This is a genomic window from Micromonospora sp. NPDC048887, assembly GCF_040649715.1.
Taxonomy (GTDB): Bacteria; Actinomycetota; Actinomycetes; order Mycobacteriales; family Micromonosporaceae; genus Micromonospora.
In genome coordinates this window covers 1-164,814 of sequence record NZ_JBEZGA010000014.1, presented here as the reverse complement: position 1 = coordinate 164,814, position 164,814 = coordinate 1, and the positions used below count along the sequence as shown (strand labels likewise).

At 74.8% G+C, this 164,814-nt stretch carries 153 protein-coding genes, 1 tRNA gene, 2 pseudogenes and 1 riboswitch; of the genes and pseudogenes, 71 read left to right on the top strand and 85 right to left on the bottom strand.

From position 1 onward, the window contains the following. The first annotated feature begins 127 nt into the window (after positions 1 to 127). The 3 genes from AB0C17_RS21820 (at position 128) to AB0C17_RS21810 (ending at position 1,683) form a co-directional block, all read left to right on the top strand. Positions 128 to 982, top strand: coding sequence for a pentapeptide repeat-containing protein (locus tag AB0C17_RS21820; protein ID WP_357480173.1), 855 nt, complete (start codon positions 128 to 130; stop codon positions 980 to 982). A gap of 99 nt (positions 983 to 1,081) precedes the next feature. Continuing rightward, positions 1,082 to 1,336 (top strand): preprotein translocase YidC, encoded by a 255-nt coding sequence (locus AB0C17_RS21815; RefSeq protein ID WP_354863396.1) that lies wholly within the window; start codon positions 1,082 to 1,084, stop codon positions 1,334 to 1,336. Positions 1,337 to 1,422: 86 nt separating this feature from the next. Then, entirely contained in the window at positions 1,423 to 1,683 is a 261-nt protein-coding gene (locus AB0C17_RS21810) for a hypothetical protein (RefSeq protein ID WP_357480166.1), read from the top strand. Here AB0C17_RS21810 and rnhA read toward each other — a convergent pair. Further along, on the bottom strand, positions 1,602 to 2,165 hold the full coding sequence (gene rnhA / locus AB0C17_RS21805) for a ribonuclease HI (RefSeq protein WP_357390047.1): 564 nt from the start codon (positions 2,163 to 2,165) through the stop codon (positions 1,602 to 1,604). The genes AB0C17_RS21810 and rnhA overlap by 82 nt on opposite strands. Positions 2,166 to 2,235: 70 nt before the next feature. Here rnhA and AB0C17_RS21800 point away from each other — a divergent pair, with 70 nt between their 5' ends. The 5 genes from AB0C17_RS21800 to AB0C17_RS21780 all read left to right on the top strand — a co-directional run bounded on the left by AB0C17_RS21800 (position 2,236) and on the right by AB0C17_RS21780 (position 6,672). Continuing rightward, on the top strand, positions 2,236 to 3,060 hold the full coding sequence (locus AB0C17_RS21800; RefSeq protein WP_357480164.1) for a tyrosine-protein phosphatase: 825 nt from the start codon (positions 2,236 to 2,238) through the stop codon (positions 3,058 to 3,060). Positions 3,061 to 3,223: 163 nt separating this feature from the next. Next, positions 3,224 to 4,339, top strand: a complete 1,116-nt coding sequence (locus AB0C17_RS21795; RefSeq protein WP_357480162.1) for a serine hydrolase domain-containing protein — start codon at positions 3,224 to 3,226, stop codon at positions 4,337 to 4,339. Positions 4,340 to 4,412: 73 nt separating this feature from the next. Next, positions 4,413 to 4,808, top strand: coding sequence for a GntR family transcriptional regulator (locus AB0C17_RS21790; protein ID WP_357390061.1), 396 nt, complete (start codon positions 4,413 to 4,415; stop codon positions 4,806 to 4,808). Beyond that, on the top strand, positions 4,805 to 5,704 hold the full coding sequence (locus AB0C17_RS21785; RefSeq protein WP_357480160.1) for an ABC transporter ATP-binding protein: 900 nt from the start codon (positions 4,805 to 4,807) through the stop codon (positions 5,702 to 5,704). Before AB0C17_RS21790 ends, AB0C17_RS21785 begins: the two co-directional genes overlap by 4 nt. Continuing rightward, a complete protein-coding gene (locus AB0C17_RS21780) occupies positions 5,701 to 6,672 on the top strand; it encodes an ABC transporter permease subunit (protein ID WP_357480157.1) in 972 nt (323 codons plus the stop codon). Before AB0C17_RS21785 ends, AB0C17_RS21780 begins: the two co-directional genes overlap by 4 nt. A gap of 6 nt (positions 6,673 to 6,678) precedes the next feature. On the opposite strand, the gene AB0C17_RS21775 is transcribed toward AB0C17_RS21780, so the two are convergent. From AB0C17_RS21775 to AB0C17_RS21760, 4 genes are all read right to left on the bottom strand, one after another. Next, entirely contained in the window at positions 6,679 to 7,863 is a 1,185-nt protein-coding gene (locus AB0C17_RS21775) for a lycopene cyclase family protein (RefSeq protein ID WP_357480155.1), read from the bottom strand. 117 nt (positions 7,864 to 7,980) lie between these two features. Next, on the bottom strand, positions 7,981 to 9,138 hold the full coding sequence (locus AB0C17_RS21770; RefSeq protein WP_357480170.1) for a DUF6596 domain-containing protein: 1,158 nt from the start codon (positions 9,136 to 9,138) through the stop codon (positions 7,981 to 7,983). Positions 9,139 to 9,146: 8 nt separating this feature from the next. After that, positions 9,147 to 9,554: a YciI family protein gene (locus AB0C17_RS21765; protein ID WP_357480153.1), complete on the bottom strand. Its 408-nt coding sequence runs from the start codon at positions 9,552 to 9,554 to the stop codon at positions 9,147 to 9,149. Between the two features lie 202 nt (positions 9,555 to 9,756). Then, the gene (locus AB0C17_RS21760) at positions 9,757 to 10,173 is read right to left on the bottom strand and encodes a DUF6069 family protein (RefSeq protein ID WP_357480150.1); all 417 of its coding nucleotides are present in this window, start codon (positions 10,171 to 10,173) and stop codon (positions 9,757 to 9,759) included. A gap of 169 nt (positions 10,174 to 10,342) precedes the next feature. On the opposite strand from AB0C17_RS21760, the gene AB0C17_RS21755 reads away from it, so the two are divergent. The 4 genes from AB0C17_RS21755 to AB0C17_RS21740 all read left to right on the top strand — a co-directional run bounded on the left by AB0C17_RS21755 (position 10,343) and on the right by AB0C17_RS21740 (position 13,551). Next, positions 10,343 to 11,446: a histidine kinase gene (locus AB0C17_RS21755; RefSeq protein WP_357480147.1), complete on the top strand. Its 1,104-nt coding sequence runs from the start codon at positions 10,343 to 10,345 to the stop codon at positions 11,444 to 11,446. Beyond that, positions 11,443 to 12,111, top strand: a complete 669-nt coding sequence (locus AB0C17_RS21750) for a response regulator transcription factor (protein WP_357390028.1) — start codon at positions 11,443 to 11,445, stop codon at positions 12,109 to 12,111. The genes AB0C17_RS21755 and AB0C17_RS21750 overlap by 4 nt, the downstream gene beginning before the upstream one ends. A 242-nt stretch (positions 12,112 to 12,353) precedes the next feature. Then, entirely contained in the window at positions 12,354 to 12,836 is a 483-nt protein-coding gene (locus tag AB0C17_RS21745; RefSeq protein ID WP_357480144.1) for a hypothetical protein, read from the top strand. Positions 12,837 to 12,909: 73 nt separating this feature from the next. Beyond that, complete coding sequence (locus AB0C17_RS21740) at positions 12,910 to 13,551, top strand: class F sortase (RefSeq protein ID WP_357480142.1); 642 nt, start codon at positions 12,910 to 12,912, stop codon at positions 13,549 to 13,551. Positions 13,552 to 13,554: 3 nt separating this feature from the next. Here AB0C17_RS21740 and AB0C17_RS21735 read toward each other — a convergent pair whose 3' ends face one another. Together AB0C17_RS21735 and AB0C17_RS21730 are read right to left on the bottom strand one after the other, a co-directional pair. Continuing rightward, positions 13,555 to 14,556 carry an aminoglycoside phosphotransferase family protein gene (locus tag AB0C17_RS21735; RefSeq protein ID WP_357390022.1) on the bottom strand — a complete coding sequence of 334 codons (1,002 nt, stop codon included), beginning with the start codon at positions 14,554 to 14,556 and terminating at the stop codon, positions 13,555 to 13,557. Between the two features lie 78 nt (positions 14,557 to 14,634). Beyond that, the gene (locus AB0C17_RS21730) at positions 14,635 to 15,315 is read right to left on the bottom strand and encodes a tyrosine-protein phosphatase (protein WP_357480140.1); all 681 of its coding nucleotides are present in this window, start codon (positions 15,313 to 15,315) and stop codon (positions 14,635 to 14,637) included. Positions 15,316 to 15,415: 100 nt separating this feature from the next. Here AB0C17_RS21730 and AB0C17_RS21725 point away from each other — a divergent pair, with 100 nt between their 5' ends. Further along, positions 15,416 to 15,832, top strand: a complete 417-nt coding sequence (locus AB0C17_RS21725) for a YchJ family metal-binding protein (protein ID WP_357480137.1) — start codon at positions 15,416 to 15,418, stop codon at positions 15,830 to 15,832. A 72-nt stretch (positions 15,833 to 15,904) separates the two neighbouring features. Here AB0C17_RS21725 and AB0C17_RS21720 read toward each other — a convergent pair whose 3' ends face one another. The 9 genes from AB0C17_RS21720 to AB0C17_RS21680 all read right to left on the bottom strand — a co-directional run bounded on the left by AB0C17_RS21720 (position 15,905) and on the right by AB0C17_RS21680 (position 26,869). Next, positions 15,905 to 16,294 (bottom strand): DUF2267 domain-containing protein, encoded by a 390-nt coding sequence (locus AB0C17_RS21720; protein WP_357471537.1) that lies wholly within the window; start codon positions 16,292 to 16,294, stop codon positions 15,905 to 15,907. An 88-nt stretch (positions 16,295 to 16,382) separates the two neighbouring features. After that, positions 16,383 to 18,245 carry a transketolase gene (locus tag AB0C17_RS21715; protein WP_357480134.1) on the bottom strand — a complete coding sequence of 621 codons (1,863 nt, stop codon included), beginning with the start codon at positions 18,243 to 18,245 and terminating at the stop codon, positions 16,383 to 16,385. Positions 18,246 to 18,325: 80 nt separating this feature from the next. Next, positions 18,326 to 19,540 carry an MFS transporter gene (locus tag AB0C17_RS21710; protein ID WP_357480131.1) on the bottom strand — a complete coding sequence of 405 codons (1,215 nt, stop codon included), beginning with the start codon at positions 19,538 to 19,540 and terminating at the stop codon, positions 18,326 to 18,328. Between the two features lie 203 nt (positions 19,541 to 19,743). Next, positions 19,744 to 20,769, bottom strand: coding sequence for a hypothetical protein (locus AB0C17_RS21705; RefSeq protein WP_357480129.1), 1,026 nt, complete (start codon positions 20,767 to 20,769; stop codon positions 19,744 to 19,746). A gap of 73 nt (positions 20,770 to 20,842) precedes the next feature. Next, positions 20,843 to 22,069 carry a hypothetical protein gene (locus AB0C17_RS21700; protein WP_357480126.1) on the bottom strand — a complete coding sequence of 409 codons (1,227 nt, stop codon included), beginning with the start codon at positions 22,067 to 22,069 and terminating at the stop codon, positions 20,843 to 20,845. Between the two features lie 54 nt (positions 22,070 to 22,123). Next, the gene (locus AB0C17_RS21695; RefSeq protein WP_357480124.1) at positions 22,124 to 23,743 is read right to left on the bottom strand and encodes a serine/threonine-protein kinase; all 1,620 of its coding nucleotides are present in this window, start codon (positions 23,741 to 23,743) and stop codon (positions 22,124 to 22,126) included. Positions 23,744 to 24,034: 291 nt separating this feature from the next. Then, positions 24,035 to 25,822 carry a hypothetical protein gene (locus tag AB0C17_RS21690; protein ID WP_357390004.1) on the bottom strand — a complete coding sequence of 596 codons (1,788 nt, stop codon included), beginning with the start codon at positions 25,820 to 25,822 and terminating at the stop codon, positions 24,035 to 24,037. A gap of 42 nt (positions 25,823 to 25,864) precedes the next feature. Next, complete coding sequence (locus tag AB0C17_RS21685; protein WP_357390002.1) at positions 25,865 to 26,305, bottom strand: DUF4395 domain-containing protein; 441 nt, start codon at positions 26,303 to 26,305, stop codon at positions 25,865 to 25,867. Between the two features lie 114 nt (positions 26,306 to 26,419). Further along, positions 26,420 to 26,869: a thioredoxin family protein gene (locus AB0C17_RS21680; protein WP_357390000.1), complete on the bottom strand. Its 450-nt coding sequence runs from the start codon at positions 26,867 to 26,869 to the stop codon at positions 26,420 to 26,422. A gap of 211 nt (positions 26,870 to 27,080) precedes the next feature. Here AB0C17_RS21680 and AB0C17_RS21675 point away from each other — a divergent pair, with 211 nt between their 5' ends. From AB0C17_RS21675 to dinB, 3 genes are all read left to right on the top strand, one after another. Then, entirely contained in the window at positions 27,081 to 28,214 is a 1,134-nt protein-coding gene (locus AB0C17_RS21675) for an N-acetylmuramoyl-L-alanine amidase (protein ID WP_357389998.1), read from the top strand. A gap of 256 nt (positions 28,215 to 28,470) precedes the next feature. Next, positions 28,471 to 31,656 (top strand): penicillin acylase family protein, encoded by a 3,186-nt coding sequence (locus tag AB0C17_RS21670; protein ID WP_357480121.1) that lies wholly within the window; start codon positions 28,471 to 28,473, stop codon positions 31,654 to 31,656. A 96-nt stretch (positions 31,657 to 31,752) separates the two neighbouring features. Further along, positions 31,753 to 32,940, top strand: coding sequence for a DNA polymerase IV (gene dinB / locus AB0C17_RS21665; RefSeq protein WP_357390864.1), 1,188 nt, complete (start codon positions 31,753 to 31,755; stop codon positions 32,938 to 32,940). A 5-nt stretch (positions 32,941 to 32,945) separates the two neighbouring features. Here the strand turns inward: dinB and AB0C17_RS21660 are convergent, their stop codons facing one another. Then, a complete protein-coding gene (locus AB0C17_RS21660) occupies positions 32,946 to 33,659 on the bottom strand; it encodes an RraA family protein (protein ID WP_357480118.1) in 714 nt (237 codons plus the stop codon). Between the two features lie 103 nt (positions 33,660 to 33,762). Then, positions 33,763 to 34,515, bottom strand: a complete 753-nt coding sequence (locus AB0C17_RS21655; protein WP_357480115.1) for a dienelactone hydrolase family protein — start codon at positions 34,513 to 34,515, stop codon at positions 33,763 to 33,765. A gap of 135 nt (positions 34,516 to 34,650) precedes the next feature. Here AB0C17_RS21655 and AB0C17_RS21650 point away from each other — a divergent pair, with 135 nt between their 5' ends. Further along, positions 34,651 to 35,046 carry a DUF2267 domain-containing protein gene (locus AB0C17_RS21650; RefSeq protein WP_357390870.1) on the top strand — a complete coding sequence of 132 codons (396 nt, stop codon included), beginning with the start codon at positions 34,651 to 34,653 and terminating at the stop codon, positions 35,044 to 35,046. On the opposite strand, the gene AB0C17_RS21645 is transcribed toward AB0C17_RS21650, so the two are convergent. Continuing rightward, the gene (locus AB0C17_RS21645) at positions 35,040 to 35,969 is read right to left on the bottom strand and encodes a diacylglycerol kinase family protein (protein WP_357390872.1); all 930 of its coding nucleotides are present in this window, start codon (positions 35,967 to 35,969) and stop codon (positions 35,040 to 35,042) included. The genes AB0C17_RS21650 and AB0C17_RS21645 overlap by 7 nt on opposite strands. A gap of 111 nt (positions 35,970 to 36,080) precedes the next feature. Between AB0C17_RS21645 and AB0C17_RS21640 the strand changes: the two genes are divergently transcribed. From AB0C17_RS21640 to AB0C17_RS21620, 5 genes are read left to right on the top strand one after another with little or no spacing between them, the layout of a single operon-like run. Continuing rightward, positions 36,081 to 37,787 (top strand): sugar ABC transporter permease, encoded by a 1,707-nt coding sequence (locus AB0C17_RS21640; RefSeq protein ID WP_357480112.1) that lies wholly within the window; start codon positions 36,081 to 36,083, stop codon positions 37,785 to 37,787. Between the two features lie 47 nt (positions 37,788 to 37,834). Continuing rightward, positions 37,835 to 38,386 carry a hypothetical protein gene (locus AB0C17_RS21635; RefSeq protein WP_357390876.1) on the top strand — a complete coding sequence of 184 codons (552 nt, stop codon included), beginning with the start codon at positions 37,835 to 37,837 and terminating at the stop codon, positions 38,384 to 38,386. Between the two features lie 11 nt (positions 38,387 to 38,397). Continuing rightward, a complete protein-coding gene (locus AB0C17_RS21630) occupies positions 38,398 to 38,946 on the top strand; it encodes a hypothetical protein (RefSeq protein ID WP_357390878.1) in 549 nt (182 codons plus the stop codon). A gap of 8 nt (positions 38,947 to 38,954) precedes the next feature. Continuing rightward, on the top strand, positions 38,955 to 40,379 hold the full coding sequence (locus AB0C17_RS21625) for a hypothetical protein (protein ID WP_357480107.1): 1,425 nt from the start codon (positions 38,955 to 38,957) through the stop codon (positions 40,377 to 40,379). A 48-nt stretch (positions 40,380 to 40,427) separates the two neighbouring features. Further along, a complete protein-coding gene (locus AB0C17_RS21620; protein ID WP_357480104.1) occupies positions 40,428 to 43,169 on the top strand; it encodes an AAA family ATPase in 2,742 nt (913 codons plus the stop codon). A gap of 5 nt (positions 43,170 to 43,174) precedes the next feature. Here the strand turns inward: AB0C17_RS21620 and AB0C17_RS21615 are convergent, their stop codons facing one another. Continuing rightward, positions 43,175 to 43,753 carry a TetR/AcrR family transcriptional regulator gene (locus AB0C17_RS21615; protein ID WP_357480101.1) on the bottom strand — a complete coding sequence of 193 codons (579 nt, stop codon included), beginning with the start codon at positions 43,751 to 43,753 and terminating at the stop codon, positions 43,175 to 43,177. Between the two features lie 69 nt (positions 43,754 to 43,822). Here AB0C17_RS21615 and AB0C17_RS21610 point away from each other — a divergent pair, with 69 nt between their 5' ends. After that, positions 43,823 to 44,368 (top strand): hypothetical protein, encoded by a 546-nt coding sequence (locus AB0C17_RS21610; protein ID WP_357390888.1) that lies wholly within the window; start codon positions 43,823 to 43,825, stop codon positions 44,366 to 44,368. A gap of 33 nt (positions 44,369 to 44,401) precedes the next feature. On the opposite strand, the gene AB0C17_RS21605 is transcribed toward AB0C17_RS21610, so the two are convergent. The 3 genes from AB0C17_RS21605 to AB0C17_RS21595 are packed head-to-tail and all read right to left on the bottom strand — an operon-like array spanning position 44,402 to position 46,150. After that, positions 44,402 to 45,220 (bottom strand): Sir2 family NAD-dependent protein deacetylase, encoded by an 819-nt coding sequence (locus AB0C17_RS21605; RefSeq protein WP_357480098.1) that lies wholly within the window; start codon positions 45,218 to 45,220, stop codon positions 44,402 to 44,404. Continuing rightward, the gene (locus AB0C17_RS21600) at positions 45,217 to 45,504 is read right to left on the bottom strand and encodes a DUF1905 domain-containing protein (protein ID WP_013286479.1); all 288 of its coding nucleotides are present in this window, start codon (positions 45,502 to 45,504) and stop codon (positions 45,217 to 45,219) included. The genes AB0C17_RS21605 and AB0C17_RS21600 overlap by 4 nt, the downstream gene beginning before the upstream one ends. A gap of 4 nt (positions 45,505 to 45,508) precedes the next feature. Then, positions 45,509 to 46,150: a DUF998 domain-containing protein gene (locus AB0C17_RS21595; RefSeq protein ID WP_357390892.1), complete on the bottom strand. Its 642-nt coding sequence runs from the start codon at positions 46,148 to 46,150 to the stop codon at positions 45,509 to 45,511. Between the two features lie 133 nt (positions 46,151 to 46,283). Here AB0C17_RS21595 and AB0C17_RS21590 point away from each other — a divergent pair, with 133 nt between their 5' ends. Next, positions 46,284 to 47,567 carry a histidine kinase gene (locus AB0C17_RS21590; RefSeq protein ID WP_357390894.1) on the top strand — a complete coding sequence of 428 codons (1,284 nt, stop codon included), beginning with the start codon at positions 46,284 to 46,286 and terminating at the stop codon, positions 47,565 to 47,567. Next, on the top strand, positions 47,555 to 48,214 hold the full coding sequence (locus AB0C17_RS21585; RefSeq protein ID WP_357480095.1) for a response regulator transcription factor: 660 nt from the start codon (positions 47,555 to 47,557) through the stop codon (positions 48,212 to 48,214). Before AB0C17_RS21590 ends, AB0C17_RS21585 begins: the two co-directional genes overlap by 13 nt. 7 nt (positions 48,215 to 48,221) lie before the next feature. Here the strand turns inward: AB0C17_RS21585 and AB0C17_RS21580 are convergent, their stop codons facing one another. Beyond that, a complete protein-coding gene (locus tag AB0C17_RS21580; RefSeq protein ID WP_357471459.1) occupies positions 48,222 to 48,644 on the bottom strand; it encodes a thioesterase family protein in 423 nt (140 codons plus the stop codon). Positions 48,645 to 48,705: 61 nt separating this feature from the next. Beyond that, positions 48,706 to 49,011 carry a DUF1330 domain-containing protein gene (locus AB0C17_RS21575; protein WP_357480092.1) on the bottom strand — a complete coding sequence of 102 codons (306 nt, stop codon included), beginning with the start codon at positions 49,009 to 49,011 and terminating at the stop codon, positions 48,706 to 48,708. 174 nt (positions 49,012 to 49,185) lie between these two features. On the opposite strand from AB0C17_RS21575, the gene AB0C17_RS21570 reads away from it, so the two are divergent. Beyond that, entirely contained in the window at positions 49,186 to 50,148 is a 963-nt protein-coding gene (locus tag AB0C17_RS21570) for a hypothetical protein (RefSeq protein ID WP_357471456.1), read from the top strand. Positions 50,149 to 50,187: 39 nt separating this feature from the next. Next, positions 50,188 to 50,520: a putative quinol monooxygenase gene (locus AB0C17_RS21565; protein ID WP_357480090.1), complete on the top strand. Its 333-nt coding sequence runs from the start codon at positions 50,188 to 50,190 to the stop codon at positions 50,518 to 50,520. 48 nt (positions 50,521 to 50,568) lie between these two features. Here the strand turns inward: AB0C17_RS21565 and AB0C17_RS21560 are convergent, their stop codons facing one another. Then, positions 50,569 to 51,411, bottom strand: a complete 843-nt coding sequence (locus tag AB0C17_RS21560; RefSeq protein WP_357480088.1) for a S1 family peptidase — start codon at positions 51,409 to 51,411, stop codon at positions 50,569 to 50,571. Positions 51,412 to 51,790: 379 nt separating this feature from the next. Between AB0C17_RS21560 and AB0C17_RS21555 the strand changes: the two genes are divergently transcribed. Together AB0C17_RS21555 and AB0C17_RS21550 are read left to right on the top strand one after the other, a co-directional pair. Further along, a complete protein-coding gene (locus tag AB0C17_RS21555; RefSeq protein ID WP_357480085.1) occupies positions 51,791 to 53,236 on the top strand; it encodes an endo-1,4-beta-xylanase in 1,446 nt (481 codons plus the stop codon). Positions 53,237 to 53,352: 116 nt separating this feature from the next. Next, positions 53,353 to 54,288, top strand: coding sequence for a superoxide dismutase (locus tag AB0C17_RS21550; RefSeq protein WP_357480083.1), 936 nt, complete (start codon positions 53,353 to 53,355; stop codon positions 54,286 to 54,288). Positions 54,289 to 54,329: 41 nt separating this feature from the next. Here AB0C17_RS21550 and AB0C17_RS21545 read toward each other — a convergent pair whose 3' ends face one another. Both AB0C17_RS21545 and AB0C17_RS21540 read right to left on the bottom strand, forming a co-directional pair. Continuing rightward, a complete protein-coding gene (locus AB0C17_RS21545; protein ID WP_357480080.1) occupies positions 54,330 to 55,904 on the bottom strand; it encodes a Na+/H+ antiporter in 1,575 nt (524 codons plus the stop codon). A gap of 75 nt (positions 55,905 to 55,979) precedes the next feature. Further along, positions 55,980 to 56,600, bottom strand: a complete 621-nt coding sequence (locus tag AB0C17_RS21540; RefSeq protein WP_357391254.1) for an L-threonylcarbamoyladenylate synthase — start codon at positions 56,598 to 56,600, stop codon at positions 55,980 to 55,982. A 97-nt stretch (positions 56,601 to 56,697) separates the two neighbouring features. On the opposite strand from AB0C17_RS21540, the gene AB0C17_RS21535 reads away from it, so the two are divergent. After that, a complete protein-coding gene (locus tag AB0C17_RS21535) occupies positions 56,698 to 57,036 on the top strand; it encodes a hypothetical protein (RefSeq protein WP_357471449.1) in 339 nt (112 codons plus the stop codon). Positions 57,037 to 57,296: 260 nt separating this feature from the next. Further along, positions 57,297 to 60,284: a glycosyl hydrolase gene (locus tag AB0C17_RS21530; protein WP_357480077.1), complete on the top strand. Its 2,988-nt coding sequence runs from the start codon at positions 57,297 to 57,299 to the stop codon at positions 60,282 to 60,284. Between the two features lie 36 nt (positions 60,285 to 60,320). Here the strand turns inward: AB0C17_RS21530 and AB0C17_RS21525 are convergent. From AB0C17_RS21525 to AB0C17_RS21500, 6 genes and pseudogenes are all read right to left on the bottom strand, one after another. After that, a pseudogene (locus AB0C17_RS21525) lies at positions 60,321 to 60,443 on the bottom strand (VOC family protein); the annotation flags it as partial. Positions 60,444 to 60,538: 95 nt separating this feature from the next. Then, entirely contained in the window at positions 60,539 to 61,405 is an 867-nt protein-coding gene (locus AB0C17_RS21520; protein WP_357480074.1) for an SDR family NAD(P)-dependent oxidoreductase, read from the bottom strand. An 83-nt stretch (positions 61,406 to 61,488) separates the two neighbouring features. Beyond that, positions 61,489 to 61,905: a glutaredoxin domain-containing protein gene (locus AB0C17_RS21515; RefSeq protein WP_357471442.1), complete on the bottom strand. Its 417-nt coding sequence runs from the start codon at positions 61,903 to 61,905 to the stop codon at positions 61,489 to 61,491. Continuing rightward, positions 61,902 to 64,694: an FAD-binding and (Fe-S)-binding domain-containing protein gene (locus tag AB0C17_RS21510; protein ID WP_357480071.1), complete on the bottom strand. Its 2,793-nt coding sequence runs from the start codon at positions 64,692 to 64,694 to the stop codon at positions 61,902 to 61,904. The genes AB0C17_RS21515 and AB0C17_RS21510 overlap by 4 nt, the downstream gene beginning before the upstream one ends. Positions 64,695 to 64,730: 36 nt before the next feature. Then, positions 64,731 to 65,501 carry a nucleotidyltransferase domain-containing protein gene (locus tag AB0C17_RS21505; RefSeq protein WP_357471436.1) on the bottom strand — a complete coding sequence of 257 codons (771 nt, stop codon included), beginning with the start codon at positions 65,499 to 65,501 and terminating at the stop codon, positions 64,731 to 64,733. Between the two features lie 29 nt (positions 65,502 to 65,530). Beyond that, positions 65,531 to 66,478: a diacylglycerol kinase family protein gene (locus AB0C17_RS21500; protein ID WP_357480068.1), complete on the bottom strand. Its 948-nt coding sequence runs from the start codon at positions 66,476 to 66,478 to the stop codon at positions 65,531 to 65,533. Between the two features lie 156 nt (positions 66,479 to 66,634). Here AB0C17_RS21500 and AB0C17_RS21495 point away from each other — a divergent pair, with 156 nt between their 5' ends. From AB0C17_RS21495 to AB0C17_RS21480, 4 genes are all read left to right on the top strand, one after another. After that, positions 66,635 to 67,075, top strand: a complete 441-nt coding sequence (locus tag AB0C17_RS21495; RefSeq protein ID WP_357480065.1) for a hypothetical protein — start codon at positions 66,635 to 66,637, stop codon at positions 67,073 to 67,075. A gap of 143 nt (positions 67,076 to 67,218) precedes the next feature. Continuing rightward, positions 67,219 to 67,878 (top strand): hypothetical protein, encoded by a 660-nt coding sequence (locus tag AB0C17_RS21490; protein ID WP_357388689.1) that lies wholly within the window; start codon positions 67,219 to 67,221, stop codon positions 67,876 to 67,878. A 145-nt stretch (positions 67,879 to 68,023) separates the two neighbouring features. Continuing rightward, positions 68,024 to 70,339: a transglycosylase domain-containing protein gene (locus tag AB0C17_RS21485; RefSeq protein ID WP_357480062.1), complete on the top strand. Its 2,316-nt coding sequence runs from the start codon at positions 68,024 to 68,026 to the stop codon at positions 70,337 to 70,339. 413 nt (positions 70,340 to 70,752) lie between these two features. Further along, on the top strand, positions 70,753 to 72,816 hold the full coding sequence (locus tag AB0C17_RS21480) for a M4 family metallopeptidase (RefSeq protein WP_357480059.1): 2,064 nt from the start codon (positions 70,753 to 70,755) through the stop codon (positions 72,814 to 72,816). Positions 72,817 to 72,979: 163 nt separating this feature from the next. Here AB0C17_RS21480 and AB0C17_RS21475 read toward each other — a convergent pair whose 3' ends face one another. Further along, positions 72,980 to 73,429, bottom strand: a complete 450-nt coding sequence (locus AB0C17_RS21475; protein WP_357480056.1) for a YbaB/EbfC family nucleoid-associated protein — start codon at positions 73,427 to 73,429, stop codon at positions 72,980 to 72,982. Between the two features lie 208 nt (positions 73,430 to 73,637). Continuing rightward, positions 73,638 to 74,282 carry a transglycosylase family protein gene (locus tag AB0C17_RS21470; RefSeq protein WP_357480053.1) on the bottom strand — a complete coding sequence of 215 codons (645 nt, stop codon included), beginning with the start codon at positions 74,280 to 74,282 and terminating at the stop codon, positions 73,638 to 73,640. Then, a riboswitch (cyclic di-AMP (ydaO/yuaA leader) is annotated at positions 74,281 to 74,426 on the bottom strand. (Overlaps the previous gene by 2 nt.) Positions 74,427 to 74,591: 165 nt before the next feature. Between AB0C17_RS21470 and AB0C17_RS21465 the strand changes: the two genes are divergently transcribed. Further along, the gene (locus AB0C17_RS21465) at positions 74,592 to 76,145 is read left to right on the top strand and encodes an LLM class flavin-dependent oxidoreductase (RefSeq protein ID WP_357480050.1); all 1,554 of its coding nucleotides are present in this window, start codon (positions 74,592 to 74,594) and stop codon (positions 76,143 to 76,145) included. Between the two features lie 52 nt (positions 76,146 to 76,197). On the opposite strand, the gene htpG is transcribed toward AB0C17_RS21465, so the two are convergent. Continuing rightward, the gene (htpG, locus tag AB0C17_RS21460) at positions 76,198 to 78,090 is read right to left on the bottom strand and encodes a molecular chaperone HtpG (protein WP_357480047.1); all 1,893 of its coding nucleotides are present in this window, start codon (positions 78,088 to 78,090) and stop codon (positions 76,198 to 76,200) included. A 134-nt stretch (positions 78,091 to 78,224) separates the two neighbouring features. Between htpG and AB0C17_RS21455 the strand changes: the two genes are divergently transcribed. From AB0C17_RS21455 to AB0C17_RS21415, 9 genes are all read left to right on the top strand, one after another. Beyond that, positions 78,225 to 78,953: a GntR family transcriptional regulator gene (locus tag AB0C17_RS21455; RefSeq protein WP_357388703.1), complete on the top strand. Its 729-nt coding sequence runs from the start codon at positions 78,225 to 78,227 to the stop codon at positions 78,951 to 78,953. Then, complete coding sequence (locus AB0C17_RS21450) at positions 78,950 to 79,777, top strand: sterol desaturase family protein (protein WP_357388705.1); 828 nt, start codon at positions 78,950 to 78,952, stop codon at positions 79,775 to 79,777. Before AB0C17_RS21455 ends, AB0C17_RS21450 begins: the two co-directional genes overlap by 4 nt. Further along, the gene (locus AB0C17_RS21445; protein ID WP_357388707.1) at positions 79,774 to 80,448 is read left to right on the top strand and encodes a lysoplasmalogenase; all 675 of its coding nucleotides are present in this window, start codon (positions 79,774 to 79,776) and stop codon (positions 80,446 to 80,448) included. The genes AB0C17_RS21450 and AB0C17_RS21445 overlap by 4 nt, the downstream gene beginning before the upstream one ends. Then, positions 80,421 to 80,912 carry an SsrA-binding protein SmpB gene (smpB, locus tag AB0C17_RS21440; RefSeq protein WP_013286513.1) on the top strand — a complete coding sequence of 164 codons (492 nt, stop codon included), beginning with the start codon at positions 80,421 to 80,423 and terminating at the stop codon, positions 80,910 to 80,912. Before AB0C17_RS21445 ends, smpB begins: the two co-directional genes overlap by 28 nt. A 42-nt stretch (positions 80,913 to 80,954) precedes the next feature. Next, on the top strand, positions 80,955 to 81,503 hold the full coding sequence (locus AB0C17_RS21435) for a DinB family protein (RefSeq protein WP_357480044.1): 549 nt from the start codon (positions 80,955 to 80,957) through the stop codon (positions 81,501 to 81,503). 47 nt (positions 81,504 to 81,550) lie between these two features. Continuing rightward, positions 81,551 to 82,126, top strand: a complete 576-nt coding sequence (locus tag AB0C17_RS21430) for a helix-turn-helix domain-containing protein (RefSeq protein WP_357480042.1) — start codon at positions 81,551 to 81,553, stop codon at positions 82,124 to 82,126. Next, the gene (locus tag AB0C17_RS21425) at positions 82,123 to 83,403 is read left to right on the top strand and encodes an MFS transporter (protein WP_357388713.1); all 1,281 of its coding nucleotides are present in this window, start codon (positions 82,123 to 82,125) and stop codon (positions 83,401 to 83,403) included. The genes AB0C17_RS21430 and AB0C17_RS21425 overlap by 4 nt, the downstream gene beginning before the upstream one ends. A 115-nt stretch (positions 83,404 to 83,518) precedes the next feature. Then, positions 83,519 to 84,754, top strand: coding sequence for a family 16 glycosylhydrolase (locus tag AB0C17_RS21420; protein WP_357388715.1), 1,236 nt, complete (start codon positions 83,519 to 83,521; stop codon positions 84,752 to 84,754). Positions 84,755 to 85,016: 262 nt separating this feature from the next. Beyond that, positions 85,017 to 85,664, top strand: a complete 648-nt coding sequence (locus tag AB0C17_RS21415; RefSeq protein WP_357388717.1) for a GNAT family N-acetyltransferase — start codon at positions 85,017 to 85,019, stop codon at positions 85,662 to 85,664. A 69-nt stretch (positions 85,665 to 85,733) separates the two neighbouring features. Here the strand turns inward: AB0C17_RS21415 and AB0C17_RS21410 are convergent, their stop codons facing one another. After that, positions 85,734 to 91,508: a TIR domain-containing protein gene (locus tag AB0C17_RS21410; protein WP_357480039.1), complete on the bottom strand. Its 5,775-nt coding sequence runs from the start codon at positions 91,506 to 91,508 to the stop codon at positions 85,734 to 85,736. A 108-nt stretch (positions 91,509 to 91,616) separates the two neighbouring features. Here AB0C17_RS21410 and AB0C17_RS21405 point away from each other — a divergent pair, with 108 nt between their 5' ends. The 3 genes from AB0C17_RS21405 to AB0C17_RS21395 are packed head-to-tail and all read left to right on the top strand — an operon-like array spanning position 91,617 to position 94,139. Continuing rightward, a complete protein-coding gene (locus tag AB0C17_RS21405; RefSeq protein WP_357471408.1) occupies positions 91,617 to 92,849 on the top strand; it encodes an SLC13 family permease in 1,233 nt (410 codons plus the stop codon). A 10-nt stretch (positions 92,850 to 92,859) separates the two neighbouring features. Next, complete coding sequence (locus AB0C17_RS21400) at positions 92,860 to 93,183, top strand: nuclear transport factor 2 family protein (RefSeq protein ID WP_073828537.1); 324 nt, start codon at positions 92,860 to 92,862, stop codon at positions 93,181 to 93,183. 56 nt (positions 93,184 to 93,239) lie between these two features. After that, the gene (locus AB0C17_RS21395) at positions 93,240 to 94,139 is read left to right on the top strand and encodes a GNAT family N-acetyltransferase (RefSeq protein ID WP_357471405.1); all 900 of its coding nucleotides are present in this window, start codon (positions 93,240 to 93,242) and stop codon (positions 94,137 to 94,139) included. 12 nt (positions 94,140 to 94,151) lie between these two features. On the opposite strand, the gene sigJ is transcribed toward AB0C17_RS21395, so the two are convergent. Beyond that, positions 94,152 to 95,018 carry an RNA polymerase sigma factor SigJ gene (sigJ, locus tag AB0C17_RS21390; protein ID WP_357471559.1) on the bottom strand — a complete coding sequence of 289 codons (867 nt, stop codon included), beginning with the start codon at positions 95,016 to 95,018 and terminating at the stop codon, positions 94,152 to 94,154. Between the two features lie 140 nt (positions 95,019 to 95,158). On the opposite strand from sigJ, the gene AB0C17_RS21385 reads away from it, so the two are divergent. Beyond that, a complete protein-coding gene (locus AB0C17_RS21385) occupies positions 95,159 to 95,929 on the top strand; it encodes an SDR family oxidoreductase (RefSeq protein WP_357471402.1) in 771 nt (256 codons plus the stop codon). A gap of 16 nt (positions 95,930 to 95,945) precedes the next feature. Here AB0C17_RS21385 and AB0C17_RS21380 read toward each other — a convergent pair whose 3' ends face one another. The 6 genes from AB0C17_RS21380 to AB0C17_RS21355 all read right to left on the bottom strand — a co-directional run bounded on the left by AB0C17_RS21380 (position 95,946) and on the right by AB0C17_RS21355 (position 100,850). Continuing rightward, complete coding sequence (locus AB0C17_RS21380; protein WP_073828533.1) at positions 95,946 to 96,356, bottom strand: VOC family protein; 411 nt, start codon at positions 96,354 to 96,356, stop codon at positions 95,946 to 95,948. Between the two features lie 25 nt (positions 96,357 to 96,381). Continuing rightward, positions 96,382 to 97,284: an inositol monophosphatase family protein gene (locus AB0C17_RS21375; RefSeq protein WP_357480036.1), complete on the bottom strand. Its 903-nt coding sequence runs from the start codon at positions 97,282 to 97,284 to the stop codon at positions 96,382 to 96,384. 15 nt (positions 97,285 to 97,299) lie between these two features. Continuing rightward, positions 97,300 to 97,953: a hypothetical protein gene (locus AB0C17_RS21370; RefSeq protein ID WP_357480033.1), complete on the bottom strand. Its 654-nt coding sequence runs from the start codon at positions 97,951 to 97,953 to the stop codon at positions 97,300 to 97,302. Continuing rightward, a complete protein-coding gene (locus tag AB0C17_RS21365; protein WP_357480030.1) occupies positions 97,950 to 98,951 on the bottom strand; it encodes a hypothetical protein in 1,002 nt (333 codons plus the stop codon). The genes AB0C17_RS21370 and AB0C17_RS21365 overlap by 4 nt, the downstream gene beginning before the upstream one ends. Positions 98,952 to 99,006: 55 nt before the next feature. After that, positions 99,007 to 99,783 (bottom strand): methyltransferase domain-containing protein, encoded by a 777-nt coding sequence (locus AB0C17_RS21360; RefSeq protein ID WP_357480027.1) that lies wholly within the window; start codon positions 99,781 to 99,783, stop codon positions 99,007 to 99,009. Positions 99,784 to 99,890: 107 nt separating this feature from the next. Then, positions 99,891 to 100,850: an LpqB family beta-propeller domain-containing protein gene (locus AB0C17_RS21355; RefSeq protein ID WP_357388739.1), complete on the bottom strand. Its 960-nt coding sequence runs from the start codon at positions 100,848 to 100,850 to the stop codon at positions 99,891 to 99,893. Between the two features lie 139 nt (positions 100,851 to 100,989). Here AB0C17_RS21355 and AB0C17_RS21350 point away from each other — a divergent pair, with 139 nt between their 5' ends. Then, entirely contained in the window at positions 100,990 to 101,583 is a 594-nt protein-coding gene (locus AB0C17_RS21350; protein ID WP_357480024.1) for an HD domain-containing protein, read from the top strand. An 80-nt stretch (positions 101,584 to 101,663) separates the two neighbouring features. After that, the gene (locus AB0C17_RS21345; protein ID WP_357388743.1) at positions 101,664 to 102,305 is read left to right on the top strand and encodes a dihydrofolate reductase family protein; all 642 of its coding nucleotides are present in this window, start codon (positions 101,664 to 101,666) and stop codon (positions 102,303 to 102,305) included. A 12-nt stretch (positions 102,306 to 102,317) separates the two neighbouring features. On the opposite strand, the gene AB0C17_RS21340 is transcribed toward AB0C17_RS21345, so the two are convergent. Further along, positions 102,318 to 102,824: a hypothetical protein gene (locus tag AB0C17_RS21340; protein ID WP_355508833.1), complete on the bottom strand. Its 507-nt coding sequence runs from the start codon at positions 102,822 to 102,824 to the stop codon at positions 102,318 to 102,320. Positions 102,825 to 102,939: 115 nt separating this feature from the next. Here AB0C17_RS21340 and AB0C17_RS21335 point away from each other — a divergent pair, with 115 nt between their 5' ends. Genes AB0C17_RS21335 through AB0C17_RS21325 form a run of 3 tightly spaced genes read left to right on the top strand, consistent with a single transcriptional unit; the run spans position 102,940 to position 103,804 of the window. Further along, on the top strand, positions 102,940 to 103,419 hold the full coding sequence (locus AB0C17_RS21335) for a DUF2975 domain-containing protein (protein ID WP_357388745.1): 480 nt from the start codon (positions 102,940 to 102,942) through the stop codon (positions 103,417 to 103,419). Beyond that, complete coding sequence (locus AB0C17_RS21330) at positions 103,419 to 103,643, top strand: helix-turn-helix transcriptional regulator (protein ID WP_357388747.1); 225 nt, start codon at positions 103,419 to 103,421, stop codon at positions 103,641 to 103,643. Before AB0C17_RS21335 ends, AB0C17_RS21330 begins: the two co-directional genes overlap by 1 nt. Then, complete coding sequence (locus AB0C17_RS21325) at positions 103,640 to 103,804, top strand: hypothetical protein (protein WP_357388749.1); 165 nt, start codon at positions 103,640 to 103,642, stop codon at positions 103,802 to 103,804. Before AB0C17_RS21330 ends, AB0C17_RS21325 begins: the two co-directional genes overlap by 4 nt. Before the next feature lie 32 nt (positions 103,805 to 103,836). On the opposite strand, the gene AB0C17_RS21320 is transcribed toward AB0C17_RS21325, so the two are convergent. The 3 genes from AB0C17_RS21320 to AB0C17_RS21310 all read right to left on the bottom strand — a co-directional run bounded on the left by AB0C17_RS21320 (position 103,837) and on the right by AB0C17_RS21310 (position 105,833). Further along, positions 103,837 to 105,036, bottom strand: coding sequence for an RtcB family protein (locus AB0C17_RS21320; RefSeq protein WP_357388751.1), 1,200 nt, complete (start codon positions 105,034 to 105,036; stop codon positions 103,837 to 103,839). 30 nt (positions 105,037 to 105,066) lie between these two features. Next, positions 105,067 to 105,139, bottom strand: a tRNA-Glu gene (locus AB0C17_RS21315). A gap of 301 nt (positions 105,140 to 105,440) precedes the next feature. Then, positions 105,441 to 105,833 (bottom strand): hypothetical protein, encoded by a 393-nt coding sequence (locus tag AB0C17_RS21310; RefSeq protein WP_013286540.1) that lies wholly within the window; start codon positions 105,831 to 105,833, stop codon positions 105,441 to 105,443. 147 nt (positions 105,834 to 105,980) lie between these two features. On the opposite strand from AB0C17_RS21310, the gene AB0C17_RS21305 reads away from it, so the two are divergent. After that, complete coding sequence (locus AB0C17_RS21305; protein WP_357388753.1) at positions 105,981 to 106,754, top strand: alpha/beta hydrolase family protein; 774 nt, start codon at positions 105,981 to 105,983, stop codon at positions 106,752 to 106,754. Between the two features lie 10 nt (positions 106,755 to 106,764). On the opposite strand, the gene AB0C17_RS21300 is transcribed toward AB0C17_RS21305, so the two are convergent. Genes AB0C17_RS21300 through AB0C17_RS21290 form a run of 3 tightly spaced genes read right to left on the bottom strand, consistent with a single transcriptional unit; the run spans position 106,765 to position 109,148 of the window. After that, the gene (locus AB0C17_RS21300; RefSeq protein WP_357388755.1) at positions 106,765 to 107,271 is read right to left on the bottom strand and encodes a DinB family protein; all 507 of its coding nucleotides are present in this window, start codon (positions 107,269 to 107,271) and stop codon (positions 106,765 to 106,767) included. Between the two features lie 44 nt (positions 107,272 to 107,315). Continuing rightward, positions 107,316 to 108,134: a M15 family metallopeptidase gene (locus AB0C17_RS21295; RefSeq protein ID WP_357388757.1), complete on the bottom strand. Its 819-nt coding sequence runs from the start codon at positions 108,132 to 108,134 to the stop codon at positions 107,316 to 107,318. A 48-nt stretch (positions 108,135 to 108,182) separates the two neighbouring features. Continuing rightward, positions 108,183 to 109,148 carry an acetylxylan esterase gene (locus AB0C17_RS21290; RefSeq protein WP_357388759.1) on the bottom strand — a complete coding sequence of 322 codons (966 nt, stop codon included), beginning with the start codon at positions 109,146 to 109,148 and terminating at the stop codon, positions 108,183 to 108,185. A 198-nt stretch (positions 109,149 to 109,346) separates the two neighbouring features. Between AB0C17_RS21290 and AB0C17_RS21285 the strand changes: the two genes are divergently transcribed. Further along, entirely contained in the window at positions 109,347 to 110,372 is a 1,026-nt protein-coding gene (locus tag AB0C17_RS21285; RefSeq protein WP_357388761.1) for a LacI family DNA-binding transcriptional regulator, read from the top strand. 15 nt (positions 110,373 to 110,387) lie between these two features. Here AB0C17_RS21285 and AB0C17_RS21280 read toward each other — a convergent pair whose 3' ends face one another. From AB0C17_RS21280 to AB0C17_RS21245, 8 genes are all read right to left on the bottom strand, one after another. Beyond that, entirely contained in the window at positions 110,388 to 111,668 is a 1,281-nt protein-coding gene (locus AB0C17_RS21280) for a D-alanyl-D-alanine carboxypeptidase (protein WP_357480021.1), read from the bottom strand. Positions 111,669 to 111,764: 96 nt separating this feature from the next. Next, complete coding sequence (locus AB0C17_RS21275; protein ID WP_357388765.1) at positions 111,765 to 112,487, bottom strand: polysaccharide deacetylase family protein; 723 nt, start codon at positions 112,485 to 112,487, stop codon at positions 111,765 to 111,767. After that, positions 112,484 to 113,647, bottom strand: a complete 1,164-nt coding sequence (locus AB0C17_RS21270; protein ID WP_357388767.1) for a UDP-N-acetylglucosamine--LPS N-acetylglucosamine transferase — start codon at positions 113,645 to 113,647, stop codon at positions 112,484 to 112,486. Before AB0C17_RS21270 ends, AB0C17_RS21275 begins: the two co-directional genes overlap by 4 nt. A gap of 49 nt (positions 113,648 to 113,696) precedes the next feature. Next, a complete protein-coding gene (locus tag AB0C17_RS21265; protein ID WP_357388769.1) occupies positions 113,697 to 114,980 on the bottom strand; it encodes a serine hydrolase in 1,284 nt (427 codons plus the stop codon). Positions 114,981 to 115,080: 100 nt separating this feature from the next. Then, the gene (locus tag AB0C17_RS21260) at positions 115,081 to 115,497 is read right to left on the bottom strand and encodes a protein-tyrosine phosphatase family protein (RefSeq protein WP_357388771.1); all 417 of its coding nucleotides are present in this window, start codon (positions 115,495 to 115,497) and stop codon (positions 115,081 to 115,083) included. Between the two features lie 98 nt (positions 115,498 to 115,595). Beyond that, positions 115,596 to 116,216, bottom strand: a complete 621-nt coding sequence (locus AB0C17_RS21255; protein WP_357388773.1) for a hypothetical protein — start codon at positions 116,214 to 116,216, stop codon at positions 115,596 to 115,598. A 13-nt stretch (positions 116,217 to 116,229) separates the two neighbouring features. Further along, positions 116,230 to 118,014 carry a DUF4012 domain-containing protein gene (locus AB0C17_RS21250; protein WP_357388775.1) on the bottom strand — a complete coding sequence of 595 codons (1,785 nt, stop codon included), beginning with the start codon at positions 118,012 to 118,014 and terminating at the stop codon, positions 116,230 to 116,232. Positions 118,015 to 118,116: 102 nt separating this feature from the next. Then, positions 118,117 to 119,358, bottom strand: a complete 1,242-nt coding sequence (locus AB0C17_RS21245) for a glycosyltransferase family 4 protein (RefSeq protein ID WP_357388777.1) — start codon at positions 119,356 to 119,358, stop codon at positions 118,117 to 118,119. 123 nt (positions 119,359 to 119,481) lie between these two features. Here AB0C17_RS21245 and AB0C17_RS21240 point away from each other — a divergent pair, with 123 nt between their 5' ends. Further along, the gene (locus AB0C17_RS21240; RefSeq protein WP_357388779.1) at positions 119,482 to 120,063 is read left to right on the top strand and encodes a low molecular weight phosphatase family protein; all 582 of its coding nucleotides are present in this window, start codon (positions 119,482 to 119,484) and stop codon (positions 120,061 to 120,063) included. On the opposite strand, the gene AB0C17_RS21235 is transcribed toward AB0C17_RS21240, so the two are convergent. Continuing rightward, positions 120,044 to 121,492, bottom strand: a complete 1,449-nt coding sequence (locus AB0C17_RS21235) for a polysaccharide biosynthesis tyrosine autokinase (protein WP_357480018.1) — start codon at positions 121,490 to 121,492, stop codon at positions 120,044 to 120,046. The genes AB0C17_RS21240 and AB0C17_RS21235 overlap by 20 nt on opposite strands. A 185-nt stretch (positions 121,493 to 121,677) precedes the next feature. Between AB0C17_RS21235 and AB0C17_RS21230 the strand changes: the two genes are divergently transcribed. Both AB0C17_RS21230 and nhaA read left to right on the top strand, forming a co-directional pair. Beyond that, the gene (locus tag AB0C17_RS21230) at positions 121,678 to 123,525 is read left to right on the top strand and encodes a polysaccharide biosynthesis protein (protein WP_357480015.1); all 1,848 of its coding nucleotides are present in this window, start codon (positions 121,678 to 121,680) and stop codon (positions 123,523 to 123,525) included. A 164-nt stretch (positions 123,526 to 123,689) separates the two neighbouring features. Next, positions 123,690 to 124,991 (top strand): Na+/H+ antiporter NhaA, encoded by a 1,302-nt coding sequence (nhaA, locus tag AB0C17_RS21225; RefSeq protein ID WP_357480012.1) that lies wholly within the window; start codon positions 123,690 to 123,692, stop codon positions 124,989 to 124,991. Positions 124,992 to 125,042: 51 nt separating this feature from the next. On the opposite strand, the gene AB0C17_RS21220 is transcribed toward nhaA, so the two are convergent. The 7 genes from AB0C17_RS21220 to AB0C17_RS21190 form a co-directional block, all read right to left on the bottom strand. Further along, positions 125,043 to 125,630, bottom strand: coding sequence for a TMEM165/GDT1 family protein (locus AB0C17_RS21220; RefSeq protein ID WP_357391227.1), 588 nt, complete (start codon positions 125,628 to 125,630; stop codon positions 125,043 to 125,045). Positions 125,631 to 125,858: 228 nt separating this feature from the next. Next, complete coding sequence (gene egtD, locus AB0C17_RS21215; protein WP_357480009.1) at positions 125,859 to 126,824, bottom strand: L-histidine N(alpha)-methyltransferase; 966 nt, start codon at positions 126,822 to 126,824, stop codon at positions 125,859 to 125,861. A gap of 32 nt (positions 126,825 to 126,856) precedes the next feature. After that, positions 126,857 to 127,603 (bottom strand): ergothioneine biosynthesis protein EgtC, encoded by a 747-nt coding sequence (egtC, locus tag AB0C17_RS21210; protein WP_357480006.1) that lies wholly within the window; start codon positions 127,601 to 127,603, stop codon positions 126,857 to 126,859. A gap of 9 nt (positions 127,604 to 127,612) precedes the next feature. Then, the gene (gene egtB / locus AB0C17_RS21205; protein WP_357391233.1) at positions 127,613 to 128,920 is read right to left on the bottom strand and encodes an ergothioneine biosynthesis protein EgtB; all 1,308 of its coding nucleotides are present in this window, start codon (positions 128,918 to 128,920) and stop codon (positions 127,613 to 127,615) included. Continuing rightward, the gene (gene egtA / locus AB0C17_RS21200) at positions 128,917 to 130,152 is read right to left on the bottom strand and encodes an ergothioneine biosynthesis glutamate--cysteine ligase EgtA (RefSeq protein WP_357391235.1); all 1,236 of its coding nucleotides are present in this window, start codon (positions 130,150 to 130,152) and stop codon (positions 128,917 to 128,919) included. Before egtA ends, egtB begins: the two co-directional genes overlap by 4 nt. Positions 130,153 to 130,307: 155 nt before the next feature. Next, positions 130,308 to 131,033 (bottom strand): hypothetical protein, encoded by a 726-nt coding sequence (locus AB0C17_RS21195; protein ID WP_357391237.1) that lies wholly within the window; start codon positions 131,031 to 131,033, stop codon positions 130,308 to 130,310. 16 nt (positions 131,034 to 131,049) lie between these two features. Then, entirely contained in the window at positions 131,050 to 131,688 is a 639-nt protein-coding gene (locus AB0C17_RS21190) for an RNA polymerase sigma factor (RefSeq protein WP_357391238.1), read from the bottom strand. Between the two features lie 503 nt (positions 131,689 to 132,191). On the opposite strand from AB0C17_RS21190, the gene AB0C17_RS21185 reads away from it, so the two are divergent. Then, positions 132,192 to 133,583: a protein kinase gene (locus AB0C17_RS21185; protein ID WP_357480002.1), complete on the top strand. Its 1,392-nt coding sequence runs from the start codon at positions 132,192 to 132,194 to the stop codon at positions 133,581 to 133,583. A 67-nt stretch (positions 133,584 to 133,650) separates the two neighbouring features. Here the strand turns inward: AB0C17_RS21185 and AB0C17_RS21180 are convergent, their stop codons facing one another. The 3 genes and pseudogenes from AB0C17_RS21180 to AB0C17_RS21170 form a co-directional block, all read right to left on the bottom strand. Then, positions 133,651 to 134,730: an ABC transporter permease gene (locus tag AB0C17_RS21180; RefSeq protein WP_357479999.1), complete on the bottom strand. Its 1,080-nt coding sequence runs from the start codon at positions 134,728 to 134,730 to the stop codon at positions 133,651 to 133,653. Then, positions 134,727 to 135,943 (bottom strand): annotated as a pseudogene (locus AB0C17_RS21175) (histidine kinase). The gene AB0C17_RS21180 and the pseudogene AB0C17_RS21175 overlap by 4 nt, the downstream one beginning before the upstream one ends. 40 nt (positions 135,944 to 135,983) lie before the next feature. Continuing rightward, positions 135,984 to 136,679 (bottom strand): DUF305 domain-containing protein, encoded by a 696-nt coding sequence (locus AB0C17_RS21170; RefSeq protein WP_357390350.1) that lies wholly within the window; start codon positions 136,677 to 136,679, stop codon positions 135,984 to 135,986. Positions 136,680 to 136,817: 138 nt separating this feature from the next. Here AB0C17_RS21170 and AB0C17_RS21165 point away from each other — a divergent pair, with 138 nt between their 5' ends. Next, the gene (locus tag AB0C17_RS21165) at positions 136,818 to 138,269 is read left to right on the top strand and encodes a hypothetical protein (RefSeq protein ID WP_357471335.1); all 1,452 of its coding nucleotides are present in this window, start codon (positions 136,818 to 136,820) and stop codon (positions 138,267 to 138,269) included. 116 nt (positions 138,270 to 138,385) lie between these two features. Next, positions 138,386 to 139,753 carry a CoA transferase gene (locus AB0C17_RS21160; protein ID WP_357479996.1) on the top strand — a complete coding sequence of 456 codons (1,368 nt, stop codon included), beginning with the start codon at positions 138,386 to 138,388 and terminating at the stop codon, positions 139,751 to 139,753. Positions 139,754 to 139,757: 4 nt separating this feature from the next. On the opposite strand, the gene AB0C17_RS21155 is transcribed toward AB0C17_RS21160, so the two are convergent. Together AB0C17_RS21155 and AB0C17_RS21150 are read right to left on the bottom strand one after the other, a co-directional pair. Further along, complete coding sequence (locus AB0C17_RS21155; protein ID WP_357471329.1) at positions 139,758 to 140,750, bottom strand: carcinine hydrolase/isopenicillin-N N-acyltransferase family protein; 993 nt, start codon at positions 140,748 to 140,750, stop codon at positions 139,758 to 139,760. Positions 140,751 to 140,798: 48 nt separating this feature from the next. Beyond that, positions 140,799 to 141,272, bottom strand: a complete 474-nt coding sequence (locus AB0C17_RS21150; protein WP_357471326.1) for a DUF1203 domain-containing protein — start codon at positions 141,270 to 141,272, stop codon at positions 140,799 to 140,801. A 122-nt stretch (positions 141,273 to 141,394) separates the two neighbouring features. On the opposite strand from AB0C17_RS21150, the gene AB0C17_RS21145 reads away from it, so the two are divergent. Beyond that, positions 141,395 to 142,270, top strand: a complete 876-nt coding sequence (locus tag AB0C17_RS21145; RefSeq protein ID WP_357479993.1) for a transglutaminase domain-containing protein — start codon at positions 141,395 to 141,397, stop codon at positions 142,268 to 142,270. Between the two features lie 46 nt (positions 142,271 to 142,316). Here AB0C17_RS21145 and AB0C17_RS21140 read toward each other — a convergent pair whose 3' ends face one another. From AB0C17_RS21140 to AB0C17_RS21120, 5 genes are all read right to left on the bottom strand, one after another. Next, positions 142,317 to 143,927 (bottom strand): asparagine synthase-related protein, encoded by a 1,611-nt coding sequence (locus AB0C17_RS21140; protein ID WP_357479990.1) that lies wholly within the window; start codon positions 143,925 to 143,927, stop codon positions 142,317 to 142,319. A 3-nt stretch (positions 143,928 to 143,930) separates the two neighbouring features. Next, positions 143,931 to 144,890, bottom strand: a complete 960-nt coding sequence (locus tag AB0C17_RS21135; RefSeq protein ID WP_357479987.1) for a hypothetical protein — start codon at positions 144,888 to 144,890, stop codon at positions 143,931 to 143,933. A gap of 102 nt (positions 144,891 to 144,992) precedes the next feature. Continuing rightward, a complete protein-coding gene (locus AB0C17_RS21130) occupies positions 144,993 to 145,787 on the bottom strand; it encodes an isocitrate lyase/phosphoenolpyruvate mutase family protein (RefSeq protein WP_357479984.1) in 795 nt (264 codons plus the stop codon). Then, positions 145,784 to 146,731 carry a cytochrome P450 gene (locus AB0C17_RS21125; RefSeq protein WP_357479981.1) on the bottom strand — a complete coding sequence of 316 codons (948 nt, stop codon included), beginning with the start codon at positions 146,729 to 146,731 and terminating at the stop codon, positions 145,784 to 145,786. The genes AB0C17_RS21130 and AB0C17_RS21125 overlap by 4 nt, the downstream gene beginning before the upstream one ends. Before the next feature lie 69 nt (positions 146,732 to 146,800). After that, positions 146,801 to 147,544: a winged helix-turn-helix domain-containing protein gene (locus AB0C17_RS21120; RefSeq protein ID WP_357479979.1), complete on the bottom strand. Its 744-nt coding sequence runs from the start codon at positions 147,542 to 147,544 to the stop codon at positions 146,801 to 146,803. 125 nt (positions 147,545 to 147,669) lie between these two features. On the opposite strand from AB0C17_RS21120, the gene AB0C17_RS21115 reads away from it, so the two are divergent. Next, entirely contained in the window at positions 147,670 to 149,865 is a 2,196-nt protein-coding gene (locus AB0C17_RS21115) for a family 43 glycosylhydrolase (RefSeq protein ID WP_357479977.1), read from the top strand. A gap of 40 nt (positions 149,866 to 149,905) precedes the next feature. Here AB0C17_RS21115 and AB0C17_RS21110 read toward each other — a convergent pair whose 3' ends face one another. The 3 genes from AB0C17_RS21110 to AB0C17_RS21100 are packed head-to-tail and all read right to left on the bottom strand — an operon-like array spanning position 149,906 to position 152,231. Beyond that, positions 149,906 to 150,439, bottom strand: a complete 534-nt coding sequence (locus AB0C17_RS21110) for a 2'-5' RNA ligase family protein (protein ID WP_357479974.1) — start codon at positions 150,437 to 150,439, stop codon at positions 149,906 to 149,908. A 44-nt stretch (positions 150,440 to 150,483) separates the two neighbouring features. Further along, on the bottom strand, positions 150,484 to 151,089 hold the full coding sequence (locus tag AB0C17_RS21105; protein ID WP_357471303.1) for a response regulator transcription factor: 606 nt from the start codon (positions 151,087 to 151,089) through the stop codon (positions 150,484 to 150,486). Next, positions 151,086 to 152,231 carry a histidine kinase gene (locus tag AB0C17_RS21100; RefSeq protein ID WP_357471301.1) on the bottom strand — a complete coding sequence of 382 codons (1,146 nt, stop codon included), beginning with the start codon at positions 152,229 to 152,231 and terminating at the stop codon, positions 151,086 to 151,088. The genes AB0C17_RS21105 and AB0C17_RS21100 overlap by 4 nt, the downstream gene beginning before the upstream one ends. Before the next feature lie 132 nt (positions 152,232 to 152,363). Here AB0C17_RS21100 and AB0C17_RS21095 point away from each other — a divergent pair, with 132 nt between their 5' ends. Both AB0C17_RS21095 and AB0C17_RS21090 read left to right on the top strand, forming a co-directional pair. Beyond that, on the top strand, positions 152,364 to 153,191 hold the full coding sequence (locus AB0C17_RS21095; RefSeq protein ID WP_357479971.1) for a DUF6010 family protein: 828 nt from the start codon (positions 152,364 to 152,366) through the stop codon (positions 153,189 to 153,191). Between the two features lie 117 nt (positions 153,192 to 153,308). Beyond that, the gene (locus AB0C17_RS21090; protein ID WP_357390383.1) at positions 153,309 to 155,066 is read left to right on the top strand and encodes a DEAD/DEAH box helicase; all 1,758 of its coding nucleotides are present in this window, start codon (positions 153,309 to 153,311) and stop codon (positions 155,064 to 155,066) included. A gap of 67 nt (positions 155,067 to 155,133) precedes the next feature. On the opposite strand, the gene lon is transcribed toward AB0C17_RS21090, so the two are convergent. Continuing rightward, complete coding sequence (gene lon / locus AB0C17_RS21085) at positions 155,134 to 157,470, bottom strand: endopeptidase La (RefSeq protein ID WP_357479968.1); 2,337 nt, start codon at positions 157,468 to 157,470, stop codon at positions 155,134 to 155,136. 234 nt (positions 157,471 to 157,704) lie between these two features. Here lon and AB0C17_RS21080 point away from each other — a divergent pair, with 234 nt between their 5' ends. After that, on the top strand, positions 157,705 to 158,052 hold the full coding sequence (locus AB0C17_RS21080; protein ID WP_357390387.1) for an Lsr2 family protein: 348 nt from the start codon (positions 157,705 to 157,707) through the stop codon (positions 158,050 to 158,052). Between the two features lie 203 nt (positions 158,053 to 158,255). Here the strand turns inward: AB0C17_RS21080 and AB0C17_RS21075 are convergent, their stop codons facing one another. Both AB0C17_RS21075 and AB0C17_RS21070 read right to left on the bottom strand, forming a co-directional pair. Next, positions 158,256 to 159,548, bottom strand: coding sequence for a hypothetical protein (locus AB0C17_RS21075; RefSeq protein ID WP_357479965.1), 1,293 nt, complete (start codon positions 159,546 to 159,548; stop codon positions 158,256 to 158,258). 258 nt (positions 159,549 to 159,806) lie between these two features. Further along, positions 159,807 to 160,673, bottom strand: a complete 867-nt coding sequence (locus AB0C17_RS21070) for a DUF2726 domain-containing protein (RefSeq protein WP_357471290.1) — start codon at positions 160,671 to 160,673, stop codon at positions 159,807 to 159,809. 107 nt (positions 160,674 to 160,780) lie between these two features. Here AB0C17_RS21070 and AB0C17_RS21065 point away from each other — a divergent pair, with 107 nt between their 5' ends. After that, positions 160,781 to 161,872: a DICT sensory domain-containing protein gene (locus AB0C17_RS21065; protein ID WP_357471287.1), complete on the top strand. Its 1,092-nt coding sequence runs from the start codon at positions 160,781 to 160,783 to the stop codon at positions 161,870 to 161,872. Positions 161,873 to 161,893: 21 nt separating this feature from the next. Further along, entirely contained in the window at positions 161,894 to 162,631 is a 738-nt protein-coding gene (locus tag AB0C17_RS21060; RefSeq protein ID WP_357479963.1) for a helical backbone metal receptor, read from the top strand. A gap of 25 nt (positions 162,632 to 162,656) precedes the next feature. Here the strand turns inward: AB0C17_RS21060 and AB0C17_RS21055 are convergent, their stop codons facing one another. Beyond that, positions 162,657 to 163,355 (bottom strand): CBS domain-containing protein, encoded by a 699-nt coding sequence (locus AB0C17_RS21055; RefSeq protein ID WP_357390398.1) that lies wholly within the window; start codon positions 163,353 to 163,355, stop codon positions 162,657 to 162,659. 227 nt (positions 163,356 to 163,582) lie between these two features. On the opposite strand from AB0C17_RS21055, the gene AB0C17_RS21050 reads away from it, so the two are divergent. Both AB0C17_RS21050 and AB0C17_RS21045 read left to right on the top strand, forming a co-directional pair. After that, complete coding sequence (locus AB0C17_RS21050; RefSeq protein WP_357390401.1) at positions 163,583 to 164,155, top strand: hypothetical protein; 573 nt, start codon at positions 163,583 to 163,585, stop codon at positions 164,153 to 164,155. A 155-nt stretch (positions 164,156 to 164,310) separates the two neighbouring features. Continuing rightward, positions 164,311 to 164,679 carry an FKBP-type peptidyl-prolyl cis-trans isomerase gene (locus tag AB0C17_RS21045; RefSeq protein WP_018784126.1) on the top strand — a complete coding sequence of 123 codons (369 nt, stop codon included), beginning with the start codon at positions 164,311 to 164,313 and terminating at the stop codon, positions 164,677 to 164,679. Positions 164,680 to 164,814 lie beyond the last annotated feature (135 nt).

Below are 164,814 nucleotides of genomic sequence, written 5' to 3'. Positions count from 1 at the left end.
CATGAGGTTGACGGGGCTCCCGGCCCGGCTTGTCGCCGTCAACCTCATGATCGACGGGGTGGGGTGAGGTGGGCTGGGGACGGTGGGTGGGGAGAATGGGCGGGTGTTCGGAGGGGGAACTGTGGGGGTGCGCGTGGTGGGCGGGCGGGAGTTGCGGGCGGACTGCTCGCGCTGCGCCGGGGTGTGCTGCGTCGCGCCGGCGTTCACCGCGTCGGCCGACTTCGCCATCGACAAGCCGGCCGGGCGGCCCTGCCCGAACCTGGGCGCCGACTTCCGCTGCGGCATCCACACCGAGCTGCGCCAACGCGGCTTCCCCGGCTGCACCGTCTTCGACTGTTTCGGCGCCGGTCAGCACCTCACCCAGCACACGTTCGCCGGCCGTGACTGGCGGGCCGACCCGGCCACCGCACAGCGGATGTTCGACAGCTTCGCCGTGCTGCGCCCGCTGCACGAGCTGCTGTGGTACCTGACCGAGGCGGTACGCCTGACCCCGCCCGGCCCGCTGCGCGGCGAGCTGACCGCCGCGCTCGACGAGACCGCCCGGCTCACCGACGGCACCCCTGACGACCTGCTCGACCTCGACGTCGACGCGCACCGGGACCGGGCCAACCGCCTGCTGTCCCGCGCCGCCGAACAGGCCCGCGCCGGACGGGCCGGCCCGGACCGCCGGGGCGCGCTGCTGATCGGTGTGGACCTGCGCCGTACCCCGCTGGCCGGCGCGAACCTGCGCGGCGCCTGCCTGATCGGCGCCGACCTGCGGGGCGTACGCCTCGGCGCCGCCGACCTGACCGGCGCGGACCTGCGCGGGGCCGACCTGCGCGGCACGGACCTGGGCGAGTGCCTGTTCACCCACCAGTCGCAGCTCGACGCCGCACGCGGCGACCGCCGCACCGTCCTGCCGCCGGGGCTACGCCGCCCGGCCCACTGGTCCCTGACCCTGACTTCGGCCCGCCCCCAGCCACGCCGCCCCCGCCCCCGCTGACGCCACCCCGGCCCGCCCGCTCCCGGCCGGGGTGGGGTTTGGTGGGGGTGGGGTGGGGTAGGCGGCGCGGACGACGACCGATCGACGGGAGGGGCACCGGTGGGGTATCGGGCACGCGACGGTGAGGAGCCGGTCGACCCGGCGCACGCCGAGGACGAGGCCGGGCAGGTTCCGCTGGTGCAGACGGCCGCGGACACCGACGTGCCGGCGCCCGCCCCCGGCACGCCGAAACCGGACGAGGTGACCGAGGACGACGGATCCGGCATGGCGGGCGGCGCCTCCGGCAGCAGCTCGGGCGGCTCCTCGATGCCGACCCACCCGGACGCGGCCCGCGGGCCGGACGCCGCCCGCTGAACAGGCACCCCCACCACGGACGAGGCCACCGAACGGACCCGGGCCACTCGACGTTTGCCGTCACCCGCTGCGGGCAGGAGTGCGACATGACCAGTGAAGAGTCCTTCGGCCGCGCGGCCGGCGACGAGCCCGACGGCGCGACCGCGTACGAGGCGTCCCTGCGCCCGCCGGGCGAGTCCCTGCACACCACAGACGACACCGGTGACGACTTCGCCGACCTGCCCGCCGAGGAGCGGCGCTCGGCACGGGAGGTCAGCCGGGCCGGTTACGACGTCGCTGCGGTCTCCGGCGCCGGCGACCCGTCCGAGGAGCCGGAGGAGATCGAGGAGGGTCGGCCGCTGCGCTGACGCGCGCGCGGGGTGGCGGCCACACCGCCCCGCGCCTCGGTCATGCCCCGGTTCGCCAGCGCGTCGGCGCGTTCGTTCTCCGGGTGCCCGTTGTGGCCCTTCACCCACAGCCAGGTCACGTCGTGCCGGGCGCAGGCCGCTTCCAGCGCCTGCCACAGGTCGGCGTTCTTCACCGGCTGCTTCGCGGCGGTCAGCCAGCCGTTGCGCTTCCACGCGTTCAGCCAGCCGGTGATGCCGTTGCGCACGTACGTGCTGTCGGTGTGCAGCCGTACCGTGACCGGGCGGGTCAGGCTCTCCAGCGCGCGGATGGCGGCGGTCAGCTCCATCCGGTTGTTCGTGGTCGGGGTGGCCTCGCCGCCGCAGAGTTCCCGCTCGTGCCCGCCCCAGCGCAGCACCGCACCCCAGCCGCCGGGCCCGGGATTGCCGCTGCACGCGCCGTCGGTCCAGATCTCCACGACCCGGCCGGTCTCCGCCTCCGCCATGCCCGGCAACCTACCGGGTACGCGGGCGCGCGGGACCACCAGACCCGCCGCGCCCGGCTACCGTGCGGCCATGACCACTCCCCCCGGCTTCGCCACGCTCTGCAACTTCCGTGACCTCGGTGGCTGGCGGACCGGCGACGGCCGCACCGTCGCCCGGGGCCGGCTCTACCGCTCCGACTCGCTGGCCAAGCTCGCCGGTGACGATCTGGAACGGTTCGCGGCGCTCGGTGTCCGCACCGTGATCGACCTGCGGTACCCGTGGGAGATCACCGACCGGGGCCGGGCGCCGGAGAGCCTCGGCGTGACCTGGCACAACCTGAGCATCGAGCACCGGCCGTACGTGCAGGCCGACATCGATCCCGACGTGGACCCGTGGCGCTACCTGGCCGACCGGTACGCCGAGGTGGCCGAGGACGGCGTGGCCGAACTGCGGCAGGCGCTGGAGGTGATCGCGTACGGCGAGCTGCCGCTGGTGTTCCACTGCGCCTCCGGCAAGGACCGCACCGGGCTGCTCGCCGCGCTGGTGCTGGCCCTGCTCGGCGTGGACGACGAGCAGATCGCGACCGACTTCGCGCGCACCGAGCAGGCCACCGACCGGCTGGTGGCCGAGTGGCGGGACCGCAACGGCGGCGCGACGCCGGGCTGGCCCGCGTACGGACGGGCGCCCGCCGACATCATCCGGCTGGTGCTGGCCGATCTGCGGGCCGCACACGGCTCGCCGCACGGCTACGTGACCGGTCGGCTCGGTGTCGGCGAGGAGACCATCGCCGCGCTGCGCGCCCGGCTGCTCACCGGCGACGCCAGCCCCCTGGCCGCCCAGGGCACCCCTGGCAGCGCGAGCCCGCTGCCTGCCCAGGGCACCACCGGCGGTACGCCGACCGCGGTCACCCGCTGAGCATCGCCTGATGGTCGCCGGCACCGGGATCCCCCGGCGACCCGCCGCGAACGAGCACGCGGTGACGCCGGGCGAACCGGCGCCACCGTGGCGGCGCGAATCGGACGGCCGACGGCGAAAAGCAGACGACGCCGTCGCCCCCGGTCTGGCACGCTGCGAGATCGTGGACACGCGGTGGGACGGCCTGCGGGCCGAGGTGCGGGCGACGATCGGTGAGCTGGTCTCCTCGGGCCGGGAGGCCGGGGTGCAGGTGGCCGCGTACCTGGACGGCGTCGCGATAGTCACCGAGCAGGCCGGGCTGGCCGACACCACGTCGGGCCGGCCCATGTCCGCCGACACGCCCGTGCACGCGGTCTCCACCGGCAAGGGACTCACCGCCACTGTGGTGCACGTGCTGGCCGAGCGGGGCCGCCTCGACTACGACCTGCCACTCGCGGCGGTGTGGCCGGAGTTCGCCCGCCACGGCAAGGACGGCATCACGCTGCGGCACGTGCTCACCCACACCGCCGGCCTGCCCGCGCTGCCCGCCGGCGTCACCCCGGAGGACTTCACCGACTGGACGCGCATGTGCGCGCTGCTGGCCGACGCGCGGCCGCTGTGGACACCCGGCGAACGGCTGGCGTACCACGCCTGGACGTGGGGCTGGCTGCTCGGCGAGGTGGTCCGGCGGGTCACCGGCCTGCCGGTCTCGCGGGTGCTCGCCGACGAGGTGGCCGGGCCGCTCGGCGTGGACCGGGAACTGTTCCTCGGCGTGCCCGAGGCGGACCTGCCCCGGCTGGCCCGGCTGGAGGACGCCGGGCTGTCCGCGCTGATGACCTGGGCCGGGGCCAACCTGCCGCACTTCGACGCGGTCGCCCCGCCCGCGGTACGCCCGGACACCGTCATCGGCTCCCGCCCCGACGTGCTGCGCGCCGACGTGCCGTCGGTCGGCACGATGAGCGCCCGCGCGGTGGCCCGGATGTACGCGGCGCTGCTCGGCCCGGTCGACGGGGTGCGGCTGGTCTCCGCCGAGCGGATGCGGGAGGTGTCCGCACCGGCGGTACGCGCGCAGGAGTGGGTGTTCGGGCAGGAGAGCGCGTTCGGCCTCGGGTACGCGGTCGAGGACGACGGATCGTTCGGCACCGCCGGCAGTGGCGGCAGCCTCGCGTTCGCGTACCCGGAACTGGGGTTGACGGTGGCGGCGTTGCGCAACCGGCTCGGCGCGGGCGACGGCGACCCGATGGAGCGACTGCGGACGCTGGTGCGCGACCGCGTCGCCGAGGCGACCGGCCACCGATAGGGCCACGGAGGACTCCGCCCACGCGACCCTCCTGCTTTACTATGGTCCTAGTAAAGCAGTGAAGGGGCTGACCGTGTTCGTCTTCCGGCTCGACACCCACTCCGGCGTGCCGCCGTACCTGCAACTCGTCCAGCAGGTCCGCCAGGCGGTGCTGCTGGGCTTCCTCCAACCCGGCGACCGCCTCCCGCTCATCCGCGAGGTCGTCGAGGACCTGGCGATCAATCCGAACACCGTCGCCAAGGCGTACCGGCAGATGGAGCAGGAGGGACTGGTCACCGGCCGGCCCGGCCAGGGCACCTTCGTCACCGAGCGGCAGTCGGCCGCGATGTCGGCGGCGACGTACACGTCGCTGCGCCGCGGCCTGGAGACCTGGCTGCGCCGCGCCTACGCGGCCGGCCTCGACGAACAGGCGGTCGACGCGTTGTTCACCTCCGTCCACCAGCAGACGAGGAACGAGGACGTGGCGTGACGGCGACCGGGTTCGCGCTGCGCACCGACGGTCTGGGCAAGCGGTACCGGAAGGGCTGGGCGCTGCGCGACTGCACAGTGGCCCTGCCGGCGGGCGGCGTGATCGCCCTGGTCGGGCCGAACGGCGCGGGCAAGACCACGCTGCTGCGCCTGGTCGTCGGGCTGCTGGCACCGAGCACCGGCACTGTGCAGGTCCTCGGCCACGACGTCACGGACAGCACCCCGCGGACTCTGGCCCGGGTCGGGTTCCTGGCCCAGGACCACCCGCTGTACAAGCGCTTCACCGTCGCCGAGATGCTCCGCTTCGGCCGGGCCTGCAACATGCGGTTCGACAGCGGGCTGGCCGAGCGCCGGCTGGCGAGGCTGGGCATCCCGCTCGACCGCAGGGCCGGTGCGCTCTCCGGCGGGCAGCAGGCCCAGGTCGCGTTGGCGCTGGCCCTGGCGAAGCGGCCCGACCTGCTCGTCCTCGACGAACCGGTGGCCAGCCTCGACCCGCTGGCCCGGCACGAGTTCCTCCAGGTCCTCATGGGCTCGGTGGCCGAGGGCGGGGTGACAGTCCTGTTCTCCTCCCACGTCGTACACGAACTGGAGCGCGTCTGCGACCACCTGGTCGTGCTCAACCAGGGCCGGGTCACGCTCACTGGCGACATCGACACCCTCCTCGCCGAGCACCGGCTGCTCGTCGGCCCGCGCACGGCCCACGACCCCGACCGGTCCGGCGCCGTCGTGGAGGCCGTCCACAGCGACCGGCACACCACCCTTCTGGTACGCGACGGCGGGCTCCCCGCCGCGCCCGGGTGGCAGGCCCGGCCGGTCGCGCTGGAGGACCTGGTGCTGGCGTACCTGCGCCGGCCGTCCGAGCCGGACGCCGCGCTCACGCCGGAGGTGACGGCATGACGTGGCTGATCTGGCGTCAGCACCGGAGCGAGGTCTGCGTCCTGGGTCTGCTCGTCGGCCTGTTCGGCGTCGCCCTCATCGTGCTCGGGACGCAGGCCCACGACCTGTTCCCCGGCGGTCCCGCCCGGTGCGCGGGGCAGGCCGGCGTCGACGGGGCCTGCGCGGCCGCCTTCCGCCGGCTCGACGAGCAGTACGGCTACGTCGAGAACCTCCTGGCGGCCTTCTACCTGGTCCCCGTCGTCATCGGCGCGTTCCTCGGCGCGCCGCTGCTCGCGCGCGAACTGGAGGACGGCACCTGGCAGCTCGCCTGGACACAGGCCGTGCCGCGGATGCGCTGGCTGGCGGCCAAGCTCGCGGCGCTGGCCGGCGTGACCGTCGCGCTCACCGGGATGTTCACCGCTGTGCTCACCTGGTTCCGTCAGCCGTTCGACGCGTGGGAGGGGCGGTTCCAGTACGACGCCTTCGACCTGGAGGGCCTCGTCCCGGTGGCGTACGCGCTGTTCGCCTTCGGCGTCGCCACCGCCGCGGGGGCGATCCTGCGGCGCAGCCTGCCCGCGTCCGGCGTCGCCTTCGGGGCGTTCCTCGCCGCCCGGATGTCGGTGGCGCTGCTGGCCCGCCCCGCGTACGCCACGCCGCTCACCGCCATGACGCCGGTGCGGTCCGGCGGCGCGCAGGAGCAGGCGGGGCAGCGGCCCGGCATCGCCGACTGGGTGATCGAACACGGCTACGCGGACGCCACCGGGCGCAGGCTGAGCCGGACCGAGTACGACGAACTGGCAGGCGCCGCCGACCGGGCCGGCACCAACCTCAACCAGTTCCTGCACGCGCGCGGCATCCAGCGGTTCGGCGTCTACCACCCCGCCGACCGGTTCTGGACGTTCCAGCTCATCGAGGCGGCAGTGTTCGTCGCCGTCGCGGCGATCCTGATCGGCGTGGTGGTGTGGCGGGTACGGCGCCGGATGATCTAGTGCGGGCTAGCGGCGCAGCCGGGCACGCAGCCGGCCGGCCGCGTCACCGAGCACCGCGCCGGTCATCGGCAGCAGCGGGCTGGACCGCATCACCGCCAGATCCTCCGCCGGGCTGGTGACGCCGTCGAGGAACCGCAGCACCCGCTCCGGCGGGTTGCGGTCGAACAGCCGCTCGAAGAACTCCACCCCGCCGACGTGCCCCCGGTCCAGCGCCCGCAGTGCCACCGCGTCCATCCACAGGTGCCGGCCCGGGTACGCGGGCGCCGGGACCGGCGGGCGGCCGGCGGCGAGCGCCAGTGCCACCTGGTCGGCCTGGCGCAGCATCGCGGAGAACGTGAATCCGGTGGACGGGCGGGTCGCGCCACCGCCGGTGCCCAGCCGCACCACGCGCGGACTCGGGCGGGACTCGAACGGGCCGTCGGTCATCGGGATCACGCCGTCCTCGACCTCCCGCACCCGCAGCGCGGTCAGGTCCAGACCGAGCAGGCCGGCGTACCCGCGCAGCGCCGCGTCGTAGCCTGCGTCGTCGAGCAGTTCCGGCCCGAACTCGGTGTACTCGACCAGCGCGAACCGGTCGTCGACAGGCAGCACGTACCCGAAGGACACCCCGCGCTGCGGCTGCGGCGTGCGGAAGTCCATCAGCACCGCCCGCTGCGGATCGAACGTCGGCCGGTCGGCGGCCAGCCACCAGCCCCGGAAGTGCTGCAACCAGCTCGTGCGCCCCGGCCGCTTCGGCCGCCGGGGCCGCGAGTCGAGCACCCAGCCGGCCCGCACCAGGTCCCGCCCGTCCGGGTCACGGACCGTCACCCGCTCGCCGTCGTCACGCAGCTCCCCCGCCGGGACGCTGATCCGCACCGCGTCCAGCCGCCGCTCGGCCTCGGCAGCCCGGTCGTAGACCGGGGCGGAGCGGAGCATGGCGTACCGCAGGGGGTCGAGCGTCAGGACGCGGCGCCCGGCGGGCGTGACCACGTCGACCTGCGACCAGCTCGCGCTCAGCAGCGGGTCCAGGTCGTCGCCGGGCAGGCCCCAGAACGCCCAGGTGCGGTCCTGGCCGCGCTTGTGCACCGGGTCGACCACCGCGACCCGCAGCCCGGTCACGCCGTGCCGGTCCAGCGCGGCCAGGACCAGGGACGCGGCACCGCCGCCGCCGACCAGCGCGAGGTCGACGTCGACCGGGAGGGATGCGTGCATCAGGCCACGCTGCCACATCGGCCGGCGCCGCCACCGGCCGACCCGCGCTCACCCCCATCCGCAGACAGGCGGCGAGGTCGTCGGCGAGCCGGGCCAGAACCCGCGTCCGCGTCCCGCTCATCCGTCGGCCCGCGCCGGGCGGCGGCTGTTGAGGCGAGCCGCCTGCCGGTTCAGGTGGTCGCGTTCGGCCAGGCTGGACGCCCGGCGGGCCGCCTCCGCGTAGAGGCGCGCCGCCCGGTCCGGGTCGCCGTCGCGTTCGTGCAGGTACGCGGCCACCGCCGTGTACCGGGGCAGCGAGTCGTCGAGGGCGGCGAGCGCCGCCAGCCCGGCGCGCGGGCCGTCCGCCTCGCCGACGGCCACCGCCCGGTTGAGCCGGGCGATCGGGCTGCCGGTCAGGCGGACCAGCTCGTCGTACCACTCGACGATCTGCACCCAGTCGGTCTCGGCGGCGGTGGGCGCGTCGGCGTGCAGCGCCGCGACGGCGGCCTGGGCCTGGAACTCGCCCAGCCGGTCCCGGGACAGGGCGGTCTGGAGGATGCCCACACCCTCGGCGATCAGCACGGTGTCCCACCGGCTGCGGTCCTGCTCGGCCAGCGGCACCAGGCTGCCGTCGGGCGCGGTCCGCCCGGCCCGGCGCGCGTGGTGCAGCAGCATGAGCGCGAGCAGCCCGGCCACCTCCGGGTGGTCGATCGCGGCGGCGAGCTGCCGGGTGAGCCGGATCGCCTCGGCCGCCAGGTCCACGTCGCCGGAGTAGCCCTCGTTGAACACCAGGTACAGCACCCGCAGCACGGTGGCGACGTCACCGTGCTGATCGAAGCGCACGCCGGAGACGGTGCGCTTGGCGCGGCTGATCCGCTGCGCCATGGTGGCCTCCGGCACCAGGTACGCCCGCGCGATCTGCCGGGTGGTGAGCCCGCCGACGGCGCGCAGCGTCAACGCGACGGCCGACGGCGGGCTCAGCGACGGGTGCGCGCAGAGGAAGTAGAGCTGGAGCGTGTCGTCCACGGCGGACACCGGGCCGGGCGGCGGCTCCTCCTCGACGAGGTCCTCGCGCCGGCGCCGGGCGGCGTCGGCGCGGGCCGCGTCCAGGAACCGCCGCCACGCCACTGTGACCAGCCAGCCGCGCGGATCGCGGGGCTGGTCGGACGGCCAGACGCGCAGCGCCTCGACGAGCGCGTCCTGCACGGCGTCCTCGGCCGCCGCGAAGTCGGCTCCGCGGCGGACGAGGACGCCGAGCACGCCCGGGATGAGGCTGCGGAGCGCGACCTCGTCCATCGGACGGATCACTCGGTGATGGTGGGCGGCGCGGTCAGGAACGGGCGCAGCTCCAGCCACTCGTGGATCGGCTTGCCGCCCTGGCCGGGCGCGGCCGACAGCTCCGCGGCCAGTACGAGCGCGCGCTCGTAGCTGTCCACGTCGATCACCATCCAGCCGGCGATGAGGTCCTTCGTCTCGGCGAACGGGCCGTCGGTCACCGGCGGGCGTCCCTCGCCGTCGTAGCGGACGAACGTGCCCTCCGGGGCGAGCGCCTGCCCGTCGACGTACTCGCCGCTCTCCTGGAGCCGCGCCGCGAACTCCTGCATGTAGCGCACGTGCGCGGAGATCTCCTCCGGCGTCCACTTGTCGATCATCGGCATGTCGGTGACCGGGGTCGGGCCGCCGCGGTAGTGCTTCAGGAGCAGGTACTTCATCGGTGTCTCCTCGTGGAGGGTGCGACCCATTCTGGCCGCGTTCACCCCGGGGACGGAGCAGGCGTTGCGTTCTCGACATCGGTGGCGGAGGGATTTCGGGCGTCACATCGCGCAGGGCGTCCTAGGAGGCTAGTTCTGACGGGGTCCGGGCCGCCTGCCCCCGTCGCGGCGGTCCGGACCCCGTCGGCGGATCGGCTGGCCGTCAGCGGCCGACGGTGCGGCGCAGGCCGGTGATCAGCACCGCGCCCACGACCAGGTGAAGCGCCACCAGCGTCAGCTTCGCCGCGCCGCCCACTCCCCCGCCCAGCGGCCCGAGCAGGGACACCAGCAGCACCAGCACCGCGACCACCGTCCAGGCGCTCCGGGCCCGGCCGGTGAGCCGCTCCAGCACGGCCAGCAGCGCCCAGCCGGCCAGCCCGGCGAGCAGCGTGCTCACCACCACGGCCACCGGGGTCACCCGCTGGTCCGTGGAGCCGCTGCGCGCGATCAACTCCACCCCCGCGACTGGTACCGCGACCACCCAGCCCAGCAGCGCGGCGGCGGTGGCCGCGAGCACCGTCAGCAGACGGTCCCGGCGGCGATTCGGGCGAGCGGCGACGGTCGGGATCGTGGTCTCCATCGGTGACTCCTCCACATCGGTACGACTGCCGGAAACGCTAGGTCCGGCGGGCCGCCGTACGGATCGGGCCGCGGAGCGGTTCCCGGCTCCGTCGCCGGACCGACCACCGGCCCGGATCTCCGTCTGGCGACCGATGAGAAACGGCGGGCCGGCGGCCTAGCATCCGGACATGAAGTGCGCGCCCCGGCCCCGGTTCCTGCTGCTGCTCGACGGCGGCATCGCCACCGTGAGCCTCGCCGTGTGCCTGCTCGCGCTGCTGGCCTCCGACGCCGGACCGGACACGACCGGCGCGACAGCCGTCGCGGTCGGGCTCGCCGTCGCGCAGGCCAGCTGTCTGCTGTGGATCCGGCGCCACCCGGGGTACGCCGTCGGCGTCGCCGCGCTGGCCGGCCTCGGCCTGGAGGCGCTCTGCCCGCAGCTCGGCTGGCTCGGCCTGGTCGCGGTGCCGCTGGCGTACGTGGCCCGGCTGCGCCCGCCCCGGTACTCGCTCGTGGCGCTCGGGCTGCTGCTGGCGCCGACGCCGTGGAAGCTGGTCACCGGCGGCTGGCGGGACCTGCTGCTCGCGGTGACCGCGCTGGCCCTGGCCTGGGCGCTCGGCGAGTTGCAGCGGGCTCAGGCGCAGCGGCGCTGCGCCTGGGAGCGGCACGTGCTCGCGGCCGAGCGGGAACGCATCTCCCGGGAACTGCACGACGTGGTCGCGCATCACGTCGCTGTCATCGCGGTGCAGGCCGCCGCCGCCGAGGACGTGTTCGACACACAGCCGGCCCAGGCGCGGGCCGCGCTCGGCGCGATCGACGCGGCGGCCCGGTCGGCGCTCACCGAACTGCGGGCCATGCTGCACGCGCTCGCCCTCGACGACGGGTCCGGACAGGACGGACCGCAGCCGGGACTGGCGCAGCTCGACGCGCTCGCCGACGCGGTACGCGCGGTCGGCCTGCCGGTGACGTTGCACCGGGAGGGCGACGGCGAGGCGCTGCCCGGCGGGGTGCAGCTGTCGGCGTACCGGATCGTGCAGGAGTCGCTGACGAACGCGCTGCGCCACGGGCACGCCACCCGCGCCGACGTGGACGTCCACTACCGCGACGGCGTCCTGCGGCTGGAGGTCGTCAACGACGGCCCGGCGCCCGCCCGCCGGCCCGGAACGCCCGCCGGGCGCGGCATCGTCGGCATGCGGGAGCGGGCCCGGCTGCTCGGCGGCACGCTCGACGCCGGCCCGCTGCCGGCCGGCGGGTTCCGGGTCCACGCACGGCTGCCGGTCGGGGTGACCGGGTGACGGTGCGGGTGGTGATCGCCGACGACCAGGAGCTGATCCGCGCCGGACTGCGCACGGTGCTCGACGCGCGGCCCGACCTCACAGTGGTCGGCGAGGCCGCCGACGGCGTCGAGGCGGTGACGGTGGCGACCCGCACCCGGCCGGACGTGGTGCTGATGGACGTCCGGATGCCCCGGCGCGACGGCATCGCCGCCACCCGGGACCTGGTGGCCGCCGGCAACCCGGCGCGAGTGGTCATGCTGACCACGTTCGACCTGGACGAGCACGTCTACGCCGCGCTGCGCGCCGGGGCCAGCGCGTTCCTGCTCAAGGACACCCGCCCGGCCGACCTCGCCGAGGCGGTACGCGTGGTGGCCCGGGGGGAGGCGCTGCTCGCGCCCACAGTGACCCGGCGGCTGCTGGACCGGTACGCCGACCGGCTGCCCGCGCCCGCGCCTGTCGCCGACGCGCTCGCCGTGCTGACCGCCCGCGAGCGGGAGGTGCTGACGCTCACCGCGCGGGCACTGTCCAATGCGGAGATCGCCGCCCGGCTGCACCTGAGCACCGCCACCGTGAAGACGCACGTCTCGGCGATCCTGACCAAGCTGGGCCTGCGCGACCGGATCCAGGCGGTGGTGCTCGCGTACGACACCGGACTGGTCCGGCCGGAGCCACCGGTCCGGTAGCCGGCGAACCGGACACCGGCCCCAGACGTGCCGGACCGGGCTGTTCCGCCGTCCGGCCTGGCCCGGCATGTCCGCCGTCTCGCGGCGGCAGGGAGCACACCGGACGGCAACGAAGATTTCTCAATTACCCCCAGTGACCGCCGCAACCCTCCTAGTGTTGGCCACACCGGTGCTCGTCACGGAGTTGGCCACCCGAACGACGTCCCACGCCTACAGCGGACGAAAAGTGAGGGAAGACGCGGATGAAGGCACAGTCATTTCTCGGATCGGCGGCGTTCGGCGTGGGCCTCGGCGCACTGCTGCTCCCGGCCGCCGCGCTGGCGGACACCAGGGTCTCACCCGCCACCACCCCGGTCGGCGGCACCGTCGTACTGACCACCACGTGCAACCCGAACGCCGGTGACGCGATCTTCCGGGTCACCGGCCCGGACCGGGACCAGAACGTCAGGTCCACCACCGCGGCCGCGGGCGGCGGCCTGAGCGCCGAACTGTTCACCGCCGGGTTCACGCTCGGCACGTACACCGTCGCCACCACGTGCGGCGACGGCAGCGACGGCGGCAGCGCCACGTTCACCGTCACCCCGATCGGCGGCGCGCAGGCCGGTGGCGGCGGACGCGACGGCGACACCGGCGTGCTCGTCGCCGGCGGCGTGCTGGCCGCCGGGGCGCTCGCCGGCGGCGCGTACGCGGTCGTCCGCCGGCGCCGCGCGGACGCCACGGCCTGACCGGCTCGCCGAGCGGCCCACCCGCGCCGGACGTCCCGGCGCGGGCGCCGCGTCCCTGTCGGACGGAGGTGGGATGCTGTCGGAGTCGCAGCGGCGGGCGCGTCTGCGCACCGTCGTTCTGGTCACCGCCGTCACGCTCGCCGCAGCCACCGGCGCCGGACTGGTCTCGGCCGGGCTCGGCAGCACGTCGACGCCGCCACCGCAGCCCGGCGTATCCGCCGCGCCCGCCACCGAACGCCCCGGTACGGCCGGCCCGGCACTGCCCCGGTCCACGCCGGTCCGGGTCTCCATCCCGCGCATCGGCGTGGACGCCGAGGTCGTCCCGGTCGCCACCGACGCCGACGGCGCGCTGGAGGTGCCGCCGCTGGAACGGCCGGAGGTCACCGGCTGGTACCACCCCGGTCCCGCCCCCGGCCAGGCCGGCAACGCGGTGCTGGTCGGGCACGTCGACTCGCAGCACGGCCCGGCGGTCTTCTTCGACCTCGGGCGGCTGCGCGGCGGCGACACGATCCGGGTGCTGCGGGCCGACGGCCGGACCGCGACGTTCACTGTGGACGGCGTCGGCGCGTACCCGAAGGAGCGCTTCCCCACCGCGCGGGTCTACGGCGGCGACGCGGCGGCCCGGCTGCGGCTGATCACGTGCGGCGGGCGGTTCGACCCGGGTACCGGCAGCTACCCGGACAACATCGTCGTCTTCGCCACCGCGACCCGGTGAGGCTCAGCCGGCCAGGTCGGCCAGTTCCGCGCCGAGCAGCTTCGCCAGCAGCTCCACCCGGCCGGGATCGTTGCCGGCGGTGATGTTCCGGCTGGGCATCTCGACAGTCATCAGCAGATAGAGGTAGAGCCGGTAGAGCCCGAGCCGCCGCCGCGCCCCGGCGTCGAGCGGGAACGGCGCCGCCGCCCGGTAGGCGCGTACCAGCGGGTCGTCCGGCTCGTCCTCGGCGCGGCGGAACAGCAGCGGCGACACCAGGTCCATCAGCGGGTCGCCCCACAGGTACCGCTCGCCGTCGACCAGGCCGCTCAGTCGCGGCGTGCCGTCCGGGCCGTCGACGGCGAGCACGTTCCCGGCCCAGCCGTCGAAGTGCAGCAGCGCCGGGCGGCGGACCGCGTCGAGCACCGTCGCGTGCCGGGCCACCAGTTCCCGGATCCGGGACGCGGGCACCGGCAGCGGCACGGCCCAGTCCGCCGAGTCGGCGAGCATGTCGTCCACCATCGCCGTGTACGCGTCCCGCCACGTCGCGCCGGAGGCCCGGTCGCCGTCGTAGCCGTACCGCTCGCCGGTGACGGCGTGCAGCGCGGCGAGCGCGCGCCCGAACTCCGCGCGCAGCGGCCCGACGTCCGCGCCGGCCCGGGTCAGGTCCCAGAGGGTACGACCTGGCAGCCGCGCCATCAGCAGCCAGTCGCCCAGCTCGGGGTCGGTGCCGTGGTGCAGCAGCGCCGGCGTCGGCACCCCCGGCGCGCGGCCGGCTACCAGGCGCAGGTAGTGCGCCTCCGCGCCGATCATGTCGCGCTCGTAGCGCAGCAGCGGCACGTGCGGCGGCGGACCGACCTTGAGCACCACCTCGCGGCCGTCGGTGAGGCGTACCCACCAGACGGCGGCGAACCCGCCCCCGGTCAGCGGGCCGCAGCCGGCCACCTCGGCGCCGGATCCGAGCGAGGCGGTCAGGTAGCGGCGGACCTGATCGGGGTCGAGGACACGCTGAGTCGGACTCACACTCATGAACCGGGGAGCGTAGTGCCTGCGTCGTGGGCGCAGCGATCGTGAAGACGTGCGGCACCGGCCGGCGGGACGACCGGTTCAGGCAAGAACCCCCCGCAGGGCCTCCAGTTCGGCCTCGGTGGCGCCGGCAGCCTGGAGATAGGCGGAGACCGAGCCGTGGTGGCTGCGGATCCACACCATGGCATGAAGCAGGTGCGCTGCGGTCACCGGGCGGGTGCCGTGTCCGATCGCCGCGCCGGCCGGCGATCCGGTGAGGCCCAGAGCGGCGTTCGAGCGCAGGAAGTCCTGGGTGACCTCCGCATCGGAAGCATTCAGGAGAGTCTGGATGACGGCGACGACGACTCCGGTGCGGTCCTTGCCGGAGGCGCAGTGGACCAGGGCAGGTAGCGCACCGGGGGTGATGAGCTGCCGGATGATCGCGACGGTGGCACGACCGGCCTGCTCAGCCATGTACGGGTACAGCGCCACCTGGTCGTCCGGCCAGCTCTGCTCGGTGAACACCGGAAAGTGCCACTGCTCGACGTCGAGACCCGCGCACCGGTCCGGCCGGTCGGCCACCTCTCGGATGCTGCGGAGGTCGATGACCGTGCGTAGCCCGAGATCCTCCAGCTCCCGGGCGCCCTCGGGCGTCAGGAGATGCAGGGCGCCAGAGCGATACAGGACCCCACGGCGCAACGATCCGACGCCGCCCGCGTCGCGGAAGTTCCGGACGCCGGAACCGCCGGTGGTGGCGTCGGCCGTGGCCCCACGAGTGATCATGGAGGCGACTATACGAGGTGCACCCTCTCACCCTGTCCCGTCCGGGATATCCCGGCCTACCGGCGGCGAGGGCGATCGTGGTGTGGGAGAGAATCGCCGGATGGCGAGACGGAAGGCGCGCGAGGGCGCGGGTGAGCGTCCGGCGGCCTGCCCGTGTGGCACCGGCCGGCCGTACGCGGACTGCTGCGGCCCGGTGCACCGGGGCGAGGCGACGGCGGCGACAGCGGAGGCGCTGATGCGGTCCCGGTTCAGCGCGTTCGCGCTCGGCGACGCCGCCTACCTGCGGCACAGCTGGCACTCCACCACCCGGCCCGACCGGCTGGAGCTGGATCCGGGCACCCGCTGGACCCGGCTGGAGATCGTGGAGACCGGGCAGGGCGGGCTGTTCGACAGCGCCGGTACGGTCCGGTTCCGGGCGCACTACCGCGAGGGCGGGCAGGCGGGCGTGCTGGCCGAGCACAGCCGCTTCGCCCGCGAGGACGGCCGCTGGGTCTACTTGGACGCGCTGCCGCAGTGACGCCGCACGGTCGGCTGTTAACAAGGGGCCCTTCCTCTACCGGAGGCGTTAAGAGGGGGCCCTTCCTTTCGCCTAGGCGGGGCGCGGGGCGGGCTGAGCGAGTTCGGCGATCTCCCGGGGCAGCTGGGACAGCGCCCGGTTGAACTGGGCGGGCCCGATCACCCGGTGCAGGGCCTGCAACACCGCCCGGGCGCCACGCTCGGCGTCGGACGGTGTCGCGCCGGAGCGTTCGGCGACCCGGCGCAGGAACTCGTCGTACCCGAAGACCTCGGGATCGTCGACCCGGGCGCGTGCCAGCAGCGGACGCAACTCGTGCGCGACGTGCGCGGACAGGTCGTCGGCCTCGCCGCCGCTGATCCGCTCGGCGAGCGTGCGCAGTGTCGCCTCGGTCAGCGCGCGGGCCGTCTCCACCGGCACGCCGGCGCGGGCGGAAACCCGCGCGTAGAACTCCGGTTCGGCCATCGCCCGTCCTCCCGTCGCACCGACAGCGTGGCTACCCGCCGCCGGCCCCGGCAAACACCACCCCGCGCCGCCGGGGGCGAGCACCGGCTCAGGCCAGGGCCCGGGCCGCCGAGACGATCGCGCCGACGCCGATGCCGGCCCGGTCGAGCTGCTGGGCGGGGGTGCCGGAGCCGGGCAGCCCGCGTACCGCCAGGTGGTTGACCCGGGCCGGTTCGCCCAGGTCGGCCAGCGCCTCCAGCACCGCGGAGCCCAGCCCGCCCTCCGGGTAGTGGTCCTCGACCACGACGAGCCGCCCGCCGGTCTCCACCACCGCCTCGGCGAGGCGCTGCCGGTCCACCGGCTTGATCGAGTACAGGTCGATCACCCGGGCCTCGATGCCCTCGCGGGTCAGCTCGTCGGCGGCGGCGAGGCAGAGGTGCACCGTCACGCCGGTGCCGAGCAGCGCCACGTCCCCGCCGTCACGCGGCATCCGGCTGCCGCCGATCGGGAACGGCTCGGCGTCGTCGTAGAGCACCGGGTACGCGCCGCGCGTCGTCCGCAGGTAGCTGACCCCCGGGTGGTCGGGCAGCTGGGCGACCAGGGCCGCGCAGGAGACCGCGTCGGCCGGGCACAGCACCGTGGAGCCGGGGACCGCGCGCAGCGCCGCGATGTCCTCCAGCCCCATCTGGGACGGGCCGTCCGGGCCGATCTCCACCCCGGCGTGCGAGCCGACGAGCGCGATGTCGGCGCGGGAGACGCCGGCCATCCGGATGAAGTCGTACGCCCGGGACCAGAACGCGGCGAACGTCGCGGCGAACGGCCGGTAGCCGCGCACCGCCAGGCCCACCGCCGCGGCGGCGAGCTGCTGCTCGGCGATGAACATCTGGAAGAACCGATCCGGGTACGCGGCGGCGAAGCGTTCCGCCCGGGTGGAGTCGCTGACCTCGCCGTCGAGCGCTACCACGTCGGGCCGGGCGGCCCCGAGGGCGCGCAGCGCGTCGCCGTACGCGTCCCGCGTGGCGACCTTCGTCCCGCGCTCGTACCGGGGCAGTTCCGGCTGCCCGTGCCCGGCCGCTGCGGTGCGCGGCGCGGGTGGTGGTTTCGGTCCGGCGACCCGGATGCGCCAGGGGCCGCCGAGCGCCCGGACGGCCCGGTCGGCCAGCTCCGAGTCGAACGGCTTGCCGTGCCAGGCCGGGTCGTTCTCCACCTCGGGCACGCCCCTGCCCTTGACCGTGCGGGCCAGCACCACTGTCGGCCCGGTGGCGTCGCGTGCCTGCCCGTACGCCTCGTCGATCGCGCCGAGGTCGTGGCCGTCCACGACGATCGCCTGGCAGCCGAACGCCTCGACGCGCCGCCGGTAGGTGTCCAGGTCCCACTCCAGCTCGGTGGGGCCGCGCTGGCCGAACCGGTTGACGTCCACGATCGTGGTGAGGTTGCGCAGCCCGTAGTGGCCGGCCTTGTCCAGCGCCTCCCACACCGATCCCTCGGCGGTCTCGCTGTCGCCGCAGAGCACCCAGACGTGCGCGGGCGAGCGGTCGAGGTACTGGGCGGCCAGCGCCACCCCGACGCCGACCGGCAGGCCCTGCCCGAGCGAGCCGGTGGCCACGTCCACCCAGGGCAGCACCGGCGTCGGGTGACCCTGCAGGCGCGAGCCGGCCCGCCGGTACGTCTCCAGCAGCTCCTGCTCGCTGATCGCGCCGGTGGCCCGGAACACCGCGTACAGCAGTGGCGAGGCGTGCCCCTTGGAGAAGATCAGGTGGTCGTTGCCGGGGTTGTCGGGGTAGGACCAGTCGTAGCGCAGGTGCCGGGCGACCAGCACGGCGAGCAGGTCGGCGGCGGACAGGCTGGACGTGGGGTGCCCGGAGCCGGCCATCGTGCTGCACCTGATGGCGTCCACCCGCAGCTGGGCGGCCAGTTCGGCCAGCCCGGTCAGCTCCTCGTCGCGCAGTGTGCGCTCTGCTTCCAACGTCACCGCGATCGTCTCCCGGGGTCGCCGAATTTCCGGACCAACGCTAGGCCGCGAACGCGACCATTGGTCCCCTTTCTGGCGATTCACGCCCGACCGGTGAGCAGCCAGAGCGCCACCAGCAGGTACGGCAGGACCGCGACCGCGAAGGCCGCCGGGTTGCCCACGGCGCCGGCGAGCAGCCCGTACCCGCCGTAGAAGGCGACGACTGTCAGATCGGTGGCCATCCCGGCCAGCGAGGTGACCGTGGCCCGGGCCGACCCGGCGATCCGGGCCTGGAGCCGCACGTCGGCGAGCACGGTGGCCAGCTGGAACGCGGCGAACGCGGCCGCCAGCAGCAGGAACCCGGCCGGGTGCCGCAGCAGCGCCCCGGCCGCCGTCGCCGTCGCCGCGAACACCAGCAGACCGGCGTACCCCCGGTGGGTCAGCCGCTCGCCCAGCGGCGCCAGCAGCCCGCCCACCGTCATCCCGGCCCACACCACCAGGAGCAGCAGCGGTACGCCCGCCTCGGCCGTGCCGGTGTCGGCGGCCAGCAGCCCGGTGTACTCGTCGAGCCCGCCCCAGATCGCGGTGACGGCCGCGACCAGCAGCACGGCGGCGCGGACGCGGCGGTCGGCCCGCACCTCGGCCAGTCCGAGCCGCAGGCTGTCCAGCCAGCCGGGCTCGTCGTCACCCGGCTTCTCCCCCGGCCCGACGCCCGGCGGCGCCGCGGCGGGTGGTGGGCGGTGTTCCGGGAAGCGGGCCGCGACGGCCGCCGCCAGCAGGCACGTCGCCACGCTCGCCGCGCCGACGGCGAGGTAGCCGCCGAGCGCGAACACCGGCCCGGCGAGCACCCCGGACCCGACCGCGCCGAGCACCTCGGCGGTGCGGGTCCGGCCGATCAGCCGGGCGTACCGGTCGGTGGCGCCGAGGCGTTCCAGCTCGGTGAAGACGAGTGCCTCCAGCGCCCCGGAGCGCAGCGCGCCACCGGCGCCCCAGAGCAGGAAGCCGACGGCGAACGCCGGATAGGACGGCAGCAGCACCCAGAGCGCGAACCCGGCGGCGGCCAGCAGCGGCGCCAGGCAGAGCAGCAGGCGGCGCGACACCGCGTCGGCCCACACGCCGGAGGGCACCTCCAGCAGGATGCCGGCGGCCGCCCAGAGCACGAACAGCGAGGAGATCTGCCCGACCGACAGCCCGGTGTCGGCGAACACCAGCACGTAGAGCGGGTAGAGCAGGACGAGGTCGGTGAGGAACGCGTACCCGTAGAGCGTCGCCGCCAGGCGGCGGGTAGCGGGCACGCGGGCCGGAGCGACGAGCATGGAACCTTCCCACGGGACGTGACGGACACCGGTCGCAATGCACGGCGTCCGCGGCGGCCCGCGGCCTCGTCGCTCAGGAAGGCATCAACATCGCCAGGTCATGCCGGAATCCTATCTGCCGCGAGGCGCCCGGGTGGTCCCCGGCGGGCACGAGATCGGGGCGGGACCGTGCGGTCCCGCCCCGATTCGTCGCCGCTGTCGGGTCAGCGGCGGAACTTCTCCACGTCGGCCTGCGGAATGACCATGGTGGCCTCGCTGTCCGCGGCCTGCTCGGCGGTCGGCTGGCGCGGCGTGGCCGGCTGGGTGCGCTCGGAGTCGGCGTACGCCGGAATGTGCTGCGTGGCCTCCGCGCCCGCCTGCGACGGCACCGGCTCGGTGGGGTCCGCACCGGTGGCGGCCGGGGCCGACGGGGTGGCCGGGTACGCCGGGACCGGCTGGGTGCGGTCCGCCTCGGCGTCGCGGCTCACCGGCTGGGTCAGCTCCGAGTCCGCGTACGGGCCGGAGGCCGCGAGGCGGGCCTCGACGTCACGCCGGCCGGCCTGGTAGGCGCGGGCGTGCGTGGCGATGGTGCGCGACTCCTCCTCGGCCCGGGTCAGCCAGTTCTCCCAGCGGCTCTGCATCGGCCGGACCAGCCCGCCGCCGACGCCGACGACCAGGATGCCGCCGATGGTGGCGAGCACCGCGATCAGCACCGGGGTGGTGACCGTGGTGGCGACGCCGATCTGGTTGAGCGCGGCAATGACACCGAGACCCAGGATGAACACCGAGGCGAGGTTCGCCAGCACCCGGCCGTACGAGAGGCCGCCGAGCGCGCTGGAGATGATGTCCTTCACCGCGCGGGCGATGGCCGCCGCGACCACCACGATGACGATGGCGACGAACGCCCGGGGCAGCCAGGCGATCACGCCGGCGATCAGGTCGGAGATGGGGTTCGGGCCCCAGATGCCGAACGCGAGCTGGAGCGTGACCAGCAGCACCCCGTAGTAGGCGAGCTTGGCGACGATGTCGCTGGCGTCGTACTTGGAGCGGGCCAGCGCGGTCTTGATCCCGCCGCGCTCGACGGCGCGGTCGAAGTGGACCCGCTCCAGCACCTTGTCGACGAGCTTGAGCACGGCCTTGGCGATCAGCCAGCCGGCGACCAGGATCGCGATGAACGCGACCGCCTTGGGCAGGAACAGCATTACCGAACGGAACGCGTCGCCCACCGCGTCCCCGAAGTTGTCTCTCATCGAAGGGCCTCCACGTACGTGGTCCAGGTTTGTTCGGGTGGGGCTACCCGGACCCGCGCGCGGGGAAACGCGGTCAGCCGCCCGGGCAGCGGTAGACGACCCGGGTGCTGGCCTGCGTCGGCGCCGGTTCGATGATGTTGACGGTGGCGATCGCGGCGGTCGCCCCGACCCCGCTGAACGTCCACTTGAGCGTGAGGGCGGCGGTCTGCTGCCCGCTGCCGACCCGTTCGGTGAGCACGGCGCCGGGCGGCACGCCGGTGCGGAACCACTGGTAGCGGATCGTCCCGCCGCGCCCGTTGGTGCGCACCGTGGCGACCACGTCGACTGTCACGTCGCAGGCCACCCCGGCCGGCCGGGACACCGCGACGGTGACCCCCTCGACCTCCAGCGGATGCAACCGCTGCCACAGGTAGAGGCCGGCCGCCAGCAGCAGCGCCGCGGTGAGCAGCGTGGACAGCACCGAGACGACGCGTCGCCAGACCGGACGCGTGCGGATCGGGGGCGCGGTGGGCCACTGCGGCGCGGGCGGCGGCGTCGCCGGCACGCCCGGACCGAAGCGCAGCTCGCCACCCGGAGCCGGCCCGCCACTCACCGCCCGCGCGTCGCCGGTCCGATCCGGGTACGCCCCGCCGTCCGTCGCCGCCGTCCCGGAGTGGTGCCCCCGAGGCGGCCCGCCGGTGGGTTGCCAGGAGGCGGTGGGCTGCCATGATGCGGTCGGTTCCGCGCCGGGACGCCCCGTCGGGCGCGGGTAGACGGTGGCCTGCCCGGTCGCGTTTCCGGCTGGCGGGCGCATCTGGACCGTCGCCTCGCCCGCGTCGTCTGCCCGGCCTGGGCGCACGTGCACGGTCTGCTCGGCATCGGGCGGCGTCGGCGTGGCCGGGGCGGCGAGGTCTGCGGTGCGGTCGTCCCCGCCGGGGATCGCCGTCAGGTGGACCGTGGGTTCGGCGGTCGGTGGCTGGTCACCCGCCGCCCCGGGGAGGTGGACGGTGGGCTCCGACCTGCCGGTCGCCGCCGGGGTGTCGACGGCGAGCCGGACGGTCGGCTCCGCGTTGTCGATTACCAGCACGGTTGTCGGCTCGGCACCGCCGGCGGGCGGCTCCGCCCGCTCCACGACGAGCGGCACTGTCGGCTCCGCTTTCTCGGCGGTCTGCTCCGCCCGCGTGACGGCGAGCGGGACCGTCGAGTCGGCGTCGGCTCGCGGCCGGACCAGGTCGACGGTGGGCTCGGCGGTGTCCGCGTCACCGGTGATCGGCAGGGCGCGGGTGGGCAGCGCCTCGGTGGGCTCGTCGGGGCGGGTCACGCGGAGGTTCCCCGGGACGGGCTGCGGTGCGGGACGGTGGGCACTGTCGTACTCCTAGCCGGGGGTGCAGTCGTGGTAGAGCGTCACATACACAGGTGACGCCGAGGTGGTCGTGTTGCCGGCGGCGTCGGCGGCGGTGACCCGGACGGGGATCCGGGTGCTGCTCCTGGGCGTGGACAGCGGGCCGAGCGTGCCGGTGAACACGCCGCGCCCGGTGGCGGACATCCGGATCGTGCCGGTGGCGCCGTCGAGGGTGTAGCCGAAGGTGACGGTGAGCGCGGCCGCGCCACTGCGGTCGTCGGTGACGGTGGCGGTGACGGTGCTGCTCTTGGCGCCGTAGGGGCAGCCCTTCGGGTCCAGCTCCCCCGGGTCGGCGCGTACGCCGTCCACGACCGGCGCTGTCACGTCCGGCGGCGGGCTGGTGCTGCGCGACGCGCTGGGGGTGGGCGTGCCGGTACGGGTCGGCGTTCCGGTCCGGTCCGGCGTGGGCGGTGGCGGCGCGGCGGCCGCGGTGGCCGGGCCGGGTGTCGGCGACGGGCTGGGTGTCTCGGAGCCGGTCGGGTCCGGTGCGGGCGTGCCGGCGGCGGTGGCGGGAGCAGCGCTCGCCGGGCCGGTGGGACCGGCGGCGGAGGTGCCGTCGTTGGCGGCGTAGCTGTAGCCGGCGCCACCGGCCAGGGCGGCGGCGACCAGGGTGCCGGCGGCCAGAGCGGTACGGGCGCGGCCCTGACGGAACCGTCCGCCCCGGCCGGTGGTCGTGCCGAGTTCGGTGTGCGCGACGGCGGTGGCGCCCCCGGCCCGCTCGGGGAACGGCCACAGCGCGGCGAGCAGCGCGGCCCGCCGGGCGAGCTCCCGCAGCCCGCGTTCCTCCCAGTCGGGGCCGTACCCGATGCCGGCGACCCGTTCCAGCAGGTCCAGGAACGCCTCGGCGGTCGGCGGGCGATCGTCGGGGCGTTTGGCCATGCCGTGGCGCAGCAGCTCGTGCACCGGCGGGGGCGCCGCCTCGGCGGGGATCGGTGCGCCGGCGTGCTGGTCGCGCAGGGAGAGCAGGTCCGGCCCCTGGTACGGGGGCCGGCCGGTGAGGCACTCGAAGAACGTGGCGGTGGCGGCGTAGACGTCGCACGCCGGGCTGGCCGGGGCGCCGGTCCACTGCTCGGGGGCCATGTAGCGGGGCGTGCCGGAGACAGTGGCGCCGGAGCCCTGGCCGATCGGCATGGCGATGCCGAAGTCGGCGAGCTTGCTCAGCCCGGTGCCGGTGACCAGGACGTTCTCCGGCTTGTAGTCACGGTGCACGACTCCGTGGGCGTGCGCGGCGGCCAGGCCGGCGAGCGAGCCCTTGAGGACGCAGAGCGCGGCCTCGGGCGTGGTCGGGCCGTGTTCGCGAAGCATCTGGCGCAGCGAGACCCCGTCGACCAGCTCCATCACGATGGCCGCGCCGTGCGGGCTCTCCACGTACTCGTAGAGGCGGCTGACGTGCGGGTCGTCGATCTCGCCGAGCAGCCGGGCCTCGGTGCGGAACGCGGTCCGGAACGCCGAGTCCGCGCCCAGGTCGCGGACCAGGTACTTGATCGCGACCGGGGTGCCGGTCGGGTCGTGGGTGGCGAGCACGACGCTGCCCGACGCGCCGGCGCCGAGCCGGCGGACCGGCGTGTATCCGGACAGTTCCCAGCCGCTCATGCGACAGACTCCACGGCGTCCCACGGGCGGATGTCGGGTGCCGCCTCGGTCGTCATTCTCACCGCGCCACGGCCGTCGGCCATCGCCGCAACGGCTGCTTCCGGACGCCGGTCGGCGCCCGGTTCCCGGTACGGCGCGGCACCGCACGGCAGTTGGTCGTTATCGGACACACCGCCACGAGTACCACACCCCGGCAACCACCCTCACCTCGTTGATCATGAAGTTGGCCGGGGACAAAGAGGACGGAGATCGCCGCCACCTTCATGGTCGACGGGCTGGGACCGGGGGCGGTCAGAAGCGGCGGGCTGGGGGGATGCCTGCGGGTGGAGGGGTGCGGAGCAGCCAGAGGGGGTTGCTCGCGCCTACTATCTCCCCGTCGCGGTCGCGGATCTGGGTACGCACGTACGTGCCGGCGCCGACGCGCACCGGCAGGTCGTGCCAGCCCTGCCGCAACTGCCGCCAGGCAACCTGCCCGACCCGGACAGCCGGTGTCGGGTCCGCGACACCGGCCCGGTCGACCGCGCCGGTGACCGTCTCCAGCGTGGCCCCGGCCGGCAGGTCGGTGGCGCGCAGCCGCACCGTGACGGCCTCCTCGGCGAGCACGGCGAGGGCGCCCATGGCGCTGCGGCCACCCAGTTCCAGGTCCAGCGCGCCCCGGTAGCCGGCCAGGTCGGCGAACCACGCCTGCCCGGCGCGCAGCGCCGCGACCAGGTCGTCCCGGCCGGTCGAGGCCGCCCAGACCGATGTGACGTTCCGGTCCCGGCCGGCCCGCCAGTCGGTGCCGTCGTGGTCGTCGGTGACTCCCACGGCGGTGAGCGGGATCGCGTTGCGGGCCGCCACGTCGTACGCCCACAGGTGGTCCTCGACCGGTCTCCGGCCGATCTCGATCAGGTCGACGCCGAGCGCGTCGCGGCTCACCAGCAGCCGGGCCAGCGACTCGCGGCGCTCCGCGTCCAGCGGGTGGTTCCAGCAGACCACGCCGCCGTGCGAGTGCAGGAACTCCACCATCCTCTCGGTGGCGTCGACGTCGTTGTCCCGGTACGGCGGGGACGGGAAGCGCGGCAGCGTGCCGTCACCGCCGAACCAGTTGAGGTGCCGCACCATGGACACCTCGTACGCGCGGTGGTGGGTGACGCCGGGATACGCGCCGTCGTAGCCGCGCAGCACCTCGGCGCGCAGTTCCTCGCCCGCCTGCCCGGCGCGGCGGGCCCGGTCGAAGACGAGCCGGTCCACCAGGTACGCGCCGCGCGCGCCACCGGCCACCGTCACGCCGAGGCGCAGCCCGCGCAGCGAGTTGTCCCCGGCGACCAGGTCCGGCCAGAGCCGACGTACGTCGGCGAGCAGGTCGAACGTGTGCCGCCGCCAGGCGCCGGCCGGGGCGGGCAGTTCCACAGTGCCGTGCCGGCCGTCGACCGTGTGCCGGGTCGTGTCCACGCCGCCGAGGCGGTAGCGCAGCACGAGCTGCCCGGCGGGCCGGCCGGTTCCGGCCGGGTGGTGCGAGAGCGCCAGCTCCACGGTGAGCGTGGCGTCCCGGCCGGCCGCCTCGGGGCGTACGTCGAGGTGCAGTGTGGTGTCGGAGATGTTTGAGGTGTGCGTCCAGTTCCACGCCTTGCCCGCGTACCAGTGGGTGCCGGCACCGGCGGCGGTGAGGCGCAGCGCGCGGCCCGGGCCGTCGGGGGCGTCCGGCACGTCCACGAAGTCGGCGGCCGGGGCGGACAGGCGCCCCTCGGTGGCCGGCTGCCAGGTCCAGGCCAGGCCGCCCTCGCGTTCCTCCGGCCCGTCGAAGTGGACGACGCGGCGGTGGTCGTGGGCGGCGACCCGGAAGTCGTGGTCGGTCCACCAGAGCACGTCGACGCCGTTGCGGCGGGCCTGGTCGAGGTGGGCGGCGTAGCTGGCCACGCCCTCGCTGAACGAGGCGTGCAGGTGCATCGCCATGCTGACCGGCCGCCGGCCGCGCGGCGGGGGCGGCGGCCTGTCGCTGGTGGCGGCCAGCCCGACCGGCACGCCGATCCCGGCGACCGCCAGCCCGCCCGCGGCGACGAGCAGGCTACGCCGGTCCAGCCGTCCACGACCCGCCATGCCACTCCCCCATCCCGCCGGGGCCAGCGTACGTGCGGAACATCAGCGCGGGGGTACCGCCACCCGGGCGGCGAGCGGGCGCCCGGCCAGCCGCCGGATCGCCAGGTACGCCTCGCAGCCGAGGCAGAGCCCGAACGCGGCGTTTCCGAAGGCAGCGGCCAGCGCGGCGCCGGTGGCGGACAGGCCGAGCGCGGGCAGCCCGGCGAACCAGCCGGCCGCGCCGACGACACTGAAGGCCAGGCCGACGACCTGGGCGAAACGCACCGGCGCGACCGGCTCCAGCTCCGCCGGCGGGTCCAGCCGGGGCGCCACCAGGGCGCGGAACAGCAGACCGTACGGCCCGAGGCGCGGGTTCAGGGCGGTGAGCGCGAACACGACGGCCTGGGCGAGCAGGAGCAGCCCGGAGCCGGTGACGAGGACGAGCGCGAGGACGGCTGTGGTGAGGACGGCGGCGAAGCGCGGTCCCCGGGGGTCGAGCAGCATGGGGTCGGTCCGTTCGTGCGGGGGCGGTCGGTCAGGCGGGACGCGCCGCCGCACAGAGGCTCGTGGCGAGCCGCCCGTGGTCCACCACCCGGCGGCGGGTCAGCCGTACGCCGGTCATCGCCCGGCTCCGACGGTGAGCGCGGCGGTCAGGTCGTCGCGGTCGGGCACGCCCGCTGCCCGGCGCACCACGCGGCCGGCCGCGTCCACCACCAGCACGGTCGGGGTACGCCACACGTCCAGTTCCCGGGCCGCGTCGAGGTGTTCGTCCACGCCGACCTCCAGCACGGTCACGCCGTCGTGGCGGGCGGCGACGTCGGCGAGCACCCGGCGGGCGGCCCGGCAGGGCGCGCAGACCGGGGCGGAGAACTGCACCAGCGTGACCTCGCCGGGGCGTACCCCGAGGGCGGTGAGGGTGGCCCGGTGCGGCGCCCCGGCAGCGGTCGATGGGCGATTCCGGACGGCGCGCAGCCGCCCGTCGTGGCGGCGGCGCCACCAGCCGAACGCGGTGGCGGCCGCGAGCACCGCGAGGAGCACGACGATCCCGGCCGGGCTGGGCGACTGCATCGGCCCAGGCTGCCACGGCAGGTAGCGGAAGGACATGGTCCGTCCCGGTCAGCGGATGTGAGATCGCCTACTCCGGCGGTAGGAACGGCCGGCGAACGTCGCTTTTGTCCTCTGGCGCACCGCGCGCGCTTGGCAATATTCTCCACCACACGCGCATTCCTTGCAGTTCCTTTACATCGCCCGGCGCGGGTCGGGCCATCGAGGAGGCGAGATGCACTTCGACCACCCCGAGCTGGACCGCCGTACGCTGCTGCGGGCCGGCCTCGGCGCCGCCGCGGTCGCGGTCGTCGGGAGCGAGCTCGCCCTGCCGGCCGCCGCGCAGGCGGCGCCGGGCGCGGACCTCGACTGGATCATCAGCTGCGACGGGTGGGCCGCTCGCCCGCCGGCCGACCCGCTCTCGGTGAGCGCGATCCCGACCAACAAGATCATCGTGCACCACATGGCGTTCCCGAACGTCACCGACTATTCCGAGGAGCACGCCAAGCAGCTCGCCCGCGACTGCCAGGACCTCCACATGGACGGCAACGGCTGGTCCGACACCGGGCAGCACTTCACGGTGAGCCGCGGCGGTCACGTCCTGGAGGGACGGCACGGCAGCCTGGACCGGCTGCGGGCCGGTGACCGGCAGATGATCGCCGCGCACTGCCCGGGCGAGAACGGGCGGGCCATCGGCATCGAGAACGAGGGCACGTACGTCACCGAGACGCCGCCGGAGGAGCTGCTCGACTCCCTCGCCCGGCTGTGCACCGCGATCTGCCGGCAGTACGGGCTGCACGCGCACGACATCTTCGGCCACTGGGACTTCCGCGCCACACTCTGCCCGGGGGCGATGTTCTACCGCGAGTTCCCGGCGCTGCGCCGCGCGGTGTTCAAGGAACTCGGCACCGACCTGGGCGACGTGCCGGCCCGCCGCTGGCCGGACATCTGGCGCTTCGTCGGCGGGCCGGTGGTCCGGGTCGCGCAGTACCTGCTGACGTTCCAGGGCTACACCGTGCCGGTCACCGGCGTGTTCGACGCGGCCACCGTCGCGGCGGTGCAGGACTGGCAGGCCCGCAACGGCATCCCGGTCGACGTCGACGCCACGCTCACGGCGCCGACCTGGGAGACCCTGGCACCGGAGCTGGACCAGAAGTCGAGCGGGATCCCGGTGACCGCCGCGCAGTTCATGCTCGCCTCCAAGGGCTACGCCGAGGTCGTCCCGACCGGCGAGTACGACCACGCCACCCGCACGGCGGTGAAGGACCTCCAGCGCCTGCACGGACTACCGCCCAACGGCAAGATCAGCACCACCACCTGGTGCGCGCTGGTGGGGGGTGTGGTGCGCCAGTCGTTCCACAAGCACTGACGGCGCACCGGCGGGGAGAGCGGTGGGGGTGGCGACGCGCCACCCCCACCGTGTCGTTGTGGGACGGAAGGCGGCGAAACGTCGGCATTGACAGCTGGTGAACAACGGCTATCCCGGACGCCGGTGATGCGTCGATCATTGCCCGCAGATAGATATGAGTCATTCTCACCTCCGGGCACGACGCCCGGCGCGGAGGCCGAGACGCCGTCAGCCGGGCGTACCGAACGGCCCGACTCCGCGTCCCCGGAGGATCGCCATGCCACGACCCGCCATCCGTGCCCGCCTCGCGGCGCTCACCGCCGCCGCCCTCACCGCGAGCGTCCTGACGGTCACCCCGCCGTCACCGGCGCTCGCCGCCACCACGTTCACCCCCGACGACTACTGCCTCGGCCAGTGCGCCGACATCCTGCCCCCCGGGCAGAACGGCAACGCCACGCTCGCCGGCATCCTGGCCCACCAGGCGCTCGGCACCCGCCCCGCGCACTCAAGCGACCAGCTCGACGAGTACGCCAACCTGGTCTACAACTACGCCGGGCTGACCGACGAGCAGATCGCCCACTTCTACAACGACGCCTCGTTCGGGGTCCCCGACGGGCAGGTCGAGAGCACGATCTCGCCGCGCTCGGACGTCACCATCGTGCGGGACAAGGCCACCGGCGTCCCGCACGTCACCGGCACCACCCGCTCCGGCACCATGTTCGGCGCCGGGTACGCCGGCGCCCAGGACCGGCTCTGGGTGATGGACCTGCTGCGGCACGTCGGCCGCGGCAACGTCAGCTCGTTCGCCGGCGGCGCCCCCGGCAACCGGGAACTGGAGCAGAGCGTCTGGGCCAACTCGCCCTACACGGAGGCGGACCTCCAGGCCCAGGTGAACGCGCTGCGCCTCAAGGGCACCCGGGGCCAGCAGCTCTACACCGACGTGGTCGACTACATCGCCGGCATCAACGCCTACATCGACAAGTCGATCGCCGACGACAACTACCCCGGCGAGTACGTGCTCACCGGCGCCGGGAAGCCGAAGCACTTCACCATGACCGACCTGATCGCCACCGCCGGTGTCATCGGCGGGCTGTTCGGCGGGGGCGGCGGCAGCGAGATGCAGTCCGCGCTGGTCCGGGTGGCCGCCCGGGCCAAGTACGGGCCCACCGAGGGCGACCGGGTCTGGGCGGCGTTCCGCTCGCAGAACGACCCGGAGACCGTGCTGACGCTGCACGACGGGCAGAGCTTCCCGTACGGCGCGACGCCGCCCGGCGCCACCAGCGCGGTGCTGCCCGACGCCGGCACGGTGGTCGCCGAGCCGCTCGCGTACGACGCCACCGGCGGGGCCGCCGCCCGCACCGGCAGCAGCGCCGCCACCAAGGACCTGGTCGGTGGCCTGTCCAACCTGCGGGCACACGGCATGTCCAACGCGGTAGTGGTCTCCGGCCGGCACACCACCACCGGCAACCCGGTGGCCGTGTTCGGCCCGCAGACCGGCTACTTCGCGCCGCAACTGCTCATGCTCCAGGAACTCCAGGGGCCGGGGATCAGCGCGCGCGGCGCCGCGTTCGCCGGGCTGAACCTCTACGTGCTGCTCGGCCGCGGCCAGGACTACGCGTGGAGCGCCACCTCAGCCTCCCAGGACCTGACCGACACGTACGCGGTGCCGCTGTGCACCACCGACGGCAGCGCGCCGACGCTGCGCTCCAACCGCTACCTCTACCGCGGCCAGTGCGTCGCGATGGAGGTGCTGGAGAAGCGCAACTCCTGGTCGCCGACGCTCGCCGACTCCACCCCGGCCGGCGCGTACACGCTGCGCTCGCTGCGCACCAAGTACGGGCTGGTGGCCTACCGGGGGCTGGTGAACGGGCAGCCCACCGCGTTCACCAAGCTGCGCTCCACCTACCGGCACGAGGCCGACTCGGCGATCGGCTTCCAGGCGTTCAACGACCCGGCGGCGATGGGCAGCGCGGCGGCGTTCCAGACGTCCGCAACCAGCGTCGGGTACGCGTTCAACTGGTTCTACGTCAACTCGACAGAGGCGGCGTACTACAACTCCGGCTCCAACCCGGTCCGCCCGTCCGGGCTCGACCCGAACCTGCCCGCGAAGGCGGAGCCGGCGTACGAGTGGGCCGGCTGGAACCCGGACACCAACGACGCCACGTACGCCCCGGCGTCGGCCCACCCGCAGTCGGTCAACCAGGACTACTACGTCAGCTGGAACAACAAGCAGGCGCGCGACTTCGGCGCGGCCGACGGCAACTTCAGCTACGGCGCCGTGCACCGGGGCCAGCTGCTCGACGGTCCGGTGCGCGCGGCCATCGCCCAGCGCAAGGTCGGCCGCGCCGACATCGTCCGGATCACCGCCGAGGCGGCGGTGACCGACCTGCGCGGCCAGCAGGTCCTCGGCGAACTGCTGCGGGTGCTCGACAGCACGCCGGTCACCGACCCGGCGCTCGCCGCCGCGGTGAGCAAGCTGCGGGCCTGGCAGCAGGCCGGGTCGCGGCGGGTGGAGACGTCACCCGGCTCGAAGGTCTACCAGCATGCCGACGCCATCCGGATCTTCGACGCCTGGTGGCCGCTGCTGGCCTCGGCCCAGTTCCGCCCCGGCCTCGGCCCCGACCTGTACGGCGCGCTCGTCGGCGCCCTCCAGGTCAACGAGTCGCCCTCGGGCGGCCAGAACGGCGCCCGCGACGGCACCGTGAACTGGGCGGCGCAGGGCCAGGCGCACAAGGGCTCGTCGTTCCAGTACGGCTGGTGGGGCTACGTCGACAAGGACCTGCGTGCCGTGCTCGGCGACCCGGTGGCCGGTGGGCTCGGTCGCACGTACTGCGGCAACGGCAACCTGGGCGCGTGCCGGCAGGCGCTGCTCGACACGCTCGGCCAGGCCACGGCGGCGCCGGCGACCACCGTCTACCCGGGCGACTCGTCCTGCGGGGCGGGCGACCAGTGGTGCGCCGACTCGATCGCCCAGTCCGGGCTCGGCGGCATCACCCACCCGCTGATCGCCTGGCAGAACCGGCCCACCTACCAGCAGGTCGTCTCGTTCCCGGCGCGCCGGGGCGACGCGGTGACCAACCTGGCGCAGGGCCGTACCGCCACCGCGTCCAGCACGCAGTTCCTGACCAGCAACACCCCGGCGAAGGCGGTCGACGGCAGCCTCGGCACCCGGTGGGCCAGCAGCTACAACGACAACCAGTGGCTGCGGGTGGACCTCGGCTCGGCCCGCACGATCAGCCGGGCGGTGCTGCGGTGGGAGGCCGCCTACGCCACCGGCTACCGGATCGAGGTCTCCGGTGACGGCAACTCCTGGCAGCCGGTGTTCAGCACCACCACCGGCAACGGCGGCGTCGACAACGTGACGTTCGCCCCGGTCAGCGCCCGCTACGTGCGGATGTACGGCGTCACGCGGGCCACCTCGTACGGCTTCTCGCTCTACGAGTTCGAGGTCTACGGACGGTGACGTCATGCGGACGGCCGGCGGGAGCTCCCGCCGGCCGTCCGCCCGTGTCCGGGCAGGCTACGCACGCGAATCGAACACCTGTGCGAAGATGTCCAGGTGTCGAGCGAGGCCACCATCCTGCACGCCGACCTGGACGCGTTCTACGCCTCGGTCGAGCAGCGCGACGACCCCCGGCTGCGCGGCCGGCCGGTGATCGTCGGCGGCGGCGTGGTGCTCGCGTGCAGCTACGAGGCCAAGGCCCGGGGCGTGCGCAGCGCGATGGGCGGCCGGCAGGCGCGGCGGCTCTGCCCGGACGCCGTCGTCGTGCCGCCCCGGATGGCCGCGTACACGGCCGCCAGCCGGGCGGTGTTCGAGATCTTCCGGCACACCACCCCGCTCGTCGAAGGGCTCAGCATCGACGAGGCGTTCCTCGACGTGGGTGGGCTGCGGCGGCTCGCCGGGCCGCCGGCCGGCATCGCGGCCGCGCTGCGGGAGCGGGTACGCCGCGAGGTAGGCCTGCCGATCACCGTCGGCGTGGCCCGGACGAAGTTCCTCGCCAAGGTGGCCAGCGGCGTGGCCAAGCCGGACGGGCTGCTGGTGGTGGAGCCGGAGCGGGAACTGGCGTTCCTGCACCCGCTGCCTGTCGAACGGCTGTGGGGCGTCGGCCCGGTCACCGCCGCCCGGCTGCGCGAACGCGGCATCCGTACCGTCGGCCAGGTGGCCCGGCTGGACGAGCCGGCGGTGGTGTCGCTGGTCGGCGCGGGCGCCGGCCGGCACCTGCATGCCCTGGCGCACAACCGTGACCCCCGGGCGGTGCGGGTGGGCCGCCGCCGCTCGTCGATGGGCGCGCAGCACGCGCTGGGACGCGGGCCGCACTCCCCCGCCGACCTGGACGCGGTGCTGGCCGGCCTGGTCGACCGGGTCACCGGGCGGATGCGCGCCGCCCGGCGCACCGGCCGCACCGTGACGCTGCGGCTGCGCTTCGCCGACTACACCCGGGCCACCCGGTCGCACACGCTCGACGAGCCGACCGCGCAGACCGGGCCGCTGCGGACCGCCGCCCGTGACCTGCTGCGCGCCGCGCTGCCGCAGATCGCGGAACGTGGTGTCACGCTGCTCGGCGTCTCGGTGGGCAACCTCGGCGGCGGGCACACGCAGCTCGCCCTGCCGTTCATCGCCGACCCCGGCCCGGCGCTGGACGCCGCCGTCGACGCCGTGCGGGACCGCTTCGGATCACGGGCGCTGACCCGCGGCGTGCTGCTCGGCCGCGACCCCGGCGTCGAAACGCCCCGGCTGCCGGACTGACCGGGTCACTCCTCGATCGCGCCGCCCACCGCGCGCAGGTGCGCCCGGAACGTCAGCGCCGGGTCGGCCGTCCGGGCCGCCAGGTACGCGGCGAACCCGACCTGCTCGCGCAGCGACTGCCCGGCCCGGATCCGGTCGGCCTGCCGCCGCTCGGTGTCCCGGATGGACTCGGCCAGGCCGAACAGCTCCCCGGCCCGGTCGGCGGGTACGAACAGCACGCCGTCGTCGTCGGCCAGCGCCAGATCCCGCGGGCCGACTGTGAACGGGCCGACCCGGGCGTTCTCCAGCGCCCCGTCCGGGCGCGGGTCCAGTTCCAGCGGCCCGCTCGGGGTGGCGCCGAGGCTGAACACCGGCAGGCCGACCGCGACCAGGTCGGCGGTGTCGCGGTGCGCGCCCCACACCACCAGCCCGGCCAGGCCGGCGGCCCGCGCCTCCAGCACCACCAGGTCACCGACGCAGGCCCGGTCGGTGCGCCCGCCGTCGTCGACGACGAGCACGTCCCCGTCGGCGGCCTGCTCGATCGCCTCCAGGAAGACGTCCACGCTGCCGGCGTGCCGGGCCGGGCGCACCGGGCCGGCCAGGCGCCGGCCGGGCAGCACCGGGACGACGGCGGCCGGGGCGCAGCGGACGGCGACGCCGGCGCGCAGGCAGGCGTCGGCGACGTGGGCGGTGCTCAGCGCGGCGAAACGCGTGGCCGGCTCGTCGTGACGGATGTCCATACGCCGACGCTAGCCAGCCGCGGCGGCGCGGGCAGGTGCCAGTCGGCACCCGGTGGCGTGCGGGGCCGGCGGGCCGCCCCCGGGTTCCCGGCGCCGTGGCGGGTCAGCGCCCGAACGTGCGGTCGAGCAGGTCGAACAGGGCCGTCCAGTGCCGCCGCGTGGCCGGCTCGTCGTACATCGGGGTGTCCGACTGGGTGTAGCCGTGGCGGGCGCCGGCGTACACCTCGGAACGGTAGGTCACCCCGGCGGCGTCCAGCGTCTTCTCCAGCGTGGCGATCTGCTCGGCGGTCATCGACGGGTCGGCGTCGGCGTGCCCGAAGTACAGTTCGCCGGTCACCGCGCCGACGGCCAGGTGCGGGCTGTCCGGGGCGTCGGTGACCACCCGCCCGGCGTGGAACGCGGCCACCGCGGCGATCCGGTCCGGGAGCGCCTCGATCGCGCGCAGCGCGTTCGTGCCACCCATGCAGTAGCCGGTGATCACCGCCGGGCCCGGCGCGACATCCGGGCGGGCGGCGAGGAAGTCCAGGTAGGCGACGGTGTCGCGGGCCACCGCATCCGGCGTCAACGCGGCCATCATCGGCCCGATCCGCTCGAACAGGGCGGCCCGGCGGCTGTCGTCGGCGAGCGCGCCGAGGTCGACCAGCGGCGCGCGCCCGGAGCGGTGGAACAGGTTGGGGGCCAGCACCACGTAGCCGCGTGCGGCGATCATGGCGGCCATCTCCGCCACCCGGGGCCGCAGCCCGAACGCGTCCATGAACAGCAGGACGGGCGGGAAGGGCCCGGCGGCCTCCGGCACGGCCAGATAGGCGTCGGCCGTCCCGTCCGGGGTGGGCACGTCCACGGTCGTCGGCTGCACTGTCGGGGCCTCCTCGCTGCGGGTTCGCGCTGCACGCTACCCGGGCTCGGCGACGCCGGCACCCCGAGGGCTGACCGGCCGTTTGCGGAGGTCCAGGGCGGGAATCCCGCACTCCCGGCGGAGGAAGGCGGCGAGATGGACCATGATCAGTTCATCGACGCGGTGGCCCAGCGGTGCGGCGCGTCCACCGAGCAGGCCACCGCGATCACCCGGGCCACGTTGACCACGCTGGCCGAGCGCATCGACGGCGGGGAGGCCCGCGACCTCGCGGACCGGCTGCCGGAGGCGCTCCGGGCGTACGCGTTCGGCCCGGTCGAGGACGCCGAGCCGTTCGGGCTCGACGTGTTCGTGGAGCGGGTGAGCGGGCGCGCCGACGTGGACGCCGACGCCGCCCGGGACGGGGTCACCGCGGTGTTCGACGTGCTGCGCGACGCCGTCGACCCGGCCGCCTACGCCCAGGTCGTCGGGCAACTCCCGGCCGAGTACGGCGAGGTCGCCGACCAGAGCGCCAGGTATCTGACCGGTCAGTGATCCGGGCTGTCCGGGCGGGCCATCAGCCGCAGCGCGTTCGGGTCCAGGCCGATGCGGACCGGGGTCCGCCCGTAGGGCTCGCCGTCGACCTCGATGCGGGCCGGCCGGTCGGTGTCCAGCCACAGCTGGCGTACCGCCAGGAACGGCTCCTCGCCGAGCGTGCGGCGGTGGCCGGCCGCCGCGTTGCGCGCCGTCTCGCGCAGCAGCCCGCGCCGGGTCGGCCCACCCACCGGGTACGCGACCAGCAGCCGGTCATCGGCGGTGGCGTCGGCGGTGATCGGGCGGCCGGCGTGGAAGCCGCCGTTGGCCACGTACACCTGGTGGGTGGTGAAGGTGTGCTCGCGGCCCTCGGCGCGGACCGTCACGGCCAGCGGCCGGTGCCGGGCCAGCAGCCCCAGCCCGGTCAGCGGATACGCGAGCCGCCCGGCGACCCGTTTCAGCCGCGGCGGCGCGGCCCGCATGATGTCGGCGGACAGCCCGATCCCGACGTGGTTGGTGAACCGGGTGTCACCGATCAGGCCCAGGTCGACGTCGATCACCTTCCCGTCGGTGAGGATGCCGATCGCGGCGTCCAGGTCGAGGGGGACGCCGACGGTGCGGGCGAAGTTGTTCGTGGTGCCCAGCGGCAGCAGGCCCATCGCGACGTCCCGGTGGGCGAGCAGCCGGGCCGCCGCGCCGACGGTGCCGTCGCCGCCGCCGGTGACAAGCAGGTCCGGGCCCAGCCCGGCGGCCTCGGCGAGCACCCGGTCCAGTTCGCCGGGCCGGTCCACGGGGTACGCGCCGAGCAGCGTGAACCCGGCCGCGCGCAGGCGCGAGTGGACGGTGTCGTAGAGCCGCCGGCCACGGCGGGAGTGGGCGTTGACCACGAGCGCCGCCCGCCGCCGTTCCCGGATCGCCGTCGACAGCTCCTGCTTGGTCCGCACGGTTGCGACAGTAGCCGCCCCCGCGGTCGTGGGCCGGTTGCGCTGCCGACGTTGACGGGGTTGGTTATCGTCGCGGCGGCCGTGATCGTCGATCTTCGAGGGGATGTCCAGATGAGCCAGCCGGCAGCGCCGCAGGCGACAGCGCCAGTGCCCCCGACCGCACAGCCGAACAGTACGGGCCGGACCCTGATCGGGCTGGCGCTGATCGTACCGGCGGCGATCGCCTGGATCTGGTCGTACGTCCTGCCGGCGCTGTCCACAGTGGCTCGCAGCTTCCAGGGTGACGGGCCGCGCAGCTCGGGCGAGTCGGTCGGTACGGCGAACTACGAGGCCGCCTTCACCTCCGGGTTCGTCGGCCAGGTCGGGTTCGCGGTGCTGCTCGGGCTGATCCCGCTGGTGGTGGCGCTGCTCGCCGCGCCGCTGCTCGCCGTCCTCGCCGACCGGGCCGGCCGGGTCGCACGCCTTGTCACCCGGGGCGTGCTGGCTCTGCCGCTCGCCGCGTACGCGCCGGTCGCGGTGTTCCTCGGCCGGCGCGCCGAGGACATCGAGAACGGCACCCTCACCCAGAACCTGCAGTCCCCCCGGACGTTCCTCGCCACGTCGCTGGCACAGGTGACGTTCGGGGTGGTCGTGGCGGTGGCCGCGACGCTCTACCTCAGCGCCCTGCGCCGTCGCGACCCCGACCAGCGGCCCGCGCCCGCCATGCTGGCCGTCGGCGGGCTGCTCGGCCTGGGCGTCCTCGCCGCCACCCTGCAGACCTACACCGCCCCGACGATCCTGACCGGCGGCGGGCCGCACGGCGACGACACGGCGACGCCGGTGTTCGCCGCCGCGCAGACCACCTTCCGGACGATGCGCTTCGGTGTCGGGTCCGCCACGTCAACGCTGCTGCTGGTGCTGCTCGGGCTGCTCGGGCTGGCCGCGGTGGCGCTCATCCTGGCCACCCGTCTGCGCATCGAGTTCGACGGCTGGCGGGACCGCCCGGCCGACCGGGAGGCGGAGTCCTACTCCGGCCGCCGTCCGCTGTTGGTCGGCCTGACCGCTGTCGCGCTCGTCGTCGTCCTCGGCGTGACCGTCTGGGCGTTGTCGCCGTGGCTGGGGAAGCTCTCCTCCGACACCGGGCCCCTGCCCAAGGGGGTCGAGACGTCGAACCTGTTCGCCAACACCTGGGTGCCGCCGCTGCTGTCCACACTCGTCGCGGTCACGCTCGCCGCGCTGGCCGGGTTCGGGATCGGCGCGCTGCGACCGCTCGGACGCTGGAGCGAACTGCTGCTGGTGCCGTTCGCGCCCTGGTTGTTCGTCGGTGCCGGCCCGCTGGCCATCGCCAATTTCGAACGCACGATGGAGCGCGAACAGCTGGGCCTGTTCCTCGGCCTGGTGCCGCCCACCTGGCTGTCGGTGCCCGCGCTGTTCGCGTTCACGCTGCTGTTCCGGGGCCAGCACGAGCGGTGGCGCTCCGGCGGTGGCGCCGGCCGTACGCTGCTGCTGCCGGCGCTGCCGATGCTGGCCGTGACCGCGTTGCCGACCTGGCTGACGCACGCCCAGTCGCCGCTGTGGGCGACGCTGGTGGGCCGGGGCCCGGACAGCCTCACCGCTCCCGCGCTGGTGAACATGATCGCCAGCCGCGCCTTCGGCGCCGGGGGCGAGCTTCCGCTGGGCCTGGTCCTGCCGCTGCCCATGCTGATCCTGTTCGTGTTGCTGTTCGTCGCGCTCATGGTCGGCTACGTGGATCGGCTCGCCATCCGGGTGGGGCGGCGCGGCGGCGCGGACGCGCCACCCGCCGGTGCGGGCGAGGCCGTCGGCAAGGTCACCGCATAGGGAAACCCCCGATTACGGGCGGTGACGTCGCGCCTAGCGTCGCTGGCATGGCAACTGACGCGCTCACACCGGCCCGGACCGCCCGCCTCCACCGCGCCCGCCTGGCGCTGCCCCTGGTGCTGCTCGCCCTGCTGGCGCCGGCCGGGTGCGACTCCGGCGGCGACGTGCTCGACGGGGGCTCGGCCGACTCCGTGGCGGGCGAGGACGGCGGCGACGCCGACGCGGGTGCGGTGGACGACGTCCGGCCGCCGTGCCCGTTCACCGCCGCCCAGGTCTCCGAACTGGTCGACCGGAAGCTGCGCGACGAGGGCAACTGCTCGTTCGGCGACGGCATCGCCCAGCTGGCGGTCACCACGGCCTCGGCCACCGCCGGCAAGGCCACCTACGACTACCAGCACGAGCAGGCCGGCCAGCAGTACGAGAAGGTCGTCGACCTGGACCGGGGCGAGCGGGGCTACCTCGCGGTCAAGGACGTACGCGGCGAGGCGGTGCTGATCGACGGCAGGGGCACGTACACGGTGACCATCAGCAGCTTCGGCGGCGGCACGGCCGGCAACGAACAGATCCTGCGTCGCGCCCTCGACGCGATCCCGGCCTGAGCGGGGCAGCCATGCGAACCCGCCGACTGACAGCGCTCGCGCTGGCCGCGATCCTGTTCACCGCGTCCGCCGGCTGCGGCGGCGACGAACCGCCGGCTGCCGGTGGCGCCGCACCCGGTACGGGCACGCCGGTCGCGGACCCGACCGGGGCGGCGCCGGCCGAGCCGAGCGCCGAACCGGTGGACGGCGCCGCCGATGCGCCGCAGGCGTGCACGCTGGTGTCGAAGGACGACGCCGAGCGCCTCGCCGGCACGCCGCTGGAGGAACCGGTGGTGGCTGGGCAGTCCTGCACCTACACCGGGCCGACGAGCGGGCCGACCGCCCAGGTCGAGGCGTTCGTGGGCGAGGGTGCCAAGAAGTACCTCGACATCGAACGGCAGCTCGGGCACGAGATCCGCGAGCTGCCCGGCGTGGCCGACGAGGCGCTGCTCACCTATGAGGCGTTCTTCCTGCGCAAGGGCGACCTGTGGGTCGCGGTGCGGCTGGTGCGGCTCAACGACCCGCAGGAGAACAAGGCGCCGCTGGAACGGCTCGCCCGTACCGTCGCCGGCCGGATGTGAGGCGGCCGGTGCGTGGCCGTCGTCTGCTCGCGGCCGGAGTGGCGGTGCTGCTCGTGGTGACCGGCTGCGGCGGCGGTCCCGCGCCCGGCCCGGCCGAGGCGGGCGACGGGGAGCAGACCCGATACGGGCAGGCCCCGGCGCCGGGCAAGGACGTCACGCTGCAACCGGACGTGGTGCTGGTCGGTGGCGGCAGCCGGACCGTGCGGTCGGTGAGCCCGGACGGGCTGACCTGGCGGCTCGACCCGGACGCGCGGGACGCCGACCGGCTCGCGCCCGGCCGCGTCATGTTCCTCACCGGACGCGGCGTGGGCCGGGTGCTCGACCTGGCGGAGGACGGCGGCGACCTGGTCGTCACGATCGGGCCGGTCACGCTGACCGAGGTGATCCGGGACGGCACGTTCGGCGGCGACGCCGTCACGCTCGACCGCCCGACCGTCTACGTGGCGGGTGAGCCGTCGTGGACCCGGGAGGTCGCGGCGGCAGGTGGCACGCTCGGCCGCTCCGGTCCGCTCGCCGTCACGCCCGCGCAGCCGCCACCCGCGCCGGGCGGGCAGGCGGGCGCCACCGCCCACGGCTACCGGGTACGGACGTTCTGCTGCGCCGGTGGCGTCGGCACGCACTTCACGTACGACGACGGCGGGCTCCGGCTGGCCGGCACCGTGACACTGACGGTCGGGCGGCCCACCGCGTCGTTCCACCTGGCCATCGGCGCCGGCCGGGTGAACCGGGCCGAACTGGAGATCGGTGGCGGCTTCGGCATCCGGGTGGACTTCACCGCCGGCGTCGACGGCGGGCAGAACCACCGCCGCACGTTCCCGGTCCCGGTCGACATCGCGTTCCCGATCGGGCTGGTCGCCGGCCTGCCGCTGTCGTTCACGGTGAACCAGACGCTCGAGGTGGCCACCGCGTTCGGCGCGCGCCGGGGCACGTTCCGCGGCGCCGGCGAGTACGCGCTCGCGGGCAAGCTCGGGTTCGGCTACGCAGGCGGCCAGGTGGGCTCGCGCGTGACGGAGGGCTTCGCCCGCCGGGTGGGCCTGCTCGACTCGCTCACCGGCGTGCCGGTGGGTGTGATGGGACTGGTCGTCCGGCACGGCGTGCGGTTCACCATGGGGATCAGCGCGTTCCTGTTCACCGCCGGGATCTGGTTCGAGCTGGTCACCTCGTACGGTGCCACGATCGGTTCCGCGCTCGGTGCCCCGTACGCGCTGTGCCGGGGCGTCGGGCTCGGTGTGCGGGCGCGGTTCGGCATCGGCTACCGCATCCTCGAACCCGTCGTCCAGGTGATCAACAAGTTCCTCAGCCTGCTCAGCCCGTCCCGGGCGCCACGGATACCGCCGATAGTGGCGGCGGGCGGGCCGAGCTGGAGCGCCGACGTCTACCGCAACCAGGAGGTGATCCCGCCCGTCTCGATATGCGGACAGCTTCCGGGCTAGGCCGCGCCGACGCTGGGTTCGGGGGCGCGGCTGTGCCACCATCCCGCCATGGACGCCGCACTGGTCGGCCGCGACGCGGTCGTCGAGCGGGTGTGGCGTGCCCTGACCGCCGGTACGCCGGTGCTGCTCGACGGTCCGAGCGGCATCGGCAAGACCGCGCTGTGGCGAGCGGTGGTCGCCCACGCCGGGCGGGCCGGCTGGCGGGTGCTGTCCACCGCGCCCACCGAGGCGGAGACCGCGCTGCCGTACGCGGCGCTGGCCGACGTGCTGCGCCCGCTCGCCGACGCCCTGCCGGGGCTGCCCGCGCCGCAACGGGTCGCCGCCGACATGGTGCTGCTGACCGGCGAGCACGACGGCGCGGTGGACGAGCGGGCGGTGGGCGCGGCCACCCGTACGCTGCTCGACGCGGCGGTCACCGGCGCGCCCCGGGTACTGCTCGCGGTCGACGATCCGCAGTGGCTGGACCCGCCGAGCGCCCGGGCGCTGCGGTTCGCGCTGCGCCGGCTGACCCGGTGGCCCGCCGTCCTGGCCACCCACCGCACCGGGGACAGCCCGCCGGTCCCGGTGCCGCTCGGGCTTGACGACGACCCGGCCGGACGGCACCGGCTGCTACGCGCCGACGTGCCACCGCTCCCCCCGCCCGACCTGCACCGCGTCCTGGCGGCCCGGCTCGGCGGCACGCTCAGCCGCCCGCTCACCGACCGGCTGGCCCGCGACGCCGGCGGCAACCCACTGCTCGCCATCGAACTGGCCCGGGCGGTGCTGCGGCTGCCCCGCCCGCCCGCGCACGACGAGGACCTCCCCGTACCGTCGTCGTTGCGCCTGCTGCTCGCCGAGACGCTGCGGGCGCTGCCCGGCCCGAGCCGGGACGCGGTGCGGCTGGCCGCGCTGCTGACCGTGCCGACGCCGCGGGACCTGGCGGCGGCGGGCGTGCCGGCCGGGGCGCTGGACGCGGCCGAGGACGCCGGGCTGGTGGTGGTCGCGCCGAGCCGGATCGACTTCGCGCACCCCCGGTACGCGGCGGCGGTGCGCGAGAGCATCCCGCCGGGCGCCCGGCGGCGCCTGCACGCGCTGCTCGCGGACGCGGTCGCCGACCCCGACGAGCGGGCCCGGCACCTGTCCCGGTGCACCGTCACGCCGGACGCCGCGGTCGCCGCCGACCTGGCCGCCGCGGCGGCCCGGCAGCGGCTGCGCGGCGCGTCAGCGCTCGCCGCCGACTGGTACGACCGGGCGGCCGAGCTGACCCCGCCGGCGGCGACCGCCGACCGGAACCGGCGCCGCCTCGACGCGGTGCAGTGCCGCATCGACAGCGGCGACTACGCGGCGGCCGGCCGGGCCGCCGAGGCGGCGGCCGGCGAGCTGACCGGCGCCGAGCGGGGCGAGGCCCTGCTGTTGCGCGCGCTCGTCGCCTGGTGCGCCGACGACCTGGTCACCGCCGTGCGCGTGGCCGAGCAGGCGCTCGCCGCCGCCGGGCCGGACGGGGACCTGGCCGGGCGCATCCACACCCACCTGACCATGTTCCACGACCAGCCGGAGACCGCCCGCCGGCACGCGCGCGCGGCGATCACCCGGCTGTCCGACCGGGACGAGCACCGCCCGCTGCTCACCGCCGCGCTGCTGCTGCTGTTCTTCCACGAGGTACGCGCCGGCGGCCCGGCCCCCGTCGACCTGCTGGAACGGGCGCTGGCACTGGAGGCGGGTGAACCGTCCTACCTGGCCGGTTCGGTGCCGGCGATCTGGTGGAAGGCGGTCGACGACCACGACCGGGCGCGGGCCCGGCTGCACCTGATGCTGGACCTGGCGGTGGCGCGCGGCGACGACCCGCTGCGGCACGAGGTGCTCACCCACCTCGGCGAGACGGAACTGCTGGCCGGGCGGTTCGCCGAGGCCGGCACGCACATCGCCGCGGCGCGGGATCTGGGTGAGCAGCTGGGCACCGGGCTGGTGGGCGAGAGCTGGCTGGCCGGCATGCTCGACGCGCACCGGGGACGGCTGGCGCGGGCGGGCGCCGCCGCCGACGGGTTGCGCCGCGACGACGACCTCGGCGACGCGTGGAGCCGCCGGCTGCACCACCAGCTCACCGGCCTGGTGGCGCTGGCCTCCGGCGAGTGGGCCACCGCCGCGACGGCGTACGGCGCGCTCGCCGCCGACCTGGACGGGTCGGGCATCGCCGAACCGTTGGGGCAGCGCTTCGAACCCGACTGGATCGAGGCGTGCGTGGGCGCCGGTGACCTGGACACCGCGCACGCCGCGCTGGACCGGCTGGCCCGCCGCCACCGCCGGCTGCCGCGCCCGTGGACGACGCTCGGGCTGGCCCGCAGCCGGGTGCTGCTGGCCGGGGCGACCGGCGCGGACCCGGGCGACGCGCTGGACGCGCTGGCCCAGGCCCGGGCGGCGGTGCCGGAGACGGTGCTGCCGCTGGACCGGGCCCGCTGCCTGCTCGCCGCCGGGCGCGCGTACCGGCGGGTCCGTCGCCGGCGGGAGGCGCGGGCGGCGCTGGACGCGGCGGTGGCCGAGTTCGACGCGCTCGGCGCGTCCGCGTTCGCCGACCGGGCGCGGGCGGAGCTGGGCCGCGTCGGCGCCCGCACCCCGGCACCGACGGCGCTGACCGCCACCGAGGAGCGGGTCGCCCGGCTCGCCGCGCGGGGCCAGACCAACCGGCTCATCGCCGACGCGCTCTACATCAGCCCGAAGACCGTGGAGGCCAACCTGGCCCGGGTCTACCGCAAGCTGGGCATCGCCAGCCGCGCCGAGCTGGGCGCGGCGATGGGCCGCCCGCCGGGCGACTGAGGCGGTCAGGACGCGGCGAGCGCGTCCAGGTGCGCGCCGAGCAGTTCCCGGGCACGCCCGGGCGGCATCCGGTCCGGGTAGAGCAGCGTGTGCAACGCGAGCCCGTCGAGCAGGGCGTGCAGCCGGGCGACGGCGTCCTGGTCGGCGACCGGCTCCCCGGTGACCAGCGTGACGGCGAACTCGACGGCACGGCGGATGCCGTCGTCCGCCTCGGCCGTCCGGGCCCGCGCGACCGGGTCGCTCTGGGCGCGCGCGGCGAGCAGCAGCCACACCTCGGCCTCACGGACGCGCTGGCGGTCAAGGGGCAGCAGTTGCTCCAGGATCCGCTGGGCGACCTCACGCGGGCTGCCGGTGCGGTCGCCGGTGGCGATCCGCTCGGCCGCCTCGGCCTGCACGTGCTCCATGGCGAACACCAGCAGCTCGGTCTGGGTGGCGAAGTAGTGCCGCAGCGCGCTCGGCGACCAGCCGGCCTCGGCGGCGATGCTGCGCACCGTGGCGGCGCCGACGCCGTCGCGGTAGACGACCCGCCACATCGCCCGCGCCAGCTCGGCACGGCGCGCGTCGTGGTCGACGATCTTGGGCACGGGCCCCTCCGGAACCTCGTTGACGGCCGCTGTTACGGTTATCGCACAGCGTACTAAAAAGGGGGCCGCATGCTCGTCGCAGTGATCGTCGGATGCGAGGTGGCGTTCTGGGTGGTGCTGCTCGCCGGATTGATCGCCCGTTACCCGCTGCGACGGCCCCGCCTCGGCGCCGCCCTGCTGATCGCCGTGCCAGTGGTCGACCTCGTGCTGCTGGCCGCCACGATGATCGACCTGCGCCGGGGCGCGACCGCCACGTTCGCCCACGGCCTCGCCGCCGCGTACCTCGGGTTCTCGGTGGCGTTCGGGCACAGCATGGTGCGCTGGGCCGACCAGCGGTTCGCGCACCGGTTCGCCGGCGGCCCTCCCCCACGCCGGGCACCCCGGTACGGGATGGCGCGGGCCCGGTACGAGTGGCGCGAGTGGGGCAAGGGCATGCTCGGCTGGGCGGTCGCCTGCGCCGTGCTGCTCGCCGGCATCGCCGTGGTCGGCGACACCGACCGCACCGCCGAGCTGTGGGCCTGGGCCGGCCGGCTCACCGTGGTGATGGCCGCCTGGCTGGTGTTCTGGCCGGTCGCCTACACCGTCTTCCCGAAGCGGGCGCCGCGCGACGCGTGACGCTCACCCCTTAGGCGCGGCGGGGCCGGGCGGTCAGATGGCGTCCGGCCAGGCGGCGCGGACCAGTGCGGGCAGCACCTCGCCGGCCGGGCCGCGCAGGTTCACCGCGCAGATCGCGTCCAGCGGCGTCGGCACCGGGTTCACCTGCACCACCGGGACACCGAGGCGGGCCGCGACGAGGGGGATCTCGGCGGCCGGATGGACGAGCGCCGAGGTGCCGACAGTCAGCAGCAGGTCGCACGTGGACGCCGCCTCGACGGCCGCGCTCAGCGCGGCCTCCGGCAGCGCCTCGCCGAACCACACCACCCCGGGACGCACCGGCGCGTCGCAGCCGGCGCAGGCGGGCGGTGTCAGCGGCCCGTCCGGCGGTGCCGGCGCGTGCGGTTCCGGCCCGGCGTGCTGGACCGGCGGGCCGGCGGGTGGCGGCAGGTCGGACGGCAGCGGCGCGGGGCGGGCGCAGGCCGAACAGCGGGGCGCGAACAGGCTGCCGTGCAGGCGTACCGGAGCCGGCACACCACCGCGCTCGTGCAGGTCGTCGACGTTCTGGGTGATCACCACGGTCTCCGGCAGCCGGGCCCGGATCGCGGCCACGGCCAGGTGTCCCGGGTTCGGCCGGGCCCGGCGCACCCCGTGACGGCGTGCCTCGTACCAGCCCCAGACCAGGGCCGGGTCGGCGCGGAACGCGGCGGGGGTCGCCAGCTCCCGCGGGTCGTGCCGCTGCCAGAGGCCGGTCTGCGCGTCGCGGAACGTCGGCACACCGCTCTCGGCCGACATGCCGGCGCCGGTGAACACCACCGGACGCCGGGCGGCGGCGAGCAGCCGGCCCGCCTCGGCCAGCTCCGTCCCGCTCACACGTCCACCGTCAGCCGCACGTCGACCCGGTCGCCCAGTTCGATCCCCTCGGCCCGGCGCGCGGCGACGCGCAGCGGCACGACGTAACGGCCGTCCTTGGGCCACAGGGACGTCCGCCAGCCGGTGCCGCCGATGCGCACAGTCACCGGGATCATGCCCCAGCCGTAGGTGACCGATGCGGAGGCGGCCTCGATCGCCGCGCTCTGCTCGTCGGGCACCGTGACGAAGTGGTACGGCGCCGGGCCGCGCCAGAACCACACCTCGCCGCTGAACGCCAGCTCCATCCGGTCAGGATAGGGGCCGGGACCGACGTAACCCGAGCAGCCGCAGCCCGGCCGCCGTCACCCAGGCGAACAACGGGAACACGGCGACACGCTCCATGCCGCCCACCCCGATGCCGGTGTCCACCCGGGACAGGAACAGCACGGTGCCGGCGAGCCCGAGCAGGCCCAGGAGGGCGCTGACCGCCCGCAGCTCGCGCAGCAGCGGCGACCGGCCGAGCGCGGCGGCGAACAACGCCGCGTTGCCGAGCGCGAAGACCAGCAGCGCGCCCAGCACGTGAAAGTTCTCGTCCACGTCCGCCGGATAGGCTCCGGCCAGCACATACCCGAAGCCGGCGGCCACGATCGACACGACGGCGACGGCCGCGGCGCGGCCCGGGCGCAGCGCGCGGTGTGCGAGCGGCGCGCCGAGCGCGAGCAGCAGCCCGGCGCCGACGAACACGGCGTTCATGGCCGGGTGCCACGGCGAGCAGACCGGACGCGGCCGGCTGGTGTCCCACACGCCGCAGGTGACGTTGCCGAGGTCGCTGATGTTGTGCTCGGCCCAGCTGAACCGGGGTTGCTCCCAGGCCAGGCCGACGAGCACGTTGGCGGCCAGGAACGACGCGGTGGCGAGCAGCCAGCAGGCGCCCGCGAGACGGTTTCTCACCCGCCGAGTGCACCGCCTCGGGGCGCCCCGGCGCACGGGGCGTGGCGGGCCGGTTCGGGGTAGGGCCAGACCTACCCGCAGAGCGGGGTCCAGCCGGCTGGGCCGGGCGGTGCGGCCTGGCTAGCGTCGAGCCATGACCGTTGATCAAGGGCTGGCCGGTGCGCTGCGCGGTCGCCGCTACCTGCTGTCCGCGTGGCCGTGGCGGGCCTTCGCGTACGCCGTCACGACGCTGCCCCTGGCCGGCGCGGCGACGATCGGCGCCGCCGTGGTCGCCGCGCCACTGCTGCTGGTGGCCGGCGCGCTGCGGCAGGGCCGGCCGGTCGACACGAGAGCGCTGGCGGTGCTGGCCGTGCTGGCGCTGCTGACGGTGGCGCTGGCCCCGCTGGCCGGTGCGCCGGTGGCGGCGGTGGAGCGGTGGCGCCTCGGCGTGGCCGACGACCGCCCGGTGACCGCGCCGAGGTGGCGTGGGCTCGCTGCCCGCTTCACCACCGCCGCCGGGTGGCGGGAGGCCGCGTACCTGGCCGTGCTGGGGGTGGCGGTGCCGCTGGCGTACGCGATGTTCGGTGTGCTCGTGTTGCTGGACGCGGCGCTGGTGGCCGGTCCGTGGCTGGCCGGCGGCGAGGACCGGATCGTGCTGATCTGGGCGACTGTCGGCTCCCCGGCCGAGGCGGTGCCGTACGCGATCGCCGGCCTGCTCGCGGTCCCGGCCCTGGTCTACCTGGCCGGGCTGCTCGTAGCGGTCCAGGCGGAGGTGGCCCGCCGGCTGCTCGACGACGCGCCCGGCGCGACGGCGCTGCGCGAGGTGGCCCGGTCCCGGGCCCGCCTGGTGAGCGCCTACGAGGCCGAGCGCCGCCGCGTCGAGCGGGACGTGCACGACGGCGTGCAGCCGCGCCTGACCAGCCTCACCCTCCAGCTCGGGCTGGCCCGCCTCGACGTGCCGGACGACTCCCCCGCGGCGGGGCCGCTCGCGGCGGCCCACGAGCAGGCCAAGGAGCTGATGGTGACGTTGCGCGGGATCGTCCAGGGCATCCGCCCGCCGCAGCTCACCGAACTCGGCCTGGCCGCTGCCGTCGGCGACCTGGCCACCCGGTCGGTCGTCCCGGTCACCGTGCACGCCGACCTGACCCGCCCGGTGCCCGGGTTGGTGGAGACCACCGCCTGGTACGTGGTCTCCGAGACGCTCGGCAACGTCGCCCGGCACGCCGGGGCGAGGCGGGCCGAGGTGTGGCTGACCCGCGACGACCGGCGGCTGGTGGTGGAGGTGCGCGACGACGGCCGGGGCGGCGCCGACCCGGCGCGCGGCACCGGCCTGACCGGGCTCGCCGACCGGGTGGCGGCGGTGGACGGGCGGCTGTTGCTCTCCAGCCCGCCCGGTGGGCCTACCCTCGTGCGGGTGGAGCTGCCGTGCCGTCCGTGACCCGGGTCGTCCTGGCCGAGGACGAGGTGCTGCTCCGGGAGGGCCTGGTGGGCCTGCTGACCCGGTTCGGCTTCGCGGTGGACGCCGCCGTCGGCTCCGCCCCGGACCTGCTCGACGCGGTCCGCACGCACCGTCCCGACCTGCTGGTCACCGACATCCGGATGCCGCCGCAACACCGCGACGACGGCCTGCGCGCGGCGGTCGCGCTGCGCGCCGAACGCCCGGACCTCGCCGTGGTGGTGCTCAGCCAGCACGTGCAGAGCGGGTACGCCGCCGCGCTGCTCGACAGCGGCGACGGCAACCGGGTCGGCTACCTGCTCAAGGACCGGGTGGCCGACGTCGCGGAGTTCGCCGCGACACTGCGCCGGGTGGCGGCCGGCGGCACCGCCGTCGACCCGGACGTGGTGCGGCACCTGCTGCGCCGCCCGCGTGACCCGCTCGCCGCGCTGTCGCCGCGCGAGCGGCAGGTGCTGGGGCTGATCGCCGAGGGCCACTCCAACACCGCGATCGCGGCCCGGCTGCACGTCACCGAGGCGGCGGTCGGCAAGCACGTGGGCAACATCCTGGCCAAGCTCGGCCTGCCGCCGGACGAGGACACCAACCGGCGGGTGCTCGCCGTGCTCGCCTACCTGCGCGCGGCGGGCTGACCGGGCGCTACAGGCCCATCGGCACGGGGTCGGCGGCCAGCGCCCGGAAGCGCTCGCGCGGGTCGGGCACCAGCCGCCGCTCGGTGAGGTCGAGCAGGCCGCCGACGCCGCTCACCGAGGCGACCGGGGTGCCGTCGGCGCGGGTGAACTCCTGGCCGATCCGGAACGTCTTGCCCTCGCCCCAGTGGAACTCGCAGGTCACGTCGACCTCGTCGCCGCCGCGCAGCTCACGCAGGTAGCGCACCGTCACCTCCAGCGCGACCGGCCCGACGCCGCCGGCGAGCAGCCGGTCCTGGCCGATGCCGGAGGCGCGCAGGCACTCCCAGCGGGCGTGCTCGGCGTACTGGAGGTAGACCGCCTGGTTGAGGTGGCCCTGGGTGTCGAGTTCGTAGCCGCGCACGGTGACGCGTACCCGGAACGGATCTGCCATGCCGGCAGCCTAACCAGCGGCGCGGTGGAATCGGCGCGCGGTCCGGACGGCGCCGCCCCGGTCAGGCCGGCCAGGCGTGGCCGATCCCGTCGAGCAGCAGCACCACACCCTCGGTGGCCGCCTCCCGGTCGCGGGAGATCTCCCGGTACTCCGGCGAGGTGGACCAGCGCTCGAAGTCCTCGCGGCTGTCGAACGACAGCAGGACCGCCTTCTGGTGCGGCCAGTCGCCCTCCACCACGCGGGGGGCGGTGTCGGCGGCCAGCAGCTTCCCGCCGTAGCGGGCCAGCACCGGCGGGAAGGCGGCGGCATACCTGTCGTAGCGCGCCCGGTCGTGGATGGTGAACTGTGCGAGGGCGTAGACGGTCACCGGCCCAGGCTACCGACCGCCCGAGGGCTGCGGTGTCGTCCGTCAGGTCGGCCCGGACGCCGTCGCGGCCCCGACGACTCTCCGTTGTGGTCTGGCGAGAACGGCGCTGACCTGCGGATACTGATGACAGGCTCGCGCCCGCCCCGCGCCGGGTGGGGGAAAGAGGTGGGGCACATGATCGGACACGAGACCCAGCCGCAGGCCGTACCCGGGCCCCGCGGCACTCCGGAGGACCACCCGGCCCCACCCGCCGCGCCGGTTCCCCGCGCGGTGTGGCAGGTCCGCGTGCGGACCAAGCTCGACGACCTGTACGAGCAGCTCACCGCGCTGTCCCAGCGCGACCCCGAGCGGGTGTCGGCGCTGCGCGCGCTGCTGTCGCCGGTGGAGGGGGTGCTCGGACGCAGCGGCGTGGTCGAGTGGTTGCGCGGCGGCAAGCTGGAGTACGCGTGGCAGACGATTCATGCCGTGGAGCGGGCCATGGTGGCGCTGCGCACCGGGGACGAGCTGATCGGGCTGCTGCCCGCGTACCGCAGCGCGGCGGCACAGGTCCTGCCGCCGGACGACAAGGTGTTCACCGACCTCGACCCGGTGGCCGGCGGGATGTCCGAGGCGCTGCTGCGCGCCCGGGTGCAGGGGCTGCTGACGCGCTACCACTCCGCCTCCGACGAGTTCCACGAGTCGGCCCGGCGGCTGCGGAACCGGATCCTGGGGCTGTCGGTGTTCGCGCTGGTGGCAGAGGTCCTGATGGTGCTGGTGCAGTGGCGCAGCACCGACGTGCGGCTGCTGGAGGCGCCGGGCGACGCCGGTGGCGTGCCGGCCTGGCGGTTGCTGTCCTTCGTGCTGATCGCCGGGGCGCTCGGCGCGTTCCTCAGCGCGCTTCCGTCGATGATCACCGCACGGTCCGGCGGGCTGCCCTACAAGCTGCCGTTCCAGCAGGGGCTGCTGAAGCTCGCCATCGGCCCGCTGGTGGCGTTGGTCGGGATCATGCTGGTCGTCGGCGGCCTGGTGGAGACCAGCGTGAGCAGCACCGCCGCGCTGCTCGGCCTGGCGATCGTGTTCGGCGCCGGGCAGCAGGCGGTCACCGCGTTCGCCGACCGGCGGGCGGCCGAACTGCTCGGCCCGGCGGCCAGGAGCTGATGCGGCGCGGCGGCAGCCCGGCCTGGGTAGCCTGATCCCATGATCTTCATTACCGCCAAGTTCCGGGTCCGCCCGGAAGACGCCGACAACTGGCCGCGGATCGCCGCCGACTTCACCGCCGCGACCCGGGCCGAGCCCGGCTGCCTGTGGTTCGACTGGTCCCGCAGCCTGGACGACCCGACCGAGTACGTGCTGGTCGAGGCGTTCCGCGACGACGAGGCGGGCGCGGCTCACGTGCAGTCGGAGCACTTCCGGGCCGCCCAGCGCACGCTGCCGCCGCACCTGGCCGAGACGCCCCGGATCGTCAACGTGACGGTGCCGCGGCAGGACTGGTCGCGCCTGGGCGAGATGGCAGTGCCCGGCGACGCCTGACCGCTGACGGGACCGGCGCGGGGTCCGTTGTGCCGCCCGCGCACCGGGTCAGGGGATCGTCAGGCCGTACGCGGCGAGGATCTCCAGGATCGGCTGGTAGTAGCTGGTGCCGCCGCTCACGCAGGTGCCGCTGCCACCGGACAGGACGCCCAGGACGGTGCCGGTCGCGGCCACGTAGAGCGGGCCGCCGCTGTCGCCCGGCTCGGCGCAGATGTTCGTGCGGATGAGCCCGGTGACGCTGCCCTCGGCGTAGTTGACAGTCGCGTTCAGCCCGGTGACCGAGCCGCACCGCACGCCCGTGGTGGCGCCGCTGCGGCAGACCGCCTGCCCGACGTACGCGCTGCCGGCGGCGGTGACGGTGACCTGACCTGGGTGGGTGTGGACCGCGCTCGGGTGGGCGACGGCGCCGGTGTAGCGGACCACGCCGTAGTCGTTGCCGGGGAAGCTGCTGCCGGTCCGGCTGCCCAGCACCGTCGTGCCGGCGCCGTCGGCGTACCAGGTGGCGGCCAGGCGGGTGCAGTGCCCGGCGGTCACGAAGTACCAGGTGGCGCCGCTGCGCACGTTCGCGCCCAGTGAACAGCGCCCACCGCCGCCGTAGACCGCCTGGCCGCCGGCGATGAGCGGGCGCAGCCGCCCGGGTTCGTGGCGCAGCACCGCGCCGGCCCGGGCGGCGGTCCGGCGCACCGCGGCCAGCTCGCGCCCGCGTACCGTGTCGTCGGCGGTGACCGTCAACCGGCCGGTGGCCGGGTCGTGCCCCCAGGCGGTGCCGGGCGTGCGGATCGCGGTGAGCGCCGCGGGCGCGGGCGGCGGCGCGGTGCCGGCCCGGGCGACCGCCGGGGCACCGCCGAGCAGCGCGGTGAGGACGAGTACGACGAGCGCGGGTCGGCGCATCCGGGGACCTCCCCCATCGTCTACGGTCGATTTGTCATAGCATCGGCCCGACGGCGCGATCGACTCAAGCGGCAGAACCGGCGGCCACCGAAACTTCCGGAGCCGCGCCGGCGGCACGCGCGCGCCCGGCCGCCGCGCTCGCACGCGGTTTTCTCCGTCCGGCCGGTGCCGCCTGCCGCGATGTCGACGCATCGAGGTGATTAATTTTTCGGAACGCTTCCGGTAGGCTTCGGGCAGAGATTCGCTTCGATCCACTCACGATGTGCCGGGGAGTCACTCCCCACCTGGCGCGGCCACCGGGCGGCCGCGCGGAGCCGACATCGTGGCGGGCGGTGGCCGAGGCGAGCCGATCCCATTGACAGGCTAGAGAGGCGTTCAGATGGACAAGGTGCTCGCCCGCGGCAGCGGGAGCGCGGCAGCCCGGTCACGCCCGCGAACCGCTGTGGTGGCGATGGTGGCGGGGGCCGCGGTGGTCGCCGCCACGATAGCGGCGGCGACAAGTGCCAGCGCCGGCACGACGCTCGGCGCGTCGGCGGCGGAACAGGGCCGCTACTTCGGCACGGCGGTGGCGGTGAACAAGTTGTCCGACGGCACGTACGTCGGCATCCTCAACCGCGAGTTCAACATGGTCACCGCCGAGAACGAGATGAAGTGGGACGCCACCGAGCCGTCCCGCAACCAGTTCAACTACACCAACGGCGACCGGCTCGTCGCGCACGCCCAGGCCAACGGCATGCGGGTCCGCGGACACGCGCTGCTCTGGCACCAGCAGCAGCCCGGGTGGACGGGTAGCCTGTCCGGCAGCGCGCTGCGCGACGCGATGATGAACCACGTCACCCAGGTCGCCACCCACTACCGGGGCAAGATCTACGCCTGGGACGTGGTGAACGAGGCGTTCGACGACGGCAACAACGGTGCCCGCCGCAACTCGAACCTCCAGCAGACCGGCGGCGACTGGATCGAGGCCGCGTTCCGTGCCGCCCGCGCCGCCGACCCGGGCGCCAAGCTCTGCTACAACGACTACAACATCGACAACTGGAACTGGGCCAAGACCCAGGGCGTCTACAACATGGTGCGCGACTTCAAGTCCCGGGGCGTGCCGATCGACTGCGTCGGCCTCCAGTCGCACTTCAACAGCGGGTCGCCGTACCCGAGCAACTACCGCACCACGCTGCAGAACTTCGCCGCGCTCGGCGTCGACGTGCAGATCACCGAGCTGGACATCGAGGGTTCGGGCAGCAGCCAGGCCACCGCCTACGGCAACGTGACCCGGGACTGCCTGGCCGTGGCGCGCTGCAACGGCATCACGGTCTGGGGCATCCGGGACACCGACTCGTGGCGGGCCAGCGGCACCCCCCTGCTGTTCGACGGCAGCGGCAACAAGAAGCAGGCGTACACCGCGGTGCTGAACGCGCTGAACGAGGGCGGCACCCCGCCACCCACGACCGCGCCGCCGACCAGCACCCCGCCCACGTCGACGCCGCCGACCAGCACGCCGCCGACCAGCGAGCCGCCGACGACTCCCCCGCCGACCGGCGCCTGCACCGCCACGATCACCACCAACCAGTGGCCGGGCGGCTTCGTCACCAACGTGCGGATCACCGCGGGTTCCAGCGGGCTCAACGGGTGGGCCGTGTCGCTCACCGTGCCTTCGGGCTCGGCCGTCACGAACACCTGGAGCGCCCAGGCCAGCGGCACCACCGGTGCGGTGACCTTCCGCAACGTGGACTACAACCGCCAGGTCGGTGCCGGTGGCACCACCGAGTTCGGGTTCCAGGGCACCGGCACGGCGCCCTCCGGCACGCCGGCCTGCGCGGCCGGCTGACCGTCGGCGCGACCCGGCACGGTGCCACCGTGCCGGGTCGCGTCCCCGGCGGTCGCCGCGCGCCGACCGTACAGTGGGGTAGGTCCTGTTCCACCGTTTCGCCCGGAAGGACCACAGTGAACCGACGCATCAGGACCACCCTCGGCGTCGCCCTGGCCGCCACCCTCGTCACCACCGCCGCGCCGGCCCCCGCCGCCGCTGCCCACGACCGCCGTCCCACGGTCATCGCGCTGCCGGACGGCTTCCAGCCGGAGGGCGTCGCCGCCGCCGGCCGGTACGCCTGGTTCGGCTCGCGGGCCACCGGCGAGATCTACCGCGCCGACCTGATCACCGGCGCGGGCCGGCAGGTCAGCCCCGCCACCGGCACCCCGTCGCTCGGCCTGAAGGTCGACCCGCGCGGCCGGCTCTTCGTCGCCGGCGGCACCGCCGGTGACGCCCGGGTGATCGACACCCGCACCGGCGCCGTGCTCGCGAGCTACCAGTTCGCCGAGGCGCCGACGTTCGTCAACGACGTGACGCTCACCCGGGACGCCGCCTGGTTCACCGATTCGAACCGGCCGGTGCTCTACCGCCTGCCGCTGGGACGCGGCGGCACGCTGCCGCCCGCCGGCGGCTTCACCACGCTCCCGCTGACCGGCGACTTCCAGCAGAGCGGCACCGGCGTCAACCTCAACGGCATCGTGCCCGCCCCGGACGGGCGGGCGCTGATCGTCGTGCAGTCGAACACCGGCACGCTGTTCCGGGTGGACCCGGCCACCGGCGTCACCACCGCCGTCGACGTGCCGGGCACCACGTTCGTCAACGGTGACGGCCTGCTGCTGCTCGGCCGCACGCTGTACGTGGTGCAGAATTTCCTCAACCAGGTCGCCGTGGTCGACCTGAACCGCTCCGGCTCGGCCGGCGTGGCGCGCGGCGTCATCACCGACCCGGGCTTCGACGTGCCGACCACGGTGGCCGCCGCGCTCGGCCGGCTCTACCTGCCGAACGGCCGGTTCACCACCCCGCCGACGCCGACCACCCCGTACACGGTAGTCGCTGTCGACCCGCGCTGAGCCACGCCGGCCGCCACCCCTACCGGTGGCGGCCGGCCGGCTCACTCCTCCACCTCCGGTCCGAGCAGCCGGATCTCCTCGATGTCGATGGCCGCCTGGAGCTGCCGCAGCACCGCGTCGTCGATCTGGTTGGAGTTGCGCAGCCGGGTGACCTCCTGCCGCTTGTGGTCGAGCACCCGCAGCCGCAGCTGCCGGGCCAGCTCCCGCTCCCCCTGCGCGTCCTCGCCGGGTGGATCGCGGACGGCGGCCAGGTGCTCCTCGTAGTCGGCCCGCAGCCGGTCCACCGTGTCCGGCGCGGCGCCCACCTCGCCGGCGGCCCGGGGCAGCGCCTCCAGCGCGGCCTCGGTGGCCCGGATCCGGGCCCAGCGCACCTCCTCGTCGCGTTCCCGGTCGCCGGTCAGGCCCGCCCAGGTGACCACGGCGGGCAGCGTGGTGCCCTGCACCAGCATGATCAGCACGATCACCACGACGGTGACGAAGATGATCAGGTCGCGCTCGTGCACCGGGCTCCCGTCGTGCATGGTGACCGGCACGGCGAGCGCCGCGGCGAGCGAGACGGCGCCGCGGAAGCCGGCCCAGCCCGCGGCGGTGCGCATCCGGCCGTCGAAGTGCCGCGCCCGGCTCGACCCCCGCCGGTCCACCCGTTGCAGCACCGACACCGACAGGTGCACCCAGGCCAGCCGGATCACCACCACGACAACCGCGACGAGGGCCGCGATGCCGAGCGACGCGGCCGGCGAGTGGCTGGTGATGCCGCGCAGCGAGCGCGGCACCTGCGTGCCGAGCAGCACGAACAGGCCGCCGTTGACCATGAAGGTGGCCAGGTCCCAGAACGCGAACGCGGTGATCCGGGAGCGGGCCCGGATCACCCGGGGCGCGGCGTAGGACAGCAGCAGCCCGGACACCACCACCGCGAGCACACCGCTGGCATGCACCGCGTCGGCGAGCAGGAACGCGACGAACGGGGTGAGGATGCTCAGCCCGCCCTCGCGCATCGGATCGTCGACGTGCTTGCGGATCAGCACCACCACCGCGCCGACGAGCAGGCCGGCGGCCACCCCGCCGGCCGACTTGCCGACGAACTCGCCGGTGAGCGTCAACGCGCCCGGCACCGTACCGCCCGCGATCACGCCGACCGCGACGGCGAACAGCACGAGCGCCGTACCGTCGTTCACCAGGCTCTCCGCGCGCAGCGTGGTGAGGATGCCGCGCGGCATCCGCTTGGCCAGGCCGGCCACGGCGGCGGCGTCGGTCGGGGCCAGGACCGCGCCGAGCACCCAGGCGGCGGCCGGCCGCACGCCGAGGGCCTGCGCGGTGTACGCGACGGCGGCCATCGTGACGATCACCAGCACCACGGCGAGCCCGACGATCACGGTGAGGTTGGCGCGGATCTCGCGCAGGCTGACGACCAGGCTCTCCCGGTAGAGGATCGCCGGGAGGAACAGCACCAGCACGACCTCGGGTTCGAGGATCAGGTGGTCGAACGGCGGCAGCAGGCCGATCAGCGCGCCGATGGCGATCAGCAGGACCGGCGGCGCGACGCTGTACCGCCCGCCGATGGTGGTGCCGACGAGGACCGTGGCGCCCAGCACCGTGATCAGCACGAGTGCTTCCACGCCGTACCCCCGTCACCGTCCGCCGGTCCCACCGTGCCCCACGGCGGCGGACCGGCGGGACGGAATCGGTGATCGCTACTCGAAGCGGGCCGGGTCGCCGGCGCCCCGGCGCAGGATCTCCGGCTCCGGGCCGGACAGGTCGACGACGGTGGTCGGCTCCAGCCCGCAGTCACCGGCGTCGACCACGGCGTCCACGAGATGGTCGAGCCGATCCTTGATCTCCCAGCCCTGGGTCATCGGCTCCTCCTCGCCGGGCAGCAGCAGCGTGCTGGTCAGCAGCGGCTCGCCGAGTTCGGCCAGCAGCGCCTGGGTCACCGCGTGCCGGGGCACACGCGCGCCGACCACCCGCCGCCGCGGGTCCTGCAACCGGCGCGGCACCTCGGCGGTGGCCGGCAGCAGGAACGTGTAGCTGCCCGGGATGACGGACTTCACCTGCCGGAAGACCGCGTTGCTGAGCTTGACGAACTGGCCGAGCTGGGAGAAGTCGGCGCACATCAGCGTGAACGGGTGCCTGTCGTCGAGCCGCCGGATCTCCCGGATCCGCTCCACGCCGTCGCGGTTGCCGATCCGGCAGCCGAGCGCGTAGCAGGAGTCGGTCGGGTAGGCGATCACCCCGTCGGCGCGCAGCAGGTCCACCACCTGCCGGATCACGCGGGGCTGGGGGTTGTCCGGATGCAGGTCGTAGTACCTCGCCACGCCGGCCAGCCTATGTCCGAGTCCCGGCGGGCGCAGGTTTGGGCGGGCCGGATTCCGGAAACAGGTGGGGGCCGTTCACGACAGGGGGGACCGAATCATGTCCGAAGCCAGCACAGACCGCGTCGCCGACCGCCCCGCGGAGGTGACCGATCCGCTGCTGTGGGACCTGGCCGCCGCGGTGGCCGACGCGCACCAGCCGGACGACGAGCGCGCCTGCGCCAGCCCGAGCTGCGCCGGGGCGGCGTGGCCGTGCGCCGCGTGGGACAACGCACAGGCGGGGCTGAGCGCCGCCCGGACGCCGCGGCAGCCCGCCGCGCCCCGCCAGCCCGCCTCGTCGCGTCCCGTCGTCACCGGGCAGCCGGGCGCCGACCGGCCCGGTGCCGGCGGTACGCCGGGCACCGTCGCGGCGCGCAGCCTCACCGCCACCGCCGCCTGACTCAGGGTAGACGCGGGCGTCCCTCACGCCGCCCCCGGCCGCCTGGGCCGGGGGCGGCGCTCTGGCGCGTGTCGGTGCTGGTCAGAGCGCTTCCGGCGAGGACCGGCGGATCGGTCCCAAACGCCGGAGAGCGCTCTCTTTGGTAACAAGACATTGACGGATCCGTAACCCGAACCTTAATGTCGCATCTCAAGAGAGCGCTCTCACGGCACCGGACCACCACTCCGAACCCCCGCCTTCTCCTCGTGAAGGGGACCTCCATGACCCTCCTGCGGGACTTCTCCCCCGACCCCGTGCCCCCGACCGCGACCGGCCCGTCCCCGGCCCGCCGACGCGGCCTGCGGGCCACCGCCCTCGTCGCCGCCGCAGTGCTCGCCGCCGGCCTGCTCGGCGTCGTGGTCGCCGGTGGCGGCACCGCCACCGCCGGCGCCGTCGGCGCGGGCAGCTACACCGAGACGCGACCGGCCGGCGCCCTGCTGCCGAAGGGCTGCGGCGCGATCAGCACCAACCCGAGGACGTACGCCACCGCCGACGCGCCGGCCGGCGCGATCCCCACGAACGACTGGTGGTCCTCGCTGATCTGGAAGCGCAACAACTGCACGGGCAGCGAGGTCCTGCACGCCCACCCGCTGGCCTACAAGGCGGAGAACAACGGGCTCGGACTGTCGTACACCACCACGCCCGCGATCAGCGGCACCGCGACCGGCGTCGGTGAGTTCCACTACCCGTACACCGAGGACGTCCGCGTCGGGCTGGCCGGGCTGACCGCGCCGGTGGTGAAGGCCGCCGGCTGGACCGACTGGACGGTCACCGCCGACTGGAGCGACGGCAGCCGCACCATGCGCGCCACCATCGGCCACGGCCTGCCGTTCAGCTACTACACGGTCAACGGCGGCACCGCGCAGCTCACCACCGCCGGGACGCCCACCGTCTGGCGCAACTCCGGCGCCACCATCGGCTTCACCGTCCGCGACCACGACTACGTCGCGTACGCCCCGAGCGGCGCGACCTGGACCGTCAGCGGCACCGGCATCAGCTCGACGCTGGCCGGCAAGGGGTACTTCTCCGTCGCGGTGCTGCCCGGCGGCGGCGACCGGGCCGCTCTCGCCGACACCTACGGCCGCTACGCCCACGCCCACGTCACCGGCACCCGGATGAGCTACGCGTACGACCCGTCCGCCGGCACGGTACGCACCACGTACGCGTTCACCACCACGCCCCGCGAGGGCAGCGAGACGAAGACCGTTGTCTCGCTCTACCCGCACCAGTGGCGCAGCCTCACCGGCGCCACCCCGATCGGTCAGACGTACGTCTCGGCGCGCGGCGCCATGCGGGTGCTCACCGACGTGCCGTCGTTCACCACCACCATGCGCTTCACCGGCGTGCTGCCCGAGGTGCCCGCCGTGGGCGACTCCAGCGGCGCGGACCTGTCCACCGTCACCGGCTACCTGAACGCCGAGCAGGGCAACCCGGAGGGCGTCAGCGGCACCGACACCTACTGGGCCGGCAAGGGGCTCGGCCGGGCCGCCCGGCTCGCCGAGATCGCCGACCAGCTCGGGCAGACGTCGGTCCGCGACGCGGCACTGAACGCGATGCGGAACCGGCTGACCAACTGGCTCACCGCCGGCTCCGGCGAGAGCGGACAGCTGTTCTACTACGACCGCAACTGGGGCACGCTGATCGGCTACCCCGCGTCGTACGGCTCCGACGAGGACCTCAACGACCACCACTTCCACTACGGCTACTTCATCGCCGCCGCCGCCACGCTCGCCAAGTTCGACCCGGGCTGGGCCGACGACAGCCGCTACGGCGGCATGGTCGACCTGCTCATCCGCGACGCCAACAACTACGACCGCTCCGACAGCCGCTTCCCCTACCTGCGGGACTTCGACATCTACGCCGGGCACGACTGGGCCTCCGGGCTGGCGCCGTTCTTCGCCGGCAACAACCAGGAGTCCTCGTCGGAGGGGATGAACTTCGCCAACGCGCTGATCCAGTGGGGCCAGGCCACCGGCGACACCGCCGTCCGCGACGCCGGGGTCTACCTGTGGACCACCCAGTCCGCGGCGATCTCCGAGTACTGGTTCGACGTGTACGACCAGAACTTCCCGGCCGCGTTCGGGCACAGGACGGTCGGCATGGTGTGGGGCGACGGCGGGTCGTACTCGACGTGGTTCTCCGCCGCGCCGGAGATGATCCAGGGCATCAACATGCTGCCGATCACCGGCGGCCACCTCTACCTGGGCGACTTCCCGGAGTACGTCAAGGCCAACTACGCCGAGCTGGTCACCAACAAGGGCGGCCCGCCGACGGTGTGGCAGGACATCGTCTGGGAGTTCCTGGCCCTCGGCGACGGCGAGCAGGCACTGCGCAACTTCCGCGCGAACAGCGGGTTCACCAGCGAGGAGGGCGAGAGCAAGGCGCACACGTTCCACTGGATCCGCAACCTGGCCGCGCTCGGCACCGTGGACACCACAGTGACCGCGAACCACCCGCTGGCGAAGGTGTTCGTCAAGAACGGCGCCCGCACCTACGTGGCGTCGAACATCACCGCCCGGCCGCTCACCGTCACGTTCTCCAACGGCGTCACGCTCGCCGTGCCGGCCGGGAAGACCGCTACCTCCGGTGCGTACACGTGGAGCGGCGGCAACGCCACCGGCGGCGGTACGGTGCCGACCGGTCCCCCGTCCACGGCGACGCCCACCGCGTCCCCGACCAGCGCGAGCCCGACGCCGAAGCCGACCACCGCCAGCCCCAGCCCGACCAGCGGCACCCCGCTGAAGCCGGTCCGCTACCTGCGCTCCGGCGGCGGACTGGACGGCACCGCCGGCACGAGCGGCACGGTGAGCGTGGCGGCGGCGAACGGCAACTCCGACGGCACGCCGAGAAACCCGCAGGTGTTCACCGCCACCGGGCTGACCGGCACGTACACCGGCGGGGCGACCGCCTTCGACCTGGCCGTCGACGCGGGTACCGCAGTCGGCAACGGCGTCCAGATCCGGGTCTCCTACGACCTGACCGGCAACGGCAGCGTCGAGCGGGTGGAGACCTACCGCTACTTCGCCACCGACCCGATCCCGGGCGCGGAGCGCTACCGGCAGACCCAGGGCCTGCTCTCGGCGAGCGGCACGCTCGGCAACCTGTCCGGCGGCACGGTACGCGTCGAGGTGTGGAACGCCATCGGCGGCGCACCCACGCTCCTCGGCGTCGGCAACAGCTCCACGGTCACGCTGCCGTACGGCTCCTGACGTACGGCACCGGCGCCCCAGCCCTCGCGGCCGGGGCGCCGGCGTGGCGCCCAGCCCGCACAGCCGCTCGACCTCGGCCGCGACGTCGTCGGTCTCGATGTCGAGGTGGTAGCGGGGCGCGTCGTCGACCGGCTGGACGGCGGTGACCAGCCCCGGCACCACGTCGGCCAGGCCGGTGAACTCCGGTTCGGCCGGCTCGATCGACGCATCGCCCGAGCCTAGCCACGACCGCCGGCAGCGGCAGCCCGGTGAGGTCAGGCGGTCACGTGGGCGCTGTCGCCCGCCGTCGCGGCGAACGACGTGCCGCTGACCATCCGGGCCGCGTCGGAGGCGAGGAACACCACCAGCGGCGCGACGTCCTCCGGCTCCACCCACGGCACGCCCAGCGGCGTCTTCGCCCGCAGGGCGGCCACCGCCTCCCGCTCCACCTCGGCCAGGTCGCCCGACGGCGACTTCCCCGCCTCGACGAGCGCCTGCACGTAGCGGTCCCGGTGCCGGGTCAGCGCGGTGTCGACGAGGCCCGGGATCACCGCGTTCACCGTCACGCCGTGCGGCCCGAGTTCCAGCGCGGCGGACTTGACCAGCCCGATCAACCCCCACTTGGACGCCGAGTACGCGGACCCGTTCGTGGTGCCGTGCTGCCCCTGCGTGGAAGACGTGACCACGATCCGGCCGCCGCCGCGCCGTACCAGCAGCGGCGCGAAGACCCGCAGCACGTTGGCGGCGCCGGTGAGGTTCACGTCGATCTGGTCGTGCCAGTGCTGGTCGGTCATCTCCAGCAGCGGCGCGAACGCCTGGATGCCGGCGTTGGCGAACAGCACGTCCACGCCGCCGTGTTCCCGTTCCACCGCCTCGGCCACCGCGCGTACCGCCCCGATGTCCCGCTGGTCGGCGACGTGCGCCGACCAGCGGGCACCGGCCGCGGTGACCCGCCGGCCGGTCTCGGCCAGGTCGTCCGGGGTGGCGGGCGGGAGGTCCAGGATCGGGCTGACCGGCCCGGCGACGTCCATCCCGGCGACGTCCGCGCCCGCCTGCGCCAGCGCCACCGCCGCGGCCCGGCCGATCCCCCGCGCCGCGCCGGTGGCCACGGCGACCCGCCCCGACAACATCCCGGCCGACATCGTTCCCCCTTCGCGGGCGCCGTCCGTGACGCCCCCTTCGCACGGTATGCCCGTCGGGCCGCCCCGTGCCGGGGTTCACCAGGTCAGGCGCCGAGCCGCGCCCGCAGCCACGCCGGGTCGGGATTGACCACGGCCCCGTCCGGCAGCACCACGGTCGGGACCGTCTCGTCGCCGCCGGTCACCGCCCGGGCGGCGGCGGCCTCCGGGTCGCGCCAGATGTCCACCCAGTACGCGCGCCGGGCCCGCCCGCCCAGCCGCAGGCGCAGACGCAGGCAGTACGTGCAGCCGGGCCGCCAGTAGATCACCGGCCGGCCGTCGTCGGCGCTGCGCCGCCGCGCCTGCGCCGAGGTCAGCGAACGGGGAAACGCCAGCGGCGAGAAGAGCGCCGCCAGCGCGGCGAACGCCAGGAACCCCACCGTCGCCGACACCGGCGTGTCCTGACCGGCGGCCACCGCCACACCGACGAGCATCAGAGCGGCGAGCCGCCAGCTGCGCGTCACGCGGTCACCTCGGCCAGCAGCTCCAGCAGGTGCCGGTACGGCTGCCCGGTGGCCCGCGCCAGCCCGATCTCACAGGTGCGGTTCACCGAGGCGCACCCGTCGAAGGGGCGGTCGGCCACGGCGGCGGCCTCGGCCCGGGTGGCCGACGCGGTCAGCTCCGGATGCAGCAGTCCCCGGTCACCGGCGAAGCCGCAGCACTGCCAGCCCTCCGGGACCACCACCTCGTCGGCGACCGCGCGAGCCACGGTCAACAGCGCGTCGTCCAGGCCGAGCCGGACCGACGAGCAGGTCGGGTGCAGCGCGAGCGAGCCGATCCGGCGGCGCACCGTCAGCCGGGGCAGCAGCTCACCGGCGGTGTACGCGACCGCGTCGACCACCCGCAGGTCCCCGGCGCCGTCGAGCAGCCGCTCGAAGCCCTCGGTGCAGGACGCGGCGTCGCTGACCACCGGCAGCGTGCCGTCGCGACTCGCCGCGCGCAGCACCGGCGGGACACGGTCGCGCACCGCCCGGTAGCCCTCGACCAGGCCCTTCGACGACCACGGGGTGCCGCAGCACAGGTCGCCGACTCCGTCCGGCACGAGCAGGCGTACGCCGGCCCGCTCGGCGAGCGTGAGCAGCGCGGCGGCGACGCCGGTGCCGCCCTGCGCCGGGGCGAACAGCGTGCCCAGGCAGGACGGGACGAACACGGCGTCCGGGTCGTCGGCCGGGTGCGGGCGGCGCGCGGTGCCGCCCCGGGGCAGGTCCCGCTGCCACAGTGGCACCCGGTCGGCGCCGAGGACCGCGCGTGCCGCCCGGGTGGCGGCCTCGGGCAGCGCGGAGGGCAGCGCCCCGGCCAGGTCGAGTCCGCGCGCCATGCTCCGGGTGGTGGCACCCCAGCGCCGGGCCGCGCCGCGCCACGCGGTCCCCGCCGCCCGGCCGTGTTCCTCCGCCCGCAGCCGTTTTACCAGGTCACCGGTGTTGATCAGCACTGGGCAGGCGGTGGCGCACATGCCGTCGACGGCGCAGGTCTGCACCGCGTCGTAGTCGTACGCGCCGGTCAGCTCCCGGACCAGCGCGGCGTCACCGGCGGCCCGCGCGGCGGCGATCTCCCGGCGCAGCACGATGCGCTGCCGGGGCGTGGTGGTGAGGTCGCGGCTGGGGCAGACCGGCTCGCAGTAGCCGCACTCGACGCATCGGTCCACCTCCTCCTCCACCGTCGGCACGGTCTTGAGGTGCCGCATGTGGATCTCCGGGTCGTCGCTGAGCAGCACACCCGGATTGAGCACGCCGTGCGGGTCGCAGAGCGTCTTCAGCTCGCGCATCACCTCGTACAGCTCGTCGCCGAACTGGCGGCGCACGTACGGGGCCATCACCCGGCCGGTGCCGTGCTCGGCCTTCAGCGTGCCGCCGTGGCCGAGCACCAGGTCGACCATCTCCTCGGTGAAGTCGGCGTACCGCGCCGGGGCCAGCCCGCCGTCGAAGCGCTCGTTGAGCATGAAGTGCAGGTTGCCGTCCTTGGCGTGGCCGAAGATGACGCTGTCGGCGTACCGGTGGCGCTCGAACAGCTCGGCCAGCGACGCGCAGGTGCCGGCCAGTGCCTCGACCGGGACGGCGATGTCCTCCAGCAGCGCTGTGGTGCCGGACGGGCGGGCGCCGGCCACCGCCGCGTACAGGCCCTTGCGGATGTGCCACAGCGCGGCGCGGGCGGCCGGTTCGCCGCTGAGCCGGGCCGGGGCACTGAGCGGCAGGCCGGCGAGCACCGGCCCGGCGTCGGCGACCCGGTCGGCGAGCGCCGCCGGGTCGGACTCCTGCCACTCGGCGAGCAGCGCGGCGTGCCCCCGCACGGCCAGGCCACGCAGCGCGGCGTCCGCCTTCGGGTCGCGCTGGGCGACACCCAGGGCGGCGGCGTCGAGCAGCTCGATCGCCGCCGGCCCGGCGGCCACCAGCGCCGGCATGGCGGCCATCGCCGCGCCCAGGGTTTCGAAGACCAGCAGGCCGGTCGCGGCGTGCCGGTGCACGGGTACGGTGCGGAACGTCGCCGAGGCGACGAACGCGAGCGTGCCCTCGCTGCCCACCACGAGCCGGGTGAGCAGGTCCGCCGGGTCGTCGTGGTCGAGGAACGCGTTCACGCCGTACCCCATGGTGTTCTTCATGGCGTACTGGGCGCGGATGCGGCGCACCGAGTCGGGATTGCCGCGTACCCGGTCGCGCAGGCGCAGCAGCCCGGCGTGCAGGTCCGGTTCGGCGGCGCACAGCCGGGCGTCGGCGTCGGGAGCGCCGGTGTCCAGCACGGTGCCGCTGGGCAGGGCGAGGACCAGCGAGTCCAGCGTCCGGTACGTGTTGAACTCGGTGCCGCAGGTCATGCCACTGGAGTTGTTGGCGACCACGCCGCCGACCGTGCAGGCGGACTCGCTGGCCGGGTCGGGGCCGAGCTTGCGGCCGTACGGCGCGAGGCGCGCGTTCACCTGCCGCAGCACCACTCCCGGCTGCACCCGGACCCGCCGCCCGTCGTCGAGCACCGTCAGGTCGCGGAAGTGCCGCCGCACGTCGACGAGCAGCCGGTCGGTGACGGCCTGGCCGCTGAGGCTGGTGCCGCCGGAGCGGAACGTGAGCGGGGTGCCGGTGCGGGCGCCGTACGCCAGCAGCGCGGCGACCTGGCCGGCGTCGTGCGGCGTGACCACAGCGCCGGGGTGCAGCAGGTAGTGCGAGGCGTCGTGGGCCATCCGCAGCCGGTCAGCGGCCCGGGTCGCCACGCCGCCGGGCACGACCGCTTCCAGTCCGGCCCGCGCGGACGCGCTCAGCTCCGTCATGATCACCGCACCTCCCCGGCTCACAGTAGTCGCGGTTCAGTCCGCGATGATCCGGTCCAGCATCCGCCGCTGGAACGCGCGGGCAGCAGGGCCGGACGGCGGCGGGCCGCCCCGGCGGGCCTCGATCGCGGCGTGGATCAGCACGGCGTCCGGGTCGTCGGCGGCCACCCGCAGCCCGGCGTCGACCTTGCTCAGCCAGACGCCGTCGCGGTGGCGCACCAACGCCCGGCAGGCGCCGAGCACCGCGTCCTCCGTGCCGGGGGCCGGTTCGTCGCCGGGCGGTGTGGGCAGCGCCAGCCACCAGCGCAGCGCGTCGGCAAGCAGCGCCCGCAGCGCCTGCGGCGGCGGGTCGGCGAACACGTCGGCGGCGGGCGGGCCGAGCAGCGCCAGGCCGGACTGGCGCAGGATGCCGCGGTCCAGCGCGTACCAGAACCGCCCGTCGGCGGCGGGCCGGTCCGCCGGGTCGTACGTGGCCCGGAACGGCATCGTCGCGCCGGTGTTCAGCTCGACCTCGAAGCCCGGCTCGGAGGTGCCGGAGGCGGCCACGTCACGGCGGTAGACCACCAGTTCCAGGCCGCGCGCCGGGCAGGGCAGCGACTCGTGCCGCAGCCGGTCCACGAGCAGGCGCTTGTCCGGCTCCGGCATCGGCCCGGCGGCCACCAGCGCCACGTCCACGTCGCTGCGTCCCGGCTGGTACGCGCCCAGCCCGACCGACCCGGCCGCGTACGCGCCGACCAGGTCCTCACCGAGCACGTCCCGGGAGCGGCGGACCACTTCGGCCAGGTAGTCGCGGATGTCGTCGCGCATTCCGGCATCCTGCCCCGGCCCGGGCGCGGTCAGTCCGCCGGGTCGGGGCAGCACACCGTCAGCGCGCCCGGGACCACCTTGACCTTGAGCCGTTTCGCCTTGCCCCGGGCGCCGCCGTCCAGCTCGTACGTCTTCGGCGCGTCGAACCGCACGGTGATCTTGCGACCCCGGGTGATCCGGACGAACGGCGACTCCTCGGAGCGCCCGGCGGCCATCCGGCCCAGCGTGCGCGCCCAGTCCACAGCGCCGCTGGCGGTGGCCACGCCGACCTCCAGCGCCCCGTCGTCGGGGCGGGCGTCGTCGAAGGCCGGGATGCCGCCGGTGATGGTGCCGACGTTGCCGAACAGCACGCAGCTCGCCTCGTCGTCGAACCAGTCCGCGCCGTCGACCCGGACGCGGGTGCGTACGCACTCGCCGCGCACGTGCCGCAGCCCGGTCCAGACGTACGCGATCCGGCCGAACCGGCCCTTGAGCTGCCGGTCGGCGTCGCGGATCAGGTCGCCGTCGAAGCCGGCGCCGGCCATCACCGCGAAGTGCTCGCCGTTGATCCGGCCCAGGTCCAGCTCGCGGCGGCGGCCGTGCAGCGCGATGCGGACCGCCTCGGGCAGGTCGACCGGGATGCCGAGGTTGACAGCGAACAGGTTGGCGGTGCCGGCGGGCAGGATGCCCATCGGCACGCCGCTGCCGGCGAGCGCGTCGGCGCACCGCTGCACCATGCCGTCGCCGCCCCACACGAGCACCAGATCGGCGCCCGCGTCCAGCGCCGCGCGGACCCGCTTGGGCGCCTTGCGGCTCTTCGGCACCTCGTACCAGAGCAGTTTCCCGACGCCGGCGCCGACGAGGCGGGAGCGCAGTTCGTCGAGGCCGCCGCCGAACGTCTTCTTCCGGTGGGCGACGACAGCGACCACACCGGCCGGGGGCGCGGCGGGGGCGGGGGCGGGGGCGGTGTCCGGGCGTTCGGCCGTGCGCGTGTTCATGGCCCCGCTGGTACCCGGACCGCCGGTTTCCCACGCCTGCGCCCGGCGCGACGCGCCCGGCGCCCCGGCGGCGGCGTTCCTGTGCCCGGGCCCTCACGTTCGGTACAGTGCGGGACGTCGATCCGTGCCGCCGGGCGCGGCTCCGAAGGGTGCGGAATGTCGGGACGGACCGGTCGGGTGGCGCGCTACACGCTGCGCCTCGGTCTGCTGCTCTGCGGCGTGGCCGTCGCCTGGGGCGCCCAGGGGGTCGCCTCCGGTCCGGAGGCGCTCGCCGCCGACCGGCAGCCGTCCGGCCCGCTCGCCGTCACCGCCGGCGCCCTCACCCACATGCCCGAGGTGGTGACCGATGCGACTGATCCGGCCGGTCCGGTCGCCTCCCCGGCACCGGCTCCCGCGCGGGCGCACGCCACGACCGGTCCCGTCGTGCCGCTACGGCACGAGCGGGTCACCCACGGCGGCGGCGGGGTGCACAGCGAGGCCGCCGACGCGGACGCGAACCGCTGGCGGCTGCCGACACCGACCCACCGGTACGCGCGGCCGGGGGCCGAACCACTACCGCCGTCGCGCACGTCGCGCCCCGACACCAGGCCCGCCTGAGCGGGCTGTCCACCGGCACCGTCTCCGGCCCGGAGCGGTGCGCGTCCCCGCCCGACTGCCGCCCGTCGCGGCCGCGCCGTCGACTGTCGTCCGGCGCCCGCAACCGACCCCACCCGACCACCCCTGGAAACAGGAGTCCGTCCATGAGTACAGCCCTGCCCGTCGTCCGCGCCCGCTGGTGCGACATCGGCCGGATCGCCGATCTCGTCGCCGAGGCCCTCGCGCCCACCGCCCTGGCCGCCTGGCTCGTCCCCGACACGTCGCGCCGCCTGCCGGTCCTCGCCGCCGTGGCGCGGATCTGGACCGAACACGCGTTGCTGTTCGGCGACGCGTTCCTGCTGCCCGACGGCAGCGCCGCCAGCGTGTGGTTCCACCGCTACCGGCCGATCCCCGCCCCCCACCGGTACGCCGACCGGCTCGCCGGCGCCGCCGGGCCGGACGAGGACCGGTTCCGCCGCCTCGGTGACGGGCTGGCGGCACGCCGGCCGGCGGAGGCGCACAACCACCTGGCACTGCTGGCCGCGCCCCGGGGCGGCGCGACGCAGGCGTTGACCGCGGCGCAGCGCCGGATGGACACGTTGAGCCTGCCCACGTACGCGCACCCGTGCGCCGGGCAGCAGGAGGAGCTGCTGCGGCGGCTCGGGTACGCCGAACGGGAGACCTTCGCCGCCCCGGACGGCACACGGGTCTGGTCGTTGTGGCGGCCGGCGCCGTTCCACGCGGGCGGCAACGACAGGTGGCGGACCCGCCGGGCCGACCGCCGGGAACGCGAGGACCGGATCCCCGGCCGGCCGGCGCGCTGACGGCCGTTCCCTCCACCGGGGCGGCGGCACTCCGCACCGGCCCGGCCCCGCGCCACACCGGCAGCCGTCGTCGGCCGGTGCCGTCGGCGCGGCTCGGTTAGCCTGCGAGCCGGGCACGACTCAGCCGAGCAGTCGGAGGTATCGCGTGCGGAACAGCGGATCCACGCCGGAACCGGGCGGCACTGCCCCGGCGCGTCCCCGGCGCAGGCGGCGACGTCTGCTCGCCGCCCTCGCGGTCACCACGCTGCTGGCCGGCTGCGGTCTGGTCGCCGGCGGCTACTACTTCGACAGCGTGCCGACGCCGAGCGATCTGACGCTGCCCGAGTCCACCACCGTCTACTATGCCGACGGGCGCACGCCGATGGCGAAGCTGGGCGCACAGAACCGCACCATCGTGCCGTACGACCAGATGAACGACTCGGCGAAGCAGGCGATCGTGGCGGCCGAGGACCGCACCTTCTGGACGAACCAGGGCATCGACGTCAAGGGCGTGCTGCGCGCGGCCTGGGCCAACGTCAGCGGCCGGCAGCGGCAGGGCGCGTCCACCCTCACCCAGCAGTACGCCCGCATCGCCGCCGACCTGCGCGGGGTCACCTACTCGCGGAAGCTGCGCGAGGCGGTGATCGCGTGGAAGCTCGACGACGCGTACTCCAAGGAGGAGATCCTCGGTTTCTACCTGAACACCGTGCCGTTCGGCCGGGGCGCGTACGGCATCGAGGCGGCCGCGCAGACGTACTTCGGCAAGACGGTGCGCCGGGACGCGCCCGCCGCCCGGCAGCTCACGCCCGCCGAGGCGATGGTGCTCTGCGCGATGGTGAAGCAGCCGGAGGCGGACCCGGCCGACCCGGAGGGCTCGCCCGGCTACGACCCGCGCCGCAACGCGCTGGCCCGGCAGAACTCGATCGACAGGTGGAACTACATCCGCGACGGCATGGTCAAGCTCGGCTACCTGACGCCGCAGCAGGCGGCGGATCTCGCGTACCCGGACACGGTCCGGCCGATCGACAAGGACGCGGGCCGGTCCGACCTGGACCGGCCGACCGGTTTGGTGGTCAACCACGTGCTGGCCGAGCTGCGCGAGACCGAGCCGTTCCGCGGCAAGCCCGACGAGGTGATCCGCGACGGCGGTTACCGGATCGTCACCACCATCGACAAGCGCGTGCAGGACGCGGCCGAGGCGGCGGCGGACATCCGGCGGGACACCGCGCCCCGGGCGGTGCGCGGCCAGCCGCGCAACTGGCAGGCGGCGCTGGTGGCGGTGGAGCCGGGGACCGGCCGGGTGCTCGGCTACTACGGCGGCGACAAGGGCTCGGGCGCGGACTACGCCGGCTGGTACTCCGACGAGAACGGCGAGGCCCGCGGCTTCGGCCAGCACCCGCCGGGGTCGTCGTTCAAGGTGTACGACCTGGCCGCCGCCGTCCGGGACGGGATCTCGGTGAAGCAGCGGTTCGACTCGCCGGACACCAAGGAGTTCCCCGCCTCGGGGCGCACCAAGGGCAGCGCGGCCGGGCCGATCCGCAACGCCGAGCACGCCGCCTGCCAGCCGGACTGCGCGCTCTGGGAGGCCACAGTCGCCTCGCTGAACGTCACCTACTTCGAGCTGACCGAGAAGCTGGGCACGTCGAAGGTGATCGAGACGGCGCGGCAGGCCGGCGTGGAGTCGATGTGGGAGACGGTCCGGGGCAACCCCCGGCCGCAGCGCGTCGACCTGCGCAGCGACCCCGCCGACGAGGTCGCGAAGCGGTTCTCCACCGAGGTCGGCATCGGGCAGTACGGCATCACGGTGCAGGACCACGCGAACGGGATGGCCACGTTCGCCGCAGGCGGCAAGCGTGCCGACGCGCACTTCGTCCGGTCGGTGAGCAAGGACGACGAGGACGTGTGGACCGAGCAGCTCCGTACGACGGATCTGGGCCTGGACCGCGAGGCGATCGACCAGCTCGACTGGACGCTGCGCCGGGTGCGGGCCGCCGAGCTGGGCAACGGCTGGGACTCCGCCGGCAAGACCGGCACCTGGCAGGCCGGGCAGAGCACCACGCAGAACGTGCACACCTGGATGGTGGGCTGGACCGGCGCGCTCGCCTCGGCCGTCTGGCTGGGCACCACCGACGGCAAGCCGCTGCGGACCACTGACGGCAGCTACGAGGTGTACGGCTCGACCGGCGCCGCGCCGATCTGGCGGCAGTTCATGACCCGGGCGACGGCGGCGATGAAGCTCGACCCGGAGAAGTACCGCTTCGGTGAGCCGAAGTTCCCCGGGGAGACCCCGGAGCCGACCCGCTCGGCGGCGCCGCCGCCGACCACCGCCGCGCCGACGCGGTCGGATTCGCCGAGCCCGAGCCCTTCCTCGTCGAGCCCCAGCCCGGACCCGACCGGCCGGCCGACCTCGCGGCCGACGCTGACGCCGTCACTGCCACCGCTGCCCACCGTGTCGCCGACGCGGACCCGCGGCCCGCGCTGACCCCGGCCGGGCGGCGACTCGGCCGCCGCCCGGCGGTACGCGCGGCGGCCTCGCGTCTATGCGCGCCATTCGCACACAGCGGCAACGTCCGCAATTTGCACCGGCACCCATCCACCGTCGGCAATGTTCGCCCTGATCAGGGGCTATTGAAGATCATGGTTGCCTGAATCGACGCGTGCGGCGACACGCCCGACTGCCAGTGGTTGCCCAGGTCACTTATTGCTCCGGGCTCGCGCGGCGTGTGATTGTGCACCAGCGAGCCGCCGACCCCCGGCGACTCGCGACGGTCGATCTGTCGACCCGGAGCCACGCCGGCAGCTCCGGTGACCGGCCGTCACCCTGCCTCGCACCACCGCGCCGCCCGTCCCCACCGGGCTCCGTGCGGCGCGCCTGTAGAACAGGAGCAAACCCCCGTGAAACTCTCACCTCGCCTCGCCGCGCTCACCGGCGCGGCCGCGGCCGGCATCCTCGCCGCCGGCACCGCCGCGGCCGTGCAGGCCGCGCCACCCGGGCCCGCCGCCCCGAACCCGGCCCAGGCCCGCGTGGCCGCCGCCGACTCGGCCCGCGCGCTGGTCGCGGACCGTCCCGCATACCTGCAGGCCGGCACCGACGACGCGTTCGTCCAGAAGCCGGTCATCTCCTCCGAGGGCACCCAGTACGTTCCCTACGAGCGCACCTACAAGGGACTGCCGGTGGTCGGCGGCGACTTCGTGCTCGCCACGGACTCCGCCGGCAACCTGAAGTACGCCTCGGTCGCCCAGCAGCGCCCGATCGGCGCCCTCGCCACCACGCCCGCGCTCACCCAGGCCGCCGCCACGAAGACGGCGCGCGCACAGCTCAAGACCGTGAGCGCGGTCGAGGGCACCACACTCGTGGTCTACACGCTCGGCGCCGCACCGGCGCTGGCCTGGGAGACCACGGTACGCGGCACCAGCGCGGACGGCCCCAGCCGGCTCACCGTCGACGTCGACGCCCGCACCGGCGCGGTCCTGCGCAAGCAGGAACACGTCGTACGCGGCACCGGCACCGGCACCTGGAACGGGCCCAGCCCGCTCACGCTCAACACCACCCAGTCGGGCTCCACGTACACCATGAAGGACCCGACCGTCACGAACCTGAGCTGCCAGGACGCGGCGAACAACACCACGTTCAGCGGCTCCGACGACGTGTGGGGCAACGGCACCGGCACCAACAAGGAGACCGGCTGCGTGGACGCGTTGTTCTCCGCGCAGACCGAGCACAAGATGCTCGCCCAGTGGCTGGGCCGCAACGGCGCCAACGGCAACGGCGGTTACTGGCCGATCCGGGTGGGCCTCAACGACCAGAACGCCTACTACGACGGCAGCCAGGTGCAGATCGGCAAGAACACCGCCGGCCAGTGGATCGGCTCGCTGGACGTGGTGGCGCACGAGATCGGCCACGGCATCGACGACAACACCCCGGGCGGCATCTCCGGCGGCGGCACGCAGGAGTTCGTGGCGGACACGTTCGGCGCGGCCACCGAGTGGTTCGCCAACGAGCCGTCCAGCTACGACGCGCCGGACTTCCTGGTCGGCGAGAAGATCAACCTGGTCGGCTCCGGCCCGATCCGCAACATGTACAACCCGTCGGCGCTCGGCGACCCGAACTGCTACTCCAGCAGCATCCCGTCGACCGAGGTGCACGCCGCGGCCGGGCCGGGCAACCACTGGTTCTACCTGCTGGCGAACGGCAGCAGCCCGACGAACGGGCAGCCGTCCAGCTCGACCTGCAACGGCAGCAGTGTGACCGGCCTGGGCATCCAGAAGGCCATCAAGATCATGTACAACGGCATGCTCCTGAAGACCTCGTCCTCGTCGTACCTGAAGTACCGCACCTGGACGCTGCAGGCGGCGAAGAACCTCTACCCGGGCAGCTGCACGGAGTTCAACACGGTCAAGGCGGCCTGGGACGCGGTGAGCGTGCCCGCCCAGTCCGGTGACCCGACCTGCTCCGGCGGCAGCCCGACGCCCACCCCGAGCACCACGACCACCCCGCCGTCGGGCGGCTGCTCCGGCAACAAGCTCGCCAACCCGGGCTTCGAGTCGGGCAACGTGAGCTGGAGCGCCTCGTCCGGCGTCATCACCACCGACAGCGGCCAGGCCGCGCACGGCGGCTCGTACAAGGCGTGGCTGGACGGGTACGGCTCGTCGCACACCGACACGCTCAGTCAGTCGGTGACGATCCCGGCCGGATGCCGCGCGACGTTGAGCTTCTGGCTGCACATCGACAGCGCGGAGTCGACCACCAGCACCGCGTACGACAAGCTCACCGTCAAGGCGGGCAGCACCACGCTGGCCACCTACTCCAACCTGAACAAGGCCACCGGCTACGTGCAGCGGTCCTTCGACATCTCGTCGCTGGCCGGCACCACGGCGACCATCTCGTTCAGCGGCGTGGAGGACAGCTCGTTGCAGACGTCCTTCGTCGTCGACGACACCGCGGTCACCCTGAGCTGACCGTGGCGTAGCGCGGCCGGTCGTCGTCCTCCCGACGGCCGGCCGCCTCGTCATGCCCGGCCGGGCCCCTCACGGCGCCTGGCCGGACGGCATCGCGGCTTGCCGGACGGCGTCGCGTCGAGCCGGGCGCTTCGCCGCGTCGTCCGGGTGGGCACCCGGTTCGTCAGGCCGGGCGGGCGCCCTGGGACGCGGTGCCGCGGTCGCGGTGGATCCGCGCAGCCGCCTCGTGCATCGCGCGGCCGAACAGCTCGGCCTGGTCGCCCATGCTGCCCAGCCGGGCGGCGAGCGCGTCGGCGTCGGCCCGCGCGGATGCGCTGACCTGGGCGTCCAGTTCGGACAGCGCGGCATTGGCGGCGGCGACGAGGTGCCCGCAGAGGACGTCCAGCGGCTCGCCGGCCAGCTCCGGGTCGATCGTCACGGAATCCAGCCGGCCACCCTGGACGGCGACGGCGCGGACCCGGCCGCCGGCGGCCGTGCCCTCGGCGCGCAGCAGGTCGGCCGCCTCGCCGTCGGCGTGCGCCGAGGCCCGGGAGCGCATCGCGGTGAGCGCCTGCTGCGTACGGGTCAGCAGCTCGTCGATGCTCGCCGCCGCCGAGAACGGGTCGTTGGTCATATCAGCGCTTTCTTCACGTCTTGGCCGAGGACCGTGACCCTAGCAACCGCCCCCGACGAATCGCGCCTACCGGCCCTCGCGGGCCGCGTCCCGGTGCCGCGAGCAGGCCGGACACCGGCAACGCGGCGTGTCGCGGACCGGCGGGACGCGTGTCGCGCGGGCGCGGACGCCCGGCCGGGGTGAACCGGCCGGGCGTCCGCGAGACCGGTCAGCGCAGACGCAGCCGCTGACCGGGGAAGATCAGCCCCGGGTCGTCGCCCACCACCGCGCGGTTGCGCTCGTGCAGGGCACGCCAGCCGCCGTCCACGCGCTGCGCCACGGCGATCTCCGACAGCGTGTCCCCCGGCCGGACCAGGTACGTCCCCGTGCCGGTCCTGGGCTGTGGCGCGACGAGGGTGGTGGCCCGCTCCGGCGCGGCCCTCTTCGTGGCCGGTCGCCGCGGCGCGGCCTTCTTCGCGCCTGACCGCTTCTCGGCCGCAGCCGGCCCGGAACTCTTCTTCGCCGAGCCGCCCTTCTTGCCGCAGACCGGCCAGGCGCCGATGCCCTGCCCGCGCAGCACCGTCTCCGCGACGGCGATCTGCTCGGACCGGCTGGCCAGGTCGGCGCGGGCGGCGTACTTCTGGCCGCCGTAGCCGTTCCAGGTGGCACGGGAGAACTGGAGCCCGCCGTAGTAGCCGTTGCCGGTGTTGATCTTCCAGTTGCCGCCCGACTCGCAGCGTGCGACGGCGTCCCAGTTGACGCCCGCGCTGGCCGGAGCGGCCGAGCCGAACAGGGTCGCGGCGCCGAGGGCGGCGCCGGCCATCACCGCTCCGAGAGCGGTACGGCGGCTTCGGGCTGAGTATTCGGTTGCCATGTGGATTCCTCCACGCCGACGAGGTGAGCTGTCGGGTTCGGGCCGAGGAGCCCGGCCGCCGGTGGCGGCTTCACCCCGAGGTGACGATGCACCGTGGAACGTGTGGTTCCCCCGCTCCCGCACGAGGTTCGGTGACCGCGGCCGGCGGCGGGATTTGGCGTTTCCGGCCCGCGGTGTCCGCTACTGCGAACGAAACCGACGCTAGGAGCGCTTTGCGCCGATCGTCCACTTCTTGTGATGCCCTTCACCCGGCCGGGCGACCGGGCGCTACCGTGGCAGGGCTGGGCAAGATCACGGGAGGCGGGACGGATGACCGATCACGGACACGAGCTGACCTTCGGCGGCTTCCTCACCCCCGCCGCCGCGCAGCCGGACCAGGTGGTGGCGCTGGCCCGGCTCTGCGAGCAGGTCGGACTGGACCTGGTCACCTTCCAGGACCACCCGTACCAGCCGGGTTTCCTGGACACCTGGACGCTGATGTCCTACGTGGCCGCCGCCACCGAACGCGTCCGCCTGGCCGGAAACGTCCTCAACCTGCCGTTGCGCCAGCCGGTGGTGCTGGCGCGCAGCGTCGCCAGCCTGGACCTGCTCACCGGCGGCCGGGTCGAGCTGGGGCTCGGGGCGGGCGCCTTCTGGGACGCGATCGAGGCAACGGGCGGGCGGCGCCTGTCCCCCGGCGCGGCCGTCGACGCCCTCGACGAGGCGATCCGGGTGATCCGCGAGGTCTGGGACACCGACCACCGCGGCATGATCCGTCTCGACGGCGAGCACTACCGGGTGGTCGGCGCCAAGCGCGGCCCGGCGCCCGCCCACCCGGTGGGCATCTGGGTCGGCGCGTACAAGCCGCGCATGCTGCGCCTGGTGGGCCGCGCCGCGGACGGCTGGCTGCCGTCGCTGTCGTACCTGCCGAAGGGTCCCGACGAGTTGCCCGCCCTGAACGCGCTGGTGGACGAGGGCGCCCGGGCCGCCGGACGCGACCCGGCCGCGATCCGCCGCATGCTCAACGTGACAGGCACGTTCGCCCGCTCGTCGGCCGGTTTCCTGGCCGGGCCGCCGGAACAGTGGGTCGAGGAACTGGCCGGGCTCACGCTGGAGCACGGCATCACCACGTTCATCCTCGGCAGCGACGAGCCGCGCGCGATCCAGATCTTCGGCCAGGAGGTCGCGCCCGCCGTGCGCGAGCTGGTCGCCGCCGAGCGCACCCCGCCCGAGCCCCGCGCGGCCACCGGGCAACAGGCCGCCGGCGCGCCCAGCACGCTCGGGGTCACGCCCACCCCGGACCCGGGGGTACGCCTGAGCGCGCGCCGCCCCTGGGACGAGTCCACTCGCCCGAGCGCCCCGCCGCCGCCGGCCGGGCACGTCTACCCGCCCCGGGGACAGGCCGCTGGGCAGCACCTGGTGGACGTGCACGACCACCTGCGCCAGGAGCTGGCCCAGGTGCGCGACCTGCTGGAACAGGTCAAGCGGGGCACTGTCTCGCCGGGCCGGGCGCGGGCCGCGCTGAACGAGATGACCATGCGGCAGAACAACTGGACGCTCGGGGCGTACTGCGCGGCGTACTGCACCATGGTCACCCAGCACCACGGGCTTGAGGACGCCTCGATCTTCCCGCACCTGCGCCGCTCCGAGACCGGGCTGGCCGCCGTGCTGGACCGCCTCGAGGAGGAACACGTGGTGATCCACGGCGTGGTGGAGAGCGTCGACCGCGCGCTCGTGGAGCTGGTCCGCCGGCCCGGCGACTTCACCCAGCTCCAGGAGGCGGTGGACCTGCTCACCGACACGCTGCTGTCGCACCTGTCGTACGAGGAGCACCAGATCGTCGAGCCGCTGGCCCGGCACGGGTTCTTCCCCGGCCAGTTGTGAGGCGGGGCCCCTTCTTGTCGCCCGCGCGACGAGAAGGGGCCCCGCCTCACCGCTACAGGCCGCGGGCCAGGCGGTCGGCCAGGATCCGGGTGAACCGGGCCGGGTCGGCCAGCTCGCCGCCCTCGGCCAGCAGCGCCATGCCGTACAGCAGCTCGGCGGTCTCGGTCAGCGCGGCCGGGTCGCCGCCCTCCCCGTGCGCCTTGCGCAGCCCGGTGACCAGCGGGTGGGCCGGGTTCAGCTCCAGGATCCGCTTGACCTGGGGCACCTCCTGGCCCATGGCCCGGTACATCTTCTCCAGCGTCGGCGTCATGTCGTGCGCGTCGCCCACGACGCAGGCCGGTGAGGTGGTCAGCCGGGTGGACAGGCGCACCTCCTTGACGCTGTCGGCGAGCGCGCCGCCGAGGAAGGTGAGCAGGTCGGCGTACTCCTGCCGTTCCGCCTCGGCCTTCTCCTTCTCCTCCTCGGTCTCCAGGTCCACCTGGCCCTTGGCGACCGAGCGCAGCGTCTTGCCGTCGTACGCGCCGACCCGCTCGACCCACACCTCGTCCACCGGGTCGGTGAGGATCAGCACCTCGTAGCCCTTGGCGCGGAACGCCTCCAGGTGCGGCGAGTTCTCGATGGTGGTCCGGTTCTCGCCGGTGGCGTAGTAGATCTCGGTCTGGCCGTCGCGCATCCGCTCCACGTACGCGCGCAGCGTGGTCGGCTCGGCCGGGTCGTGGGTGCTGGCGGCGCGCACCAGCTCCAGCAGCGTCTCGGTGTTGTCCGGGTCCTCCAGCAGACCCTCCTTGACCACCGGCCCGAACTCGGTCCAGAACGTGCGGTACGACTCGGCGGACATGTCCTTGAGCGTGGCGAGGACCTTCTTGACCAGCCGGCGGCGCACCGCGCGGATCTGCCGGTCCTGCTGGAGGATCTCCCGCGAGATGTTCAGCGACAGGTCGTGCGCGTCCACCACGCCCTTGACGAAGCGCAGGTAGTTGGGCATCAGCGCGTCGCAGTCGTCCATGATGAACACGCGCTTGACGTAGAGCTGCACGCCGCGGCGGCCCTGCGGGGAGAACAGGTCGAGCGGGGCGTGCGAGGGCAGGAACAGCAGCGCCTCGTACTCGAAGGTGCCCTCGCCGCGCATGTGGATGGTCTCCAGCGGGTCGGCCCAGTCGTGCGCGACGTGCCGGTAGAACTCCTTGTACTCGGCCTCGTCGACCTCGTCCCGCGAGCGCGCCCAGAGCGCCTTCATCGAGTTGAGCGTCTGCTCCTCGCGAGTGGTCGCGCCGTCCTCGCCCGGCTTGTCGACAGTCATCCGGATCGGCCAGGAGATGAAGTCGGAGTACCGCTTGACGATCTCGCGGATCGTCCACTCGGCCGTGTAGTCGTGCAGGTTGTCCTCGGTGTCGACGGGCTTGAGGTGCAGCGTGACCGAGGTGCCCTGGGGCGCCTCCTCGACCTCCTCGATCGAGTAGGTGCCCTCGCCGGTGGACTCCCAGCGGGTGCCGCCGGCCTGCCCGGCGCGGCGGGTCAGCAGCGTCACCCCGTCGGCCACCATGAACGTGGCGTAGAAGCCGACACCGAACTGGCCGATCAGCTCCTGGGAGGCGGCGGCGTCGGAGGACTCGCGCAGCTTGCGCAGCAGTTCGGCGGTGCCGGACTTGGCGATGGTGCCGATCAGGCGGACCACCTCGTCGCGGGTCATGCCGATGCCGTTGTCCCGCACGGTGAGCGTACGGGCGTCCTTGTCGACCTCGATCTCGACGTGCAGGTCGGCGGTGTCGGCCGACAGCTCCTTGTCGACAAGCGACTCCAGCCGCAGCTTGTCCAGCGCGTCGGACGCGTTCGAGATCAGTTCGCGCAGGAAGACGTCCTTGTTCGAGTAGATCGAGTGCACCATCAGCTGCAACAGCTGACGGGCCTCGGCCTGGAACTCCAACGTCTCGACCCGGTCGCTCACACCGACTCCCCTCCACTCTGGCGGCCTACGGCGGAAAGGATACGAGGGGTGACCGGGACGGCACGCACCGGCCACCGGAAATAACTGGTACAACCAGTTGACGGGTTGATGTGTCCGAGGCCACACTGCTGCGCATGGCCTTCGATCCCGCGCCTCGTGTCTCGGTCTCCGACCACGTCTTCGGCCGGATTCGTGACGCGATCGTGTCCGGCGGCTACGCGCCGGGCGAGACGCTGCCCGGTGAGCGGGAACTGGCCGGTGCGTTCGCCGTCAACCGGCACGCGGTCCGGGAGGCGCTGCGCCGCCTGCAACAGCTCGGCCTGGTCCGGGTCAGCCAGGGCGGCGCGACGAGGGTGCTCGACTGGCGGGTGCACGCCGGGCTGGACCTGGCGCTGTCCCTCGCGCGCTCCGGTGACGTACTCCCGGTCGAGACGCTGGTGCGTGACATGCTGGAGATGCGGGCCTGCGTCGGGATCGACGCGGCCCGGCTCTGCGCCGAGCGCGCGGACGCGGCTGTGGTCGCCGCCGTGGTGCGGGCCGCCGAGGAGTACGGCGACCTCGCCCCCGACCTGGACCTGATGAACGAGGCGAACATCGCCGTCTGGCGGCTGATCGTGCGCGGCAGCGGCAACACCGCCTACCAGCTCGCGTTCAACAGCCTGGTGGCCGGCACCTTCGCGGTCGGCGACGTCCCCCCGGACGCCCGCGCGGCCGAACTGCTCGACGTCGCCGGGCACCGCCGTCTCGCCGCGGCCGTCGCCTCCGGTCAGGGCACGGCGGCGGCCCGCCACGCCCGGGCGCTGCTGACCGCGCCGGTCACCACCCCCACCACCCCCACCCCCGGAAGGGAAGCGCGCGCATGATCCCCGCCGTGCTGTACGCCGTGCCGGCGTTCCTGCTCCTGATCGTGATCGAGGCGGTCTCCTACCGCTTCCTGCCCGACGACGACGAACGCGGCTACGAGCTGCGCGACACCACCACCAGCCTGTCCATGGGGCTGGGCAGCCAGATCATCGGCTTCCCGTGGAAGCTGCTCACCGTCGGCCTGTTCGCGGCGCTGTGGACCGTGGCGCCGGTGCAGCTGTCCCCGGGCGACTGGTGGACCTGGGTGATCCTGTTCTTCGCCGACGACCTGGCCTACTACTGGTTCCACCGCTCCCACCACGAGGTACGCGTGCTCTGGGCCAGCCACGTCGTGCACCACTCCAGCGTCTACTACAACCTGTCGACGGCGTTGCGGCAGAGCTGGACGCCGATGACCTCGCTGCCGTTCTGGCTGCCGCTGGCGCTGCTCGGCATCCCACCGTGGATGATCTTCCTGCAGCAGTCGATCAGCCTGCTCTACCAGTTCTTCCTGCACACCGAGAGGGTCAACGTGCTACCCCGGCCGATTGAGTGGATCTTCAACACGCCGTCGCACCACCGGGTGCACCACGGCTCGAACACCGAGTACCTGGACCGCAACTACGGCGGCATCCTGATCGTCTGGGACCGGCTGTTCGGCAGCTTCGAGCCCGAGCGCGCCACCGTGCGCTACGGGCTGACCCGGAACATCGGCACCTACAACCCGCTGCGGGTGGCAACACACGAGTTCGCCGCCATCTGGTCCGACGTACGCCGGGCCGACTGCTGGCGGCACCGCCTCGGCTACCTGTTCGGCCGTCCCGGCTGGCAGCCCGCCCGATGAGGCGCTCCTGGCTGCTGCCCCTGTTCGGGCTGGTCGCCGCCGTCGAGCTGACCGGCGTCGCGCTCGACTCGACACCGCTCCAGTGGCTGGCCAAGCCGCTGCTGGCGCCGGTGCTGCTGGCGTACCTCCTGGCGCACCGGCGCCGCATCGACGCGGTGGCGGTGGGCCTGGTCGCCGCCACCGCGGGCGACGTCGCCCTGCTCCTGCGGGGCGACACCGCGTTCCTGGCCGGCATGGGCTTCTTCCTGGTCACCCAGATCGCGTTCATCACCGCCTTCGTGCGGTACCGGCGGGCCCGGGCCGTGGCGTGGGCCGGCTACCTGCTCGCCTGGGCGGGCGCGAACGCGCTGCTCTGGGGCATGCTCGGGCCACTGCGGCTGCCGGTGCTCGGTTACAGCCTCGCGCTGTGCCTGATGGCCGCCGCCGCGACCGGGGTGTCCGCCCGGGTCGCCGTGGGCGGGGCGCTCTTCCTCGTCTCCGACCTGCTCATCGGCGTGGGCGCGGCCGGGATCGAGCTGCCCGGGCGGGGCCTGCTGGTGATGATCACCTACTGTGCCGCGCTGCTGCTGATTGCCACCGGCTGGGTGGCCGCGACGCGCCCGGCGACCGGCCCGCAGCCGCCGCCGACCGGTACCCTGCTCGCGTGGCCAGGGAGAACGGGCGCAAGCTGATCGCCTCGAACAAGAAGGCACGGCACGACTACGACATCCTCAAGACGTACGAGGCGGGCATCGTACTGGCCGGCACGGAGGTGAAGTCGCTGCGCGAGGGGCGGGTGTCGCTGGTCGACGCGTTCGCCCAGGAGCGCGACGGCGAGATCATGCTGTACGGCCTGCACATCGCCGAGTACGGCTTCGGCACCTGGACCAACCACGCGCCCCGGCGCACCCGCAAACTGTTGCTGCACCGGGTGGAGATCGCCCGGATCCTGGAGAAGCTGCGCGACGGCGGCATCACACTGGTGCCGCTGTCGATGTACTTCGCGGACGGCTGGGCCAAGGTGGAGCTGGGCCTCGCGCGGGGCCGCCGGTCGTACGACAAGCGCCAGGCGCTTGCCGAACGGGACGCCAAGCGGGAGATCGCCCGGGAGATGGGCCGCCGGCTCAAGGGCCGGACGGCGGCGCGGCGGGGCTGAGCGCGCCGCTTTCTGTCCCAGGGCGGTGGCACCCTGAGGCGCATGAGCGACCTGACCTGGAACCCGCTGCTCCGCGAACAGCTCACCTGGCACTGGACCCACCAGTTGCGCGACCGCCTCGCCGGGCTCACCGACGCCGAATATCTCTGGGAGCCGGTCCCCGGCTGCTGGAGCGTGCGCCCGCGCGGCGACGGCGGCACCCCGGCGATCGACTTCGCGATGCCGCAGCCCGATCCGCCGCCGTTCACCACCATCGCCTGGCGGCTCGCCCACGTCATCGTCGGCGTGCTCGCCATGCGCAACGCGTCGCACTTCGGCCGCGCGCCGACCGACTACGGCTCGTTCCCCTACTCCCCGACCGCCGCCGGGGCGCTGGCGCAGCTCGACGAGGAGTACGCCGCCTGGACGGCGGGGGTCGAGGCGCTCGGCGAGGAGGGCCTGTCCCGCCCCTGCGGCCCGGCGGAGGGGCCGTTCGCCGACGTGCCGATGGCCACGCTGGTGCTGCACATCAACCGGGAGATGATCCACCACTTGTCCGAGGTGTGCCTGCTGCGCGACCTGTACCGCCACACCCCGGAGGCATCACGATAAATACAAGACATCTTGTACATCATGTCTTGTCGGTCTAGCCTGGCGGCATGACCGACGGAACCGGCAACCGGCGCGTGAGCGACCCGCGAGCCATGCGGGCACTGGCCCACCCCACCCGGCTGCGACTGCTCGGCGAGCTGCGCCTGCGCGGCCCGCAGACGGTCGGCATGCTGAGCGAGCGGACCGGCGAGGCGGTCGGCTCGGTCAGCTACCACGTCGGCAAGCTGGCCGAGCACGGCTTCGTCGCCGGGGCGCCCGAGCTGGCCCGGGACCGGCGCGAGCGGTGGTGGCGGGCCGCGCACGCCACCACCGACTGGGATCCCCTCGAACTGCTCGACGACCCGGAGCGCCACCTCGCCGGCAACCTGCTGCGTCAGGCCGCCATGCAACGCTACGCGGACCGCTACCAGGCGTACCTGGACTCCGAGGCGAGCCTCGACCCGGCCTGGGTACGCGGCACCACCAGCAGCGACATCGTGCTGCGCCTGACGCCGGAGGAACTGGTCGAGCTGCGCGACGAGCTGTCCGCGCTGGGCCGGCGCTGGCAGGAGCGCGGCGCACCCGGCCGGCCCGGCGCCGAGATGGTCACGCTCATCTGGCAGGCGTACCGGGGGCCGCAGTGAACCGCGACCGCCGGCCCCTGGCCGGACTGCTGATCGGGCACGCCGTCTCGCTGACCGGCAACGTGCTCACGCTCATCGCGCTGCCGCTCTACGTGCTGGCCGAGACCGGCTCACCGGCCGCCACCGGGCTTGCCGGCGCGTTCGCCACCGCGCCGGTGGTGCTCGGCGGCGCGTTCGGCGGGGTGCTCGTCGACCGGATCGGCTACCGGCGCTCCAGCGTGCTCGCCGACGTGGTCTCCGGCGTGACCATCGCCGCCGTGCCCCTGTTGCACTCCACCGTCGGCCTGCCGTTCCCGGCCCTGCTGGCCCTCGTCTTCGTCAGCGGCCTGCTGGACACTCCGGGGCAGACCGCGCGCACCGCGCTGCTGCCGGAGGCCGCGGCGGCGGCCGGGGTGCCGATCGAGCGGGCGGCCGGGTGGGAGGACGCGACCTCGCGCGGCGCCCGGATGATCGGCGCACCCCTGGCCGGCCTGCTGGTCGGCGTGTTCGGGGCGGTGCCGGTGCTGGCGCTGGACGCGGTGACGTTCGCCGTGTCGGCCCTCGTGGTGACGCTGCTGGTCCCGCGCGGTCTGCGGCCGTCCGACGACGGGAGCGAGCCGGAGACCGGAGGCTACTGGCGGCAGTTCGCCGCCGGACTGCGCTTCCTGGTCCGCGAGCCGCTGCTGCGCGCCATGGTCCTGCTGGTGCTGGTGACCAACCTGTTCGACGCGGCCAAGAGCCAGGTGCTGCTGCCGGTGGTCGCCGAACGGGAACTCGGCGGGCCGGCCGCGTTCGGCCTGCTGGTCGGCGTCATGGGTGGCGGGGCGCTGGTCGGCTCGCTGGTGTTCAGCGCGATCGGTCACCGGCTGCCCCGCCGGGCCACGTTCGTCACCGCGTACGTGCTGTGCGGTGCCCCGCCACTGTGGGCGCTCGCCGCCGCGCCGCCGCTGCCGGTGGTGGCCGCCGTGGTGGCGGTGGCCGGGCTGGCCGCCGGCGCGCTCAATCCGCTGATGGGCGCGGTCCAGTTGGAGCGGGTGCCACCGGCCATGCGGGCCCGGGTGTACGGCGTGATCGGCGCGGGCGCATGGGCGGCCATGCCGGCCGGCGCGGTCGGCGCGGGATTCGCCGCGGACCGGTTCGGCCCGACGTCCACGCTCGTCGTGATGGGCGCCTGCTACCTGCTGGTCGTGCTCACTCCGCTGCTGGGCGGCCCGTGGCGGGACATGCGCCGGCCCACCGTGGTGCGGCAGCGCGAGCCCGAGCCGACGCCGGAGCCCCAGCGGGAAGCGCTCTCTTGACATCGACCGACTTCGTTCATACCTTCATCGAAGTCTATCTGTATGGTTTGTTAACCGTTGGGCGGGGCCGGCCGCCGCGACGGTGACGGCCACCATCCCCCGCAGGAGGCGCCCCGTGCGCACCATCCGTACCCTCGCCGCACTGGCGGCGACGGCGGTCGGCCTCACCGCCGCCCTCGCCCTCGTCCCCCACTCCCCCGCGATCGCCGCCCCCGGCGCGGTCACCTGGTCCGACGACTTCAACGGCCCGGCCGGCGCCGCCCCCGACGCGAGCAAGTGGCGCTACGACATCGGTGGCGGCGGCTGGGGCAACAACGAGCTGCAGTACTACACCAACAGCACCCGCAACGCCGCGCTGGACGGCAACGGCAACCTGGTCATCACCGCCCGCAGGGAGAACCCCGGCGGCTACAACTGCTGGTACGGCAACTGCCAGTACACCTCGGCCCGGCTGCTCACGAACGGCACGTTCGCCCAGGCGTACGGGCGGTTCGAGGCGCGCATCAAGGTCCCCCGTGGACAGGGACTGTGGCCCGCGTTCTGGATGCTCGGCAACGACATCGGCACGAACCCGTGGCCCGGCAGCGGCGAGATCGACATCATGGAGAACGTCGGCTACGCCCCGTCGACCGTCTGGGGCACGCTGCACGGCCCCGGCTACTCCGGCGGCAGCGGCGTTGGCGCGTCCACCTCGCTACCCGGCGGCCAGGCGCTCGCCGATGCCTTCCACACCTTCGCCGTGGACTGGGCGCCGGACTCGATCACCTGGTACCTCGACGGCGTCGCGTACTCCCGCAAGACGCCCGCCGACATCGGCGGCAACCGCTGGGTCTTCGACCACCCGTTCTTCATGATCATGAACGTGGCGGTCGGCGGCAACTGGCCCGGCTCGCCGGACGGCGGCACCACGTTCCCGCAGACCATGACCGTCGACTACGTCCGGGTGCAGGCCTGGGACAACGGCGGCGGAGGCACCGGCGGGCAGATCGTCGGGTACGGCGACAAGTGCGTCGACGTGGCGAGCGCCAACACCGCGAACGGCACCCCGGTGCAGCTCTGGACCTGCAACGGCACCGCCGCCCAGCGCTGGACCTGGAACGCCGACGGCTCGGTACGCGCGCTCGGCAAGTGCCTCGACGTGGCCGCCGGGTCGACAGCGAGCGGCGCCAAGGTGCAGCTCTACGACTGCAACGGCACCGGCGCGCAGAAGTGGGTGTTCAGCGCGGCCGGCGACATCGTCAACCCGCAGGCCAACAAGTGCCTGGACGCCACCGGTCCCAGCTCGGCCGACGGCACCCGGCTGCAGATCTGGGACTGCACCGGCGCCCCCAACCAGAAGTGGCGCCGCTGACCGGTGCCCCGACCCGGGGCGGGCGGCACCCCGCCCGCCCCGGCGCCCCCGCCCCTCCCTCTCTCCCCGCGATCTTGCACTTTCGGCCCGAGCGGCGCCCCGAATGCCCCATTCACCCGGGCACAAACTGCAAGATCATCGAGGCTGGCTGGCCGGGGCTGTGGTTCGCTAATGGCGTTGCGTTTCTCGGGGCGGGCTGGGATACCGTGAGGTCCGTTTCGCTGCCGCGAGACCAGGTCATCGATCTCCTGGAAGCGCGATCATGGATGAAGTGACCGGCGCGCCGGCGTCGATGGGCGGGTTCACGCCGGAACCGATCCCGACCGCGCGGCTGAATCTGCTGCCGCTGAGTGTCGAGCATGCCGAGGAGATGGCCGCCGTCCTCGCCGACCCGGCGCTGCACACCTTCATCGGCGGCGAGCCCGCGTCCCCCGCGGCGTTGCGGGCCCGCTACGAACGGCTTGTCGCCGGCTCACCCGACCCGGCCGAGTCGTGGTGCAACTGGGTCATCCGGCTCCGGGACGGCGGCCGGCTGGCCGGCTTCGTCCAGGCCACGGTCACCGAGCCACACGGGACCGTGACGGACGCCGCCACGGCGGGCGCGCGGGCGGTAGGACACCGGCACCTCGACGAGGCGGCACCGGCCACCGCGGGACCGGTCGCGGAGATCGCCTGGGTGGTGGGAACGCAGTGGCAGGGGCGCGGGATCGCCACCGAGGCCGCCCGTGGGATGGCCGGCTGGCTGGGGCGGCGCGGTGTGCGTACCCTCGTGGCCCACATCCATCCCGACCACCGCGCGTCGGCCGCGGTGGCCACGGCCTGCGGCCTGGCCCCCACCGACGTGTGGCACGACGGCGAGATCCGCTGGACCGGACCTGCCGCCCCGCCTCCCCCGCCTGCCCCGAGTTGACCAAGGAGTTCGTGCCGGAGACGACGTCCGATCCGGACACGAACTCCTTGATCGACGGGGCGGGCGAGGTCAGAAGGGGGCGTCCACGGACAGGCGGCGGACCTGGGTCAGGTAGGGGTCCAGCTCGCCCACCTCGAAGCGGCACGTGCCGATCACGTGCCAGAACTGGCCGCCCGGGTCACCGTCCAGCTTGTACCGGCCGTCCGGGCTGACCGCCGCCCACCCGTCCGGCAGCCCGATGAGCGTGGTCCGCAGCTGGGCGTGCTCCGGGTCGGCGACGTCCCACAGCCGTACCGTGCCGTCGTCACCGGCGCTGGCGAGCAGGCTGCTGTCCGGGCTGAAGTGCACCGACCAGACGCGTCGGGTGTGCGCGGCCAGCGTGCCGTGCAGGCGGCCGGTGACCGGATCCCACAGCCGGATCACCAGGTCGTCGCCGGCGGTGGCGAGCAGGTTGCCGTCCGGGCTGAACGCGCAGGACCAGAGGCGGCCGTCGTGTTCGGTGAGCACCAGGCGCCGCTCGCCGGTGACCGCGTCCCAGACCACCGCCGTGCCGTCGTTGCCGGCGCTGGCGAGCAGCGTGCCCTCGCTGTTGAAGCCGACCGAGTAGACCCGGTCGGTGTGGTGTTCCAAGGTGAGCCGGCAGGTGGCGGTGGCGGCGTCCCAGAGCCGTACCGTCTGGTCGTCGCAGCCGGTGGCGATGGTCTCGCCGTCGGGGCTGAACGCGACGGTGCGCACGCGCCCCCGGTGCGGGGTGAGCGTGGCGAAGTGCCGGCCGGTACGGCGGTACCAGAGGCGTACGGTGTCGTCGTCGTTCGCGGTCGCGAGGGCGTCGCCGTCGGGGCTGAACGCGACCGCCCAGACGTGGTCGGTGTCCACGTTCAGTTCGCGCTCGTCGGCGCCGGTGTCGGTGTTCCACAGGTGCACGCCGCCGTCGCCGCTGGGGGTGGCCACCAGCGGCTCCTCGGGGCAGAACACGACAGACAGCAGCCGGTCGGCCGGGCTGGCGAGCTGCCGCAGCAGGCGGCCGGTACGCGGCTCCCAGAGCCGGATCACGCCGTCGTTGCCACAGGCGGCCAGCACCTCGCCGTCGTCGCGGAACGACAGCGCGGTGACCTTGCGGCCGTGCCCGCGCAGCGTGTGCTGAAGCTGCCCGGTACGCACGTCCCACAGCCGGGTGGTGCCGTCGTTGCTGCTGGTCGCCACCTGGTTCTGGTCCGGCCGCCAGACCACCGGCCAGACCGAGCCGCGGTGCCGGGTCAGCTCGTGCCGCACCTGACCGTCGTCGGTGTCCCAGAGCTGGATCGCGCCGTCGCTGGCGGCGGTGGCGAGCAGGCTGCCGTCGCCGTTGAACCGGACGCTGTAGATCGCGCCCCGCTGCCGCCCCAGCACCCGGACCGGCCGGCCCGTCTCGGTCTCCCAGAGCCGCAACGCGCCGTGTGTGTCGCCGGTGGCCATCAGCGTGCCGTCCGGGTTGATGTCCAGGGCGTACACGTCGGCCTCGTGGCCGCGCGGCGCGCGCAGCAACTCCCCGTCGGCGGCCCGGCGGATCCAGACCCGGCCGTGCTGCCCGACGGCGGCCAGCAGCCGGCCGTCCGGCGAGTGCACCACCCGGTAGACCACCTCGGGCTCCTGCACCTCGAACGCCAGCTTGCCGGTGGGGATGTCCCAGCCGCGGACGGTGCCGGCACTGTCGGCGACCACCACCCGCCGCCCGTCCGGGCTGAACGAGGTGCCCCAGATCGGCGCGGCGTGGCCGGGCCACTCGTGGCGCAGCCGGGCGCCGCGGGTGTCGTAGAGCCGCACCACGCCCGCCGCGTCGCCGACCACCAGGCGGCCCCGGCGGCCGTCGGTGAGCAGCGGCCACACCCAGCCGGCGAAGACGTCCTCGATGACGTGCCGCACGTCGCCGTGGTCGGCGTCCCACAGCCGTACGGTCAGGTCGGCCGAGCCGGTGACGAGCTGGTGGGAGGCGGCGTCGTAGCGGACCGCGTACACCCGGGACCGGTGTCCCTGGAGCGTGCGCACCGGCAGCCCGGTGGCGGTGTCGCAGAGCAGCACGCCGCCGTCGTCGCTACCGACCGCCAGCACCGCGCCGTCGGGGCTGTACGCCACCGGCACCGGCAGCCGGCCCACCTCGAAGCCGTAGCCGACGCCCACGGCGGGCGGGGCCAGGCCCGGCGCAACCGGCCGGCCCGGCGCGACGACAGCGCCGCGCAGCTCCGGGGCGCGCAGCAGCGCCGCGTCGGCGCTGACGTCGATCAGCGCGGTGCGGTGCCAGCTGCTGCCCGCGGCCCGGGCGCCGCGCAGGTCGGTACGGAACAGCCGCGCACCGGCCAGCTCCGCGTCACGCAGGTCCGCCCCGGCCAGGCGGGCCTGGTCCAGGCGGGCGCCCCGCAGGCGGGCGTGTTCCAGCCGCGCCTCGGTCAGGTTGGTGGCGACCAGCCGCGCGTCGGTCAGGTCGGCTCCGGTCAGGTCGGCTCCGGCGAGTTCGCGGTGCGACAGGTCCTCGCCACGCAGCACCGCGCCACGCAGGTCGGCCCGGTCGGGCAGGCGCAGCCGGGCGGACAGCCGCAGCGCGTTGGCGCGCAGCGTCTCCCCGGCCGACTCGTCGCCGAGCACCCGGGCGGTCCACGCGGTGCAGCGGGCCGGGTCGGCGAGGTCGCCGAGGAACTCCACGGCGAGCGCGGACAGCGACCGTACGGCGAGCGCGGCCGGTTCCTCGCCCCTGTTGATCTGCTCGGCCACGCCCTCGGCGACGAGCCACTCCATCACCGAGGTGTGGATGAACCCGAACAGGCCGTCGTCGGTGCGGACGAGCAGGCTGCCCGCGCCGACGGCGTGCGCCGCCTGCGGGCCGGACAGCCGCGAGTCGGCCCGCCCGGCGAGCTGACCGGTGGACTCGGCCAGCTCGGCCAGACGCAGGTAGGCCTCGCCGCTCTCCCACAGCTGGAACGCCAGCCGGCTCACCGCCTGCCACAGCTCGGGCCGGCGCAGGCTCACCGGGGCGCCCGGGATGCCCTGGGTACGGCGCTCCTCGAAGTCCAGCCAGGACTCCAGGATCTCCCGGTACAACGCGGCGGCGCTGAACGTGCCGCCCGCACCGGCCACCGCTGCCAGCCGACCCTCGTCGAGGTTGGCGATGAAGCCGAGCATGCGCGGGTTGCGGGAGAGCCCGAGCAGGTCCTTCACGCCGGCGAGCAGGTCCATCCGCTCGCGGGCGGCCCGCTCGTCGCCGCCGTACCGGTTGCGCAGGAACGCCTCGATCTGCCCGGGGGTGAAGTCCTCCACCGCCAGCACGCGCCGGTGCGGCAGCAGGCCGACCCGCTCGCCGAGCGCGGTCAGCACCTGCGAGTTGGTCTTGAAGTGCTGGGTACGGCTGCTCACCACGATCTTCGCGTTGCCCTCGGCCGCCTGGAGAAGCGTCTCCAGGTGGTCGGCCGCCCGGTCGTACGTCACCCGGGCGACCAGCTCGTCGAACCCGTCGAACAGCAGCACGATGCGGCCCTGGCGCAGCATGTAGCGGAACGCTTTGAGGTCGATCACCTGCTCGCCGTGGTTGGCCAGGTGCGCGGCGACCAGGCCGTCCACGGAGTGCGCCTTGTCCAGCGCGCGCAGCTCGACCAGGATCGGGATCAGGTCGGGCGCGGCGGTGGGCAGCCGGCGGGCCACCTCCCGCAGGGCGAACGTCTTGCCCCGGCCGAAGTCGCCCAGCACCAGCACGAACCGGCCGTCCGGCGCGGAGACGGTCTCCAGCAGCTCGTCCACCACGTCGTCGCGCACGCGCTGGTCGGCGCCGACCAGGTGGCGGTAGCGCTGCGGCACGTACTGCCCGGGCGGGTAGAGCCGGTCGGCCTGGAGCCGGGCGGTCTGCGCCGCGACGTACTCGCGCAGGTCGAGCAGGCCCTGGAACTCGGTCAGGTGCAGCACGCGTACGCCCCGGCGCTGCGCCTCCTCGGCCAGCCCGCGCGGCACCCGGTCGCCGTCGTAGACCAGTTCGGAGGCGATGTCCGGGTCGGTGGCGTGGACCCGGCGGGCGAAGGCGTCCAGGTCGGCGGCGGTGGGGGTGCCCACGTGCGCGCCGACGCGCTGCTGGCGGACCACCCCGTCGGAGCGGTAGCTGATGTAGAGGTGCGGCGGGTCGGTGTCGACGCGGCGTACCACCACCCGGTCGTAGCGCGCCTCGCAGACCTCGGCGAGCCGGTCGAGCAGCCGCCGCACCGGGGCGACCGGCGCGGCGGCGGCCGCCGCACCCTGGGTGGCCCCCTCGACGGCGACCGGGCGGCGCGGGTCGGGCACCTGGGCCGGACCGGACGCGCCGAAGGTGGCCTCGGCGCGCGGCCAGGACACCGCGGTGACAGTGCCGCCGTCGAGCCGGTCGTCGCGGCCGAGCACCCAGCGGGTCATCCCGTCGACGCCGAGCCGCAGCACCTGCGCCCGGCCGTCGCGGGGCGCGGCGGCCAGCGGCACCACCGGGTCGACCCGGGCCGACGGCGCGGCGTCGGAGAGCAGCAGGTTGAGCATCGGGCCGACCAGCCGGTTGACCGAGCCCCGGTCGCGCAGCGACACCGGGTCCGGCGGCACCTCGTCGGCGTACGGGCTGCGCGCGCCGGGGGCGTGCGCCATCGCGCCCAGCCGCAGCCAGCCGGACTGCTGGTAGTGGCGCAGCCGCTGGGCGAACCAGCTGGACTGCGCCTCGCCGAGGAAGCCGTACCGGTCCTCCTCACGGTGGGTGATGGCGATGGTGGAGTTCAGCCCGGCCACCACCACGCGCAGGTCGGGCACCGGGAACAGCGTCCAGGGCTGCTCGCTGTCGAAGATCCGGTCGTCGAGGCCCTGGTAGAGGTCGTCGAACAGGCGCGCGTAGTGCCGCCACTTCGGCCAGAACGGCGGTTGCGGGTCGACGTCGTCGGCCTCGCAGGTGGCGAAGTACGCGCGGCAGGCCGCCATCGTCACGTCGCGCGGGCCGGGGACCACCACGAGGCGGTGCGGCTCCAGCCCGAGCAGCACCCGCAGGCCGGTGAGGAAGCTCAGCGCGTCGGAGAACTCGCGCGGGCTGCCCGACTCGGTGAGGTTGCCCGCGACGACGAGCAGGTCCGGCCGGGGCACGCCGTCGTTCATCAGCAGCGTGAGGTCCCCCATCAGGTGTTCCTGCACCTCGCCCGGGGTGACCGGCGCACCGGGCGTGATCACGCCCCGGCCGAACCGCGGCCCGGCGACCTGGAGCACCGTCACTGTGTCCCGGGCCGTCGGCGGGGCCGTCGCGGCGGGCGGGAACGGCGGCGGGTTGATCGGGGTACGCCGGGCGCGGCGGGGTGCCGGCGCTCCGGTGGCGGGCGCGGCGAGCACCCCGTGCGGGTCGGCCGGGTGGTGCGGGAACGCCGGCTGCCGCATCGGCTTGGCCCGGCCGTCCAGCGCCTCCCGGATGCGGTCGAGCACCCGGTTGCGGGCCTGCGCCGGGTCGTCCACACCGACCAGGTCCACATAGGTGATGGTGGCGAGCAGGCCGTCGATCGGGCAGTCCTCGACGCGTACCGTGACGAGCTTGTTGCCGGTGCCGTCCGGGTCGGCGCGCAGCGCGGCCTGCCACTCCAGCTTGCCGTAGGTGGAGTGCAGGTAGCGTTCGGACAGCACCGCCACCACCACCTCGGCCTCGCGGACGCCGCGGTCCATGAAGTCGATGAAGTTGGTGCCGGCGACGAAGTCCCACGCCTGCAGCAGCGTGCGGTAGCCGGCGGCCTCGAACTCCCACGCCAGCCACGTCGCCCAGCGTTCGTCGGCCGGCGAGTAGCTGATGAAGAAATCGATGGGGCGGTCGGTCCGGGTGGGGTGCGCGCCTACAACCACATGGTCATTATGACCACCGACGGTCAACGGATCGACACCGTCGGCAGCTCGGATCGTGGCCGCGTCGGGCTCCTCCGCCCGCGCCGGCGTGTGCGAGGATCATCCCTCGTGGAGACCCCCGGCGATCCGCCGAACGCCGTGCCCGACCGCTCCCGCTGGGGCCGCCTGCACGTGCTGGACTGGATCGCGATCGGGCTGGCCGTGCTCGGGGTGGTGTGCGTGCTCACCGGGCTGCTGCCCCGCGCCGACGCCGAGGGCACGATGCGGCGGGTCGTCCCCATCCTGATCTTCCTCGGCACGGTGGTGGTGCTGGCCGAGCTCACCGCCGTGGCCGGGGTGTTCGACGCGCTCGCGACCCGGGTGGCGGTCACCGCGCGGGGCAGTTTCCGGGCGCTGTTCTGGCTCTGCGTCGGCTTCGCCTCGGTGACCACCATCGCGCTCAACCTGGACACCACGGCGGTGCTGCTCACGCCGGTGATGATCGCGCTGGCGCGGGCGCTGAACGTGCCGCCGACACCGCTGGCCATGACCACCGTGTGGCTGGCCAACACGGCGAGCCTGCTGCTGCCGGTGTCCAACCTGACGAACATCCTGGCCAGTGACCGGGTCGATCTGGCCCCGGTGCCGTGGGCGGCCCGGATGTGGTGGCCGCAACTGGTCGCTGTCGCGGTGACCGCGCTGCTGCTGTGGCGGTGGTACTGGCGTCCGGCGCGCGCCGGGGCCGACCCGTTCGTCCCGCCGCGGCCGTACGTGCCGCCGGACCGCGTGCTCTACCGCACCGCGCTCGCCGCCTGCCTGCTGTTCGTCGCCGGGATCCTCGCCGGGGTGGAGATCGGCGTCGCCTCCGGGGTGGCCGCCGCGATCCTGGTCGCGGGCTTCGCGGTCCGGGCCCGGCACCGGCTGCGGCTCGCGCTGGTGCCGTGGCGGCTGCTGGTGTTCGTGACCGGGTTGTTCCTGGTCGTGCAGACCATCGGGCGGCACGGTCTGGACACGGTGATGGGCACGCTGATCGGCACCGACCCGGGCGCGGAGGGGGCGCTGCGGGCGGGCGCGGTCGGCGCGCTGTTCAGCAACGCGGTGAACAACCTGCCCGCGTACCTGGCCGGCGAGGCGGTGATCGCCGTCGACCGGCACACCCAGTTGCTGGCACTGCTGATCGGCACGAACGTGGGCCCGCTGGCCACACCGTGGGCGTCGCTGGCCACCCTGATCTGGTACGAGCGCTGCCGTGCCGCCGGGGTGGCCGTGCCGCTGGGCCGGTTCGTGGCGACCAGCGCCGTGCTCGCCGTGCTGGCCACCGCCGCCACCGTCACGGCGCTTCTTGTCGGTCCCGGCGCCTAGCATCGCGCCCATGAGCAACCCGCCCGAGATCGTCCGCCGCTACTTCGCGCTCGCCGGCCAGGCCGACAAGGAGCCCTACCTCGCGCTGTTCGCCGACGACGCGGTGGTCGAGGACGAGGGCCGCACCCACCGCGGGATCGCGGAGATCCGCGCCTGGCGCAGCGGCACGCCGCTGGTGTCGTACGAAATCACCGACGTCGAGCAGACGCCGGCCGGCACGGTGGTGACGGCGACGATCAGCGGCGACTTCCCCGGCAGCCCGTTCGCCGGGCTGCGGTTCCGGTTCGAGGAGTACGACGACACCCACATCCGCCGGCTGCGCATCGCCCCCTGAGCAGGGGGCGGGAAAACCGCTACGACCCGGCCGAGGGCAGTGACTACGGTGCCCGCATGACCGCCGCGCCCACCCTGCACTTCTGCACCGACCCGGACGAGTTCCTCGCCGCCGCCGAGGCGTACCTTGCCGCCGACCCGGTGATCAACACCGTCGTCGCCAGCGTCACGCGCCGGATGGCGGCCCGCCGCGCCGAGGGCGTCGCGCTGCCCGAGGACGACTGGTGGCTGGTGGTGCGCGACGGCTCCGGGGCGGTGGTGGGCGCCGCGATGCGTACCGCGCCGTTCCCGCCGCGGCCGGCGTTCCTGCTGCCGATGCCGCCGGAGGCCGCCGTGGCGCTGGCGCGGGCGTGGCACCGGCGCGGCGAACGGATCCGCGCGGTCAACGGCGCGCTGCCCGCCGCGCGCGCCTGCGCCGACGAGGTCGCACGCCTCGACGGCGGCCGGGTCGAGGTCGGCCAGCACACCCGGCTGCACGTGCTGGACCAGTTGGCGCCACCGGCCCCGGTGCCCGGCGCGCTGCGGGCCGCCGGGCCCGACGAGGTCGACCTGGTCGCCGCGTGGTTCGGCGCGTTCACGGCCGACGCCGACGAGCAGGCGGGCCGCCCGCCCGGCACCAGCGCACACGAGACGCCCGACCGCGCCGAGTTGCTGCGCCGCATCCGGGACGGGCGGGTCTGGTTCTGGACCGACGGGTCGGGCGTCCCGGTGCACCTGACCGCCGCCAACCCGCCGTCGTTCGGCGTGGCCCGGATCGGGCCGGTCTACACGCCACCCGAGCAGCGTGGGCGCGGCTGGGCCGGCAACGCGGTAGCCGAGGTGTGCCGGCTGCTCACGGCCGAGGGCGCGCGCGTGTGCCTGTTCACCGACCAGGCCAACCCGGTGTCGAACCGGCTCTATGCCGGGCTGGGTTTCCGGCCGGTGGTCGACATGGCCAACCTGGTTCTGGTCGACTGAGACGGCTCCGGGTCAGCCGGCGAGACCGAGCGCGGCCAGCCGGCGCGGGTCGGCGATCACGTCCACGGCGGCGATCCGCCCGCCGGTGACGGTGAACGCCATCACCGACAGCGGACGGTCCCCGGCGCTCACCAGCACCCCGGCGGCGCCGTTGACCAGCACCGGCCGGGCGTGCGGGAACAGCCGCCCGAACGTGGTGGCCTGCGCCGCCACAGTCGTCGCGCCGGTGAGCACGACCGTGTGGCGGGCGCGGGCGGTCCCCGCGTCGGAACGCAGCACCACGTCCGGGTGCAGCACCGCGATCAGCGCGTCGAGGTCGCCGTCGCGGGCGGCGGCGAGGAAGGCGTCGACCACCGCCCGCTGCCGGGTCAGGTCGGGGTCGGGGGTGGGCGCCTGTCCGCGTACCCGGCGGCGGGCCCGGCTGGCGAGCTGCCGGGCCGCTGCCGGTGAGCGGTCGACGAGCGGGCCGATCTCGTCGAACGGCACGCCGAACATGTCGTGCAGCACGAACGCGAGCCGCTCGGCCGGGCTCAGCGTGTCCAGCACCACGAGCAGCGCCAGCCCCACCGAGTCGGCGAGGACCGCGGCGTGCGCCGGGTCGTCGGCGCCGGTGTCCACCACCGGGTCGGGCAGGCGGACGTCGAGGGAGTCCTCCCGTCGGGCGACGCGGGACCGCAGCGTGTTCAGGCTGACCCGGGCGACCACTGTGGTCAGCCAGGCGTCCAGGTTGTCCACGGTGGCCGGGTCGGTACGGGCCAGCCGCAGCCAGGTCTCCTGCACCGCGTCCTCGGCGTCGGTGAGCGAGCCGAGCAGCCGGTACGCCACGGCGCGCAGCCGCGGCCGCTCCCGTTCGAACCGCTCCGCCAGCCCGTGCCCCATCACCTGAGCCTCCCTCTCCCGCACGTCGTCTCGACCCGCCACGACCGGCCGACGTGACCGGAAGTGACCGCCGTCACATCTGTCACGTCGGCAGGCCGGCGCGGGTCGACATGGCAGCACAGGCGACGGAAGGCGAGACGATGAACCCACAGATCCTGGTCACCGGCGGCACCGGCACGATCGGCCGGCACGTCGTACCGCTGCTGCGCGCCGCCGGGCACCCGGTGCGGGTGCTCAGCCGGCGCGGCGGACAGTCCGGCGACGGCGTCACCCACGTGCGCGCCGACCTGCTCGGCGGCGCGGACCTCGATGACGCCCTACGCGGGGTGTCAACCGTGCTGCACCTGGCCGGCGGCGCGAAGGGCGATGACCGCGCCACCGCCCACCTGGCCCGCGCCGCGCACCGGGCCGGTGTGGCGCACCTGGTGCACATCTCGGTAACCGGCGCGGACCGGGTGCCGCTGGCCTGGATCCGGTCCAAGCTCGACGCCGAGCGCGCGGTGACGGACTCCGGCGTCCCGTGGACGGTGCTGCGCGCCGCGCAGGCGCACGACCTGGTGCTGACCATGCTGACGGCGATGACCCGGCTGCCGGTGACGCCGGTGCCGGGCGGGCTGCGGCTGGAGCCGGTCGACGCCGCCGAGGTCGCGGCGCGGCTGGCCGAGCTGACGCTGGGCGCGCCCGCCGGGCTGGTGCCGGATCTGGCCGGGCCGCACACGTACGGGATCGGTGAGCTGCTGACCGGCTACCTGGCGGCCACCGGGAAGCGCCGTGCGCGACTGCCGGTCCGAATCCCCGGGCGGGCCGGCAGGGCGTACCGCCAGGGCGCGAACCTGGCCCGGCCGGGCGCCGCGAGAGGCGTGCGGACCTGGGCGGACTTCCTGGCCGCCCGGACGCCGTCAAGGCCCTGACCCGCCGCGACGCCCGTCAGGCGTCGGCGGAGCGCGACGCCGGACGGAACTGCTCGAACATCACCTCGTAGCCGTCCGGGTCGAGCCCGTAGAAGATCCGCGCCCAGCCCACGTCCTCGGGTTCGAGCGTGACCGGCAGCCCTTCGTCGCACCACAGCGCGTACGTGGCGTCCAGGTCCGCGGTGGGCACGGTGAGCACGACACCGAGCCCCGGCGGCCCGGCCTTGACGTCGCGTTCCCGCTGCGCGTTGTGGTGGCCGTGGCGGTGCAGGTCGGACAGGATCAGCCAGGTGTGACCGAAGGTCAGGTAGCGCAGGTTCGTCTGCTCGGCGTTCGGGATCTCCTTGAAGCCAAGTCGCCGGTAGAGCCGGTGGGAGCGGTCCAGGTCGCGGACCCGGAGCCCGAGCTTGAGCTGTCTGGCGGCCATCCGGCCGAGGCTAGCGGATCGCGCCTCACCAGCCGACCGAGCCGAGGCCGACGGGGGTGAGGCGACGCACCTGCGGCTCGATCCACTGTGCCGCCGTGACCAGTTTGACCAGCCGGTCGATGGTCTCCGGTGGCCCGGCCACGAAGCTGCGCCGGTCGGGCGGACAGCCGTACCTGTCGTCGAAGGTGCCGCCGTCGAGGGCGCGTACCGCCATGCCGGCCTCGGCGGCGAGCAGCATCCCGGCCGGCAGGTCGACCGCCTCGGGGCGGTAGCCGACGATGCCGTCGATGTCGCCCCGGGCCAGCATCACCCAGGACAGCAGCGGCGCCCACAGTTGCAGCACCCGGCGGGCGCTGGTGTCCAGCACCACCTTCAGCGCCCGGGCGGTGCTGTCGTCGCGGCGTACCTCGTGCCCCTGGGTCCAGGCCAGCACCGGCGCGGACGGCACCGGGCGGCGCGCGGCGCGCAGCGGCCGCGCGGCCGGGCCGGAGTCGTGCACGAACGCGCCCCGGCCGCGCACCGCCGACCAGGTACGGCCGGCGACCGGGTCGTGCACCACGCCGAGCACCGGCGAGCCGTTGTCGCACAGGGCGATCCCGACCACGTACGCGGGCAGCCCGATCGCCACGTTGTTCGTGCCGTCGAGCGGGTCGACGAGCCACGCCCAGGTGGTGTCCGGGGCGTACTCGCCGCCCTCCTCGGCGATCACGCCGTGCTCCGGCCAGCGGGCCCGGATCCGGTCGACGATGAGCCGCTCGGCGGCCAGGTCGAGGTCTGTGACCAGGTCACCGGTGTCGTTCTTGGCCCGGGCGTGCACCTCCCCCCGGGTGCCCCGGCGCAGCAGGCGGCCCGCCGCCCGGGCGGCCTCCACCGCGAAGCGGTGCGCGTCGCGCAGGTCGGGCCCGCCTCTGCTCGGCTCCACGTCCATGGCTCCTCCAGCCAGTCAGCCCCGTGCCACCAGTCGCGCGATCTCCCGCGCCATCCGTGCGGTCTCCGCCGTGTCGCAGCGGTCCCGGCGTACCCGGTGGCTGTGCCCGTCCACCGCGCCGAGGCTCAGGTCGCACGTGCCGGGAGTGGTCCGGCCGAGCGCCACTGTCACCGCCGGTTCACCGGCGTCGACCTCCGAGGTGTGGAAGCCGCCGGCGCGCAGCGCGTACGAGTCGCCGGCCGAGTGCGTCTCCACAGTGGCGGTCATCGCGGTGACCAGCCGGTCGGTGGCGGCCATCTCGTCCACCTCGCCGAGGCTGCGCACTTCGTAGACCCGCCAGGACGGGTCGGCGGGCGCGTCGTCGACCTCGATCAGCTCGTTGCGGACGGTGCCGTGCAGCACGTGGCTGAGCAGGTCCCAGCTGTGCGAGTGCATGGTGGAGGTGGTCGGGCGCACCGGCGGCGGGTCGGCCGGCCAGGCGTGCACGCAGATGCCGTCCGGGCCGTCGCGTTCCACCGGCAGGCAGGTGAAGCCGAGCGGGTGCCGGACCGCGCGCAGCGGCCGCCTCCCCTCGGCGACGTCGCCGAGCACCTCCAGCACCCAGCCGCGCAGCAGTTCCGGCCGGGTGCCCCGGTCGATCTCCCGTTCGAGGTCGGCGTAACTGGTCATGAGTAGGGGTTCCTCGCCTGGACGGCCTTGCCGATGATGTCGGCGACCTCGCGGTCGCCGAAGGCCCGGGGCAGCGTCAGGCCGAGGGCGGCGAACAACCGCCGTACCTGCTCGACCGACGGCTCGTCGTCGAGCTTGACCTGGCCCGCGGCCTCGATCGGCACGCGCCGGCTCTGCCGGCGGCTGTAGTCCAGCTCGATGTTGAAACGGTTGTAGTAGACCTCGCCGCGGTCGATGCGCAGCGCGGGCGTCTGCGGATTCTCCTGGGTGATGACGACGCAGGAGGAGGAGAGGTCGTAGCGGAACGTGGTCATCTGCGCGGAGAGCCGCACGTCGACGGTGAGCAGGCCGGAGCGTTGCAGGTGCCAGCAGGCGGCCAGCACCGTCGCGTACGACTCCTTGCGGGTGCGGTCGACGGTCCACGGCTCACCCGGCGCGTCCGGTTCGAGGCTGCGCCGGAACCGCGCGTACCGCTCGCAGACCTCCTCGTCGGTCGGGTCGATGATCTCGATCGCGACGGTGAGCGTGGCGTTGCGCCGCCGGGCGTGTTCCAGGCAGTCCGGCAGCGTGACCGCGCGCAGGTAGGTGCCGGTGCCGCCCTTGAAGCTCCACTGGTCGGTGTGCCGCCGGGCGTCGGCGAGCGCCTGGCCGACCTCGCTGCCGTGCAGCACGCGCACCATCGAGACGCTGTCGATGGCCTCGCGGGCCCGGTTCAGCGCGCCCTCCGGGCCGGTGATCTCCCGCATCTGCGGCACCAGGTCGGTCAGCCGGTCGCGGGTGTCCGAGATGACCTGGCGGACCTCCCGCTCGGTGGTGCGCCGGCGCAGCCGGTCGCGCAGCATCGCCTGCGCGAGCAGGCCCAGGACCAGCAGGATCGCGCTGTTCACCAGATCCTGGCTGACCGTGTTGGTCAGGCCGAGCACGGACACCGTGAGCGCCAGGACCAGGCCGATGAACGCGTCGAGATTGGTCACGACCCAGGCGAGCAGGCGCGTCATGACATCCCCCGGTCGACGACGGAACCCCCATGATAGCCCGCTGTCAATGTCGTAATCACGCCCTGTTTCCGGCCGGTGGCGGTGTGCCCGGCCGGCGGGCGGCGCAGATCAGCGAGCCGCCGAGCCCGGGCGCGACGCGCGCCAGCCGGCGCGAGGCCACCCACCGGCCGCCCGGCAGCCGCCAGCCGACCTCGTTGGAGCGCAGCGCCACCGGTGTGAATCCGGCCCGGCGCAGGGTGCGGCGCAGCAGCGAGGCGGTGAACGGACGGATGTGCAGCCACAGGTACGGGTGTAGCGGGTCGATCTGGCGTGGCGCCCGGCCGGCCAGGAACGCCAGCCGGTCCTGCACCGGCGCCAGGTTCGGGGTGGTGAGCACCAGCAGGCCACCGGGTGCCAGCACCCGGTGACACTCCCGCAGCAGCGCCAGCGGGTCGTAGACGTGCTCGATCAGCTCCCCGGCGAGCAGCCCGGCGAAGCTGCCCGCCCGGAACGGCAGGCCCCGGGTGGCGTCCAGGCAGACCGGCAGCGCCCGCCCGCCGGCCGCCGCGCGGGCCGTGCCCAGCGCCGTCTCGGCCGCGTCGGCGAGCACCACCGGGCCGGGCAGCGTGGCCGGGTCGAGCATGCCGCGTGGCCCGCAGCCCAGCTCCAGCACCGGCCCGCGCCCGGTCACCCCCTCGGCGAGCAGCCGGGCCGCGACCGCGCGGCGCACCCTGTGGTACGGGTCGTCGACGTACCCGTCGACCTCGGCGCCGTCGTGGTAGCGGCGGTTGTTGGCGTGCCTGCCGTGCGCCTGCGCGCGGTGCGACGACGTCCCGGTCGGCGGCTCGGCCATCACCCCTCCACAGCGGACGCCGGCCCCGTCGGCGACGTCCGCCCCAAGCCTCGCACCGGTGGCGTCCGGTGGCGCGCATCCGGTCCGTGATGCGCGCGCCCGGCACGTCAGATCGCCCGTGCCCAGTCCAGCCGGGTGCTGTCGTCGTACTCGTCGCCGGGGATCCACCACTGCTCGCCGAAGCCACTGGTGGACACGATGATGTTGCCGCCGTCCGGGTACTCGTTCTCCGGCGGGATCGACAGCGCGGCGCAGTAGCGGCCGTCCGGGGAGAACACCGGCGACAGGTAGAACCGGGGCTCGTCGGTGAGCTTCTTCAGCCCGGTGCCGCCGATGCGCACCGACGCGAGCGACTGGTTGTAGACCTCGCGGTCCAGGTGCCAGCGGTTGGTGCAGAAGACGACGCGCCCGGAGTCGGGCATGAAGACCGGCGAGATGAACATCTCGCCCGCCACCGGCGTGTAGACGGGCCGCACCGTCCCGGTCGCGAGTTCCAGCACCCGCAGTTGCCAGCCCTGCGAACGGCTGCGCCACCGCACGACGATCATGGAGCCGTCCCGGGACCAGTCCGGGTCGGCCATGGAATGCCCCTCGACCAGCACGCGGGTGGCGCCGGTGACCACGTCCACAGCGATCAGCCGGTCGTTGTCCTGCCCGGTGACGAGCGCGATCTCGGTGCCGTCCGGCGACCACGTCGGCGCGCCGTAGCGGACACCGAACGGGTCGGCGAGCAGCGTGCGCTTCTGGCCGGTAACCCGGTCGTACACGGCCACGAACGGCTCCAGCGTGCCGTCGCCCGAGCGGGCCGTGTTGACCCAGGCCACGTGCCGGCCGTCCGGCGAGGACTTGGCGTGGTCCCCGTTCGGCAGCAGCTCGCGCGGCGTGGTGCGGCCCGGGTCGACCTGGAGCACACCCCAGCCGACGCTGACCAGCCACGACCCGTTCACCACGTCGGCGGCGGCCGGTGCGGCGGACGCGGCGTGGGGCGCGGCGGCCACCCCGGTCGCGGCGGCGAGCCCGGTCAGCGCGGCGGTACGCAGCAGGGCACGACGATTCAGTGCGGTCATTCGACAACCCCCGTGAGAGACGTGGCCCCCACCCTCCCGAGTGGATCGACGCACCGGAATCGGACGAGCGGCCGCTTCACGTTCGGCTACTCGTCCATCACCGCCGGTGAGCCCACCGGGGACCGGTACGCTCGCCCCGATGACCTCCGACGCGCTGCACCGCGCCCTCACCGAAGCGGGCGACCCGCCACTGCTCCCGCTCCCGGGCGTGGCGGTCGAGCTGCTGGACGCCCTCGCCGCCCCGCCGCGCCTCGGCGCGCACCTGCGGCTGGTGCACGACGTCGCCTGGCACCTGACGGCCGCGTTCGCCGACCGCTTCGGCGCGGTGCCGTTCGACAGGCAGGCGGTGCTGTTCGGCGCGGCGGTGCACGATCTCGGCAAGGTCGAGCACCCGGCCGAGATGACCGGCCCCGGTTCGGCGCACGAGGAGGCCGGGTACCAGTTGCTGCTGCGTTTCGGCGTACCGGAGGAGCGGGCCCGCTTCGCCGTCACCCACGCCGCCTGGCACTCCCCCGGCGCGCAGCTGGAGGACCTGCTGGTCAGCCTGGCCGACAAGGTGTGGAAGGGCCGGCGCGTCACCGACCTGGAGCAGCTCGTGGTCGACCGGCTCGCCGGCATCACCGGCCAGGAGCGCTGGCAGACGTTCCTGGACCTCGACGACGTGCTCGCGGAGCTGGCCGCCGGCGCGGACCGCCGGCTGGCGTTCCAGGCCGAGCATCCGGTGTACGGCTGACGCCGGCCCCCAGGCGGCGACGAGTCCGGCACCGGCCGGAGGTCTTCCCAGTGTCAGTGTTCCGATCTCCGGGAGGAAGCATGAGCACCAGTGAAAGGCGCGGCCGGGTGCGGGCGTTCGTCACCGTCTCCCTGGACGGCTACGTCGCCGGCCCGGACGACCGGGCCGGCCAGGGGCTCGGTGTCGGCGGCGAACGGCTGCACCACTGGGTGATGGGCGGGCCGTGGACGTACGACACGCCGCGTGAGGCCGGCGCCGGCATGACCGACGAGGACCGGGCGTACTTCGACGAGCTGCTGGCGGGTGCCGGTGCCGCGCTGTGCGGCCGGGGCATGTACGACGCCGCCGGCGCCTGGGGCGGCCGGAACCCGTTCCAGGCCCCTCTGGTCGTGCTCACCCACCGCACCGCCGACCAGCCCGACCCGGACGCCGGTTTCCTCATGGTCGACGGGTTCGACGCGGCGCTGGCGGCGGCCCGGCGTACGGCCGGCGACGGCGCGGTGGTCATAGGCGGGGGCGCCGAGGTCATCCGGCAGGCGCTCGCGGCCGGCGTCGTCGACGAGCTGGGCCTGTCCACCGCGCCGGTGATCCTCGGCCGCGGGAAGCGGCTGTTCGAGGGCTTCGACCGGGACGTCGACCTGGAGATCCGCGCGGTGCACCACTCGCGGTACGCCGTACACGTCCGCTACGCCGTCGGCCGCCCAGCGAGGGGCACCGATTGACGTCGGCGGCGCTCAGCCGGTGACGGCGCGCCACGCCTGCTCGGTGGCGTCCCGCGTCCGCTCGGCGGACCGGCCGTCGCGGGCGGTGACCGTCACGACGAGCGTGTCCGCCCGCCGCCAGCAGGTGACAGACCCGTCGGCGCCACTGTGGCAGGTGGTCTCCGCGCCGGGTGCGGCAGTGCCTCCGCCGAGACGCGACTGCAACGCCCGCCCCACCGCCGCGATGCCCACCCGGTTGCCGTAGTACGCCTCGAGGGTCAGTGGCGGCGGAGTCGCCTCGCCGTACCCGTTGATCACCATGGCGAGACCCGGCGGATCGTCGACCAGGGCCGGTATGCGGTCCCTGCCGGCGTCTTGACGGGGCAGACCGGCCAGCTCGGCCGGCGCGGTGAGGCGGTCGATCACCACGGCGCCGGGGGCCGCCGGGTCGGGCTCTCCCGGCTGGCAGGCGGCGCCGGTCAGAGCGGCGGCCAGGACAAGGGCCGTCGGCCGGACCGCGCGACGGCGGTGTCCGGTCATGTCGTCCTCCCCAGGGTGGGCCGGAGCCGGGCGAGCATCCCGGACCGAGCCTATCGACAGCGACCCACGATCGGAACCGATTGACTTTCGATAGGTTCCGCGCGATAGTCGATGCATGCTTACGGCGCAACGCGCGGTGACACCACTCCGTGCCTTCCTGGTCCTGCTGTTCGCGATCCTGGTGCTGCTCCAGACCATGTCGCTGCCCGGGCAGTTCGCGCACATGGCGCGGGAGAACCCGGACATGGCGTACCTGCGGTGGCCCGCCACCGCGGTGACGATCTTCTGGGTGCTGTGCGTGCAGGTGGTGATCGTCTGCACCTGGCACCTGCTCACCCTGGTCAAGCGCGACCGCATCTTCACCGAGGCGTCCCTGGGCTGGGTCGACGGCATCGTCTGGGCGGTCGCCGCCGCCTGGGTGGTGCTCGTCGGCGTCTTCCTCTACGTCGGCTTCAACGCCGGCGACCCGGGGCTGCCGCTGCTGCTGTTCCTGCTGGTCACCGGCGTCAGCGTGCTGGGGCTGCTGATGGTGGTGCTGCGCGCGCTGCTGCGCCAGGCCACCACGCTGCGCACCGACATGGAAGCGGTGATCTGATGCCGATCGTCGTGCGCATCGACGTGGAGCTGGCCAAGCGCAAGATGAGCGTCGGCGAGTTCGCCGAGCGCGTCGGGCTCACCCCGGCGAACGTGGCGGTGCTCAAGAACGGCCGCGCCAAGGCCGTCCGGTTCAGCACCCTGGAGGCCATGTGCCGGGTGCTCGACTGCCAGCCCGGCGACCTGCTCGAATGGGTCCCCGACGAGGATGGGGCGCAACGATGAGACACCTGGCCGCCGCCGTGGCGCTGCTCGCCGTCGTGCTCGGCGTCGCCGGCTTCGTGTACGGGGAGGCCGACGACTCCCCCGGCCTCCAGCTCCTGTCCGCGCTGCTCGTCATCGGCGCGGTCGCCGTCGGCGTGCGCGTCGCCCGGCGTACCCGGTAGGGCCGGCGCCCCCTCGACGCCGGCCCTGCCGCTCAGCCCTTCACGCAGACGACCTGCTTGAGGTGGGCGACCACCTCGACCAGGTCCTCCTGCTGGGCCATCACCTCGGTGATGTCCTTGTACGCGCCGGGGATCTCGTCGACCACACCGGCGTCCTTGCGGCACTCCACCCCGGCGGTCTGCGCGGCCAGATCCGCAGTGCTGTACGTCCGCTTCGCCTGCCCCCGCGACATCCGCCGCCCGGCGCCGTGCGACGCCGAGCAGTACGCGTCGACGTTGCCCTTGCCGCGCACGATGTACGACCCGGTGCCCATCGAGCCGGGAATGATGCCCAGGTCCCCCTTACCGGCCCGGATCGCGCCCTTGCGGGTCACCAGCACGTCCACCCCGTCGTAGCTCTCCTCCGCCACGTAGTTGTGGTGGCAGGAGATCGGCTCGTCGTAGCCGACGTGCGGGAACGCAACCCGGACCACCTGGCTCAGCAGAGCGAGCATGACCGCCCGGTTGCGCCGGGCGTACTCCTGCGCCCACCACAGGTCCCGCCGGTACGCCTCCATCTCGGGCGTGCCGGCGAGGAACACCGCGAGGTCCCGGTCCGGCAGGTCGGTGTTGTGCGGCAGGCCGCGCGCCACCGCCATGTGCCGCTCGGCCAGCTCCTTGCCGATGTTGCGGGAACCGGAGTGCAGCATCAGCCAGACCCGGCCGTCGTCCGGGCCGCCCTGCTCCAGGCAGACCTCGATGAAGTGGTTGCCGCCGCCGAGCGTGCCGAGCTGCCGCTGCGCCCGCGTCTGGAGCTGGGCCACCTTCCGGTCCAGCGTGCCGAACCGCCGCCAGAAGTCGTCCCAGCCCGACTGCTCCAGCCCTCGGATCCGGCGCGGGTCGACAGCGTCGTCACGCATCGCGAAGCCGACCGGGATGGCCGCCTCGATCGCCGAGCGCAGCGGCGCGAGGTCGTCGGGCAGGTCGGCGGCGGTCAGCGAGGTCCGTACCGCCGACATGCCGCAACCGATGTCCACGCCGACCGCGGCCGGCGACACGGCCTGCCGCATCGCGATCACCGAGCCGACCGTGGCGCCCTTGCCGAAGTGCACGTCCGGCATCACCGCGACACCCTGCACCCACGGCAGCGCGCCGATGTTGCGCAGCTGCCGGGCCGCCTGCGCCTCGATCGTGTACGGGTCGGTCCAGACCCGGACCGGCGCCCGGGTACCGGCCAGCGGGGTGAAACCCATCGTCGTCTCCTTGCTCATGTCCTTCTGACGTAGGCCGTACGGGACTCGAACCCGTAGCCTCCCGGTTGAGAGCCGGGTGAGCTGCCAGTTGCTCCAACGGCCCAGGACGGCGTACGCCGTCGGCGGAGCTGCCCCGGAAACGGAGAACCGCCCTGCTCCGGTCTCGGGGCGGGCGGTTCGCGCGGATCGTCGCGCCGGCGCTAGACGCGCCACCACCCTGGTTGCCACTGCCGTTCGCGGCCCGTGCCCGGCTCGGGCAGCAGGGCACCGGCGCGCGGCGCTTGCCGCTCGGCGCGGGTGCGGTTCTGCTGCGACACGGTGCACTCCCCTGGTGGATCAGATCGACGTTGCCCGCTCACGGTACGGCCGCCACACCTGGGCGGCAACACGATATTCGTTCGTGGTCAGCCGGCGTGTGCCACCGGGTGGCGGCGCATCTCCTCCATGAACGGGTAGCGCGCGGTCAGCTCCGCGAGCGTGATGCCGGCCCGCCACGCGGCGGCCACCTGCGCGACCTGAAGCAGGTCGGTGGCGTCGCCCCGGGCCTGGACGTCGCCGTCCACCCGCAGGTCGATCATGAAGTAGCGGGCCTGCGAGCCGAGGCTGACGCAGACCACGCCGCGGGCGGAGGTCATCTCGGCGCAGGTGAACCGGCTGCGCCCCTGCTCGGGCGCGGTCACCTCGCCGACGTCGAGCTGGTGGGCGGCGGCTGTCGCCACGAGCGCGGGGGCGAGACCGCCGGGCTCGACCAGGTCCGGGTAGAGGCGCACACCCAGTGCGGCCGACACGTCGCTCATGACTGACTCCCACTTCCTTGTGACAGAGACCAGCAGCGCGCAGGTTACGAACACGTTTCCGGCGCGCACGGCCATCTTTTCCCGCGCGGCCGTCCCGGGGCAATAGGAACGCCCTCATCGAACCCCTGCGGGGTACGCTGCCGCCTCATGGCGCACATCCGCTGTGACTTCTTCTCCGAGGCGCTCGGCATGGGCACGTCGATGACAGTGCTGCTGCCCGACCGGGGCGCGGCCGGGATCGGCGTGCCGGGTGCCGCCGCCGACGGTGACCCGCAGGTGCTGTACCTGCTGCACGGGCTGAGCGACGACGACACCGTGTGGACCCGGCGCACCTCGATCGAGCGGTACGTCGCGCCGCTGGGGCTGGCCGTGGTGATGCCGCAGGCGCAGCGGAGCTTCTACTGCGACGAGGCGCACGGCAACCGGTACTGGACGTTCCTCAGCGAGGAGCTGCCCGAGGTGTGCCGGTCGTTGTTCCGGCTGTCCGACCGGCGGGAGGACACGTTCGTCGCGGGCCTGTCGATGGGCGGCTACGGGGCGATGAAGTGGGCGCTGCGCCACCCGGACCGGTTCGCGGCGGCGGCCAGCCTGTCCGGCGCGCTGGACGTGACGCGCCGCCGCCACCATCCGACCCGTCCGGTCGACCCGGCGGTGTGGCACACCGTCTGGGGTGACGACCCGGTGCCCGCCGACGACGACACGGTGGGGCTGCTGGAGCGCTCCGGCGACGACCGGCCGGCGCTCTACGTCGCCTGCGGCACCGAGGACTTCCTGTACGAGGACAACCTGCGGTTCCTCGACGTGGCCCGGGAACGCGACGTGCCGGTCACCGTCGACTTCGGTCCCGGTGACCACGACTGGGCGTACTGGGACGCGCGCATTCAGGACGTGCTGGCCTGGCTGCCGCTGCGCGGGCGCTGACCGGGCGGGCTCAGACGCCGACGGTGCCGTCGATCGCCTCGCGGATCAGGTCGGCGTGCCCGTTGTGGCGGGCGTACTCGTGCAGCATGTGCAGCATGACCAGGCGCAGCGAGACGTCCTCGCCCCAGCGGGCCTGGTGACCTGTCACGTCGAGCGAGGCGGCCTCCCGCTCGACGCGCCGGGCGTGCTCGACCTCCCGCCGCCACGCCTCGAACGCCTCCGCCACGTCGGCGTCGCGGGCGTCGTACGCCTGCTGGAAGTCGCCGCTGTCCGACCACACCAGCGGCACGTCCTCGGCGGCGATGACCCGGCGGAACCAGGTGCGCTCCACCTCGGCCATGTGGCGGACCAGGCCGAGCAGTGACAGCGTGGACGGCGGCGACGCCGCCCGGCGCAACTGCTCGTCGGTCAGCCCCTCGCACTTGAGGGCCAGCGTGGCCCGGTGGAAGTCGAGGAAGGCGCGCAGCGACTCCCGTTCGCCGGCGAGCAGCGGCGGGCCGATCCGTTCGGTCTCCATGAGCGTCGAGCCTAGCCGCGATCGATCTTGGTGGGACGACCGCGTCACCGCAGTGACGAACCGGCCACCGGGAAGTCGAACCAGGTGTCCGGGTACGGCTCGTCGACGTACCGGTAGTGCCACCACTCCAGCGGATAGTTCTCGAAGCCCTGTGCGGACATCAGCCGGCGCAGCAGGTCCCTGTTGTCCCGGGCGGTGCGGCTGACCCGTGCGTCGGCGGTGTGGGAACGCGGGTCGAAGCAGTCGAACCCGGTGCCCATGTCGATCGAGTCGTCGGCGAAGCGGCGTCCGGCCGGGTCGGTGCAGGGCACGAGCGCCTGGCCGGGCGTGTACGCGGCCGGCGAGGGCCCGGAGACCGGCACCAGGGTCAGGTCGACGGTGCTGCCCCGGCTGTGCGCGGTGGGCGCGCCGATGTAGCCGTCGGCGAACAGCCGGTCCTTCGGCACGGCGGGATAGAACTCCCCCTTCATCAGCTGCTCACCGGGCAGCTTCGCCCAGGCCACGAAGTCGTCGGCGGCGCGCTGCGGGCGGTAGCAGTCGTACACCTTGAGGCTGTGCCCGCCGGCGAGCGCGGCGGTCTGCACCCGGTGCAGCGCCTCCGCCGCCGGCCGGGTGAGCAGGCAGCGCGGCTCGGCGTACCCGTCGATCGGGCGGCCGACGAAGTTGTGCGGGCCCGCGTACCGGATGTCGGTGCGGACGGTGGGGTCGACGGTGGTGAGGTCCACGATGTCCGCCGGGGCACGGGGGCCGGTCGCTGTGGGTGACGGCGGCGCCGACGGCGACGGCGCGGGCCGCTGGCAGGCGGCGGCGAGCAGCGTGGCCGCGACGGCCACGACCGCCGTCGCGCGCGTGCCGGTGCCCACCCGCCGTGTCTACCAGCCCCGGCGGGCCGGCATCGGCGGAACCGGTGGTCAGCCGCCCAGCACGGTACGCAGGAAGTCGACGGCGGCGGCGTCGTCGTCGATGCCGCCCGCCTCGTGGCCGTTGAACCGCCACACCGTCAGGTCCTTGTCGCCCCGGTAGGCGTGGTAGGCGGCGTAGACGGTGGACGGCGGCGTGATCTCGTCCATGAGCGCGACGGAGAAGCGGGCCGGCACGCCCGCGCGGCGGGCGAACGCGACGCCGTCGACGTAGCCGAGCGTGCGCAGCGCCTGCTCCTCGCGGTCGCGGTGCACGGCCAGGTAGTCGCGGATCTCCCGGTACGGCGCGGCGTCGGTGATGGTGATCGCGCGCGGGATGTCGCAGAGGAACGGCACGAGCGCGACAGCCGCCCGCACCCGGGGCGCCAGCGCGGCGGCGGCGAGGGCGGCGGCGCCACCCTGGCTGTGCCCGAGGACCGCGATCCGGTCCGGGTCGACGGCGGGCAGTTCGCACGCGGCGTCCACGGCGCGGACCGCGTCGGTGAGGAAGCGCCGGTAGTAGTACCGGTTCGGGTCCTCGATCCCCCGGGTGGCCATGCCCGGCGCCTGCGGTCCGGCGGCGGCGACGTCGGGCGTGTCGCCCCGGCTCCACCCCGAGCCCTGGCCGCGCGTGTCCATCTGGAGGTGGGCGAAGCCGGCGGCGGACCAGAGCAGGTTCTCCAGCGCGTGGCCGCGGCCGCCGCCGTACCCGACGTACTGCACGATCGTGGGCAGCGGCTGCGTCGCGCCGCGCGGCACCCGCAGCCAGGCGCGGATCGGCTGGCCGGCGAAGCCGGGGAAGGTCACGTCGAACACGTCGATCCCGGCCAGCGGCGTGGGCATCGGGGTCGCCGACACGGGGTCGCCGCAGGAGCGCGCCTGTGCGAGAGTGTCAGCCCAGAAGGCGTCGAAGTCCGGCGGCTCGCGCAGGTCGCTGCGATGGGCGCGGAGTTCGGCCTCGGCCAGGTCGGTGAACACGCCTCGGATTCCTCGTCGTTCGTCGGGGGTGGACGGCGAGCCGGCGGAAGATGACTGGCGCGTTTCCGGAACGTTTCCGCAACTCGTGCGAACGCTAGGGCCGGTCCGGCCTGTCGTCAAGCCCTCGCCGTACGGCAAGATGTGCGTGGGGCGGGACGGTCTACCGGTCGGTTCCGGCAGCCGGCGAAGGGAACACGGGTGAGCGCGGACGACGAGCGCAGGGTGACCATCACCGCTATCGCACGGGAGGCCGGCGTCTCGGTGCCGACCGTGTCGCGGGTGCTCAACGGGCGTTCCGACGTCGCGCCGGACACCCGGGAGCGGGTCGAGGAGCTGCTGCGCCACCACGGCTACCGGCGTCGCGGCAGCCGTACGGTGCGCCGGGCGGACCTGGTCGACCTGGTCTTCAACGACCTGGACAGCCCGTGGGCCGTGGAGATCATCCGCGGCGTGGAGGACGTCAGCCACGCCGCCGGGGTGGGCACCGTCGTCTCGGCGATCCACCGCGAGTCCAGCTCCACCCGGCAGTGGCTGCACAACCTGCGCGCCCGCGCGTCCGACGGCGTGATCGTGGTGACCTCGCACCTGAGCCCCGCCGTGCAGGCCCAGCTGCGGCGCCTCAACGTGCCGGTGGTGGTGGTCGACCCGGCCGCCGGCGTGGCCGCCACCGACGTGCCGGCGATCGGCGCCACCAACTGGACCGGCGGCCTGGCCGCCACCGAGCACCTGCTCAAGCTCGGCCACCGCCGGATCGGTTTCGTGGCCGGCCCGCCGCACCTGCTGTGCAGCCGGGCCCGGCTGGACGGCTACCGGGCCGCCCTGGCCGCCGCCGGGGTCACCGCCGACGACCGGCTGGTGCAGCCCGGCGACTTCTACCACGCCTCCGGGTTCACCGCCGGTGGCGCGCTGCTCGACCTCGACGACCCGCCCACCGCCATCTTCGCCGCCAGCGACCAGATGGCCTTCGGGGTGTACGAGGCGGTACGCCGCCGCGGGCTGCGGGTCTGCGACGACGTGAGCGTGGTGGGCTTCGACGACCTGCCCGAGGCGCGGTGGGCCTCACCGCCGCTGACCACAGTGCGCCAGCCGCTGGTGGAGATGGGCCGGCTCGCCGCCCGCACGGTGCTGCGGCTGGCCCAGGGCGAGGAGATCGACTCGCCCCGGGTCGAGCTGGCCACCGAACTCGTGGTGCGGGACAGCACCGCCGGGCCCGCCTGCCGCTGATCCGGGCCGCCGCTTTCACTCCTGTTCCGGAATTTCCGGCTCCCGCAGCGGCGTCCCGATCGACATGGCGACGGCGGCGGCGTTGCGGCGACGCCGGGCCAGCAGCAGCGCTCCCCCGGCCGTCAGCACCGCGCCCACCGCCACCGTCACACCCGTGCCGGGCCGTGGTCCGGGTGCCGCCCCGCCGCCGCGCAGGCCGGCGTGCCCGGCCAGGGCCGAGGCCGCCCCGCCCGCCGGTGGCGCGGACCGGTCCAGCTCCCCCGGCTCGACCAGCCGTCCGACCGACGCGTCACGCGGCTGCGCGAAACCCCAGTCCAGCAGCGCCGCGCCCTGCTGCCAGCCGCGCTGGGTGGTCACCTCGGCGCCGAGCAGCGTCACCACGAGGCGCCGCCCGCCGCGCTCGGCCGCGCCGACGTACGTGTGCCGGGCCAGGTCGGTGAAGCCGGTCTTGCCCCCGAGGGCGCCCGGATAGTGGTCCAGCAGCATGTTGTCGTTGGAGATGGCGAACCCCTTCGCCCGCTGCGCCGGCTGGGCCGGGATCTGCGCCGACCGGGTGGTGTCGTAGCGCCGGAACGCCGGGTCGGCGAAGCACGCCCGCGCGATGAGCGCCAGGTCGTACGCGCTGGTGAACTGCCCCGGCCCGTCCAGCCCGGACGGGGTGACCGCGTGCGTCTGCCGGGCACCGAGCCGGTGCGCCTCCTCGTTCATCGCCCGGATCCCGCCGGCCGGCCCGTCCGGGCCGCCCCCGAGGCGGGCCAGCGCGTTCGCCGCCTCGTTGCCGGAGCGCAGCAGCAGGCCGAGCCAGATCGTCTCGATCCGGTAGCGTCCGCCCTCGACCAGCCCGACAGTCGAGCTGCCCGGCTCGACGGCCAGGTCCCCGGCGGTCACCGTCACCTCCCGGTTCGGGTCCAGCCGGGGCAGCATCGTGGCGGCCAGCAGCAGCTTCTGCACGCTCGCGGGCACCCCGTACTCGTGCGGGCCGCAGCCGCCGAGCACCGCGCCGCTGTCCAGGTCGGCGACCACCCAGGAGGTGGCGATCACCGCCGGCGGCGCGGTCGACGCGGGCGGGACGACCAGCCCGGCGGTGTCCAGCGCGGGGCCGCCGACGGCCCGCGCGGCCGGGTCGGGCGCCGGCGGCGGCTGCGGCGGCCGGGTCGCCGGGGCCGGCACGTTCGGGCAGGGCGGCGCGGACGGCAGCCGGCGTACCGGCGTGCGGACGGCGGCCACCGCGGGCGTCGCCGACGCCGGCAGCAGCAGGGCGGCGGCCAGCGCCACGAAGGATCCCCAGGTCCTCATGACCCGCACGCTAGCCACGCCGACCCGAACGGGTCACCGGCTCGGGGATTCGGGTCCCGGCACTGTCGCCACCGGGTAGGCTCGCCCGCTCGACGATCAGCGCGCGCGGAGCCCGTGGCCGGCCAGCGGGCCGACGTGCCAGCCCCGGCGGCGGCACTCGGCGAGCACGCGCGGAAGGGCGGCCAGACCGGCCCGCCAGGCGCCCGGCGCGGCCGTGCGGGAGGAGTCGTGCAGCAGGATCGTGCCGCCCTCGTCCAGCCCGGCCAGGACGGTGTCCGCGACGGTGTCGGCGGTGGCGGTGGCTGTCCAGTCCCGGCCCCAGCAGCTCCACAGCACCGGCCGCAGGCGCAGCCGCCGGGCGGCCACGAGCGCGGCGGTGGTGAGCACGCCGTACGGCGGTCGCAGGAACCGGGGGGCACGGCCGGTCACGTCGGCGACCAGGGCGTACGCACGGGTCAGGTCGCTGACGGTGCGGGCGGGGCCGCGCAGCAGCAGGTTGTCGTGCGTCCAGCCGTGCACGGCGATCTCGTGGCCGTCGCCGGCGACCCGGCGGCCCAGCGCCGGATGGCGGCGCAGCATCGCGCCGAGCACGAAGAACGTGGCACGGACCCGGTGCGCCGCCAGCACGTCCAGGACGTGGCCGGTGGATTCCGGATCCGGGCCGTCGTCGAAGGTCAGCGCGACCCGGCCGGGCGCCCCGAGCCCGTGCAGCCCGGGCAGCAGCCGCCGCCGCACGGCGGGCAGCGCCGTCACCGCCGGTGCCGCCTGCAACGCCGGCAGCGCCAGCGCGGCGGCCCGGGCGAGGGTGGCCGGTCTCAACGCAGGCCCCCGGTGGACTGCAGCAGCGCGGCGAGGACGGCCACCGCGTCGCCGACCGGATCGAGCAGCGGGCGGCGCGTACCGGCCGGGCCGGCGGGCGGCGCCCGGCGGGCCGCCTCGGCGACCAGTCCGGCCGGGTCCTCGGACACGTCGTCACGGGGCGGGGCCACCGGTCCGGTCCCGATCACCGCCGCGAGCACCGGCCCGAGCTGCTGCGGTGTGCCGGCCCACCGGCTCAGGCCGGCGCGGGCCAGGATCGCCGCGTTCGCGCGTCCGTGCCCGGCGATGGGCCGGTACGTGACCACCGGCAGCCCGGCCGCCAGCGCCTCCTGGCAGGTCAGTCCGCCCGCGTTCTCCACCAGGACGTCGACGGCGCGCATCAGCGCCGGCATGTCGTCCACCCAGCCCAGCACGTACCGGCCGGCGCCGCGCAGCCGGTGGCGCAGCGCCGCGTTGTGCCCGCACACCACCACCGGCCGCACGCCCGCCGCGGCGACCTCGGCCACCGTGGCCGCCACCTCGCCGGCCCCCCAGGCGCCCGCGACGACGAGCGCGAGCACCTCGTCGGCCGGGAGGCCGAACCGCTGCCGGGCCCGCCGCCGGTCCTCCGGGCCGGGCCGGGCGAAGGCGCGGGACACCAGCGGCTGGACCCGTGTGACGTCGGCGGCGCAGTTCTCGTGCGTCTCGGCGTGGCGGACCGCGCAGTACACGTCCACGCCCGGCGCGAGCCAGGTCGGGTGCACCACGAAATCAGTCACATAGGTGATCAGAGGGACACGGAGCCGCCCACGGCACCGCAGCGGCCCGAGGAGCTGGTTGGCGAACGGATAGGTGGTGACCACGGCCCGCGTGTCGGGGGGAATGCGGCGGCGCAGGCGGTGGCGGAACGGCCGCAGCAGCGCGCGGATCCCGCGCACGGCGGTCCGCGAGCTGCCGGTGAGCCGGAACAGCGCGTGGTAACCCCAGGGAAGCCGGTGCAGCACCCTGCGGTACGTCTCGCGTACCGCCCGGTGCGCCGGGCGGGGCAGCAGGTGCAGGAGGTTCAGCCGGTCCACCGCGAAACCCCGCGCACGCAGCCGGTGCGCCAGTTCGTCGGCGGCCCGGTCGTGTCCGGCACCGATGTCCGCCGAGACCACCACGATCCGGCCCGGGTGCTCCATGCCGGGCGCATACCCGCGGAATCGGTGTCCACGCGGCCCGGTGGCCGGGTCAGGCGCGGCGGCGCCCGCGTCGGCGGGCCCGGGCGCGGCGGGCGGTGAGCGCCGCCACCACCCCGCCGACCGCCAGCGCCAGCAGGCCGGCGGCCGGCACGATCACCCGCCAGTCCCCGTCGCCGATGCGGCGCAGCGCCGTACCGCCCGGCCCGCGCCAGGGCTCGCCGGGGGTACGGGTGGGCTCGGCGGCCGGCGCCGGCCCGGGTCGCGGCGCCTCGGCGGCCGGTTCGCCCGGTTCGACCAGGCGGCCGACCGAGGCGTCCCGGGGCAGCCGGAAGCCCCAGTCGAGCAGTTGGGCGCCCTGCTGCCAGCCGCGTACCGGGCGGGCCTCGGCCCCGAGCAGCGTCACCACGAGGCGGCGACCGTCGCGCTGCGCGGCGCCGACGTAGCTGTGCCGGGCCAGCTCGGTGAAGCCGGTCTTGCCGCCGAGCGCGCCGGGATAGCGGTAGACGAGCTGGTTCTCGTTCTGGATCTGGAACCCGCCCTTCTTCAGCGCGGGCTGGGCCGGGATCTGCGTGCGCTCGGTGAGCGCGTACCGGCGGAACGCGGCGTCGGCGAAGCAGGCACGCGCGATGAGCGCCAGGTCGTACGCGGTGGTGAACTGGCCGGGACCGTCCAGGCCGGACGGGGTGACCGCGTGCGTCTGCCCGGCGCCGAGCCGGCGGGCTTCGGCGTTCATCTCGGCGACGCCGGCCTGCGCGCTGCCCGCGCCGAGGCGGGCCAGCATGTTCGCGGCGTCGTTGCCGGACTGGAGCAGCAGGCCCAGCCACAGCGTCGCCACGCTGTAGCGGCCGCCGACGAGCAGGCCGACGGCCGAGCTGCCCGGCTCGATGTCCAGGTCGTCCCGGGTCGCCACGGCCACCTGCTTCGGGTCCAGCCGGCTCAGCATGGTGGCGGCCAGCAGCAGTTTCTGGGTGCTCGCCGGGGTGCCGGGAACGTGTGCGCCGCACGCGCCGAGGACCGCGCCGGTGTCCAGGTCGGCCACGAGCCAGGTGGTCGCGGTGACCGCCGGGGGTGCAGGGCTGCCGGGTGGCACGACGAGGCCGGTGCCGGCCAGCGCCTCGCCGCCCACCGCCGCCTGTTCGGGTGTCGTGGCCGGCGTTGTCGGGCGGGGCGGCCGGCTGACCTTCGGCGCGGGCAGGCGCGGGCAGGGCGCCGCGGGTGCGGGCGCGGCGGCCGGGGCGGCGGGTGTGGTGGCCGGGGCGGCGGCGGCCGGGGCGGGTGCCCCGGTGGTGAGCAGGGTGACGGCGGTGGCGACGGCCAGGGCCCGGGCTCTCATGAGAAGGCACCCTACCGAGCCGGATGATCAGGTCCGGACGCCTCACCGGTGTCGTGACGCCGCGCCGATCGGGCGCTGCCGGTGGGTGACCGGCCGGGTGTCAGCGCACGCCGCGCAGCCACCACCGCTGCCACGGCGTCTCCACCGCGCGCCGGTGATAGTGGGACCGGACCCAGGCCACCGCCCGCGCGGGCGGCAGCCCGTCCAGCACGGCCAACGCGGCGAGCGCGGTGCCGGTCCGCCCGATGCCGCCGTGACAGGCCACCTCGACCCGTTCGCCCGCGTACGCGCGCCGCCACGCCTCGCGCAGCGCGTCGAGGGCGTCGGCGCGGTCGGCCGGGATCCAGAAGTCGGGCCAGCGGACCCGCCGGACCGGCCACTCCGGCTCGGGACCGGGCGCCAGCAGCAGGGCGAAGTCGGCGGGCGAACCGGGCTCGGCGACCCGGCGCCCGCGTACGGTGGCGCCCCCGGGCAGCGTGAGCAGGCCGGCCTGGTCGGTCCACGGTGTCGCGTCCATGGCTCATTGTGTCGTGTCGCCCGGACACGTGAGTGCCCGCCGGACGAGGTCCGGCGGGCACTCACGATCGAGCCGGGTCGTCCCCGGCGCGCCTCGGATCAGCCGAGGCGACGGCGACGCCAGGCCATCGAGGCCAGCAGCAGCACCGCACCGGCGGCGGCCAGGCCACCACCGAGCTTCAGCGGCGTGCCGATGCTGTCACCGGTGACCGGCAGGCCGCCCTTGTGCGGCGGCCGGGTCGGCTTTGGCGGACAGACGGTGCCGGTGGCGCTGGCGATCCGGCCGGACGTCAGACCGGTGGCGGTGAACGTGTACCGACCCGGCTGGGTCGGCCGGTAGGTGACGGTGAAGTTGCCGCTGGCGTCGGCCGTCACGGTGAACGTGGTCGGCGCGGGCTGCGGCTGGGCGCGGTTGGGCGTGTAGGCGACGGGCGCCATCGCCACCGTGCTGCCGTCGCTGCGTCGCGCGGTGCCCTCGGCCGGGGCGGCCACGGGCAGGCCCGAGATCGCCACGTCGATGCGAACCGTCTCATTCGGCGCGAAGTTCGAACCCTGCAGGGTGAACTTCTCGCCGAGGCAGGCGGCCAGCGGCGACACGGTCAGCGAGGCGACTTCCGGCGGGTAGACCGGAGGCTGCGGCTGCGCCGCCCCGGCCGCGGTCGGCACGGCCGCTACGGCCAGGCCCACCGTGAGCGCCATGATGATGCGGGATAGCCGCATGATGGTTTCCCTCCTACTGTTCACAGCTTGGTGCGTTGACTACTTGGGTGGTCCATGGGGTGACGGTGGGCGTGTGCACCAGCTCGGCCGTCCCGGCGCCGGTCTGGCCGGTGAGCACCGTGACGTCGAGCGTCCTGGTCTGCCCCGGGCGTGCCTCCACGTTCGCCACCGCCACCTGGCGGCGGCCGTCGGTGCCGCTGCCCATCGCGGTGTCCCGCCCGTCCAGCCGTCCGGTGAGGACGGCGCCGCCGGTGGGCGTGTGGACGGAGACGAACGTGCGTGCGGTGTACTTGTCGCCGGCCAGGGCCAGCCCGGTGACCGACTCGGTCAGGCCCGACTTCGGGGCGGTGGAGTGCACCGTCACCCGCAGCTTCAGTTCGCGGCGCCCGTCCGGCTGGCATTCGCCGACCGTCACGGTGGCCGAGAACCTGAGGTAGTAACCGAGCTTCGCGCCGCTGCCGTCGTTGAGGAACACGCCGACAGTCGGCACGGTGTCCTTCTCCGGAAGTTGACCGGCCAGCCGGCTGCCGGCCAGTGCGCGCTGTTCCTCAGATCGGACACTCCAGAACAATATCCGACGTTCGTTGATTGAACGGATAAAAACGGTCAAAAGCGCACGCGGGTCGATCGTCTTGGTGAACAGGGTGTCGAAGACACCCGAGGCCGCCTTGGTGAAGTACTCGTCCTGGTCCTTCGTGCCCAGGTCCCGGTACGAGTCACTGAGGAGCGTGCGGACGGCGGTGGCGGGGGCGAGTGCCGGCCCGTCCGGCACGTTGACCGGGCCCAAGACGCCGAGCAGGTAGGACAGGACCACCGGGTCCACCGCCAGCACACCGTCCACAGTCGTGCCGGTCCGGCGGCGCACCATGTCCCGGTAGAGCGCGGCGGCGGCCGGGAAGTCCGGGTTGAGGTTCACGTCCGCCGGATAGATGCCCGGCAGATCGCCCCAGAGCCGCTTCGCCTCCGCGTCGACCTTGAGTGGCGGGTCGAAGAACCGCAGGTCGGACGAACTGCCCTGCTTCACGAGGCGGATCCGTCCACCCTCGGCGCGCAGGACTGCGTACGCGCCGAACATGCCGCCCGTGGCGCGCAGCTCGGCCGGGTTCTGCGAGACCAGCAGATAGCTGCGCGGTCCGTCCGCGCCGAGCAGTGGCGGCAGCAGCCGCGCGCCGCGATCAGCCGCCGAGGTCAGCTCGCCGAGCTGGTCCAGCTCCGCGCGCAGCGCGGTGACCGCGTCGCCTACCTGCGTCACGAGGTCGCCGGTGGGCACCTTCCGCAGCCGGTCGGCAGTCGTGCGCACCGCCTGGTCGGCGGCGGAGACCTCGGCCGAGACGGCGCGCAGGCGGGCCAGGTCCAGCTTGCCCTGCTTCGGCACCAGCGAGGCGAGGTCGACGCGCAGCAGCGTGGGGAACGCGAGCCGGGCCAGGTCGTCCACCGCCACCGAGATCTGCCGTACGGCGGCCAGGTTGTCCCCCGCGTACGGGGTCTGCTGGCCGACCCACCACACCGGATCCCCGGTTTCGCCACGCGCGGCGGCGGCCTGCTCCTGCAACGCGGCGAGCGTGCGCTGGGCCCGGGCCACGTCGCCGTCGAGCACCTGGGCGCTGAGCTCCCGGGCCAGTCCGGCGGCGTTGACCAGGTGGGCGCGGGCCTGCCAGCCCCGGAACACGACCCAGCCGCCGGCGCTGAGCAGCACCGACACGACTACGAGCCCGGTCAGCAGGATCCGGCGGACCCGGGCGCGCCGGCGCCGGCGCGAGCGGCGCCGCCGGACGGGCGTGGCACCAGGTCCGGTCACGGATTCCCCCTACGTGTCGGTCGAATCGGACAGAATTCGCGATCGAGTGCTTTTTAGCACGAGAAAGTGCCTGTTCGAGGCGTTATTCGACGCTCTGATGAATTAGCTGCTGTGTGCGAGTTTTGTTCGGTTCGGCGTGCGCTCGGCCGCCTCGTGCAGCAGCGCCTCGATCCGGTCCACACCGGCCCGCATCGACATGTCCCGCAGGTACGCGTCGCGGCCCCGCCGGCCCATGTCGATCCGGGCGGCCGGCGGGATGGCGGCGGCCAGCCAGAAGCGGTCGGCCAGCGCCGCCCAGTCCTCCGGCGGGCAGGACAGGCCGGCGCGGGCCCGCTCCACCACCTCCGCCGTCTCCCCCGCCGCGGAGGCGATCACCGGCGCGGCGCAGGACAGCGCGGCCTGGAGCTTGTCGGGCACCCGGCCACGCAGCTCCGGCAGGTCGCGCTGGGCCACGAGCTGGTAGTCGGCGGCGGCGTAGAGCTGCGGCATGTCCACGGCGGACCGTCGTTCCAGGAACCGGACGTTGTCCGCGCCGAGGTCGGCGGCGAGCCCCCGGACCTGCCGCTCCTGCGGGCCCGATCCCACGAGCACCAGGTCCATCCGGTCGCCGAGCGCCGCCGCCGCGCGGACCGCCGTCTCCAGATCCTGGCGGACGCCGATCGTGCCGGCGTGCATCACCACGCAGCGGTCGTCCCGGCGGACCAGCCGCCGCACCGCCGGTCCGGCCTGGGTGGGCCGGAAGATGCGCTCGTCGGTCCAGTTCGGCGCCGTGCGCACCCGGCCCGGGTCGGCCCCGCCGGCACGGACGAGATCCGCCATGGACGGCGACCCGACAGCCACCACCGCCGCCTCCCGGTAGAGGCGACGGGTCGCGGCCTCCAGCCGCGCCGGCCGCCCGCTGTCCCGCTCGGCGCGCCCGTCCCGCTCGGTCCACACGTCCTGCACGTGCAGCACTGTCGGCGTGCGGCCGAGCAGCCGCCGCAGCCCGGTGGCGGCGAACGTGACCGCCGGGTGGCCGTAGACGTAGAGCACGTCGACGTCGCGCAGCAGTCCCCGGCCGGCGAGCGCGGCACTGCCGGCGAAGGACAGCCAGCTCGTGGTGCGGGCACGGGCGGAACCGTCGCCCGCGGCGTACCGGGGAACCCGGCGCACGGTCAGCCGCTCGCTGTGCGTCTGGTGCCGCCAGCGCTGCCGCCAGCCGGGATAGACGTGGCCGCCGGGGTAGTCCGGGAAACCGGTGAGCACCCGCACCTCGTGGCCCCGGGCCACCAGCTCCTCGGCCAGGCTGCCCGGGACGAACGCCGGCTCGGGCGGGAAGTGGTAGGTGAGGATGCCGACCCTCATGACGACGCTCCCGGCGCGGCTTTCCGGACGGCCGGGCGCCGCACCGCGTACGATTCCCGCATCCCCTCTGCGTCCGGCCGCGACCGCCGGAAGAACGCCGTCGCGGCACCCTCCGTCGCGACCGTGCCGACGAGAGGGGTGCAGATGGTCGACGAGGTGCTCTTCGTCTGCCACGCGAACATGTGCCGGTCACCGATGGCGGAGTTCATCGCCCGCCGCATGCTGGCCGGCCTGCCGTTGGCGGTGACCAGCGCGGGGACCGACGCGATCGACGGGGCGGCCATGCACCCATACGCGGTCGAGGTGACCGCGGCCACCGGCGCGGACCCGGCGGCCTTCCGGACCCGCCGGCTGCGCCCGGAGCACCTGACCGGGGCGGCGCTGGTGCTGACCGCGACCCGCCGGCAACGCTCGGCCTGCACCTCGCTGGCACCGGCCGCGCTGACCCGGACGTTCACGCTGCGGCAGTTCGCCCGGCTGGCGGCCGAGGCCCGCCCCGCCGAGGCGGAGGCGGATGCGGGCACGCCGTTGCGGGCGGCGGTGTCGGCCGCGGTCCGCGCCCGGGGGCGGCTGCAACCCGCCGCCCCCGACGCGGAGGACCTGCGCGATCCGATCGGCGGTTCGCCCGCCGACTTCCGGCGTTGTGCCGAGGAGATCGAGCGGTCGATCCGGCCCGTACTCGCACTCATCGCGACAGCCGGGTGAGTTCCTGCGTCCGGTCGCCCGCGGCCTTCGCGCCCCGCCGCGTTCCGGCCCGGTCGGCCGGCACGGAGGGCGCCGCGGGCGGCACGACCACCTTGTACGCCTCGTACTGGTAGGCGTCCGACTTGGCCACCTTGGCCATGTTCAGCACGCAGCCGAGCAGGCGCACCGAGACCGAGCTGAGCGCTTGCGCCGCCGCCGCGACCTGGCTGCGGGAGGTACGCCCCTGCTGGGTGACCAGGAGCGCGCCGTCGGCCTGCACGGCCACCACCACGCCGTCGGTGACCGCGAGCAGCGGCGCGGTGTCGAGGACCACGATGTCCGCCGAGTCCCGCAGCGCCACCAGCAGGTCCGCCATGGACTTCGAGCCGAGCAGCTCGCTCGGGTTGGGCGGGGTGGCGCCGCTGGGCAGCACCAGCAGGGACTTCTCGCCCCAGCGCTGCACCACGTCACCGACCTGGACGTCGCCGACCAGCACGTCGGTGAGGCCGACGCCGCCGTCGAGCCCGAGGTAGTCGGCGACCTTGGGGCGGCGCAGGTCGGCGTCGATCAGCAGCACCCGCCAGCCCGCCTCGGCCAGCGCGATGGCGGTGTTGCAGGCCATCGTGGTCTTGCCCTCGCCCTGCAGCGCGCTGGTGACCGCGATGACCCGGGCCGGCTCGTGGACGTCCACGAAGCGCAGGTTGGTACGCAGCTTGCGGACCGCCTCGGCGCGGGCAGAGGTGGCCGCGTCACCGACGATCAGCGGCGCCGCCTTCGCGCCGGTCTCGTACGGGACCTCGCCGAGCAGCGGGCTGCCGGTCACCCGTTGCAGCCCGGCGCCGTCGCGCATCCGGACGTCGGCCACCCCGCGCAGCACGGCCAGCGCGGCGCCGAGCAGCAGGCCGAGCAGACCGCCCAGGACCAGGTTGCGGGTGGGCTGCGGCGAGACCGGGTTCGAGGTGACCCGGGGGCCGCTCACCACCTCGATCTTGATCGGCGGCGCCTTGCCGTCCGGCGGCGTCTCGACCTTGCGCACCAGCTCGGTGAACTTCGTCGCGAGCGCCTCGGTGGTCTTCAGCGCCCGAGTCTGGTCGGTGTCGGTGATCGTCGCCTTGAGCAGCACCGTGCCGGTGGTGCTGGCCGTGCTGATCCGGCTGCGCACCTGGTCGGCGGTGAGGCCCAGCGGCGCGTCGGCGACGACGCTCTGCGCCAGCCGGTCGCTGGTGAGCAGGTCACCGTAGGACTTCACCCGCTGTTGGAGGAACAGGCTGCCCTGGTAGGCGTCGGTGACTCCCTGGCTGGGCGTGGTGACGAAGAACGTCACCGAGGCCTCGTACCGAGGCGCCGTCCGGACCGTCACGAGCGCGGCGGTGCCCACGGCGAGCATCACCGCCACCAACACGATCCACCAGTGGCGTCGGACCAGGCGCAGGTAGCCGAGAACGTCCATCACGCTCCCCCTCGCAACACGCCGGCCTGCCGATGAAACTGCACGAAAGCCCCCTAAAAGCACCAGTCGCCATGCCAGGATCAAATCGCCCATTCACGACGTTACGTGACTGGACGAATGTAAACGACTAAGCAGGCACAGAAGGTCTAATCCTTTCAATCCGGATAGGACGCAGAGGGCAGCCCATGGATCGTGAAGCCAGCACAACCGTGCGACCGCACAGCCGGATCACCCACCGAGCCGCCACCCTTTCCCTGTTAACGCTGGACACGGCCGCGTGGTGCGGCGGATTTCTCGGCGCCGCCTGGACGCGGTTCGAGTTCGACCTCACCGCCGACGCCAGCGCCCGTACGCTCGCCCTGGCGCTGGCCTGCGCCGCGCTGTACGCCGCACTCACGCTGCTGCGGTCCCGGATCTACGGCCGCTACCCGATCGGCAGCTCCGGGGACGCCCAAGGGCTGGCCGTCACCGTTGCGCTGGTCGCCGCCGTCGGCCTCGCCGCCGTGCTGCCGTGGGCGCAGCGGCCGGTCCCGGCGAGCACGCCGCTCGTCGGCGGCACCGTCGCCCTGGTGGCGATGGCCACCGCCCGCGGCCTCTGGCGGGCCTACGCCGACCGCCATCAGCCCGCCGCCCAGCACGCCGAACGCTGCCTGGTCTACGGGGTGGACGCGGCCAGCGAACGGCTGGTCCGGACGCTGCTGCACGACCCGGGCAGCGGCTACCGGCCGGTGGGCCTGCTCGACGACGCGCCCGACAGCCGCGGCCTGCGGCTGGAGCGGCTGCGCGTGCTGGGCGGCCGGGAACAGGTCGGCGACGCGGTCCGGGCGACCGGCGCGACCACAGTCATCTTCTCCATGAGCAGCTCGGACCCGCAGTTGCTGCGCGACGTCCGCACCCGCACGCTGGAGGCCGGAGCGGCGTTCAAGGTCCTGCCGCCGGTACGCGAGCTGCTCGACCGTCCGGTCGCCGCCACCGACGTACGCGACCTCCAGCTCACCGACCTGCTGGGCCGCGCGCACCGGGTGGCCGAGCTGAGCGTCGAGCGCGGCGGGCTGGCCGGCCGCCGGGTGCTCGTCACGGGCGCCGGCGGCTCGATCGGCTCGGAACTGTGCCGGCAGATCGCCCGCTGCGAGCCCGACGAGCTGATGATGCTCGACCGCGACGAGTCCGCGTTGCACGCGCTGCAGATGTCCCTGCACGGGCGCGCGATGCTGGACGGCCCGGAGCTGATCCTGGCCGACATCCGCGACGCCGAGGGCATCGCCCGGGTGGTCGCCGACCGGCAGCCCGACGTGGTGTTCCACGCCGCGGCGCTGAAGCACCTCACCCTGCTCCAGCGCCACCCCGGCGAGGCGATCAAGAGCAACATCCTGGGTACGCTCAACGTGCTGGAGGCGTGCCGGGACGTCGCCGAGTTCGTGAACATCTCCACCGACAAGGCGGCCAACCCGACGAGCGTCCTCGGCTACTCCAAACGGATCACCGAGCGGCTGACCGCGTACCACGCGCAGCGGCTCGACGGCAGATACCTGAGCGTCCGCTTCGGCAACGTGCTGAGCAGCCGCGGTTCGGTGCTCACCGCGTTCCAGGCGCAGATCCGGGCGGGGGTGCCGATCACCGTCACCCACCCCGACGTGACGCGCTACTTCATGACCGTGCAGGAGGCGGTGCACCTGGTGCTCCAGGCCGCGACGATCGGGCGGGGCGGCGAGGCGCTGGTCCTCGACATGGGCGAGCCGGTCCGGATCGCCGACGTGGCACGCCGGCTGGCCGCCGAGGCGGGCCGGCCGGTGGAGATCGTCTTCACCGGCCTGCGCCCGGGCGAGAAGCTGCACGAGCACCTGTTCGGCGCCGACGAGGTGGACAGCCGTCCGCTGCACCCGTTGATCTCCCACGTCGCGGTGCCCGCGCTGGACCCGGACGAGGTGCGCGGGCTGGACCCGTACGCCGACCCGGAGGAGCTGGTCAAGCGGATGGCCGCCTTCTGCGAGCCGGCCGGGGTGTCCCTGCCGGCGCTGCCCGGGCAACGCTGACCCGGCGGCCGACGGGACGCCGTATCCAGGAGGTGGGATCGGCGTCCCATCGGCCGGAGAGCGGCTCGCCGGCGGTGGCGGACGCCCGATAGGGTTGGTCCCGGTGTGCCGGGAAGCCTGGTCGGCGATGACTCCGCCGACCCCAGCTTCCGAACGGATCCCGCATGCGCCAGCACACCCCGCACCGCCCCCGCCTGCTGTCCCGCCGTTCCTGGCCGGAGGCCCGCTTCCTGGCCGACGTGCTGCGCACCGAGACGGTCGGCGGCGGCCTGCTGCTGCTCGGCGCGGTGCTCGCCCTGGTCTGGGCCAACTCGCCGTGGCGGGCCGGGTACGCCGAACTGAGCCACTGGGTGCCCTGGCCCGGCGGCGCCGGGCTGCACCTGGACCTCGACCTGCGCACCTGGGCCGCCGACGGGCTGCTGGCGATCTTCTTCTTCGTGGTCGGTCTGGAGCTCAAGCGCGAGTTCGTCGCCGGTGACCTGCGTGACCCCCGCCGGGCCGCGCTGCCGGTGATCGCCGCGCTCGGCGGCATGGTCGCGCCCGCGCTGATCTACCTGGCGGTGACGCTCGGCGCCGGCGGCACCGGCCTGCGCGGCTGGGCCATCCCCACCGCCACCGACATCGCCTTCGCACTCGCCGTGCTCGCCGTGGTCAGCTCCCACCTGCCGCAGGGGCTGCGCGCCTTCCTGCTCACCCTCGCCGTGGTCGACGACCTCTTCGCGATCACCATCATCGCGATCTTCTACACCGACGCGTTCCACCCGTTGCCGCTGCTCGCCGCGCTGCTGCCGATCGCCGCGTTCGGGCTGCTCGTGCAGAAGCGGCGAACCTGGTGGTGGGCGCTGATCCCGCTCGCGGTGACCGCCTGGGCGCTGGTGCACGCCTCCGGTGTGCACGCCACAGTGGCGGGCGTGCTGCTCGGGTTCACCGTGCCGGTGCTGCGCGGGCGCGACGGCGCACCCGGGCTGGCCGAGCGGCTGGAGCAGCGCTGGCGGCCCGTCTCCGCCGGCCTGGCCGTACCGGTCTTCGCCTTCTTCGCCGCCGGGGTGACGCTGGTCGGGGTGGATGTGGGCGGCGTGCTCACCAGCCCGGTGGTGCTCGCGGTCGCCGCCGGGCTGGTGATCGGCAAGGTGATCGGCGTGTTCGGGTCGACGTACCTGCTCGCCCGGTTCACCCGGGCCGAACTGGACGAGGAGATCACCTGGGCCGACCTGGCCGGGCTCGCGCTGCTGGCCGGCATCGGCTTCACCGTGTCGCTGCTCATCGGCGAGCTGGCGTTCGGCCCCGGCAGCCCGGAGGAGGACGGCGTCAAGGTGGCGGTGCTGCTCGGCTCGCTCACCTCCGCCCTGCTGGCCTCGGTGGTGCTGGTCCGCCGCAACCGGGCCTACCGGCGGATCAGTGAGCGCGAGAGCCGGGACGCCGACGGTGACGGCGTACCGGACGTCTACCAGCAGGGCCCGGCCTGACGACGCCGGCCGCCGTTCCCGCAGCGGGAACGGCGGCCGGCGTCGCTGCGGTCAGTTCAGCTCGGCGACCGCCTCGAAGATCAGCCACAGGCCGCAGATGGCGAACAGCACCGCCGCGCCGTAGCGGATGGTCCGCTCCGGCAGGTGCCGGCCGAGCATCCGGCCCACCAGGATCGCCAGCGCGTCCGCGGCGACCATGCCGAGTGTCGAGCCGAGCCAGGTGCCGAACCAGCCGTACTTGGTGGCCAGCGTGATGGTGGCGAGCATTGTCTTGTCGCCCAGCTCGGCCAGGAAGAACGCCACACCGACGGCGATGACGGCGGACTTGCCGCCGCGCTCGGCCTTGCGCTTCTCCTCCTCGGTCAGCTTGTCGCCGCGCAGCGTCCAGGCGCCGAAGCCGAGGAACGCCACACCGGCGATGAGCGAGATCCACCCGGTGGGCAGGGCGGCGCCCAGGCCGTACCCGATGGCCACCGAGGCCAGGTGGACGACGGCGGTGGCGATCGTGATGCCGATGAGCACCGGCACCGGCTTGAACCGCGTGGCGAACGTCAGCGCCATGAGCTGGGACTTGTCGCCCAGCTCGGCCACGAAGATGACGCCGAAGCTGACCACCAGCGCGACGAGGAAACCCTCCATGTGAACCTTCCCGATCAAGCCGGGAGGAGGAACGGGGGCGCCCTCGACCCGGCTGCGACAGCCTGAGTCGAAGGTCTCGCCCGCCCCGGGGACCGGGGCCGCGTGGCCGGGTGCGGAACGCACCAGTGTGTCGACCACGACATTGGGGGCTACTCCCCTTCGCGCCGACCAGCCTAGCCGATCACCGGCCCGGCCGGTCACCGGGTGTGGTCGCGGCCACCCCGAGCCTCAGTCGGCCCGGGCCAGGCTCACCCCGAACAACCCGTCCGGATCGGTCCAGAACGCCCGCCTGTCGAACCCGGCGGCGGTCAGCTCGGCGGCGATCCCCTCCGGCCGGAACTTCGCCGACACCTCGGTCCGCAGCTCCTCACCGGCGGCGAACACCACGTCGGTGTCCAGGACCCGCACCCGGGTCGGGTGCTCGGCGCGCAACCGCATCTCGATCCACTCCCGCTCGGGATCCCAGACGGCCACGTGGCGGAACGCGTCGACGTCGAAGTCCGCACCCAGCTCGCGGTTGATCACCCGGAGCACGTTGCGGTTGAACTCGGCGGTCACACCCGCCGCGTCGTCGTAGGCGGGCACGATCACGCCCGGGTCCTTGACCAGGTCGGTGCCGACCAGCAGCCAGTCGCCGGTCTCCAGCGCCGCGCGCATCGCGGTGAGGAACCCGGTCCGCTCCGCCGGCAGCAGGTTGCCGATCGTGCCGCCGAGGAACGCCACCAGGCGCCGGCCGCCGGTGGGCAGCCGGTCCAGGTGGCGGGTGAAGTCGCCGACGATCCCCCGGACCCGCAGCCCCGGGTACGCGGCGGCGATCTGCTCGGTGGACGACCGCAACGCGCTCACCGACACGTCCAGCGGCACGAAGGTGCCCAGGTCGCCGTGGCGGGTGAACGCGTCCAGCAGCAGCCGGGTCTTCTCCGACGAGCCCGAACCCAGCTCGATCAGCGTCTTCGCGCCGGTCATGGTGGCCACGTCGTCGGCGTGCGCGGCCAGCACCGCCCGCTCGGCCCGGGTCGGGTAGTACTCCGGCAGGCGGGTGATCTCCTCGAACAGCTCGCTGCCCCGGGCGTCGTAGAACCACTTTGGCGGCAGCCACTTCGGCGTCGCGGCCAGCCCGACCCGTACGTCCTCCCGCAGACCACGGTCGAGGTCCTGCTGCTCCAGGTGGATCTCCAGCGGCTCCGCGCTCATCGAGTGTCCTCTCTTGCGGTGGGTACGGATCGTCAGGCGGCGGTCGTCTCCCGCACGTCGAGCCCGCCCGTGGTCGCCACCACGAGCCGGCCGTCCGGCACGGCCCGCCAGGCCGGGTCGTCGTCGAACGGTTCGGATGCCAGCAGCACCGAGCCCGGGCCACGGCGCACCGACAGCGCGTGCCCGGCCGTGCTCGCCACCACTGTCGTACCGTCGGTGAGCAGCAGGTTCAGCCGCGAGCCGGGAGCGGCGGCGGTGACCGCCGCGACGGTGTCGGCCACCGCCGCGTCCGGCGGGGCGCCGGCGCGCAGCCGGTGCCGGACCAGCGCCCACAGCAACGCCGAGTCGGTCGGCACGTCCAGGGTGATCAGGTCGCGGACGGGCAGGCCGGCGGCGAGCGGGACCAGGCTGTCCGGCCAGCCCCGCACCACGCCGTTGTGGCTGAACAGCCACCGCCCCTCGGCGAAGGGTGCGGCGGCGGTCTCGTGCAGCGGCATGCCGACGGTGGCGGAGCGGACGGCGGCCAGCACCGCCCGCACCCGCGTCACGGCGGCCAGCTCCGGCAGCGTGGTGTCGCTCCACATCGGCTGCGCCCGCCGGTAGCGGACCGGGTCGCCGTCGTCCGGGTACCAGGCGACGCCGAAGCCGTCGGCGTTTATCGTGCCGCCGCCGCGCATGTCACGCGGCGCCCACGACTGGCGCAGCAGCCCGTACGGCGGGTCGGACAGCAGGCTGCGCAGGAGCACCGGTGGACCGAGGTACGCGAGGTGACGGCACATCGGGCCGGCTCACTCCTCCGGGCCGGCGTCGCGGGCGCAGCGGAACCCGCTGAAGATCTGCCGCCGGATCGGGTAGTCCCAGTTGCGGAACGTGCCCCGGCAGGCGGCCCGGTCGGTGCCGAACGAGCCGCCCCGCAGCACCCGGTGGTCGTCGCCGAAGAAGACCTCCGAGTACTCCCGGTAGGGGAACGCGGTGAAGCCCGGGTGCCCCCGGAACGGCGAGGAGGTCCACTCCCACACGTCGCCGACGAGCTGGTGCACGCCCAGCGGCGAGGCGCCGCCCGGGTACGCGCCCACCGGCGCCGGCCACAGGTGCCGCTGGCCCAGGTTGGCGTGCTCGCCGGTCGGGTCCTCGTCACCCCACGGGTATCGGCGGGACCGGCCGGTCGCCGGATCCCAGCGGGCCGCCTTCTCCCACTCCGCCTCCGTGGGCAGCCGCTTGCCGGCCCACGCCGCGTACGCCTGTGCCTCGTACCAGCAGACGTGCACCACCGGCTCGTCGTCGCGTACCGCCGACCAGCGGCCGAACCGGCGGTACGCCCAGCCGTCCCCGTCGCGCCGCCAGTGCATCGGCGCGCTCAGGCCCGCCTCGACGCGGTGCCGCCAGCCGGCCTCGCTCCACCAGCGCGGCTCGTCGTACCCGCCGTCGGCGATGAACGCCCGGTACTGGCCGTTCGTCACCGGCGCGGCGTCGATGAGGTACGCGGGCAGGTCGACGGTGTGCGCCGGGCGCTCGTTGTCCAGCGCCCACGGGTCGGTGGAGGTGCCCATGGTGAACGGACCGGCCGGCACCCGTACCTCCCCGCCGACCCGGGCCCGGGGCTCCGGCGGGGGCGGCGCGTCCAGCACCGGGGCGCCGGCGCGCAGCTGGTGGGTGGCGAGCATGGTCTCGTCGTGCTGCTGCTCGTGCTGCAGGATCATGCCGAACGCGAACCCGTCGGCGACGAGGGGACGCTCGGTGAAGCGGATGCCGTCGAGCAGGTCGAACACCTTGTCCCGGACCGTCCGCACGTAGGCGCGGGCCTCGGCGGGCGGCAGCAGCGGCAGCGCCGGCCGGTCCTTGCGGGGCTGCTTGAACGCGTCGTAGAGGTCGTCGATGTCGTGGCGCACCGGGTCACGGCCGCCGACGTCGCGGACCAGCCACAGCTCCTCCTGGTTGCCGACGTGCGCCAGGTCCCAGACCAGCGGCGACATCAGCGTGGAGTGCTGCCGGACCAGGTCGTCGTCGTCCACCGCGTCGGTCAGCAGGGCGGTACGGGCCCGGGTCCGCTCCAGCTCCGCGGCGATCCGGTCGCGTAGTCGCTCGGTGGTGGTCACCGGTGTCCCCTCTCCGCGGCGGCGCGGCGCCGCCGGATCGCTCGATCGGTCTCGTCGTGGATGCCGTCCGGCAGGCCGAGCCGGGGCAGGGCCGTCAGGGCCAGGTCGAACAGCGCCGCCGCGGCGCTCGCCAGGGGACGCTCGGCCAGCCCGCACCGGGCCGCCGCCTGCCACCTGTCGGCGACCGGACCGGCCACGGCGAGCGCGTCCCGGGTGGTGGCCGGGTCGGCGAAGAGCGCCGCCAGCACCGCCAGCGGCACCGTCCACTCCGGGCCGGGCTGGGTGTCCAGGTAGCGCAGCTCCAGGTAGCCGCGCGGGCGTACCGGCGGGAACAGCGTGCTCAGGTGGTATTCCAGGTCGTCGGTGGTGGGCGGGCGGGGCAGCGCGCCGGCCAGCCAGTCGGCGAACGTGACACCGGGCGGCGCGGTCCAGTCCGGGCCGTCGCCGCGTACGCACAGCAGCGGCGCGGCGAGCGCGTACCCGGTCCAGGCCGCCACCGGGTCCTCGTCGGCGTGCCGCGGCGACCACACCGGCCTGGTCCGGGCCGGGTCGATGGCCAGCCAGGTGGCCATCCGGGCGGACGCCCAGCCGGTGCGGCGGCCGGCATGCCGGTCGGCGGTGGCGAACGCGGCGAGCAGCGGCGGGCCGACGGCGTGCGCGGCGGCCCAGCGCTGCGCCAGGTGCTGCGGCTCGCCCGCGTCCAGGCAGACCTGGAGGCCGGCGGTGCTGTACATCATCGCCCGTCCGGCCGGGCCGCGCCGGTCGAAGGCCCGGCGCATGGCCCGGTAGCGGGGGGTCTCCACGACGGGCCGGGGCAGGCGCCAGGGGTCCATCCCGCTGCGGCCGAGCACCAGGCCGGCGGCGTCCAGCCGGGCCCGCAGCTCGGCGACGTCGGCCTCGGTAGCCAGGATGAGCGCGGCGACCGACGAGCGCGGCATCGCGGAGATCTCCACCTGCCCGCCGGGCTCCACGGTCACGGCGCCGCCGCGCCGGAGCTCGCCGGCCGGGCTGGTGGGGTCGAGGGTCACGGGGCTGTGCCGCCCCAGCGCCTCGCGTAGTCGCTCGCGGTCGACCGGCCGGGCCGGGTCCGCGGCGTCGTGCACTGTCCATTCCAGTTCGACGCCGACGAGTGCGGGTGGCCCGGTCTTGAAGCAGATCCGGGCGAGGTGGCCCCGGGCCGCCTCCTCGCCCCCCAGGACCACTGCCCGGTCCAGGTCCGGTGACATCACCATGGGACGGCTCCTCCTCGGCGGTGGGCGGCCACGTCGTGGCGGCGGGCCCGGCCGGGACGGCACGGGACGCCGTCCCACCATCCTCTGTCTAGCAGATGAGATCCGCTTGCCCAGGGAGATGAATTATTGTCCGGAATCTGATTGCGCGGTGGCGTTCAGTCGTCCTCGTCGTCCGGGTCCTCCGCCGGCTCGTCCACCAGGTTCCGGCAGTAGCTCTCCACCTGCTCGGGGCCGCCGGCCGCGGTCACCAGGTCGGCGAAGCCCGGTGCGGTGAGCGCCTTCGCCCGCTGCCGCTCCGACTTGGCCAGGTAGGCGCGGCAGTGCCCGGCCATGCTGTTGTTCCCGCGGGTCGGGGACGCGGAGGGCGGGGTCGCGCCGCTCGGCGTCACGCTCGGTGTCGCAGCCGGCGGTGACGTCGCGTCGGACGCGTCGCCGGCCGGTGTGCTCGGCGCCGGCCGGGAGGGGCCGGTGACGGCGGGGCCGGCGCCGGTCGGGCCCTCGCCGGTGGGGCGGGCCGTGGTGGCGGGCGGGAGGACCGGCTCGGGCTCGCGGTCCAGGCGCACCGCGGCGAACGCCACCCCGGCGACGGCGGTGGCGGCCAGCCCGGACAGCGCGGCGGCGATCCGCAGGCGCCGGCGCGGACGCGGCGCGACAACCGGTCCGGCCGCCGGTGACGCCCCGGACGTCCGGGCCGCCCGGAAGGCGGCGAGCGCCTGCTCCTCCCCGGCGACCTCGCCGGGTTCCGCAGGTCCGGCCGCGGCGGACAGCAGCCGGGTCAGCGGGTCCGCGTCGGCCGCCGGCGGCGTGCCGGCGCGCGCGGCGTCGAGCAGGCGGTCGGACTCCGCCCGGTCGGCGGGCCCGCCGGACCGGCGATCGTGCATGCCGTCTCCCCTCACGTCAGCCCTCCGCCGGCTCGGCCTCGGGCGCGTGCGGCACCTGGCGGTCGGTACGGGGACGCGGCGCGGTGGCGTCCCGGACGTCGTCCGGCGCGGCCCGCGCCGCCGCCGAGCGCTCCAGCATCGCGGCCAGCCGGCGCAGGCCCCGGTGCGCGGCGGTGCGCACCGCGCCGGCCCGCCGGCCCAGCACCCGCCCGGCGGTCTCCGCGTCCAGGCCGATCACGGCCCGCAGCATCACCGCCTCGGCCTCCGCCGGCGGCAGCGTACGGATCAGCGCCAGCGCGTTCTCGGTGGCGATGGCCTCGCCGGCCCGGTCGGCGGTGTCGACGTCGGCGGCCAGGTCGTTCAGCGCCTGCACCGGCACCGGCACCGAGGGACGTCGCCGCTGCCGGCGCAGGTGGTCCATGGCGCGGTTACGGGCGATGGTGACCACCCAGGCGCGGAACTCGCCGCCGGTGAACGACGGCAGGTCGCGGGAGATCTGGAGCCACGCCTCCGAGGCCACGTCTTCGGCGTCGGTCCCGACGAGCGCGGTCAGGTAGCGCAGCAGGGCGGGTTGCAGGCTGCGGTAGAGGAATCGGAACGCCTCCTCGTCGCCCGCCTGGGCAGCGGCGACCGCCTCGTTCAGCTCGGCCGTCACGCGCGCCGTCCGGCCCGGCTGACGGCCCGGCGCCGGGCGTCAACGGCAGCCGGTGGCCACACCGCCATCCGCACTCGCCCCCCCCGGTGAGCTGATCAGGCACGCGCACGAGCGTGCGGTGCGCCATGGAACACCGCCCGCGGCAGCGGGCGTCGGCGGGACATACCGTACCGGCGGCCGGCTGCGGCCGGGAGTCGGGCCGACACGGGAACCCGCGGGGGCGCCTCGGCAAGGCGTCGGCCGCCGGGAAAACAGAGAGAAATGTCTAGCGCCGACTCCGGCGTGTCGTGGTAACACCGAGGGCGGCCGCGACGCTCACCGCTGCGGTCCGCGCCGCCGCGGGAGAGCCCGCCACGCGGGGGCGGGTGACTTTCTGGCCGATCGTACCGGGTCGATCACGATCAGCCGATCGGCGTACCGGCTGTCGGACACCCGGCCGATCGGGCAGCCGGAGCCGGGCACGGATCTCGCGGGAAATACTTCGCGCCCGCTGTGGGTACGGTATGGGGGTGCTGTCCTCAGACGTCGTACTCAGCGGTCGGTACCGCCTGGATGACCGTGTCGCCACCGGCGGCATGGGCGACGTCTGGCGTGCCACCGACCTGGTCCTCGGCCGTCCGGTCGCGGTGAAGGTGCTGCTTCCCGCCCTGGTGTCCGACCCCGACTTCATCGCCCGGTTCCGCGCCGAGGCGCGGATCATGGCCTCACTGCGCCATCCCGGCGTGGTCCAGGTCTTCGACTGCGGCGAGGACGAGCTGCCCAGCGGCGGGCGGGCCGACTACCTGGTGATGGAGTTCGTCGCCGGTGAGCCGCTGTCCCGGCGGATCGAGGACGCCGGGTGCCTCGAGGTGGCCGAGACCATGTCGATCGTGGCCCAGGTGGCGCAGGCGCTGCACGCGGCGCACGGGCGCGGCATCGTCCACCGCGACGTGAAGCCGAGCAACCTGCTGGTGCAGGACGACGGCACTGTGGTCCTGGTCGACTTCGGGGTGGCCCGCTCGACCAACGTCACGAGCATCACCAGCACGAACGCGGTGCCCGGCACCGCCCTCTACATGGCGCCGGAGCAGGCCGCCGGCCGGCCCGTCTCGGGTGCCACCGACGTGTACGCGCTCGGTGCCGTCGCTTACTGCTGCCTCACCGGCAGCCCGCCGTTCACCGGCGACAACCCGCTCCAGGTGGCCGTACGCCATCTCGACGACGAGCCGCCGGAGCTGCCGGCGGAGATCCCGCCGGCGGTGCGGGAGCTGGTGTCCCGGGCGCTGGCCAAGGATCCGGCCGACCGCTATCCGAGCGCCGCGGCGATGGCCGACGCGGCCCGGGCCGCGCGGACCGACTCGCCGGCCGCGACGACGGCGCTACGCGGCGCGGCGGGCTCGGCGCGGTCCCGCGACGACCAGCCGGCGGTCCGCCCGGGCGCCGCGGTGGCGACCTCGCGGCGGCGGGGCCGGCGCGGCACGCTCGTCGGTGCGCTGGGCGCGGTGCTGGTGGCGATGGGCGCGCTGGGCGCGCTGGTGGCCGCCGCGAACGACACCACCGAGCCGGCCACGAAGATCGACTCGACGGCGCCCGCCGTCGCGCCGAGCGACCCGGCCGCGGAGCCGGTCGCCGACGAGCCGTCGGCGAGCGACGAGTACACCTACCGTCCGGTCGGCCCGGGTGGCCGGCCGTCGGCCACGCCCTCGGTGACGCCGAGCGCCTCGCCGACCCCGTCGGCCCAGCCGAGCGTGACGGAGGCGCCGGCACCGACCCGCGAGCCGAGCAGCACGCCGTCCAGCGCACCGACGACGACGGCGCCCACCACGCCGCCCGCGCCCGACCCGACCACCGCCGACCCGGGCACCGGTCCCGGTGGCGGCGGTGACACCGGCGGGCAGCCGGCCACCCAGCCCTGACGCACGGCAGCGACGAGCCGGCCCCGCCCACCGCGGAGCCGGCTCGTCCGTGTCCGGACGGCGGCGCTCAGTCCGCGCCGAGCGACGCCACCACCGGGCGGGACAGCGCCCGGCGGGCCGGCAGGACCGAGGCGAGCAGCGCGGCCACCACCGCCACCGCGACGATCAGCCCGATCCGCGCCCACGGCAGCACCAGCGTGAAGTCACCGCCGATGCGGGCCACCACGGCCATCGCCCCGGCCGCCACGCCGGTGCCGAGCGCGACGCCCAGCAGCGTGCCGACGAGCGCGGTGAGCACCGCCTCGACCGCGAGCACCCCCCGCATCCCGGCCCGGCTCAGCCCGACCGCGCGCAGCACGGCGGTCTCCCGGGTGCGTTCCACCACCGACAGGCTGAGCGTGTTGGCGACGCCCACCAGCGAGATCACCACGGCCAGGCCGAGCAGCGCGGTGACGAACCCGAGCACCAGGTCGACGGTGCCGGTGAGCATCTTCTTGTACGCGGCCTGGTCCATCACGTTCACCGTCGGGTAGCGGGCCAGCACCGACTCGACAGCGGTCCGGGCCGCGTCGGCGCTCACCCCGGCGGCCGGGTCCACCTCGGCCAGGTAGCCGCGCTCGGCGGGGAACATGGCGGTGACGTCGGCGTCCAGCACGTCCACCAGGTGACCGGCGGGGACCGGGCTGCCGGCCAGGACCGGCTCCTCGTCGGCCACCACCGCGGCGACCCGGAACGGGCGGCCGGCGAGCGTGATCGTGGCGCCGGCCGTCCAGCCCCGCGCGGCGGCCAGCTCACGGTGCACCAGCACCGACCCCGGCCCCAGGTCCGCCGGGTCACCGGCGTCCACCGCCGACAGCAGCAGGGTACGCGGGGTGAGGGTGAGCCCGCTGCCCAGCGGCGCGCCGCTTCCGGCGAGCAGCACGCCGAGGCCGCCGGCCACCCCCGCGCCGGCCAGCACCCCGGCCACCGAGGCGAGCAGGCCGGTCACCGCCGCCTCGGACAGCGTGGCCCGGTAGATCTGCCCCCGGGTGGCGCCGACCAGGCGCAGCAGCGCGGTACGCCGGGAGCGCTGGGCGAGCACGATGGCGAAGGTGTTGGCGATCACGAAGCCGGCCACCACCACGGCGATCATCACCCGCACGGTCACGCCGCCGCGCTCCCTTCCTCGGTGCCGGCCGCCGCCGGCAGTGGCAGCCGCGCCTGGACCCGCCAGCCACCGGCGAGTGTGGGGCCGGCGGCGAGGCTGCCGTCGTACACCCCCACCCGTTCCCGCATGCCGACCAGGCCGTGCCCGCCGGACGGCGCCGGCCGGACCACCGGAGCGCCGCCGCCGTCGTCCACCGCGCGGACCACGACGGCGTCGGCGCCCCAGTCCAGCGTCAGCTCCACCGACGCGCCGACACCGGCGTGCTTGAGCGCGTTCGTCAGGCTCTCCTGCACCACCCGGTAGACGGTCAGCTCGAGGCCGGGTGGCAGCGCCCGCGGCGGGCCGGCGCCGCCGCAGGTGATCCGCAGCCCGGCGGCGCGGAAGCGGTCGAGCAACGCGGGCAGTTCCACCAGCGCGGGTCGCCGGTGCGCCGGCTCGGCGGCCGGCTCGTCCGCCGCCGGCGGCGACTCCGGGCGGTCCGGTTCCCGGAGTACGCCGACCAGCCGCCGCATCTCCTCCAGCGCCTGCCGCCCGGTGTCCGCGACCACCTTGGCCGCCTCCCGGGCCGTGGCCGGGTCCCGGTCCAGCGTGAACCGCACCCCGTCCGCCTGCACGATCATCACGGCCATGCTGTGGGCGACCACGTCGTGCAGCTCGCGGGCGATGCGGGTGCGTTCCTCGGCGACGGCGGCGCGCGCCTCCGCCTCCGTTCCCGCTCCAGCGTGGCGGCGCGTTCCTCCAGGCTGAGCACGTATAGCCGGCGGGTGCGCAGGTTCAGCCCGGCCAGGAAGACCGCGCCGACGATGAGGGCGTAGAAGAACGCGCCCATCCACCAGGGTCCGAGGCCGGGCGACTGGAGCGCGGCGAGCACCCCGCCGAGCACGGCGACGACCCCGGCGACGATGCCGTCACGCAGCCGGCCGGCGTACTTGACCACGCTGTAGAGGGCGACCAGCACGGCGATGTCATAGCTGAGCGGACCCCAGCCGGCGATCACCTGGACCAGCGCCAGCGCGGCCACCAGGGCGCCCACGGCCGACGGGTGGGTACGCCGGAGGAACAGCGCCACCGCCATCGCCAGGCCGACCGCCGTCGCCGGGATCCCGGTGTGCCCGGCGAGGTAGCCGGACAGCGCGAAGAACACGACGAACCCGCACACGGCCGCGTCGAACGCGACAGCACGCAGCGGACGACCGAGGATCAGGCGGTTCACGACCCGAGAGCCTAGGGCCGCCCGCTCACCCTCCCCCAGGTCAGGGGGTCAGCAGCGCCCGCATGCGGGTGATCTCGGCGGACTGCTCGACGGCCACCGCTGTGGCGAACTCCTGCATCGGCTGGTCGACACCGACCTTCAGCAGATCGGTGGACATGACGATCGCGCCCCGGTGGTGGTCGGACATCATCCGCACGAACAGCCTGTCGAACGCCGCCCCGCGCGCGTCGCCGAGCCGCCGCATCGCCTCGGCGGACTGCATCCCGCGCATGCTGCCGTGGTCGTGCCCGGGCACGTCGGCGGGCAGGTCGCGTTCGCTGAGCCAGGCGCGCAGCAGGCCGACCTCCGGCCCCTGTGCGGCACGGATCCGCATCGCCACGGCGCGGATCCGCGCGTCGGCGGCGCGCTCGGGCGCGAGGGCCGCCATCTCCAGGGCCTGCTGGTGGTGCGGGATCATCATCCGGACGTACCAGACGTCGAGGCTGTTCCATCGCGGGGTGGTGGCGCCCCGGACCTGCTCGGCGGGGCGGGTCGCGGCGGGCTCCCCCGGCCGGCCGGGGACCACCACCGGCGGCGCCGGCACGGCGGCGCTCGCGCTCGGCGCGGCCACCGCCGTGGTCGCGGCCGCCTCCGGGGTACGGGTGTCCTCGCGCCCGGCCAGCGCGAACGCGCCGGCCACCACGAGGGTCACCAGTGCTGTGACGCCCACCCACACACGCGCCTGCCGGCTGGTCATACGACGGCTCCTCCGGTCAAGGTGACAGCGATCCTATCCATAGACGAAAGTTCCCAAGTGTGACCCGGATCACATTGATGGCCGTCTCAAATAGGTAGGGTGTGGCGAATCATGACCCCCTTTCGAAGGGTGTTGCCGATGATCAACATCCGCACGTCCCGAGTCCGGACCGTCAGCCTCGCCGCCGCCGGCCTGCTGCTCGCCGGTGTCTTCACCGCACCGCCGAGCAGCGCGCAGGAGGTCCCCCGGGCCGAGGCCGCGCCGGCCACCGTGGACGACGCCGTCCCCGGTGTCGACGAGATCTCCAGCAGCCCCAACCTGCGTCAGGTGGCGAACCTGCCGAAGCAGGCGCCGTTCGACACCACTGCCGCACTGGGCACCGACATCGCCTTCCAGGGCCGGTACGCCTTCGTCGGCAACTACGACGGGTTCGTCGTCTACGACGTCTCCCGCCCCAGCCGCCCGGCGATCGTGTCCCAGGTGCTCTGCCCCGGCTCGCAGAACGACATCTCGGTCCACGGCAACCTGCTGTTCCTGTCGACCGACTCCTCCCGCAGCGACGACTCCTGCGCCAGCACCAGCCAGCCGGCGTCGGTGAAGGAGTCCTGGGAGGGCATCAAGATCTTCGACATCCGGGACAAGCGCAACCCTCGCTACATCAAGTCGGTGGAGACCGCGTGCGGCTCGCACACCCACACGCTGGTGCCCGGCAAGGACAAGCGGAACGTCTACCTGTACGTCTCCTCGTACAGCCCGCGGGCCGAGTTCCCGGACTGCCAGCCGCCGCACGACTCCATCTCCATCGTCAAGGTACCGGTGAAGGACCCGACCACGGCCTCCGTCATCGCCACGCCGAACCTGTTCCCGGACGGCGGATACCCGGGCATCCCCGGCCAGTCGTCGGCCACCACCGGCTGTCACGACATCACCGCGTACCCGGCGAAGGACCTGGCCGCCGGTGCGTGCATGGGTGACGGCATCCTGCTGGACATCTCCGACCGCGAGGCGCCCCGGGTGATCGAGCGGGTCACCGACGCGGTGAACTTCGCGTTCTGGCACTCCGCCACGTTCAACAACGCCGGCACCAAGGTCGTCTTCACCGACGAGCTGGGCGGCGGCGGCGCGGCCACCTGCAACGAGGAGGTCGGCCCGAACCGGGGCGCGGACGCCGTTTACGACATCACCGGCCGCGGTGACGCCCGCAAGCTGGAGTTCCGCAGCTACTACAAGATCCCCCGGGCCAACGCGGACACCGAGAACTGCGTGGCCCACAACGGCTCGCTGATCCCGGTGCCCGGCCGCGACATCATGGTCCAGGCGTGGTACCAGGGCGGCATCTCGGTGTGGGACTTCACCGACTCCCGCAAGCCCACCGAGATCGCCTACTGGGAGCGCGGGCCGCTGGACGCCACGCAGCTGCGTACCGGCGGGTCCTGGTCGGCCTACTGGTACAACGGCCACATCTACTCCAGCGACATCCAGAAGGGACTGGACGTGCTGGAGCTGCGTGACCCGCGTACCTGGCTGGCGCAGTTCCTGCTGGTGCCCGAGCTGAACGTGCAGACCCAGGCCGGTTACCTGAGCTGGTGACCCGCTGACCGTCGCCAGGCCCGGCGCCTCCGAGAGGGGGCACCGGGCCCGGCGCGTGACCAGCGGCACCCCGCGTGAGCCGCCTCGGACGCCCCCGAGTCGGCGAAGATGTCCGGGTGGGAACTCTGCTGGAGGGTGTGCTGGCGGACCTCGGGCTGGCGGGCGCCGCCGGGCCCACGCCGACCGGCGATCCGCGGCCCTCGGTGCTGGCGTCGCCGCTGGCGGTCGCCGACTGCGCCACCGCGTCCGTGGCCGCCTGCCTCACCGCCGCCGCCGAGCTGGCCGCCGCGCGCACCGGCCGGCGGCCCGACATCGCGCTCGACAGCGAACACGTGGCGGCGGCGGTACGCGGCGAGGTCTGGCTACGCGACGCCGACGGGCGGGGCATCGACGGCTTCGCTCCCCTGTCCCGGCTGTGGCGGGCCGCGGACGGCTGGGTGCGCACCCACGCGAACTACCCGTGGCACCGGAGCGCCCTGCTGGCGTCCCTCGGCGTGCCCGACGGTCCGGACGCCGAGGTGCGGCCGCGGCTGGCCGACGTGATCGCCGGCCGCCCGGCGCGGGAGGTCGAACGTGTCGTGTACGCCGCCGGCGGGCTCGCCGTGGCGGCCCGCACCCCCGAGCAGTGGCAGGCGGAGAGCACCCCGGAGACGCCGCCGCTGGTGACCATGACGCCGCTGCGCCGTGGCCCGCTCGCGCCGGCCGGTCCGGGCCCGCTGCCGGCGTCCGGGGTGAGGGTGCTCGACCTGACCCGGGTCATCGCGGGCCCCGTGGGCACGCGGATGCTCGGCGCGCTCGGCGCCGAGGTGCTGCGGGTCGACGATCCGCGTCGTCCGGAGCCGGCGCTGCACGCCGTCGACGGCGTGGTCGGCAAGGCGAGCGCGTTCCTGGACGCCGGCACGGACAGCGGCCGCGCGGCGCTGCACCGCCTGCTCGACCAGGCCGACGTCCTCGTGACCGGCTACCGGCCGGGTGCGCTGCGCCGGCTCGGGCTGGACCCGGACCAGGTCGCCGACCGGCACCCCGGCACCGTGGTCGTCACGCTGTCCGCGTGGGGTACGACCGGAGCGTGGGGCACCCGGCGCGGTTTCGACAGCCTAGTGCAGATCGCCACCGGCATCGGCTGGGCCACGAGCACCGACGGCGTCCGGCCGGGTGCCCTGCCCTGCCAGTTGCTCGACCACGCCACCGGCTACCTCCTCGCCGCCGGTGCGCTGGCCGCGCTCGGGCGACGCGCCCGCACCGGTGAGGCCACCCACGTCTCGGTGTCCCTCGCCAGGACCGCGCGGTGGCTGCTCGACCAGGGCAGCCGGCCGGCCCGGTCGAGCGGTGACGACGACCCGGAGCGCCGGGCCGACACCTACCGGACGGCGCTCGGGAACGGCTGGACCGCGATCAGCCCACCGGGGCGGCTCGACGGCCACCCACTGAGCTGGCCGCACCTGCCACCCGCCTACGGCCAGGCGCCACCCGTCTGGAGCTGACCCGTCAGCTCATCGGCAGCCGGTAGTCGCGGGTGCCGCCACCGGCAGTCACCACCCGCACCTCGCCGCTGCGCAACCCGTACGTCACCGACCAGCGGGTGTGCGACTGGCGTACCGCGTTCAGCAGCCGCAGCGCGCCGGCCGCGTCGACCACCCCGCCGGTGCGGTCCAGTTCCTTCGCCAGCACCCCGTACCTGCGGTCCTGACGCAGTTCCCGGTCCGGCACCCCGACGGCGGGCACGTTGGTGAGCGCCTGCCACGGGCCCTGTCGCCGGTCCACCGTCATCTTCCCGTCGACGAACTCCACCACCGCCGACGCGCCCGTCGCGTCGGCGAGCAGGTAGTGCAGCGGCGGCCCGCCGTCGAAGTCGAGGTTGTAGCGCCGGAACACGGCGACCGCCTCGTCCACTGTGGCAGCGGAGTCGAGCACCAGGCGCAGGATGCGCACCGAGCCGACCTTCGGGAGTCCGGGCACCGGCTCGGCGCGTGCCCCGTCGTCGGCGGCCAGCCCCACCGCGAGACCCCGCTCGTTCATGCCGTCGAACGGCAGCAGCGGCGCGTCCAGCAGCCGCCGGTCCCCCGTCGGGTCGGCGGAGACACCCAGGTAGGAGATGTCGACGAGGGAGATCGAGGCGTACCCGTCCGGCGGGTCGGTGCGCAGCACCAGCGCGGGGTTCGGCTCCCAGTCGAAGTTGCGGGCGAACAGCGGGCGCTCCCGGTCGGCGAGCGCGGCGAACAGCGAGCAGCCGAACGGGCTCGGCGGCGTCGACCCGGCCAGCCCGGCGGTGGGGTCGTAGTCGCCGTCGTACGTCATCTCGTACATCGGCAGATCGTCGATCTTGCGGAGGCTGGCCAGGGTCCGCTCGACCTGCCCCGGGTCCTGCCGTGAGGCGGTCGGCGAGCCGGCCGTGGCCGGCGGGCCGGGCGGGCTGTCCTCCCCGCAGGCCGTGGCGAGCAGAAGCAGCGCGAGCCCGCCGGCGATGAGGGTCCTCCGCATGACAGCGACGCTAGAAGAGGCGTGCGCCGATGTCCATCCGGGACCCGGTCAGCTCCGCACGACAGCGAACATCCAGCAGCCGTACACCACGTTGCGGCTGTGCAGCTGGTTCACCGCCGGGTCGGCGAACAGCTCCGCGATCACCGCCTCCGGGTCGCCGCCGTCGTGTCGCCGTCCGCCCACGATGCGGCCCCTGCTGTCGTACGCGCGCAGCACCTGCTCCCGTCCGCGCCACTGGGACGGGTACGCCGTCACGTCGTCCGGGCCGGCGCAGGCGGCGGCGTGCGCGAACACCGGCCCCACCTCGCGGTACGGGCTCGGCGGCAGCGGCGGGGCGTACCCGAACAGCAGCAGCGCCTCGTCGGGCCGGGCGTCGCGCAGGCAACAGCGCAGCGGCTCGCCGCCGGTGGCGCGCCGGTGCTCGGGCGGCTGCCCGCTGGCGTCGCGGCCGGTGCGGCGCAGCTCGGCGAGCGTCCCGGCGGGCAGCGGGCGGATCCGGAACGCGGTACGGGTGGTCGTCACGGTCCCAGCCTGGCGCGGCCCGGACCGCGGCGCTGGCGGTGATCGGACTTGGCATTCGGATGTCGTGAGATTGAGCGCCGAGCGGGCACCCGTCGGCCGCATCCCGCGCCGAGAATTGCCGGATGGACATCGATGACTACCGCGCCCACTCCCCCTACAGCGATCCTCGCCATCACGCGGCGCTGCTCGACGCCGTGCCGGCCGACCTGCCCACCGTCGCGGCGACCGCCCGCAACGTGATCGTCCACTACCGCGCGGGCGGCGTGGAGCTGCCGGCCGTCCGCCAGGCCGAGGTGAACCTGCGCTGGCTGGACCGCATCCTCGACACCGACCGGTCCCGGTTCCCGCTGCCGCTGACCGCCGCGCGCCCGGCCGCCGAGCGGGTCGCCGGCTGCTGCCGCGACCACGCACTGTTCACCGTCGCGGCGCTGCGCCGCCACGGGATCCCGGCCCGCAGCCGGGTCGGGTTCGCGAGCTACTTCGTGCCCGGCTGGCACCACGACCACGTGCTCGCCGAGTGGTGGGACGGCGAGCGCTGGGTCTGGTCCGACCCCGAGCTGGACCCGGCGGACGACCGGGGGTTCGACGGCTACGACATCGACCCGGAGGCGGGGCACTTCGAGTCGGCGGCCCGGGTGTGGCTGGCGTACCGGGCGGGCCGGGTCGACCCGGACACCTACGGCGTCGACCCGTCACTGCCGATCCGGGGCGACTGGCTCGTCCACGACTACGTGCTGCTGGAACTGGCCCACCGGCACAAGGACGAGGTGCTGCTCTGGGACGGTTTCGGGGCGATGACCGAGGACCTGACCGGCGCCGACCTCACGCTCGTCGACGAGGTCGCCGCGCTGCTGGTGGCCGCCGACCGCGGCGACGCCGCCGCCGAGCGGGAGCTGGCCCGGCGGTACGCCTCGGACGCCCGGTTGCGTCCGGGCCCGACCGTGCACTGCATGGACCCGGTCTCCGGCGTCGCCGCCGACGTGGACCTGCGGCGCTGACCCAGCGGTCGCCGGCGCAGCGGCCCGCCACCGGGGCCGCGCCGGCTCACCCGGGCAGCGGCGCCTCGTCGCCTCGGGTGCGGCGCGGATTGACCAGCCGGCGGACCATCGGGGCGGCGTTCCAGCGGGCCGCGCCGACCAGGTCGCGGGCGTGTTCCAGCACCGTGTAGTCGGGCCGGGCGATGCCCTCGGCGATGGCCCGGTCGAGGTCGTTGCCGCAGCGGGTGAGCACGCTGTCGAAGTCCCGGCGGACCGGTTCCAGCAGGTCGTAGCCGAACGAGCGGTGTAGCCGGGCGAACAGCGGCTTGTAGAGGCGGGCGCGTTCGTGCAGCCCGGACGAGTACGACATCGGGTTCTTCGGCCGCTGCCGGACGTAGGAGGGCAGCAGGTCGGCGAAGGCCCGCCGGACGATCCACTTCTCCTGGCCGTCGCGCAGTTTCACGTCCAGTGGCAGCCGCATGGCCAGCTCGACGACGCTGAGGTCGAGGAACGGGACCCGCGCCTCCACGCCGTGCGCCATGCTGGCCCGGTCCACCCGTTGCAGCTCGGTCCGGCAGAGGTTGCGGATCTTGTGCAGGAACAGCCGCCGGGACCGCTCCGGTCCGACCCGGTGGTACATCGGGTAGCCGCCGAACAGCTCGTCCGAGCCGTCGCCGGTGAGCACCACCCGGACGCCCATCTCGCGCAGCCGCCGGAAGATCGGCACCGAGACGACCGCGTTGATGATGTCGCCGTACTCGGTCAGCTCGGAGATCCGGATCGCCTCGCGGACGTCGGCCAGCCGGATGTCACGCGGACGCAGCTCGATCACCTCGTGCGGTACGCCGAGGTCGGCGGCGAGCCGCCGGGCGTACGCGACGTCCGGGCTCTCCGGCACACCGATGGTGACGGCCACGCAGTCCGGGTGCAGTTCCCGGGCGTGCAGCAGTGCCAGCGAGCTGTCCAGGCCGCCGGAGAGCACCACGCCGACGGTGAGGTCGGTGTCCAGCCGGGCGCGCATCGCGTCGGTGAGCGCGACGCGGACCAGCAGGGCCGCTTCCTCCGGGTCGTCGATCACCGGCAGGCCGTCGCCGAGGGTGAGCAGGTCGACGTGCGGGCCCAGCCGGACCGGGCGGCCGGGCTCGACCCAGCCGTGGTGGCCGGGCGCCACCTCGCCGATCGGCGCCCCGTGCCCGACCAGCGCCTTGACCTCGGAGGCGAGGTGCAGGCACCCGGGCAGGCGGGACCAGTACAGCGGCTTGACGCCGAGCGGGTCGCGGGCCAGGTACGTCCGGCCGCTGTCCCGCTCGACGATCACGAACGCGTACTCGCCGCGCAGCCGGCGTACCGCGTTCTCGCCCCACTGGCGGAACGCCGCGAGCACCACCTCGGTGTCGCCGCGGGTGCGGAACTCCTGCCCGAGCCGGGTCAGCTCGGCGCGCAGCTCGTGGTGGTTGAAGATCTCGCCGTTGAAGCAGAGCAGGTGCCGCTCGTCGGGTGACATCCACGGCTGGACGGACCGGTCCCGGTCCACGATCCTCAGCCGCCGTACGCCGGCGAGCAGGCCGTTCTCCTGCCGGGTCTCGGTGACCTCACCGCGCGGCGCGAGCGCGGCGAGCATCCGCCGGAAGGTGGCCGGGTCGGCGTCGGGGCCGATGCTCAGCGCGATGCCGCACACGGGTCACACCCCCATCTCGGCCTCGTACGCGCGCCGGTAGCGGCGGCGGGCGGCCGGGGCGAGACAGACGTGCCACGCCTGTCCCTCGTCGACCACGTTCACCTCGCCCGCGTCCTGGCGGGCCAGCAGCAGCCCGGCGAGCGCGGGGCGGGCGCCGAAGCGGTCGTACCACTCCAGTTCGACGTCGGCGGCCCAGCCGAGGCAGTGGCCGCTGGGCACCATCGCCGCGTACCCGAGGCGGCGCAGCCGGTACTGGTGTTCGGCGCTGCGGGCCAGGCTGGTCACCCAGAGCGGCGGCGTGCTGTCGGGCGCGACGGCGGTGAACTCCCGGGCCAGGTCGTTGAGGAAGGCGATCATCTCGCGGCGGGCCCGGCGGAACAGCAGCCCGGCGGTACGCGGTGTGGCGTCCGGGCGCAGCCGCCGCCGGAGGGCCCGCAGCCCGCGCCCCACCACTGTGGCGGGCTGCTCCTGGTAGCGGAATTCGAGCAGGCCGCGGCGGCGCAGCCACTCCAGGTCGACCAGTTCGGTGCTGGTGCGCACCTGGTCGTCGGTGAGGAACGTCGGGCTGTCCCGCCACCAGAGCACGTCCACGCGGGAGAGCAGGTAGATCCGGACCAGCGCGGTGAGGTCCTGCGCGGAGCTGCGCGCGTTGGGCTGGTAGCGGGCCATCTCCAGCAGCAGCGTCTCCCGGGCGCCGATCAGGCCCTGCGGGGTGGCGTCGAGGACGGCGGCGATGGCCGGCTCGCGCAGCCGCTGGTCGAGCAGCACCTGACGGGCGGTGGCCGACGGCGCGTCGGCGAGCGCGCCCACCTCGACCAGGAGATCCGCAACCGCCGCCCGGTACGCGGCCAGGTCCGGCGCGGCGCCGCCGTGCCGCCCGGCGGCGGGCACCCGCCGGGCGGGGGCGGTGGGTGTGGCTGCGGGACCGGGCTGGCGACCGGGGCTGCGGCTGGGCACTCGCATGGTCTCCGTCCCCTCTCGGTCAGGACACGGCGTGATTGGGCTTTCACACACCGTAATCAGGCGAGAGGCGGCAATCCTCGCATCCGCCCCGAAGGTGCCCGATCAGGTGGCGAACGGCCGGGCCAGGGACTGCACCTCCTCGTACCCGGGCGGAGCGGGCAGGCGCGGGTCGCGCCCGGCGCCTATCGCGTCGGCCAGGTGCAGCGCCGCGCCGAGGGCGGCCCGGAACAGCAGCGAGCCGGTGCTGACCCGGGCCACGCCGAGCCGCCCGAGGGCGGCCAGGTCCGGGCCGCCCGTCCGGTACAGCACGTTCAGCGGCAACCCGGCCCCGGCGGCGAGCACACCGACCAGGTCGTCGGGTGCGCCCGGCACGAACAGGCAGTCCGCGCCGGCCGCCCGGAACACCGCCGCCCGCCGGAGTGCCTCGTCCAGCGGTGACGGCACGTCCAGCCACCAGGCGTCGGTGCGGGCGTTGACGACCATCTCCGGCACGGCGGCGCGGACCGCCGCGATCACGGCGGCCACGTGCTCCGCCGGGGCCAGGTGCCCGTCCGGGCGGCCGTCCTCCAGGTTCACGCCGACCACGCCGAGGGCGGCCAGCTCGCCGACGAAGCGCGCCACCTCCGCCGGGTCGTCGTGGAAGCCGTCCTCGACGTCCACCGTCAGCAGCGCCGGCAGGTCCCGCAGCCGGTACGCCAGCTCCAGCGTCTCGGCACGGGTGGCCCGGACGGCGTCCGGGCGGCCGGCGGCTGCCGCCACGCCGAGGCTGGTCGTGCCGATCGCCGGATGCCCTCTGGCGGCGAGTGCCGCGGCGGAGGCGTGGTCCCAGGCGTTCGGCAGCAGCAGCGGGTCACCGGGCCGGTGCAGCTCCCGGAACGCGCGGTACCTGTCGGTCATCGCCGGCTCCCCTCGATGAGCGTGCGGGAGGCGCGGCGCAGCACGTCGACCACGCCGGTCGCCAGAGCGAGCGCGTGCCGCTCCCCCGGGCAGCCGCGCGGACCGGCGCCGAAGGTCAGTACCGGGCCGGCCGGGCCGGCCCGGAACCGGTCCGGGTCCGGGAAGACAGCTGGATCACGGTTCGCCGCGTCGAACCGCAGCAGCAGCCGGTCGCCCGCCCGCACCGCCCGGCCGCCCAGGCTCAGCGCGTCGGCGGCGACCCGGCGGGTGAGCCGTACCGGTGGGTCCAGCCGCAGCACCTCGGCGAGCAGCATGGCCGTGGCGAGCCCGTCCGGCGCGGCCCGTCCGTGCCGGACGGCGGCGTCGATCAGCCCGGCGGTGGCGTCGGCGGCCTGCACGAGCAGGCCGAGTCGGTTCGCGGTCACCTCCGCAGGTGCCTGCGGCGACAGGGCGAGCAGCGCCGCCACCGCCCGGTCCGCCCGCCGCGCGGCCGCCGGATCGGCGCCCGGGTGGTATGCGGCCGCCACCGCCACCACCTCCGTGGCGGCCGCCGCCGGGTCGGCCAGGCCGAGCCGTTCGGCGAGCACCAGCAGGGGTACGCGCCGAGCCGGGGTCATGTTCTCCTCGCTCGGACGGTCGAGGATCCGCTCGGTCAGCCGCTCGGCGGCGCGGCGGAGTTCCCCGGGGTCCAGGGCATCAAGTGCCGCCACCCCGACGGCTCGTCGCGCGGCGTGCCGGCCCGGCGGGCTGAACCGGCTCACCGAGGCGCGCAGCCACGCGAGGGTGCCCGCCGGCCCGTCCGGGACGGGCGGCACCACGCAGCGGCTGTCGGTCAGGGCGGCGAGGACGTCGGCGTGCCGGGTGACCACCCAGCCGTCGTCGCCGAGCGTCGGGGGTCCGCAGGGCGGGGTCCCCGGGGCAGCAGGGATGGTCGGTAGATCCATCGCCCGACCGTAGGGCGGGAACGGTTCGGTCCGGACCGAACGATCCGCGCGGGCGCGACCGGGCCCAGGTCAGGCGCGCGCCGGGCCGGTGTCGCGGGAGGCGGGCGGGGCCAGCAGCGCCGGGTCGAGCCCGAGCGTGTCGGCCAGCGCGTCGCGCCCGGCCGGGGTGAGGCGTACCGCCCGGCCGGTGCCGCGCACGGTCCAGCCGAGGTCGAGGAAGCGTCCGCACAGCGCCGCGCCGACCGCGCCGGCCAGGTGCGGGCGCCGCTCGGTCCAGTCCAGGCAGTCGCGGACCAGCGGACGCCGGGTCGCGCGCAGCGGTTCGACAGGCACGCCGAGACGGTCCAGCCAGGCCACTCCCGCGCCGGTGAGCGCCAGCCCGCCGGAGCGGTCGAGCACGCCACGGGCGAGCAAGGCGTCGTGCAGCAGCACGCCGAGCCGCCCGGCCAGGTGGTCGTAGCAGGTGCGGGCGTACGCCAGGGCGGTCCCGGCCGACGCGGCGCGCAACGTGCGGGGCGGGGTCGCCGGTGCGGGCGCCCGCGCGGCCAGGTCCTCGACGAGCTGCGCGACGGCCGGGTCGGCGAGGCGGACGTACCGGTGACGGCCCTGCCGCTGCTCGACGAGCAGGCCGCCGGCCACGAGCCGGGTGAGGTGGTCGCTGGCGGTGGACGCGGCCACCCCGGCGGCGCGGGCCAGTTCCCCGGCGGTCCAGGCCCGGCCGTCGAGCAGGGCGAGGCAGAAACCGGCCCGGGTGGGGTCGGCGAGCAGCGCGGCGAACCCGGCGAGTCCGCGTCCGTCGGCACCGATGGTCATCGGCCCATGCTGACACGGGCACGGTTCGGGCCGCGCCGAACGGTCCCGGGTTCTTTACAGCAGTCTCTCCAACGTTGTAGAAACGGTGGCACCGGCACCTCCGTCTATCCCCGAGGGCAGGCCCGATGGGACACCTCCGCCGCGGTGGCGCGCTCGCCGCCGTACTCACGCTCCTGCTCGCCGGCGCGGCCCCCGCGTCCGCCGCCGGGCCCGACCGCTACCGCAACCCGGTCTCCGCCGGGTTCGCCGACACCTTCGCCGACCCGGTCGTGGTGCGCGGCGACGACGGGCTCTGGTACGCCTTCGGCACCTCCGACCCGCTGCGCGAGGGCGAAGGCCTGGCGCACCGGGTGCCGATCGCGCGTTCGGCCGACCTGGTCGACTGGTCCTTCGTGGGCGACGCGTTCGCCCCGGACCAGCGGCCCGCCTACGCCGCGCCCGGTGCCGCGTTCTGGGCGCCGGACGTGCGGCGGGTGGCCGGCCGCTGGGTCATGTACGTGACTGTCACCGACACAGGCGTCTCCGACGACACGTTCGACACCGCCGTCGGCGTGGCCACCGCGCCGAGCCCGGCGGGACCGTGGACCTTCGCCGACACGCCAGTGGTCGCGCCGCGACCCGGCGCGGGCGGCGGATACCTGTGGACGATCGACCCGAGCCAGCTCACCGGCGCCGACGGCCGGCACTGGCTCTACTACGGCAGCTACTACGGCGGCGTCTCGGTCACCGAGCTGTCGCCGGACGGGCTGCGCGCGGTCGGCACGCCGACACCGGTCGCGATCGACAACAAGTTCGAGGGCGCGTACGTGCTGCGCCGCGACGGCTGGTACTACCTGTTCGCGTCGACCGCGAACTGCTGCGCCGGCCCGGCCACCGGCTACTCCGTCCAGGTCGGCCGGTCCCGTGACCCGCGCGGCCCGTTCACCGACCGGGACGGGCAGCGCCTCGACGTGTCCCGGGCCGGCGGCACGCCCGTGCTCACCCAGAACGGCAACCGCTGGATCGGCACCGGGCACAACGCGGTGCTCACCGACCTGTCCGGGCAGGACTGGATCGCCTACCACGCGATCGACCGCGCCGACCCGTACCTGGACGAGCCGTTCGGCGTCAACGAGCGGCCGATGCTGCTGGACCGCCTCGACTGGGTCGACGGATGGCCCACCGTGAACGCGGGCGCCGGTCCCTCCGTCGCCGCCCGGCCCGCGCCGGTCACCACCGGGCCGGTCGACGCCCGGTTCGCCACCGGAGACCTGCGGGGCTGGCGGGCCGAGCGCGGCCGCTGGCAGGCCACCGGCGGGGTGCTGACCGGCAGCGGCACGCTCACCTGGCGTACCCGCATCGGCGGTGACCTGCGGGTGGAGACCGACCTGCGGCTGACCGGCGCGGCCACCGCCGGGCTGCGGCTGCACGGCGTGGACGTCCGCGTCGGGCGCGGCCGGCTCACGGCGGGCGCCGCGTCCACCGCGCTGCCCGCCGGCCTCGACCTGCGCGACCGGCACAACCTCGCGATCGAGGTACGCGGGCGGCAACTCGTCGCCACGCTGAGCCCGTCCCGCCTCGGCGACCCGGTCGCCCGGGTGACCGCGCGGCTCCCCCGCCCCGGCGCCGGTGAGCTGTCAGTGCGCGCCGAGGCCGGCCCGGCCGAGTTCGACAACGTCAGCGCCGTCCGGCTGTACCGTCCGGCCCGGCACACCGTCCCCGACCCCCGGGTCGGCCCGGTGCTGCGCGGCTTCTCCGACGAGTTCACCGCCGGCCTCGACCCGGCCTGGGCGTGGGTCCGCCAGGACCCGGGCGCCACGGTGAGCGGCGGCGCGTTGCGCTGGCCGGTGCAGGACGCCGACCTGTCCGGCACCGGCAACACCGCCTCGGTGCTGCTGCGCGACGCGCCGGCCGGCAACTACGTCGCCGAGACCAAGGTGACGCTCGACCTGGGCGAGGACAGCGTCCGCAACTACCAGCAGGCGGGCCTGGTCGCGTACGTCGACGACGACCGGTTCGCCCGGCTGACCCAGGTGGCGATCTGGAACACCCGGCAGGTCGAGTACGGCTACGAGCTGCCCTTCGCCGGGCAGCCCGTGTACGGCGGCAGCATCGTCGGCACCCCGGGCACCACGACCTGGCTGCGGCTGGCCCACCGGATCGACCCGGTCAACGGCGAGCACGAGTTCCGGGCCGGGTCCAGCCGCGACGGCAGGCGCTGGACGTGGGGCGCGGTGTGGGCGTTCCCGGCCGGCACGACGCCGCGGATCGGGCTGGTGGCGCACGGCGGTGCGACACCAGCGGTGATCGCCGAGTTCGAATACCTGCGCTTCCACCGCTGACGTCCCGGGCCGTCCCCTCACGTGAGGGGGCGGCCCCGGCTCAGCCGCCGGAACGCGGGCAGGCGGTGGTCAGCTCGCTGACCGTGCGGGTGTCGCCGTCGTAGCTGCGCGCCGCCACGAACGCACCGGCCGGCGGGTGGGCCCCGGCGACCGCCCGGGCGCGGCGCCGGTCCGCCGCGCCGAACCGCAGCGCCAGGCTCAGGTGCGGCACCCACCGGCCGGGACGGTGCCACGAGTGCCCGCCGGGCGCCTCGGCGAGCACGTCCCAGACCGCACCGTGCAACGCGACGAGCTGCGGCGTCGGCCGGACCAGCCACACCAGCGGCGCGCTGCCGTCGAGCACCGTCACCCGGCCCAGCCGCACCGGCAGCGGCAGCGCCGCGTCGCACAGGTCGGCCAGGCGCTGCTCGGCGCCGGGCGGGAACTCCTCGACCGAGGCGAGCGTCAGGTGCGGCCGGTTCGTCTGGTGCGTGTTGCGGGCCAGGCTGGGCAGCCCGGCGGCGGCGAGCCGGTCCCAGGCAGCGCGAACCGCCGCTTCCAGTTGGGGAGCGCAGAGCAGTTCGACCGTCCGCACGTGATCAGGCTAGTCGCCGGCGACCGCGCGCGACGCCCCGTACGTCAGAGCCAGCCGGCCTCGCGCGCCCGCCGTACCGCCTCGGCCCGGTCGGCCGCGCCGAGCTTCTGCACGCAGGCGCTCAGGTGGTTGCGGACAGTGCCGGCGGCCAGGTGGGTCCGCCGGGCGATCACCGCGACCGGGGTGCCCAGCTCGGCCAGCCGGAGGGTCTCCAGCTCACGCGGCGTCAGCGGGCACTCGGGCAGGGTGAGCGCGTCGGCCGCGAGCGCGGGGTCGACGTAGCGGGCGCCGGCGTGCACCCGGCGGATCACGTCGGCCAGCGCGCCGCCGGGGGCGCCCTTGGCGAGGAACCCGCGTACCCCGGCGGCGAGCGCCGGGCGGAGCTGAGCGGGGCGGCCGTGTCCGGTGAGGATCACCGGGGCGCAGCCGGGCAGCGCCCGGGTCAGCTCGGCGGCGACCTCCACACCGCCGGGCGGCGGCATCTCCAGGTCGAGCACGGCGACGTCCGGGCGGTGGGCCAGCGCGGCGTCCAGGGCGCCGCGCCCGTCGCGGGCGTGCGCGACCACCTCGATGTCCGGTTCCAGGTCGAGCAGCGCGGCCAGGGCGAGCCGGATCAGCTCCTCGTCGTCGGCCAGCAGCACCCGGATCACGGCGTCACCGGCACTGTCGCCACCAGGCTGAACACGCCGTCGGCGGCCTCGGCCCGGACCCGGCCGCCGGCCGGGGCGAGCCGGTCGGCCAGCCCGCGCAGGCCGCCGCTGAGCCGGTCCGGGCCGTCGTCGGCACGGACGCCGTCATTGCGTACGGTGAGTGTCACCACGCCGTCCTCCCGGATGATCTCGATCCGGCACCAGCCGGCCCGGCTGTGCCGCAGCACGTTGGTCCCGGCTTCGCGCAGCACGGCCGCCAGGTCGGCGGCGACCGGCGCGGGCACCGCACCGTCCGGCGGCACCACTGTCGTGCGTACGCCACTGGAGCGCAGCACCTCCCCCACCGCCGCGGCCTGCTCGGCCAGGTCGACGGCGCGGTAGCCGTGCACCGCCGCGCGTACCCGGGTCAGCGCCGTCGCGGCGAGCCGCCGCGCCTCCGCCGCCTCCCGGGCGGCCCGGGCGGCGTCGCGCGGCGCCAGCCGCTCCGCCAGCTCGGCCTTGAGCGCGATCACTGTGAGGTCGTGGCCGAGCAGATCGTGTACGTCCCGGGCGAAGCGCAGCCGTTCCTCGGCGGCGGCGAGCCGCGCCTGGGCGGCCTGCCCCTGCCGGGCCTCGACGAGCAGGTCCCAGAACCAGACCTGGACCCAGGTGAGCGCGGCGATCCCGGCGCCCACCACGCCGGTGACCGGCAGCGCCGTGAGCACCGACCCACCCGCCGCCCAGGTGACGGCGGCGGAGAGCGCGAGCACACCAGCCGCCGCCACCGCCGCGACCGCGGGCCGGAACAGCAGCGGCGTCATGCCGACCAGGGACGCCCCCAGCCACGCCCAGGTGGGCCAGGTTCCGGCCGCGACCGGGCCGAGCAGCGGCAGGCTGAGCAGCGCCGCCACGGTGAGCGCGGCGTGCCGGCGGCGACGGGCCGGTACGGGCAGCCACGGCGTGACGGCGGCGTGCAGCACCGCGATCTGGGCGGCGGTGAACCCGAGCAGCCCGGCCACGCCGAGCGCGACGCGTACCGGGTCGGGTTCGCGGGCCAGGCCGACGGCGGGCAGCAACACCGTGGTCCACGCGTTGGTGGCCAGCGACAGCAGCGTGACCCGCCGGGCCCGGCGCAGCCGGTGGTCCGCCGGATCGACGCTCATGCCCGCCGATCCTAGGGCGTGCACCGGCCCGCCCACCCGGAGGAGATGTCACGGCCGGACCGTGCGGTCCGCACGGTTTCCCGATGACTGACGTGCCTTCTCCGGTGCGCCGGGCGGCGGCAGGGTCGGGGCATGACGGAGATGACTGTGGTCGTACCCCGGCGGTGGGCCGGGTGGGCGCGGACCCGGCACCTCGCCGGGATGGTGGTGGCGATGGTGGCCGGGATGCTGCTGCTCGGGCCGTTGTGGCGGGTGGGCGCGGACCTGCTGGGCGGCGCGGCGGTGCTGGCGCGGCCGGACGTGGGCGCGCTGGTCATGGCGACGAACATGGCGGCGGGCATGGCCGCGTGGATGTGGTACCGGGGGGACGGCCGGGCCGCCACCGCGGAGATGTCGGCCGCCATGTACGTGCCGTTCCTGCTGCTGCTCCCGCCCTGGTGGGCCGGGTGGGCCGGGGACGACACGCTGCTGCTCGGCGGCCACCTGCTGATGGTGCCGGCGATGCTGCTGGTGGCGCTGCGGCACCGGCACACGCCCGCCGCGCCGCCCCGCCGCAATCCGGTCACGGCGGCCGTGGCGCGCGGGTGGCCGGCCGTGGTGGCGCTGCTCATGACGGTGGACATGTGGTTCGCGCCCACCGTCTTCGCGCCGTGGACGCTGCTGGTCCTGCCGGCCGGCTACCTGCTGATCGGCACCGGGCGGCGGCAGTGGGGAGACCGGCGCGCGCTGGTGGCGCAGCTCGCCGGCGCGGGCGTGTGGAGCGGCCTGGCGGTCGTGGCCACAGTCGCGTCCGCCGGCCTCGCCGGAGTGATCGTCGGGGTGGGCTGGCTCGTCCACGCGGCCTGGGACGCCTGGCACCACCGCACCGGCACGGTGGTGCCGCGCGGGTACGCGCTGTGGTGCGCCGTGATCGACGTCGGGGTGGGCCTCACCACGCTGCTGGCCGCCCTGGCCCGGTGACCCGGCGGGGGCACGGGGTCACGCCGGGTCACCGGGATCGGGCGGCGGCCGGGTGGCGCGGCGAACGTTTGCCCGGTCGCCGCGACCGGCGCGCGGCGGTGATGAAAAGCTTGTCGCATGAGCGCCGCACCGACCCCGACCGACCCCGCCGTTACCGCCGACGCCGAGGACACCTTCGCCTTCGCCGATCTCGGGCTGCGCACCGAATTGCTCGGCGCGCTGTCCGCGCTCGGCTACGAGGAACCGACGCCGATCCAGCGGGAGGCCATCCCCCCGTTGCTGGCCGGTCAGGATCTGCTGGGCCAGGCGGCCACCGGTACGGGCAAGACCGCCGCGTTCGCGCTGCCGCTGTTGCAGCGGATGCCTGTGGGACGGGCCGAGGGCGACCCGGTGTCGCTGGTGCTGGTGCCGACCCGGGAGCTGGCCGTGCAGGTCTCCGAGGCGTTCCACCGCTACGGCAAGGACCTGGGCGCCCGGGTGCTGCCGATCTACGGCGGGCAGCCGATCGGGCGGCAGTTGCGCGCGCTGGACCACGGGGTGGACGTGGTGGTCGCGACGCCGGGCCGGGCGCTGGACCACATCGCCCGGGGCACGCTGCGGCTGGGCGCGCTGGCCACGGTGGTGCTGGACGAGGCCGACGAGATGCTCGACATGGGCTTCGCCGAGGACATCGAGGCGATCCTGGAGCACGCCCCGGCCGGCCGGCAGACCGTGCTGTTCTCGGCCACCATGCCGGCCCGCATCGACGGGCTGGCCCGCAAGCACCTGACCGATCCGGTCCGCATCCGGATCGAGCGGGAGCGGCAGGTCGCCGGGGAGGCGCCCCGGGTACGGCAGAGCGCGTACATCGTGGCCCGGGGGCACAAGCCGGCCGCGCTGGGCCGGGTGCTGGACGTGGAGTCGCCCACCGCGGCGATCGTGTTCTGCCGCAGCCGCGAGGAGGTGGACCGGCTCACCGAGACGATGAACGGCCGGGGCTACCGGGCCGAGGCGCTGCACGGCGGGATGAGCCAGGAGCAGCGGGACCGGGTGATGGGCCGGCTGCGCTCCGGCACGGCGGACCTGCTGGTCGCCACCGACGTGGCCGCCCGCGGGCTGGACGTCGAGCAGCTCACGCACGTGGTCAACTACGACGTGCCGTCGGCGCCGGAGTCGTACGTGCACCGGATCGGCCGGGTGGGCCGGGCCGGACGGGAGGGTGTGGCGATCACGCTCGCCGAGCCGCGTGAGCACCGGATGCTCAAGACCATCGAGCGGGTCACCGGGCAGCGCATCACCATCGACAAGATCCCGACGGTGGCGGACATGCGTACGCGGCGGCTGGAGCTGACCCAGGCCGCGCTGCGGGAGAGCCTGCTGGAGGACGACCTCGACCCGTACCGGGCGATCGTGGAGTCGCTGACCGACGAGTTCGACCTGGTCGAGGTGGCGCTGGCGGCGGTGAAGCTGGCGCACGAGGCGACCTCGCCGGGCTCGGACGACGAGGAGGAGATCCCGCAGGTTCCGGTCCGGGGCCCGCGCGAGGGCCGGCCGGAGGCCGGTGGGCGGGGCGAGCGCCGGGGTCCGGGCCGCCCGCGTACCGGTGGCACCACGCAGGTCTTCATCGGGCTGGGCCGGCGGGCCGGGGTACGGCCGCAGGACCTGGTCGGCGCGATCACCGGGGAGACCCGGATCAGTGGCCGGGACATCGGCTCGATCGAGATCGCCGACCGGTTCTCCCTGGTCGAGGTGCCGCAGGGGGTGGCTGACGAGATCATCGCCGGGCTGCGCGGCACGACCATCAAGGGCCGCAAGGCGACCGTACGCCGGGACCGGGACGGCGACGGCCCGGGCGAGCGCCGCGACCGGGGCTACGAGCGGCGCGACCGCCACTGAGCGCGCCCCGGCCGGCGGCACGGCGCCGCCCCGGCCGCCATTCGGTGGCCGGGGCGGTGGTGGTGCCTCAGACGGCGGCGAGCGCCGGTCCGTCCACCGGCTCCGTGCCGATCTCGGCCGGGCGCAGCGCCAGCGCGAGCACGTCCGCCACGTCGGACAGCGTGTGCACGGTCAGCGCCTCCCGCACCTGCGCCGGCAGGTCGTCCAGGTCCGGCTCGTTGCGCTTCGGGATGATCACCTCGGTGAGACCGGCCCGGTGCGCGGCGAGCAGCTTCTGCTTGACCCCGCCGATCGGCAGCACCCGGCCGGAGAGCGTCACCTCGCCGGTCATCCCGAACTCGGGCCGCACCGGCCGGCCGGTCACCAGTGAGGCCAGCGCGGTCACCATGGTGATACCGGCGCTCGGGCCGTCCTTGGGCACCGCGCCCGCCGGGACGTGCAGGTGGATCCGCCGCCCGGCCAGCGCGTTCGGGTCCAGGCCGTAGCGCCGGCCGTTCGACCGCAGGTACGACCACGCGATGTGCGCGGACTCCTTCATCACGTCGCCGAGCTGGCCGGTGAGCGTGAGCCCGGGCTCGCCCTCCATGGTGGTGGCCTCGACGAACAGCACGTCGCCACCGGCGCCGGTGACGGCCAGGCCGGTCGCCACGCCGGGCACGGCGGTGCGTTCGGCCGACTCCGGGGTGAACTTCGGCCGGCCCAGGTAGCGGGCCAGGTTCCCGGCGTCCACGCGCACCGGCGCGGGGTCGTCGGCGAGCGCGACGGCCACCTTGCGCAGGATCTTCGCGAGGGCCCGTTCGAGCTGCCGGACGCCCGCCTCCCGGGTGTACTCGCCCGCGATCAGCGCCAGTGCCTCGTCGGCGACTGTGACCTCCTCGGCGGTCAGCCCGGCCCGTTCCCGCTGCCGGGGCAGCAGGTGGTCGCGGGCGATGGCGACCTTCTCGTCCTCGGTGTAGCCGTCCAGCGCGACCAGCTCCATCCGGTCCAGCAGCGGGCCGGGGATCGCCTCGACCACGTTGGCGGTGGCCAGGAACAGCACGTCGGACAGGTCGAGGTCGACCTCCAGGTAGTGGTCCCGGAACGTGTGGTTCTGCGCCGGGTCGAGCACCTCCAGCAGGGCCGCCGCCGGGTCGCCGGCGTAGCCGGCGGCCAGCTTGTCGACCTCGTCGAGCAGCACGACCGGGTTCATCGAGCCCGCCTCGCGCAGCGCCCGCACGATCCGGCCCGGCAGCGCGCCGACGTAGGTGCGCCGGTGACCGCGGATCTCCGCCTCGTCCCGGACCCCGCCGAGGGACACACGGACGAAGGTGCGGCCCAGCGCCCGGGCGACCGACTCACCGAGGCTGGTCTTGCCGACACCGGGCGGGCCGGCCAGGGCCAGCACCGCGCCGGAGCCGCGTCCGCCGACCACGCCGAGGTTGCGCTCCGCGCGCCGGTTGCGCACCGCGAGGTACTCCAGGATGCGGTCCTTCACGTCGGCCAGGCCGGCGTGGTCGGCGTCGAGCACGGCCCGCGCCGCGGCCAGGTCCGTGTTGTCCTGGGTACGCGTGTTCCACGGCATCTCCAGGACGGTGTCCAGCCAGGTTCGGATCCAGCCCGCCTCGGGTGAGGCGTCGCTGGCCCGCTCCAGCTTGCCGACCTCGCGCAGCGCCGCCTCGCGTACCTTCTCCGGCAGGTCGGCGGCCTCCACCCGGGATCGGTAGTCGGCGGAGCCGTCCGGCTCGTCCTCGCCGAGTTCCTTGCGGATCGCGGCGAGCTGCTGGCGGAGCAGGAACTCGCGCTGGGACTTCTCCAGCCCCTCGCGGACGTCGCTGTTGATCTGCTCGGTGACCTCCTGCTCGGCCAGGTGCTCCCGCACCCAGCCGACGAGCAGTTCCAGCCGGGCGGTGACGTCCGGGGCGGCGAGCAGTTCGGTCTTCTGCGTCAGGCTGAGCCAGGGCGCGTAGCCGGCCGAGTCGGCCAGCTCGGACAGGTCGGTCATCCGCTCCATCGCGTCGATCACCTGCCAGGCGCCGCGCTGCTGGAGCACCGACGTCATGAGCGCGCGGTACTCGCGGGCGAGTTCCCGGGCGCGGCCCGCCGGGGCGGGTTCGTCGAGTGCGGTCGCCTCGACCCAGAGCGCGGCGCCGGGGCCGGGTACGCCGGAGCCGATGCGGGCGCGGGCGAGGCCGCGGATGACCGCTGCGGGTTCGCCGCTGGGCAGCCGGCCCACCTTCTCGATCGTCGCGACCACGCCGACGGAGCCGTACTCGCCGTCGATGCGGGGTACGGCCAGGAGTTCCTTGTCGCCGGTGGCGCGGGCCGCGTCGACGGCGGCCTGGGTGGTCGGGTCGAGGGTCACCGGGATGACCATCCCGGGCAGCAGGACGGCGTCGGTCAGCGGAAGTACCGGAAGAGTTGCCATCGAACACCTGCCATCACGTTGGTTGAGCGTGTTTGGCTCAAGTAACAAAACGTGTCCCTTGTTCCGGGTTGTGACCCAGGCCACGCCCGAGGGTCGCACCCGCGGGCCGGGCACCCAATCGCGGCACCGTTTACCGCGACCCGGCGAATGGAAACGACCGGCTATTCTTGCGGAATTACCGCACGGTAGGTCAAACTCTTAGCCACACCCCGCCCGACACAGGGAGTAATGGCGATGGCAAGGAAAGTAATCACTGTTCTGACCGACGACCTCGACGGCGGAAAGGCCGATCGGACCGTCGAGTTCAGCCTGGACGGCGTGGCGTACACGATCGACGTCTCCGACGAGAACGCGGGCGTCCTGCGTAAGGCCCTGGATCCGTACATCAGCGCTGGCCGGCGAATCAGCCGGGGCGGGACCGAGGTCACCCGGGGCGCCCGTCGCGCGACCCGGCCGAGCACCTCGGGAATGGATCGCGAGCAGAACCGTGCCATCCGGGAATGGGCCGCCAAGAACGGGTTCGAGATTTCCGAGCGCGGGCGCATCCCGGTGTCGGTGGTCGAGGCGTACAAGAACCGCTGAGCACCACCGGCTCACCGTCGGGCATCCCGGGGTCACGCTGAGAAATCGGCATGGCCCCGGTCGGCTTTCTGTCGTCGACGTTCTTCATCCGGCCGGATACCACCGGCATGAAATTTCCTCCGGGGCATCTCCCATCGAGCCTTATGCGGGAACGGCCGCGGCCGCCCGGAGTAGTCCCCGGACGGCCGCGGCCGTTCGTCCGCTCAGTTGACCCGGATGCGCACCACGTCGATGGCCGGGGTCTGGTTCGCCCGCTCCATCATCGGAATGCGGTGCGAGCCGTCACCGGCCCAGACCGCGCACTGCGCCAGGCCCGACTGCGCGAGGCCCGGAATCTGGATCAGCACGTCGTCCGGCTGGTTGCCGCCCCGGCCGTCCTCGGTGGCGACGAAGAACGCCGGCACGTCCTGGGGGTTCGGAGGCTGCCGGGTGCTGCCCAACATCCGGCAGGCGGTGTGGAAGTGGCCGCGTACCAGGCCCTGGCCGTTGAGCAGCGAGCTCTCCAGGTAGTAGCCGCCCTGGCCGGCGGCGAGGAAGCGGTCCCGCACCAGGTTCCTGGTGGTCACCCGCAGCGTGAACGGCTGGTTGCGCCGCACCTGGTTCGGGAACTGCGTGATCAGCAGCGAGGGGTTGTTCGCCGCGGCGCCCACCTCACCGAACGCGGTGCTCACGCAGCGGTTGCCGTTCTGGAAACCGTCGTGCGCCTGGAGCTGACTGCCGGAGCAGTCCTTGGCGAGCACGTTCAGGCCGTTGGCGCCGCCGTTGTTCTGGCCGCCGCCATTGTTGTTCCCGCCGTTGTTGCCGCCACCGTTCTGGCCGGCACCGTTGTTCCCGCCGTTCTGGCCACCGCCGTTCTGGCCGCCACCGTTCTGGCCGCCGTTACGCGGGGTGTCGCTCACCGCGCACCGGGCGAACTGCTCCAGACCCTGCGGACGCTGGGCCACCCGGCCGATCGCGGTGGCGATCCGGTTGAGCGCCGCGGTCCGCTTGTCCGCCAGCGGGCCCAGGATCGCGTTGTTGATGAACTCGCCGCCGTTGCGGCCCTCCGCCGCGAGCCGCCGGTTCGCCTCGGCGATCTGGCTCTCCAGCAGCGCCAGGGTGCGGTCCACCTCGGCCCGGGCCTGGCCCGGCACCTGCGGCAGCCGGCTCCGGACGTCCGGGCAGGCCACCGTCGGGGTGCCGGCGCCGGCGCCACCGGCTGTGGTCTGCTGGCACTCGGCCGGCGACATCTGACCGTCACCCCAGTGGTTGCGGACCCAACGGCCGTTCTGCCAGGTACGGGTGGTGCTGCCCTGACCGTCCGGGGCGGTCGCCCCCGGGCTCGCGGGCACGCAGGACGCCGAGGCCGCGCGGGTGGTCGTCCGCCGGTCCTGGGCGGACGAGATCTGGGTGACGGCGACGATGCCGCCGAAGACCGCGAGCGTGCCGACCACCGCCAGCATCCGCTTGCTCCGCGCGTTACCGGATGACCGGCGCGCCCGTGTGGACCTGCGCATCGAATTGCTCTCCTTCTCGATCCGGTAGTTGACTGGTGATCCCGGCGGACCGACGAATTCGGGGTGTGAGATCACTGCGACGCTGAGTCGCGCGTCAATGGCCGACGATGCCCTTTCCGCACCGTCTCCGCGCCGTCCGGGCGCGGCGGGGAAGATCTGCGTCCATTCCCGATGAGGTACGGAGCGCCGTCGGCGAAGGTTCAACCGGAGATCGGAAAAAAATCGAAAGTCGCCGTGCCCGCGCGGGCGCGGACGGTTTCAGTCGGCGCAGAGGTGGTCGAAGGCGAATCCGCCGTCGAAGGAGTCCCGCCGGGCGGCCAGCGCGCGTACCCGCCCCCGCAGTTCGGCGCGCTCCAGCAGGGCCGGCGCGTTGCCCCCGAGGTCACGCAGCCGCTCCCCCAGCGCCACCACGGCCAGATCCTCGGCGAGCCGGCCCGGGTCGACGCCGCAGTCCAGGCCGCGCGCGGTCAGCCGGACCCGCTCCAGCAGGCAGTGACCGGGCCGCACCTCGGCCCAGGCCCAGCCCTCCGCCGGACCGTCGGTCCAGCGCACGTGCAGGCCGCGCAGAATCGGGTCGGCGATCCGGCCCGCCACGTACGCCTCGACCGCCTCGGCCCGGGCCAGCGCGCCGAGGTCGTTCACCGGTCCGCGCCGGCCGTCCGGCAGCCGGCCGATGATGTCCCGGAAGCCGACCGCGTCGCCGCCGTCCGGGTCGGTGCCGTCGGCGTAGGCGCGCGCGTCGAGCACGTACTCGACGAACCGGCGGACCTGCTCCGTGCCGCCCAGCGTCGGCGACTCGACGCGCAACAGCGGCAGGCCGACGGCGGCGCAGACCGCGTCGGTCAGCCGTTCGGCCCGCCGGGCGGGCGATCCGTCCGGGGCGGGCGCGGTGAACCGCACGGCGAAGCGCGGCAGCCCGGTGCCGGCGGCGCAGACCACCAGGTCCAGCGATGCCCGCCCGGCGGCGCTCCACTGGCTGCCGGTGACCCCCGGCGGGCGGCCCTGCACCAGGTCGCCGAGCCGCCGCCCGGCATGGCCGAGGTGGCCCGCGCGGACCAGGTGGGGCGCGGCGCCGGGCGGGATCGGCCGCAGCCAGGAGGCGGTCACGCTGCCTGTGCTCGTCATCTCGCCCCGATCCCCCTCGTCCGGTCGACGCCCGAGTGTAGGCGGGTGCGGCGCGGCCGGTCCGGTCGACCGGTGCGCTGCCGCGCTCGTCCCTCTAGGCTCTGCCCGTGCACAGCGGACGGACCCTGGAACAGTTCACCAAACGCAGTCTCGTCGCCGTCTCCCACGCCATCGAACGCGCGGCGCTCGCCGAGGCCGAGGACGGCCCGCTCGTCGTGCTCGCGCTGTTCCAGCGGCTGCCGTACTTCGCCCGGGAGCGCGAGGTCTACCGGCGCATCGCCGGCCGCGCCGCCGCGACGGTGGTGGCGATGGTCGGCGGACCGCCCCCCGACCTGCCCGAGGGCGCCTACGGCGTGGCGCTGGACGAGGCCGAGGCGCTGGCCCGGGAGTGGACGGTGGTGGTGCTGAGTCCCCGGTTCGGCGCCGCAGTCGTCGCGCACGACCGGGCCGAGGTGGCGCCCGCGCCGACGCTGGAGTCAGGCCGGCTGTTCGAGGGGCGCTGGGGTTTCCGCCGCGACGAGGCGCTGCACGAGGCGATCCGGCTGCGCGAACAGCTCGCCGAGCGGCTGCCCGCCGCGGCACGCACGGCGCTGGACGAGGCGATCGCCCGGGTACGGGACATCCCGGCCGGCCCGGGCGAACCACGCGCCGAGGCGGCGCTGCGGCTGCTGGCCCGCCGCGGCGACCGGAACAGCCGGCCGGCCGAGCCGGCCGAGGCGATGCTGGACGAGCCCGGCCTGGCCCGCTGGTCCGGCGCCGACGGGGTGACCGCCTCCGGCACGCTGCCGGTGGCGCTCGTCGGCCTGCGGGTGGACGCGCCGCCCGGCTCACCGGAACGCTTCGGCCGCCGCGGCGTCGCCCGGGAGGGACATGCCGTGCTCACCGCGGTCACCGCCGCGCTGCGGCCGGTCGACCGCGCGCTGCGCGTCACCGAGAACGAGTTCCAGCTCCTCCTGCCGGGACTCGACGAACCAGCAGCGCTGGAGGTGGTACGCCGGCTGCACGACGCGATCGGCGCGCTGGCCCGGTCGTACCCGTTCATGGCGTACACGGTGCACGCGGCGGTCGGGGTGACCACCCGGCGGCCGCTGCCCACGTCGGACCTGCGCGCGGCGGTGGACTGGGCGGTCCGCAAGGGCGTGCCGGTGGCGGGTCTGCCGCCGGAGAACGCCGACGCCGTGGCCGCGCCGGCCCGCTGACGGTACGAGGGAGGACGCGCGGTGCGGGTGGTGTCGCTGGTGCCGTCGCTGACCGAGGCGGTCGCGGCCACCCGCCCGGAGGTGCTGGTCGGTGCGACCGACTGGTGCACCCATCCGGCCGGGCTGGACGTCGCCCGGGTCGGCGGCACGAAGTACCCGGACCTGGACCGGGTGCTCGCGCTGGCGCCGGATCTGGTGCTGCTCAACGAGGAGGAGAACCGGCTGGCCGACGCCGAGGCGCTGCGGGCGGCCGGGGTGCCGGTGCGGGTCACCTTCCCGCGTACCGTGCCGGAGGCCCTCGACCAGCTCGGTGAGCTGGCCGTCGCGCTGGGCGAGCCGGGCGAGCCGGGCGAGCCGGGGTGGCTGCGGGAGGCCCGCCGCGCCTGGGCCGCGCTGCCCGGGCCGGGGCTCGTCCGCACCGCCGTGGTGCCGGTGTGGCGGCGTCCGTGGGTGGTGCTGGGGCGGGACACGTTCGCCGGGGACGTGCTGGCCCGGCTCGGCGTCCGCAACGGCTGGGCCGACGACCCGGAACGCTATCCCCGGCCGAGCCTGGCCGAGTTGCGCGCCCGCGCGCCGGAGCTGGTGGTGCTGCCCGACGAGCCGTACCGGTTCACCGCCGACGACGGGCCGGAGGCGTTCCCCGGGGTGCCGGCGGCGCTGGTGTCCGGCCGGCACCTCACCTGGTACGGCCCGTCGCTGGCCGAGGCCCCGGCACTGCTCGCCGCCCAGCTCGCGCACACCACCGGGGGCCCCACCTGACCGGCGGGGCCCGCGGTGGTGGCGCTCAGGCGACAGGGGTGGCGTGCACCGGGTCCAGCTCCATCAGCGTGGTGTCGTCCACGTCGTACCCGATCGTGTTGTGCACCGTGACCACGCCGGCGACCTGAGCGGCGAGGCGGCCGGCCAGCTCGACGGCGCTGCGCCGGTCCAGCCGTCCGTCCATGGTGACCTCGCCGCCGCGGACCTGCACCGTGACCAGGCCGTCGCGGACCGACAGCACCCGGCGCAGCACCTCGTGCACCACGTCCTCGCGGATCTCCGCGTCGGTGCGCAGGTGCACGCGCAGCAGGTCACCGCGGGTGACGATGCCGGCGAGCCGGCCCAGGTCGTCCAGCACCGGGAGCCGCTTGACCGCCTCGTGGTCCATCAGCCGGGCGGTCGCCGCGAGCGAGGCCCGCTCGTGGGTGGTGACCGCGGGGGCGGTCATCAGGTCCCGGGCCACCAGCGCGCCCGCCTTCTCCCGCGCGGTACGGCGGCGCCGCCCCTCGAAGACCCGCCGCTCGTCCGGGTGGCCGGACCGCTCCACCTTGTGCAGCAGGTCCGCCTCGGAGATCACCCCCAGCACCCGGCGGAACGAGTCCACCACCGGCACGCCGCTGATCCGCTGCCGCACCAGCACGTCGACGACCTCGCGGTACGGGGTCTCCTCCGTCACCGTGGCGACGTCCCTGGTCATCACGTCGGTAACCTGCCACGTCCTCATCACGACCTCCTCGTGCCGGCCTTTCACCTGCGACGGTAGGCGGCCGGCGTACGCCCTGGTCAGGGGCACCAGACCGGCTGCGAGGGGCCGACCGGACCGGGTACGGACGGGACCAATGACCCGGTCACGAGGGCACCGCTCGGCCCTGCTCCCGGACGCGGCGCGGCGGTGGAATGAATGTGCCACCGGGAAGCGCGGTGCGAGGCACAGGAAGGGACGTGGACACCATGACCGCGACAATCGAGCGGACCCCCGCCGTCAAGCGGACCCCCGCCGTCACCACCGCTCCGGCGGCGCACACCGAGACCACCCGCCAGAAGGCCACCCGGTACGTGTGGGCCGGTCTGCGGCTCGCCCTGGGCTGGATCTTCCTCTGGGCCTTCCTCGACAAGATGTTCGGCCTCGGCCACGAGACCCCGGCGAAGGGCGCCTGGATCAACGGTGGCAGCCCGACCAAGGGCTTCCTCGGCCACGCCGTCGAGGGACCGTTCGCCGGCTTCTACCAGAACATCGCCGGCGCGGCCTGGGCGGACTGGCTGTTCATGCTCGGCCTGCTCGGCATCGGTGTCGCGCTGATGCTCGGCATCGGCATCCGGCTCGCCGCCGTCGCCGGTGGACTGCTCCTGGTCCTGATGTGGACGGCCGTGCTGCCCCCGGCGAACAACCCCTTCATGGACGACCACCTCATCTACGCGGGCCTGCTGGCCGGCCTGGCCCTCGTGGGCGCCGGCAACACCCTCGGCCTCGGCCGGATCTGGGCGAAGCTCCCCCTGGTCCAGCGTCTGCCCTGGCTGAAGTGAAGCAGCTCGCCCCGGGGCGGGCGTCGCCGACAGGCGGCGCCCGCCCCCCTCTCGTGTCCCCGCCACGCCGGTGTGCGGGGACCGGCGCGTATCGGCCGGTCGCGATCCGGCAGGATCGACGGTGACCACACAGTCAGCATCCGAGGAGACCGTTCATGGACAAGCCCGAGGTCGGCCCGATCGAGGGCGCCCCGCCCGCCGATCTGGTGGTCGAGGACATCACCGTCGGCGACGGCCCGGAGGCCCGCCCGGGTCAACTGGTGAGCGTGCACTACGTGGGCGTGGCCCACTCGAACGGCCGTGAGTTCGACGCCTCGTGGAACCGGGGCGAGACGTTCGAGTTCCCGCTCGGCGGCGGCCAGGTCATCGCCGGCTGGGACCAGGGCGTCGTGGGCATGAAGGTGGGCGGCCGGCGCAAGCTCACCATCCCGCCGCACCTGGGCTACGGCGCCCGGGGCGCGGGCGGCGTCATCAAGCCGAACGAGACGCTCGTCTTCGTGGTGGACCTGCTCGGCGTGCGCTGAGCGGGACCCATTCGGCGTCGGGCCGCCGGCCTGAGCACGGCGTCGGGCCGCCGGCGCGGAAGCCGGCGCTGGCCGGTCACCACCACGGTGTTGCCGCCGTGCTCGCGTTCGAAGGAGATTGCGGCCACGCCGAGC

Coding starts and splice junctions, on each gene's coding strand:
- AB0C17_RS21810 (WP_357480166.1), top strand. CDS start 1,423: ATGACCAGTGAAGAGTCCTTCGGCCGCGCGGCCGGCGACGAGCCCGAC.
- rnhA (WP_357390047.1), bottom strand. CDS start 2,165: ATGGCGGAGGCGGAGACCGGCCGGGTCGTGGAGATCTGGACCGACGGC.
- AB0C17_RS21800 (WP_357480164.1), top strand. CDS start 2,236: ATGACCACTCCCCCCGGCTTCGCCACGCTCTGCAACTTCCGTGACCTC.
- AB0C17_RS21780 (WP_357480157.1), top strand. CDS start 5,701: ATGACGTGGCTGATCTGGCGTCAGCACCGGAGCGAGGTCTGCGTCCTG.
- AB0C17_RS21775 (WP_357480155.1), bottom strand. CDS start 7,863: ATGCACGCATCCCTCCCGGTCGACGTCGACCTCGCGCTGGTCGGCGGC.
- AB0C17_RS21770 (WP_357480170.1), bottom strand. CDS start 9,138: ATGGACGAGGTCGCGCTCCGCAGCCTCATCCCGGGCGTGCTCGGCGTC.
- AB0C17_RS21765 (WP_357480153.1), bottom strand. CDS start 9,554: ATGAAGTACCTGCTCCTGAAGCACTACCGCGGCGGCCCGACCCCGGTC.
- AB0C17_RS21760 (WP_357480150.1), bottom strand. CDS start 10,173: ATGGAGACCACGATCCCGACCGTCGCCGCTCGCCCGAATCGCCGCCGG.
- AB0C17_RS21755 (WP_357480147.1), top strand. CDS start 10,343: ATGAAGTGCGCGCCCCGGCCCCGGTTCCTGCTGCTGCTCGACGGCGGC.
- AB0C17_RS21745 (WP_357480144.1), top strand. CDS start 12,354: ATGAAGGCACAGTCATTTCTCGGATCGGCGGCGTTCGGCGTGGGCCTC.
- AB0C17_RS21740 (WP_357480142.1), top strand. CDS start 12,910: ATGCTGTCGGAGTCGCAGCGGCGGGCGCGTCTGCGCACCGTCGTTCTG.
- AB0C17_RS21735 (WP_357390022.1), bottom strand. CDS start 14,556: ATGAGTGTGAGTCCGACTCAGCGTGTCCTCGACCCCGATCAGGTCCGC.
- AB0C17_RS21730 (WP_357480140.1), bottom strand. CDS start 15,315: ATGATCACTCGTGGGGCCACGGCCGACGCCACCACCGGCGGTTCCGGC.
- AB0C17_RS21725 (WP_357480137.1), top strand. CDS start 15,416: ATGGCGAGACGGAAGGCGCGCGAGGGCGCGGGTGAGCGTCCGGCGGCC.
- AB0C17_RS21720 (WP_357471537.1), bottom strand. CDS start 16,294: ATGGCCGAACCGGAGTTCTACGCGCGGGTTTCCGCCCGCGCCGGCGTG.
- AB0C17_RS21710 (WP_357480131.1), bottom strand. CDS start 19,540: ATGCTCGTCGCTCCGGCCCGCGTGCCCGCTACCCGCCGCCTGGCGGCG.
- AB0C17_RS21705 (WP_357480129.1), bottom strand. CDS start 20,769: ATGAGAGACAACTTCGGGGACGCGGTGGGCGACGCGTTCCGTTCGGTA.
- AB0C17_RS21695 (WP_357480124.1), bottom strand. CDS start 23,743: ATGAGCGGCTGGGAACTGTCCGGATACACGCCGGTCCGCCGGCTCGGC.
- AB0C17_RS21690 (WP_357390004.1), bottom strand. CDS start 25,822: ATGGCGGGTCGTGGACGGCTGGACCGGCGTAGCCTGCTCGTCGCCGCG.
- AB0C17_RS21685 (WP_357390002.1), bottom strand. CDS start 26,305: ATGCTGCTCGACCCCCGGGGACCGCGCTTCGCCGCCGTCCTCACCACA.
- AB0C17_RS21680 (WP_357390000.1), bottom strand. CDS start 26,869: ATGCAGTCGCCCAGCCCGGCCGGGATCGTCGTGCTCCTCGCGGTGCTC.
- AB0C17_RS21675 (WP_357389998.1), top strand. CDS start 27,081: ATGCACTTCGACCACCCCGAGCTGGACCGCCGTACGCTGCTGCGGGCC.
- AB0C17_RS21670 (WP_357480121.1), top strand. CDS start 28,471: ATGCCACGACCCGCCATCCGTGCCCGCCTCGCGGCGCTCACCGCCGCC.
- AB0C17_RS21660 (WP_357480118.1), bottom strand. CDS start 33,659: ATGGACATCCGTCACGACGAGCCGGCCACGCGTTTCGCCGCGCTGAGC.
- AB0C17_RS21650 (WP_357390870.1), top strand. CDS start 34,651: ATGGACCATGATCAGTTCATCGACGCGGTGGCCCAGCGGTGCGGCGCG.
- AB0C17_RS21640 (WP_357480112.1), top strand. CDS start 36,081: ATGAGCCAGCCGGCAGCGCCGCAGGCGACAGCGCCAGTGCCCCCGACC.
- AB0C17_RS21635 (WP_357390876.1), top strand. CDS start 37,835: ATGGCAACTGACGCGCTCACACCGGCCCGGACCGCCCGCCTCCACCGC.
- AB0C17_RS21630 (WP_357390878.1), top strand. CDS start 38,398: ATGCGAACCCGCCGACTGACAGCGCTCGCGCTGGCCGCGATCCTGTTC.
- AB0C17_RS21620 (WP_357480104.1), top strand. CDS start 40,428: ATGGACGCCGCACTGGTCGGCCGCGACGCGGTCGTCGAGCGGGTGTGG.
- AB0C17_RS21610 (WP_357390888.1), top strand. CDS start 43,823: ATGCTCGTCGCAGTGATCGTCGGATGCGAGGTGGCGTTCTGGGTGGTG.
- AB0C17_RS21600 (WP_013286479.1), bottom strand. CDS start 45,504: ATGGAGCTGGCGTTCAGCGGCGAGGTGTGGTTCTGGCGCGGCCCGGCG.
- AB0C17_RS21590 (WP_357390894.1), top strand. CDS start 46,284: ATGACCGTTGATCAAGGGCTGGCCGGTGCGCTGCGCGGTCGCCGCTAC.
- AB0C17_RS21580 (WP_357471459.1), bottom strand. CDS start 48,644: ATGGCAGATCCGTTCCGGGTACGCGTCACCGTGCGCGGCTACGAACTC.
- AB0C17_RS21570 (WP_357471456.1), top strand. CDS start 49,186: ATGATCGGACACGAGACCCAGCCGCAGGCCGTACCCGGGCCCCGCGGC.
- AB0C17_RS21565 (WP_357480090.1), top strand. CDS start 50,188: ATGATCTTCATTACCGCCAAGTTCCGGGTCCGCCCGGAAGACGCCGAC.
- AB0C17_RS21560 (WP_357480088.1), bottom strand. CDS start 51,411: ATGCGCCGACCCGCGCTCGTCGTACTCGTCCTCACCGCGCTGCTCGGC.
- AB0C17_RS21555 (WP_357480085.1), top strand. CDS start 51,791: ATGGACAAGGTGCTCGCCCGCGGCAGCGGGAGCGCGGCAGCCCGGTCA.
- AB0C17_RS21535 (WP_357471449.1), top strand. CDS start 56,698: ATGTCCGAAGCCAGCACAGACCGCGTCGCCGACCGCCCCGCGGAGGTG.
- AB0C17_RS21530 (WP_357480077.1), top strand. CDS start 57,297: ATGACCCTCCTGCGGGACTTCTCCCCCGACCCCGTGCCCCCGACCGCG.
- AB0C17_RS21520 (WP_357480074.1), bottom strand. CDS start 61,405: ATGTCGGCCGGGATGTTGTCGGGGCGGGTCGCCGTGGCCACCGGCGCG.
- AB0C17_RS21510 (WP_357480071.1), bottom strand. CDS start 64,694: ATGACGGAGCTGAGCGCGTCCGCGCGGGCCGGACTGGAAGCGGTCGTG.
- AB0C17_RS21505 (WP_357471436.1), bottom strand. CDS start 65,501: ATGCGCGACGACATCCGCGACTACCTGGCCGAAGTGGTCCGCCGCTCC.
- AB0C17_RS21500 (WP_357480068.1), bottom strand. CDS start 66,478: ATGAACACGCGCACGGCCGAACGCCCGGACACCGCCCCCGCCCCCGCC.
- AB0C17_RS21495 (WP_357480065.1), top strand. CDS start 66,635: ATGTCGGGACGGACCGGTCGGGTGGCGCGCTACACGCTGCGCCTCGGT.
- AB0C17_RS21490 (WP_357388689.1), top strand. CDS start 67,219: ATGAGTACAGCCCTGCCCGTCGTCCGCGCCCGCTGGTGCGACATCGGC.
- AB0C17_RS21475 (WP_357480056.1), bottom strand. CDS start 73,429: ATGACCAACGACCCGTTCTCGGCGGCGGCGAGCATCGACGAGCTGCTG.
- AB0C17_RS21470 (WP_357480053.1), bottom strand. CDS start 74,282: ATGGCAACCGAATACTCAGCCCGAAGCCGCCGTACCGCTCTCGGAGCG.
- AB0C17_RS21465 (WP_357480050.1), top strand. CDS start 74,592: ATGACCGATCACGGACACGAGCTGACCTTCGGCGGCTTCCTCACCCCC.
- AB0C17_RS21455 (WP_357388703.1), top strand. CDS start 78,225: ATGGCCTTCGATCCCGCGCCTCGTGTCTCGGTCTCCGACCACGTCTTC.
- AB0C17_RS21450 (WP_357388705.1), top strand. CDS start 78,950: ATGATCCCCGCCGTGCTGTACGCCGTGCCGGCGTTCCTGCTCCTGATC.
- AB0C17_RS21445 (WP_357388707.1), top strand. CDS start 79,774: ATGAGGCGCTCCTGGCTGCTGCCCCTGTTCGGGCTGGTCGCCGCCGTC.
- AB0C17_RS21435 (WP_357480044.1), top strand. CDS start 80,955: ATGAGCGACCTGACCTGGAACCCGCTGCTCCGCGAACAGCTCACCTGG.
- AB0C17_RS21430 (WP_357480042.1), top strand. CDS start 81,551: ATGACCGACGGAACCGGCAACCGGCGCGTGAGCGACCCGCGAGCCATG.
- AB0C17_RS21415 (WP_357388717.1), top strand. CDS start 85,017: ATGGATGAAGTGACCGGCGCGCCGGCGTCGATGGGCGGGTTCACGCCG.
- AB0C17_RS21400 (WP_073828537.1), top strand. CDS start 92,860: ATGAGCAACCCGCCCGAGATCGTCCGCCGCTACTTCGCGCTCGCCGGC.
- AB0C17_RS21395 (WP_357471405.1), top strand. CDS start 93,240: ATGACCGCCGCGCCCACCCTGCACTTCTGCACCGACCCGGACGAGTTC.
- sigJ (WP_357471559.1), bottom strand. CDS start 95,018: ATGGGGCACGGGCTGGCGGAGCGGTTCGAACGGGAGCGGCCGCGGCTG.
- AB0C17_RS21385 (WP_357471402.1), top strand. CDS start 95,159: ATGAACCCACAGATCCTGGTCACCGGCGGCACCGGCACGATCGGCCGG.
- AB0C17_RS21380 (WP_073828533.1), bottom strand. CDS start 96,356: ATGGCCGCCAGACAGCTCAAGCTCGGGCTCCGGGTCCGCGACCTGGAC.
- AB0C17_RS21375 (WP_357480036.1), bottom strand. CDS start 97,284: ATGGACGTGGAGCCGAGCAGAGGCGGGCCCGACCTGCGCGACGCGCAC.
- AB0C17_RS21370 (WP_357480033.1), bottom strand. CDS start 97,953: ATGACCAGTTACGCCGACCTCGAACGGGAGATCGACCGGGGCACCCGG.
- AB0C17_RS21365 (WP_357480030.1), bottom strand. CDS start 98,951: ATGACGCGCCTGCTCGCCTGGGTCGTGACCAATCTCGACGCGTTCATC.
- AB0C17_RS21360 (WP_357480027.1), bottom strand. CDS start 99,783: ATGGCCGAGCCGCCGACCGGGACGTCGTCGCACCGCGCGCAGGCGCAC.
- AB0C17_RS21355 (WP_357388739.1), bottom strand. CDS start 100,850: ATGACCGCACTGAATCGTCGTGCCCTGCTGCGTACCGCCGCGCTGACC.
- AB0C17_RS21350 (WP_357480024.1), top strand. CDS start 100,990: ATGACCTCCGACGCGCTGCACCGCGCCCTCACCGAAGCGGGCGACCCG.
- AB0C17_RS21345 (WP_357388743.1), top strand. CDS start 101,664: ATGAGCACCAGTGAAAGGCGCGGCCGGGTGCGGGCGTTCGTCACCGTC.
- AB0C17_RS21340 (WP_355508833.1), bottom strand. CDS start 102,824: ATGACCGGACACCGCCGTCGCGCGGTCCGGCCGACGGCCCTTGTCCTG.
- AB0C17_RS21335 (WP_357388745.1), top strand. CDS start 102,940: ATGCTTACGGCGCAACGCGCGGTGACACCACTCCGTGCCTTCCTGGTC.
- AB0C17_RS21330 (WP_357388747.1), top strand. CDS start 103,419: ATGCCGATCGTCGTGCGCATCGACGTGGAGCTGGCCAAGCGCAAGATG.
- AB0C17_RS21325 (WP_357388749.1), top strand. CDS start 103,640: ATGAGACACCTGGCCGCCGCCGTGGCGCTGCTCGCCGTCGTGCTCGGC.
- AB0C17_RS21320 (WP_357388751.1), bottom strand. CDS start 105,036: ATGGGTTTCACCCCGCTGGCCGGTACCCGGGCGCCGGTCCGGGTCTGG.
- AB0C17_RS21310 (WP_013286540.1), bottom strand. CDS start 105,833: ATGAGCGACGTGTCGGCCGCACTGGGTGTGCGCCTCTACCCGGACCTG.
- AB0C17_RS21305 (WP_357388753.1), top strand. CDS start 105,981: ATGGCGCACATCCGCTGTGACTTCTTCTCCGAGGCGCTCGGCATGGGC.
- AB0C17_RS21300 (WP_357388755.1), bottom strand. CDS start 107,271: ATGGAGACCGAACGGATCGGCCCGCCGCTGCTCGCCGGCGAACGGGAG.
- AB0C17_RS21280 (WP_357480021.1), bottom strand. CDS start 111,668: ATGAGGACCTGGGGATCCTTCGTGGCGCTGGCCGCCGCCCTGCTGCTG.
- AB0C17_RS21270 (WP_357388767.1), bottom strand. CDS start 113,647: ATGGAGCACCCGGGCCGGATCGTGGTGGTCTCGGCGGACATCGGTGCC.
- AB0C17_RS21265 (WP_357388769.1), bottom strand. CDS start 114,980: ATGAGAGCCCGGGCCCTGGCCGTCGCCACCGCCGTCACCCTGCTCACC.
- AB0C17_RS21260 (WP_357388771.1), bottom strand. CDS start 115,497: ATGGACGCGACACCGTGGACCGACCAGGCCGGCCTGCTCACGCTGCCC.
- AB0C17_RS21255 (WP_357388773.1), bottom strand. CDS start 116,216: ATGCGGCTATCCCGCATCATCATGGCGCTCACGGTGGGCCTGGCCGTA.
- AB0C17_RS21245 (WP_357388777.1), bottom strand. CDS start 119,358: ATGAGGGTCGGCATCCTCACCTACCACTTCCCGCCCGAGCCGGCGTTC.
- AB0C17_RS21235 (WP_357480018.1), bottom strand. CDS start 121,492: ATGGACGTTCTCGGCTACCTGCGCCTGGTCCGACGCCACTGGTGGATC.
- AB0C17_RS21230 (WP_357480015.1), top strand. CDS start 121,678: ATGGATCGTGAAGCCAGCACAACCGTGCGACCGCACAGCCGGATCACC.
- nhaA (WP_357480012.1), top strand. CDS start 123,690: ATGCGCCAGCACACCCCGCACCGCCCCCGCCTGCTGTCCCGCCGTTCC.
- AB0C17_RS21220 (WP_357391227.1), bottom strand. CDS start 125,630: ATGGAGGGTTTCCTCGTCGCGCTGGTGGTCAGCTTCGGCGTCATCTTC.
- egtD (WP_357480009.1), bottom strand. CDS start 126,824: ATGAGCGCGGAGCCGCTGGAGATCCACCTGGAGCAGCAGGACCTCGAC.
- egtC (WP_357480006.1), bottom strand. CDS start 127,603: ATGTGCCGTCACCTCGCGTACCTCGGTCCACCGGTGCTCCTGCGCAGC.
- egtA (WP_357391235.1), bottom strand. CDS start 130,152: ATGGTGATGTCACCGGACCTGGACCGGGCAGTGGTCCTGGGGGGCGAG.
- AB0C17_RS21195 (WP_357391237.1), bottom strand. CDS start 131,033: ATGCACGATCGCCGGTCCGGCGGGCCCGCCGACCGGGCGGAGTCCGAC.
- AB0C17_RS21185 (WP_357480002.1), top strand. CDS start 132,192: ATGGGGGTGCTGTCCTCAGACGTCGTACTCAGCGGTCGGTACCGCCTG.
- AB0C17_RS21170 (WP_357390350.1), bottom strand. CDS start 136,679: ATGACCAGCCGGCAGGCGCGTGTGTGGGTGGGCGTCACAGCACTGGTG.
- AB0C17_RS21165 (WP_357471335.1), top strand. CDS start 136,818: ATGATCAACATCCGCACGTCCCGAGTCCGGACCGTCAGCCTCGCCGCC.
- AB0C17_RS21155 (WP_357471329.1), bottom strand. CDS start 140,750: ATGCGGAGGACCCTCATCGCCGGCGGGCTCGCGCTGCTTCTGCTCGCC.
- AB0C17_RS21145 (WP_357479993.1), top strand. CDS start 141,395: ATGGACATCGATGACTACCGCGCCCACTCCCCCTACAGCGATCCTCGC.
- AB0C17_RS21135 (WP_357479987.1), bottom strand. CDS start 144,890: ATGCGAGTGCCCAGCCGCAGCCCCGGTCGCCAGCCCGGTCCCGCAGCC.
- AB0C17_RS21130 (WP_357479984.1), bottom strand. CDS start 145,787: ATGACCGACAGGTACCGCGCGTTCCGGGAGCTGCACCGGCCCGGTGAC.
- AB0C17_RS21125 (WP_357479981.1), bottom strand. CDS start 146,731: ATGGATCTACCGACCATCCCTGCTGCCCCGGGGACCCCGCCCTGCGGA.
- AB0C17_RS21120 (WP_357479979.1), bottom strand. CDS start 147,544: ATGACCATCGGTGCCGACGGACGCGGACTCGCCGGGTTCGCCGCGCTG.
- AB0C17_RS21115 (WP_357479977.1), top strand. CDS start 147,670: ATGGGACACCTCCGCCGCGGTGGCGCGCTCGCCGCCGTACTCACGCTC.
- AB0C17_RS21100 (WP_357471301.1), bottom strand. CDS start 152,231: ATGAGCGTCGATCCGGCGGACCACCGGCTGCGCCGGGCCCGGCGGGTC.
- AB0C17_RS21095 (WP_357479971.1), top strand. CDS start 152,364: ATGACGGAGATGACTGTGGTCGTACCCCGGCGGTGGGCCGGGTGGGCG.
- AB0C17_RS21090 (WP_357390383.1), top strand. CDS start 153,309: ATGAGCGCCGCACCGACCCCGACCGACCCCGCCGTTACCGCCGACGCC.
- lon (WP_357479968.1), bottom strand. CDS start 157,470: ATGGCAACTCTTCCGGTACTTCCGCTGACCGACGCCGTCCTGCTGCCC.
- AB0C17_RS21080 (WP_357390387.1), top strand. CDS start 157,705: ATGGCAAGGAAAGTAATCACTGTTCTGACCGACGACCTCGACGGCGGA.
- AB0C17_RS21075 (WP_357479965.1), bottom strand. CDS start 159,548: ATGCGCAGGTCCACACGGGCGCGCCGGTCATCCGGTAACGCGCGGAGC.
- AB0C17_RS21070 (WP_357471290.1), bottom strand. CDS start 160,673: ATGACGAGCACAGGCAGCGTGACCGCCTCCTGGCTGCGGCCGATCCCG.
- AB0C17_RS21055 (WP_357390398.1), bottom strand. CDS start 163,355: ATGAGGACGTGGCAGGTTACCGACGTGATGACCAGGGACGTCGCCACG.
- AB0C17_RS21050 (WP_357390401.1), top strand. CDS start 163,583: ATGACCGCGACAATCGAGCGGACCCCCGCCGTCAAGCGGACCCCCGCC.
- AB0C17_RS21045 (WP_018784126.1), top strand. CDS start 164,311: ATGGACAAGCCCGAGGTCGGCCCGATCGAGGGCGCCCCGCCCGCCGAT.